We start from the raw sequence: 224,508 nt of genomic DNA, 5'->3' as shown, positions 1-224,508 counted from the left end.
GGAAGCGGAACCGAAGCAGACGGCGGAGAGGGGCGGCGTCGGCGGCGCAGGCCAGGAGTCGGCCATTGCGATATTCCGCCTGACATTTCCCTCGGGTCTTGGCAAAAGGGCGGCGGCGCGAGAATCTTGTCGCGTCGCGCGACGCCTCCCGATTCCTCCTGCCGAACTATGGCCATGACCTCTCCGATCGTTCGCTTCGCGCCGTCGCCGACGGGCCGCCTCCACATCGGCAATGCGCGGCCGGCGCTGCTCAATTACCTGTACGCGCTCGCCCACAATGGAAGATTCGTGCTGCGTTTCGATGACACCGATCTCGCTCGCTCTTCCGAGGAGTTCGCGCAGGCGATCGAGGTCGATCTCTCCTGGCTCGGCGTCGCGCCCCACCTGACGCTGCGCCAGTCGCGGCGCGTCGCGCTCTATGACGCGGCGGCGGGGGCGCTGCGCGACAGCGGCCAGCTCTATCCCTGCTATGAGACGCCGGACGAGTTGGAAAAGCGCCGCAAGCTGCAGCAGGCGCGCGGCCTGCCCCCCGTCTATGACCGCGCCGCTCTGCGGCTGACCGCGGATGAGCGCGCCCGGCTCGAGGCGGAGGGGCGCCGGCCGCATTGGCGCTTCCGGCTGGAGCCCGGCGTCGTCGCCTGGCGCGATCTCGTGCGCGGCGATTGCGCCATCGATTGCGCCTCGCTGTCCGATCCGGTGCTGCTGCGCGAGGACGGCAGCTACCTCTACACTCTGCCTTCGGTGGTGGACGACATCGACGTCGGGATCACCCATGTGATCCGCGGCGAGGACCATGTGACCAATACGGCGGTGCAAATCCGCCTGTTCGAGGCGCTGGCGCCGGCGCATCGTCCGCCGGTCTTCGCCCACCACAATCTGCTCGTCGGCTCCTCCGGCGAGGCGCTGTCGAAGCGCAGCGGCGCGCTGTCGATCGGCTCCTTGCGCGAGGAAGGCTATGAGGCGCTGGCGGTGGCTGCGGTCGCCGTGCTCACCGGCTCGTCGGACAGCGTGCATCCGATCCGCTCGCTGGCCGAACTGGCGAAAGAATTCGATCTCGCGCATCTCTCGCGCAACGCCGCGCGCTTCGATCCCGCCGATCTCGGCTCGCTCACCCACCGCACGCTGGCGCGGCTCGACTATGACGACGTGCGCGAGCGGCTGGAGGCGCATGAGATCGTCGGCTTCAAGGCCGAGCCGTTTTGGCTCGCGGTGCGCGGCAATCTGACGCGCTTCGCCGATGTGCTGGAATGGTGGCGGGTGGTCGAGGGCGAGATCGCGCCGGTGCGCGAGGACGCCGATCTGCTCGCGGCGGCGCTCGCCTCGCTGCCGCAGGAGCCTTTCGACGAGACCACCTGGGGCGCCTGGACGGCGGCGCTGAAGGCGACGACCGGCCGCAAGGGCAAGGCGCTATTTCACCCGCTGCGTCTGGCGCTGACCGGCGCCGAGAACGGGCCGGAGCTGTCGCTGCTGCTGCCGCTGATCGGCCATGCGCGGGCGGCGGCGCGGCTCGCCGGTGGGTGATATATGTCATTATGAACGAGTGAGGACAGTCGCATGCTCAGCATCAGAGACCCCCGCGCGGCGGAACTCGCGAAATTGCTGGCCGCGCAGCGCAGGAGCACGATGACCGAGGCCATCATCGTGGCGCTCGAGAACGAGCTGAAGCGCGAACGTGTGAAGCTTCCGCTTCCCGAAAGGCTCGCCGGCTTGGCAGAAAAGGCCAGGCGTCTCGCCGGCGCGCATCGTCGCAAGGTGACCAAGGACGAGATCGACGAATTCTGGGGACAGTGATGTTCGTTGATGCATATGGGGCGGGGCCGACCTTTCAAAAACACCGCACCTGCGCCTCGGCCTGGGCGCGGCGCAGATTTTCCAGCGCGTCCTTGGCGAGGCGGGAGTTGCGGAACATCGTGCCGATCTGCCCGACCTGCTGATCCATGCTCGCCACCGTCTCCGCCGCCTCATAGCGATCATAGGGCAGGATCGAGGCGATGATGTCGATCGAGCAGGAGCATTGCTCCAGCGCCTGGCGCGTGTCGCCATTCGCCTTCATGCAGGCGAACACATAATCGGCGCGGGCGGCGGTCGGATAATCATTGAGATCGGCGGCGCCCGCCGGCGCAGCGGCGAGCAGCGTGGAAAGAAGCGTCGCGGCGGCGAGATGGCGCATCGGGGTCCCTTTGGCGCAGTCCGAGCGAGAGGGGGTAGCGCAGGGAGGCGAAGGGCGCAAGCGGACGTCGAGGCCGCCGTTTCTTCCGCCATATGTCGACGATCGAGAGATTTATCGACATATCCCGCGGATATGTCGATGCGCGCGACATGTCGGTCTAGCCCTCCCCCTCAATGGCAGATGCCGTCCGCTCCATGGGCGCAGGCCGGGACCTTCAGCTTCGACTCGACCGTCCGGTCATTGGTCGAGACGGCGAGGAAGGGATAGGTTCCGCCGGCGTCCGGGAATTCGTAATTGGCGGCGAACACCGGATAATTCGTGCCCCCTTGGCGATATTGCAGCGACAGCGGCGAATTGGTTCCGTTCGGCCAGCGGACCGACATAGACGCGACGCTCGCATCCTTGGCGAGGACCTCGACCCACCATGTCCCGGAGCGCGACACCGAGAAGCTCGGCGTCCATTGCGCGGTCGACACGGTCACTTTGGCCGTCGCCGTCTTGGTCGGATCGGCGACGCTCTTCGCCCTCACCGTGCAGATCTTCTGTGTCGAGGGCGCCGTGTAGCGGCCGGCGCCGTCGATGGCGCCGCAGCCGGTCTCGACGAGCGACCAGCTCACCGTTCTGTCGGTCGTCCCCGTCACCAGAGCGTCGAACCGTTTTTGCGCGCCGGGGGAAAGGAAAGAGTCGCCCTGCATCACCGAGACGCCGACCGTCTGCGTCGCATTGGGGGCGATGAAGCCCTTGCGCAGCGCCTCCGTCAGGAAGTTCGGCCGTGAGTGGGAGGTCACATAGCCCTGATTGATGGTCCAGACGATAATGCCGCCATAGCCGTTCTGCCGCGAAAAGGCGCCTTTGGCGAGCAGCGCCGCCTCGTCCTCATAGCTCACATAGCGGCAGCCGTGCGACTCGGCGGTCGGCAGGCTGAGATAGGGCTCCGACGCCGCGGCGCTCCAGAAGCGATAGCTCCCATTATAGACGCCGTTCTTGCCGTAGAATTTGGACAGGGGAAAATCATTGTCGCCGCCGCGAATCGCCACGCCGTTTTCCGTGCTCTGATTGGGTCCCGTCACGCCGCCCGTGTAGCAGATGGCGTAGAAGCTCGTTCCCATGGCGAGCTTCGCCTTCGGGACGCCGGCGGCGACATAGCGCTGCAGCGTCGAGGCGATGGAGACCGGCGTCGTCGGCTTCTCGCCGGCGAGCGGCGCGTTGAACCAGGACAGCCAGCCCGAGCCCACCCAGGCGGTCGCCGGGGCGTAGGACATGATGCTCAGCCGGTCGAGCTTGGCCGCGATCGCCGCCACATGCGGCTCGACGCTCTGATAATTGAGATTGATCGTCCCCATCGGCGCGGTGAGGATCGCAGTCGGCGCTGCGGCGCGCAGATCGGAGACGAAGCTCTGGAACTTCGCCCAATCGATGTCATCCTCCCAATCGAGATCGATCCCGTCATAGCCGAGGCTCTTCATCGTCGCGACGAGATTGGCGACGAAGGCCGCGCGGTGGTTCAGCACGGCGGAGCGGATCTTCGCGCCCTCGCCGGCGCCGCCGAGCATCAATATCGCCTTCTTGCCGGCCGCATGGGCGCGCTGGGCGATATCCTTCGCCAGCGCCGGCCCATTGGTCGCGTCCCAATCGAAATCGAGCGCGAGCGTGCCGTCGGCGTTGGCCTTCAGCCGCCCCATCACGATATGGGTGAGGCCGCTCCAGTCGATCGCCTGCGGCGGATAGAGATCGCGCTGATAGGCGACATAATAGCCCATCACCCATTGCGTTGCGGCTTGCGCCGCCGCCGAGGCCCCGCACGCGAGGCCGAGCGCGGCGGCGGCGAGTTGAAGACGCCGCCGCCGATCTGAGAAAAACGCCATCGAAAAGCTCCCCCGGGGTGACAATGGGATGTGATCGGCTTCGACTGAGCACAACTGCCGCTCACAGGATCATCATCTGCGAAGAAGGCGCGTTCGCGCTGTGCGCGGGCGCACAGCGCGCGATCGAGCGATGGAGGCTCGCATGATCCCGTGTGAGCGATGAAACGTAAGCCGACGGAAGCGGGGGCCGTCATTGCGAGCGAGGGCCGTCATTGCGAGCGAAGCGAAGCAATCCAGAGCGGCGGGGCGCGCTTCGGAAGGTTCACGCCTCGCCGCTCTGGATTGCTTCGTCGCTTCGCTCCTCGCAATGACGCCGCCCCTATCGCTGCGGCTTTTGCTGACGCGGACGTCAGATCGTCTTGCCGGCGAAGCGGCAGAGGTCGGCGATGATGCAGCGCTCGCATTCGGGCCGGCGCGCCTTGCAGACATAGCGGCCGTGCAGGATCAGCCAGTGATGCGCATGCAGCTTGAAGCGTTCGGGCACGATCTTCTCGAGCCCCGCCTCCACCTGCTCGACGGTCTTGCCGGCTGCGAGCGGCAGGCGATTCGACAGGCGGAAAATATGCGTGTCGACGGCGATGACCGGCACGTGAAAGGCGATGTTCAGCACCACATTGGCGGTCTTGCGGCCGACGCCGGGCAGCGCCTCCAGCGCCTCGCGGTCGCAGGGCACCTCGGCGCCGTGCCGTTCGATGAGCTGCCGGCTCAGCGCGATGACGTTCTTCGCCTTGGTCGGATAGAGGCCGATGGTCTTGATATAGTCCTTCAGCCGCTCCTCGCCGAGCGCCGCCATCTTCTGCGGCGTGTCGGCGACCTTGAATAATTCGCGTGTCGCCTTGTTGACCCCGACATCGGTCGCCTGCGCCGACAGCACCACGGCGACGAGCAGAGTGAAGATGTTCACATGCTCGAGCTCGCCTTTGGGATGCGGATCGGCCGCCTCGAGACGCGCGAAAATCTCGTCGATGCGCGCCGCTTCGCGGGCGCGCGGCGACGATCGTCGCGGCGTCGTTGCGGGCGCGCTCTTTTCGTTCGGCATGAATGCGTTATAACTCAACGTTCCGGAGAACGAAAGGCGTGGACGTGACCGCTCCTTCGACCGAGGCTATCTATCGCAAGCGCCTGACGCCGCATCGTTCGATGTCGCCCAGAGCGTTCAAGCGCTTCATTCTTCTGTTCGGCGCCGGGACCTTCGCGCTCTCGCTGCCTTTTTATGTGATGGGCGCATGGCCGGTGGTCGGCTTCATGGGGCTCGACGTGCTGGCGCTCTATATCGCCTTTCGCGTGAGCTTTTATTCGGCGCGCGCCTTCGAGACGCTGGATTTGACGCCTTTCGAGCTGCGCTTCGTGAAGACCACGGCCGATGGCGCGCGCGCCGAATGGCGTTTCGACACTTATTGGGTGCGGCTCGAGCAGGAGAGGCACGAGGAGTTCGGCGTGCAGCGCGTGACGCTCGTCGCGCGCGGCGAGCGCGTCGAGATCGGCGGCTTCCTCGGGCCGGACCAGAAGGCGGAACTCGCCGAGGATCTGACCAAGGCGCTCGCCGTGGCCAAGCGCGGGCCGGTCTTCGGGTGAGGGCGGTCCGACGCGGCCGTCATTGCGAGTGGAGCGAAGCAATCCAGCGCCGCGGGGCGCTCCCTCGTCGCCTCGCGACGCCGCACCGGGCGCAAAACTTGCTTCCTCGCCCGCGCGAGGAGCTGGAATGAAAACATTTCTCGATTGGTCGGCCTACGACACCTATGGAATCGGCGACGCCTATTCGGGCATTCCGGCGACCGGCGGCAATTACGCCAAGGCGGTGGCGGTGTGCATGCACAGCCGCGACTGTCACAAGACCGGCAAGGGAGTGATGTGCCCGAGCTATCGGATCACCGGCGATCGCGCCCATTCCACCGAGGCGCGCGTCGCCGCCTTCAAGGCGGCGCTCAATGACGGCTCCGACGCGCGCGCCTTCGCCGATCCGAGGCTCGACGAGGCGATGGACCTCTGCGTCTCCTGCAAGGCCTGCAAGAAGGAATGTCCCAGCTCCGTCGACATGACGCTGATCAAGACCGAATATCTCGCGCAGCGCCACGAGCTCGTCGGCGCGCCGTTGCGCACCCGCCTCTTCGGCGGCGTGCCGGAATGGACGGGGCGCCATCGCGCTCTGCTGCGCTTCGCCATCATGCTGCGCAACCGCGTCGCGCCGCTGGCGAAGCTCGCCGAGTCATGGCTCGGCGTCACCGCGCGGCGTCCGGTTCCGGAGCCGGCTCCCAAAGCGTTCGCGCGCAAGGAAACCGGGGCGACCGGCGCGCGCGGCGAGGTGATCCTGTTCGTCGACACATTTTGTCATCACTTCGAGCCGGAGGTCGCCGAGGCGGCCGTCGAAGTGCTGGAGCGCGCCGGCTATGGCGTGCGCATCGCCGAGCCGGCGCCCACCGACGCCGAGCCGAACCGCCCACTCTGCTGCGGCCGCACCTATCTGACCACCGGCCTCGTCGACAAGGCGCGCGGCGAGGCGGCGCGCGTGCTCGCCGCCTTCCGTGGCGAGATCGCCGCGCAGACGCCGATCATCGGCCTCGAGCCCTCTTGCCTCTTGTCGCTGCGCGACGAGCTCTACAGCCTCGGCCTCGGGCCGGAGGTCGGCGATCTCGGCAAGCAGCTCTATCTGCTCGAGGAGTTTCTGGCGCGCGAGCATCAGAACAATGGGCTGCGCCTCGAGCTGAAAGCGCTCGACGCCCCCAAGGCGCTGCTGCATGGCCATTGCCACCAGAAGGCGTTCGGCGCGATGCGCGCGATGCGCAAGGTCTTGGGGTGGATTCCCGGCTTCTCCTACGACATCGTCGAGACGAGTTGCTGCGGCATGGCCGGCAGCTTCGGCCTCGAGGCCGAGCATTACGACGCCTCGATGCAGATGGCGGAGCTGGCTCTGCTGCCGGCGATGCGCAATGCTGCGGCCGATGCGCCGCTCATCGCCAATGGCTTTTCCTGCCGTCATCAGATCGAGCACGGCAGCGGCCGCAAGGCGCGCCATATCGCGCTGCTGCTGCGCGACGCGCTCGCTTGACGCTCGGATCTGGACCGCGAGCCCTCAGGCTCGCTCTCCAGAAACTTCGAATCGTTGAGCCGATATTCGTCTGGTATGGGCTGACAATGATGGCGCCAACGCGCTCTGTCCGATATCGGACAATCACGGCGCCGAGCGGGGCCGCTGCGCCTTTTCCTCCATCAACGCCGAATGGGTGTCGAGCAGTCGAATGGCGCCGGGCAGGCGGCCATGGGCGGTCTGCTGCGCCTCGGTCTCGGGCTCCAGCCCCCGCCACCAATCGATGAAGAGGCCGATCAGCTCGCGCCCCGAAATCTCCTCGAAAGGCACGCCCGGAAAGCCCTCTATGCCGAAGGCGATCTCGAGGTCGCGCAGGCGCTGCAGCACATAGAGGCGATCCTCGCGGCCCAGCTCGAACGGCCCCTCCGGCGCGCGCCGCACCATGCGCACCTCGCTCAGCTCCCGAATGTAATCTGTCTTCACGTCTCGCGCTCCGCCGAGGGATCGAAGTTTTGGGGAGCTGATGCAAGGAGGATGTCAGGCGAGCGGGGAGAGGGGGATGCGGCGCCGTTGGTTCTCTTTGTCGTTTCAGAGGAGGCGGCGGCGCCGTTGGTTCTCTTCGGCGTTTCCCTCGCCCCCCATGGCGCATCGCTTGCTTTCCTTGCGTCATGACCGCCGCACCCGAGCCGACGCGCCCTCCCGTTCCTCCCGCCCTCAAGCGGTTCATCTGGGACATTCAATCCATGGTCGAGCTCGCAGAGGGCGAGCGCGAGATACTGCTCATCGGCCGCGATCTGATGACGCGGCTCGTCGCCGAAGACGATTGGCTGCCGGAGGTCTTCGCCGCCGCGCCGTCCGGCGAGGCGCGGCAATATCAGCTCTATAGCGACGGCATGGAGCGCTTCGCCGTCATCGCTTCGGTGCTTCCCGCCGGCGCGGCGCTCGCCATCGAGCAGCCGGGCGTCTGGGAGATCATCGGCGCGCTGCGCGGGACGCCGACGCGCTGCCTTGCCGGCGCCGCGCCGCGCGAGCTGCCGCGGGGGACCGTCGACGTCTTTCGTTCGGCCGGCGAGGCCGCGGTGCGTCTCGCCGGCGCAGAGGCCGCCATCGCCATTCATGTCTATGGCGGCGAGATCGGCCGTCTCGTGCGGCGGCCGGGGGAGGGCGAGCCCATGGGCTACGCCAATGGCGAGGACGCGCCGCCCTACGACATCTACACCATCCAAACCGAAATCCGCGATTGAGGCCGAGCCCATGAACGTCCTCGCCATTATTTCCGCCGTCATGGTTCGGGACGGCCGCGAGACCGGCGTTCTGGCGCCGCTCGCCGGCGAGCCGTTGCTCGGCTTGCTGCTGCAGCGCGTCTCGCGCGCCGAAAAACTGGCCGGCGTCGTGGTCACGACCAGCGACGAAGCGGAGGACGAGCCGATCCGCGCCTTTTGCGCCGCGCGCGGCGTCGCCTGCGAGACCGGCGGGCGCGACGATCTCATCGGCCGCCTGCTCGCGGCCTTGCGCGCCGCCGGCGCCAAAGGCGGGGTGATGATCGATGCGCGCAGCGCTCTGATCGATCCGGCGCTGGTGACTCAGGTCGCCGATCTGTTGCAGATGACGGACGGAATGCTCGACTGGATCGGCAACACGCTGGCGCCGACCTATCCGCGCGGCATGGAGATCGACGGCTTCACTCTGGCGGCGCTCGCCGAGGCGGAGGCGCGCTGCGGCGAGCCGGAGCAGCGCCGCGGCGGCCCGGCCTTCCTGCGCGAGAACAGCCGCATCTATCGCCCGCTCAGCCTCAAGGCCCCGCCGGAGGCGGCGCGCCCGGAGCTTCGGCTCGACGTCGAGAGCCTCGCCGATCTGCCGCGCATCGAGACGATCGTCCGGCGTTTCGACGGCCGGCCGGATTTCTCTCTCGCGGAGCTGATCGCCGCGGCCGAGGCCTGAAGCTCGCGGCCCGAGCGCGCCCTGGACCGCGAGCCTCAGGCTCGCTTCTCGACTTTCAATCCGCCTCTTCCAAATGCTCGGTCGACTGTCCGTTGACCTGCGCGATCAGCACCGGCGAGGCCTTGAACGTCAACACCTTGCGCGAGCAGATCGGCGCCTCGACGCCGGTCTTGGGATTGCGGCCGACGCGCTCGCGCTTGGCGCGCACGTTGAAGCTGCCGAAAGAGCGCAGCTTCACCGGCTCGCCGCGGACCAGAGCGTCGCTGATCTCCTCGAAAGTGGCGTCGAGAATCTGACGGGCTTCGGCGCGCGACAGCGTTGGGCAACAGCTGTAGACGGCCTCACGCAGGGCGGCCCGCGTCAAAGTGCGCCCTGGTTCGATTTTCTTGGTCATGCTATTCGTGCGGGCGCAGACCTGCCCGCCTCGCGATTTTTCGGACGCGACGCCATGATTGTTGCTCCCCCCGCTGCCGGCGCGCATTTTCGGCGCCCATCCTGTTTCGGATTGTAAGCAGAACAATATTCTAGCCACACTTTCCCGAACCGCGCAAGAGCGCGTGGGAATTCTGCTGGCGAGTCCGCCAGTTACGTGCATCTTCGCCAGTTGCGTGACAAGAGAGGGATTGGAGGCGCTTCAGGCCGGCAGCGTGACCTTATGGCTCGCGACCGGAATCATGGCCCGCACCCTGCGGATGCGCTCGGGATCGATTCGCGTCGAGACGAAGCCGACGCCGTCGGACGCCCTCGCGACGACATGGCCCCAGGGATCGGCGACCAGCGAATGGCCATAGCTGACGCGCGTCTCATGGCCGGCCTTGTGCGCTCCGGTCTGATTCGGCGCAATCACATAGGTCTGGCTCTCGATCGCGCGGGCGCGCAGCAGCACCTCCCAATGATCCTTGCCGGTGACCATGGTGAAGGCGGAGGGGAGGGCGACGATCTGCGCCCCTTTCTCTGCAAGCTTTTGAAAAAGATATGGAAAGCGCAGATCATAGCAGATGGCGCAGCCGATGGTGAGCCCCTCGCAGTCATAAGTGACGACGGCGTCTCCCGGTTTGAAGGCGGCGCTCTCGCGATATTGAGCGCCGTCCGGGGCGGTGATGTCGAACATATGAATCTTGCGGTAGCGCGCCACCTCCTCGCCGCGGCGGTCGAAGGCGAGGGTGGTGTTGTGGAAGCGATCCTCGCCGGGGATTTTCTCGAGGATGGAGCCGGCGTGGATGAACACGCCATGACGGCGGGCGAGCTCGCTGCATAGCGAATAGGCGGGGCCTCCGGGCAGCGTCTCGGCGGCGGCGGCCTTGTCGGCGCGATTGCCGCCAATGAAATCGAACACCTCGGGCAGACAGATCCAGTCAGGCCGCTCGTCGCGCACGGCCTGCTCGATCAGCGCCCCCGCGGCGGCGAGATTGGCGGCTTTGTCGCTGACGGAGTTCATCTGGATCAAAGTGACTTTCATCGGCGGGCGGTCCTCGCGGGGCCGCGGGCGACAGGCCGGCGGCGGCCTCCATGTTAAGCAGAGATTCGGGCGCCGGCCAAGGCGAGGAGCGGCGACGAGGCGTGGAGGCGGCGCCGACAGGATTTTGACGCCGAGGCCGATATTCGCGTTGCAAAAAAACGGCGATGCTTCTAGTTTCCGCCCCGCTGACGGGCCGCCATAGCTCAGTTGGTTAGAGCACCAGATTGTGGATCTGGGGGTCCCCCGTTCGAGCCGGGGTGGCGGTACCATCGAATCAATCCCTTCGAGCAACGCCGGAGCGCGCCTGCGGCCCAGGGCGATCCGCTTTGAACGAGCCCCCCGCTCGGGATCTGCGGGCGTTCGCGGCGGGCGGCTTCGCGAAAAGCAAGGAGGGGGAAGGTCGGGCCGATGACGATCGCTGAACCAGAGGCGAGGCTCGAAACCGCGCCGATGCGCGCCGCCCGGCTCCTGCGCGGGTTCGGCGCGCGGCTGCTCGACCTCGTCTATCCGCCGGTCTGCCTCGTCTGCCGCGAGGCGGTGGCGACGCATGGCGCGCTCTGTCCCGCCTGTTGGGGCGGGATGGGCTTCATCGAGCGGCCCTATTGCGAGCGGCTCGGCCTGCCTTTCGACCGCGATCTCGGCGCCGGCGCCATCTCGCTCGCGGCCAGCGCCGATCCGCCCGCGTTCGCGCGGGCGCGCGCCGTCGCCCGCTATGACAGCGACAAGGCGCGCAGCCTCGCGCATCGCCTGAAATATTACGACCGGCTGGAGCTGGCCGAGCCGCTCGGCCGTTGGATGGCCCGCGCCGGCGCCGAGCTGCTCGCAGAGGCCGATCTTCTCGTCCCTATTCCGCTGCATCGGCTGCGTCTCGCCGCGCGCCGCTTCAACCAATCGGCGGCGCTGGCGCAGGCGATCTCGCGCGAGAGCGCCGTGCCGGTCGAGACCGCGGCGCTGGAGCGCGTGAAGCCGACGCCGCCGCAGGTCGGATTGTCGCGCTCGCAGCGGGCCGCCAACATGCAGGGGGCTTTTCGGCTGAAGCCGGAGAGGGCCGCCGCCGTCCACGGCCGCAATATCGTGCTCGTCGACGATGTGCTGACGACCGGCGCGACGGTGAACGCTGCGGCCCGGGTCTTGCTGAGAGCCGGGGCGGCGCGCGTCGACGTGCTGGTGCTCGCGCGCGTCGTCGACGCCGCCTGACGCCGCGCCGTTGAAATATCGCCTGCAGCGAATATAAGGGCGCGGGAGGTCATCGAACCGTCATGCCGCAGATCGTCATCTACACCACCTCGACCTGCCCCTATTGCCGGGCGGCCAAGCAGCTGCTCGAGCTGAAGAGGATCGCCTATCAGGAGATTCCCGTCGACGGCGATCCGCAAAAGCGCGCCGAGATGAGCCGTCTCGCGGAGGGGCGCAGCACGGTTCCGCAGATTTTCATCGATGGACAGCCGATCGGCGGCTGTGACGATCTCTATGCGCTGGAGTCGGCCGGCGAGCTCGACCGTCTGCTCGGAGCGGGCGAGCGCGCGTCGTGATCCGCTATTCGCTCCGCTGCGCAGAGGGGCATGAGTTCGAGAGCTGGTTCAAGGACAGCGCAGCCTTCGACCGCCAAGCGGAGCAGGGCGCGATCGCTTGCCCCATTTGCGGCTCGGCGCGGGTCGCCAAGGCGATCATGGCTCCCCATGTGGCGCGCGATGTGGCGCGCGCCGCGCCGGCGGCGGACGAGGGCGCGGCGCTGCGCGCGATGGTCGGCCTCCTGCGCGAAGCGATCGCCGCCGTGACGGAGGATGTGGGCGCGGCCTTTCCGGAAGAGGCGCGCCGCATGCAGGACGGCGAGGCCGAGCAACGCGCGATTCGCGGACGGGCGAGCCTCGAGGAGGCGAAGGCGCTGATCGACGAAGGGATCGACATCCTGCCGTTTCCGGGTGCGCCGATGGAAGGTCATTGAGCAAGGGCCGTCGACGCGAAAATCTCGCGCACGGGGCTGGACAAGCAGAGTATCCCTTTCTATAAGCCGCGAACTCCGGCGTCCACGCGACGCCGACGCCCAGGTAGCTCAGTTGGTAGAGCATGCGACTGAAAATCGCAGTGTCGGTGGTTCGATTCCGCCCCTGGGCACCATCCCCCTAATCTCCCGGCATCTCAGGACGTCTCAATGGGCGTCATATTGCATTGAAAAGATTGTTGTTTTTTGGTTTTTGACGCCTTCTGCCGTCTCAATCGGCATCTTCGGATATCACCCGATCTCATGAATTTGTTGGCCTTGATGTTGGCCTCGCCCTGGTATCTGCTGGCCCGAGGCCAACAGCCGGGAGGCGTCAATGCCCCTGACAGATACAGCGTGCCGCGCCGCCAAGGGCCGGGCGTCGGAATACAAGCTCTCCGATGGCGGCGGGCTCTACCTCCTTGTGAAGCCGAGCGGCGCGCGGCTCTGGAACCAGGCATACCGGTTCAGCGGTAAGCAGAAGAAGCTCTCCCACGGCGCCTATCCCTCCGTTCCCCTCGTCGAGGCGCGGCGGCTGCGCGACGAAGCCAAGAAGCTGTTGGCCTCGGGAGTCGATCCTGGGGCCAACAAGAAGGCTGCGAAACTGACCGCTGTCATCTCGGCGACGAACACCTTCGGGGGCGTTGCCGAGGAATATCTGCAACGCATCGAGGACGAGGGCGCCGCCGCGTCCACCGTTGCGAAGAACCGATGGCTGCTCGTCGATCTTGCCGGCCCCGACCTTGGCGCCCGACCAATCGCGGATATCACGCCGGCGGAAATCCTCGCGTTGCTGCAACGGATCGAACGCAGCGGGCGCCGGGAGACGGCGCGGCGGCTGCGTAGCCTGATCGGCACCGTCTTCCGGCTCGCTGTCGCTACGCTGCGGGCCAAGGACGATCCGACTCTTCTGTTGCGCGGCGCCCTGATGGCGCCGAAGGTGCAGCATCGGGCCGCAATCACCGACGAGAAGCATCTCGGCGCGCTTCTGGTGGCCATAGACGCCTATGACGGCTGGCCGACGCTCCGGTGCGCTCTTCAGTTCACCGCGCTGACGTTTGCCCGCCCCGGCGAGGTCCGCGGCGCCACATGGGCGGAAATCGACGCGGAGGAGGCAATCTGGCGCATCGACGGCGCCCGCACCAAGGTTCGCCGGCCGCATGACGTGCCGCTCTCGCGACAGGCGCTCGATGTGTTGCGCGAGGTGAAAGAGGTCGCCCGGAGCACGCTCGTGTTCCCCTCTATCCGCTCCAATGCCCGCCCCCTGTCGGAGAACGCCATGAACGCGGCGCTGCGGCGCATGGGCTTTACGCAGGATGAGATGACCGCGCACGGCTTTCGGGCTGCGGCAAGCTCGATATTGAACGAACGGGGTTTCCGGCCCGACGTGATCGAGGCCGCGCTCGGGCATCAAGATCAGAACGAAATCCGGCGCGCCTACAACCGGGCGAGCTATTGGCAAGAGCGGATCGAACTGATGCAGGCGTGGTCAGACTGCATTGATAAATTCAAACGAACGCCGTGACGAAAGATATCGCCGATCGTGCACTGATTGTATGAGCGCGCTGGCCTCACCGACCGTCATCGACCTCTTCCACCGGCCGCCATGCAAGGGGGTTGGCGACCCAGCGGTCGATTTCGGATTCATGCCAGCCCGCGCCGTTGGCGCTGATTTTGATCTGTGCGGGGAAGGTGCCCTCGGCGATCTTGCGGTAGATGGTGGACCGAGACAGGCCGGTCCGGGCGAGGACGGTTCTCAGGCGGATGATACGGTCTGGTTGGCGCACGGCTGCCTCGACTTCTGCTGGCTTTGTCTGACTGCTCCCGAGCCAGACAGGACAAGGATTTATCGCCGTGCAAGAGGGTATTGCTCGCCGTCGCAGCGTGGCGCGCCGACGGCGGAAAATAGGCGGGGTCAAAGTCCGATGTTCCGGCCTCTACCGAGGTCGATGCCGTGGCTGAAGGCGAGCTCCAATCCGAGTCGGCGACCCGATTCGACCCCGATTCCGAGGTCTCGCTTGCGGCCGGCGAGGATCGACTCGAGCTGCGGATCGCGTTCGAGGCTCTGCGCCATGTCACCCATCGCCGATCGCGTGGCCTTGTAGCCGGACATGTCCGCCGCCTGATACTGGCGCTGGCTGGTCTGGCCGAGCTCCCGCCAGCGTTCCACGAAGCGATCGGCGCGGCGCTGCGGATCGGTGCGCAGTTCGGTTTCGAGCTGTAGGGCGCGGATGGCGCGGGCGGTGCGCCCCGTGGCCACTTCCGAGGCGAGTTCCGGGTTCTTCTTGTAGGCGGCTTCGGCATCGTGCGAGCCATAGGGCCGCACCTCCTCGAAGACCTTGCGGGCCTCCTGCAATTCCTTCACCTGCTCCGGGTTGGCCTTGCCGCCTCTCTCCTGCATCTCGAAGATCGCATCCACGGCGCGGGCATGGTGGATGAGCGCCTTGGTGCGGGCGCGGCGCAGCGCCGCTTCCGGGTCTTCCGCCACCTTCCTTTCCGGCCCCTGTCCGCCGGCGGCGGGCAGGCGCAGGCCGTCGAACATGCCGCGCACCTTCTCGGGCGCCTTCTTGACGATCTCGGCCACGCGGGCGCGGAAAGTGATCCCGCGCCGTTCGGCATAATCGCGCGCCGGCTCGAGCCGCTCGTAATCAGACGCCATATCCTTCGCCCGGTCGCGCGACAGGGCGCCGAGAAGCCGGTCCTGGCTCGTGAAGTCGTCATGGCCATAATGCAACTCCATGCGGTCGCGGTGGCGCGACATGGCGACATAGGCGCCGTGGGCGTCCAGACCCGGCGTGGCCAAGACATGGGTGCGGTCCACGGTCATGCCCTGCGCTTTGTGGATGGTTGCGGCATAGCCGTGGTCGATGCGGTCGTAATCCTTCAGGTCAAAACGAACGGAACGACCGTCATCGGTGCGAACGCTCATGCTCTGCGTGCTGACCTGTTCGATGGCGCCGAGCGTGCCGTTCTTGACGCCGAGGCCGCGTTCGTTCCGAAGGAACATGACGCGATCTCCGCGAGCGAAGCTTCGCTCACCGCGTTCGACCATCAGGCGCACCTCGTCGCCGAGATTTCCGGCGTCCCGCATCCTGCCGCGCGCGGCCTCGTTCAAGGCGCGCACCTCGGCATTGGTGTGGGTGAGGATGATACGGCTGCGGCCCGGCGACGCCTGTCGGTCGCGATCCCAGCGGTCGATCAGATCGTCGCGCGCCTGTCCCCGTGTCGCAGCGGCATGGACCATGCCATGTTTGTCATAGGCATGGAGCGCATCGCCGGTTCGGCCGGTCGCCAGATCGCGCGTTGCGTCGCGCTGCCAATCCTCCCGCTGGCGGCGCACCTCGCCGATCTCCGCTCCACCGTGACGTTGGCAGATGGATCGGAACGCCGCGCCGGCTTCGATGGATTGCAATTGTTGCGGATCGCCGACCAGCACCACCTTGGCGCCGGCCTCGGCGGCATGGGACAGCACGCGCTCCAACTGGCGCGTGCCGACCATGCCCGCCTCGTCGATTACCAGAACATCGCGCGCGGTGAGCACATCGCGGCCCTGTCCCCAACCGTGTTCCAGGCTGGCGATGGTGCGCGACGAGATGCCCGATCCGCTTTCGAGATTCTCGGCGGCGATGCCGGACAGCGCCACGCCTCGCACCTCGTAGCCGGCCGCTTCCCAAGCTTCGCGCGCCACGGCCAGCATCGCGCTCTTCCCCGTTCCGGCATAACCAACGACGACGCCGAGATCGCGCCCGTCCGTGACGTGCGCCAGCGCGTCGGCCTGCTCTCCCGAAAGGACGAGACCGCGTGCTTCCGCGCGCGCCAGCGCCGCTTCACGGTCCCTGTCACCGACCTCGTGGCGCTCCTTCGCAGCCATGAGGTCGGCAGCGCGGTGCAAGCGCTGCTCGGTCTCGATCATCTGGCGGGTGGTGAAGCGATCATCGCTCCGTCCATCCTTGCCCAATTGGACGAGATCGGGCGCCTCCCGCATCGCGCCCATCACCGCATTGAACTGGTCGCTCCCGTCGCTGTGCCGGTGGGCGAACATCGCCATGTCGCGCCGTGTGAAGGTCGATTGCTGATGCGTGATGGCGTCGAGCGCCAGGGCGGGATCGGCGATGATGCGCTCGCCATTGCCGCGCGCGATCTCGCGATGCATTTCCGCGCGGTCGGCGGCCTCGACACCTTCGCCTTCGATGCGCTGCGCGGTCGCGCCGATCTGGCTTTGCGGCTCCAGCACGATGCCTTGCGCTTCCAAGCTGCGATGGTCGATGCGCGCGTCGACGTCGAGTTCGGCCAGACGCTCGTTGGCAAGCTCTGCCCAACGCTCCCGCCAGCGTTCGAGCAACTCGGTGCGGTTCCACTCCCGCACCTTCGGACCGAAGCTATTCTCGTCAACCGAGCGCATGGTCAGCATGACATGCGCGTGGGGTTTCGGCATTCCGTCATCGGCCACATCCCAATGCACATTGAGGTCGGCGATCATGCCCTGGTCCACGAATTCGGACCGCACGAAATCGCGGGCGAGTTCGATGCCCTGGCGCTCCGTCATCTCGCGAGGAAGGGCGAATTCGACTTCGCGGGCGAGCTGCGCATCCTTCCTGACTTCGAGCGCCTCGACATCATTCCAAAGTCGTTCGCGGTCCTTCCACGCCTCCGGCGCATTCTCCGGCAGCATCACCTCGGAATGGACGACGCCGCGCTTGGCCGAGAAATCGTGACTGCGCCCGAGCCTGTCGTCGCGCAACCGCGAGGCCGAGCGGTAGGCGGCGGACGCCACCGCGCTGGAGCCGCATTTGCGGCCGATGATCTTGACGTGAAGATGATAGATCGCCATCGCGATCCGAACATCACCACAGCGAAGCGCACGTCGGAACGACGTATAAGCGCGCCCTCCCTCGAAAAATTCTCGGGAGGGACCACGCCGTCCCCAACCGTCCCGGCAACCTTACAGCGTTTCGGCAAGCGCTCGACTATTATCGCACCATCAACAGCATGTGGAGGACATGATGCGCAAGCCACGGGACTTCGACGCGGAACTGAAGTCGATCGAACACAAGGCGCGAGACCTCAGAAACCGCAAGGTGCAACAGCTTGGCGAGCTGGTCATTTCGACTGGAGCCGACGCGCTCAACGCGGAGGAGCTGGCGGGAGCGTTGATCGTTCTGGCCGAAACCAAGGATGCCGGAAAGAGGGAGGCATGGGCGAAACGCGGGGCCGCGTACTTTCAGGGCCGGTCGCGACGAACTGCATCGGCGCCTAGCCGCGACACTGGTGGCGCTTCGGCGCAACAGAGTGGCGCGCAACCGTCATCAGGCGGCGCAGGCGCGGCATGATATGCGAACATGGCAGATCGAGCGCCGCAAGCGCACGCGACATCTGATCGAACTCGGCGGGCTGGTCGTCAAAGCCGGCATCGTCGACCTGACCGGTGACGATCGCGCCATCATTTTCGGCGCGCTCCTCTGGATGGCGGACAAGCTTCAAAGCGATCAGGGCGAACATGCACGTGCACTCTGGACCGCGAAGGGGAAGCAAACGTTCGGGGATGGCTGACGGTCAGTATCGCCAAACGACGCGCTCCCTTCGATGACAGGGCTGGCGGCCGTCACGCCAACATGAACTTATCCAGCGCGGTTTCGTTGGCAATGATCTTGTCTGCCTCCACTCCGTAGGCCATGGCCAGATCCACACTGCGGTCGCGGAGATTGGAATTCAGACGGGAATCGAAGGCGATGATCGTCAGGTTGTTCAAGCGGTCGAACTCGTCGGTGATGGTCTCTAGGACTTCCAGCAGTTTGCAGTCCAACGTAGCCTTGAACGAGGCCATATTATCCCGAAGGCGCTGGGTGATCTTATCCTTCTGTTCGGTGCAGAATTCCGCCACCATTTTACCCGCCAAGCTACCGATGACAGCGCCAAGAACGGGAATCGGAATCCAGGTTTGGCCAACAAGAGTGAACACGCTCACGATAGCGGATTCTGCGCAGACGATCATGCCAAGGTCGACGAACTCGTCAAAGCTGATGTGGCCATTACGATAGTCCGCTGCCAACGAGGAAAGGCCCTTGACTCCGCTCACGACCGCGGAGGCGAACGGGGCGGCCATGCTTGCGTAGTTGGTCATCAAATAAATGGAACCAGCCGCTACAGCACCTCCAGCCGCGCCCTTGGCCGTGTCGAGGCCGAGTTCCTGCCAATCCGCCGCCGAGAAGTCGCCCTTAAAGACGTTCTTGCCGGCTCTGTACTTGGCATATAGCCCAGTCGCCAGCGACAGCGCGCCTCCGACGGCCCCGCCCACGAGACCGGCTTGAGCGGCGCCCTGCAGTGACGGCTTGTGGGCATCGACGATCTCATCCTTGAGCTTCTCGTTCTTGTCGGCGAGATTCCTTTGTTCGTTGTCCAGTGTCGTGGGCGCCTTAACCACCTGAACGTCAGGGTAGTTTACGATCGACGGTTGGACAACTTCTGAGAACGGCTTCCCGGTCTGTTCCTCGATCAGCTTGGCCAGCGCCTTGATGTTCTCCTCGGTCGATGCCTTCAGGCCGTCGATGTTCCCTCCGTTCAGCAGGGCCTGAATGGCCTCGTGGGTATCTTTAGGGATGATGTAGTGCGACCCGTCGGCGGTGAAGCCTTCGTAGCGATCTAGGTGGTTCAGGACATGGTGCAGATTGTTGGGGATGCCGTTGACGAATTTAGACTGAACACCGACCCCATTGATTAGATAGTCCAGCGGTCCAGTACGATGGACACTTTCAAATGTCGCTGTCATATTCTCTTGGGCCAAAGCCTGCCGTGCATTTCGGATGCCGACTTCGACCTGCTCGGCGATCTCGCCGTGCTTTGTTATCGCGCTTCCCAAGATGTTTTGGGGATTCGTGAGAAACTCTCGAACCTTGTCTATTTGCTCCGCTGCGATCTCGAAAGCGCGATCTTGCGCGGCCAGCTTGATGATTTCGTCGTGAACACGGGTATCATTGATGGCCTGGACGGCAACACCGGCGAACTGATCCTGAACGAGGCGGCGGCCGCGAGTTTGGAATGTTTCCGAGCTCATGCCTGCACCTTCTTGTTAAGGAGTTCGGACAGCGAATGGACGTGATTGATGAGCGCGCTCAGCCATTCCTTCTGGACGATGCTGAACTCGAGGTAATTTCGCGGCGCTTGTTCCTTGAGCTGAGTCAGCAGAATGGTGAGACCATTCACATGGCGCTCGGTCAGGTTGAAAAGTCGGTTGACCTCCAACGTGGCTGCCGAGAGCGCAGCGATGTGGGTCTGGATTTTTTTGGTCTCGGCGGCGGCGTCTTCGGCAATCGCCTGATTACGGCTGCGGGCGAACATTCCGGCCGCCACGAGGGCAGCACCGCCGATGGCCCAGCCGACCGGACCCGCCAGCGCCAGGAACGCCTCTCCGGCGGCCATGCCACCGCCGCCAGTCGCCAGGGCGCCTCCGCCCAACCAGGCGAGAGCGGCGTTGGTCGCAGCGACCCCGGACAGCGTCGAAATGCCGGTTCCGGTACTGGCAACGCCAAACGTCGTGGCGATCGCCATAGCCGCACTCGGAGCAAAGGCCGCGACCCCCAATCCTGCAGCAACGCCAGTAGCCCCGCCAGCGCCAGCCCTGGTGTTGATCTTGGCTGCCTCCTCCTCGATGGCGGCAACGATCTCGTTGAAAGTCTTGAAGTCGGCCCGATACTCGGAAAACGTCTTGTTCAAATCCTTGGGACTGTTGGCGAGAGAGTTTACATAGCCCTCGATCTGCGGGATGATCTGCTCGCTGCTGGACTTGCGGAGGTCGAACAATCTTGCGGACGCTTCACCAACAACCTTGGCTTCGGTTTCATGGCTAGCCTGCGCAGTCTTCAGGGCCATGATGGCCTCTTCCTTAATGGCGCCGTTGAACATTTTCGTTACAATCCCGGCCGAGCGTACAGCGTTGGGCGCTACAATGATTGAGCAGACATCCGGGTGCCGATGCAGTTGAAAGATGGCCCCCTGGACCCTATAAACATCAGACACCTTTAGCGGTGCATTTACAATGGCGGATTGCGCGGCGCCACCGCGCGAATTGGCGCGTTTGGTTTGCAGATCGTCCGCGTTTGGGTGGTGCGGTTTAACGTTGGAGGATCGGGGCGCTGATCGATTGCAAGGCGTCGGGTACCGGTTCCCGCTCGTTGAGGCGTAGCGGTGGGCGCGGGTGGAGGTGGTTGAAAGCGGTCCTGCTGCCGTGAAAAGTGTGGTCTTCTGGTGGTTCGTCGATCTTGCGCAGTGAGTCTGGGAGCCATTTCGAATCGCCATTAGACCGTCGGCGATGTTTTCCACAAGATTGGCTGTTGGCCTTTTTGTTGGCCTCGAGATTTTCCACACTGACAATCAAGCATTTAATATCAGATTGTTATGCGGAATTCGTGATGACGCCCCTGGCACCATTTTCGCCTCCGAAAATGCGATGCCTTTCTATGGGACAGCGAGATTCCCGGATTTGGCTGCAAGGTGACGCCGAAGGGAGGCCGATACGGAAGCCGTGCTCGGCGTCTATGAGCTGAAAAAGATCGACCTCCTCAAAGACGTCTTCATCTCAGCCTACGAGCGCTCGGCCGCCCGCTATGCTGCCGTCCGCCAGTCGCTTGGCGAACCCGACCCCTTCCGACTTCGTTACCGCGAACAGTTACGTGAGATCATCGGCCATCTCATATGTGATCTCGCGTGGGCCGCAAGGACGCCTCCGTGCGGATAGGCGACTGGGCGACAAAAGAGATCGACCTTGGCGATTGCCAGCGCTTTACCGAAATCGTCGAAGCCGAATTGACGAGCCTGCACGAAGGCAATTTCGCCCGCTATTCGGATCCGCCCTTCGGAGTTTGCCGCTTGGCGGCAAGTCTGGGACGCGGTGACGAACCCTATCCTGTCGTCGCGGCCGATGACTTCGCCCGCCGGTTCTCCATGCGAGCGGGCGGTCTCATATGGCTCTTAGGTGCGGGTGCTTCCGCCGCGGCGACACTCGCCGCGGTCGATCCGGCGCTCTATGTCAGCGCCCACTCCTCGGCGTCGCGTCGGCGGAGAAACGTCTCGTTGACGTATTTCCCCTTGCGTCGAGCTCGAGCGCGCCAGCCTCGCGAACGTCGCAATTTCGTGTGCGCTCTGTGTGCACTGAGAAGTCGAAAAGGAGCGAAAAGTGTCGTATCGAGGCGTAATGGAGAATGCACACGCCCCGACCTATGGCCTTGAGACTAAAATGAAATCGCTTACAAATCAAGATATTAGGTTCTCTACCGCCCCGATGATGGACTGGACCGACCGGCATTGCCGGTTCTTCCATCGGCTAATGTCGCGCCGCGCGCGGCTCTATACGGAGATGCTCACCACCGGCGCCGTGATCTTCGGCGACCGCCAGCGGCTGCTCGGCTTCGATCCTGCCGAGCGTCCGCTCGCGCTGCAGCTCGGCGGCTCCGATCCGCTCGATCTGGCCAAGGCCACGCGCATCGCCGAGCCCTTCGGCTATGACGAGATCAATCTCAATGTCGGCTGTCCGTCGGACCGGGTGCAGAACGGCGCTTTCGGCGCCTGTCTGATGCTGCGCCCCGATCTCGTCGCCGATTGCGTGAGCGCGATGAAGGATGCGGTCGATCTTCCCGTCACCGTCAAATGCCGCATCGGCGTCGACGATCAGGACCCGCGCACGGCGCTGTTCGCGCTGTGCGAGCGGGTCGTCGCCGCCGGTTGCGACGCGCTCGTCGTGCATGCGCGAAAAGCCTGGCTCGCGGGGCTCTCGCCAAAGGAGAATCGCGACGTCCCGCCGCTCGATTACGCGCTCGTGCATGAGCTGAAGCGCGCCTTTCCCACTCTGCCGATCGCGATCAATGGCGGGATCGAGACGATCGAGCAGATGCGGGCGCAGCTCGAGCATGTCGACGGCGTGATGATCGGCCGCGCCGCTTATCACAATCCTGAGCTATTGCTCGCGGTCGATCCGCAGCTGTTCGGCGAGCCGGCGCCGCTCCCGGACGGTTTCGCCGCGGTCGAGGCGTTCATACCTTATGTCGAGGCGCAGTTGCGGCGCGGCGAGCGGCTCGCATCGATGACGCGCCATATGCTCGGGCTATTCGCCGGGAGGCCCGGCGCGCGCGCTTTCCGTCGCCGCCTCGCTGCGGAGGCCGTGCGTCCCGGCGCCGGGGTCGAGACCTTGCTGTCGGCCGTCGACGAGGTGCGCTGCGCGACGCAGAGGATCGCCGAGACGGCCGAAGCGTGACGCGAGGAGGACCGAGGCGCAGCGCTCTCAAAGCGCGCTCTCGACATCCGTCCGGCGAAAATCATCTCCGATATACAGCAAGCCGCACCCTCGCTCCTGCGCAGCCACATAGGCGAAGCAGTCGCCAAAATTCAGCGAAGCGGGGTGAACGCCCTTTCCCCATTTGCGATAGGCGAGCGCGACTCGGCGGGCCGAAGCGGTCGTCACCGGAACAACCTCGAAGCCCAGCTCGTCGATCAGCCGGGCCATCTCGTCGCCGACGTTGCGGCGGCCGGCGACGATCAGAGCTTCAGCGAGCGTGCCCGCCGAGATCACGAGCGCGTCCTTTGTCGAGAGCGCCGCGATGCAGGCGTCGGCCTCCGCCTCGCCGAGCACGATCGCCATCAAAGCGGATGTGTCGACCGCGATCATTCCGGCAGGCCGTCCTCGCCATAGAGGAAATCCTGACTGCGGGCGGCGTTCGGTCCCGGCGTCGCTTTTGCGGCCGCGGACGCCCGTATCGCCTCGAGCAAAGCTCGGCGAGACGCTCTGTCCGGCGCGGCCCTGACCGGAACCAAACGGACGGCGGAGTGGCCGTGGCGGGTGAGAATGACCTCTTCTCCCGCTTCGGCCAATCGCACGAGTTCCGTCAGCTGGGCTTTTGCTTCCGTCACGGAGATGCGCATCGTTCCCCCGTGGAATGCGAGTGGTCTTCCGGGCAAAATAGACCAGATATTGGTCTACATCAACGTCGGGATTGCGGTCATCGCGCCGCGAGGGCGAGCAGCGCGGCGATCTCGGCGGCTTGCTGCGCGGCGCCGAGGACATCGCCGGTGAGGCCGCCGATCTGGCGTTCCGCCAGCTTCGTCATCGCGTAGGCAGCCCCCGCCGCGCCGGCTATGGCGAGCAGGGCGCCGCCGAGCGGCGCCCCCGCCGCGAGTGGCGGCAGAGCGGTCGCGAGAACGAGGAGCGCCGCCGTCCGCAGCGCCTGCTCGAATGGACGCAGAGCGGCGTGGCCGGCGCCGTCGCCGCGCGCCGGGGCCAGCATCATGATCGGCAGCAGCCCCGCCGTGCGCGACAGCGCCGCCGTGAAGACGAGCGCCGCCGCCGCTTGCAGGACGGAGCGCTCGGCGAGGGCCGACAGCGCGCCGACGCGCAGCATCAGCGACAGCGTCAGCGCGATCGCGCCATAAGAGCCGAGCCGGCTGTCGCGCATGATCTCGAGCTTTTCCTCGCGCGTCGCGCCGCCGCCGAATCCGTCGGCGAGATCGGCGAGCCCGTCCTCATGCAGCGCGCCGGTGACGAGGACGAGCGCGCCGACGGCGAGAGCCGCCGCCAGAAAGGGCGGCAGGCCGAGCGCGCGCGCCGCCAGCAGCGCCGCGGCGGCGCAGGCGCCGATGACCGCCCCGGCGAGCGGCAGCGCCCGCACGGCGGTGCGAAAGTCCGGCATCTCATGCCCCCGCGGCGCCGGAACCGGCAGGCGGGAGTAGAAGCGAAGGCAGGCGAAAAAATCGTCTCGAAGCGCGCGGTCCATGCCGCCGTCATGGAGCCGAATCCGCGATTTGTCGAGCGGCGCGTCTCCGCGCGTGATAGCCTTCGCGCCTTGGCTACGCGATGTGCGCTCCGACACATCGCGCGGCGTCGCCGGCCGCTAGTCCAAGAGCAGTTTCCTCTCGACACGCTCAGGAATGATCGACATGGGTCCTTCGCTGCTCTTCATCGGCGCCGCCGCCATCGCTCTGCTGATTCTCGATCAGAGCCTCGCGCTCGGCCTGCCGCTCGGCTTGCTGCACAGCCCCGTCTTCTGGTTCGCTTACGTCGCCGCGCTCGCGCTCGCCACCATGGTGCGCTTTGTGCGCCAGCAGACCGTGCTCGTCATCGAGCGGCTCGGCCGCTACAACCGCACGCTCGGCGCCGGCGTCAATTTCGTCTGGCCGATCGTCGAGCGCGCCGCCTATACATTCGATCTGCGCGAGCAGGTGATCGACGTTCCCGAGCAGGACGCCATCACCAGGGACAACGCCAGCGTGACCATCGACGGCGTGCTCTATTACAAGATCGTCAACGCCAGGGACGCCGCCTATGGCGCGCAGGACATCAACCGCGCCATCATCAATCTGGCGCAGACCAGCATGCGCTCGGCGATCGGCTCCATGGAGCTCGATAAGACCTTCGAGAACAGAAGCGAGATCAACGAGCGCGTCGTCCGCGCCGTGTCGGACGCGGCGCAGCTCTGGGGCGCGCATGTGACGCGCTACGAGATCAAGGATATCGCCATGCCCGAATCTCTGCGCCAGTCGATGGAGCGGCAGATGAAGGCCGAGCGCGACAAGCGCGCGACCGTGCTCGAATCGGAAGGCGTGAAGCAGTCCGAGATCAACCGCGCCGAGGGCGAGAAGCAGGCGGCGATCCTGCGCGCCGAGGGCCAGGCGCGGGCGATCGAGTTGGTCCGCAAGCAGATCACCGAGGAGGGCGGCGACAAGGCTGTGCAGCTCGAGGTGGCGAAGTCCGCCATCGAGCAATATGGACGGCTCGCCAAGACCGGCAATTCGCTGGTGCTGATGGGGGAGGGCGCCGATCCCGCCGGCTGGGTGGCCAAGGCCATGGCCGTGCTGAAGATGGCGAACGCCGCCGGCGCCGTCGCGCCCAAGAGCGCGCAGCCTTGGCAGAAGAGCGAGTAGGGCTCGAGCGCAAACAAAGAGCGAGCCTGAAGGCTCGCGGTCCGAGCGCGGGACCTGGACCGCGAGCCTTCAGGCTCGCATCCCACCAAATAATTGAAATTCCTGTGAGGCCCAAGATGGAGCTGTTCTACGATCCCGCCAATCTCGCCCTCGTCGTCGGCCTCGCGCTGCTGGCGCTCGACATTGCGGTGATCGGACTGTCGCCGCTGATGTTCTTCGCCATCGGCGCGCTCGCGGCCAGCGCGCTGCTCTATCTCACCGGCTTGCGGCCGTCGCTGATCGAGACCGCGGCGCTCGCCGCGGCGCTGAGCCTCGCCATCGCGCTCATCGGCAAAAAGCCGCTGCAGCGCTTTCAGAACGCCGATGTCGAGGAGGATCGGAGCAGCGACCTCATCGGCCGCGAGCTGACGACCACGCATGAGGTGACGAAGACGGGCGGCAAGGTGCATTGGTCCGGCGTCGATTGGCGCGCGCGCCTCGCGCCGGACGCCGTGGCGGACAGCCTCGCGCCGGGCGCGCGAGCGAAGGTGACGGCGATCGAGAGCCTCACTCTGGTGCTGACGCCGTCCGCGGAGAAGCGCGGCTGAGCATGGCGAGGGATTGCGCGCCCGCGCCCGACCGGCGGGCGCGGGCGGGACGGTCACATCAATCCAGCGTCTTGCCGCCGGCTTCCTTGCAGGCCTCGGCCGAGTCCGTGTGAATCCAGCCCTTGCCTTTGCAGGCGTTCATGCCCTTGCAGGCGTTCTTCGGGCTGTGGCAGTCGCCCTTGCCCTGGCAGGCGTTGGCGCCGAGGCATTGCACCCGGCCGGGGGTCGCGGCATGGGCCGTGGTCGCCACCGCGCCGGCGAGGGCGAGCGAGACGGCGGCCATGGCCAGGGCCGATCCGTTGCGAATTTTGTCTTGCATGGTTTCCTCCCGAGGCGCTCGTCCGCCGCGACCGGCGTCGGCGAGGCCTATTTGACCCGACTTCGCGTGATCGGCAAGCGCGAAGGCGTCGCAGCCGGCGGGCCGCTCGCCGGCCCGCTCGCATTGCCTCCGGCCTTGCGGCGCCCTAAGAGAACCTTCCGCCTTTTGAACCGCCAACGCCCGCGCCATGCGAGACGACGCCTTGCCGAACCACGACACCGAGACGCTCGAGGACCTGCGCGCCGAGATCGACCGGATCGACCGCGACATGCACGAGCTGTTGATGCGGCGCGGCGAGATCATCGATCGGCTGATCGCGGTCAAGGGGCAGAGCGGCGCCTCCGCCTTCCGCCCGGACCGCGAGGCGCAGATGATGCGCGCGCTGGTGTCGCGCCACAGCGGCCTGCTGCCGGTCGACACGGTCGAGGGCGTCTGGCGCATCATCGTCTCGACCTTCACCTACATGCAGGCCGAATATTGCGTCCACGCCGATGATTCCGGCGGCGACGCGGCCATGCGCGACAGCGCCCGCTTCCACTTCGGCTTCACTGTGCCCTATGTGACGCATCACGGCGCCGGCGCCGTGGTCGCGGCGGTGGCGGCGTCGAAGGGCGATCTCGGCATGGTGCGCTCGGCCGGCGCGCAGGACGAGGGCGCCTGGTGGGTCCGCCTCGTCGGTGAGAACGCGCCCAAGATCATCGCGCGCCTGCCCTTCGTCGAGCGGCCCAATCATCCGGCCGGCCTGCCGGTGCTGATCGTCGCCAAGCCGCTCGCCGAGGCGGCCTCGCAGGACATCGCGCTGCACGCCGTCACTCTGCCGAAATGGCATGATGCGGCGCTGGGCGCGGTCGGCGCGCTCGCCGGAGAGATTCTCGCCGCCGCGCCTCATGCGGGCGAATTGTCGCTGCTGGTCGCCGCGCCGGGGCGCGTCGCGAGCGGGCAATTCGTCGAGGAATTGCAGCGCGCCGGCGCCGGCCGCGCCGTGGCCGCGCCGGTCGGCAGCCATGCGGCGCGTTTCGAGCTGGATCAGGCGCGCAGCGGCGTTTTCGCCCCGAGGAGTTGACGATGACGAAACCTGTCGTGCGGCCGAGCGTGCTGGCGATCGACCCTTACGTGCCGGGCAAGAGCGGCGCGCCCGGCGCCGCGCGCGTGTTCAAGCTCTCCGCCAATGAGACGCCGCTCGGGCCGTCGCCGCGGGCCATCGAGGCGTTGCGAGCGCTCGCGCCCGAGATCGCCGCCTATCCGGACGGCGCGGCGACGCGGCTGCGGCAGGCGATCGGCGCAGCCCATGGGCTCGATCCGGAGCGCGTCGTCTGCGGCGCCGGCTCGGACAATATTCTTGCGCTCATCGCGCTCTCCTTCCTGCGCGAGGGCGACGAGGCGATCTACACGCAACACGGCTTCCTCGCTTATCGCATTGTCATCCTCGCGGCCGGCGGCGTCCCGGTGATCGCGCCGGAAACCGATTATCGCGCGAGCGTCGACGCCATTCTCGGCAAGGTGACCGAGCGCACGAAAATCGTGTTCGTCGCCAATCCCAATAATCCGACCGGCAGCTTTCTGCCGAGGTCGGAGATCGAGCGGCTCGCCGACGCGCTGCCGTCGCATGTGCTGCTCGTCGTCGACGCGGCCTATGCGGAATATGTGCGTCGTGAAGACTATTCGCCGGCGCTCGAGCTGGCCGCAACGCGCGAGAATGTGGCGGTGACGCGCACCTTCTCGAAGATCTACGGGCTCGCGGGCCTCAGGCTCGGCTGGGGCTACGCTTCGGCGCAGGTGGTCGATGCGATGAACCGCGTACGAGATCCCTTCAATGTGAGCAGCGCGGCGATCGTGGCCGGCGTCGCAGCGCTCGAGGACAAAGCGCATCTTTCCGCGGCGGCGACGCATAACGAGCGCTGGCTGCCGTGGTTGACGCGCGAGATCGAGGCGCTCGGGCTCGAGGTTCTGCCGAGCGTCGCCAATTTCATCGCCATCCGCTTTCCTCTGGAGGCGGGCCGCACGGCGGCCGACGCCGACCGCTTCCTCACCGCGCGCGGGCTCGTGCTACGGGCCATCGGCGCTTATGGAATGCCGCAATTTCTGCGGCTGACCATCGGCTCCGAGGAGGCCAATCGCCTCGTCGTCGCGGCGCTCGGCGAATTCGTCGCCTCCTGGCGCGCGGCGCCGCGAGCCGCGCATGGCTGAGGAGGGCGCCTCCGCGCCGATCTTCGACAGCGTCGCGCTGATCGGCCTCGGGCTCATCGGCTCGTCCATCGCACGCGGCATACGCGCCTATGGCGCGGCGCGGCGCATCATCGCTTTCGACTCATCGCAAGAGGTGCGCGCGCGGGTGAGCGCGCTCGGCATAGCCGACGATGTCGTGGAAGCGCTCGCCGCGGCGGCGCGCGCCGATCTCGTCATTCTCTGTGTGCCGGTCGGCGTCTGCGGCGAGGTGGCGCGCGCTCTCGGCCCGCATCTTTCGCCCGGCGCCGTTCTCTCCGACGTCGGCTCGGTGAAGGCTGCGGTGATCGCGCAGGTCGCGCCGCATCTGCCGCCGGGCGTGCAGTTCATTCCCGCTCATCCGATCGCCGGCACCGAATATTCCGGTCCCGACGCCGGCTTCGCGACTCTCTTCCAGAATCGCTGGTGCATTCTCACGCCGCAGCCGCAGGTCGATGCGGCGGCGGCGGCGAAGCTCACGGCCTTCTGGACGCGGCTCGGCGCCAATGTCGAGACCATGAGCGCCGCTCATCATGATCTGGTGCTGGCGGTGACGAGCCATCTGCCGCATCTCATCGCCTATAATATCGTCGGCACGGCCGCCGATCTCGAGGAGGTCACGCAGTCGGAGGTGATCAAATTCTCGGCGAGCGGCTTTCGCGATTTCACCCGCATCGCCGCCTCCGATCCGACCATGTGGCGTGATATCTTCTTGAACAACAAGGAGGCCGTGCTGGAGATGCTCGGCCGTTTCGACGAGGATTTGACGGCTCTGCGGCGCATGATCCGCTGCGGCGACGGCGACGGCCTGTTCGCTCTGTTCACACGCACGCGCGCCATCCGCCGCAGCATCGTCGCCCAGGGTCAGGACACGGCGGCTCCGGATTTCGGCCGCGCTGCGGCGAAGAACGATCCGCCCGCCGGCCGCTGACGCCGCGTCTCCTTTCGTCTCTTTCTATTCTGTAGTTTTCCCAGCGCGCGCGGAAGCGGCGCGTGACGTATCAATGCGTGCTTTCGTATTTGCGTCGTTGCCGCCCTCCTTGCGGCGTTGAGCCGACAATTTCGTCGACCGAGGCCACAGATGCGTCATTGCCGATTATTGTTCATAGATCTCGCTTTGATCGTCGCGGCCACGGGGGCTGCGCTCGTCCTCAGGGACAATTTCGAAGTCACTCCGGAGCGCGCCGCCGCCGCCGCTCCCTATTTGCTCTGCACGCTGGTTTCGGCGGCGGTGATCCTGCCGGCTTTCGGCGCGCATCGCTCGGTCTGGGGCTTCACCGGTCTTCCCGATCTGCTGCGCGTCGCCGCCGCGACCGTGGCGATCGTCATCAGCGCCGTGACGCTCGGCTTCGTGCTCAACCGCATGGACGGCGTCGCTCGCGCTCTGCCGCCGCTGCAGGGCGTGCTCACTCTGGTGTTCCTCATCGCGGCGCGCGTGTCGACATGGCTGTGGCGCCGCTCCGGCGTCGCTCCCGGCCGGGCCGGCGCCGTCCTCGCTTCGACCTGCCGCACGGTGCTGGTGCTCGGCGTCGGCGAGGTTGGCGCGCTCTATCTGCGCGCCGTTTCCATCCATGCGCGAGACTCTATCCGCATCGCCGGCTTTCTGGACGACGACGGGCGCCATATCGGGCGCTCGGTGCATGGCTATCCGGTGCTCGGGGCGCCGGAGCGCGTCGCCGAGCTGTTGCGCGATCTCGAGCTGCATGGAGTCTTTGTCGACGCCGTGGTGGTCGCCGCCGATTTCGAGACCTTGACGCCCCTCGCGCAGCGCGCTCTGCTCGATCTCGAAGCGTCGAGCGATGTCGTGCTCGAATTTCTGTTCGATCAGCTCGGCCTCGGCGGCGGAAGCGGCCGGGGCGTGAGCGCGGCGACGTTCTCCGTCGATCCCGAGGAGATCTCGAAAGCGATCGCACGTCCCTATTGGCGCGTGAAGCGCGTGCTGGATGTGATCGGCGCGCTCGTGCTGCTCGGCGCGCTGGCGCCGCTGCTGCTGCTCGCGGTGGCGATCAGCGTGATCGATGTCGGCTGGCCGCCGATCTTCTGGCAGCAGCGGCCGGGGCGCTTCGGTCGGCCGTTCAAGCTCTACAAGCTGCGGACCATGGCGCCGGCGCATGACGAGGAGGGCCGGCGGGTTCCGGACGAGCTGCGCGCCTCGGCGCTCGGCCGTCTCTCCCGGCGGCTACGGCTCGACGAGCTGCCGCAGCTCCTCAATATTCTCGCCGGGGACATGTCCTTCGTCGGCCCACGGCCGCTGCTGCCGATCGATCAGCCGCGCGGCTGCATGGCGCGACTGATGGCGACTCCGGGGCTCACCGGCTGGGCGCAGGTCAAGGGCGGCCGCGCCATCTCGGCCGCCGACAAGGCGGCGCTCGACATCTGGTATGTCCGCAACGCGTCGCTCGCGCTCGATATCGAGATCATGCTGCTGACCGTCTCGCTGGTGATCTTCGGCGACCGCGTCGATCCCGCTGCGATTTGCGACGCCCGGCGCGATCTGCGACAAGCGGCCCCGCGCCATCTCTCGGAGTCCGAGCTCGCCGCCCGGCGCTTCCTGCCGACGACGCGCGAGGAGGCGGCGTGAGGTTTCGTCGGCTCGGCGAATAGCGAGTAGCGAATATTTGCTACTCGCGGATTCGATCGCGCTGCCCAAATCCCTCACAGTTCGAACCTTGGGAAATGCGCTGGGGCAGGGCGAGGCCGGAAAGATCGCCTCCGCTCCGACAGGCCCTTCCTCAGCGGCCTATTTCATCGAACTCGATCGGTTGCGAGAGAGAGAAAGAGCGAGCCTGAAGGCTCGCGGTCCAAGCGCCGGTCCCGGACCGCTTCAGGCTCGATCTTCCGGCTTCTCTCTCTACTTCGCTAACTCCCCTTCCACTGATCCGGCCACTCGAATCCCTCGAGCTTCCCGGCGGGCGAAGGCCGAACCTCCGGCGCCGTCGGCGCCGGCGTGGGTTGCGGCCGACGGCGACGTCTTTTGTGCGAAGGGGGCGGCTCCGGCGCGACGGGGAGAGCTTCGATCATTTGGTCCGGCGCCGCGAGCAAGGCGCAGGCGAGCGCGAGCACGGTCGCCATGGCCGAGGCGCGTAGAGGATAATCGACGAAAGAGTGCAGCAGCAGCAGCCCGACGATCAAGGATGCAGCGCGCGCGTAGAGATCGCCGCCTCCGCTGTGCGAGCGCCAGACATGCGCGCTTCTCCAGCCCCACCAGGCGACGAAAGCGAGGATGAGCGCCGCGCCCGCCGCGCCGCCCTCGAGAAGCAGCTCCAGAAAATCGTCATGGACGTGGTTGACGGCGAGATTGGGCAGCAGGTCCTGCGGCCGCTCATGCGCGGCGTAGACGGGAACGAAGGAGCCGATGCCGGAGCCGAAGGGGAGAAAAGCGAGGGCGGTCTCCAATGAGCGGCTGGCCATGGTCCATCGCGCATCTTCGAGAACATGATCGACGGAGAGACGCTCGGCGACCCGATGCAGCGGGATCTGCAATGCGACGCCGAGCGAGAGCGCGCCGAGCACGAACCACAGCTTGTTGCGCCTCGCCTTTGGGTCGCGGGATTCCCCTTGGCCGTCATGGGCGAGCAGCGCGACGCCGACGACGGCGACGAGCGCCAGCGCCAGACCCGCGCGCGAACGCGCCATCGCCTCGCCGGCCAGCATGATGACGAAAGTCGTCGCGCCGGCGAGCGCGGCGATGAAGCGCGGCGTGTCGGCGACGAGCGCGCGCGCCCCGCCCGATCGGCGCAGGCTGTCGAACGTCCAGGCTCCGGCCGCCGCCAGCGCGCAATAGAGCAGAGCGGAGAAGTGATTGCGGTTGGCGAAGAAGCCGACGGCCTCGGTGATATTGGTGGGCCGATAGAAGCGCAGCGGGCTCTCCGGGCCTTGGGCGAGCTGCAGCAGGCCGATGAGGACGCTGACCATGGCGAGCGGCGCCAGCAGCAGCAGGAGCAGCCGGCGCTGCCCGAGTCTTAGGCAGGAGGCGCCGAGGAAAACCGCGATCGGCGCGACCAACGTCGCAAGGCTCGCCCGGGTGAAATGAGGATCGACGCTCAACGACGCCCAGGGCGTCCCGCGCCCGAGCAGAGCGAAGCCGCCCGTGAGCATTTCGCGTTCCGGCAGGCGCGTCCAAAGGGCCGGCGGCAAGGGAACGAGCTGCACGAGAAAGAGGGCGCCGAGCGCCGCGAAAAAGGGCAGGGCGAAGCGCGGGCGCCGCTCGCGCGGAAGATCGACGAAGGCCCACGCGCCGAGCAGCAGGGCCGGCAGCGCGATGAGCTCGAGGAGGGCGTCCGACAAAAGCCCACTGTGGGCCCCGCCGCCCAGCAGAACGCTGGCGACGATGACGACGCCCGTGGCGCCGAGGAGCAAATGGTCCGACATCGCAAAAGCGCTTTCCTATGAGGCAATGCCCCGAGTGTAGCGCCCGGCGCGAAGCCCGTAAACGCGCGCGGCCCCGCGGATGGCCGCGCCCGGGAGGCGAAACGCCGCATGTGGCGCCCGTCGAAAGCGCTTGCCGGGAGCCGAAATTTCCGGCCTATCGGCATATGAATTGCTTACTGCGGAGGCATGACTGTGGACGCCGTGCAATCGACCAAGACCGCATTCGACATCATCGGTGGCCAGGACGCCGTGGATCGTCTCGTCGAGACGTTCTACCGCAACATGGACGTGCTGCCGCAGGCGCAGACCATCCGCGCCATGCACGCCCAGGACCTCGGCCCGACCAAAACGGTCCTGAAGCTCTATCTGGCCGAATGGCTGGGGGGGCCGAAGACCTATTCCGAACAGCGGGGCCATCCGCGATTGCGCATGCGTCACATGGGCTTCGCGATCGGCCCTGCCGAGCGCGACGCGTGGATGGCCTGCATGACTGGCGCGCTCGATGAGGTGGTCGATGATGTGAGACTGCGTGACGCACTGAAGCAGAATTTCGCCAAACTGGCGGATTGGCTACGTAACGATCCGGATAACCAACATGACAAGCATCACTGAAACGGCGTTTGCGACTTTGGAAGAGCAGAAGCGCCTGCTCAGCCCGGTTCACAAGGGACCGACCGAGCAGGCGGGGCGCTTCGGCTTCCGCGGCAAGCTCGCCTTGAAATTCGCTCAACAATTCGCCGATGAAGCGCGGCCGCCGGAGCTCTTTTCGGATCAGGTCATTGCGGTGGCGCAGGCCGGCAAGCCGACCTTCGACTTCTTCGCGCAATGGGTCCTGTCGTTCGAGCATCTCGGAAACATCGCCGAAGTGCTCAAAGGGCTGCTCAGCCCCGACGGCAAATATTTTGTCTTCGCCAACAACATCGACCTGCTCAGCAAATATCAGGTCGAGATCGACGGCATTAATTTCTACGTGCTGCCGATCGATGAATCGACCGTCTATAACGAGCTCCTGGAACTCTTCTATATCGAGAAGAACGATCTGAAGAAGTGCTCGACCGCCGGCAAGATCGACGCCGTCGCGAATGCGGGCATCGCCTTCGACCAGAAGTTCGAGAAGATCACCTTCGAGAAGGGACTCGAGGTCATGGGCCCGGTGCGCAATCGCAACGAGAACCGCCCGGTCTGATTCGCTCCGGTCGGGGCGAGCAGGCAGCGACAATGCAGTCCAGAGGCCGTCTTCCTGGGGCTCTGGTCTGTCACATTCGAAGCTTTCCTCCGCCCTGGCCTTCATTGATGACAAAGTCGCGCCGCTGCGATTCGATCGGTCGAGCTACGGCGGACGGTTTCTGGGCTACAGCGTTATCCGATCCGATCCGATTGGATCGGATAACGCTGTAGCATTCTTTCGTTTGAGCGAATTCTGATCGATCGAGCGATTCCGTTGGATCGGAAAGCGCTCAGCGTCGACCTCGAGAGTCCGCGACGCCTCGTGTTCAGCCTTCCTCCTGAAGGCGCGCCTGGGCGCAGGCGCGCACCAGCTCATCCTCGTCATCGAGGAAACCCTTCAACATCTCCCGCGGACAGCGTTCCGCGACGGTGAAGCGCACGCGCAAATCCTCGTCGCGCTGCAACGCATGCAGCCGATCCGCAGGCAGACGCTCGGAGACGACGAGGCGAACCATCGGCTCCGGATCCATCACCAGAGCGTGCAGCCGATCTACCGGCATTCGGCGCGCCACCCACCGGCGGACCTCCGGGTCCTCGTCATGGACGGCGACGGCGAGCAGCTCCGGGTCAAGCCGCCGCACGACATGAATGCGCACCAGATATTCAGGGTCGGCATACATAGCGAGCAGCGCGGCGCCCTCGAGCCGATTGGCGACGGCGATGCGCACGCGTGGCTCCGGGTCTTTCGCCAGCGGCGCAATCCGGGACGCCGGCAGCCGCGAGCATACCACGGCGCGAACCTCCGGCTCGGGATCGTTTATCAGCGGCGATAGCCGCATCACGCTCGCGTAGCGCGCGGCCCGAGCCCGCACCTCGAAATAAGCGTGATCCAGATAGGAATCCGCGAGTTCCGAATGCGCGCGAAAGAACAGATCGACGCGTCTCGCGCGCCGATCTCGGACGCAGGACGCCCCTTTCCGACAAAGCCCTTCACGGTTGAGGGCGACATGAGAGCATTCACGACACCGGATCGGGCGTCCGCGCCAATCCAACGGGTCGTCGCTGACAGGTTCGGGTTCTGCGGCCATTTTTTCGCCGTCTGTTGCGTTCGATCAAAATTTCTTTACCGGAATTTCGTGCTTCTGCAAGGCATAGCCGATCTGACGCGGCGTCAGCCCCAAGAGGCGCGCGGCTTTCGCCTTCACCCAGCCCGCTTGCTCCATCGCCTCGATCAGCTTGTCGCGATCCGAGCGCTGGTCGCTCTCCACGGCGCTACAGTTCTCCGCGCCGGGACATGCGCCACCGGGCGATGCGGGAGCCGGCGCGGCCGGCTGCTCTTCCGGCGCGCGCGCTGTCACCGGCTGCCTGGCCGGCGGCGGCGGAGGCGGCCGCGACACGATGGGCAGGGGCGTGAAGCTCGGCGGATGCAGTCCGGCGCCCGCACCCTCGCGTGAGCCATTCCACAACACCGACGAGAGACAGCCATCGTTGCGGCAAGAAAAGTCACGGTCGACGATCGCCTCGCCCCGCGCCAGAGTCGCGGTGCGATAAACGCAGTTCTCGAGCTCGCGAATATTGCCCGGGAAGCTGCACTCCGAGAGCACTTCCATCGCCGAATCCGAAAACGTCAGATGAACATTCTGCTCGGCGTTGAAGCGGCGCAGGAACTCTTTCGCGAGCGGCGCAAGGTCGCCTTTGCGCTCGCGCAGTGGCGGCAGAAAGATCGGCACCACGCTGATGCGATAATAGAGATCGGCGCGGAACTCGCCCTTCTGCACAGCCTCCTCGAGATTGCGATTGGTCGCGCAGACGAAGCGAACGTCGACCTTCATCGTGCGGGCGCCGCCGACCCGCTCGAACTCGCCCTCCTGCAGCACGCGCAGCAGCTTGGCCTGGAACGCCGGGGTGATGTCGCCGATTTCGTCTAGGAACAGCGTCCCTCCGTCGGCCAGCTCGAAGCGCCCTTTGCGTAGCCCCGCCGCGCCGGTGAAGGCGCCCCGCTCATGGCCGAACAATTCCGATTCGAGCACGCTCTCCGGAAGCGCGGCGCAGTTCAGCTTGACGAAAGGCTTGCCGTGACGCGGCGACAGATTGTGGATCGCCGCCGCGAACAATTCCTTGCCGGTGCCGGATTCGCCGCGCAGCAGCACGGTGGATTTGGCTTTGGCGACGATCCGAATCTTCTCCACCACCGCACGCACCGCAGGGCTCTCGCCGACGATGCCCTTGATGTTGTCGTAGCGAGCCGCCTCGCCGTGCAGCACCGGACGCTCGGCCTTTTCGAGCCGGGCCTTCTCCTGCATCAGCCGCTCTCGGTCGCGGGCGATCAGCTTGTGCAGCCGCAGCGTCTGGCCGACCATATTGGCGACCATTGTCAGAAAACGGACGTCATGGTCGAATCGAACCGAGGATCGATTGCCGTAGATGCGGTCGACCGTGAGCGTGCCGACCACCTGCTCGCCGTCCTTGATCGGAACGCCGATCAGCGAGAAAGGCTGGCCGTCGGTCGGCCCCCATTCGGAGAGGTCCGACCCTTCGAACAGCGGCGAGGCCGCGACATTCTCGACCACGAGCGGCATCTTGGTCGCCACGATCTGGCCGACCGCGCGCTCGGGAAGATGCTCGAAGAATTTCTTCGCATTGCCCTCGCTCCATCCCGAGCCCACGACGATCTCCGGATCGCCCTGGGCGTCGAGAAGAGCGATCAGGCCGTGGCGCATGTCGAGAAAGCTCGACAACAGCGCCAACACCCCCGCCAGCGTACGCTCGAGGCGGTTTGGAGAAGCGAGAAGCTTCGATATTTCATAGATTCCGACAAGAGCCGATTCGCTCGGATCGAACGATCGCGCCTGAGCCGTGTTCATGCTGGTTCCAGCTTCGTATCCCATCGACTAGCCTCGAGAGGTGCGCGGGAATCGATAAGTCAGTCTGGAAATCTTAGCAACTAATGTGCCGTTGATGTGGCGAATTCTGCGACGCGCGACGAGACGACGCGGCGCAAAAAATCAGGCAACGCCTTGCGCCAGTTCGAAAATAACCGTCCAACCGACCGCGCCGCTCGGATCGACCCCCTTTAAAATATCCAAGTTTTCCATGCACTTGGCCTTATTCCCTCGCTTGAGCTCGATAAAGCTGAGCGCCTTCAGCGTGTACAGCGCGAAACGTTCCGCGGAGCCGGGCGCCGTTTCTTTCAGCGGCCAGGTGTGGGGATCGGTCGACCAGCCCGCCTGCCGCGTCGCCTCCTCGAGGCCAAGACTGGCCATGGCGAAGGCGACCTCCAGATTCCCCATATAGGTATGAATCTTATAGAGGCAGTAATAGGCCGGAAGCTCCGCCGGCGAGAGCTCCAGCGCCTCGCGGAACAATTGATCGGCTCGTTCGGGGTCGCGACGATAGGCGGCGACGCCTTTTTGCAGCAGCTCGTTGACCGCCGGCGACAGTTCGCCGAAATCGATGATGTCGGATTCGCGCGTGAGATCGTTCATGCGCGCCGCAAGGCAAATGCCGCGCCAATCCCGGCGGCGACGCCCGCCCCCGGCGCGGTCGGCGCAATCTTACGGCTCCCGCCGATCACGTCGCTCGGCGACACAGGAGCAGCGCGTGGCGAAGTGTCGCGTTGTCGACAGCAATGACCACATTTTCCTGACAGTGTAGGCATCTGGACAGATTCCAAACAAACCGCTTTCGTCTCGCAGTATCAAGCAATTACCAACAACGCTGTCGATGGCATGCTTGTTGCGACCCTGGTCCTCGGACACCGCTTCCGCGACAGCGCCGGAGCACTGGCAGACGGATATGTCGCGACTGCGTTCCGCAAGGGTTTGAAACTCTTCGACTCGTGAGGAACCGAACATGGAATCTCTCGTTACCGAAACCGTCGATGTCGGCGGGGCACAAAATATCGACGAAGTGATGCAGAAGGTCGCCGAGCACAAGGGCTGCGGCACCTCGGGCGGCAGCGGCAAGGCGAGCTGCGGCACGGCTGCGGGCGAAAACGATCTTCCGCAGGAAATCTGGGACAAGGTCAAGAACCATCCTTGCTACAGCGAGGAGGCGCATCACCACTACGCCCGCATGCACGTCGCCGTTGCGCCGGCATGCAATATTCAGTGCAACTACTGCAATCGTAAGTATGATTGCGCCAATGAGTCGCGCCCCGGCGTCGTCTCCGAGAAGCTGACGCCCGAGCAGGCTTCCAAGAAGGTGCTCGCAGTCGCTTCGACGATTCCGCAGATGACCGTGCTCGGCATCGCCGGCCCGGGCGACCCGCTCGCCAATCCCGAGAAGACCTTCAAGACCTTCGAGCTGATCGCCAAGACCGCTCCGGACATCAAGCTCTGCTTGTCCACGAACGGCCTCGCTCTGCCCGAGCATGTCGATACGATCGCCAAGTTCAATGTCGATCACGTCACGATCACCATCAACATGGTCGATCCGGACATCGGCGCGCAGATCTATCCGTGGATCTTCTGGAACCGTAAGCGCATCTTCGGCCGCGAGGCCGCCGAGATCCTGACGCAGCACCAGATGCGCGGCCTCGAGATGCTGACCGAGCGCGGCATTCTGTGCAAGGTCAACTCGGTGATGATCCCGGGCATCAACGACAAGCACCTCGTGGAAGTGAACAAGGCCGTCAAGTCGCGCGGCGCGTTCCTGCACAACATCATGCCTCTGATCTCCTCGCCGGAGCACGGCACCGTTTTCGGCCTCAACGGCCAGCGCGGTCCGACGGCTCAGGAGCTGAAGCATCTGCAGGACAGCTGCGAAGGCGAGATGAACATGATGCGCCATTGCCGCCAGTGCCGCGCCGACGCGGTCGGGCTGCTGGGCGAGGATCGCAGCGCCGAGTTCACCACCGACAAGATCATGGCGATGGAAGTCACCTATGATCTCGAGTCTCGCCAGGCCTATCAGGCTCAGGTCGAGATCGAGCGCCAGAAGGTGGCCGCGGCGAAGAACGCCGAGCTCAACACGCTGGCCGGTGAAGGCAATGAGGACGTCAAGATCCTGATCGCCGTCGCCACCAAGGGCTCGGGCCGCGTCAACGAGCACTTCGGCCATGCGAAGGAGTTCCAGATCTACGAGTGCTCGACCAAGGGCGCGAAGTTCATCGGCCATCGCCGCGTCGACCTGTATTGCCAGGGCGGCTATGGCGAGGAGGACAGCCTCGAGACGATCATCCGCGCGATCAACGATTGCACGGCCGTGTTCGTCGCCAAGATCGGCGGCTGCCCGAAGAACGATCTGCTCAAGGCCGGCATCGATCCGGTCGATGAATTCGCTTTCGAGTTCATCGAGCAGTCGGCGATCACCTACTTCAAGCGCTATCTCGACAAGGTGAACAGCGGCGAGATCGTGCATGAGGAGCGCGGTGACGCGACCCTCCGTCAGGGCGCCTTCATCACGGCCTGACGCGGAAAGCCAATAGCGTCCGCCGACGGCGAAGCGGAGCTTCGGTGCTCGGCGGACGCGAAATCGATGCATCGGTAGACGACCCGATGCCGGCAACAGCTCGATGGAGGAGCAAGCAGATGACCTATAAGATCGTTGCTTCGCAATGCACGTCCTGCTCGGCGTGCGAGGCGGAGTGTCCCAATGTGGCGATTTCCGAGAAGAACGGAACCTTCGTCATCAATCCGAAGAAGTGCACCGAGTGCATCGGCTATTTCGATGTGCCGCAATGCGTCGCGGTCTGCCCGGTCGACGACACCTGCGTCATCGACACGTCGCTTCCGCGTTATCAGGCTGCTGGGGGCGCGGCATGAATATCCAATTCACTCCTGCCGCGGAAAAGTTCATCCGCCGTCTCGTCATGTTCGACGGCGGTCCCGGCTATGGTCTGAGCCTCATGGTCTCCCCGGGCGGCTGCTCGGGCATGTCCGCCGAGTTTTCGGTCCAGCCGGCGCCGCGCGAAGGCGAGCAGGCGTTCGACTTCCCGAGCTTCAAGCTGTTTCTGCCTGCGCAGAGCCGGCTGCTGCTCGATGGTGTGACGATCGACTTCAAGGAGACCGCGACCTCCACCGGTTTCTCCTTCATCGATCCCAAGGCGAAGGCGTGCGGTTGCTCGTCGACGCAGCAGACTGTCGTCGAGCTGCCGGACATGACCGTGGCGTGAGTGAATAGGGACGCTTCATGTTGACCGGAGATGGCGCTGTCGGCAATCAAGCTTTCGATCCGGGCGCGGACGAGATCCTCTCTTCACCCGTGTTCGGCGCCGGCTTGCCGCCGGAAGCGGAGCGCCATCTCCGGGAAGCGGCGCTCACCTATCACCTCGACGATGTCGCCGAGCAGCATTTGTTCGAAGCGCGGCGCATTGCGCCGACGCATGTCGCAGTGTTGATCGGCCTCTATCGTTTTTATTTCTACAAGACCCGTCTCGAGGAAACGCTCGAGATCGCCAAGAGCTGCCTGACGCGTGCGGCGATCGATAATTCGCTGCCGCTTGACTGGCGTGAGGTGCGCCCGGGCGACGCCAATTTCGCTTCATATGACGCGGTGCTGCCGCGTTTCTTCATGTTCGTGTTGAAGGGCTACGCCTATCTGCAGCTGCGGCTCGGCGAATATGCGGAGGGCCGCGAGGCCGCCAATAAGCTGCTGGAGCTGGATCCGACCGACAAGGTCGGCGCGACCCTTCTCATCTCCGTTCTCGATGGAATGGAGGCAGAGGATGTCGACTGACGAAATCGATGAAGCCATAGACTGGCTCGGCGAGCCGGTGCACTGCGAAACCTGCCCGCACAATGCGCTTCTCGAGCAGGAAAAGTGCAGGCCGCTGCGCGCCTGCCTGTTCGATCGCTATGCGCGCAGAATCGATCGATTTTTCGACTGGAACCCCGAGATCGCGCGCCACTATCTGCAGCATCCGTATTTCGAGGTGCGCGCCTGCGCGGCGAAGGCCGCCGAGATCTTCCTGCTGCCGGCGATGCTGGACGATCCCGAAGAGGCGGTGCGATGGAGCGCCGCGCGGCGGCTGCCGAACCGTTACCTGCTCAAGCTGCGCAATGATCCGCATCGCGAGGTGCGCATCCGCGTGGCGCACCGGCTCGATCCGATCGACCTGCTGCCGATGATCGAGGACCGCGACTATTACGTGCGTCAGGTGGTCGCCCGCCGCATCGCTCCCGATCTGCTGATCTTGATGATCGACGACAGCGACATCGAGGTCCGCCGCGTCGTCGCGCAACGGATTGCGCCCCAGGCGTTGAAGCGAATGACCGCCGACAGCGACCCTGAGGTTCGTTATGAGGCGGCGCAGCGAATAGAGCCGGCGCAACTCGGCGATCTCGTCGACGATACCGACTGGCGCGTGCGCTATGAAGCGGCGCGACGCGGCGAATTAAAGGACATTGGCCGCCTCGTCGCCGACGCAGATCCGATTGTTCGCGAGACCGCCGAGGCGCGGCTCGGCGTCACTGCCGACGGCTCACGCAAATCGCAGACTTACGAGCTCAATCACACGCATGTCGAGGAACGGCTATGAGCAATATCAACCGTGACGACGGCTCCGTCGAGCTGAACGATCCTCCGGCCTTCAACTATGGCGAAAAGGTCAGGTCGAAGAAGCATGTCCGCAATGACGGCACCTTCGCGGGCAAGGATGTCGGCGATATTCTCGTCAAGAAGGGCGAGATCGGCTATGTGAGCAGCATCGGCACATTCTTGCAGCAGTTCTACATCTATGGCGTCGAATTCGTCGAGACCGGCTATAAGGTCGGCATGCGCAAGAAAGAGCTGGAGCCGGTCGAGGTCGTGGCGGAAGAGGCAAAAAAATGAGTGTTCGCTACGATTGGGGGATGCGCGTTCGCGCGACCGTCGATTTGTTCAATGATGGCTCTCACCCCGGGCATGAGCCCCAAGCACTGCTGGTGAAGGCCGGCGATCCCGGCGAGATTGTTCAGATCGGCGAGCATGTCGAGACGGATACGCCGATCTACATCGTCGAATTCGCTCAGAATCTGGTCGTCGGCTGCCTCCAGGACGAGATCGAGCCGGTCTAGCCGGGCTGTGACGTCGCGCTTATGCGGTATGAAGATTGCTTTTCCAAGCTTGTCAATTCAACCAGCGAGGCGCGACGTGAAAGTCATGATCCGTAGAGGCTCCGATGGGGTGCTTTCGGCCTATGTGCCGAAGAAAGATTTGGAGGAGCCGATCGTCGAACAGCAAAACCCCCAATTGTGGGGCGGCACGGTCACTCTCGCGAACGGCTGGGTTCTGCAACTTCCGGAGATGGCCGCCGAAACCTCGCTGCCGATTACGGTCGAAGCCAAGCGACTGAGTGGAGATTGATCATGAGCATCGCGTTGGAGCTGTTCGAAGCCATCGACGCGACGCTCGCGACCGCGGCGGCCGACCCGGCGGCCGTCGCGGCCCTGCGCAAGATTGCGCCTGGCGTCCATGCGATTCGCTGCGACAAGACCGACATTCAAGACGAGACGCCCTTCCGCAGCTACGAGAATTGCGATCTGTTCCTGATCGACGGTCGCGATCATTGCGTGAAGATCACTTCCGACCCGACGGTCGCGACGGGCTTGGTAGTGGCGCCGAAAAGGTGAGCGAATGCAAACGAGCACTTTGCCGTTGAACGATCCAGACCTCGTCCAGAGCGATCTGGACCTGGTCATCGAAACGCTCACCTCGCCCCGCCTTTCGGCCGGGCCGGTGGTGGAGCAGTTCGAGGCGGAATTCGCCAAATATCTCGGCCGCAAACATGCGATCGCGGTGTCGAGCGGAACGATCGGGCTGATGCTGATCCTGCGCGCCTACGGGATCGGTCCCGGCGACGAGGTTGTCGCCTCTGCGCATTCATTCCGCGAGACGACACATGCGATTGCGCTTTCGGGCGCACGACCGGTGTTCGCCGACATCGACTATTGGGCGGGAACGCTCGAGCCCGACAAGGCCGAGAAGGTCGTCACCGAGCGGACAAAGGCGATCGTCGCGGGCAACACCAATGGGCATCCCGCGCCTTGGGACGCGTTTCGTCAACTCGCCGAAACCAAGAAGATCGCATTGTTCGAGGATTCGACCGAGGCGATCGGCTCGGTCTACAAGGGCAGGCTGGTCGGCTCCTTCGGCGATTGCGCGGTGTTCGACTTTTCGCAGCCGAGCGTGCTCGCCTGCGGCGAAGGCGGAATGATCGTCACCGACGACGATGACAAAGCGTCGATCATTCGCAACCTTCGCAGCCGTCGCATCCAGGAGCGGTCGTCGGTCGTTCTCGGCGCCCATCCGCCGATGCAGGCGGGAATGAGCGATATCACTGCCGCGCTCGGCCTCGCTCAATTCCGGCGGCTCGAGCTGCTGCTGGCGCGGCGCACGCGCGTCGAACGGTGGTATTACGAATATGTGAAATCGTTCGAAGGCATCAAGGACCCCTATATCGGCCCTGACGTCGAAGAGGTGCATTGGTTTTTGTATGTCGTGCATCTCGGCACGCGCTTCTCGCGCTCCAGCCGCGACGCCATCATCGAGGACCTGCACACCGAGAAGATCGAAGCCGCCGCCTATTCGCATCCATTGCATCTGCAGCGTTATTATTTCGATCTCGGCTATCGTCGTGGCAATTTCTTCGTCACAGAGAAGGTGGCGGATCGCGCCGTTGCGCTTCCCTTTCATGCGCATCTCACCGAAAATCAGATCGCCTTCATCGTCGGCACGATGAAAGACGCGTCGATCAATATCGGCGCAGGCGCCGCGATCTATCTCTGAGCGTCAGCGCGGACGACGCAGTCGCAGCTTTGTCATTGTCGAAAAGCCGACGCGTTGCGACAGCAGCGCGTCGGCTTGCTCGCCTTCGGGCGGCGCCGGCGTAAATTCCGGTTTTTATGTCGGTTTCAACACGCTGGAGCGGCGCTGGCGAGACTCCGATCGCCGATCTGGAGTGGTTCGAAACTTGCTCCTGGCTCCTTGTGAGGACCATGGCATTGGCAAGGAGGACAAGCGACATGCCGGTACTGACCATTCTGCCGTCAGGCAAAACCATCGAGGCCGAGCAGGGCAGCAGACTTCTGGACGCGATCATCGCTGCCGGAGAATCGATCATGAGCAAGTGCAGCGGCGAGGCGAAATGCGGCACCTGCCACGTCTTTGTCCAGGAGGGCAAGAAGAGCATGTCCAAGGCGACTCGCGCCGAAAACGAAAGGCTCGACTCGATCGTCGGCGTCGGCTCCAAGTCGCGTCTCGCCTGCCAAACCAATTTTGGAACCGAAAATGTGACGGTCGAGCTTCTCGGCTTCGACTCGGGTCGCTGAATCTGGAAGGAGAATCACAATGAGCGAGAAGACTGTCGTCATTCATGTGCGCTTCTATTCGGATGGTTCGGTCTCGGAGATCGGCGAACGCCCGATGAGCCTGTCTGGCCAGCAATGGTTCGACAAGCTGACCAACACCTATGCGATGGACTACATGGCGCTCACGGGCGGGCGGGGGGCGTTCAAGCTGACGCCCGAGGAGCTCGACACGGTGAAAGCCGCGGCGCTGCAATAATTGAAAAACCGGGTTCGGTGAGAGGAGACTACAAGTGCTGAGCGCAATCGAAACGGGCCTCGAGCGCGGCCTCGTGATTCCCTATCTCGGACCCGGCGTTTTGGCGCTGGCGCGCGAAGGGGCTTCGGTGCCCGCGTCGCCCGAGGATTTGGTTGGTCATCTGACCACACTGGCAACCGTGCCGCACAAGATTCGCAACAATCTCACTGCGGCCGCGCAATATATCGAGAACTTCAAACATCGTAAGACCGTGGTCGCTGCGATGGCGAAGGCTTTCGCACATCCGACCGAGCCGAGCGCGCTGCACAATTGGATCGCGTCGCTTCCGCAACTGCCGTTGCTCGTTCATGCTTGGTATGACGATCTTCCGCAAAAGGCGCTCGCAGTGCGCAGCAATTGGGGGCAGGTGCAAGGAGTCTCCCAAGCTGAACATTTCGGCTATTGGGTCGACTATTTCCGTCCCGACGGATCGATGGTGAAGAAAAAGGACTTCGTGCAGGACGGATCGGGAGCAAAAGCCCCTGCCGAAGCGCCCGATGAAACACTCACTTGGTCCACGCTGCTCTATCAACCCATCGGCTCGGTGACGCCCGCGGCGAACTACATCATCTCGGATTCGGATTATGTCGAAGTTCTGACAGAGATCGACATTCAAACGCCGATCCCGGAAGTGGTCCAATCGGTTCGCAAGGGCCGTAATTTTCTGTTCCTCGGTTGCCGCTTTACGACGCAGATCGAGCGCAGCTTCGCGCGGCAGATCATGAAGCGTTCGAGCGACGTCCATTGGGCTGTGATCGAAGGACCGCTGACCAAAAACGAAGCGAAGTTCATCAAAGAGCAGAATATCGAACGGATCGATATGCCGCTGGCGGATTTCTTCGCGAAGCTGTCCGGCGGCGCGGCGAGTGTGAAGACGGCGGATGCAGCCGCCTGAGCTCCGCTCACCGTGACGACGATGGACGACAAGGAACGACAATGCTCGAAGACCTTCCGGTAGTGTTCAAATACCACGTGTTCACCTGCTTTCAGCAGCGACCGCCCGGACATCCGCGCGGCAGCTGCACGACCTCGGGTGCGAAACCTTTATGGGATCGTCTACAAGCCAAGCTCGGCGCCCAGCCGTTGCCGGACGTGTCAATGACGGCGACCGCATGCTTGGGCTTTTGCCGCGCGGGTCCGCTGATGGTCGTGTATCCGCAAGGTGTCTGGTATGCGCCGCGCACTCCGGAGGATATCGATGAGATCGTGCAGTCGCATTTCATTGAAGGCAATCCGGTCGAAAGGCTGATCATCGTGCCGCAGCTGTGAACTTCAACAGCGTCGAAACAAACAACGCCCGCGTGAGAGCGCGGGCGTTGTTTGTTTTGGGCTCGACAGACCGACAATTGGGAACGGAGACGAAAAAAGCCCGACATCGCGTGCGACATCGGGCTCGGCGAGGACTGCCTCGGTGAAATGTCAGCCGATGATGGTCAACGGAATGGAGACGCCCTGACGTCGCCCGAGCAGCACGTCGACCTTCTGTCGCACGAACTCGACCGTGAGCGGCTTGACGAAGTAGCCATGCGCGCCGGCCGCTTGCGCTTCCTTGCCAAAACCATTCTGCAGGGAGTCGACCACGACGAGGGTCTTGGCGCCCGGCATCTTCTGCGGGATTTCCGCGAGCACCGGAAGGCCCGCGGCCTTCACGACCTGTTCCGACAAGATCACGAGATCCGGCTTCATCGTCTCGGATTTAGTGAAAGCTTCCGCGAGGCTCGTGACCTCATGCGTCTCATATTCGTCATGCAGCATGAATTGAAGCGCCGCACGGATGATCTCATCGTCATCGACGACGAAGATCCTTTTGTTCTCGACCGCGCGGGCCGTTTCGACGCCGATCTGCATCTCGTCTTCTCCGGGGTTGCGTGTCCAAAACATAGCAATTGGTATGCCGGATTGGGGCGCAGAACGGACAACGGCGTCGGATTTGCGTCTCGCGATTTCGTTACCGCCGCCGAACCAAGCCCTTCGTCCGATTCCGCGCATGACTGTCGGCTTTGACACACGTGTTCAACTCGGTCCCCGGTCTAGGCTGAAATCGCGTTTTATCAATAGGATGTACGTGTTGTCAGGGCTTGGCACGCCGCTTGCGACACTGGGAGCGCAAGGCGAGTGGCTGCGGAATTGGGCGGCCCCGATCCCAAGGGGGCGATCCGCAACCGGCGCCGGGCTCGGTCGGTAACGACGACTTCGGCTTCGTGCGCAGGGCGCGCCGATCGCAAAGAAACGGTATCTTAAGGAGACAGAAATGTCAGAACTTCGACAGATCGCGTTCTACGGCAAGGGCGGTATTGGCAAGTCGACGACTTCCCAGAACACCCTGGCCGCTCTCGCCCAGCAGGGCAAGAAGATCCTCATCGTCGGCTGCGACCCCAAGGCTGACTCGACCCGCCTGATCCTGCACGCCAAGGCCCAGGACACCATCCTGTCGCTCGCGGCCGAGGCCGGTTCGGTCGAGGACCTCGAGATCGAGGACGTCATGAAGATCGGCTTCATGGACATCCGCTGCGTCGAGTCCGGTGGTCCGGAGCCGGGCGTCGGCTGCGCCGGCCGCGGCGTCATCACCTCGATCAACTTCCTCGAGGAGCAGGGCGCTTATGACGGCGTGGACTACGTCTCCTACGACGTGCTCGGCGACGTGGTCTGCGGCGGCTTCGCTATGCCGATCCGTGAGAACAAGGCCCAGGAAATCTACATCGTCATGTCCGGCGAGATGATGGCCATGTATGCCGGCAACAACATCTCCAAGGGCATTCTGAAGTATGCCAACTCCGGCGGCGTGCGCCTGGGCGGGCTGGTCTGCAACGAGCGCCAGACCGACAAGGAGTACGAGCTGGCGGAGTCTCTCGCCAAAAAGCTCGGCACCCAGCTCATCTATTTCGTGCCGCGCGACAATATCGTTCAGCACGCCGAGCTGCGCCGCATGACGGTCGTCGAGTACGCTCCCGACTCCACGCAGGCCGGCCACTACCGTAACCTGGCCGAGAAGGTTCATGCGAACAAGGGCAACGGCATCATCCCGACCCCGATCACCATGGACGAGCTCGAAGACCTGCTCATGGAGCACGGCATCATGAAGGCCGTCGACGAGTCGCAGGTCGGCAAGACCGCTGCGGACCTCGCCGCGATCGCGTAATCCGTTTGAAAGCACGCGACCCGGCCTCATACGGGGCCGGGTCGATCTTTCAAGCACGTCCAATTAAAAAAGGGGTGGCGACATGAGCCTTGCTCAACCCGAATCCATCGAGGACATCAAGGCGCGCAATAAAGCGCTGATCAAGGAAGTCCTCGAAGTTTATCCCGAAAAGACCGCCAAGCGCCGCGCGAAGCACCTCAACACGTTCGAGGATGGCAAGCCGGATTGCGGCGTCAAGTCCAACATCAAGTCGATCCCCGGCGTGATGACGATCCGTGGCTGCGCGTACGCCGGTTCGAAGGGCGTGGTGTGGGGTCCGATCAAGGACATGATCCACATCAGCCACGGCCCGGTGGGCTGCGGCCAGTATTCCTGGGCGTCGCGCCGCAACTACTACATCGGCACGACGGGCATCGACACCTTCGTGACGATGCAGTTCACGTCGGACTTCCAGGAGAAGGACATCGTGTTCGGCGGCGACAAGAAGCTCGCCAAGCTGATCGACGAGATCCAGGAGCTGTTCCCGCTGAACAAGGGCATCTCCGTGCAGTCCGAGTGCCCGATCGGCCTCATCGGCGACGACATCGAGGCTGTCTCCAAGGCGAAGACCAAAGAGTACAACGGCCACACGATCGTTCCGGTGCGCTGCGAAGGCTTCCGCGGCGTTTCGCAGTCGCTCGGCCACCATCTGGCCAACGACGCGATCCGCGACTGGGTGTTCGACAAGATGGAAGGCAAGCCGGCCCTGTTCGAGCCGACGCCTTACGACGTTGCGATCATCGGCGACTACAACATCGGCGGCGACGCGTGGTCTTCGCGCATCCTGCTCGAGGAGATGGGTCTGCGCGTGGTTGCGCAGTGGTCGGGCGACGGCACGATCGCCGAGCTCGAGGCGACGCCTCGCGCCAAGCTCAACGTGCTGCACTGCTACCGCTCGATGAACTACATCTCCCGTCACATGGAAGAGAAGTACGGGGTTCCGTGGGTCGAGTACAACTTCTTCGGACCGTCCAAGATCGAGGAGTCGCTGCGTAAGATCGCCAGCCACTTCGACGACAAGATCAAGGAAGGCGCCGAGCGCGTCATCGCCAAATATCGTCCGCTGATGGACGCGGTGATCGCGAAGTACCGTCCGCGTCTTGAGGGCAAGAAGGTCATGCTGTTCGTCGGCGGTCTCCGTCCGCGTCACGTGATCGGCGCCTATGAGGACCTCGGCATGGAGATCGTCGGCACGGGCTATGAGTTCGGCCACAACGACGATTATCAGCGCACGACCCATTATGTGAAGGACGGCACGCTGATCTATGACGACGTGACCGGCTACGAGTTCGAGAAGTTTGTCGAGAAGATCCAGCCGGATCTGGTCGGCTCGGGCATCAAGGAGAAGTACGTCTTCCAGAAGATGGGCGTGCCCTTCCGCCAGATGCACAGCTGGGATTACTCGGGCCCGTATCACGGTTATGACGGCTTCGCGATCTTCGCTCGCGACATGGACATGGCGATCAATTCGCCGGTCTGGAAATTCGCCAAGGCGCCTTGGGCGGCTTGATCGACTGAGAGTCAAACGCTCTCTGTGCGAACGGGGTTCGCCCCGTTCGCATTCGGGAGGGCCGATGTCGGATCGCCGACTTTGGTCTTCGAGAGCGGGCGCTCGCGGACAACGAGGGGAACCGACATGCCACAGAATGCAGAAAATGTTCTCGACCATTTCAATCTATTCCGTCAGCCGGAATACATCGAGCTGTTCGAGAGAAAGAAGAAAGAGTTCGAGAATCATGTCGCCGACTCCGAGGTCGAGCGCGTGAAGGATTGGGCCAAGACCAAGGAATATCAGGACAAAAACTTCGCTCGTGAGGCTCTGACCGTCAACCCCGCGAAGGCCTGCCAGCCGCTCGGCGCGGTTTTCGCCTCGCTCGGGTTCGAGAGCACGATTCCGTTCGTGCATGGTTCGCAGGGCTGCGTCGCTTATTATCGCTCGCACTTCTCGCGCCACTTCAAGGAGCCGACGTCTTGCGTCTCCTCCTCGATGACCGAAGACGCGGCGGTGTTCGGCGGCCTCAACAATATGATCGACGGCCTCGCCAACACCTACAATATGTATAAGCCGAAGATGATCTCCGTCTCTACCACCTGCATGGCGGAAGTCATCGGCGACGACCTGAACGCCTTCATCAAGACGTCGAAGGACAAGGGCTCCGTTCCGATGGAGTACGACGTTCCGTTCGCGCACACTCCCGCTTTCGTCGGCAGCCACGTCACCGGCTACGACAATGTGATGAAGGGCATTGTCGATCACTTCTGGAACGGCAAGGCCGGCACTGCGCCCAAGCTCGAGCGCGTTCCGAACGAGAAGATCAACTTCATCGGCGGCTTCGACGGCTATGTGGTCGGCAACATTCGCGAAGTGAAGCGCATGTTCGACTCGATGGGCGTCGAATACACGATCCTCGGCGATCCGAGCGACGTGTGGGATACGCCGACCGACGGCGAGTTCCGCATGTATGACGGCGGCACGACGCTCGAAGACGCGGCCAACGCGATCCACGCCAAGGCGACCTTCTCGATGCAGCACTTCTCCACGGAGAAGACTCTGCCGCTCATCGCCGCCAGCGGCCAGGACACCTATTCCTTCCATCATCCGATTGGCGTTCGCGGCACCGACGAGTTCCTGATGAAGGTCTCGGAGGTCACCGGCAAGCCGATCTCGAAGGAGCTGACTAAGGAGCGCGGCCGCCTGGTCGATGCGATCGCCGACTCTTCCGCGCATTTGCACGGCAAGCGTTACGCGATCTACGGCGATCCGGATCTCTGCTACGGCCTGTCCGCCTTCCTGCTCGAGCTCGGCGCCGAGCCGATCACCGTGCTGGCGTCCAACGGCGGCAAGCTCTGGGAAGAGAAGATGAACGCGCTGTTCGCCTCCTCGCCCTTCGGCAAGAACTGCAAGTGCTATCCCGGTAAGGATCTCTGGCACATGCGTTCGCTGCTGTTCACGGAGCCGGTCGACTTCCTGATCGGCAACACCTACGGCAAATATCTCGAGCGTGACACCGGCACTCCGCTGCTGCGCATCGGCTTCCCGATTTTCGATCGCCATCACTATCACCGTTATCCGGTGTGGGGCTATCAGGGCGGCCTGAATGTTCTGGTGTGGCTGCTCGACAAGGTGTTCGAGGAGACCGATCGCAACACGATCGTTCCCGCCAAGTCGGACTATAGCTTCGACATCATTCGCTGATTGCGACACTTCCGCCGGGCCGCGTTGCGTTTTGGCCCGGCGGAACAACAAGAACACGAGCCTAGTCGATCAGGTCGATCGCGGCGCCGGCGCTGATATGCGCGAGTGTGGGACGCGATGGCCGTCGCAGGAGGTGCCACATGAGCGCTGTTTCCGCAAAAATTCAGGACGTCTTCAACGAGCCCGGTTGCGACAAGAACAAGGGCAAATCCGAAAAAGAACGTAAGAAGGGCTGCACGAAGCAGCTGGCGCCCGGCGCCGCGGCCGGCGGTTGTGCTTTCGACGGCGCGAAGATCGCGCTTCAGCCGATCACCGACGTCGCCCATCTCGTTCACGGCCCCATCGCCTGCGAAGGCAATTCCTGGGACAACCGCGGGGCCAAGACCTCGGGTTCCAGCCTCTACCGAACCGGTTTCACCACCGACATTTCCGAGACGGATGTCGTCTTCGGCGGGGAGAAGCGCCTCTACAAGTCGATCAAGGAAATCATCGACAAATACAACCCGCCGGCGGTGTTCGTCTATCAGACCTGCGTGCCTGCGATGATCGGCGATGACATCGACGCCGTGTGCAAGGCCGCCAGCAAGAAATTCGACAAGCCCGTCATACCGGTCAACTCGCCTGGTTTTGTCGGTCCGAAGAACCTCGGCAATAAGCTCGCGGGTGAAGCGATCCTCGATCATGTGATCGGAACCGAGGAGCCCGAGTATACGACTCCTTACGACATCAACATCATCGGCGAATATAATCTCGCCGGCGAGTTGTGGCAGGTGAAGCCGCTGCTCGACGAGCTCGGCATTCGCATTCTCGCCTGCATTTCGGGCGACGCCAAATATAAGGAAGTCGCCTATTCCCATCGCGCCAAAGCGTCGATGATGGTCTGTTCCAAGGCGATGATCAACGTCGCCCGCAAGATGGAAGAGCGCTACGACATCCCCTTCTTCGAGGGGTCGTTCTATGGCATCGGCGATATGAGCGATTCGTTGCGCGAAATTGCGCGGCTGCTCATTGAGCGCGGGGCGCCCGCGGAACTGATGGATCGCACCAACGCGGTGATCGAGCGCGAGGAAGCGCGAGCGTGGGAGCGCATTGCGCCTTATCGGGATCGTCTGCTCGGGAAGAAAGTATTGCTCATCACCGGTGGCGTGAAGTCCTGGTCGGTGGTGGCGGCGCTGCAAGAGGCCGGCTTGGAGCTGGTGGGCACCAGCGTGAAAAAGTCCACCAAGGAAGACAAGGAGCGCATCAAGGAGCTCATGGGGCAAGACGCCCATATGATCGACGATATGACTCCGCGTGAAATGTTCAAAATGCTCCGGGACGCGCAAGCCGATATCATGCTCTCCGGCGGTCGCTCCCAGTTCATCGCGCTCAAGGCCAAAATGCCTTGGCTCGACATTAATCAGGAACGTCATCACGCCTATGCGGGCTATGAGGGCATGGTCGAGCTGGTGCAAGAGATCGACAAGGCGCTCTACAATCCCGTGTGGGAGCAGGTGAGGCGGCCCCCTCCGTGGCAGGAAAAAACGTGGGAAGAGCGGGCGAATGAGGCGATCGCGGCGGAAGCCGCCGCCCTCGCCGCGGATCCGGTCATGGCCGAGGCGGCTCGTCGTGAGAAACGCGTCTGCAAATGTCACAATGTGAACGTCGGCGCGCTCGAGGATGCGATTCGGGACGGCAAGCTGACGAGCGTCGAGGCTGTCGGCGCCGCCACTCATGCCGGAACCGGCTGCGGCGGTTGCCAAGGCACGATAGAGACGATGCTCGACGCCGCCAACGCGAGTGGCGCGGTTCCTGCTTCCTTGGCGGCGTGAGGTGCCGTCATGGCGAAGGTCGAAGTCACAAAGAAAGCTTGCGCGGTCAATCCGCTCAAGATGAGCCAGCCGATCGGAGGCGCGCTCGCCTTCATGGGTGTGCAGGGTTGCATGCCGCTGCTGCACGGTTCGCAAGGCTGCACATCATTTGGGCTGGTGCTGTTCGTTCGTCACTTCAAGGAAGCGATTCCGCTGCAGACGACCGCGATGAGCGAAGTCGCCACCGTGCTCGGCGGGCTCGAGAATGTCGAGGAGGCGATCGTCAATATCGCCAAACGCGCGAAACCCGAAGTGATCGGCATCTGCTCCACCGGCGTCACCGAAACGAAGGGCGATGACGTCGACGGCTACATTCAACTGGTTCGGCAGCGGCATCCCGAGCTCGATCACATGGGCATCGTCTATGTGTCGACGCCAGACTTCAAGGATGCGTTTCAGGACGGTTGGGAGAAGGCTGTCGCCAAGTTGATCGAAGTCTTCGTTCCGAAGAACGATGGTCCCGTTCAACGTGCGCCGCAGCGCGTCAATGTGCTGCCCGGCTGCCATCTGACGCCGGGCGATATCGACGAGCTGCGTGACATCATCGAGGCTTTTGGGTTGGAGCCCGCGTTTCTGCCGGATCTCTCGGGTTCGCTGGACGGTCACCTGCCCGAAGATTTTACCCCCACGACGCTCGGCGGGACCTCGCGCGAGACTATGGCGGCGATGGGCTCGGCCGCATGGACTATCGCCGTCGGCGAGCAGATGCGTCTCGCTGCGACAACGCTCGAAAAACGAACGGGAGTTCCGTTTGTCTTGTTCGATCGGCTGACAGGACTCGCTCCCAACGACGAGCTGATGGGCTTTCTCGCGCGCATTAGCGGTCGACCGGTTCCAACGAAGCTGAAGCGTCAAAGAGGGCAACTCGTCGACGCCATGCTCGATGGTCACTTCCATTTCGGCGGCAAGAATATCGCCGTCGGCGCGGAGCCGGATCTGCTCTATGCGATCGGGTCCTGGCTGACAGAAATGGGGGCTCATCTACAGGCGGCCGTGACGACAACGCATTCTCCCGTGCTCGAGAAATTGGCGATCGATGAAGTTCTGATCGGCGATCTCGAAGATTTGGAGATCCGCGGCAAGGGCGCCGATCTGCTGATGACGCATTCGCATGGGCGGCAGGCTTCAGAGCGTCTCGGCGTTCCGTTGTTCCGGCTCGGCCTGCCGAATTTCGATCGGCTCGGCGCGGGGCATGAGCTGACGGTCGGTTATCGTGGCACGCGCACGCTGATCTTCACCGTCGGCAATATGTTCATCGCGCAAACGCATGAACCAAATCCCGATACCTGGCGTCAATCGGAAGAAGACGTCCATCATTTCGGCGGCGAGGCCGAGCGTGAGCTCGTGCAGCTGGCGCCGGTGGCCTGACCAGTGAGGAGGGCAGCATGAAAGTCGCATTCGCCACACAGGACCTCGAACGGGTCGACGCCCATTTCGGCTGGGCCAAGAACATCGCCATCTACGAACTGACGGCCGAGGGCTACAGTCTGGTCGAGTCGATCGCCTTTACCGGCGATCTTCAGGAAGACGGCAACGAGGACAAGCTGCAGCCGAAGCTCGACGCGGTCAAAGACTGTGCGATTCTCTATGTCGCCGCAATTGGCGGTTCAGGCGCCGCGCGTGTCGTCGCTCAGGGCATTCATCCGATGAAGGTCCCGCAGCCCGAGAGCATCGTCGACCTGTTGGAGAAGCTCAAGGTCGTGCTGCAAGGCGCTCCGCCGCCGTGGCTGCGGAAGGTCATGACCAAGGGCAAAGAGAGAAGTTTCGACTTCGAGGAAGAGGCTGCAAATGGCTGAGACCGAGACCATCACCCCGAGCGACGCTGAAAATTGCGTCTTCATCAAAGAGCTGATCAAGCAGTGGCGCGCGCAGGACACGCACGGCACGTGGGACAATAAGAAAGATCTCGATCTCCTGAAGCCGTATATCGTCGACAAGGAAGCTCGCAAGCAGATTCCAATGATCGGCGATCCGGATCCGGAAACGATCTGGCGGCTCGAGCTGTTCTACAGCGCGGTGGGCCTCGCGATCGAGCGCGCTTCGGGCGTCATGGTTCAGCCGATGATGAAGATGAGCCATGAAGGTTTCGGCCGTCAGGTGCTGATCGCCGGGCGCCTGATCGTCGTCAACAAGCAGCTGCGAGACGTGCATCGCTTCGGTTTCGAGACGCTCGAGAAGCTCGCCGACGAAGGAACGAAGTTGGTCGCCGCCGGGGTCGAAATGATCGAGAAATTCCCCGACGTGGCGCGCTACTGAGACGGAAAGGGAACCGACTATGAGCTCCGTCGACGAGCTGAAGGCCGAGATCAAGAAGCTCTCCGCCAAAGCGACCAATATGAAGATGAACTTGCACGACCTTTCGGAAGAACTGCCGATCAATTGGACCAGCATTCTTTCGATCGCGCAAGAAACACATGACGCCTATGCGGCGTTGGAGGCCGCTCGGCAGAAGCTCAAGGAACTGGAGACAGCGTGATGGGAGCTTTCAAGACGAGAGGCGGCGCCGACTGGACGCCGTCTTATCTCACCGACATCAATCCTGCGACCTGCATCGGCTGTGGCCGATGCTTCAAGGTCTGCCCGCAGAACGTCATGGCGCTGTATGGCGTCGACGCCGACAGCAACATCCTCGGCATCGTCACCGATGACGACGACGATGATTTCGATGGTGAGCTCAATCGCAAGATCATGAAGGTCGAGCGGGAGCAGGATTGCATCGGCTGCTCGGCGTGCGCGAAGGTCTGTCCCAAAGACTGTCAGACGCACGTGCCGGTCGATCAGATCGGCGCCTGACACAATGGCCTTCCTCTCCGACGATCGACGTTCGGAGATCGGCGCCGCCACGCCGGAGTTGGACGCGGCCGCGCTCTACCTCAGGCTGCGCGCTCGCCCTGGTGAACGGCAGGCGCTCGACCCGTTCACGGGGCATGTCTTTGCTTGCATGCTAGCGATCTGCTTGTCGGAGACGCTGGCGCAGGGTGCGGATGTAGGGCCCGCTATGGGGCTGGCGCGGGCTGAGCTGCGCCGGCTCGTCGCCGCTTGGGCGCCGGAGGCCGAGCGCTATATAGATTTCGACTCGGAACCGGAAGCGATTGTTCTGGACGAGGAAGAGGATCAAATTCTTCAATTGTTGCAGCGCTATCGCTCCGATTCGTCCGAAGAGACGAGCTGGATCGCGGCGATCGTGACCAAACGGTCGATGTCGCCTCGTCATTTATGGCAGGATCTCGGGCTCGGCGCGCGGGAGGATCTCGGCCGCTTGATGGCCGAACGATTCCCCGGGCTGGCGGCGCGCAACTCCAATCACATGAAATGGAAGAAGTTCTTCTATCGCTCGTTATGCGAGCTGGAGGGCTTTGTCCTTTGTTCTTCGCCGACGTGTCGCGAATGCAGCGATTTCCATGATTGCTTCGGCGACGAGAGCGGCGAGAGCGCGCTTGCGAGGCTCGGGCGCCCGGGTCCGCGCGAGAACTGACCCCTTTATCTTCCCATGCGAATAGACCAGCTCGCGCTGTCTCGAGGTCGAGTGCAGCGACGTTTTTCGGCGCTCTGAGCCAATCATGTTCGATCTCGGACAATGTGGGTTAGTCGACAGCTTCGGCAGAGTGGAATCACTTGATTCTGGATGTCGAACGCGGTTGGCATAGCGGTTGCTAATTCCTTTGCAGGACATTTCCGCAAAGGGGTTCAACAGATGATCGAGCTCACAGACAGCGCCTTGAACGCGGTGCGTTCGGCCATTTCCGGCGCCGGCCAGGAGGTCGAAGGCCTTCGCATCATGGTCGAAGCCGGAGGCTGCGCGGGCTTCAAATATATGATGGGTCTCGTCAACGAGGCGAATCCCGCCGACCACTTGTTCGAGCGCGACGGCGTCAAAGTGTTCGTGGAGGAAGGCTCGCTCGCCTATCTCGACGGCACGAAGGTCGATTTCGTCAATGGGCTCGAGGGTTCCGGCTTCACTTTCGAAAATCCCCAAGCCAAATCGAGCTGCTCCTGCGGCAAGTCTTTCGGCTGACGGATCGAAAGGAGCGCGGCGATGTGGGACTATTCGGAAAAGGTCAAGGAGCATTTCTTCAATCCGAAGAATGCTGGCGTTCTTTCGACCGCCAATGCGGTCGGCGAGGTCGGCGCGCTCGCTTGCGGCGATGCGCTGAAGCTGATGCTCCACATCGACCCGGTCACCGAAATCATTCTCGACGCCCGCTTCCAGGCCTATGGGTGCGGTTCTGCGATCGCCTCCTCGTCGGCGGTGACTGAGCTGGTCATCGGTAAGACGTTGGCTCAGGCTTCGGCGATCGGAAGCCGAGACATCGCCAATCATCTGGGCGGACTGCCGGTCGAAAAGATGCATTGTGCGGTGATGGGCTATGAGGCGCTGCAATCCGCCCTCGCGGCGTTTCGCGGCGAGGCCCGGAGATTCGAGCATGAGGAGGGCGCGCTCGTTTGTCGCTGTCACGGCGTCGACGAGCGGGTGATCGAGGGCGCGATCCGCGAGCATCAGCTCACTTCGGTCGAGCAGGTGACGGCCCGCACGATGGCGGGCTCGGGCTGCACCACCTGTTACGAACGGATCGAGGATATTCTCGTTCGCGTCACTGCCGAGGCGCTCCGGATTCAGGAAGCGGCACAGATTGCCGCCGAGGCCGCCGCAGCGCAGGCCAAGGAGCCCGCGCCGGGCACGGTGACGCTGCTGGCCGCGCGTCCCCGGCCGGCTCAGCCTCGCGCCGAGACTCCGCGACCGGCTTCCGCAGTCGCTGCGTCGTCGCCGCTGACTCCGTCGTCGCCGCTTCCGCCTCCTTCGGCGGGGATGACCAATCTGAAGAAAATTCGCCTCATCGAGGAGACGATCGAAGATTTGCGCGTCTATCTGCGCAAGGACGGCGGCGATTGTGAGCTCATCGATGTCGATGGCTCCAACGTGCTCGTCAGCCTGACGGGCGCTTGCGTCGGCTGTCAGATGGCCAGCGTCACCGTTTCTGGCATTCAAGAGCGGCTCATCGCCAAACTCGGCATTCCCATGCGGGTGATCCCCGTCGGCCGCAACGCCCATGGACTTTGAGGAGCGCGCCATGACCGCGATCTATCTCGACAACAACGCCACGACCCGCACCGATCCTTCCGTGGTCGAGGCGATGCTGCCCTATTTCTCCGAGAGCTTCGGCAATGCGTCATCGGCGCATTCGTTCGGCGCCAGCGTCGGTGAAGCGGTGAAGGCGGCGCGGCAGCAGCTGCAGGCGCTGCTCGGCGCGGCGCATGATCATGAGATCATCTATACCTCTGGCGGGACCGAGAGCGACAATGCGGCGATCCTCTCGGCGCTCGAGGCGATGCCGGATCGCAACGAGATCGTGACTAGCAAGGTCGAGCATCCGGCGATCCTGTCGCTCTGCGAGCATCTCGAAAAGACCGGACGCGCGAAGGTCCATTTCATCGGCGTCGACAAATTGGGCCAGCTCGATATCGAGGCCTATCGCGCCGCGCTGTCGGACAAGGTCGCGATCGTCTCGCTGATGTGGGCGAACAATGAGACCGGGACGATCTTTCCGATCGAAGGCTTGGCCGAGCTCGCCAAGCAGCATGGCGCGTTGTTCCATACCGACGCGGTTCAGGCGGCGGGAAAGACGTCGATCGTGCTGAAGGACAGCGCCATCGACATGCTGTCGCTGTCGGGTCACAAGCTGCATGGTCCCAAGGGGATCGGCGCCCTCTATGTGAAGAAAGGCGTGCGCTTCAAGCCGCTCATTCGTGGCGGCCACCAGGAGCGCGCGCGACGGGGCGGCACCGAGAATGTGCCGGCGATCATCGGGCTCGGCAAGGCCGCCGAGCTGGCGCTCGCGCATATGGCCGAGGAACAGGGGCGCGTGAAGGAGATGCGCGATCGGCTGGAGAAGGCCGTGCTTCAGCGCGTGCCGAACTGCCTCGTCAATGGCGACCGCAACGATCGTCTGCCCAACACGCTCAATCTCGCTTTCGAATATGTGGAGAGCGAGGCGATCCTGCTGCATCTCAATCGGGCTGGCGTCGCCGCCTCGTCGGGTTCCGCCTGCACCTCGGGGTCGATGGAGCCGAGCCACGTTCTCAAGGCCATGGAGGTGCCGGAGGCGGCGTTGCATGGCGCGGTGCGTTTCTCATTCTCGCGTGACAATCAGGCGAGCGACGTCGATCGGGTGATCGAAACGCTGCCGCCGATCGTCGAGAAGCTGCGCGAGATGTCGCCCTTCTGGGCCGACGCCGAGAAGAAGACCAACGACAAGCCCGTATTCGCGTGAGTGGTGGGATCCCCCGTGAGCGAGCAGCCCCGCATCTTCATCAACGACACGACGCTCCGCGACGGTGAGCAGGCGCCGGGCGTCGCCTTCACCGCGGCGGAGAAGCTGGCGATTGCGCGTGCGCTCGCAGCCGCCGGCGTCGACGAGATCGAGGCGGGCACGCCAATCATGGGGCGCGACGAGATCGATGCGATCGGCTCGATCGCCACGGCTGGCCTTCCCTGCCGCGTGATGGCGTGGTGTCGTCTCGACGAGCGCGACGTGGACGCCGCGATCGCCGCCAATGTCGCCCATGTGAATATTTCCTCGCCGATGTCGCGGTTGCAGATCGGCGTCAAGCTGCAGGCGGATGTGGAAGGCGCGGCGGAACGCGTCCTGCGCGTCGTCTCCTACGCGCGGGACAAGGGGTTGAGCGTCGCGCTCGGCGGCGAGGATTCCTCGCGGGCCGATCCGCGCGACATCGGCAGGATCGCGCGCGCTGCGGCGAGCGCGGGCGCCATCCGGTTCCGATACGCCGACACGCTCGGCATTCTCGATCCGTTCACGACCTATGAATCGGTCAAACGTGTGCGCGAGGAGACCGATCTGGCGATCGAGTTTCACGGTCATGACGATGTCGGTCTCGCGACCGCCAACACGCTGGCCGCGGTGCGCGGCGGCGCGACCCATGCGTCGGTCACTGTGCTCGGCCTCGGCGAGCGCGCCGGCAACGCTGCGCTCGAAGAGGTGGCGACAGCGCTCGGCCATGTCGCGCATGGCTGCTCGGCCGTCGATCCGAAGCGTCTGCAAGGCCTCGCCAGGCTGGTCGCGAGCGCGGCGCGCCGCAAGATCGGCCGTAACAAAGCCATCGTCGGCTCCGACATCTTCACTCATGAGTCCGGCATTCACGTCGCGGCGCTGCTCAAGGATGTGCGCACCTATCAGGGGCTCGATCCGGCGTTGCTCGGGCGGCGCCATCGCATCGTCATCGCCAAGCATTCCGGCGTGAGCGCGATCCAGAAGAAATGCGACGAGCTCGGCGTCGACGTCGATCGTGAGACCGCTGCGCGCGTGCTCGATCACGTCAAGATGCGGGCGCTCGCGGAAAAGCGACCGGTCAAGCGCGGCGAGTTCATTCGCCTCGTCGATCGCGTGTTGGAAGAGACGGCGGCGCGTCACGCCGGCCAGACCGTGGGGAGCCCTTCATGAGCGTTATATCGGTGGGCGCCTCGCCTCGGCTCGCCTCTACGAAAGGGCTGTTCGCGCTCATTCGGGAAGACGTCGCCTGTGTTCCGCAGCGCGATCCGGCGGCGCGCAGCTCGCTCGAGGTGGTGCTGTTCTATCCGGGCGTGCATGCGCTGATCTGGCATCGGATCGCCAATCGGCTGTGGCGCTCCGGGCGCAAGTTTTCCGCGCGCGGATTGTCATGGTTCGCGCGGCTCGTCACCAATATCGACATTCACCCCGGCGCGACGATCGGCGAGCGTTTCTTCATCGATCACGGCGCGGGCGTCGTCGTCGGCGAGACCGCGGTGATCGGCGACGACGTGACGATGTATCATGGGGTCACGCTCGGCGGCACCTCCTGGTCGCCCGGGAAGCGCCACCCGACGCTCGAGGACGGCGTGCTGATCGGCGCGGGGGCGAAGATTCTCGGACCGATCACGGTCGGTCCGCGTGCACGCATCGGCGCCAATTCGGTGGTGATCGAGGACGTGCCGCCGGAAATGACCGTCGTCGGCATTCCTGGGCGCATCGTGCGCGAGCAGCGGCGGCGCTCGGGCCACGACGGCCGCATCGATCTCGAGCATCATCTCATTCCCGATCCGGTCGGCGACGCGATTTCCGTGCTCATCGACCGCATCGATTTCCTCGAAGCGCGGCTCGCGCATGTGCAATTGCGCGTCAACGAAGCCGCTCATCGACCCACCGGAGACAGCACGCCATGAGCTTTCTGGATGATCTGCGCAAACTCTCGGCCGCCGAGGAATTCTTCGACATTCTCGGCGTGGAGTACGATCCGACAGTGGTGCGGCACTCGCGCCTGCACATCCTGCGACGCATGGGCGAATATCTGCACAAGAGCGCGCCCGATGGCGCGACGGATGAGGAGATCCGCGAGAACTGCCGCGCTTTCCTCGCGCAGGCCTATCAGGACTTCCTCGTCTCGACGCCGATCGAGCAGCGCCTGTTCAAGGTCCATAAGGACGCCGTGAAGCCGGCCGAGGAGCCCAAGAAGCCGTTCGTGCCGCTCGGCAATCTCACGGTGTCGAACGGATGATCATCAATTTTGCGCGTCGGGATCGGGAAAGGATGGACAAATGAAGATACTCGTCTGCATCAAGCAAGTTCCCGACAGCGCCCAGATTCGCGTGCATCCTGTCACCAACACGATCATGCGGCAGGGCGTGCCGACGATCATCAATCCTTATGATCTGTTCTCGCTCGAGGAAGCGCTGAAGCTGCGCGACAAGTTCGGCGGCGAGGTGACGGTGTTGACCATGGGGCCGCCTATGGCGGAGAACGCGCTGCGCAAGACGCTGGCGATCGGCGCGGATCGTGCGATTCTGCTCACCGATCGCTTCTTCGCCGGCGCCGACACTCTCGCGACCACTTATGCGCTCGCTCAGGCGATCCGCAAGATTCAGAAGACATGGGGCGATCTCGATCTGGTTTTCACCGGCAAGCAGACGATCGACGGCGATACGGCGCAGGTCGGCCCAGGCGTCGCCAAGCGGCTCGATCTGTTGCAGCTGACCTATGTCTCCAAGATCGTCGAGGCCGATGCGGAGAAGCGCGAGGTGGTCATCGAGCGGCGCGCCGAAGGCGGCACGCAGGTGCTGAAGACCAAAATGCCCTGCCTCATCGCCATGCTCGAAGGCACCAATGAGGTGCGCCGCGGCTCGATTTCCGATTCGCTGCGGGCGGCGCGCGCCGAGATCATCACCTGGAGCGCCAAGGACGCGGAGATCGAAGATCTCACCAAATGCGGTTTGAAGGGGTCGCCGACCATCGTGAAGAAAGTGTTCGCGCCGACGCCGCGCACCGAGCGCGCGGCCTTCGTCGAGCCGGGAAAGACCGCGGGCGAGTCGGCGGATGCGATTCTCGAGGCGATCTTCAAGCGCCATCCGGCGCTCAAGGAAGACATGACGAAATTGGCCAGTGGGTTCTAAAGGAGAAGCGAGAATGTCCGACAAGCCCGCCCCCGCCGCGCCGCAGCAGAGCCGCGCCAGCGCGAAAAAGGAGCTCCCGGAGCATTTCCGCGGCTATAAGCATGTGTGGGTGTTCGTCGAGCTCGAGCGCGGCGTCGTCCATCCGGTCTCCTGGGAGCTGCTCGGCGCCGGTCGCAAGCTCGCCGATCAGCTGAAGGTCGATCTCGCCGCCGTCGTGCTGGGCGCGCCGGGCGAGGGCACGCGCAATGCGATTCAGGAAGCCTTCTATCACGGCGCGGATCTCGCTTATCTGGTCGAGGATCCGATCCTTTCCGACTATCGCAACGAGCCGTTCTCCAAGGCGGTCACGCAGCTCGTCAACACGCATAAGCCAGAAATTCTGCTGCTCGGCGCGACGACGCTCGGTCGCGATCTCGCCGGCTCGGTGGCGACGACGCTGCTCACCGGCCTCACCGCCGACTGCACCGAGCTCGCGGTGGATGGCGACGGCTCGTTGGCCGCGACGCGTCCGACCTTCGGGGGCTCGCTGCTGTGCACGATCTATACGCTGAACTATCGTCCGCAAATGGCGACGGTGCGTCCGCGGCAGCTGCCGACGCCGGCGCGTGATGCGACGCGCACCGGCCGGGTCGTCGAGTTCAAGCCCGATCTCGACGAGGACAAGATCATCACCAAGCTGCTGAAGTTCATTCCGGACCGCGAGTCGGCCAAGAGCAATCTCGCTTTCGCCGATGTCGTCGTCGCCGGGGGCCTCGGCCTGCAGAGCGCGGAGAATTATCAGCTCGTGCGCAATCTCGCCTCCGTTCTCGGCGCCGAGTTCGGCGGCTCGCGTCCGCTGGTGCAGAAGGGCTGGATCACCTCGGATCGGCAGATCGGCCAGACCGGCAAGACCATCCGTCCGAAGCTCTATATCGCCGCCGGAATTTCCGGCGCGATTCAGCATCGCGTCGGCGTAGAGGGGGCCGATTGCATCGTCGCGATCAACACCGACAAGAATGCGCCGATCTTCGATTTCGCGCATGTCGGCATCGTGACCGACGCCATCCGCCTGCTGCCCGCTTTGACGGAAGCCTTCCGCCAGCGGCTCTCGCCTGAAAACGCCGACCGGCTCGCCGGCTGATCCCCTCGGAGATTGATATGATCGAAGAAAAATTCGACGCGATCGTCATCGGGGCCGGCATGGCCGGCAACGCCGCCGCCTATACGATGGCCTCGCGCGGGCTGAATGTGCTGCAGCTCGAGCGCGGCGAATATGCGGGCTCGAAGAATGTGCAGGGCGGCATTCTCTACGCGGACATGCTGGAGAAGATCATCCCGGACTTCCGCGAGGAGGCGCCGCTCGAGCGGCATCTCATCGAGCAGCGCTTCTGGATGATGACCGATCGCTCGCATACGGGCATGCATTATCGCTCGGATGATTTCAACGAGGAGCGTCCGAACCGCTACACGATCATTCGCTCGCAGTTCGACCGCTGGTTCAACAAGCAGGTTCAGGCGCAGGGCGCGATCGTCATCAGCGAGACCACGGTCACCGAGCTCGTCAGCGACGCCTATGGCAAGGTGATCGGCGTGCGCACGGATCGCAGCGGCGGCACGGTGTTCGCGGATGTCGTGGTGCTCGCGGAAGGCGTCAACGGATTGCTCGGCGCGCGCGCCGGCCTGCGTCCGACGCCCAAGCCCGACCATGTCGCGTTGGCGGTGAAGGAAATGCACTTCCTGCCGCGCGAGACGCTCGAAGCGCGCTTCAACCTCCATGGCGATGAGGGCGTCGTGATCGAGGCGGCCGGCACCATCTCCAAGGGGATGACCGGCATGGGCTTCGTCTACACGAACAAAGAGAGCATTTCTGTCGGCTTTGGTTGCCTCGTGTCGGATTTCGCCGAAAACGAGGAGACGCCTTATGGAATGCTGGAGAACTTCAAATCGCATCCGTCGATCGCGCCGTTGATCGAAGGCTCCGAAGTGAAGGAATATGCCGCGCATCTCATTCCGGAAGGCGGTTTCAAGACGATTCCGGAGCTGTTCGGCGACGGCTGGGTGGTCGTCGGCGACGCGGCGCAGCTCAACAACGCCATTCATCGGGAAGGCTCGAATCTTGCTATGACCTCCGGGCGGCTCGCCGGCGAGGCGATCTTCCAGGTGAAGTCGCGCAAGGATCCGATGACGAAGCAGAATCTGGCGCTCTACAAGAAGCTGCTCGATGACAGTTTCGTGATGAAGGATCTGAAGAAATACAAAGATATGCCGGCGCTGCTGCACACGCAGGCGCATAATTTCTTCCTCGACTATCCGACCCTCGTGTCGAAGGCGATGGAGAATTTCTTGCGTGTCGACGGAACGCCGAAGATCGAGAAGGAAAAGGCGTCGGTCAGAGCCTTCCGCCAGAAGCGCTCGCTGACGGGATTGGTCGGAGATGCATGGCGCCTGGCTCGCGCCTGGCGTTGAGAGGAGGATTTGCGATGTCGACGCAAGTTGCGCGAGTCGAGGAGAAGCTGTTCCAGAACCGCTATCTCGTCGACCAAGGAAAGCCCCATATCGTCGTGCAGCCGCACACGACGCCGTCGAAGAATCTGTTGGCGATGACCAAGATCTGCCCCGCCGGCTGCTATGAGCAGACGGCCTCCGGACAGGTCGAGATCACGCCGGATGGCTGCCTCGAATGCGGCACCTGTCGCGTCCTGTGCGAGCCGCAGGGCGATATCGTGTGGAATTATCCGCGCGGCGGCTATGGCGTGCTGTTCAAATTCGGCTGAGCGTGCGTGCGCTCGGGGCAGGGCCGTCATTGCGAGAAAAGCGGCGTAGCGAGTCAGAGGCCGGGCTATGGCTCTGGGTCGCTTCGCTGCGCTCGCAATGACGGGGAGGGACGAAACGTCGCGCCCTTGTGACAGCATCGTCGTGAAACGGACATGAACGAACCGAAACGCCCCGCCGATCGGCGGGGCGTTCGCGTTTTGAGAAGAAACCGAAGCGTGTGGCGTCAGCCGAGCCGCTTCGCGGCCGCCGCCAGCTTTTCGATGCGGGCGCGCAGATCGTCGAGGCGATCGCGATTTTCCTCGATCACCTCTTCCGGAGCACGCGCCAGGAAGTCGGCGTTGGCGAGCTTGGCCTCGATCTTCTTCACATCGCCCTCGAGCTTCGCCGTCTCCTTGACGAGCCGGATCTTCTCGGCGGCGAAATCGATCATCCCTTCGAGTGGAATGGCGGCGAGCACGCCGCGCACCAACAGCTGCGCGCTGCTCTTGGGCGCTGTATCGGAAAAGCCGATCGAGGAGAGACGCGCGAGCTTGCGCGCGGTGTCGCCCCAAACGGAAATGCGCGCCTCGACCTCGGCGCCGGCGGCGACCAGCACCAGAGGCGCCTCGGCGCCGGCGGCGAGATTGAGCTCGGAACGTACCGAGCGCACCTCCGAGACGAGGTCGACCACCCAGCCGATCTCCGCTTCGGCGGCCGCGTCGCGCAGCCCCGTCAGCGCGGGCCAGGGGGCGAGCGCCAGCGGGGTCTCGCGCGGCGGGCCTTCCAGGCCCTTCACGCCCCACAGCTCCTCGGTGAGGAAGGGCATGAAAGGATGCAGCAGCGCATAGATCTGGTCGAGCGTGAAAGCGGCGGCGGCGCGCGTCTCGTCCTTGGCGGCGCCGTCCTCGCCCTGCAGCAGCGGTTTTGCCAGCTCCAGATACCAGTCGCAGAACACGTTCCAGACGAAGCGATAGGCGGCGCCGGCGGCATCGTTGAAGCGATAGGCCTCGATCGCGGCGCCGATCTCCTCCGCCGCGCGCGCGGCTTCGCTCACGATCCAGCGGTTCAGCGTGATCTCGTTGCGCGCCGGATCATAGCCGGGAACACGCGCGCAGCCGTTGATCTCGGCGAAACGGGAGGCGTTCCACAGCTTGGTCGCGAAATTGCGATAGCCTTCGACGCGCTGCGTCGCCAGCTTGATGTCGCGGCCCTGCGCGGCCATTGCCGCCAGAGTGAAGCGCAGCGCGTCGGCGCCATAGTCGTTGATGAGATGCAGCGGGTCGATGACATTGCCCTTCGACTTCGACATCTTGGCGCCCTTCTCGTCGCGGACGAGGGCGTGGATATAGACGTCGTGGAAGGGGACCTCTTTTTTGAAATAGAGGCCCATCATCATCATGCGCGCGACCCAGAAGAAGATGATGTCGAAGCCGGTGACGAGCACGTTGGTCGGATAGAAGCGCTCGAGCTCCTTCGTCTCGTCGGGCCAGCCGAGCGTCGAGAACGGCCACAGCGCGGAGGAGAACCAGGTGTCGAGGACGTCTTCGTCGCGTGTCAGCGCCACATCGCGCCCGAGCCGCGCGCGCGCCGCCGCGAGCGCTTCCTCTTCGCTCTCCTCGACAAAGACATTGCCGTCGGCGTCATACCACGCTGGAATGCGATGGCCCCACCACAGCTGGCGCGACACGCACCAGGGCTGTATGTTCTCCAGCCAATCGAAATAGGTCTTCTCCCAATTCTTCGGCACGAAATGGGTGCGGCCCTCGCGGACGGCGGCGAGCGCCGGCTGCGCCAGCGTCTTGGCGTCGACATACCATTGGTCGGTGAGGCGCGGCTCCAGCACGGCGCCGGAGCGGTCGCCATGCGGCACCATATGCTTATGCTCGGACACTTCGGCGAGCAGCTCGCGCTCCTCCATCATCGCCACCACGCGCGCGCGCGCCGCGTTGCGGTCGAGGCCGTGCAGAGCGGCGACGGTCATGTCGAGCTCGGGCGAGGGCGCCACATGCTCGAAGAAATCGTGATTGCCCTCGAGCGTCACGCAGCCTTCGGCGTCGAGCACATTGATGAGCTTCAGCCCGTGGCGGCGGCCGACCTCGAAATCGTTGAAGTCGTGCGCCGGCGTGATCTTCACCGCGCCCGTGCCCTTCTCGGGATCGGAGTATTCGTCGGCGACGATCGGGATCAGGCGTCCGACGAGAGGCAGACGCACATTACGGCCGACGAGTTTCTGATAACGTTCGTCCTCGGGATGCACGGCGACGGCGGTGTCGCCGAGCATGGTCTCGGGGCGCGTCGTCGCGACCGTGATATAGTCGCCGGTCGGCTGGCCGTCCTGATAGACGATCGGATAGCGGAAGTGCCACAGATGCCCCTTCACCTCGATCTGCTGGACCTCGAGGTCCGAGATGGCGGTGAGCAGCTTCGGGTCCCAATTGACGAGGCGCTTGTCCTTATAGATGAGCCCGTCGCGGTGCAGCTGCACGAACACTTTGGCGACGGCGCGCGAAAGTCCCTCGTCGAGCGTGAAGCGCTCGCGCGACCAGTCGCAGGAGGCGCCGAGGCGCTTCAACTGTTCGACGATGACGCCGCCCGACTCCGCCTTCCAGGCCCAGACCTCCTCGAGGAATTTCTCGCGGCCGAGCTCGCGGCGGTGCTGCTGGCGCTCCATCAGCTTGCGCTCGACCACCATTTGCGTCGCTATGCCGGCGTGATCCGTGCCCGGCTGCCAGAGCACGTCGCGGCCGCGCATGCGCTGATAGCGCGCCAGAATGTCCTGCAGCGTGTTGTTGAGCGCATGGCCCATATGCAATGAGCCGGTGACGTTCGGCGGCGGAATGACGATGGAAAAAGGCTCGGCGCCGGCGCGCTCGGGCCGGCCGGCGCGAAAGGCGCCGGTCGCCTCCCACAGCTCGCGCATCCGCGATTCGATGGCGGCGGGATCGAAGGTTTTTTCCATAGGCATGGGATAGGGCCGGTCGGTTTGGCGGCCTCTCGGGCCCCTCCCGACCCTCTCCCTTGTCGCGGGAGAGAGAGCAGTTTCGGCCCTTCACCGAGGTCGCTGCGAAGCGCTGATCGTGAGCGTCAACCCTCTCCCGCGGAGCGGGGGAGGGACGGGGAGGGGGCTAAGCCAGCCCCTTCAACGCATTGCGGCCGGCGTAGATCGCCGCCGGTCCGAGCTCCTCCTCGATGCGGATGAGCTGATTGTATTTGGCGACCCGGTCCGAGCGGGCGAGCGAGCCGGTCTTGATCTGGCCGCTGTTGGTGGCGACCGAAATATCGGCGATCGTCGAATCCTCGGTCTCGCCGGAGCGATGCGAGATCACCGTCGTATAGGCGGCGCGATGCGCCATCTCGACGGCGGCGAGCGTCTCGGTCAGCGTGCCGATCTGATTGACCTTCACCAGCAGCGAATTGGCGACATCCTCGTCGATGCCGCGCGACAGCCGATCGACATTGGTGACGAAGATGTCGTCGCCAACGAGCTGGATCTTGTCGCCGAGCGTGTCGGTCAGCAGGCGCCAGCCCTCCCAATCATCCTCGGCCATGCCGTCCTCGATCGTGACGATCGGATAGGAGTCGGCGAGCTTGGCGAGATAGGCGACCTGCTCCTCGATCGAGCGCGACAGCTTCTCGCCCTCATAGACATATTTGCCGTCCTTGAAGAACTCTGTCGCGGCGCAATCGGCGCCGAGATAGATGTCCTCGCCCGGCACGAAGCCCGCGGCTGCGATCGCCTCGACGATGATGTCGAGGGCCGCCTCGGCGGAGGGGAGGTTGGGGGCGAAGCCGCCCTCGTCGCCGACCGATGTCGAGAGGCCCGCTTTCTTCAGCGCGGCTTTCAGCGTGTGGAACACTTCCGCGCCCCAGCGCACCGCCTCGCGCAACGTCGGCGCGCCCACCGGCAGGATCATGAACTCCTGGAAATCGATCGGATTGTCGGCGTGGACGCCGCCATTGATGATGTTCATCATCGGCACCGGCAGCACGCGCGCCTGCACGCCGCCGATATAGCGGTAGAGCGGCAGCGAGGCGGCCTCGGCGGCGGCCTTGGCGACGGCGAGCGAGACGCCGAGAATGGCGTTGGCGCCGAGCCGCGATTTGTTCGGCGTGTCGTCGAGCTCGATCAGCGCCTCGTCGATCGTCGCCTGCTCCTCGGCCTCCATGCCCATCAGCTCGGAGGCGATCTCGTCGTTGACGCTCTGCACGGCGCCGAGCACGCCCTTGCCGAGAAAGCGCTTCTTGTCGCCGTCGCGCTTCTCCACCGCTTCATGCGCGCCGGTCGAGGCGCCGGAGGGAACGGCGGCGCGGCCCGAGGAGCCGTCCTCCAGCGTGACTTCGACCTCGACCGTGGGATTGCCGCGCGAATCGAGAATTTCACGGGCGTGAATATCGATGATTTCGGTCATGCCGGGCCTCATGCGTCGTTCTGACGGAATTTGGCGCGTTGTAGACCGATCTGCGCCGAGGCGAAAGCCTCGAAAGCCGCCGCCTCGAGCTTTTGCGTGAAGCTATCGGGACTGGAGCCCTTCGAGAAATGCGGTGAGATCGCTGGTCGAAAAATCGACATGGGGCTCACGGCCATGGGCGATCTCCCAGGGCTCGCGGCAGTCCTCGCCGCCTTGCTCGGGCGTCACCAGAACCGTGGTCATGCCGCGCCGATGCGGGACGACGAGATTGCGCGCGAGATCCTCGAACAGAACCGCGCGCGTCGGCTCCACCGCATGGCGGTCGAAGAAGCGCTCATAGGCTTCTTCATGCGGCTTGGCGACGAATTTTGCGGCGATGATGTCGAACACATCCTCGAACACATGGTCGAGACCGAGGCGCCGGGCCGTCTCCAGCGCGTGATGGCGCGAGCCATTGGTGAGAATGAGCTTGCGGCCGGGCAGCGCGGCGATGGCGCTCGCCAGCAGCGGGGCGGGCGGCAGCGAGGAGCGGTCGACGTCATGGACGAAGGCGAGGAAGGCGTCGGCGTCGACGCCATGCTCGGTCATCAGCCCGCGCAAGGTCGTGCCATAGCGATGGTAGTAATGCTTCTGCAGGGCGCGGCAGGAAACGCCGTCGAGCCCGAACATGCGGATCATATAGAGCGTGATCCGCTGGTCGATCTTCGGCCACAGGTCGCAGGAGGCGGGATAGAGGGTGTTGTCGAGATCGAACACCCAAGTATCGATATGAGCGAATCTGTCGGCGTCGGTCATGGCGAGCGAAGCGAAGCAATCGAGAGGCCGCCCCACGGCTATGGATTGCTTCGTCGCTTCGCTCCTCGCAATGACGCCCGCCTCGTCATTGCGAGCGGAGCGAAGCAATCCGGAGCCGCGGGGTGGTCCCTCGTCGGCGTCCTCGCTCGGCTCCACGCAATGGGTCAAATCCTCACCTCGTGATCAGCGTGCCCGCGCCATGATCGGTCAGAAGCTCTATCAGCACGGCGTGCGGCAGCTTGCCGTCGAGGATCACGACGCCCTCGACGCCGCGCTCGATCGCATACATGCAGGTCTCGACCTTGGGGATCATGCCGCCGGTGATGGTGCCGTCGGCGACGAGGCCGGGAATGTCGGAAACCTTCAGCTCCTTGATGAGCTGCTTGTTCTTGTCGAGCACGCCGGGCACGTCGGTGAGGAACAAGAGGCGCTTGGCGCCGAGCGCGCCGGCGATGGCGCCGGCGAAAGTGTCGGCGTTGATGTTGTAGGTCTCGCCGTCCTCGCCCTGCGCCACCGGCGCCAGCACCGGGATCAGCTCGCGGCCGAGCACCTGCTCGAGCACAATGGTGTCGACCTTGGCCACCTCGCCGACGAAGCCGAGATCGACCGCGCGGCCATTGTCATGCGCCGGGCGCGCCAGCTTCTCGGCCGTGACCATGCGGCCGTCCTTGCCGCACAGGCCGATGGCGCGGCCGCCCTCCGAATTGATGAAGCCGACGATCTGCTTGTTGATATAGCCGGCGAGCACCATCTCGACGATTTCCATCGTCGCCTTGTCGGTGATGCGCAATCCGTCGGCGAATTCGGATTTGATGCCGAGCTTGCCCAGCATGGCGCCGATCTGCGGCCCGCCGCCATGCACCACGACCGGATTGACGCCCGATTGCTCGAGCAGCACCATATCGCGGGAGAAGTCGCGCGCGACCCTGTCGTCGCCCATGGCGTGGCCGCCATATTTCACGACGACGATGGCCTCGTCATAGCGCAGCATATGCGGCAGCGCCTGCATCAGGATACGGGCCTGCTGGAGCGCGCTGTCGGCCGAGTCTTCGGTCATGGTCCGCCTTCGGGTGAGAGAAGCGCGAAGCCGTTTAGAACGGACGCGCTTGCAATATTCAAGCGATTCGTTCGGCCAGCAGCCGGGCGATGCCGGCGCGCAGTTCCGCTATCCCCTCGCCGTCGCGCGAGGATGTGGCGGCGACCTGCGGAAAGGCCGCGGGGCGTTTGGCCAGCGCCGCCTCCGCCGCCGCCAGCGCGGCGGCGCGCTCGGCGAGCTTCAATTCGTCGCGCTTCGTCAGCACGATCTGGTAGGAGACGGCGGATTTGTCGAGCAGATCGAGCATTTCCTCGTCCATCTCCTTGATGCCGCGGCGGCTGTCGATCAGCACGAAGACGCGCGCCAGCGACGCCCGACCGCGCAGAAAATCCTCCATCAGCCGCGTCCAGCTCGCTACCTTCTCCTTGCCGACTGCGGCATAGCCATAGCCCGGCATGTCGACGAGGCGCAGCGGCTCGGCTCCGGGCTCGGCGCCGACGGCGAAGAAATTGAGCTGCTGCGTGCGGCCGGGGGTGTTGGAGACGCGCGCCAGCGTCTTGCGGCCGGTCAGCGCGTTCAAAAGCGACGATTTGCCGACATTGGAGCGGCCGGCGAAGGCGATCTCGGGCGGGCCGATCGGCGGCAGATCCGATGATTTCGCGCTGGCGAAGATGAAGTCGCAGGGGCCGGCGAAAAGCCGCCGGCCGCTCTCGACGAAATTCGGCTCCGTGTCGCTCACGCGGCCTTCTTCTTGAAGTCGAAGGTCTTCTTCAGATTGTCCCACAGCTCGAACTTCACCCCGGCGCGACGCATGATGTACCATTGCTGCGTCACCGAGAGAATATTGTTCCAGCTCCAGTAGATGACGAGGCCGGAGGCGAAGCTGCCGAGCGAGAAGGTGAAGATCACCGGCATCCAGGCGAAGGCGATGCGCTGGATCTCGTCGGTCGGCTCCGGATTCATCTTCATCTGCATCCACATGGTGAAGCCCATGATGATCGGCCAGACGCCGAGCCACAGGAACGAGCCGAACAGGGGGATCTGTGTCGGATCGAAGGGGATGAGGCCGAAGAGGTTGAAGATGTTGGTCGGGTCGGGCGCCGAGAGGTCCTTGATCCAGCCATAGAAGGGCGCGTGGCGCATCTCGATGGTGATGACCAGCACCTTATAGAGCGAGAAGAACACCGGAATCTGCAGCAGCATCGGCAGGCAGCCGCCGGCGGGATTGATCTTCTCACGCTTGAACAGCGCCATCTGCTCGCGGCTCAGCGTCTGCTTGTCGTCGCCATATTTTTCCTTCAGCGCCTGAATCTTGGGCTGAACTTCCTTCATCTTGGCGACAGCCTGATAGCTCTTGTTGGCGAGCGGCAGGAAGGCGATCTTCACGAGCACGGTCACGGCCAGAATGGCGAGGCCGAAATTGCCGAGCACATGGAACAGATTGTCGATGAGGCGGAACATCGGCCGGGTAAGGAAGTAGAACCAGCCCCAGTCGATCAGAAGGTCGAAATGCTCGATCCCCTGCGCCTGATAGGCGTCGAGCATGTCGACGACCTTGGCGCCGGCGAAGATGCGCTGCGAGGTTTCGCCGCTCGCGCCGGGCTGAATCGTCAGCGGCGCGCCGACCGTATCGGCCTGATAGGCTTTGACCGTTCCGGCGCCGGTCGCCGAGAAGCGCGCCTCGAAGGGCTTGTCCTGCTGCGGCACCGCCACCGCGGCCCAATATTTCTCTGTGAAGCCGAGCCAGCCGCCGGTTCCGCTCAGCGTCTTGGTCGCGTGCGGCTCCTTCTCGACCTTCTCATATTTCATCTCCTGCACGCCGGACTCGCCGATGACGCCGATGAAGCCCTCGTGCAGAGCCGCATAGCCCGCGCCCGCCGGGATGCCAACGCGGGCGACGCGCATGTAGGAATAGAGCGTGACCGGCTTGTCGGCGTGGTTCTCGACGCTGTCGGCCACCGTGAACATATAGCGATCGTCGACCGCGATTTTGCGCTTGAAGACGAGGCCCTGGCCATTGTCATAGCTCAGCGTCACCGGCTGCGCGGCGGAGAGCGTCGTGCGATCGGCGGTCCACAGCGTCTGCGCATTGGGCAGCGCCGCGTCGCCCGCGGCGAGGAAGCCGGTCTCGGCGTAATAGGGATCGGGGCCGTTCTCCGGCGAGAGCAGCACGATGATCGGGCTCTTCGGATCGACGGTCTCGTGATAATTCTTGAGCGAGACGTCGTCGATGCGCCCGCCGACCAGCGCGATCGAGCCGGCGATGGAGGGCGTGTCGATGGCGATGCGCGGGCTCTCCGCCAGAGCGGCCTCGCGCGTCTTCTTCACTGGCTTCTGCGCGGCCGCCGGCTGCTGCTGCGTCGCCGTGGGCGCCTGCGCCTGCTTGGTCTCGGGGGCGGCGGGCTTGCGCGCCGCCGGGGCCTGCGCCTGCGCCGTCTTCTTGATCTGCTCGGCTTGAGTCTGCCGCTCCTGCTCGAGCTTGGGGAAGGCGTAGAAATAATCCCAGGCGCCGATGAACAGCATCGACAGGCCCGCGGCGATGATCACATTCTTGGTGTATTCGTTCATGACGCCGGAGGCCCGTTTGCTCGAGAGTTGCGCGGTTGCGGGCCGCTCGCGCGCGGCCGCAGCTTCGCCAGCGCCTCGGCCATCTGCGCTTCCAGCTCCGCGAAGGGCATGGTCAGCGCGCCGGGGCGGGCGATGAAGACATAATCATAGCCGGGAAGCGCGCCCGCCGCGCCGCAAAGGCGCAACGCTTCCCTGAGACGCCGGCGGATGCGATTGCGTCCGACGGCTCCGGCGACCTTCTTCGTCACCGTGAGCCCAAAGCGGGGCGGGGCCTCGTCATCGCCCTCGCGCGCGGCCGCCTGCAGCTTGAAGGCGGCGCCTCCGCTGCGCTGCAGCCCGCTCTTGGCGGCGCGCAGGAACTCGCGCCGTCGCCGCAGCCGCTCGGGCCGCGCTGTCGTCGTTGCGGCGGGGGCCATCGCGCCTCCGCGCGTTGCGACGATAGGGGAGATCAGGCCGAGAGGCGCTTGCGTCCCCGCGCGCGGCGCGCGTTGAGGACGTTGCGGCCGCCGACGGTGGCCATGCGGGCGCGGAAGCCGTGGCGGCGCTTGCGCACGATCTTGCTGGGTTGATAGGTTCTCTTCACTCGAGGTCTCCGCTCGCTTTGCGGCCGCCGACGTCGCGCGTCGCCGCCGTTTCGGGCGCCGAAGACGCGTTTGCGCTTCGGCTCCGCCGTGGTCTTATCGTCGCGTAATCTTCAGCTGCCGAAGGACGCCGATAATTTTAGAAACGTCCATCCGCGGCCGCGTCGTTCGTGGCGCGGACGCGACATTCCGTCGCTGGAACCGCCCTTCGCCCGACGCCGCGCGTCGCATATACGAAAAAGCTCGCGCATTAGTCAATCACGTGTGCGGACGGCGTGGGACGAAGCGGGTTCAGCGCGCCTCGGCGGTTGGCGGCACTGGCGACGTCTTTCCGGGCGCGGTCCGTCTCGCGAAGGCGGAGAAGGCCGGCAGATTGGGATGGGGCGTCGCCTCATGCGCGAATTCGACCGAATCGAAGCCGAGCGTCTCGAGCGCGCCGACGATCGACCGTCGCGGCAGCCAGCGCGCGTCGTCATAGATGCCGCCGCAAAAGGCCGGCGCGAGATTGGCGCCGACATAGCTGTGGCGATACATGACGAACTGCCGCCCGCTGAGCTCGCCGAGCTCGCGCGTCTGCCTCAGGCCTTGCGCGAGCGGGCTGTCGTCGTCGGGAATCGACAAATCGTCCATGAAATGCGTCCACAGATAGAGCGCGTCGGTCCGCGCCGCGACCGCCTGCAAGAACCGCAGCGGCTCGCGCATGTGATAGAGCACGCCGCAGGCGACGATGAGGTCGTAGCGCGTCTCGTTCTGCTCGAGGAAGAGCACGCAGTCGCCGAGATGGAAGCGCGCCCGCGGCAGGCCGACGATCTCCTTGGTGATCAGGCACTTTAAAAAGGCGTCCTTATTGGCCTCCACTGCGGTGATCTCGGCCCCGCGTCGATGCAGCAGAGAGGTGTGCGCGCCTTCCATCGGCCCGACCTCGAGCACGCGCGCGCCGTCGACCGAGCCGTAGCGGGCGATCGCCCAAGAGATGCGCGGATCGCCGAAGGCGACGCCATTGCCGGCGACGACGCCATATTCGTCGGGAAAGCGGGTGTTCCAGCCGGGAATGAGATCGATGCAATTCTGCGCGCTCGGCGCGCGCCATTCATAAGAGTCGAAAGGCTTGATCGGCGCGGGGGTCGGTTTGCGACGTAAAATTCTGTCGCGCAGGCGTGCAAATTTCACGGGGGAACTCGTCGAATCTGATCGAGGGCCGACGCGGCGTCGGCCGCCTCGCGGGGAGCGGCTCTCTGGAAGGCTCGCGTGCCGGTCGCCATTCGCACATGTTGCGCGCCGGTTCAAGTCGTCCTGCGCCCGGCTGTCGCCCTGCGCCCGGCGGCACAGGTGACGCTGACGACGGATGCCGTCGAAACCGATCCGAGACGCGCGGCTCCGTATGCGAGAAGCTCGGCTCCCCGGCTTCGGGCTTTCCCCAGGCTGTACTCGGCGCGCGGCCACGCTTCTAGGAGGCGAGGTCGAGAGGTATAAGAGGTGAGCCGCCCGATTCGCCGCGCCCGCCGACGCCCGTCGGAAGGCCGCGGCCCCCGAGCCGGCGCCGTCCGAACGACGGCCGGGGTCGAGATCAGGGTTTGTTAACCATTACCGCTTAGCGTTTCCAGAAAGGGACATTCGATCGAGCGGGCGCCTCGAAAAAAGGCGCGTCGCCGTCGCGCGGGCGCGGCGACGCCCGTACGTGGAGCTGGGGTGGGGACCTGAAGATGCGCGTTTTACTGATCGAGGATGACAGCGCGACAGCTCAAAGCATCGAGCTCATGCTCAAGTCCGAAAATTTCAACGTCTACGCGACCGATCTCGGCGAGGAAGGGATCGATCTCGGAAAGCTCTATGATTATGATATCATTTTGCTCGATCTGAACCTTCCCGACATGTCGGGCTATGAGGTGCTGCGCACGTTGCGCGTCGCCAAGGTCAAGACGCCGATCCTCATCCTCTCCGGCCTCGCCGGCATAGAGGACAAGGTGAAGGGTCTCGGCTTCGGCGCCGACGACTATCTCACCAAGCCGTTCCACAAGGACGAGCTGGTCGCGCGCATCCACGCCATCGTTCGCCGCTCGAAGGGCCATGCGCAGTCGGTCATCATCACCGGCGATCTCGTCGTCAATCTCGATCAGAAGACGGTCGAGGTCTCCGGCTCGCGCGTGCATCTGACCGGCAAGGAATATCAGATGCTCGAGCTGCTCTCGCTGCGCAAGGGCACGACGCTGACCAAGGAGATGTTCCTCAACCATCTCTACGGCGGCATGGACGAGCCGGAGCTCAAGATCATCGACGTGTTCATCTGCAAGCTGCGTAAGAAGCTCGCCAACGCCAGCGACGGCCGCAACTACATCGAGACGGTGTGGGGCCGCGGCTATGTGCTGCGCGAGCCGAGCGAGGCGGATGAGCGGATCATCGCCTGAGTGGGGGAAGCGAATACGGAGTAGGGGGCTGCTTCATCGAAAATTGGTGGGCCTCGAGAGCGAGCCTGAAGGCTCGCGGTCCAAGCACGGCGCTGGACCGCGAGCCTTCAGGTTCGCTCTTTGGACATATCGAATCGAATGACGCAAACCCGTAGCGACCCCGATCTACTCGCTACGCGCTATTCGCTCCTCCCCCTCAGCCTCCCACAGCGGCGAGACGCCGCGCGTGCGTTTTGCGGCGCAGCCGCCAACCGCATTCGGCCGCATCCGGCGTGAAGGAGCGATTGGCCGGTCCGACGTTCTCCGAGGTTCCGAGAATGAGATGGCCGTCGCTCTCGAGCGATCCCGCGAGGCGCGAGAGGACCTGCCGTTTCACGTCGCCATCGAGATACATCAGCACGTTCCGGCACAAGATCAGGTCGAACGCGCCGATCTCGCGAAAATCATCGCACAAATTGATCTTGCGGAAGACGACGCGGCCGCGCAGCCGCGCGTTCACGCGCCAGCCGCCGATCACCGGCGGCGGCTCGAAATGCCGCAGCAGCCGCGCGGTGGACAGACCGCGCTGGACCTCGAACTGGCTGTAGACGCCGCGCCGCGCCGCTTCCAGCGCCGTCTCGCTGATGTCGCTCGCCAATATTTCGACGCGCCAGCCGTCGAGCCGCTCGGCCTCCTCCTCGAACGTCATCGCCAGAGAATAGGGCTCCTGTCCGGTGGAGCAGGCGGCGGACCAGATGCGCAGCCGGCGCTGATCGCGGCGCCGCGCCATGATCTCGGGCAGCCAGTGGCGGCGCAGCCATTCGAACGGCGCGCGGTCACGGAAAAAGAAGGTCTCGTTGGTGGTCATCGCGTCGATGACCGCCTGCAGAAACTGCTCGTCGCCCGAACGCTCGATCCGGCGCATCAGCTCGGCGAGATCGATGTCGCCGTTCTCGAGCATGAGCGGCGCGAGCCGGCTCTCGGCGAGATAGAGCTTGTCGGCGTCGAGCGAGAGGCCGGCGACCGAGAGCAGCAGGCGGCGCAGCCGCGCGAAGGCGACGCTCATCGCCGGCGCTCCGCAACGCATTCGCGAGCGGAGCGCGCGAACGCGCCGGAGAGGGCGAAGGGACGCAAGTCACGCATGGGCTGTCACGATCGAACTGAGGCTCGCCGCACCTGCCAAGCCGGTTTTTGTCAGATGAAGCCGATCTCCTCGAGCTTCGACCGGACGATCTGTTGATCGAAGGGCTTCATGATATATTCGTCGGCGCCGGCGTCGATCGCCGCGGCGATATGGCCGGCCTCGTTCTCGGTCGTGCAGAACACGACCTTGGGCGTGCGACCGCCGGGCATGCGGCGCAGCTCGCGCAGGAACTCGAACCCGTCCATCTCCGGCATGTTCCAGTCGAGCAGGATCGCGTCCGGCATGGCGGCCGCGCAGGCGTCGAGCGCCTTGCGGCCGTCGGCGGCTTCGCTGGTGCTGAGCTCCAGCCCCTCGAGAATGCGTCGCGCGACCTTGCGGATCACCGCCGAATCGTCGACCACCAAAATCTGCTTCATCTCTCACCTCCTCCTGTGGCCTCTCGCTGCGAAGCGGCGTCCACCTGTCGGGACATTCGCTTCAACAGAACGTCTATGTCGAGGATCGGCAGAAATCCGTCGCCGACGCGATAGCAGGCGTTGGTCGCCTCGGCCAATTGCGGGCCGACATGGGTCGGATAGGCGATCCGGTCGCGTTCGTCGCAGGTCACGACGTCGCCCGTGTCGTCGATGAGCAGCGCATATCTCTCGCCATGCTGCTCTATGCCGACTGCGAGCGCGCCCGGCGCGCGCTCGCCGTCCGTGTCGAGCTTGAGGCAGCGGTCGAGATGCAGCGCGGTGACGATGCGGCCGCGCAGATTGGCGAGGCCGGCGACCTCCCGCGGCGCCAGCGGCACCGGCGTCAGGGCGTCGATATGGAAGATCGTCTTCACGCATTCGACCGGCAGGCCGAAAGTCTGCGCCCGCACCTTGATGGTGAAGTTGCGGCTCTGCGCGTGGCGCGCGTCGGCAGGGGATCGGTTCATGCCGCGAGCTCCGATATGATGCGCAGCTCGATGTCCTGCGGCGCCGTCTCCACGCTCTGGAGCAGGCGCGCGACGCTGTCGAGCAGCGCGCGGCGGTCGAACTTGCCGGCCACGGCGGCGATGCCGCAGGCCTCCGCCGCCGCCAGCACGCTCGGCGTCGCCTGCGCGGCCAGCGCCACCACCGGAAGCTCGGCGAGGCCGGGCAGCCGATGCAGCGCGCGGGCGAAATTATAGCCGTCCATCTCGGGCATGTCGGTGTCGGTGACGACGGCCTGCACCACCAGCCCCTTGCGCAGGAAGGACAGCGCCTCCTGCGCCGAGCCGGCGGAGGTGACGTCATAGCCGGCCGCGGCGAGAATCGGCGCCAGCATGTCGCGGAAGAAGGCCTTGTCGTCGACAAGCAGCACCTTGAGCCGCTTGTTGACGCCGCGCGCGACGGCGGCGGGGCAGGCGAGGCGCATGAAATGCGTCGCGTCGAGGAACTCGACGATGCGTCCGTCGAGCTGAATCGAGCCCAGCACATGCGGCTCGGCGCTCCCTCGCTGCAGATCGAGATATTCGTCGGTCACGTCGACGATCTCCTCGACCATCAGGCCCATCGACTGGCCGGCGCCCGAGATCACCAGGATCGGATAGGATTTGCGGTCGAGCGAAACATCCGCGGTCGCCGGCATGACCGGCAGAAGGCTGTCGCGATAGGCCATCACGAAGGCGCCGTCGGCGGCGACCAGCCGCTCGCGCTCCACCTCCTCGATGCGCAGCACCAGCGACAGCGGCAGCGCCTTCATCGAGTCGGGGCCGGCGCGCACGAGGATGATGCGGGTCTTCTCTCGCGGCGGCGCAAACACATCCGGCGCCTCCTCGGGCCGCGACAGATCTTCGGCGAGCCGCGTCAAGCCGGCGCGCTCCATCAGCGCGGAGGGGTCGAGGATCAGCACCACCGAGCCGTCGCCGAGAAGGGTCTGGCCGGAGAACACGCCGAGGCGCGCCAGCGCGCTGACCAAGGGCTCGATGACGATCTCCTGCACATCCGCGATCGCCTCGACGATGAGGCCGAAGCGCGCGAAGCCGACGCGCAGCACGACGACGAATCCCTTGTGCGGCGCCTCGCTCGTCGAGCGGCGCAGATCGAGCGTGCCGGCGAGGTCGAGCAGCGGCAGCACGTCCTGGCGCAGGCGCAGCACGGCGGCGCCGTTGATGTATTGTATCGTGTGCTCGAAGCCGGCGCCGACGCCGACCAGCTCGACGACCGTCATCTGCGGAATGGCGAAGCGCATGCCGCCGCAGGCGAGGATCAGCGCCGGCGTGATGGCGAGCGTCAGAGGAATGCGCAGCGTCACCATCGTGCCGCGGCCGCGGCGGGAGTTGAGCGTGATCGCGCCTCCGATCGATTGGATGTTCTCGCGCACGACATCCATGCCGACGCCGCGGCCCGAAACTCTGGTGACGCCGTCCGCCGTCGAAAAGCCGGGCGCGAAGATGAGCTGGAACAGGTCCTGATCGGCGAGCTTGGAGACATCCGGCTCGGAGACGAGGCCGAGCGCCAGCGCCTTGGCGTGAATGCGCTCGACGTCGAGCCCGCGGCCGTCGTCGGCGATGTCTATGGTGATCTGGCCGGCGTCATAGGCGGCGCGAACGGTGATGAGGCCGGTCTCGCTCTTGCCTGCGGCGGCGCGCACGGCCGGCGATTCGAGGCCATGATCGGCGCAATTGCGAATGATATGGGTGAGCGGCGCGCGGATGATCTCGATCACTTGGCGGTCGAGCTCGGTGTCGGCGCCTTCCGTGCTCAGCGCGATCTTCTTGCCGAGATCCTGGGCGAGGTCGCGCACGAGGCGCGGCAGAGTCGCGAACAGCCGGCCGACCGGCTGCATGCGCGCGCTCATCACCGCATCCTGAAGATCGCTGGTGATGCTCGACAGCGTCTGCACCGTGCTGGTCATCGCTTCGTCGCTGCGCGCGCTCGACAGCTCGAGCAGCCGGTTGCGCGTCGAGACGAGCTCGCTGACGATGCCCATCAGCCGGTCGAGCACGGCGACCGAGACGCGCACGGTCTCGCCGATATGGCCGCCGGTCCCGGAGGCATGCGCCTCGGAGGTTGCAGACAGCGGCGCAGGAGCCGCCGCCGCTGGCGGCGTCTCGGCCGGGGCCTCCGCTGGCTCGCGCGCATCGGCGCGCAAGCGCGCCAAGCCTGCACGGGCCGCGGCGGTCGCCTCCTCGAGCGCGCCGATGAGATCGCCGTCATCGCCGGCTGGCTCCTCCTCGGACTGGCCCATTTCGGCGAGAATGTCCTTCAGCCGATCGACGGAGGCGAAGACGAGGGTGACATGCGAGGGGGCGACCGGCGCGCCGTCGCGCAAGGCCCCGATCAGCGCCTCGGTCGCATGGGTGAGGCGGCCGACGCGCGGCAGCTTCAGAAAGCCGCTCGTGCCTTTGATCGTGTGAATATGGCGGAACAGGCTGGCGATGAGCGTCCGGTCGCCCGGCGCTTTCTCGAGCTGAACGAGCTCCATCGTCGCGGCGTCGACGTGCTCGGTCGTCTCGACAAGGAAATCGCTCAGCAGCTCGTCCATTGCGTCGCCTCTGGCCGCGCTCGCGGCTCCGACGACCTACATGACGCATAGGAGTTAAGAGACATGAAATCCGTTTCGACAGTCGCGCCAGCGCCGCGTGCGGACCGTCAGGCGTCGATCTCGACCTGCTCTTCGGCGGCGTCGCGCTCACGCGAGGCCGGGCGGGCGATGATCGTCACCTGTTCGGGAATCGTGGAAATCTCGACCTCGAGCCCGCTCGCCTCGGCGACGAGGCCGGCGTAATAGGCCTGGATCGCGCGTGCGTCGACGGCGCCGTCCTCCGGCGTTCCGGCGAGCAGGGCGGGGATCGCCGCCGCCACCCGCGCATTGGTCCCCTTGGCGACGATGGTGAAGGAGAGGTCGTCCTCCCCGCCGGCGGAGGAGACGCTGATGACGCCGCCGCGCGGGATCGTGGCGTCGGCGATCAGGCACAGATTGAGCAGCAGCTTCACCTTGTTCTTCGACATCAGCACGCGCGGCACGCTCCATTCGAGCCTGGTGCGCTCGTCGGCGAGGAGCTGGCGGGTCACATGCTCGGCGTCGCCGGTGTCGATGGCGGCGCCCTTGGAGCCGGCGGCGCCGAAGGCGAGGCGGCAGAACTGCAGCCTCGACGAGGCCTCGGCGGCGCTCGATTTGATGAGGGCGAGGGCGTGGCCGCGCATCTCGGCGTCCTTCTCCTCCTCCAGCACCTCGAGCCCGTTGACGATCGCCCCGACCGGGGAGATCACGTCATGGCAGACGCGCGAGGAGAGAAGAGCGGCGAGATCCATGGGGTCGAGCGCGAATTTGGTCATGAAGAGATCCAGCCAGGCGCGAGCGCGGAATAGGATTCGATTTGCCGGAGCCCGGCTCGTTGAAAAGCGCAGGCCGAGCGAATCGCTCGCGCGAATGGTAGCGGCGCCGGGCGGAATTGGGAAGCTGGGCTGCTGAGCCGGGGGCGGACCGGCGCGGAGGCTTCGGCTGAGCGGCCGTTCCAACGCCCGATTTTTTGACGCATCCTTCAGAAGATCGGAACCGTCACTGTGATTGTGAAAGGCGGGAGCGCTCTTCGAGCCTTCCCGGAAGGTGCGACATGACAGAGCAGGCGTCGAACGCCCCTCCCGCGACGCTCGGCGGGATCGGCTGGGTTTTCACGAGATACGCAAATCTCACCCTCGGCGGCGGCGGCGCGACGACGGCCGTCCTTCATCATGAGCTGTTGGAAAAACGGCATTGGCTGGATAATGACCGCTTTGTTCTTTGCTACGCGCTCGGTCGCCTCACGCCCGGAACCAATGTCCTCGCCTTCTGCACGGGGGTCGGCTGGCTCCTGCGCGGCCTATCGGGAGCGATCGTCGCGCTCCTCGCCGCGTCCGTTCCTTGCGCCGTCTTGGCGACGGCGCTGACGGCGGCTTTCAGTCATTGGCAGGAGAACGCCTTCGCGCAGGCGGCGGTTCATGGCGCAATCGCCGCCGCCGTGGCGATCACCGTCAAGACCTGCTGGACGATCGCCAAGCCGCACTACAAGGTCGGGGCGCGGGCCCGCGTCGCTGCCGTCGGCGCGGCGGCTTTCCTGCTCCATGTGGCCGCGGGCCTCTCCGCGATTCAAGTGCTTCTGCTCGCCGCCGTCATCGGCGCGGTCTTGCCCGCGGAGTCGAGCACATGAGCCTCGTTCTCTTGTATCTCCTTCTGCTGAAAGGCGTCGTCACGGCTTTCGCCGGCCTCGCGTCCCTGCCCGTCATTCAGGAGACTCTCGTATTTCAGCATCATCTGCTGACCGAGAAGCAGCTGAACGAAGCCGTCGTCATCACGCGCAGCACGCCCGGCCCGGTCGGGCTCTACATCGTCAGCGTCGGTTATTTCGTCGCCGGCGTTCCGGGGGCGTTCGTGGGATGGCTGGCGATGATCACGCCCGCCTTGCTCATCATTCCGCTCGTCCATTTCGCTCGGCGCAAGATCGAGCATCCGCGCATCAAGTCTGTGCTGCAATGCGTCGTGATCGCCAGCGCCGGCCTGCTGCTCGCCGCGGCGATTCCGCTCGCGCGCGACGCGCTCACCGATCCGGCGACGATGGCGATCGCCGCCGTGAGCCTGATCGTTCTGCTGACGACGGAGCTCGACACGCTCTGGCTCATTCTCGGCTCCGCCTCTGTGTCTCTTTCCGTCTCGTCGCTCGGCGTTCTGACGAAAATGTAGAGCTGCGGAGAGTTCACCGGTTCGACCGCCCCACGCGCAAAGCTTCCGTCGACCATGTCTCGGCGAATAGCCGCGGCGCCGGGCGGGAATCGAAAGCAGAGCGCGCGAGCGGGATTTCAGGCGCCGGCGGTCCAGGGGTCGATCACAGCGCTGGGGACGCAGAGTCGAGAACAGGTCTCTGGCGAAGCGTTCTCGACGCGGCCGACGGCTCAACCTCCCGTTAACCACGTCTCTCGACCGCGCATTAACGCTCCTCGCGCATTGTCGCGGCCATGGCGCCTCGCATTTCCCCTTATGCGCTCCTCCTCCTGACCCCGCTCGCCGTGGCGGCGCTGTCGGGCTGCTCCTTCCTGGCCAAGCCGGAGCGGCCGGCCTGGCGCACGCAGGCGGAGAACGCCTGTCTCGCCGCCGGCCGCGCGCAGCCCACAGCTTACGCCCGCATCGTCGAGGAGATCGACGGCCCCGGCATTTGCGGCCTCACCAAGCCGTTCAAGGTCACAGCGCTACAGGGCGGGGCGGTGACGTTCAACGCCACGGCGACGCTCGACTGCTCCATGGTCGCCGAGCTCGACCAATGGCTCGCCGACGTCGTGCAGCCGGCGGCGCAGGCGCGCTTCGGCCAGAATGTCGCGCGCATAAATTCCATGGGCTCGTTTTCCTGCCGCGGCATGAATGGGCAGAGCGGCGCGCCCTTGTCGGAACATTCCTTCGGCAATGCGCTCGACATCGGCGGCTTCGTGCTCGCCGACGGGCGCGAGATCTCGATCGTGCGCGACTGGACGCGCGGCGACGAGCCGACGAAGGATTTTCTCGCCGAAATTCACGGCGGCTCCTGCCGGCATTTCACCACCGTGCTGTCGCCCGGCTCGAACCCGTTCCACTACAATCACATTCACGTCGATCTCGCGATGCATGGCCGCGGCGGGACGCGCCGCATCTGCAAGCCGATCCCGCGCGACGTCGCGCCGCCGCAGGGCGAGCCGCTCATCGCCTCGCATGGACCGATCGACATCGACACCGATCTGCCCGGCCCGCCACCGCGCGCCGCCTTCGACATTCACGCCTCGCGCGGCGGCGGCGACGGCCTCGCCATAGCGGCGCCGCTGCCGCCGCCGCGCCCGCCGGCGCGCGCCTTCGCGCCCGAGCCGGGCGCTCGCGATCCCGAGATCACGTCGAGCATTCCGCCACGCCGCTGAAGGCTGCTTTCAAGGGTCGCGAGACAGCGCTCTAGAACTCTTTCGTTTGAGCGAATTCTGATCGATCGAACGATTCCGTTCGATGGGAAATCGCTCTATTGCGCGAATGACGGAACTTCTCGAAACGGTGACGCTCGTCTCCGCCCGCCGGGCCGCCGCGGGGCTCGCAGAAATTCTCGCCGGCCTCGACGAACGCTCTCCGAGAGGCGCCCATCGGATCAAGCTTCGCATTCAGCAAGTGACCGGCTGATATCGCAGCATCCCGTCGCAGATTCGCCGACGGGAGGGCGTTGATTCGACGAGCGCAGCGAGGGTTCCTCCGCGCGCTGACAGGAGTCGGCTGCATCTCTGCGGCCACCTCGAGATGAAACCGTAATACTTCTTTGCAAACGCAACAGATGCTGTGGCTGTATTCGATCATGACGGCGCCAACGACCGCGCGCCGCTCGAAGAAAAAGTCTCTTTACGCGCCCCGAGGGTGCATAATAAGCTGGCGTCGCGACACTCCTTCGAGGAATTGTTGACATGGCCCATGCCGCATTGGTAGAGGCTCGCTTATTGCGTTAGAATGAGAGAAGGAACAACTATGAAGTCACTTCGCATTGTCGGCGCGTTTGTGTTGATGGCCGGAACGACCCCGCAAGTCGCCTCCGCGGAAGAAAATCCCGTTGCTCGGGCCGAGCAGCAGAAGCTGCTGCTGCTCATGGAAAAGCTCAATAAGTCGATCGAGGAGAAATCGACCGACGCGACCACGGCGGCGGCCGTGGCCGGTCAGTTCGTGGTCAATTTCACGGTCAAGCTCAAAGCGCCGGTCAGCGATCCGATCACTTGCGCGGTGACCGTGGCGCATTTCGGCTCGGCCGGGGCGACCTATCTCCACATGCGATCCGCTTCCGCCACCAAGTCCGGACTGACGGCGACCTGCAAGATCGTCATTCCCTACGACTGGAAAAAGGCCAATTCGGCCATTCCGGTCAGCATTTCGCCGTCGCTGGCGGCGACGCAATGCGCCTGTCCGGGGAACTATTACCAAATCTCGCTTCCCAGTCAGGACATCCCGCTTCCGAGCGCGACGACGGCGACGACCACGGTCAATGTCTCGGCCGTGATGTGACGAGACCGTCCGGCGCGGCGACATAGAGCGATTGCCGGTCCGTCTCATAGACCTCGTCGAGCGCGTCGGCGACGGCTGCGGGATTGATGCGGGAAGGATCTCGTCGTCGCCGGCCATCACGGCCGCGGGCCTGAGATCGAGCCCTTGGCGAACTGCGTCACGCGGATCGAGACGCGCGCTGCACGGTTGCGGGTTTTCGCGAGGGCGATGGTCAGCTTGCGTCTGACCATCGCCGCGAGCGCCGCGGCGATCTGCTCCAGCGCGATTTGCGACGCGCTCGTGAACGTCGCCTTTTTCGGCGAGCAATTTCCAATCGATCGAGGTGCTGAAAGGCCCCGCGGCGATGGAGTTCGGCAGAGGCGAGCCGGGCGGCACGATCCTGACCGGAACGCCGCGCACCTTCTTGGGTTCGACGCGGGTGGCGTTCTGAGCGCCCCGCAAGCCTTTGGTATTACGCCATCCCGTGATCTCGTACGGGTGGGGCCAGGCGACCGTTTCGCCCCCGCTCCCTGCGCCAGAATATGTCATCGAAGTTCCGCCTGGATGCAGGCGGCGGCGAACGGGAGCAGAAATTCGGAAGTCGGGAGCATCGACACTCCGACCCGCCGAATGATGGCGTTCACGTTCCTGATACGTTCGGAAATGTAGCGGTCGACAGTCATGTCGTCGAGGCGGCGCCGAAGGTCGATCTGTTCCTGGCAGAGCTTATTGTTGGACCAGAGGTCCGAAGATCGCGCCGCGTCGCCGAGGTGGACGCGGCCGGAATAGCGCGGCAGGCGACGCTCCAGATTGTCCTGGATCAACCGGGCTTCGAACCATTGGGCGACCTCCCGCCAAGCGCTCGATGTCCAGCCGGACATGTCCTGAAGCGAGACGGCGAAACCGTCCTTGGCGCGCGGCTCCTCGAATTGCCGCTCGACGGCGGCATTGATCTGGGTCGCTTCCGAGAAGGCCGCGCTTTGATGACTGTCCGCAGCGACCGCTGGATGCGTGGCCGGCCGCCGAAAGCGGCTGCCAGACCGTCGGGGATCCGGCGGACGTAATAGAACCTATCGCCACGCCTTGTGACATGGGTCGGGGAGGGGCATTTCATCGTCCATGTTATGCACACGGCTTGCTTTCAAGCCGATGGGACGACGATGCGCGTTGATTTTGCTTGGAGTTTTGCCGTTTGGGGCTGTGCTGGCGCTCCCTAGGGGACTCGAACCCCTGTTTTCGCCGTGAGAGAGGGAAAATAAGGGAAAATCGGAACGTCCGCGAACGCGACTTTCGCGAGGATTTCTCTATTATCTAGTGGCTTATTGTTCGCCCATGTTCGCGATTGTCCGCGCCCGCCTTTTCCGTATAAGTTCCGCATACGGAAAACTCCTCGGGGGACGGCATGGCCAGGACGGTCAAGAACGCGAAGCTGGACACGCGCACGGCCCGCTCGAAGCTCCCCGAGCGCCGCGAGCCATTCTGGACCGTCCTCGTCAAAGGACGCGCGATCGGCTATCGCCGGGGCGCAAAGGGCGGGACATGGATCGCGCGTTTTCGCGACGATGCGGGGAAACAGCATTACGAAGCTCTCGGCGCGGCAGATGACGCTGTAGACGCGGACGGCGCATCTATCCTCGATTGGGCGCAAGCCCAGGCGAAGGCGAGGGCATGGTTCAGCCGAATCGCCAACGGGGGCGAGCAGCAAGGCGGGGTCTATTCGGTCGGGAACGCGCTCGACGACTATTTCGCCGATCGCGAGCGGCGCGGCTCCAAAGGGCTGGCGAAGGATAAGGCCGCAGGGAACCTGCGTATTCGGCCGGACCTCGGCGACGTCGATCTTTCGAAGTTGACGACGAAGAAGATAAGGGACTGGCACTCGGCCCTTGCCTCGGCGCCGAGGCTCGCGCGCGCAGGCCGCTCGGCCGAACCAAGGAAGGAAACCGCAATCGATACCGGGGACCACGACGAGGTTCGCGCCCGGCGCGCGACGGCGAATCGGACGCTCACGGTGCTAAAGGCCGCGCTCAACTTCGCCTTTCACGAAGGCCGCGCCGCGACGGATGATGCTTGGCGCAAGGTGAAGCCGTTCAAGGAAGTCGACGCGGCCGTTGTGCGCTTCCTATCGGACGATGAATGCCGTCGTGTCGTCAATGCCTGTGCGGGAGAGTTCCGTCATATCGTGCGCGGCGCGCTCCTAACCGGTTGCCGTTATGGCGAGCTGACGAGAATGATCGTCGCTGATTACACGCCGGAGTCGGGAATGATCGCTGTCCGCCTCTCGAAAGCCGGCAAGCCGCGTCACGTCGCGCTCAATGACGAGGGCCGCGCTCTATTCGACGAGCTGACGAGTGGGAAGCCCGGCGACGGGCTAATCTTTACCCGCGACGATGGCGGGGCGTGGGGCGACTCGCATCAACAGCGCCCGCTTGAAGCCGCTTGCGCGCGCGCCAACATCGAACCGGCGGCGACCTTCCACGTCTTGCGCCACACATACGCCAGCGCGCTCGCGATGCGCGGCGTTCCCATGGGCGTGATCGCCGCGCAGCTCGGCCACGCGGACACGCGCATCACAGAAAAGCATTACGCGCACCTCGCGCCGTCTTATGTCGCCGACACCATTCGCGCGGCACTGCCAGCGCTCGGTATTGTCGAGACGAGCAACGTCGAGCGCATCGGCAGGAGAACGGCTTGACACCAAACCCCGATGTTGCGCGCGGACCTTTTCAAACGCGCGTGTCCGCGGGAACGCTGTGGAACATGGTGCATTGACTTCGCGAGTTGCTCGGGCTTCATTACGTATCGTCAGATGAGCGCTCGCGTGCGGAGGACGCCCACGGTGGCACGCTCAAACGCCGATTTCGGCCCTCTGGCGCCTCTCCATTTTGCACACGCAAGAGCGCCCCATGTCGCATGAATCTGCCCGTCGTCGTCGTAAGTCGGCCGCCGCCCCGACCATCGCCGCATTGACCTTTTCGCCAGAAACAATAGACGCCATCGCCGATGCGGTTGCGGAGCGCATCGTCGAGAAATCGAAGACTGCCAAAGCTCCGCCCCCCACGACGAGCGAACTGCTCACCATCAAGCAATTCTGCGAGGTGACGAAGCTGTCGCGGACTCGCGTTTACACGCTCGGGAAGTCTGGCGCGCTCGAAATGGCCCGCGTCGGCCATCGCGTTCGCATCCCTGCGTCGGAAGTCGAGCGCGTCCTGCGGGGGGAAATGGCGGCGTAAGCCGCTCCTTCGCCGGATGGCCCGCCAATCGCGACGCCGCGCGCATCGATCGCCGCGCCGCATAGACCAAAAGAAAACGCCCCCGCGACTAAGACCGCAGGGGCGCTTATTCGTTTCTTCGAGATTGGTCGCCACCGCTCTCGAAGGAAGGAAAAATCCGCGTAGGAGCGCGGCGAACCTGCATTTTATGCACGTTTGGCGCTCCGCGTGTCAATGGAAAAATCCGTAGGAGCGGACATGAAAAATCGAACATTCACGATTGCTCAGTGGACGGGCGCTGCGGCACTCGATGTCAATCTGTCGCCGCTGGCGCTTCGTTTCGCCTGCCTCTACGGATCATGGGCGGCGGAGAAACCGGGCGAGGCGATCGGCATAAACTACGCCTTTGCAGCGCAGAAATTCAGAGCCCCTGAAAGCGCCATTTTTCGCGCGTTGTCGGAACTCGTCGCTCGAGGATATCTCGTCGCGACGATCGACGATGGGAGGCCTCGCTATCGGATGGCCGATCCCGATGTTCCCGGCGGCCCGATCCCGTGGGAGGAGTCTCCCGAGGACGCAAAGCGCCATCGGAAGCGACGTCGCGCGCTCAAGAAGCAAATCCTCGAGGCGCTTCCCGACGCGACGCAGCAAGAGCTATTCGCGTTCGGCGCCGACCTCGTTTTGCAGAGAAAGGCCTCGCTCTTCGATCTTGCTGCGCTGGTCGAGACGCCAGCGAGCGCGATCATTTCTGATTTTCAGCGCCTCGCCGATCGCCAAGTCACGGCGAACGATTTCTTCTCCGACGATGAGCCGTTCTGATGGCTGACCTTCAACGCAAGATCGCCCCAGGCGCTCCGCCGCGCGAGCATGTCGTAAACTTCACGCGCCAGCGTTTCCAATGGATTGACGCTGTAGCAGGCGAGCCCCGTCTCCCTGCTGCTGCGAAGGCCATCGCCGTGAAACTCTTCGTGCGGCATTTCAACGCCGAGTATGGCGGTTGCGCATGGCCCTCGGCCACGAAGCTCGCCGAAGAAATCGGAGCGAGCGAAAGGACCGCGCGCGCCGCCCTGCAACAGCTCGCGGAACTCGGCTTCCTAGAAGTCACGCCACGCGCCAGAGCGACGAGCATTTATCGAATGATGCTTCCCGCCTCGACGGCGGCAGAAATCACGCCACGGGCCGAAAATGCTGATATCGCGACGAGAGGAAAGACGGTGAAGAACCAGAGCGTTAGCGAAGCGTTGCCCGGAAGCGCATTTCCGCCAAATTGCCCGGAAGCCGATTTCTGGCCATTGCCCGGAGACGCGGCCGAAGGTTGCCCGGAAGTCCAGCGCACTTTTAGCCGGAAGCCGGCTTCCCATGATTCTAATATAGGGATTCAATCTAGAGATCGTTCTCATTCTTCGAACGATCATATGCGCAGCGACGAGCACGCCGACGACGAGCACGTTCTCGACGATCGGCAGGCCGAGCCGACGAGCACGCTCATGGCGGCGGCCCTTCGCCGGCTCGACGAGCAGCACCTCGACCTGGACAAGCCCGCCCTCGACGAGCCGCAAACCGGCGAGATCGCGGCAGCGGCGCCGAGAGGCTTGGCGGAAGCGAGCGTCGAGACCGCGCCCTCGCCGGCGAGCATGACGGCGGCGGAACGGGCCGAGGCTCGGAAGCGCCTCCTCGAGCGGCTTGCGGCGCTGGACGCCGCCGAGCCGGACTCGTCCCGCTCCACGGCGGAATGCGGCAGCGGAAACGGGGCAGAGGGAAGCGAAACCGATCCAGCCGCTACCGTGACAGCAGAGTGGGACGAAAACGTGCCAGCAGCCTCCGCAGACGATCTTCGCGAGCCGGCGGAGCCGAGCGCCGGAGTCGAGCGGGTTGCAAAGGCGAAGGGGAAGGCGAAGGCCGCGAAGTCCCCGGCCGGGGCGTTCGATCGCTTGTGGGCCTGCTACGGTCGGAAGGTCGGGAAGCTCGCCGCAGAGCGGGCTTTCGAGGCGGCTCTGCGCCGGGGCGTCGATCCTGAAACGATCATCGTAGCGGCCGAGCGTTACGCTGTGGCATTCGACGCGAGCGGTAAGGAAGCGCAGTTCCGCCCGCACCTGTCGACCTGGCTCAACGGCGGGCGCTATCTCGACGAGGATTTGCCGACGTCGCCGAGCGCAGGCTCCGGGATGATACCGGCGGACTATCAGCCGACGCAGGACGATATCGCGGCCGCTTTTCAACGCGGAATAGACGTCCCGATGATGCGCGTCGCTTGGCCCCGATTCCGCGACGCTGTTCGTAGCCGCAGCGCTCCGCCTGCCGATATCTCCGCAGCTTGGCGGAACTACTGCGATCGGTTGGCGGAAAACATGGAACGCCAGCGCCAGCGTGACGCGAACCGTCCCGGATCGATCGTGACCGCGGTGAACGAGCTTTGTGCCGAGATCGAAGGAAGGAAGCTGAAAGAGGTCGCCCCCTCGGCTTTCGGCAATCCCGGCGGCGGCTTGGAAAATCTCGACTTCACCGGCGGCGAGGCTGACATGGGAAAGCTCGATTTCTCCGCCGGCGCGATCGATCTGAACGCGACCGAATATCGCGATGAAACGAGGCATTGACGATTCGCGCGCCGGAAATTCCCGGAACGGCGCGCACGTCTCTCGCATCGCGTGAGATGGATTGAGCTTGACGCGGGATCCGCCGCACGACAAAATTGTATAGCCTGTCCAAAGTGGGTTTGAGATCGCTCTCGCCCCCTTCGGGCTCTTCAACACAGCACGATCGAAGCCCGCGCGCCGCTCCGGCACGTCGGGCTTTTTTCGTCTGTCCGAACGGAGAAACCATGGCCCGAAAGCCTCAACACGCGCCAGATCCTCGCTGGACGCCTGTCGACGATTGTGTCGCCGCCTATCGCCTGTCGCGCAGCACGCTCTATCGCCGAGCCCGCGAAGGCTCTGTCCGCCGCACGCGACGCGGAAGCGACGTGTTTTTCAGCGCCGCCGACTTGGACAGCCTGCTTGATCGCAACGCGACGGAGCTCGCGGCCCGCTAAAATCTCGGGCCGCCGATCGACCTTGCCTCTCGTCCTCGATGGCCTGACCCAGACAAGCGAGAACAACCGCGTCGTGATGACGCGCGCATTCGAAAGGATCGAACAGAATGGGGAATTTGCCTGAAAACCCGGGGTATGTGTCTGGCGTTGCGGGAGACTACACGTTCAACGCCAGAACCTACGGATTGCTCGGCGAGTCGTCCAGCATTGCCCGCGCGAGCCTTCTCGACCAGACGAGCGTGTTCGACGACATAATCGCCGCTGTGAAATACATGCAGGACAATGCCGCGACAATCCTGACATCGCAGAGCATGGCGCCGCTCACGACAATCGTCGACCTTCCTCCCGGCGTTATCGGCGTCACCGCAACAAATTTGGCGTGGCAGGAGCCTGACACATTCGTTGCCGGCGCCAGCATAAATAACTACGCCGCAGTCATGCTGACTTGCGACAACATCGTCATTCGAGGCAACGGAACGACGATCATTCATAAGAACCCTGGCGCGCTCTCCGGCTATTTCTACATATTCGGCACGGGCTATCAGCGCGCGCTGACCACGGGCTTGAATCCATTACGCGTATGGAACGGACTGCGCCGCGTCTATGTCACCTGCTCTGCTCCTCACCGCCTCACGAAAGGCGATGTCATCAAGATCGGCGGATCGATGACGACCACGAGCGGCGTCAGCTTTTCGGCGATCTCTGGCTATCAGACGGTCTCGGCCTATCCTATCTCGTCGACTCAATTCTATTTCTTCTACGACGACGCATTTGCGGCCGCGTCGGCCGATAATAGCGCGATGGGCGGAAGCTCGCTCACCTTCACGGCGTTGCGGAGTGTGAGCAATATCTCGTTCGATGGTGATCTCACATTCGATGTTTCCCATCCGACAACGATGTCGGGCGGCAGCGACACGGCGGCAATCTTTCTCAACGGCGCGAACAACGTCTACATCGATGCGAAATTCAAATCGTCGACTCTGCCGGAGGTGGATTTTGGCGGCAGGGGCGTGCGTGGCTACAATTCCAAATACATTCGCTTCAGCGATCGATGCACATTCGACACGATGAGCCAAGGCGCGCTGTTCTCTTATTGCGGCGAGCTGAGCTTCGGCGATCTGTCGTTCCGCAATGTGAACGAGGCGATCGATATTCAGCTTGCGTGCTGGAATCTCCGGTTCGGAAAAATCTACGGCAAATTCGACGCCGACTTTCAGCCGACCGATGCGACGCGCTCGCAGGAGCGCCAGCTCATTGATATCTCGGACGCACATAATGTGCATATCGAAAGCATCATCACGGAGCGCTACTACGAGCCGATCTTCATCTATCCGAAGAACGAGTGGAGCACCTATACCTCGTTCCTCGACAATGCCGGAACGATCAACAATCTCAACCCCTGGGGCGTGCAGGATATCTATGTCGGCAGCGTGATCGCGACGAACGACGACGGCTATTCGAGCGATTGCCGGATGGGGTTGTTCGGTTGGCACATGGAATCGTCGCTCGATTTGACGCCCGTCACCAATCCATTCACGACGCAGAACGGATCAAGCACGGTGACCTATACGAACGCGGTCGCGCATCGCGTGAAGGTTGGCGATGCGGTCATTTTCAGCGGCACGATTTCGAGCGTCGGTGGACTGACGAGCGGCAATATCTCCGGCAGCAGGACCGTGCTTGCCGTCCCGACGCCAACGACGTTCACCTTCACAGCCGGTGCCAGTGCGACGAGCGGCGCGACCGGCGGCGGGTCTGGGGTCGCGGCTCAAATGCCTAACCATGGCGTCGCGAATGTGCCGGAACCTAAGAATATTCGTATCGGCAGCTACACGTCGCGGGGTGGTGGCTATGTCACCATCGAGGCTGGCGATATCGCGTTCGGGAACCTCGTCCTAGAGGGGACGCCCGGCCCTGGAGCTGCGCTGCGCATCGGCTCGCAAACCGTGACCGACCCCGACATGGGCTTTGTCACGAAGAACGGCTCGGTTTCAATCGACCGTCTCGCGATTTCGGATTGCGCCGTCGGGCTCACGATCACAGGATCGCCGACCGTGCGCTTCGGCGATGTCGTCATTCCATCGACTGTCACCACGCCGATGTCGTCGATCTCGACCAGCGCAGACATAGACAAATACTCCACCCGCCTCGGCGCTGTCGATGTTGCGGCGGCGGCGACGGTGGACGAGCCGCTACTCGCCATCGGCGCGAACGAGGGCGCCTATGTGGTTCAGGGCTGGTTGTCGAGTGTCGGGGCGATCACTGCGAACGGAACCGATTATGCGACGGCGCAGCTAGTCAAAGTGTCGTCGGGAGCCGTCGCCACGATCGGCGGAAGCGCGGTCAACTACGGCAGTAGCGCAATCAATGCTGGCGTCATGACCGCGCTGAACGGCAACGGGACCGATTCTGTCGGGCTGATCGGCCCTGACAATGTGGTCGCCGTGCGCTTCACGAAGGCCGGCTCGGGAAAGACCTATCCGAGCCTTTCCGCGAAGCTCTCAGCGATCAAGTGGCGAACCGCGTAACCGACGAGACTCCTGCCCGCCTGACCCTGCGCCGGCCTCGGCCGCGCCTCTCGAAAGCTCATTCACCATGCAGACCGAAATTCACGACGGCGCCGATGCGCTGGTGGACGCCTCGCCTTGTCCGAAATCGGCCGAGGAGCAGCGCGCCGCCCTCGCCGATCTTGTCGAGCGGGGCGAGATCGCGACCCGCACGCGCGCCAATGCAGCCGAGACGTTCTCGCGCATCATGCAAATTCCGCACGAAAACCGTGACCTCGTTCTGGCGCGGCAGTTCGGCGAGCACATCGGCGCCGAGACCTTGCGCCTTCGAGCGGCACTTGCGAGCAATCCCGCCGTCGAAATCGTGCGGGAGATCATCGAAGAGATTTGGAGAGAGACTTACGACGAAGCCGAGCGCACCTTCGATCAAGATCCGATCGCCATCGCCGTAGCTCTCGACGCGAACGCCGCCGCATGGCGCACGCTGGAAAGCCTCATCTCCGAGCACGCGCAAGACGCTCATGACGAAATGCGAGCGGTCGAGCGCATCGAAAAAGCACGCGGCGTTGACGGCCCCGCATGTGTCGCTTTCGTTCGCGGCCGAGCGCTCGGCCGAATGCTCGGAACCATCCGCGCGACGTTCGACCCGTCCGGCCCGATCGCCTTCGATGCGCTCGAGGAAGCTGTGACCTCAAGTTTCAACGAACATATCTCCGCGCTCGAATCGCTCGCCGCCGCCGCGCCGGCCGGCGCGGCCTGATAGCCCTTCGCCTCAAAAGGAAAAACCCATGCGTTTCGTCGAGTCCGCGGAACTTCGCATCGTCGATAACTCGACGAAGCAGCTGAACCAAATTGACCGAAAACTTCGGGCGCTTGGCGTCACGGCCCGCGCGCTCAAAGGCACCCTCGCCGGCCTCACCATGCCGACCGTTCCCACGAAGGGCGTCGCAGCCGTCACGGCGGCGTTGACGGCGCAGAGCCGCGCGGCCGCGGCGGCCGCGCGCTCGATGGAGCGCCTCGGCGCTTCCTATGCAGGCGCCGGGCGTGGCGCAGATCGCTTCGCCGCCGCGGCGTCTCATGCCGACGCCGAGGCGCGCCGGCTCGGGATATCTCGAGTCGGCGTTACCGTCTCGACGGCGCAGGGCGTCGCCGAACTGCGGAAGCTCGGCGCCGCGGCCCAAGCGCTGAAACGCGACCTCTCCTCTCTCGCGCTGCCGCAGCTGCGCATGGCCGGCGCCGATGGCCTGCGGAAGTTCCATTCCGACGTGCGGACGCTCAAATCCGACCTCGCGTCGCTCGCTGTGCCGCAGCTGCGCGCGCCTGCGCTGGCGGGAATGGCGACGCTGCGAGCCGAGCTGCGCGCGGCGAAAGCGGAACTCGCATCGCTCGAGCTGCCGCAGCTGCGCGCGCCTGCCCTCGACGGATTTAAGACATTCCGAGCGGAAATCCGCGCGGCGAAAGCGGACATAGCCGGGCTCGTGCTGCCGCAGCTGCGCGCGCCGAACCTCTCCCCACTTCGCCAGCTCGAAACCGAGGCGAGGAAGGCGAAGAGCGCGCTCGACGCGCTCATGTTCCCGCCGCTGCATGTGCCGAGCCCTGGCGGCATAAAGAAGCTCGGCGTCGAGGCGCGCGCGTTGAAGGCGACGCTGGACGCCATCGCATTCCCCGCGCTGCATGTGCCGGGGACCGCGGATCTGCGGAAGTTTCGCGCCGAAGCCTTGGTGCTGCAAAGGGAACTCGCGGGCCTCTTCATCCCGCAGCTGCGCACGCCGAGCACGGCCGGCTTGAAGAAGATCGCGACCGCGGCGCGGAATGCGAGCGCGGAACTGTCGTGGCTCGTCATTCCCAAACTGCACGCGCCGAGCCTCGCCCCGCTCAAAAAGATCCGCGACGAGGCGCGCAAGGCGCGGGGCGAACTCGACGGGCTCGCCATTCCCCCGCTTCGCGCGCCGAGCCTCGCGGGCTTGAAGAAGGTCGGCGCGGAGGCGCGCAAGGTCAGCGCGGAACTCGCCGGCATTCACATTCCCGCGCTGCATGTGCCGAGCGCGGCGGGGCTCAAAAGCCTCGGCGCAGCGGCCCGCACGCTCAAAGCGGAGCTCGGCAGCCTCACCATGCCGGCGCTGCACGCACCGAGCGTCGCCCCCATTTCGTCCGTGACCCGCGCTATGCGCGAGCAGCGCGACGCGGCCCGGGCGGCGGCTGACGCCGTGCATCGGCTCTCGGACGCCTATAGTGTGCTCTCCCGGAGCGCCCCGCGGCTCGGCGGCGTCGTGCGGCACACGACGACGAACATGGCGGGCCTCACTGCGGCGGCGACGGGCGGCGATTGGCTCCTCGAGCAGGGGCGCGCGGCGCGCGCGGCGGCGCGCGGGCTCGACCGGCTGGGGACCGCTTACGCGAGCGCCGCGACGAAGGCGCAGCGGTTCGGCTCCTCGGCCGCGAGCGTGACGCAACAGCTCCACGCGCTCATCGGCGCGGTCGGGCAGGCGAAGGCGCTCGGGAAGATCAGCCTCGGCAACAATCTCCTGCCGGGGCAGGGCGGCGGCCGGCGCGGGCAGGGGAAGGAAAAGACCTATTCCGCGCACCTCTATGCGAACCCAGCGCATTCGATCGGCAACGCCGCGCTCTCTGGCGCCTTTGGGCACGATTTGAGCCTCGCGCAAGCGCTCACGATCTCGGCGATGGGCTCTGTCGTCGTGAAGGCGTCCCATGTCGCGCTCGAAGGCGCGAAAGAAATGTCGACCGCGCACGAGCGTCTCTTTCAGAAGGGCGCGACGCCCGAATATCAGGATTGGGCGGATCGTGAGGCGCATCGCGTCGCGGCGAAATACAAGGACACGTCCGTCCAGGACAATCTCGAAACCTTGAACGACATCGGCGCCGCCGTTCACGATCGCGGCGGCCAAGCGCAATTGATGGAGCTGCTCGCCAAGCGCCAGCAGCTTATGGTCGGGCAGGGGCAGGACTCGAAAGAGGTTCGCGACTCCAACGTCCGGCTCATCAAGACGCTGGAAATGTCGGGCTCGCTCGTCGATCAGAACGGCCATTTCAACGCCGCCCGCACAGAGGCGATGTTGCAGATGATCCAAGGCGTCGAAGCGGTCGAAGGCCGCAACATCGACGCCCGTCAAGTCCAGATGGCGTTCAAATATCTGCGCGAGAACGCTCTCTCGCAGACGATGGGGAACCTCCGCAATTCGCTCTTCATGGCGGCCGAGGTCGGCGGCTCGTCGGCGGGAACGAATATCGGGCAGGCGATCAATAACCTATCGGGCCATGCGACGAAGGAAGTCCTCGCCAACGCGGCGCAGCTCGGCCTCGGAACGGCTAAATGGGAGACGAGCAGGAGCGGCAAGCGCAAGCTCGTCGACTATCAGGTCAATGACGAGGAGCTTCTGCGCAGCGACTTCGGCGGATGGATCGAAAAGCAGCTCATGCCGAAGATCCACGACGCCGGGATTGATCCGAAAACCGACGTGGCCGAACTGTCGAAGTTCCTCAGCAAGATCGTGTCGCGCCAGACGTCCAAAGACGCCTTGATGAAGTGGATTACGCAGCATCAAGAAAGCGCCAACAAGGCCGAGGCGGCGGGGAAGGTCAAAACCGACGAGGAGACGGCGGAGCGCGTCCCGGAGCGCGACTATACCGCGGCGTTCGTCGCGCTCGAAAAGCAGATGTCCTCGGCCGCTGGCGACGTCGGCAAGAAGCTCAATGGCCTCATCCTCCCCTCGGTCAACGGCGCGGCGACGCTCTTTTCCGACCTCGCTCGCGTGGTTTCCGGCACGGCGACGGAAGCCGAGAAGTCGTCGCTCGTTACCGGCGGCATCAAAGCGACCGGGGCCGGGGGCCTGGCTCTCTTCCTCGGAAGCAAGCTGCTCCCGATGCTCAACCCGCTCAACGGCTCGGCCGTCGCGCTCACGGGCTCGGCAACGGCGCTCGGCGGCTCGGCGGCGGCGCTCACGGGCGCGGCGGCGACGCTCGGCGGCGCTGGCGCTCTCGGCGGCGCCGGTGGCCTCGCCGGAGCGGCGGGCGCGGCGGGCGCGGGCGGGCTCCTCTCGAGAAGCATCTGGCAAGTCGCCGGACGGGCCTTCGGCACGGTCGCCGTAGGCTATATCGCTGAACGCCTTGGCGAGGCGTGGCTCGAAAAGCTTTCTCCCGACACCGGGAAGAAGGTCCGGCAGTTTCGAGAGAAAACCGAAGACGAACTCGCCGCGAAGTCTGTCGACGCGTTTACGGTTGTCATGGGCGGCTCGCTTCCCGAAACAAAGCCGGCGGCGATCACCACGGACGATCGCTTGCGGCTCCTCGGCGACGAGGCGACGCGCTTGCAAAAACGCCTCGTCGACCTCGGCGAGGCCTATAGCCGCGACAAGGGAGGGGCCGCGTCCAGGGCGATGGAGGACGAGACGGCCGATATCGTGAAGCGGTTGGAGCGCAATGCGCGCGCCGCCGTGGCCGTGGCGCCAGCCGTCAAGTCGGATGTCGAGCCGCCGATCGCGCGCGTCGCGCAAAAGGAAACGGCGGAGCCGGCCGATATCGTCAAGCGGTTGGAGCGTGACGGGCGCGCGGTCGCGGCCATCGCCCCGGGTGTCGTGAAGCCGCCCGAGCGCGTTGGGCGCGACGATGCGCCAAATGCTGCCGATATTGTGAAGCGGCTCGAACGCGATGCGGCGGCAGCGGCCGGGGCCAGAAAGGCGCTCGGGAATTTCGGCGGCGACTACGGGAAGATCGGCGGCGGTGCTGGCGTCGGCGAGCCAGACGGCCCCACGATCCCGCCCGGCGGCTTTCTCGGCGGCGCGACATTCGAAGCGGCGCTTTCGAAGTTCTCCGAGGCGGGGCTGACGACGATCTCGGGGCTGAAAGAGGCCGCGAGCCAATTCGAGAGGATTGGCGGGACGGTGGGCTCGGATATCGCCTCGGCGGCGAAGGAAGGGCTCGCCGGCGCTTGGGGCGACGCGACACAAGCTCTAAAGGCTGGAGGCGACGCAGTTGCAGCGTCGATCCGAGGCGCGCTCGCGGGCGGCGTCGCGGTGCATTTGCAACAGGCTGGACCTTCGACCGGCTCCGCGAGCCCGTCGAAACAATGAAGGGTGATGCGCAATGACAACCATCCACGACGATAAAATCTCCTCGGCGGATATTGCCGCCTATCAGGCGAAAAAGGATGACGTGCGGCGTGCTGTGGTGCGCCTGCGCGCCGACGATATCGCGCGGCGGGTCGAGCGCTCGCTGATTGCGGCGCATGAGATTTTCGGCGACGCCACGAAGTTCCGCACGATCGAAAGCATGAACCCAGAACAGCTCATTTGGAGCATAGGGCCGAAGGTGAAGGCCGCGCAGCAATGATCGACTTGCGCAATTTGGCAAACTGACCGGAGTGCTTGACTATGGCCGATCCTTTCGAAGTGAGAGTCGGCGGGCAAAAGCTCGTCGGCTGGACCAGTGCGAAGCTCTCTCGCAGGCGCAAAGACCTCACCGGCTCTCTGACGCTCGAATGCTTCTACGGCTCCATCCCCGAGACACCTGTGTTGCGGAACGTGAAAGCAGGCGCCGAAATCCAAGCGCTTGTCGGCGGCTCGGTCGCCTTCACCGGCAAGATCGACATGCGCAATGGTCGAGGGAAGAAGCGCAAGACGGCGGACGCCACCGGCGATAAGAGCGACGAGACATTCCAGCGCAGCGTCAGCATCGGCCGCGACGCCTACTCGGTCACGATCACAGCGCGCGGCGAGACCAAGCGCCTGATCGACTCCTCGCACGACCACCCGACCGGGACGATGAAACAGGTATCGCCGGGCGACGTCGTGCGCGGCCTTGTGAAGAATTTCGGCGTCAAATTCGTCGATGCGAGCGGCGCGAACATCAAGCTCGAAAAGGCACGCTTCCGCGACGGCGCCCCGGTCGTGGGGGAAATCCATCGGTTCACCAAAGAGCACAATCTTATCGTGAACGAGACGCGCGACGGGACCCTGCAAATGACGAAGCCGGGGAACGAGCCGCGCGGCGTCGATTTGATCCTCGGACAGAACATCCTCGAGTTCTCGGCCGAGCAATCGGAGGACGTGGCGAACTCGTCGATCACGGTAAAGGGCCAGCGCACGGGCTCGGCGCAATATGGTTCCGCTGCGGTAAATCGCAGCGTCACGGCGAAGCAGTCGGGCTCGTCATCGGACTATTCGCCCTTCATGGTCCAGATTACGGGCGACGCGACGGACGAACGGCTGAAGGCGCGCCTTCAGATCGAGAACCGGGAGCGGCAGGAGCAATCGAAGAACATCACGGTCGACGTGTTCCACGTCCAGGACGCCGCCGGCGCGCCCTGGGATATCGGCGTGAAGCATTATGTCGAGGTCGCCCCCGAGGGGATCTATGACGACTTCGTGGTCGACGAACTGGAATATGAGGTCGACGCGAGCGGAACGCTCAAAACGACACTGACGCTCGTCGCCGCGGCGAACGATGGCGACGGGCAGGCGAGGAGCGACTCGCGCGCGAAAGGCGATGCTCGGCGCGCGGCCGCAGGGATAAGCGCCTCACCGGGCCTCTATCCTGACCCGTGGACAATCGGGAAGATGATTTTCGAATAAGTTTCAGCGCTTTCCAAAAACACCGAGGCGAGCCGCGGCTTCGGCCTCGATATGCTGGCGACGCATGGCTTCTTGAACTTCGGCCTCATGCTTGTCGCGCTTATAATCGGCGACGATCTTATCTTGGCGTGCTTGGAAGTTAGGGTCTTTCTCCTGCTCCTTTCCAATTACCCAAAGCTCAATAACGCAATATATCAGCAGCGATATTATCGCAGTCCATTTCACCATGACGAAGACTCTCTCTGCCAGCGAATAGAGCAACGGAAAATTCGCCAAGCGCTGCGAAATGTCAACGGAAAAACCCGGAGCGAGAATGTCGAGCCTTAAGGACTTTTCGGATGCTGTTCGCGATGGGCAGGACTCGACCGAGCGGCACACGTTCAACGAAATGACGTTCGGCTCGGGCGGCGCGACGGTCGCCGTGAAGGGGAACGGGACCGAGGACGATGACTGTGTTGTCCTCGCGCTCGGCGGCGCCATCATGCATCTGCCGAAAGGCACGAATGCCGAGGTCATTCTCCTCTCGGGCGGCGGCGACAACAACGCAAAATTCGCTCTCGTCGTCGGGCCTCGCGACAAGCAATACGCCTCGCAACCGGGCGAGGCGTGGACGCAAGACCCGATGGACCCGAACAAACGGATCGGCTTCACGGCGAACGGCGTTCGCATCGTCGGGACGCAGAGCGGAACCATCGCGATCGGCGACAATGGTGCGGTCGAGGTCGACAAAGACGGCAATGTGTGGCTGCGCGGACAGGTCTATGTCGAGCGGCCCATAATCCAACAGACGAAGGCATTCACAAGCTGAAAGGAAGAAACCAATGGGTTTGAAGGCGCTTCCTCGCCTAGAAACGGTCAATCCAAACGTTGCCGCTAAGCGCCTCGGCCGTGCGCTTCACTCCCCCGCCGGAACGGTCCCGATCGTTCGTCGAGACGACGTTGAAGCCCTCTACTGGGCGCTCGGCCCGCGCACCTACACCGAGGCCGATCGGCTCGCGATCGAAGCCACGCTCCATGCCGCGCGTTTTGCCGGCTCGCGAACACTCGACCTTCCGAACGAGATCATCCGCGCGCTGATCGCGCCCTTGGCAGAACCCTGACCGGCGGCGCCGAAGTCCCCAACCGAAAAACGTCGACGCCGCCCTTGCCGCTCGGCGCGATGCGCAAACGCCAAGCGAAACCTTCCCCTGCGCAACCTCCTACAGAGAATTTCCCCATGTCGAAACCCAGTTCCACGCCGACACCGCCCCAGACGATCGCTCCGCCGCCGGGGCCGAGCCTTACCGAAGCTCTGCGCCGCCTCGCCGACGAGTTCGAAGACTCGCGCCGCAGCGCTTCGCCCGACGTCGCGGCTCGCCGCGACGACCTCGAAGCCGTCGCCCAGGCCATCGCCGACGCCGACGACCTCGGCGCCATCGGCCCCGGCGAGCGACTGCAAATCGACTCCGCTCTTGCCGACGTCCGCGAACGCGGCGGCTCCCACGCCGTTCTCAGCAAGACCACTCTCGCCGCGATCTTCGCGACATTCCCCCTACCGCTCGCGGCCTGATCTATCGAAAGGAAAATCCCAAATGTCGACTGACGCCAATGTCGCCGCCGCCGCTCCGGCTCCCTACGTTCTGACGAGCGAGATTTCGTTCTCGGACGCGCAGCTCCTCGAGCGCTATCAAGAATTTTCGAGCGAAGTGAAGGCCTCCCGCACGAATCCGGTTCACGCGCTCGGCGTTCACCACGACTTCGCGCGGGTCCTCCTGAATGGCGCGGGCCTCTCGGCGAACGAAACCGCGACGATGCGGCTGAAATTCCGCGACATGGCAGAGCGCGGAGGCCATATCGTCGCCATCCCGTTCCCGATCGCCGACCGGCTCGAGGCCGAGCGCCGACCGTTTTTCTCGGCGATCGAAAAGCGTCTCGCCGATGAAGCGGCCGAGCGCGAGTTCGCAGCGTAACGATCCTCATCATCACCATGACGAAAGGCCGGGCCGCACGCTCGGCCTTTCGTCGTTTCCGAGCCCTCGACGCCCCGGCGCCGGGGTTTTTCCTTTGGAGCCCATTATGCCGAAACCCGCTCCTCTTCCGCCGATCGAGCGCCTTCAAGCCCTGTTCGAATGCGACTGCACACGCGGAAAGCTCATCTTTCGACCTCGCGCGGTTGACGAGTTCAAATCCTCGCCTCGCATGTCGGCGGAGAACGCCGCCAAAGCGTTCAACGCCCTTCGCTCCGGCAAGCCCGCGGGCCATCCGGACGGCGGTCGCGTGCGGCTCTATGTCGACGGCCGCCGCTACTGGCTTGCGCGCGTCCTGTGGCGAATGTGCAAAAACGAGGACCCTGGCGATGCGCTGATAGATCACGCGGACGGCGCGACCGGAAACAACTGCGAATTGAACCTTCGAAAAGCCTCGGGCGCGCAAAATGCCCATAACCGCGGCCTCTCGGCCCGAAACACGTCTGGTTTCGCAGGTGTCCATTTCGAGAAGTTCACGGGTCGCTGGAAAGCGCAGCTCGGAAACGGCTACCGCAATATTAACCTCGGCCGCTTCGACACCCCCGAGGAAGCGCATCAAGCTTATCTGAACGCGAAATCCGAGGTCGCCGGCGAGTTCTTCCCGAGCCTACGCCCGCTTTCTCGACCGACCGCCGCGCCGCAGAGCGTCGAGCCCGCCGCACAGGAACAGACATGACGAAACCGCCCAAACCCGCACCCTCGAAAAAATCGCCCTCGAAATCGAAGCGCGGCGGGGCGCAGGCAAGCAAATCGAAGAGGGGCGCTGCCAGTGTAGCCCAAAACTCGAAGCGCGCTCCTGTGGCCTCCGCTCGGGCGAAGACGGCGGAGTCCACGGGAAAGATCATTGTCGTTGACGGCGAAGAGTTCTTCGATGCGCTCCCGTCCGACGTCGCCCCGGCAAGCCTGCAACTACCGGCTCTACCTGGACGCCCGACGCTCTACCGCCCGACCTTCGCCCAAATAGCCGTGCGCCTCGGTGCCAATGGCCACACGATTGCCGGAATAGCCGGCCGGCTCGGCGTGACGAGAGAAACCGTCTACGAATGGGCGCGCCGTCACCCCGAATTTTCTGACGCGCTCCAAAGGTCGAAAGCCGCGGCCGTGGCGTTCTATGAAAGCCGATTGATCCACATAGCGCAGCACGGCGGCGGCGTCGGCTCGGCGGCGGCTTGCATTTTCGCCCTTAAGGCGCGCGCCTCTCACGAATGGTTGCCGCCCCGAGCGCCGGATATCAGCGAACTTCCCGACGATTCCTCGCAAATGCGCGACGTGACGCCCGACCCCGAGGCGACCGAAGAGCAAATCTCCGTCGTCCAGCGCGCTCTTGCGCTTCATGTGGCGATGGACGAGCGCGAGATTACCGACGAGTTGCTTCACGACGTAGCAGTCGCGCCGATCGCCGCAGACCACGGCCCGGAATATGCCCACCCCGGAACGTCCGTCGGCAAGGCGCTCGAATGGCTCAAAGCAAAGAGCGGCGGCCGCGGCAATGTTTTCTCGGCCGTGGACGCCTCGATTGAGGCGCATCGCCGCAAGAACGCCACCGCGCCAGCGGCAGCGCCCGCCGCAGCGCCGGCGCCGCCCGCCCAGCCGATTGCTGATGACGCGCTCGAAATCCTGCCGCCGAAGTCCCGCGTCGGGCGCATCATCGACATTTGAGGAAATCGCCATGTCCGACCTCGCCGCCCTCATAGTCGCCCTTGCCGAGGAAGGGGCGACGCTTCGCCTTTCCGACAATGGCGCAGGCCTGCGTCTCGAGTTGCGCGACGATGCGCCCGACCTTCCGGCCGAATTGCTCGCCGCCGTGAAGGCCCGCAAGCCCGAGATCATCGCGCACCTTCGCGCCGCCGCAGGGCGGCCGGCCGAGCCGATCGGCGATGCGCCCGTCGTCGAGTCGATCACCGCCGAGCCGCCGCCGATCTTCGTCACGATCGCCGGCAAGCGCCAGCTCCTCGAGCCCGCGACGATCACCATCGGGAAGCAGACCGCACCCGAGCGTCCGCAGGCGGTTCACGTCGCAGACGTCGAGCCCTCGGATTTGACGGACGACGAGCGGGCTCGTTTCGACCGAGCGCGGGAACGGCGAGCCGGCATGTCTCACGGTGACGCTGTGCTTTTCGAGGCAAAATTGGCCTTCAATGATCCGATCGCTTGGGCCGAGTTCTATCGAAACGCCCGATGACGAACGCTCAAATCGCCCCGTTCGGCCTCACCGGCCGGGCGGGGCTTTTTTTGTGCCTTGCGTCCGCCTGCGCTATCAAGATGTTGTCGCGCGTTCCCCTGTCTTTCCCCGATCGCCTTGGAGCCCGCCGCCATGCCGCCTCGCAAGCCGCCCAAAGTGTCCTTGGCCCCGATCGGCGAGCGACGAGCCGTGGCCGAGTCCGCCATCCGCAAATTCGAAGCGCAGGGCTCGCGCCGATCGGAAGCGCCGACGCCCGAGCGATTGCTCAAAGCAGGCGGAGCGGCGAGGGTGGAGCGGATCATAGATACGACCGTCGTCATGGACGGCTCGCGAACGGCCGAGGTCGAAATCGAGGCCGTTCGCGTCCGAGTCGACGACGACCCTTTCGCGCGACTCTGCAACGGGAAGATCATAGATCGCCGCCCGGCGCGCAATCTGGCGCTTTGCAACGCGGGCTTGCGCTATCGACAGGCATGGCAAAGCGCCACGGCGGGAAACATTCGAGGCGCCCGGTTCGCCGAGCATGTTGACGGCGGGAAGGGCGCTGGCCTCTTCGGAACCGAGTCCGCAGCCGGCGCTCTGCAAGCCTTCCGCAAGATGCGCGCCGCTGTCCGCCCCCGCGCACTCGCCGTGCTGGACGCGATCGTTCTTCGCGAGGCCGATCTTGTCGACGCGGGCCGGCAATTCACCGGCTATAAGGCCGAAATTCAGGCGCGAACGTGCGCCCTCACGCTTCTATCGATCGCGCTCGAAAGCGTCGCCGAGGCGATCGGCATAATCGAGCCGGAGCCCGCGCCGGAGCCGCCGGCCCTCCCGATCGCGGCCGAGTAGGGCTCATGCGACGCGGGGCGATACCCGGCGCTCGGGCTCTTTTCGATCGGCAGGCCGGGCCGCAGGCGCCGCAAGAGCGCGCGCCGCAGCCTCGGGAGTCACGAAGCGCCGCTCGCCATTGGAGCCGCAGCCGACGCAAGCGCCTCCCGAGACTGCGAAAACGTGAACGTCTTTCATTCGCCTCCCCTTCAATCGTCAAACTCTCGGCCGAACGGAACGCGCTTCGGCTGCGGCGGCTCGAAATCGTCATCACCGGGCAGCGGTTCGCGTTGCGGCTTCCTCCCGACCAGTGCCGCGGGATCGACACGCGCTCCCGTCATTCCCGAGCGCCGCTCGGCCTCAGCGAGCGCCGTGAATGCGCCCGATAGCTTCCTGCGATCAGCGTGAATGCGCGCCTCGCCGGGCCTCCTATCGCTGATCCGCTCGGATTTTTCCAGCAGCGCGGCAGGCACGGCGGGCGCAGTCGGCGGCGGAGCGCGGCGGGGCGACGCTTCGTCGATCGCGGCGATAATCTCCCGCTCGACGACGTTCTTCAACGCCAAGACCAGGGGCCGAAGATCGCGCTCCGCAAGCCGGCTGTAGACGCCCTCGATGAACTCCGGCGACACTTCGTCCTCTTCGTCCTGCCGCCGGCTCTTCTCGACGAGCGCCTGATAGAGCGCCGCCGCCAACGCCTCGACGTCGGGCGGCGCTGCGACCTGGACGGGCGCGACGGCCGGCTGTTGCAGCGCAACGACGGCCTGTTGTGACCTCTCGTCCTGGACAGGCACGGCCGGCGCAGCGATCAGCGAGGCCGGCGAGGGCAGGGCGGCCGCAGGCGCAGCGCCATGCGTTGGGAGAGTCCTCGTCCCCACCGGAGCGCCGGCCGTCCCCTTTGCCGAGGCGATTACCTTGCGACCTTCGCGAACAGTCACCGCTTCGCCCGATCGCACGCGCCCGAGAATTTCGTCTCGCGCGAACTCTGGCGCTTTACTGCTAACAATTTCAAGCAATAAGCTCGGCGACAAATCCCCGACGTCGGCGGTTTTGCCCTTCATAACCTCGGCGACGCGCATGTAATTTTGCGCCGTCCGGTCATTCAATCCGAGTTCGACTTCGAGCCATTCTGTCCAGCCGCCATGCGGAAGAGACCGCTTCGCCTTCGCGAGCGTCCTTCCGATTTCTATGCACGATTTGAGCGATTCCGCGTGCAATCGCCGAATGCGCGCCGCCGCCTCTTTGAGCGCGGTCGCCTTGCGCCCGTCCAGCGCCTCATAAGCGAAACCGATCACGTCGCCTGCAGCCGGCTCGACCTGCCGGGCCATCTTGCCGGCCCGCGCCGGAGCCCGCTTCGATAGATCCTTCGCCACGTCCTCACCTCCGCTTGCTGTTCGCCCTGCCGATGACGAGCGGCTTCTCCGCAGGCTCGGTAAGGGCCGTTTTGCGGGGCGCGCGGGGCTTGCGCGGCATTGGCGGCTCTTTGGGCGCAGGCTCGCGCATCCTCACGCCAGCGCCTCCGCCGTTCTCCGCAATGAACTGGACACCTGCGGCCTCGAAAGCGTCTCGAAGCGCGTCGAGCGTCCGCGTCTGCGCCGAGATCGGCCCGGCTTTGATTTCCAAGCCCTTAATCGTCTGCAACGGGACGCCAGAGGCTTCCGACAAATGGCGCTGTTCCCACCGCAAGAGCATTCTCGCCGCGCGGATTTGCTCGCTCGTTATTCGCATATTTCGAAGCCTTTTGTATTTTTCCATACCTGACGTATTGACTATGTGGGAGGGTATGGCTTAGAAAAATTCATACCTCAGGTTTCAGCGTGAAAGCAACCCGCCCATGTCCGCCAAGCCCTTCGATCGCTGCGCCATCATGAGAGCCGCCCATGGCGTCGCCCGCGTCCGCGTCGCGACAGTCGGCGGCGAATACCGGGCTTGGTTGTCGAAGGCGCTGGCGTTCGAATGGCGCAAGGCGCGAGAGGCCCGCGCCGCAGCCGTCGCCCGCGCCGAGCGCAAGGCTGTCGCCGAGATCGCCCGGCGCGAAAGTAATATCGGCCTCCCGATCCGCTCTTGCCCTGCCGATGCTGCGGCTCGCCCGCGCTCCTACAAGATCGGCAGCGTGACGATTTTCGCCGGTCCCGGCGCGCATCAAGCGGCGATCGGGTGCATGGCCGCGCGCGTTGGCGGCGGTTTCCAGCGCTCTCACAACCTCGGCCGTCGCGCCGCGGATTGGTCCTGAGCTGCCGCCATAAAGGTCGCCAAAGCGGGCCGGCGATTGAGGCTCGCGACAACCAAAAAAGGATAACTGCAATGCTGACAGACGTTCCCTCACTCGCCGCCGTCGAGCCTCACGATTCGACGATGGCGATTCTCGATATAGAAACCCATGTGCGTCGCACGTCTCATTTGGCCCGCGCCCTGTTCCTGCTGACGCGCTCTGATCTTGATTTCTCCGATAAAAGAGACCGATCCGCGCTCGACGCCCTGGCCGACGAAATCGCGTCGCACGCGAGTGCCGCCGAGCATTTACTCGACGTTCCGACCCATTTGAACGTCGTCGCTTTGGAAGAGCATGTCCGAGACGCCTCGCACTTGGCGCGCGTGCTGTTCCAGTTCACACGCTCGCTTGTAAATTACTCTGACACCCGAGATTTTGACGGGCTTCGCACCCTGGCCGACAAAACATTCGACGACGCCATCGCCGCCGAGCAATTGCTCGACGGCCGCCGCGTCGCTTGAAATTCCCGCCGGCCGCGCGCCGGGCGCGCAATCCGCGCCTGGAGGCAGCCCCCTTTTTCCCGAGGGAATATTCCACCAACGAACGATCACATTTCACTTAAGCGCGTCGCGCTATAGCCGACGGATTTCCTCTTCTCGCACCGGATTTTTTCCTTTGCGGGACGGAAATCCCTCGGTTTCCATAGATTGCGCGCCGCTGGTTTTTTCTTGATTTGTAAGGGCTTGACGCAAGCAAAACCAGGAAATCGCGATGGCCCTTACAGAAGCAAGGCTCCGCGCGGCACGCCCGGCCGACAAGCTCGTGAAGCTCTCGGACGCCCATGGGCTACAATTTTGGCTCTACCCGAGCGGAGCCCGATCGTGGCGGCTCGCCTATATGTTCGGCGGGAAGCAGCGGTCCATGACGCTCGGCCCCTATCCGGAAATGAGCCTGCGCGCGGCCCGGATAGCGGCCGAGGATGCTCGCAGAGCGGTTCGGGGCGGGATTGACCCTGGCCCCCGGAAAAACGCGCCAGCAGTCTCCGCTCGCCCCGCAGCAACGACCTTCGGGGAAATCCGAGAAATGTGGTTGGCGAAAGAGGCCCGAATGGAGAGGTGCGCCTCGACCGTTACCAGGAACGCTCGGCTCGCCCAAATCGCCGGAGAGTTGGACGCCCGGCCTATAGCGGAAATCAGGGCGTCCGAAATCTTCACCCTCCTGCAACGCCTAGAGGCGGACGGCAAATTCGAGACCGGCAAGCGCGTGCGGGCGATGATCTCGCATGTGTTCCGATTCGCAATCGCCCTCGACCACACCGCGGCGGACCCGGCCTCCCACCTCAAAGGAATGATCGCCACCCCGCCGGCGCGCGCCCGCGCGGCCGTGACCGATCGGAAGGGGTTCGCCGCCCTCATGCGGGCGATCTCGGCCTATGAGGCGCGCTCATGCGCCCGCGATGCGCTCATGCTCTTGGCGCTCACGGCGGCCCGGCCGGGCGAGCTGCGGCTCGCCGAATGGTCCGGCGAGTTCGACCTCGAGGAGGGCGTGTGGACGATCCCGGCGGCGCGCGCGAAGATGCGCAGGGCTCACCGGGTCCCGCTATCCAAGCAGGCGCTCGCCATTCTGGGGCGAATGCAGGAGCAGAGCAGGGCGCTCGAAACGCGCTTCGTCTGCCCTTCGCCGCGGCCCGGGCGCCCGCTCTCCGAGAACGCCTTCAACTGCGCTCTGCGGTCGATGGGCGTCGAGGCGGATGTTGCGACGGCGCACGGCTTCCGCTCGTCGTTCTCGACGATCGCGAACGACTCGGGGCTCTGGCGGCCGGAGACGATCGAAATGGCGCTCGCGCATGTCGATTCGTCCGTGCGCGGTATCTATCAGCGTGGCGACTTGTTTTCTGAGCGAACGCGCCTCATGCAGTGGTGGGCTGACGAAATCGACGCGATGATCTCAGTCCGACCCGCTGCGCGTTCTCCGGACGCTATGCCGATGCACGGGAGCGCGTGGTAAATGGCGGCCCCGTCACTCTCCCGAGCGGGAAGCTCTCGCCCGAGCGGCCGTCGCGGCCGCGCCGAGTTCGCACAAGACGAACCTTCCTACAAGCTTCGCTACAAGGCGGGCGACGGGCGTCAGGTCGAGCAGTGGTGGGGGCAGAGCGCGTTGCGCGGCTAGGGCGCTATAGGCTAGCGCGCATCATCGAAAAACCTACACACGGGCCGCGCTGGCGATTGCGCGGCCCCTTTTGAAGCGGCGTCAAACGATCTCCAACGTTGGAATGGCGCTCACGTCGATCTCGCGTTCAGCGTGCCACGTATCATAGGCGGCCTGCATCCTGATCCAGACGCCAGGACCGTCGCCGAATAGCTTTCCGAGACGGACGGCGACCGCAGGCGTGACGGGCTGCTTCTGATTGAGGATGTCGTAGAGCGTCTGCCTGGAAATGCCGAGCAAGCGCGCGATCTCCGCCTTGCTCTTTCCGGTGGCCGGGATCGTGACTTCGGCCAGCATTTCGCCGGGATGCGCCGGCTCGATAGAGTGGTGACGCAGGGTGTCATTCGCCATGATAGTCCTCCATATCGACGTCCGCAGCGTTCTCGCCTTTCCAGCCGAATGTGATCCGCCAATTGCGAGAGACTGAGACCGCGTAGCGGCTGGCTTGATCGCCTTTCAGCTGGTGAAACCCGAGGCCGGGGGTGTTCATTTCTTCCGGCACCCGAACGACATCGAGCCGGGACAGGATGATGCGGACCTTTTTGCGCCAATCGGCGCGGACGCCGGTCTCGTCCCCTTTGGTCCAGTAGCGCTTGAGCGCCTTGCTCTTGAAGCTCTCAATCATGACGATAGTTGTAAGGCGCTGCCTTGCGTGCGTCAAGCATCGCCTTACGTTATACCATTCGTTGCTTCGAGCCCTCGACGCCCGCGCGCTGCCTGACGTCTCCCGAATCGTCGGCGTTTCGCCGATCGGCATCAACCGCGCCGGCCGATCCGATCCGGAGCCCCAGGGGGCGGCAGGGTGGCAACCGGCGGCCATTCGACCGGCAACCGACGCCCATTCCCTGACGCTCGCTCCTTCGACCGAAATCCGTTCCGGGCGAGGACGTTAGGCGCGGCCGAGGGTGGCAATGGATTGCAGGCGATCTATTCCAAGATCATCCTTCCACGCGCTGCCGCGGGCGTTCTTGAGATTTGGAGGGGAGGGGGCGCGTTTGACGACCGCGTAACGCTGGCCCCATAAAAGGGGCGAGCCGCCGGCCCCTGGCAGGGCGCGGCGGCTCTTTCACCTTTGAACCGAATGGACCTCGGCTCGCGATGAACACTGAATATCAGACCGGGCGCGCGCCCGGCAACCGGCCGCGTGCGCGCGGCTCTTGGCTTCCCCCGTCGATTGCTGGACTGCGCCGCAAGGAAGCGATGCGCCTTCGATCCGAGGGCAAGATCACGGACGGCGCTCAAGCCTTCTTCGTCTATCTCTTGGAATACGCCAGCGCCGACGGGACATGCGGCCACGCGCTCGCGACGATTTGCGCCAAGATCGCCAAGCGCGAGCGCATGGTCCGCTATTACGCCGCCGCGCTCGCCGAAGTGGGACTGATCCGCGTCACGAAAACGGCGGGCCGATACGGGCGCCGCATATTCGAGGTCATTGGCGCCGCCGAGGCCGAGCAGCCCGCTGCCGATCGCCGCGCGCCCGAGCCGCCTCTCAATCCCGGTCGAGAAACCGGAAGCGCCGATCGGCAGGCCGAGCATCCTCGCCCTGCGGCCTCCCGCTGGCGCAACGCTCCGGCGCCTGGACGCAACGGCGAGCCGTCCGAGCGCAACGCTTCGACGAGCCGACCCGCGCCGGCCGAGACGTTCATCCCGCGAGAGGCGGCGATCTTCCCGGCCTTGGTCGCCAAGCTGGCCCGGTTCACGAATCGCCGGATCGACCCGCTCGCCCTCGGGCTCCATTTCGCGCCGGCTTGGATCGAAGCGGCGCGGGCTGCGCTCGAGGCAGGGTGACGGGATGGGGCGGTTAAGAGCCATCGCTTGCGACCATCTCGGAGGCGGGTTTTCCGCAGAATTTCCGTATGTCGACCGTTTAGGCGAGGCTCACTCGCGTAACGAACTGATTTGTTTGGCGCTCCCTAGGGGACTCGAACCCCTGTTTTCGCCGTGAGAGGGCGACGTCCTAGACCGCTAGACGAAGGGAGCGACGAGCGGGTCTATAGCCCGCAAACTTCGACCCGGCAAGAGTCGACGTCGAAAGAAATTCGTCGACATACGATTGACAGCGCCGAGGGCTGCGTGTAACCACCGCGCTGACCGGGGCTGTAGCTCAGATGGGAGAGCGCTGCAATCGCACTGCAGAGGTCCGGGGTTCGATTCCCCGCAGCTCCACCAAAGAAATCAGGTGGTTAGGTCAATAACGAAAAGAGGCGACAGGGACGTAGCTACCAGCGGCCTCCCCAAACGCCCCTACGGGATTCACGGAAACGCTTTGGCTGTTGCGATGGCGTATCCGGCGAGCATGGAGGCGAGGCGGTTCCATCCGTCTCGCATCGTCTTGGGGCCGGGCGGCTTGTAGTAGCAGTTCCAGCCTCCCAAACGGGCTGTGATCCAAGCGAGCCATGCGAGCGAGCCCTTCTCATGCGGGTTCTTCTGCCGTTCCGTCTTGCCCTCCAAGGTCTTGCCGATCGCCTCGAGCGGCTCGACCAGGGCCTCGTCGACGACGTCGCCGCAGGAGCGCGGGCCGCCGTCGCGCGCGTCGACCAGTTGAATGATGCGAGCCGCCGCTCCGAGGGCCACCGCCGAGAGCCGCATCAACCGCTCGGCGTCGACGATCTGGCTGTCCTCGAGCGCGAGCCCGTCGCTTTCGAGGGTGCGGAACAATTGCTCGATCCGCCAGCGCAAGCGATAGCAACGCACGATCTCGCGCGCCTGTTCGGCGGTTTCGGCCGCATGGGTGGTCAGGAGCCGCCACAGCAGCGAAGCGACGCCTTCCGGCGGCTCGATTTCGCGCGCCTCCACCAGCGTCAGCTCGACAGCCGGCGCGCCCGTCTTTTCCTTCGCGGAGAGGGAGGCCGGGGCGAGGAGGCGGACGCGGACCGCGCGCAGCTCGACCCTGGCGAGGCGCCCTTTGTCGCCCGGCCCGCGCGGCGCGACCTTGGTCATTGTCGTCGTCAGCGGCGCGGCCGCGGCGGCCGCCTCGAAGAGAGAGCCGCCTTCGATACGGCGATCCTGGGCGGCGCGCACGACGAGATGGACGCCCTCGGGACGCCGCGCGAAAAGCTGGAAGATGTCGCTCTCGCGGTCGCCGACGACGGTGACTTCGGCGGCCGCGCCGAGCTGCTCTGCGGCGCTCGCGCAGCCTTCGAGCCAGCGCGCCGATTCCTTGTCCTCGAAAGCGCGGCCGCGCCGCGCCGGCGCCTTCGTCTGCGGACGCGTCCAGATCCGCGCGTCGACGAGGCCGACCACGGCCTCGTCATCGGCGTCTATGGCCAGCACCGGATGGATGAAGAAGCCAGGATCGCATCCATTGCCGGCGGGCCCCAGGCCGCGACGCTTGGCCGAGCGGCCGGCGAAATTGATCTCGCTCGTATCCTGTGCGGCCACCACCCGGCGACCGGCGCAGCGCTCCGCGGTGCGCGCGCCCAGCGTCTCCATGATCGCCTCGACCGAGGCGAAGCCGGACGACAGGAAGCGATGGGCGCGCATCTCGCCGCTGCGCGAGGCCCCGACCTTACGCAAGGTCAGCGACCCCGTCGCCGCGATCTGCTCCATCAGCCAGTCGCCGCTGCGCTCGACACGAATGTCGCCGACCCCAAACCCCATGACCCGCCTCCGATCCGATTCGCTCGGACCTGTGAAGCGCAAATGCAACGCTTTGGGAATCGCTACCGTGAACTCCGTAGCCAAACGCCCAACGCGCTGAACCAGTCGACGCATTCGAGCGTGGCGAACTCGACCGCCTCGAAGTTCCGCCACGGCCCGCGTCGCCAGATCAGCTCGGCCCTGTAGAGCCCGTTGCTCGTCTCGGCGAGCGCGTTGTCGTAGCTGTCGCCGATGCCGCAATGCCTCGCCCGTGCAGCCGATCTTCGCCGCAATCGAGGCGATCGCAGCCCATTGCGAGGCATGATCGGTATAACGTATCATTTCCATCGCCCAATCCTCTTGAAGACGCCGATGTCGCCGTAGCTTGCGATACTGTCGCGCAAATCGTTGAATGTCAGAAAGAGGACCGGCGTCGTGTAGAGCGTCAGCAGCTGGCTGAGGAGAAGCCCGCCGACGATCGTGATCCCCAGCGGGCGACGGATCTCGGAGCCGGCGCCGACGCTCGCCATCAGCGGGAGGGCGCCGAGCAGAGCCGCCGCCGTCGTCATCATGATCGGGCGGAAGCGCAGCCGGCACGCCTCGACGATCGCGTCGTAGTCGCTCAGCCCTCGTGAGCGCCGCGCGTCGAGCGCGAAGTCGATCATCATGATGGCGTTCTTCTTGACGATGCCGATGAGCAGGAACAGGCCGATCAGCGCGATGACGCCGAACTCTGAGCCGAAGGCGAACAGCGCGAGCAGCGCGCCGACGCCGGCCGACGGCAGTGTCGACAGAATGGTGATCGGATGCACATAGCTCTCGCAGAGCATGCCGAGAACGATATAGACGGTGACGATCGCCATGACGATCAGCAGCGGCTGTTTGTCGCTCGACTCCTGAAACGTCCGCGCCGTGCCCTGCATACCGCCATGCACCGACGCCGGCATGCGGATCTCGGCGACCGCATGGTCGAATTCGGCGACGGCGTCGCTCAATGATGCGCCGATGGCGAGATTGAAGGCGATCGTCGAAGCGACGAAGGAGCCCTGGTGATTGATCGCGAGCGGCGTCGCGCCGCGCCTGAAGCGCGCGAAGGCGACGAGCGGCGTCATGGTCTCGAAGGAGGTAATGACCGCCGCGCCGCCGCGGCCGGAATTGGCGATCGCATTGGTCGCGGCGTTGCGCGCCGCATCGAGCGCCGCGCTCGTCGTCGCAGAGGATGCGGAGCCGGCGGCCGTCACCGCGCCGGTGGGAGGGATAGAAGCGGCGGATCCGCTCACGGGCGCGACCGCCGCGCTCACATAGATTTCGCGCAGGATCTGCGGGTCCTGCTGGTAGCGCGGCGCGGCTTCCATCACGACGTGATATTGGTCGAGATCGCTATAGATCGTCGAGACCTGCCGCTGTCCGAAGGCGTCGTACAGCGTATCGTCGACCTGCACGGGCGTGAGGCCCAGTCGCGACATCGTATCGCGGTCGATGTCGATGTAGGTTTCGACGCCATTTTGCTGCTCATCGGAGTTCAGGTCGACCACGACTCTGCTCTCCTGCAACGCCGCCGTGAGTTTGCGAGTCCATTCGACGAGCTCCGCCGAGCTGTCGGCGAAAAGCGTGTATTGATAGAGAGCGTCGCTCTGTCGTCCGCCGCTGCGCAATTCTTGAACCGGAGACAGGAACAGCCGCGCGCCGGCGATCTCACCGAGCTTCGGCCGCAGCCGCTCGACCACTTGCGCAGCGCTCGCGTTCCGCTCGGAGAGCGGCTTCAGAGAGACCGAGACGGAGCCGGTGTTCGCGGAGCCGCCGCCGCCCGCGCCGGTCGAGCCCGTGACGACATCGACGGCGGGATCGCTCTGAACGATGGCGACGAACTGCGCGAGCTTCGCGCTCATCGCCTGGAACGAAATGCCTTGATCCGCTTGGATCGAGCCTCGCAGCCGGCCAGTGTCCTGCTCAGGGAAAAAGCCCTTCGGAATGACGGCGAAGAGCCCGATCGTCAGCGCGATCGAGCCGACGAGAGCCGCCATGATCAGACCGCGATGATAGAGCGCCCATATCAGGCTTCGCTCATAGGCTGTCGCCAGCTTCGAGAACGGCCGCGTCCAGCGCCGCTCGCGGCGCCGCTTCGCTCTCAGGACGATCGAACAGAGCATCGGCGTCGTCGTCAGCGAGACGACCAGCGACACGAGGATCGTTATGGACAGCGTCACCGCGAACTCGCGGAACATACGACCGAGCATGCCGCCCATCAGCAGCAGCGGGATGAACACGGCGATGAGCGATAGGCTGATCGACAGGACGGTGAATCCGACCTCGCGCGCGCCCTTCAGCGCCGCCTCGCGCCGCGGTGTTCCCGCCTCGATATGGCGCTCGATCGTCTCGAGCACGACGATCGCGTCGTCGACGACGAAGCCCGTCGCGATCGTCAACGCCATCAGCGACAGAATGTCCAGGCTGTAGCCGAGAAAATACATGCCTGTAAACGCGCCGATGATGGACACCGGGACGGCGATCGCCGGCACGAACGCCGCGCGCCATTCGCCGATGAACAGGAACACGACCAGAATGACGAGGGCGATGGCGATGACGAGGGTCAGTTCCGTGTCGTGAAGCGAGGCGCGGATCGTCGTGCTGCGGTCGGAGGCCAGAATGATCTCGACGTCGCTCGGCAGGCCCGCCGCGAGCTTGGGAAGCTCCGCTTTGATCCGGTCGACGGTCTCGATGATATTCGCGCCCGGCTGCCGCGAGATCGTCACCAATATCGCGGGCTTTCCCTGCACGAGCGCCGCGTTGCGCAGATCAGCGACGGAATCCACCACTTCGCCGAGGTCCGAAAGGCGCACGGAATTGCCGTTGCGATAGGCGACGACGAGATTTCGATAATCGGCGGCGCGGCTGGCCTGATCGTTGGCGTAGATTTGCCATTTGTCTTCGCCGCGCGACAGATCACCCTTGGGGCTATTCGCGTTGGCCGAGGCCAGAGCCGCGCGCACATCCTCGAGGCCGACGCCGTATTTGAATAGCGCCGCGGGAATGAGCTCCACGCGCACGGCCGGCGCGGCGCCGCCGCTGACCGATACCTGCCCGACGCCCGGGAGTTGCGACAAGCGTTGCTGGAGCACATTGCTCGCCGCCTCGAAGAGCTGCGCGCGGGTGAGCAAATTCGACGTCAGGGCGAGAATCAGGACCGGCGTGTCCGCGGGATTGAACTTGTGATAGGTCGGGTTGGACGACAGGCCGCTCGGCAGGTCGGCCGCCGCAGCGTTGATCGCCGCCTGCACGTCGCGAACGGCGCCGTCGATGTCGCGGTCGAGGCCGAATTGCAGCACGATGTTGGTCTGGCCCGCGCTGCTCGAGGAGGTCATCTCCGCGACGTCGGCGATCGCGCCGAGGCGGCGTTCGAGAGGACCCGCGACGCTGGTCGCAACCGTCTCGGGCGAGGCGCCGGGCAATGACGCGGAAACTGCGACCGTCGGCGAATCGATCTGCGGCAGCGGCGCGACCGGCAGCCTCATGAAGGCGAGCGCGCCGGCGAGAGTGAGGGCGATGGTGAGCAGCGTCGTCGCGACGGGCCGCAGGATGAACGGCGCGGAAATGTTCATTCCATCGCCCCTTCCTGCGCGCGTGCTTCGGCCTCGCCGAAGCGGCGCAGGCGCCGCGCCAAGCGATCGAAGGCGAGATAGACGACCGGCGTCGAGAACAGGGTCAGCAGCTGGCTGACCAGCAGGCCGCCGACGATGGAGACGCCGAGCGGCTGGCGCAGCTCCGATCCGACGCCGGAGCCGAGCATGAGCGGCACGGCGCCGAGCATGGCGGCCATCGTCGTCATCAGAATCGGGCGAAAGCGCAACAGGCAGGCGCGGGTGATCGCCTCGCGGGGCGAGAGCCCGTCGACGCGCTCCGCCTCGAGCGCGAAGTCGATCATCATGATGGCGTTCTTCTTCACGATGCCGATGAGCAGAATAATTCCGATGAGCCCCATGACGTCGAGATCGTGACCGGTGACGATGAGCGCGAGCAGCGCGCCGATTCCGGCGGAGGGCAGCGTCGACAATATGGTGATCGGATGAACGAAGCTTTCATAGAGTACGCCGAGGACGATATACATCGTCGCGATCGCAGCGAGGATCAGCAACAGCTCGCTTTTCGATGTGGCGGTGAACGCGGACGCCGCCCCCTGCATGGCGAGCGTGAAGCTCTCCGGCAGCGCGATGTTCGCCTCGGCGTCCGCTATCGCCCGCACCGCGTCGCCGAGCGATGAACCGGGGGCGACGTCGAAGGAGATCGTCGTCGCCGGAAATTGACCGAGATGGGTGATCTGGAGCGGCCCGTCGCGCTCTTCGAGACGCATGATCGCCGTCAGGGGAACCTGGCCATTCGTCGCCGCCGACGACGGCAGATAGAGGCCGGCGAGCGCCGCGCCCGAGGCTTGGCGCTCGGGATCGAGCTCGAGAATGACGCGATATTGGTTCGACTGCGTGTAGATCGTCGAGACGATGCGCTGCCCGAAGGCGTCGTAGAGCACATTGTCGATGGCCGCCATGGTGATGCCGAAGCGCGCCGCCGTCGCACGATCGACGACGATGTCGAGCGCCTTGCCGCTGCTCTGGAGATCGCTCGCGACATTGGCGAGCTCGGGGGATTGGCGTAGTCGCTCCACGAACCGCGGCGTCCATTCTCTCAGCAGAGCGGCGTTCACATTTTCGAGCACGAAGTGATAGGCCGCCTTGCTCGATGTGGAGTCGATGGTCAAATCCTGAACCGGCCGCATGGAGAGCCGCACGCCGGGGACGTTCTCCGCCGCATCCTGCAGCCTCTCGATGACATCGGTGACGCGCGACCTGCGCTCGGAGAACGGCTTCAGGCTGATATAGAAGCGTCCACTGTTCAGCGTCGTGTTCTGGCCGTCGACCCCGACAAAGGAGCTGACCTCGGCGACATCCGGATCGCGCAAGATCGCTTCGGCCAGCGCGCGCTGCTTCGCGACCATGCCCGCAAAGGATATGTCTTGCCTCGCCTCGGTGAAGGCCTCGATGGCGCCCGTGTCCTGCAACGGAAAGAAACCCTTCGGTATGACCGCATAGAGCAGGCAGGTGAGAGCGACAGTCGCGACGGTCGCTGTGAGCACGAGCTTCTGGCGTTCGAGAACGATGTCGAGCGCCTGCCCATAGGCGCGGATCATGCGCTCGACGATGCGCTCGGATACGATGTCGAAGCGGCTGCGCTGCGCGATGGTCCGATGGCGCAGGAGCTTGGCGCAGAGCATCGGCACGAGCGACAGCGAGACGAAGGCGGAAATAACGATGGTCACGGCCAGCGTGACAGCGAATTCGTGAAACAGCCGCCCGACGACGTCGCCCATGAACAGAAGCGGAATCAGCACCGCTATGAGAGATAGTGTGAGCGAGACGATGGTGAAGGCGATCTGCGCGGAGCCGCGCAGCGCCGCCTGCAACGGCGTCATGCCGGCTTCGATATAGCGGGCGATATTCTCGATCACGACGATGGCGTCGTCGACGACGAAGCCGGTCGAGATGGTGAGCGCCATCAGCGAGAGATTGTCGAGGCTGAAGCCGAGGAGATACATCGCGACGAAGGCGCCGACGAGCGACAGCGGGACCGAGAGGCTCGGAATGATCGTCGCCGGCAGATTACGCAGGAAGACAAAAATGACCAGAACGACGAGGGCGACGGCGAGGACGAGCTCGCGCTCGACGTCCTCGACCGAGGCGCGGATCGTCGTCGTGCGGTCGCTGAGCACGGCGACGTCGAGCGCCGAGGGGAGCGAAGCGCGCAGCTTCGGCAGCATCGCTTTCACACTCTCGACGACCTCGATGACATTGGTGCCCGGCTGGCGGCGGATTTCGAGGACGATCGCCGGCGTCGCATTGGCGAAGGAGGCGATTCTGTCGTTCTCGGGACCGTGCCGCACCTCCGCCACATCCGAGAGCCGGATCGCATTGCCGTTGCGAAAAGCGAGGATGACGTTGCGGAATTGCGCCGGATCGTCGATCTGGTCATTGGCGTTGATCGTTGAGGATTGCGTCGGCCCGTCGAAGCCGCCTTTCGGCGCATTCGCATTCGCATTGGCGACGATGGTGCGCAGATCGTCGATTTGGAGCCCGTATTTGGCGAGCGCAGTCGGATTGAAGCGGATGCGGATCGCCCGGCGCTGGCCATGTCCGACGCCGACATAGCCGACGCCCGGCAGCTGTGCGAGCTTCTGAGCGAGCCGCGTCTCGATGAAATCCTCCACATCGACCAAAGGCAGCGATTTGGACGTGACGGCGAGCGTCAGGATCGGCGCGTCGGCCGGATTGATCTTGGCGTAGATCGGCGGCGTCGGCAGATCCTGCGGCAGCAGACTGCCGCCGGCGTTGATCGCCGCTTGCACCTGCTGCTCGGCGACGTCGAGCGTCAGGCTAAGATCGAATTGCAATGTGATGAGCGACGCGCCGGCCGAGCTCGACGAGGTCATCTGGGCGAGGCCCGGCATCTGCCCGAATTGCCGCTCGAGCGGCGCCGTCACCGCCGTGGTCATGACTTCGGGGCTCGCGCCTGGATAGAAGGTCTGCACCTCTATCGTCGGATAATCCACCGCCGGCAGAGCGGAGAGCGGCAGAAACCGATAGGCGAAGCCGCCGGCGATCATGATCGCCGCCATCAGCAGCGTCGTGGCGACCGGGCGCAGGATGAAAATCTTCGAGGGGTTCATGTCGTAGCCTGCCCTCGCATCACTGCGTCTCGCTTTGTCGCGGTCGCTTTTGTCGACGCCGTTCTCGCGCCGGTTCGTCCGCCGTGCCGATTTTGACCTCCGCCCCTTCGCGCAGGCGATCGGCTCCGTCGACGACGACGCGATCGCCCTCGCTCAATCCCTCCGTCACCTCGACCATGCCGTTATTGTATCCGGCGTAATCGTCGTAGCGCTCGCCGCTGGCGGGAAGGATTCGCTGCATGACGACGCGGTTCTCCTCCGTGACCTTGTAGACGAAGAGGCTAGAAGCGCCCGACCGGATCGCCGTTTTCGGGATCACCAGCGCCTTCTCGCGCAGCTCGACGAGGAGATGAATATTCACGAATTGATTGGGGTAGAGCGCTTCGTTCGTGTTCTCGAACTCGGCTCGGCCGCTGACCATTCCGGTCGTCGTGTCGACGGTGTTGTCGAGCGTCCGCAGCCGTCCGACCGCGAGCTGTTTCGTGTCGGCGCGGTCGAAGGCGGCGACTTCCAGCGCGCCTTTCTTCTGCGCGCTCAGAATGTCCGGAATATAATCTTCCGGCACGCCGAAGATGACGGAGATCGGATCGATCTGCGCGACGAGGACAAGCGCGTCTCCCGCCGACACATAGCTTCCTGCGTCGACCTTTCTCAATCCCACGCGTCCCGCGACCGGCGACAGGATGCGCGCATAGGTCAGATTGAGGTTCTGGCCGTCGACCAGCGCGGCATCGGCTTTGACGGCGCCTTCATATTGCTTGACGATCCAGGCTTGGTTCTCGGCCTGCTGGCGCGCGATCGAATCGAGCTTCTTCAAGGATTCGTAGCGGCGAAGGTCGTCGCGCGCCTGACCGAGAAGGGCCTGGTCGCGCAGCAACTGGCCCTCGGATTGCGCCTTCTGCGCCTCATAGGGACGGGGATCGATCTGGGCCAGGAAATCGCCCTTGCGAACATATTGGCCTTCGGTGAAGCCGACCTCCGTCAGCTCGCCGGCGAGCCGTGTCTTGACGGAGACATTGGCGATCGGCGTGACGGTTCCGAGAAGGCCGTGCCGGACGATTTTGATATCGCCGCGCGTCGCCGTCGCGACGGCGACCGGCTGAGGGCCGCCGGACGCGGCGCGCTGTCCGGCCCGTTGCGTCGGCTGTTCCTTGGCGGCGATCGCGCGATAGCCGACGTAGCAACCCAAAGCGACGACGAGCGCGGCGACGCCGAACGCCGAGGGTTTACGCCACGCGCCGCCGTGCAGGCCCTCGCCGGAAGACGCGGCCGCGACATCAGGCTCTCGGAAAATGGCCCTTTCGTCCGCTTCGGTCTCGTCGGCGTGATCGATCCGCATCGCTCTTCCTATGGGTTCGCAGCTTCGACGGCGGCCGAAAGCGCGCTCACGGGAACCGGCGCGGGCGGCGCCGCGATCTCTGCGAGTTCGTCGATCGCGGGAAGCGTCGATGCGTCCCAGCCGCCGCCGAGCGCGCCGATCAGCGTCACGGTCGCGACGAACAGACTCTGACGCGCCGCGAGATCGGCTTGGAAGTTCGCGAGCAGCCGCTGTTCCGCCGTCACCACGGAAGTGAAGCTGAATGTTCCGACGCGATATTGATTGAGATAGATGGTCACCGCCTGGCGCGCTTCTTCCACCGCCTGATCCAGACGCTGGACCTGCTGCCGCAGCAATCGGATCGCCGCGAGCTCGTCCTCGACCTCCTGGAACGCGGCGAGCACGGTCTGGCGATAGTCGGCGAGCCCCTGACGGTAATTGGCTTCCGAGGCGCGAAGCTGCGCGTCGAGCAGCCCGCCGGCGTAGAGCGTCTGCGTGGCGCCGCCGACCAGCGACCACGCTTCATGCGCCAGAGTCACCGGCCAGGGCCGCGACAAGGCCATGGTCTATCGGCGCGACGCGGCACGTCGTCAGCGCTCCGGCGACGACGCTCTGGAGCACAATTAGTGCAATGACTAACCAGCCGCACCGCTTCATTGACCGCTCGCCTCAGGTTCGGGGCGACTCCACAAGTGAAGCGCCACGGTCCCGCCACCGATATATTGTTTTGTATAACTTGAGCATAACTTGGACGATGAGGGCGCGGATTTTCGGCGCTGTTGCGGAAATGCAACATAATGCTTGAAGCTTCGCTCCCGATGCGAAATGCTATGTGAGTGGCGGCAGGCCGCATCGACGCGTTTTTTCGAGGAACGACGTTCGCCTTGCGGTGCTGAGGTGATGCGGGAAACGAACATGCGAATTCTCGTGGTCGAAGATCAGCTCGACGTGGCGGCGCTGATCACCGACAGCGTCAATCGTGCGGGCTTCGACGTGGATCGTGTCGGGCGACTCGTCGAGGTAAAGCCGGCATTGTTGTCTCACGATTATCCTCTCATGCTGCTGGACAGACGCTTGCCCGACGGCGACGGGCTGCGCGCTTTGTCCGAATTTCGACGCGCTCGACCCGGCATTCGGGTCATCATCGTCAGCGCATTGAACGGGACCGGCGACAAAGTCGACGGACTGGAATCCGGCGCCGATGATTATCTCGCGAAGCCTTTCGACGCCGATGAGCTGCTGGCGCGCATTCGTGCGTGCCTGCGACGTGCGAGCGACGTCGAATTGCCGCGGGTGGTGATGGGGCGCCTGTCCTTCGATTTCGCAGCGCATCAAGCTTTCGTCTCGGATCGCCCGTTCGAGCTGCATCGTAAAGAGGCGTTGTTGCTCGAGAGCTTGATGCGCCGTGCAGAACGCTTCGTCAATCATCGGACGATCATGAAAGAGATCAACAGTCCAGGGGAGAGCGCATCGATCGACGCGCTACGCATGCTCGCTTTGCGCCTGCGGCAAAAGCTGAAGAGCGAGCGGCTCGACGTGGAATTGGCCTCATCCAGAGGCGTGGGCTACATGTTGAGGAGAGCGCGCACATGATTTTCAAACGCTCCCTGCTCTCGAGGCTGATCCTGTTCTCGCTCTTCGGCGGCGTCATCGTCATGACGACGATGCCATTCACCTACATCATGCCTATGACTTACTTCGAACTCTGGCCTTTCGCCAATCGATCGATCAACCGTTATGCGAGTGAACGCGCTCGCGCCGTGGTCTTCGACTCTCTGCGCAGACATAGCGATGGCGAGTTGTTCATCGAAGACACGCCCGCTCTGCGCGCGCTAAAAGTGCAGACGCCTCGCTTTCGATTCGCCGTCATCGACGAAGCGACCGACACTTACGTCGATGGCTCCTCCCCGGAATTGGCGGAATTGCTGGATGTTGAGACGTTCAAGAAGCGCTTGCGGCATATCGAAATCCCCGACACAGTTTTCAGAATGAAGGAAGATGGTGACCTACGATTTCTCGCAGGGTTCGAACGATTCGGAACTGTAAAACTAGTCACATACGGCGAGCAGTTTTCCGTCGTCGATTTGCTTTATGAAGTAAGGTCGCTGTTCGGCATCGGAGGATATTGGAAATATTCTCCGGTACTTTTGGGCGTCGTTGCCATTTCCGCCGTCACTCTGCGCCGAGGTCTTGGCCCTCTGCGGAAAGTCGCAGCGACGGTTGCCGCGATTGATCTGAATTCGCTGAACAAGCGCGTGCCGACAGCCGATGTTCCCTCGGAAATATTGCCTCTCGTCGATGCGCTGAACCAGATGTTGGCGCGCGTCGACTCCGGCGTCGCGAGCCAAAAGCGCTTTGCGGCGAATTCGGCGCATGAATTGCGCACTCCCCTCACGATTCTGCGGGGGCGGGTCGATCGGATGACGAATTCGACGACGAAGTTCGAGTTGAAACGGGACATTCAACGCCTCCAGACGCTCGTCGAGCAGCTTCTCGTCATCGCGCGCGATGAAGGCAGAGGGCCCATGCTCCAAGCTGAGGTGGTTGATTTGGAAGAGGTCGCCTGCGCGGTCGTCGCGGATTATTTGCCAATCTCGCTGGATCTGGGACGAGGGATCGAGTTCGAGACGGACGTCTCCGACGCGGTGCATATCGCTGCTTCCGATTGGGCCGTGCAATGCGTCATCAGAAATCTCGTCGAGAACGCAGTGCGCGCCGAACCCGAGGGAGGAACCGTCGTCGTTCGCGTTCTTTCACCTGGGATGGTCGAAGTCGTCGATCATGGCAGCGGCGTGGACGCAGAGGACAGGGACGCGATATTTGATCCCTTCTGGCGTAAGACCGACCATACGCTCGGGTCGGGGCTCGGCCTCGCTATCACGAGGGAATTGATCGGTAGATATGGTGGCAAGATATGGGTGGAGGACACCCCCGGCGGCGGCGCGACCTTCAAGATCGCGCTATGCCCCGCCGAGGCGTCGGCCATCGCAGATCAAGACGGTTCGAGACCGCTTGGCTCGCTATCGAGCGAGGCCTCTCTACCGACGTAATGCGGGGAGGCCGAGGAGAAGGGGAAAAGCTGTCGGCGCTGTTGGCCCAATTCTGATTGTCGGCTTCATGGCGTCGAAAGGCCCGAGGCGCCCGAGAGTGTTTCATTACGTAACCTTTTCGCTCCAAAATCGCAGAAGCAAAGGATGGGCAGAGAAAACTCAAACGAATTCAGTGTTGGCGGAAACGGGCCTCCGCTACCAATCGTCCGCCGAACGGAATTCCTGAGTCGAAATCAACAGCTTGCGTCAGGGTAGCGAGTTTGAGCCTTGACTCGTGACCGGGGCCGTCTCTCATCGACGGGAGACTGGATTTTGGCGCGAACCAGCTTCCTCCATCGCCGCGACGGGCGCTACTACCTCCAGGTGCGCATGCCCGTCCACGGCGGCGGCTCTCCTTATGCGTAGCGTGGATCGTGGCTCTCAAGGATAATCAACCTCCCCCGGCGCGGCGCGTTCCTGCTGGCGCGACAGCGGTCGAAGCTCATTCAGTCTCGTGAACAGACGCTCGAAAGCGGCGGCGATCGGAACCGATAAATTAACTGGGCTGCGCTGACCGTTAGATGTTTAGTCTTGGCATTTGATGGAGCGGAACGAATGTGAATCGTTCCGGCTCTTTTGTCCAGAGCTTGCGGATGAATTTGCAGATGAATTCGTATGGCGAGAGGCCTTTGTGGGTCTTGAGCCTTCGAGCGAAATTGTAGGCGGGGACGAAGTCGGCGAGATGTGATCGCAGTTCGTCATGCGATTCGTAGCGACCCAGCGGTTGAGCGTGGAGTGATCCACTTCGACGCCGCGCTCTTCCATCACTTCGTCGAGCTGACGATAGCTCATCGGATACGCCACATACCAGCGGACGCCCACAGGATCACCTCGCGTTCAAATGGCTGCCCTTGTAATCGATCATTGGACTATTCCGCCTGTCCCACGCCCGGTGATCATAGCCCCAACCGACCCGCGATAAAAAATTCGCGACAGAACCCACGGGATCGCGGAAGGCTATTTCGTCCGAGTCACGAGCCATCACGGCGCGCGCGTCGAGTGTAAGCGGTGCGAGCGTCCCACCTCGAAAAAATTAGAGCGGCGCGTGATCCCTTTCATATGGCCGAGCAATTCGGCGATGCGCTCGTGAAGCGAACGGGAGAGCACAATGTCGAAGTGGTCAGTCGACGCAGCGACGTCGACATGAGCCTGCGACGCCAGCTCGCGCCAATCGATGATCGGCTTATGCTCCGCGATCGATCTCTCGGCTTGGAAGGAGAAAATGATCACATCGAGCGGCTGCAGGGTCAGAGCTCGCATCTGCAGTGCGTGATCGATCAAGGTGTGCAGCACGCGCTCGCGGCTGCCGACGAGTGGTCCGTCGACCGGCAAGGGCTGCGGTTCGGTGGACAGGAAGCGCAGGAAGCAATCCTCTGTTTCCGCGTCCATTCGCGCGCGCAGTGTCTCCCAGCGCGCGCGCATCGGCGAACCGACCAGCCAAGCGTCGATCCTCTCGCGATGACGTCCACGCTCGTCCGCTTCGAGCGGCGGCGTGGAACCCTGCGCGAAAGGCGGTTCAAGCGCGCAGACATCGGCCATGGCGATGAAATGGACGCGAACGCGGCCTATGAGACGCCGCGCCGTCTCATAGGCGAGCACGCCGCCCCAGGACCAGCCGAGCATCGCGCAGCCTCGCCCGCCGACCTCGCATTCGATCGCGTCGGCATAGCTCTGCGCGAGGCTGTCGATCTCGGGAAGCGGCTCCGGCTCCTCGGTCAGCGACGCGCAAGCGAAACCGAAGGCGGGCTGATCGGACGGGAGGCGTCGGACCAGCGGCTCATATTCGCGAAGGCTTACCAGTAGGCCGGGAAACAACACCAGCGGCGGCTGTCCTCCGCCTTTTCGGAGATGAATGATCCGCGCCGGCCCGTCGTCGCCATTCACTCCCGAGTCGAGCCGTTCGGCGAGCGTGGCGACGGTCGGATCGCCGAGGAGATCGGCCACGCCGAGTCTTCGGCCGGGAAAAGCGAGCCGCAGCCGCGCGAGCAGGCGCAGCGCCGAGAGTGAATCGCCGCCGAGATCGAAGAAGGGGCTGTCGACGCCGACCTCGGGAAGATCGAGAACCGCGCCCCACAGCGCTGCGACGCGCCGCTCCGTCTCCGTGCTCGGCGCCCGAGGCGGCGGACCAACGGCGCCGGGCTCCGGCAGCGAAGCGCGATCGACCTTGCCATTGGGCAAGAGCGGCAAGCGCTCGAGCGCCATGATGCGCGAAGGGACGAGCGGGGCCGGCAAGGCGCCGGCGAGACGGGCGCGCAGCCGGCCGGGCTCGGGCGTGCGCCCCGGCCTCGGCGTGACATAGGCGGCGAGGGTCGGCCCGGCGCGGCCCTCGCGCCGCACGACCACCGCCTCGGCGACGGTCGGCTCCTCGCGCAGCCGCGCCTCGATCTCGCCGAGCTCGACGCGAAAGCCTCTGATCTTCACCTGCCCGTCCTCGCGGCCGACGAAGGCGATGGCGCCGTCCGGCCGCCGGCGCGCGAGATCGCCGGTGCGATACATGCGCCCGCAAGTCTTTGCATAGGGATCCGGCAGGAAGCGCTGGGCCGTCGACGCCGGACGGTTCAGATAGCCGCGCGCGAGGCCCGAGCCGCCTATCCACAATTCGCCGGTCTCGCCGTCGGCGACCGGCGACAGGTCGGTCGCGAGAATATGCGCCGTGCGGTCGCCGACCGGGCCGCCGATCGGCGCATAGGGCTCGTCGAAGCCGACATTCGCTTCGACCTTCCAGATCAAAGGCGAGATCACCGTCTCGGTCGGGCCATAGCCATTGATGAGAAAGCGCGGCCTCAGAGCGCGGCCGGTGCGCTCGAATGTGGCGCGTGCCATCGCCTCGCCGCCGAAGGAATAGCATTGGACCGCGGGCGGGTCGCCCATCGTCTCCGCCCAGGCGGCGAGCGCCGCCATATAGCTCGTCGGAAAGCCGGCATGCGTCACGCCGCCGGCGCGGATCGCGATCAGCGTTTCGGCCGGCGTCCAGAGCGCGTCGCCGCGTAGCACGATCGATCCGCCGACGAACAGCGGCGTCATCCAGCGCTCATGTGCGCCGTCGAATGCGAAGGAGAGAAAATGCAACTCGCGCGAGCGCTCGCTCATTTCATAGGCCTGCGCCGTCGTCTCGATATGCATGGCGAGCGGACCGTGCTCGACGGCGACGCCTTTGGGACGGCCGGTCGAGCCCGAAGTGTAGATCACATAGGCGAGGCGATCTGCTTCGAGCGTGTCGGGCGCGCGAGCGGCGCCGGCAGGAAGCCAATCGAGCGTGATCATCGTCAACCCGTCTGTCGGCGGTAGACGCTCGCGATGCGCGGCGTCGGTCACCAGCGCATGAGCGCCGGAATCGTCGAGACGAAAGGCGATCGCTTCCTGCGGATAAGCGGGATCGATCGGCAGAAAGGCGGCGCCGGCGCGCATGACGCCGAGAAAGGCCGCGATCGCTTCGGGGCTGCGTCCGAGCGCGACGGCGACGATCGTCTCGGCTCCAGCTCCAGCGTCCGTGAGCGCTGCAGCGATGCGCGCCGCGAGACGATCGAGCTCGCCGCGCGTGACGACGCGATCGTCGAAGTAGATCGCAGCTCGGTCGGGCCCGTCACTCGCGAGAGCGGCCAGCCGTCCTGGAATCGAGCGATCGGCGAGCGGCGCGCCGCGTCTTTCGCATGGAGGAGACACGCGCTCGAGAAACGCCAGCGCCGCCGCGCGATCGCATGCCGGAGCCGCCGCTCTCCAGCCTTGCGGAATCGGCATTCCGGCGGGCCATAGCGCGCCATGGCCGTTTTCGTCGAACACCACCGACACCACATCCGCGTCCGCGCCCAGATTCATCTCGACATCCTTCTTCCCGACGCCGTGCGCCGAAAGGAAGACGAATGACGAAATCGGCAATTCATTTTCGACAACGGTGAATTTCGACGCGGCTCGATCGTCATCACCTCGAACGCTCGTCGGGTCGAGGAGGACAGAAATGACGGCTCAGCTGTTGCGGCAATCGACAGGCGCCATCGATATCGCGCCCGCTACCGGCGACGCGCGCTTCACAATTCTCGACGCGCACGAGACCAAGCTCGAAGCGCGGCTCGACGGCGGGCGATGCGACGAGCCTGCTCGGCTCGTGCGCGAGACGATCGCTTTCGTCGAGCGCACGACGGCGCAGAATGCCGCGATCGAGACGATTCGTCTCCACGCGGATGCGCCGACCGCAGAGACGCTCATCGCCCATGCTGGCGCGCAGCGCGTTCCAGGCGCCACGGCGTCGATCGATCTTCTACCCTCGCTCGTCTGGCAATTGCCCGATCTCTGGCTCACCGACGCGCGGCTCCGCCCCTTCCCTCAGCTGCGCGTGACGACGGGCGGTCGCGGCCATCCGCTGCGGCCGCCCAAGCCGCGTGGAATGGTCTATCGGCGCCGCATTCCCTGGCTCGATCGCGAGATCGCCTTCCGAATCGCGACCATCGACGACGCCGAGCTGCTGAACGCATGGATGAACACGCCGCGCATCGCGCAAATCTGGGAAGAGGCCGGGCCGATCGACCGTCATCGCGCCTATATCGAGACGCTCCTTTCCGATCCGCATATGTTGCCGTTGATCGGGGAGTTCGACGAAGCGCCCTTCGGCTGGTTCGAGGTCTATCACGCGGCCGAGAACCGGCTCGGCCCGCTCTACGCCTGCGAGGATTTCGATCGCGGCTGGCATGTCGCGATCGGCGACGAGAACTCCCGCGGCGCGGCCTATGTGTCGGCCTGGCTGCCGTCGCTGACGCATTTCATGTTTCTGGACGATCCGCGCACCCAGCGCATCGTCGGCGAGCCGCGCGCCGATCATTGTCGGCAGTTGCGCAATCTCGAGCGCTCGGGCTTCGCGACGATCGGCACGGTCGAGTTTCCGCATAAGCGCGCCGCGCTGGTGATGCTGACCCGCGATCGTTTCTTTCACGACCATCTCTGGGCGCCGGGCGCGGCGGAGGCGTCGCTCTCCGGCGCGCCGCGCCGTCCCTGACCAAAGCTTCCCGCTTTCGCTCTGCAAAGGATCGGCTCGATGATTGACGCTTCCTGCTATGACATCCTCGGTATCGGCTTCGGCCCTTCGAATCTCGCGCTCGCCATCGCGCTCGACGAATCGGGACGGCGACGGCGCGAGCCGTGGCGCACGGTCTTTCTCGAGCGACAGAAGTCGTTCGCTTGGCATGTCGACATGCTGCTGCCGGGAACCGACATGCAGATCGCCTTCGTCAAGGATCTCGTCACGCTGCGCGATCCGACGAGCCCGTTCAGCTTTCTCAATTATCTGCACGAGAAGGGGCGGCTCACCGCCTTCCTCAATCTGAAGACGTTCAATCCGAGCCGCATCGAGTTCAACGACTATCTGCGCTGGGCGGCGATGAGGCTCGACGGACATGTCTGTTATGGCGAGACTGTCGATCACATCGCGCCGGTGCTGAGCGAGGGACGCATCGTCGCATTGGAAGCCGTCTCACGGGACGCGACGGGACGAAAATGCCTGCGACGCGCGCGCCATCTCGTCGTCGCGACGGGCGGGCGCCCCGTCATCCCGGCTCCTTTCGACACGGTCGCCGACCGCCGGGTGCTGCATTCCTCGCGCTATCTCTCGGGGATCGACGCGGCGCTCGCCGGCAAGGCGGAGCCCCGCGTCGCGGTGATAGGCGGCGGGCAGAGCGGCGCCGAGATCGCCGTCGACCTCGGCGAGCGCTTTCCGAACGCATGCGTCGATCTCGTCATTCGCAATTTTGCGCTGCGGCCCGCCGACGACACGGCGTTCGCCAATGAGATCTTCGACCCGGAAGCGGTCGATCTCATGTTCGAGCTCGAGAGCGATCGCCGCGCCGATGTGCTCGAAGAATTGCGACACACCAATTATGCGTCCGTCGACGCCAAGCTGATCGCACGGCTTCACGCCATTCTCTATGAGGACTGCGTGCTCGGCATCCGCCGCCGCCGGCTGCTGCGCGAAACGGAGCCCGACGCGATCGCGGTCGTCGACGGAGCGGTCTTGTTGCGTCTGCACGATCGTCTCCATGGCGGCTTCGAGGACGCGCGTTATGACGCGGTGGTGCTCGCCACGGGCTATGAGCGTCGCGGGCTACCCGACATGGTCGAGCCATTGCGGCCGTTCATGCAGCGTCAGGATGTCGATCGGCGCTATCGTCTGCCGCTTGCGTCTTCCGCGGCGAGCCTGCAGCAAATTCTCGCAGATGTGCAAGGCTGGTCGGAGGAGACCCATGGCCTCTCCGACACACTTCTCTTGGTGATCTCGGTGCGCGCCGGCGAGATCGTCGGCTCGATCGAGGCGATCGACGCCGCCGCCGCGGCGCTTGCACAGGCGGTCTGCGCATGAGCGCCACGGTCGAGGATACGGCGGGTCCGCCGAGTGAGGCGCTGGCAGGCGCCGTCGCCACATCGATGCGCTGCCCGCGCGCTCGCGAGATCTGTTGCGGCGGATGCGGCGCGGGACGTCGCGCGATCGCGCGTCGATGTGAAGCGCTCTGCGGCACGGCGTGGCGTTGCGCGACCCTCGGAGTCTCGCGCGGCGCGTCGATGGCGACCGCGGGAAGAGTCGTGACATTGGACTGCGCGCCGGCGGGAGTGATGGCGCCAGCCACGAGCAGAGCGGCGAAGCTCGCCATCGTCGAGCCGATCGCGCGCCGGTGCGCGAATGCACAAAATCGCGCGCTGGACGCGCGAAGCATGAAGGTAGGCATCATGATTCCCATTTCGAAAGGACGATGAGTCGCGGCCTGCCGATATTCTTCCGTCATGCTAGCCAGAAACAACTCGAAGTCTCAAGTGTCGGTGAGGCCAATAAGAATACTTCTCATCTATAGTCTGATTGGAATATTTCCAATAATCTTCGTCCGGCTTGTATTCGATCGACGATCATTCGCTCGAGGATAAAAATTGCCGGCTCTGTCGCGAATGTTTCTCGCGGACGGATTGGGGCCATGATCGCCGGGCGTGGGGCAGGCGGAAGGCTTTGTCGCAAATTTTTATCGCAGGCCGGAACGGGCTACGATTGTCGGCGGCAGCGCGGCGGGCGGAACAGAGCGATGATCTATTTCAAGGGCAGCCATTTTGAGCGCCAGGTCATTCTTTGGGGCGTCCGCTGGTATGTGTCGTATCCCATGAGCTATCGCCAGCTCGAAGCGACCTCGCCGGCTCGAGCCAGCAGAAGATCCCCGACCGCGACATCTTCGATCCGTATGTCCTCGATCCGTTCGTCGATCCGGCGATGAACGATGCGCGGCGCGCGATCGATCAGCGCTTTCAGATCCCGTTCGGCGCGACCGACTGCGTCGGACTCATCCTCGCTCCGCTCGCGACGCCATCGACGCGCGAGAAGAGGCGGCGAGGTTCGGTCTTCGGTCAATGATCGTGTCGGTGATGCATGTCGGGCATATGAGGATGCGCGTGCAGCAGCGGCTCGTGCGCGTGCCAATGTACGTGCGGCTGGCCGTTCTCATGGTCGGAGTGGTCTCCATGCCGATGATGTTCGTCATGAACATGCGAATGCGAGTGCTCGACGGCGTGGTGCAAATGCTCGTGCTCGTGGCATTCGGTCAGATGCAGCCAGACGCCCGCGCCCATCAGCGCCGCTCCGGCGGCGAGTTCCATCGTTAAGGGCTCGCCGAGCGCCGCGACGGAGACCGCGGCGCCGAGAAAGGGAGCCGTGGAGAAATAGGCGCCGGTGCGCGCCGTGCCGAGATGGCGGAGGGCCAGAACGAACAGCGCCAGGCTGACGCCATAGCCGAGAAAGCCGACGACGCTCGCCGCGCCGACCAGCGGGATGGAGGGCATGAAAGCGCCGGCGAATAGCCCAAGTCCGAGATTGACCGCGCCGGCGACCATTCCCTTGATCTCGACGATTTGCAGCGGATCGGAGAGCGAGACACGACGTGTGAGGTTGTTGTCGACGGCCCAGGCGAGGCAGGCCGCGGCGATCGCGACAGGCCCGAGCGCGCCAGAAAGGCTGGGCGCTCCCGACCAGGCGAGGCAGAGCGACCCAGCGACGATGAGGGCCATGCCGAGGGCGATGCGACGATCGAAAGGCTCGCGAAACACGAACCATGCGATGGCTGCGGTGAAGACGCCCTCGAGCGTGAGCAGCAACGAGGCCGTCGCGGCTTCCGCACGGGCGAGGCCGAACATCAGCAGCAGAGGGGCGGCGACGCCGCCAGCCAGCGTCGCCGCGCCCGTCCACACCCAATCCGTCCCGCCGAGCTTCGCCTCTTCAGCGCGGATGGCGAGGCCGAGCCGAAGCGGGAGACGGCGCAGCAGAGCGACGCCGACGCCGGCGCCGCAATAGAGCAGGCCGGCGAGGATGCGCTGATCTATGTCCGCGAGAAGCAGCTTGGCGGCCGGCGTCGAGACCCCGAACAGAGCCGCCGAGAGCAGCGCATAGGAGATGGCTTTCGCTTTCATGTTCGGCGCAGACATTCAGTGTGTGACAGCGAGCGCGACGATCCGCGCGAGAACGAGTCCTCCGGCAAGCAGAAGATAGCAGCGTAGCACGCTCATCCATATGCGGCTCGCCATGGAGAGCTTCGCCGGCGGCAGCGCGTGAAGCGGCGGCATGCGCCAGCTGTCGCGGGCGTGACGGCCGATCGCGCCGTGCGCCGTACGCCGACCCGTGCGGAGAGCGCCCGTCGCAACAGCGATGGCGATAGTTGCAATCGAGCCGCCGCCGAGGATCGACAGAATGACCGTCTCGTTCGTCTGCTCCGGAAACAAGACGGAAGCGGTCAATATGATCGACAACATCACGAGAACCGCAACGATCGCGCCGGTGAAGAGATTCATGCCCCGGCCATTGACCCAGGGGCCGAGGACCGCCTCGTCATTGCAGAGAAGCAGCAGAAACACGGTCGCGCTCGGCAGCAGCACGCCGGCGAGCGTCTGCACGGCGTTGGTCAGCAGGCCGAGCGGCGCGCCCGGCGTCAGCACGAGGCCCGCCGAAACGACGATGAGCGCGAAATAGACGCCATAGAAGCCTTTCGCATCGGACGGCTTGCGATGCAGCGAATGCTTCAACGACAGCACGTCGCCGAGGGCATAGGCCGTGGATAGCGAAACCGCCGCGGCGCCTATGACGCTCGCGTCGATCAACGCCAGAGCGAATAAAATGCCCGGCAGGCGCCCGGCGTATCGGCCCAAGCCTTCCGCCACGGCGCCGGCGTCGGCGAAGTTGCCGGCTTCCGGACGTCCGGCGAAGACCGCCGCCGTGAAGGCCATCATCGCCGCCGCGCCGATGACGACGAGCGCTATGCCGAGCCAGAGATCGACGCGCTCATAGCGAATGAAGCGTGGCGTGATGCGCTTGTCGATCACATAGCTCTGCTGGAAGAAGAGCTGCCAGGGCGCGATGGTCGTGCCCACGATCGCTATGACCAGCAGCATCACTTCGCTGAGCTTGCCGTCCTTCGGCATCTGCACGAGGAACATGTCGCGCGCGACATCCGCTATGGGGGGATGAATCATCACGAAGATCGGAATGAGAACGAGGCTACCCGCGCAGAGCATCAGAGCGAAGCGCTCGAAGCGGCGGAAGTCGCCCGTGCCGACCGCCACCATGATGACGACGGCCGACAGCGCCACGCCGAGCTCCCGCGAGACGCCCAGATGGGAGAGCGCGAGAGATATGCCGATGAATTCGGTGACGATGGTCAGCGCGTTGAGCAGGAAGAGATCGATGACGCTGAACGCGCCCCAAAATTTGCCGAAACGCTCGACGATGAGCCTCGCGTGTCCAACGCCGGTGACGGCGCCGAGCCGCAACACCATCTCCTGATTGACGTAGAGCACGGGAACGAGCAGCAGCAGCGTCCACAGCAGGCTCGTGCCGTAGTTCTGGCCCGCCTGAGTGTAAGTTCCGAATGCGCCCGCGTCATTGTCGCCGACCATGACGATGAGGCCGGGACCGAGAATGGCGAGAAGCGTCTGGAGACGGCGCTTGAAGCCGATGCGCGGGCCGTGATCGGCATGATGGATGGTCCCCAGCGCACCGCGAATATGGCCGATATGGGCCTCGTCGAGAACCGCGCTCTTTTTGGTCTCGGATGGGTTGAGATGCAGCGTCATGGCTCGCCTCTTCTCCGGCGGCAGGCGAGCCTTCGCGAGAGCTCACGCCCTCTCGATCGCTCGCGCTCTCGCGCCCGGGCAAATTCGGATCGGGATGGATTTCAAAGCGCCCGCCGGGTCGAGCTCGCGCTCGCCGGTGGGCGTGGTTGGGCGGGGGTTCATTCGATCCCTCCGGTCAGGCGGCGAGGCGCGAAGGGGGCGGCTCGCCATTGTCCTGCGCGAGGCGAGGGTCGGCCTCCGTCTCGTCGGTCCACACGCACAGAAGACCTCCCGAGGCGGCGTCGAGCCTCCAGACGCAAAGCGGAGTCCGTCGCGCGCGACGGCGAAACGCGACGATCTGCGCCTCGGCATAGAACGACGCCGCGCTCCGAGCGAACGGGCGCGCGAATGCGATTGCGGTGAGCTTGTTCATCGCTCATCTCCCTTTTGGCCGTTGTGATCCACGGCGCGGAGCATGAGCGGCAGGCAGGAGCCCCTAGGCCCTCGTGACGCCTCTCACGCGGTCTCCGAAACCGCGGATGGTTTTGATGTCGAGTGGCGTCGCGAGCGCAGACGAGGCTGCGGGCGCGGCGCCGAAGCGGCTACTGCCCATGTTTCCTTCTTGGGTTGTCGGAGTCGACGGCGGGAGCGAAGCCCCGCTATCCGAGGGCGATATCGGTCCCGAAGCCGTGGTTGTCAAGCACAAATCGCAGGATAGCGCGACAGCCATTACCGATCGGTGAAGCGAATTTCCGAAGGAGCGCGTTCAGGAGAGATTCGAGGCTCGCGCGTGAAGGCGCCGTTTCAGTCACATTGGTCTTCCTCGGAACGCTCCTCTCCCTCGTCGCGGCAATTTGTCTCGGTCGCTTTCGCCGAACGAAGAGAGATCTTCCGCTCACCCGAATGCGCGAGCCGGATTTGTTTCTTAACGCGACGACCATTTGAGAATGACGCCGATCACGAGGCGAGCGCTATAGAACGGCCGCGCCAGACCGATGCTATCCGGAGCAGGACTGAGCCTCCGGGCCGGGGCCGCGCACGATGGCTCCGTCGACCTGCGCCTCGCCGGCGGTGGGGCGGACGAAGCTGGCGATCACATTGAACGCGGTGGATTTGCCGCAGCCGGAGGGGCCGAGCAGACAGAGGAACTCGCCCGGCCGGACGGCGAGGCGAAGCTCGGCGAGCGCGAGCTGCGTCCCATAACCGACTGTGACGTCGTGCAGTTCGACGAGCCCGCGCAGGGTCTGCGCCGGCGGCGGCCCCGCGGCTTCGGCCGGCGTGCGAAGGCGGCTGGCAAATAGCATATCATTCATATAGGCTAACAGTGATAACAAAGGCAACAGGCCGCGCGGAGATCGACGCGCCGGCGGGAGCGATCAGTGACCGATATCGACGACGCCGCCATCCGATTCGACGCCGATGTGCTGGTGATCGGCGGCGGAACCGCAGGCCCGCTCGCGGCCTACAAGGCCAAGGCGGCCAATCCGGCGCTCAAGGTCGTGCTGCTGGAAAAAGTCAATGTGAAGCGCTCGGGCGCGATCGCCGTCGGCATGGACGGGCTCAACAACGCCGTCGTGCCGGGCTTCGCCACGCCCGAGCAATATGTGCGCGAGATCACCATCGCCAATGACGGAATCGTCGACCAAAAGCCGATCCTCGCCTATGCGGAGCGCTCCTTCGACATGATCAGGGAGCTCGACCGCTGGGGCGTCGAGTTCCTGAAGGACGAGAACGGCGATTGTGCGCTTTTCGAGATTTTCGACCCGCTTGCGAATGCCGGGATAGATGAGATCGAAGCCGGCGTCGCCGATTTCCTTGCGTAGCCGGATGGCGCGCTCGGCGTTGATCCTGTCGATGATCGCGGACGGATCCGAAAAGCCGGGATCGACCTCCTCGACGACGACGCCGAGTTCTCCGAGCCGGGCGACGGCCTTGTCGACGATCGTCAGGATCGCGGGATCGACGTCGAGATAGCCGAGCGTGCGGTTATAGGCGACCCGCAATCCCTTGACGCTGTCGTCGAGGCCCGCCGTCCAGTCGCGGCCGTCGCTCGGCAGGCTGGTCCAATCGCGCGGATCGGGGTGCGCGATCACATTGAGGAGCAGGGCGGCGTCCGTGACCGTGCGCGTCAGCGGGCCGATGTGGAACAATGTTCCATTGTGCGGATAGCCGGCGACGCGGCCGAAGGTCGGCTTGAATCCGACGACGCCATTGACCGCCGGCGCGATCGGCGACAGCGATCAATTCGCCTACCGCCTGTCGGGCTTCACCTCGGACCGCGAAGGATATGTCTACAACACCGTGCAGGCGGGCCAGAAATATTACGATTGGCACGACAAAGGCGTGCGCGCGCAACTCCTCTGGCAGCCTACGGCCGATCTCAGCGTGCGCGGCGTCTTCGATTACTCGCATGTCAATCAGGCCTGCTGCAGCGAGTTGTTCAACGGCGCGATCCCGAATTCGGGCTTCTATGAAGCCGCCGCGAGGCTCGGCTGGACTGCGCCGAGCAAGAGCCAGCTGCAGAGCCTCACCACCGACATCCTCGGCTACAAGCAGACCGCGGTCGAAAGCGAAGGCGCTGCGATCATCGTCGATTACGTCATCAACGGCTATCGCTTGAACTGGACGACCTCCTATCGCGGCTGGGACTTCCATCCGAACAATCGCGACGGCGGCATAATCTCGCCGGTGATCTACACCAATGCCAACGGCCATGTGTCGCCGGAGCGGACGGTGACCAGCGAGGCCAAGATCACCATGCCGGTCGGAGAGCCCGTAGAAGGCGCGGCCGGTCTGTTCTACCTGCACGAAAACCTCTACAATCACGGTCTCACCACGACCAGCAACCTCGCCGCTCTGTTCTACTATGGCGCGAGTCCGACGGCCGCGCAGCTGCAAGGCGTGAACAATGCGGGCCAGCAAAGCTACGACAACCCGCGCACCGACGAGATCGCGCCCTATGCGCGCGGCGCCTGGCATGTGACGCCGGACCTCGATCTGACCGGCGGCCTGCGCTATTCCTATTATGACAAATCGGCCACATGGCGGCGCTACATCTACGCCTACGACAATTCGGGAACCCCGGCGCAGGCGGCGGCTGCTTACGCGGAGGCGCAGGGATTCTTCGGCGCCGACCGACAATATTCCGCGCATACCCACCAGGGCTTCCTCTCGGCCCTCGGTTCCGTGCAATACAAGATCAGTCCCGAGGTCACCGCTTACGCGACCTATCCCCTCTTATTCGTGACGGTCCGATTTTTTGCATCGTCGGGCCGTTCGGCTCGCGGGCCGCGCGGGGGCGTTCGGCTTTTTCACCGCTTCGAGGATCGCACTTTCGGGAACGCGTTGGGAGGAATGGGAGAGACGAGAGGGGGCGCGCCGCCCCGTCGATCATGGTCCTGCGGGCATGAGCAGCGCCGCCGGCATGGAGCAGAAGAGATCGGCCTCGGGGCAGGCGGCGGCGAAGGCGAGGCGCACGCGGCTCGCGGTCTCGATCACGCGCGCGGCGATCTTCAGCAATCGCAGGCGCAGAGTCGAGAACTCGGCTTTGGCGAGGTCGCGCGGGCGCGGGATCGCGTCGCGCACGCCGAGCATCAGCCAATAGGCGGCGGTGTGCAGGACGAGGCGCACCTGATTGGCGAGCGCCGAACGACACGAGGTTCGATCGGAGCAAAGCTGCGTCTTGTGCAGCTTGATGAGATTCTCCGCCTGTCCGCGCGCGCAGTAGAGACTCTCATAGAGCCATTGCGGCGCGCCATGCGCGCGATTGGTGACGATGAAGCGAATGTCGAGGCCGAGCCGCGTCGCCTCGATGCGGGCGATCGCGCGGCGCTCTCTGTCCCAGGACTTGGCCCGGTGACGCGTCTCGGCATAGCCTCGCACGACGTCCTTGTCGTCGAGGGCGCGCTCGACGCGGACGGCGTCCGCCGTCTCCTCGACCTTCTTGGACAGCGGCTTGGTTCCGGGAAGGCCGAAGACGTAATCGACGCCGTGATCCTCGCACCAGGCCATCGCCTCGGGCCGCGCATAATGCCCGTCGCCGCGAAACAGGATGCCCGTCGTCGGCCAAGACTTGCGGATATGCCGCACGAGCCGGCGCAGATGCGCTCTCACCTCGACGCCGGACGGCGTCTTGCCCGGGCGCAGGATCATAACGACGGGACGGCTCTGCTCGGTGTCATAGACATGGATCGGCAGAAAGCAGCGCTCGTCATAATGGGCGTTGAACAACGACAATTGCTGATGGCCATGCGCGATGTCGCAGGTGTCGTCGATGTCGAGTGTGACCGAAGATGGCGGCTTCTCGTAGGAGGCCATCCATTGGTCGACGAGCGCATAGGTCAGGCGGATCACGTCGCGCAGGGCCGGCGCGTTCTCGAGCCGCGACAGCGTCGGCTGCGAAGCGAGATCGCGGCCCGTGTCGGGCAGGCGCCCGCAGGCGAGCTTGAACGCCGGATCGGAGCGCAGAAAATCGAGATCGTCGGCGTCCTCATAGCCGCAGCCGATCGCGAAGATGCGGGCGCGGATCATATCGGCGAGCGTGTGGGTGATGCGCGCAGGATCGCGGCGATCGGGAAAGCAGCGCGCCAGCCGTTCGGCGACGCCGAGCCGGCGCTCCGCCATGGCGAGCAGCATGACGCCGCCGTCCGAGGAGATGCGGCCGCCGTCGAAAGCGGCTGTGATTTTCTTGCCCTGGACGGCTGGAAACGAGAAGGCGGGGAACGTATCGTCTGTCATGGCGGGCGTGGCAGGCCGGTGCAGCGGGAAAGGGTTGGTGTCAACAACCAAATCCTACGCCGTTTCAGTGATCTATGCTACGCTCGCCACCCTTCCAACAGCGCCTTCATGAATAAGACGGGCTATGCACGCGGCGGCCGCGCCGGCGGTCCGTCGCTCTCCTTCGCCAAGAATGCTCCCCTCGTCGTGAAGCCGGAGGAGATCGACAGCTATGAAGTCGGCCTGAAGAGCTCCTTCTTCGATGATCGTCTGATCGCGAATTTCGCCGCCTTCTGGGCCAATGACCACAATTACATCACGCGGGCGAAGGACAACTCAAACGCCGTTCTCGTCGATGTGATGAGCAACGCCAAGCTGGCCACATCGAAGGGCTTCGAGCTCGATCTGCGCGCCAAGCCGTTCGAAGGCTTCGACACATTCGCCTCCTTTGTCTACGACGACGCGCGCTACGCCGACTTCAAGAACGGCGTGTGCCCGCCCGAATTGAGCTTTCCGAGCTGCGACATGACCGGCAAGCGTCTCGCGCTCGTCCCGAAGTTCGCGTTCTCGGCCGGCGCCGAATACGCATGGAAGGTCGGAACAATCGCCCCGATCAGCAGCTCGGTCCCCCTGGTCGCCTATGTCGGAACCGACGTCTCCTATCAGAGCAGCACCTATTCGACGCCCGACAACTCGGCCTATGCGGTCGTCAGCCCCTATGCTCTGTTGAACTTCCACCTCGGCGTGAAGCTCGAGGATGACAGCTATGATCTGCAAGGATGGGTCAAGAACGCGCTGAACCATCGCTATTGGCAGGCGCTCTGGGCCAGCTGGGACCTCGGCTCGGGCGAGATTGGCGGCCAGCCGGGTGAGCCACTCTTCGCGGGCATCACCTTGCGCGCGAAATTTCCGTCGGCCGCGGGCGCGCCCGCCTTCCTGGCGTCGGCATTGCCGTCGTCGGATCTTCCCTCCAAGAAGGGTCCGCCCGGCTCGCGATACGATTGGCGCGGCGTCTATGTCGGCTTTGACGTCGGACACGCCTGGGGCCATGATCGTTTCGTCCCGTATTATTCCGTGCCCAATGTCGGCGCACCGCAGTCCTTCGATCTCACCGGCGTCATCGGCGGCCTGCATGCGGGCTATAATTGGCAGCTCGCTTCGGTCGTGCTCGGCGTCGAGACCGAGTTCGACGCGACGAGCCTCAATCGCACGGTTCAGCAGGACGCCGTCACGACGCTGCGTTCGTCCTCGGCTCTGCAGGGCTCGATTCGCGCTCGCTTCGGCTGGGCTTTCGATCGCCTGCTGGTGTTCGGAACGGGCGGCAGCCAATGGGCCGGGGTGCAGAACGCCTATCATATTCGCGGCCTCGGCGACAGCTACTCCACCAATCATCACAGCTGGGTCGTCGGCGGCGGCATCGAATATGCGCTGACCGATCATTGGCTGGGGCGGGCCGAATATCGCTTCTCCGACTTCGGCAAAAATCTGGACGGAAACGGCCCGATCATCTGGCCGCTCTCTTTCCAGAGCCACCATTGGAAGGAAGACCGGCTGACGGCGGGCCTCAGCTGGAAGTTCGCGGACAATTGATGGCTTTGTCGCAAATCTCTATCGCAGGCCGGAATGGGCTACGATCGTCGGCGGCGCGGCGGGCGGAACAGAGCGATGATCGATTTCAAAGGCGGCCATTTTGAGCGTCAGGTCGTTCTTTGGGGCGTCCGCTGGTATGTGGCGTATCCGATGAGCTATCGCCAACTCGAAGAAATGATGGAAGAGCGCGGCGTCGATGTCGATTCGACGCTCAAACCGTTGGGTCGTCAAATACGCCCCTTTGCTGGAGAAGCGGCCTTGCGCTTTTTGCGCAAGGCGATGGGCCAGCATGGCGAGCCGGAGAAGATCACGATCGCGACAAGAGCGGCGCCAACACGGCGGCGATCGAAAGCTACAATGCGGAGCATGAAGCGGACATCGAAATCCGCCGCATCGAATATCTCGATAATATCGTCGAGCAGGACCATCGAGCGGTGAAGCGCGTGACGCGGCCGATGTTGGGCTTCAAATCATTTCGATCGGCTGCTGCGACGCTTTTTGGTATCGAGCTCATGCACATGATCCGAAAGGGGCAACTGTGAACGACAGGCGAATTGCGTCCAGCACAGCAGTTCTACGCCCTCGCCGCGTGACCGGCGTCGTTCTCACCCGCTCATCGCGTCTGTAAACAAAAACTGCGACAAAGCCCGATAGCTCATTGGATACGCCACATACCACCGGACGCCCCACAGGGTCACGTCGCGTTCAAAATGGCTGCCCTGGAAATCGATCATTGGGCGATTCCGCCTGCCCCAGCCCGGTGATCATAGCCCCAACCGACCCACGAAAAAAAATTCGCGACAAAACCGCTTCGTGAGCCTCTGGCCGAGACGAAGGCGAGGCGCTTGTCGAATCGCTCCGCCCGCAGCGAATCACGCGGCCGAGCCGAATTAAGTCCTGGTCCCGCTCGACTCCAAGGTCCGTTCGAGTCGCGGCTTGTTTTCGAAAAAACGCCCCATTATAAAATCGATATTTATTGGCGTGCCGAGGGCGCAAGGTTTCGCCCTTCGTCGAAGCTTTAGCTTAAGCAATTGCTTTCACATGGGAGCGAGACTCATGAATAATGCGGCCGCAGTGTTTTTCAGCTCGGCTCCCGATCGCGCCAAATTGCTCGATGACGCCAAAGCGCTGGCCTGCGATATTTCCGTGCCGCTCGTTCTGGATCTCGACGGGACACTGATTGCGACGGATACGCTTCACGAAGCGGTGTTTCTGCTCCTGAAGAGAGAATGGGCGCAGGCTTGGCGGGTGCCGCTGTGGACGCTCCAAGGCCGCGCTGTCGTCAAGGAGAGGCTGGGCGCGCTCATGACCGACGAGGACGTCTCCCGCTTTCCAATCAATTCCGACTTGCTCGCTTTTGCGGAGCGCGAGGCCCGGCTCGGCCGAAAGATCGTTCTGGCCACCGCCGCCGACCGCGGCGTCGCGGACAAGGTCGCCCGGCGCTTTCCCATCATTTCGAAGGTGATAGCGTCGAACGGGCGCGAAAATTTGCGCGGCCGCGCCAAAGCGGAGGCGCTCGGCGCGGCTTATCCGAACGGCTTCGTTTATGCGGGCGACTCCTATCCCGACGTCCATGTCTGGCGTCGCTCCTGCGGCGCGGTGTTCGCCGGCGCTTCGCCTCGCCTCGTCGAGAAGGCCCGTGAGGCGACGAATCTGCTCGCCTCTTTTCCGCGCCGCGCGCTCGGGCTCCATGGCCTGCGCCGAGCGCTTCGCCTGCATCAGTGGGCGAAGAACGCTCTGGTTTTCGTGCCGCTGATTCTCGGCGGCAAAGCGTTCGACCTTCCCTCGTGGATAAGCGCGATCGAAGGTTTCTTCGCCATCAGCCTGCTTGCATCGACGACCTATCTGTTGAACGATCTTTGGGATCTGCATGAGGATCGACAACACTGGTCGAAGAAAAACCGTCCACTCGCCAGCGGTGAGCTGCAGATCGCTCTGAGCATCGGACTCATCGTCCTTTGCGGGCTCGCCGCGCTGGGGCTCGCCCTCGCGGCAGGATCCGGATGCGTGGCGATGCTCGTCCTCTATTTCGTCGTGAGCCTCTCCTACTCCTTGCGCCTCAAGCGCGAACCCATCATCGACGTCCTGCTGCTGGCGGCGCTCTTCACGATGCGGCTGGGATTGGGGGTCGTCATCACCGAGGCCGCCTTCTCGCCCTGGCTGCTGGTCTTTTCCATGTTCATTTTCCTGTCCCTGTCGCTCGCCAAGCGTCAGACGGAGATCACGCGCATGGTCGCGCACGGGCAGGAAACGACGCCGGGCCGCGGTTACAAGGCCAGCGACGCACCTTTCGTGCTCACGACCGGCATCGCGGCCATGATGGCCACGGTGCTCGTCATGGCGCTCTACCTCATCGAGGACGCCTTTCCGACGGGCTTCTACAAGCATCCGGATTTTCTCTGGGGCTTCACCGTCGTCATCTTCCTTTGGCTCGCCCGCGTCTGGTTGCTCTGCCATCGCGGAGAATTGCACGACGACCCGGTCGCCTTCGCGCTCGAGGATAAAGCTAGTCTCTTCTACGCCGCGGCGATGGGCGCGACCTTTCTCGCCGCCGTGCTGTGACACAGGGAAAGGGAAGCGATTTGGCCGCGACCAGTTTTCGAGCGCGCCGCGACGTCTATTCCTGGGGCAGGGTCGTGCGACGCACGCAGCGCGTCGCCGAGCCGAAATTTCGCGACGAGCTGCCGGGGCTCGTCGCGGCCGCGCGAGGTCCGTTGCTCGCTACGGGGCGCCGTCGCTCTTATGGCGACTCTTGCCTGAATTCCGAAGGGATGACGATCGATATGCGCGGCGTCGATCGTCTCCTGGCCTTCGACGCCGGAACGGGCGTCCTGCAAGCGGAAGCGGGCGTTTCCTTGTCCCAGATCATCGCCTTCGCCGCGCCGCGCGGCTGGTTTCTCCCGACCACTCCGGGCACGCGCTTCGTCACGCTGGGCGGCGCCGTCGCCAATGACGTGCACGGCAAGAACCACCACCGGGCAGGCTCCTTCGGCAATCATGTCGTCTCTTTCGATCTGTTGCGCCGGGACGGCTTTCAGGCGCGCGTGACGAAGAAAAGCGATCCCGATCTCTTCGCCGCTACGATCGGCGGACTAGGGTTGACCGGAGTCATTTGCACAGTGGAGCTTCAGCTCGAGCGAATACGAGGCGGTTTTCTCGACGTCGAAACGATTCCTCACGCGAATCTCGCCGAGTTCTGGGAGCTCGCCGAGGAGAGCGCCGCGGGATTCGAGCATACCGTGTCGTGGATCGACGCCGTCGCACGAGGGGCGAATTTCGGCCGCGGCGTGTTTTCTCGCGCCAATTGGCGGCCGGACGACGTCATCGAGATCCATGGCGACGACCGGACGTGGAAGACCTTGCCGTTCGATGCGCCGTCGCGTCTCTTGAACCGTTACACCGTCGGCGGTTTCAATGAACTCTATTTCCGCAAATGCCGGGCCGGGGCCGGCAAGAGCGTGCAACATTACGCGCCATTCTTTTATCCGCTGGACGCCATCCACGACTGGAACAGGCTTTATGGAAGCCGCGGCATGTTCCAATATCAGTGCGTGGTCCCGCCCGGCGCCGCGCGAGCCGCGATCGCGACGTTGCTCCGCGAGATCGTCGGCGAGGGACAGGCGTCGTTCCTCGCAGTGCTCAAGACTTTCGGCGACAAGACCTCTCCCGGCTTTCTCTCCTTCCCGCGCCCCGGCGCCACTCTGGCGCTCGATTTTCCCAACAGCGGCCAGGATACGCTGGCCCTGATGTCGCGTCTCGACTCCATCGTCATGGAGGCGGGCGGCGCCCTCTATCCCGCGAAGGACGGTCGTCTCGCACCCGAGACGTTCCGCCGTTCTTTCCCGAAATTGCAGGAATTCCTTCGACATAAGGACGAGCGCATGGAATCCGACTTTTGGCGCAGGGTGGCCGGATGAGCGCGGCAGGCAAGCGCATCGTGATTTTGGGAGCGACGTCGGCGATCGCCGAGGCGACCGCGCGACGGTGGGCCATCGAAGGAGCGCGACTGGCGTTGGTCGCACGCGACAGGGATCGCCTCGAGGCGGTCGCCGCCAATCTGACGATTGTCGGCGCCGCCGAGGCGCGAATCATCCCGCTCGACTGCGCCACGGCCGACGCTCGAAGCCGACTGATGCAAATCGCCGAGGGGCTCGGCGGGCTCGACATTCTGCTGCTCGCCTATGGCGCGCTCGGCGATCAACGAATGCTGGAGAAAGATCCAGCCGCCGCGCAACAACTGATCGCGACGAATTTCACCAGCGCCGTCGCCTGGTGTCTCGCGGCGAGCGAAATTCTGGAGCGTCAACGTGCGGGCGTTCTGCTCGTGGTCGGCTCCGTCGCCGGCGACCGCGGACGGCGGTCGAACTACATCTACGGCGCCTGCAAGGGCGGTTTGGCGCGGCTCGTGGAGGGGATCGCGCACAAGCTCGCTCCCCTCGGCGCGCGCGCCGTGGTGATAAAACCGGGCTTCGTCGATACGCCGATGACGGCCGCCATCGAAAACAAGGGCGTGCTTTGGGCGAAGCCGGATGCGGTGGCGGCGATCATCGTCAAAGCCGCCGACCAGGGGGGGCCGGTCGTCTACGCTCCCGCATTCTGGCGCTTCGTGATGCTGGTCATCCGAAACATTCCCGCCCCGATTTTTCATAGAACCAAGCTGTAGAGGCTCCATGCGGGGCTCGGGATCCGTTCATCAGAGGACACTGCATTGCCGAACCAGAGAAAGATTGTCGTCACCGGCGCGGCCGGCCTGCTCGGACAGAATCTCATTCCGCGCCTGAAGGCGAAGAAGCTCGGCCGGATCGTCGGCCTGGACAAGCATAGGGTGAATAACAAGACGCTCGTGAAGTTGCACCCGGACGTGGACGTGATCGATGCCGATTTGGCGAGGCCCGGCTCCTGGGAACGGGCTTTCGAAGGTCTCGACGTGCTCGTCATCGGCCATGCGCAAATCGGCGGCCTCGACGAGAAGCCTTTCATCGACAACAACATCACCGCGACGCAGAACGTCCTCGATGCAGCGACACGGTACGGCGTTCGGCAGATCGTGCATATCAGCTCGTCGGTGGTGAACTCTCGAGCGCAGGATTTCTACACAAAATCGAAGAAGGCGCAGGAAAGCCTCGTCGTGGACCGGGGGCTGCCGACCACCGTGCTGAGACCGACTCTCATGTTCGGCTGGTTCGACCGCAAACACCTCGGGTGGCTTGCGCGCTTCATGCAACGGACCCCCGTGTTCCCGATACCGGGAAACGGCCGGTATCTGCGTCAGCCGCTGTACGTCGGCGATTTTTGCGACGTCATCACCGCTTGCGTCGAAACGCCGCGACCGCATCAATCCTTCAACATCAGCGGACAGGAGAAGATCGATTATATCGAACTGATCCGCGCCATCAAAGCCGCGACCGGCGCTAAGACGCGGATCATGAAAATTCCGTATTTCGCATTCTGGCTGCTTCTGAAAGCCTATGGGCTCATCGACAGGAGTCCGCCCTTCACCACCCACCAGCTCGAAGCTCTCGTCACGCCCGACGTCTTCGAGGTCACGAAATGGCCGACGATTTTCGGCGTGCGCGCGACGCCGCTGGCGGAGGCGCTCGCTGAAACCTTCCAGGATCCGGTTTTCTCGCATATCGTTCTGGAGTTTTGAAATGGCGCGAGTCGCAATCGTCGGCGCAGGCGCGATGGGATTGGCCAGCGCCTATCACGCCGCCAAGGCGGGCCATGAGGTCACGGTTTACGAGGCCGACATCGTTCCCGGCGGCATGGCGGCGCATTTCGATTTTGGCGGCGTGTCGTTGGAGCGCTACTATCATTTCGTCTGCAAAGCGGATCAGCCCACCTTCGACCTGATGGCCGAACTCGGCATGAGCGACAAAATGCGCTGGAAGCCGACCTCGATGGGCTATTTTTTCGAAGGGCGCTCGAGTGACTGGGGCGATCCCGTCGCGCTGCTGAGGTTTCCGGGCCTCGATCCGATCGAGAAGCTGCGTTACGGCGTCATGATGTTCCTCGCCACCAAGCGAAACTCCCCCGGCGCGCTGGAAAATTATTCAGCGAAACAATGGATCGAAGCCTGGTGCGGCAAGAGCGTCTACGAAAAGCTGTGGCGCAGGCTATTCGATCTGAAATTCTATCAATATGCCGATCCGATTTCCGCGGCCTGGATATGGACCCGCATCAAACGCATCGGCACGTCGCGCCGCTCGCTGATGCAGGAGGAACTGGGCTATATCGAAGGCGGCTCGCAGACGCTGATCGCGGCGTTGGTGAAAGCTATCGAAGCGCATGGCGGCGCGATTCGTCTCGGCGCGCGAGTGGAAAAAATCGCTATCGAAAAAGGCAGGCTGCGAGGCGTCGTCGTCGGCGGCGAGGAAACGTCCTACGACGCCGCCATCGTCACCGTGCCGGCGCCGCTGATCCCGGCTATGGTTCCCGATCTGCCCTTCGAAGAGAAGCAGCGCTATGCCGAGATTCTCAATATCGGCGTCGTTTGCCTCGTCTTCAAATTGCGGAAGCAGGTGACGCCGCATTTTTGGGTCAATGTCGTCGATCCTCGAATGGACATCCCCGGCTTTGTCGAATTTTCCAATCTGCGGCCGACAGGCGACGTCATTGTCTATGTGCCTTATTATATGCCGGTCGATCATTCGAAATGGGCGCGCTCCGACGCCGACCTGCTCGATGAGGCCTTTTCCTATCTCAAGCGCGTCAATCCGGCGCTTTCGGATGAAGATCGCATCGACGGGCGCGCGAGCCGGCTACGATACGCTCAGCCTGTCTGTCCCCCCGGATTCGCCAAAAAAATTCCGCCCATTCAAACCAGTGTGAAGGGTCTTCAGATCGCCGACACCAGTTTTTATTATCCCGAGGATCGCGGAGTGTCGGAAGGAGCACGCTATGGCAAAATGATGGCTGTCGCAATTGGATAAAGGGCTTATGAGGCGCATCGATGAATGATTTGAGCATAATTTACCAGGAAAGATTTTCGAACACCGGAATTGAACGACGGAAAACCGTCTGGCGCGCTTTGTGCCGGTATTTTTTTAGTCGATACATTCGACCTTCCGACCGTGTTCTCGATATCGCATGCGGCTATGGGGAGTTTATAAATAACATCGTCGCCAGAGAAAAATTTGCTATCGACCTCAATCCTGATAGTGCGAGCCGACTTGATCATTCAGTGCATTTTATTAATAAAGAGGCAACAAATCTAAGCAGTTTCGCCGATTCGTGTATCGATGTAGCCTTCAGCTCTAATTTTCTTGAGCATCTCCCGGCGAAGAGCGATATCGTCGTTTTACTTAGGGATGTCTATCGTGTTTTGACTCCCGGCGGCAAGCTCATTTTGCTAGGCCCGAATATTAAATATGCATTTCGAGAGTATTGGGATTTTTTTGACCACCATATTCCACTATCGGATGCGTCTATTGGAGAGGCTCTACAACTAGCAGGCTTTAAAGTAGAAATTACCGTACCACGTTTTTTGCCTTTTACAATGAATAATACTATACCTGTGCACGATATATTGATCAGATTATATTTATCATTTCCATTTGTTTGGAGTTTGTTTGGGAAGCAGTTCCTGATCGTAGCAGGGAAGGCTCAATGACGGTGCTCCAGATGGCGATCGGAAACGCGCTTTTCACTTCTCGCTTCAGCAAATTCGTGCTGACGAGCGGGATAGCCGCTATTGTGAACATTGCGTCGCGATGGGTGATTAACCATTATACCTCCTTCGAGCTTGCGATTGTGCTATCCTTCTGTTTTGGCGTTTCGACGGCCTATTTCCTCGGACGTCAGTTTGTATTCGAGCGATCGAGACGTAATATGATTGAAGAGTTTGCGAGATTCATAACTGTAAATTTGCTCGCTCTCGTCTTCGCGTTTGCAATCAGCGTCGGTTTCGCTAAACGGATTTTCCCTTTGATCGGATTCAATTGGCACGTCGAAGACCTATCCCACCTGATTGGAGTCGCCGCTCCCGCGGTGACCAGCTACTTCGGGCATCGCATTTACACTTTCAGACCTTCGTCAGCGACATCAGGACAGGCGGGTTGATTGAAAACAAACCTATACAAAAGTCTATTTTTCTCGAGAATAGACCAGTCGGGCGTTCCGCGATCGGGGTCCACCGATCTCTTCGGCTTCTTCAGCTCGCCGATCAGCTCAGACCGACGCTCTCGCCCGCTCTCGACGCCTATATCGGAGTGAGTGATGAAGAATATTCGCTATATACTTATATCATCAATATTTGTAATGTCTCTATTGCTCGTCATGATCGTCCAATGGGAGCTTATGGAGTTCGAGCAAATATCGAGCGGCGTAGACCCGTCTTGGATAGCTGTGCTCGGCGAGGCAAATACGCGTGGGTGGCGTTTCGGGCAGGATATCATTTTCACGGGCGGCCCATTGAATTTCGTTTATACACATTATTATTTGAAATCGCATATTGCAATATACGTGATTTGTAGTCTGCTATTTATAGCGACATTGTTGATAATGTGGACAGAGTTTGTCGTCGAAAATAAGTTTTCTTTTGTTGCGGTCGCTCTCGTTTTCTTGTTGTGCTTTGGCTGGGGCGTCCGAGACTATCTATTTCTTTCGTTGCCTCTGTCGTGCGTCTACTTTTTTGTGCGTTTACCGTCGGGGGCCCGCTTTAAGATGTATTACGGCCTTGGGGTGCTCTCGAGCGCGTTGGCGACGTTGGCTAAATTCACGGTTTTCCCAATGTCGGTATTGATTTTTTTACTAAATGATCTATTGTTTGTCAAGGAGCGACGATTTCCCGTCTCGACGATTTTGTATATGTCGTTCCTATACATTGCTTTCATAGCAACTAGTGCGACAGGAAGCGATTTTTTGCTGTATATCATTGGGAGTTGGAAATTATCGTCGGCATATACGATGGCAATGTCCGCAGAATATGCTTCTAGGCGTGAAAATATTGATTATGTTTTATTTATTTTAGTCATTTCACCGATAATTGCGTTTCTTTGCATTCGATCATTGAAGGTGGGTGATAAGTCGAGTCATGTCCAAAGAGCAGTGGTTTGTGTTACTGTATTCGCTTTTACATGGGTTTGTTTCAAGCAGGGGTTTGTCAGACATAGCAGTGGACGGTCCGCGTCCACTTTGATAGGGGGCTGCTTTGCAGGCATGCTCTTACTTATGACGAGCAAGCCTTTATATTTATCACGCGTTCAGCAGGGTGTGTTGATTGCTGTTTTTTCGATCGTCACCCTTTACACGGTCTATATAAAAATAAATAATACGGCTGGCGGCGAGGTCGCATTCGGCGAAAGGGCAATGAAAATAGCGGATAGATTTTCCCAAATTTCGGAAGTAGCGAGATTTATGTCTGATCCAGATGGGTATATTTCTAATTTGGAAATCAAACGTAAATCCCGTCTAGCCGATGTGTCCAGCGATGGGCCGGTCAGCTCATTGCCGGGGTCGGTCGATATTATCGACTCACGTCAGTCTTCGCTCATTGCTGCTGGTGTTAGATATGTTCCAAGGCCTACAATACAAGAATATGCAACATACTCAGCTGATCTTATCGGTTTGAACGCGGAGTTCTACAACAGTGATAAAGCTCCAGACTTTGTTTTGATCAAGCCAGGGTCAATCGACGATCGGTTGCCCGCGTCGGTGGAGGGATCGTTATGGCCTGTGCTTTTTGCAAACTATTTTCCATCGAATATTTCAAATAATGATCTTATATTGCAACGGAGGCGGGTTGTTATCGCTAACATTCTGAGAAAAAAAACGGTGAAAGCCTATATGTGGGGGCAAAATATTTCGTTAGATAGGTCCGTGTTATTTGTTAGTGCCAAAATAAAACCTAGTTTTGTAGGAGCTGTAGCCGCGCTAATTTACAAGATACCTAGTGTATATCTAGCATGTTATGTTGACGATGGCTCCAGTGTCGTATATAGAATCGTACCTGAGCAAGCTCTGGCGGGGTTTTTCCTTAATCCCGTTGTGAATACCGCGGAGGAACTGCACGCGCTCGCGTCTGGCAAGCTGCCTCGGCAGCCTATATTTTTAAATTCTTGCAAGTTGCGTTCACTCGCGTCGAGCCTGTTTTTCGAGAGCAAAATCGATGTGACGATTCAAGAGCTCGATCTAGAAAGGCTTGCATCTGGGTCGCCGTAATACGCCGGCGCGTCTTCGATGCGAACTTTCAAGTCTACGGCGTCCGAAAAGTGTGGAGCCAGCTGGACCGCGAAGGAGAGAAGGTGGCGTGCTGCACCGTGGCGCGGCTGATGCGGAGCATGGTGGTGCAAGGCGTGGTGCGTTGGCCTGTCAAAACGACATTGAGTGACGGCAAAGCTTCATGCCCGCTCGACAAGGCGAACCGAAATTTCTAGGCGCCTCGCCCGAATGCTCTGTGGCTTTCGGATTTCATTTATGTCTCCATTTGGCAAGGCTTCGTCTATGAGGCTTTCGTGATCGACGCCTTCGCGCGGCGGATCGTCGAATGGCGCGCCTCTCGCACGGTGCATGCGGGCTTCGTGCTCGACGCGCTCGAGCAAGCGCTGCATGTTATTCGGCGTGACTGTTGAGCCGTTTCTCATTCGCGGGTTGGATACCGCATACGGAGCTTTCGTCGTAGGGGAGCCTCGGTCTGACCCGCGGAGATCTCCGGCGCGGGACAAGCGCGCCAACATGACAGCGTCGCGTCGATCGGTTTTGACGTGATCGCCAGTGCGTCTCGGCGTGTGCGCCGGCGAGACGACTTCGCAGGCATGGCCGGCCGTGACGATCTGCCGGTAGAGACCATAGCCGCAGGGGCCGGCCTCGTAGACGAAGTGCAGCTTGCCATGCCGACCGCCGAGCTTCTTCAATAAGCTGCCAACCGCGTCGGGCGTGTTGGCGATCTCGCCGTAGAAACGGACTTCGCCGTCTCGGCCGGCGTCCGCGATGGCGACGGCAATCGTTTCCTTATGTACATCGAGCCCAATGTAGCTGTTAAACTCCATGGCGGTCCGTCTCCCTGTGCATGAGGATAGGCGCTTATGGCGCAACCCTCGCTGCTTGCACATTGTGGAGACGGGCCACCCCGTCCGCCCCCAAAACGGTCATATCGTCTGACCCCCTCTGGTGAAGGCCGGACAGTCCGCCCGCTTTGGTTGCAAGGGCGGGTGGTGGGGGATGTTGATTGTGGAGACGATCGGGCGAATCCGTCGCGAGCATTTCTTCAAGGGCAAGACGATCAAGGAGATCGTCCGCGATCTGGGCATTTCACGGAACACGGTCCGCAAGGCGTTGCGCTCGGAGGCGACCTCCTTCGCCTATGAGCGCGACAATCAGCCTTTGCCCAAGCTCGGACCTTGGTCGGAGAAGCTCGACGGGCTGCTGGCGGAGAATGAGAAGAAGGCGGCGCGCGAGCGGCTGACCCTGATCCGCGTTTTCGAAGATCTGAGCGGGCTGGGCTATGCAGGCGGTTATGACGCCGTGCGTCGCTACGCGCGCAAATGGCGCAGCGAGCAAGGCGCGGCGACGGCCGCCGCCTATGTGCCGCTGAGCTTTGCGCCGGGCGAAGCCTATCAGTTCGACTGGAGCCACGAGATCGTTGTGCTCGACGGGCGTGACGACGACCGTGAAGGTCGCGCACATGCGTCTGTGCCACAGCCGCATGCTGTTCGTTCGCGCCTATCCGCGCGAGACGCAGGAGATGGTTTTCGACGCGCATGATCGCGCCTTTACCTTCTTCAGGGGCGCCTGCACGCGCGGCATCTACGACAATATGAAGACGGCGGTGGAGTCGATCTTCGTCGGCAAGGAGCGCAAGTTCAATCGACGCTTCGCGCAAATGTGCAGCCATCATCTCGTCGAGCCGGTCGCCTGCACGCCGGCCTCCGGCTGGGAGAAGGGCCAGGTCGAAAATCAAGTCGGCCTGGCGCGGGAGCGGTTCTTCACGCCGCGCCTGCGGTTCAAGACCTATGAGGATATGAACGCGTGGCTTCTCGATAAATGCGTCGGTTACGCCAAGGCGCATCCGCATCCCGAGATGCCGGACAAGACGATTTGGCAGGTTTTCGAGGAAGAGCGACCGAAGCTCGTCCCGCTGCGCGGGCGGTTCGACGGATTCCACGAGCTGACGGCGTCGGTGTCGAAGACCTGCCGCGCAAGCAAGTGTACGCAGCTTGCGCAAGCGCAACTGCTATGCGCTTCGACAACAACAAATATTCGGTCAATGCGAGCGCTGTCGGCGCCCCGGTCGAGATTCACGCCTACGCCGACCGCATCGTGTTCCGGCAAAAAGGACGCGTCGTCGCCGAACATGCGCGCGCTTTCGGGCGTGGCGCGACGATCTTCGATCCCTGGCATTATATACCGGTTCTCGCGCGCAAGCCCGGTGCGCTGCGGAACGGCGCGCCATTCAAGGATTGGGTGCTGCCGGGCGCGATCGAACGCGTGCGACGCAAGCTCACCGGCGACGACGGCGATCGACAAATGGTCAAGATTCTGGCCGCCGTCGTCGACGATGGATTGACCGCTGTCGAGGCAGCCTGCGCGGAGGCGCTCGGCCAAGGCGTCCATTCCGCCGACGTCATTCTCAACATTCTCGCCCGCCGGCGCGAGCCGCCGCCACCTCCGGCGATCCCCACACCCCAGTCGTTGACGCTGCTGCACATGCCGCTCGCCGACTGCGCCCGCTATGATCAATTGAGGAGAACGGCCTGATGGAACGCACGCAGCTCTTCGATCTCATGGGAGAGCTCAAGCTCTTCGGCATGAGGAGCGCCTATGACGAGGTGATGTCGACGGGCATAAAGCGGCAGCATGAGCCGCCGCGCATCGTCGGCGATCTTCTCCAGGCGGAAATCGCCGAAAAACATGCGCGCTCGATCAAATATCAGATGACGGTCGCGAAGCTGCCATTGGCGAAGGACGTCGAGGACTTCCAGTTCGAGGGCGCGCCGATCAATGAAGCTCTGGCGCGCGATCTCGCAGGCGGCGGCTTCCTCGACCAACAACGTAATTGCGTTCTCGTCGGCGGAACCGGCACGGGGAAGACTCATCTTTCGATAGCGATCGCCAGAAGCTGTATTCGCGCTGGAAAACGTGGCCGATTCTTCAACACCGTCGAGCTCGTCAACCGGCTCGAGAGCGAAGCGCGAGGCGGTCGTCAGGGACGCTTTGCGGACTATCTCACGAGAATGGACTTCATCATACTCGATGAGCTCGGCTACTTGCCGTTCGCGCAGTCGGGCGGACAATTGCTCTTCCATCTGATCAGTCGGCTCTACGAACGAACCTCGATCATCGTCACCACCAATCTCGCTTTCGGCGAATGGCCGAGCGTGTTCGGCGATGCGAAAATGACCAGCGCGCTGCTCGATCGCCTCACCCACCATTGCGACATCGTCGAAACCGGCAACGAAAGCTGGCGCTTCAAGAACCGCGCCTGATCCTCCCGATCACATCGCGAACCGAAACGCACTCGCCCCGGCTGCGCAATCCCGCCAGCTCCGCCGGGGCGAGCGCTCGCGTTCCGCCCTACGCCAAATGGGGGTCAATTTTGAACGCCGATCGGGGGTCAATTTTGGATGCCGATTGACACAGCGGTTCCCAGCATACACTTCGCTTGTTGCAGTCCGGACACACCTCTTCAAAAAGTTTTCGAGGCGGCCAAGTTGGGCGTCCAGCTCCACGCAATCGGCGCATTTCCCGTCGCAGGATCGCGTCTCGCGCATGGACGCGGCGTGTCATGCGATACGCTGAGCCTCTCGCAGATCGGAAAGGAGTTTGAATGATCGGTGTCGTAACGGATCGATTCTCCATGAAACGGCTCGTTCTCATCGTCGCGCTGGCGGGCGCGCTGCCGCTCGCGGGTTGCTATACGCCCGGCGAACGCGCTGCGGGCGGCGCGATCATCGGCGGCCTCGGAGGCGCGGGAATCGGCGCACTCGCCTCGGGAGGTCTCGCGGGCCCGACTTTGGCGGGCGCCGCCGTGGGAGCGGCGGGCGGCGCCATAATTGGAGCAGTCACGGCGCCGCATCCCCGCGGCTGGCGTCATCGGGGCCGCGCTCGTCATCATAACCGATATTTTTGACGGCGACGCGCGCGAAAAATTGGGGCCGTCGGCTCGGCCGACGGGCCGTTTGCGTGGGATTGGATGCGGCCGCTATGGAGCGGCAATCTGGATGAGAAGACTCTCACCTTGTTTGACGCGCGGCAGCACGCCGCCTGACAGGGGGCTGTCGCGAATTTTGATGAGGCGCGGCAGCTCTATTTGAAGTGGCGCGGCGAACTGGGCAGTGCCGATATCGGAAATCTCGTCTTCTTGGCGCCGACGTGGGAGCAGACAATTCGCGAGGAATTCATGAATTCTGTGAGGTGGGGCTCCATCATCCCTTGATGGATGAAATCGCCGCTATTTTCCTCGATCCAGCGAGTTGACCTGGTTCAGTGGCGCGGAGGACGATGGTCTGCTGATCGTGCAACACACGCGGATCAAAAGTCCGCCGATCGGCCGCTACGGGCCTCATCTCAGCCCAATCGGAGCCATGACAATGGCGAGGATGCGCCACGAGCGGACATTCGTCGCGGGCGACTCGAGGGACCGCTTTCCCTGGATTTCGCGGACGTTCGCGAAACGGATCGGCTGGCTATAGACACTCGAAGCCTGCGCGGTCCGGCTGAAGGTCGCTTGGCGACTTTCTGTCCCCCGCACACAAGATTCCTGACGGTCCCGGAAGAAGCGCAAGGAGCCGAAGAGGCGAAGGCCGATCTCGCCGCATGCGCCAGCTCGCGTTCATTCACCAACCACACGCGCAATGAATTCCAACATGACCGCGTTGAAGGTCGCCGGCCGCTGAAGCGGCGCGAAATGACTGACCTCCGGCAATACCTGTAGAGTCGCATCGGGTAGCGCGCGCGCCAAGTATGCCATGTGCTCGAGCTTGATGAACTCGTCGCGCTCTCCGATGACGACCAATACCGGCACGTTGATGCGTCCAAGATCGTCGGCCGTGTATTCGGGCTGCGTCCGTTGCATCGCCTCCAGCGCCTCTGACATCGCCTTAAAACCGTCGGGCGTCGGAGACAGGGCGGTGTAGTCGTCGACGTGGCGTTGGAATATCCGACCAATGACCGGAGTGAACTCGAAGGGCTTGGTCCCGCTCGAATCCACGTTGCAGGCGAAGAACAGAATACCGTTTACACGGTCCGGCGTTCCCTCGGCCAAGGCAAGGGCGGTATCCGCCCCGTCGCTCCAGCCGATGAATACGGCCCGATCGATCTCCAGACGATCCATGACCGCGCGAACGTCCGCAGCCATCCTATAGTAACTATAGGGCCGATCATCTCGGCCGCTTCGTCCTTGGCCTCTGCTGTCGACCACGACGGTGCGGTAGCCGGCGGCCAGGAGGGCCGGCACCTGGTAGCTCCAGTTACCACTGTTACCGAGACCGCCGTGGAGCAGAATGACTGTCCGCCCCGAGCCTGCCACGGCGAACCAAATACGCGCCTGATCGTGTGTGACGAAGTCCTCTATCATGGTCGCAGGGAGATCGGGCAGCCCGTGTTCCTCAAGGTAGGTCAGGTCGTCGTCCCGAAATGTCATGAGATGTTCCTGCATCCTCTTGCTACGGATTCCGACTAAGCCGGTCGCCTTCAAGTCGGCTTACCCGGCCGGCCTAAATCGGAATCCGCGCTCTTGCACCGAACCGCTTCAAGAACCGATGACATCTCCGCCGTCGAATAGGCCGTAACTGCCAGCCGTCCTGGCGGTGCAGGCGCAGCAAGCCGCAAATAGCGTGGACCTGCGCGTCGTAGTCTGGCGAGCCCAAGCCAAACGATGCGAGGAACCCCTGCCGTCTGGCTCTATTTTCGATTCCCACTCAGCCTGCGGCTCGTAGAGGAAAAGGCTTGACCGCGCTTACTTTCGGCCGGGTGGGAATGTCGGCTTTCCGGCGGAACGGGGCTGCAATGGGTCAACAGCGGTCCGGTTCGCCCTTTATTTTTCTCGTCCGCCTGCGTCCCGGACCCGCGCCATCCGCCTCCTTCCGCTTCCGCGAGAACGGCGGCGGCAGCTTTGCCTCCACCCAAGGCAACAGGCGGATCGGCTGCGGCTGTAGATGCGTCGTCACGATCGGAATCTTCATGATGCTCGGCAGCATGTCGGCGAGCGCGATCGCGTCGCAGTAGATTTCCTCGGTCTGGGTGGCGCCCGAATGCCCCATGATGTCGCTCCGAATCTCGCTATGAATGGTCGTGCCCCTGGAGATGGTGTAGCTCAGGTCGGTCCCGTTCGAGGGACTCCGGCAGCAGCCGGTTTGATCAGGCGGCCACGGCGGGCAGCTTGACGATGGGATCATCGCTCAGAGCGGCGATGGTTTCCAGTGTCATGTAGCGGCCACGCTGCACGGCCCATTCGTCATTCTGCTCCAGCAGGATGGCGCCGACGAGGCGCTTGATCGCCTTCTCGTCGGGGAAGATGCCGACGACTTCAGTTCGGCGCTTGATCTCGCCGTTGAGCCGTTCGATGCCGTTGGTGGACTGGATTTTCGGCCAGTGATCCTTGGGAAAGCTCGCATAGGCGAGACATCGCATTCGGCGTCGTCCATGAAGGCGGCGAGCTTTGGAAGCGTCGACCGGAGCTGATCGGCGACCTTGCGCCATTGCGTCTTGGCGGCGCTCTCGTCCTCCTGCGCGAAGGCGGTGGCGATCAGCGCCGAGACGACGCGCCTTCCGCTCTTGCCGGCATGGGCGAGCGCGTTGCGCATGAAGTGCACGCGGCAGCGCTGCCAGGAGGCGTTCATCACTTTGGCGACGGCGGCCTTCAGCCCCTCATGCGCGTCGGAGACGACGAGCTTGACGCCGCGCAGTCCCCGCCGGCGCAGGCCGCGCAGGAACTCGGTCCAGAAGGTCTCGGCCTCCGAGGGGCCTGTATCCATTCCGAGAACTTCACGACGTCCATCGGCGTTGACGCCGACGGCGACGATCGTCGCCACCGAGACGATGCGGCCGTTCTGGCGCGCCTTCACATAGGTGGCGTCGATCCACAGATAGGGCCAGTCGCCCTCGAGCGGTCGCTCGAGAAAGGCGTCGAACCTTCTCGTCGATCTCCTGGCAGAGCCGGCTGACCTGGCTCTTCGAGACGCCAGAGCCGCCCATGGCTTTGACGAGATCGTCGACGGAACGTGTCGAGACGCCATGCACATAGGCTTCCTGAATGACAGCGGCGAGCGCCTTTTTCCGCCATGCGGCGCGGCTCGAGGAAGCAGGGGAAATAAGAGCCTTTTCTCAGCTTGGGGGTGCGCAGCTCGACGGTCCCGGCGCGCGTCTCCCAATCGCGGTCGCGATAGCCGTTGCGCTGGACGCGGCGGTCCGCCGAGCGCTCACCATGGGCGGCGCCGGTCAGGGCGCCGACTTCGAGCTCCATCAGCCGCTCGGCGGCGAAGCCGATCATCTCACGCAGGAAATCCGCGTCCGGGGACTTTTCCAGCAGGGCGCGAAGGTTCATCATCTCGTCGGTCATCGGTGTTCCTCGGTTGCGTTCGAATCGCAAACCGATGCTACCGGAGAACCGCCGATGACCGCCCAGCGGCGCTTGGGCGCGCTGCGCGTCGGCCTACGGCCTCCGCTCCGCGCGCCCGAGCGCCGCCGCTACACCTCTCCAAGGGGCACGATCCTATGAATCCCCTCCTGCTTCAATGAATTGCCGAAAGACTTGCGCATCGAATGGATGACTTTCTTGCGCTCCTTGGCGTCGGGAATGGCTTGGTGCAGCCCGTCGAGCAGTTTGTCGCAGAGCCGATCGCACAGAGACGCCGAGGATGTCAGCGACGTCAGATCGGGGACGGCCTCTCACAGAGCGCGGGATAGCCGCGAGTTCGTTCCTTGGCTCGTGGCCTCGGTGATGCGGGCGCTGGTCGAACAGATCGACGATTCGAAATTTCAGACGATCGGCGCCGGCGTGAGTTCGCCATATTCGGCTTTCAGCTTGGCCGTGAGCAAAATATTGGCGATATCGAATTGGACCTTCAGCTCGGTCCCGAGTGCCGCTCTCGCCTCGTCGAGCGTCAGGTCGATCGGACCGTAATTGCCGGGCACGCCTTGGGCCGCGTGTCCGAAAAGCCGATCGCGAATCCGTTGCGGCAATTTCATGGCGTCATACCACCCGGCCAGCGTGTGCCTGCCGCTGTAGAGGGTGAGGAAATCGCGGTTGAACTCATGTGCGCGTGCAACATATTGCCATGACTTGCTGAGGTAATGCCCCCACATTTCGCGTCCGCTCTGCGGGTGGCGATAGACGTGCCAATCCAGAAAGAGCCGCGTCTCCCCGCGCATCTCGAGCGCGACTTTCAGATCGATGAGCCCGAGGTCGACGACGAGGTTCGGAATTGGAACGCGTCGATAGGCGTTTTCCGTCTTCAGCTTGCGGGTCTTCTTCCCTTTGGCTTTTTTGCTTTCCTGTTTGTCTCGGCGCATGTCGATGAACTGGAACTCTCCGTCTCGAACGATGTCGGCCGTGCGCAGCTTGCCGATCTCCGAAGGGCGCAGGCCCATGAAAATATGCAGGATGTATCCCCAATAGAGGCCGTTCTGCACGAAGCATTTTCCGGGCTGCCAGATATGAGCCGCCGAGGCGCATCCGGTGAACAGGGGAAGCCCGAAGAATCGCATCAACTCGTCGTCGCGGAACGCGTCGCGCTGCTGAGGTTCGGCGAGCTTCTCGCATTTCGCATTGAAGATGAAGGCGGGCGGCGTCCAATCGGTTTTAGATTTGGCCCAAGTGAGGAACGCGTTCATCGTCCCGAAATAGGTATTCTCGACCGTCGTCGAGCTGATCCGCGTGAGATTGTCGATGCCCTCGAGCTGGCCGTAGAGGTAGCGGGAGTACAGCGATTTTCGATGCTCGCCGGGGATATCTTTTCGGCCCGGAATTTCCGTCAGGGCCTGCTCGAGACGCCGCAGGTCGCGCGCGCTGATCTCCGCGAGGCGCTTGTCGCCGAGGAACTCGAGCGCGAATTTCAGCACGCGGCCATGAGACTCGTCGCCGCGCCGATCGCCATATTGCTGGGCGAGGGCGGCGAGCCGATCATCGATCGCTTGCGCGAGCGTATCGTGATGGGCGAGGTCGTCTTTCTCCTCGTGCGGCGCCTCGGTGATGGACGCGGGCACCGGCGCGGCAGGGGGAGCTTCTGCGATGGGTGGAGCGGCAGCCCGAGCTCCGAATCCGTCGCCGAATTCGACAAAACTCTCGTCGCGCCCCCATTCCGAGACGATCCGTGTGACCGTCGTGCCGTTGTCCAGCTCCGGACGGCTTCTGAGCGTGGCGGAATAGTCCGGCCCGCGGCCCTTCGTCAGGCCGAACTTCGCTTTTATTTCGGGGGTCATTTCGATGGCCCCGGACAGGTCCACTTCAAGCGGCTCTCGCGGCGGCAGAGCCCGGTTCTTCTCTTTTTTCCCACGGAGCGCTTCGTCGATCATGATGTTTCGCTCGACGAAGCTCTTCCAGACCGGCCAGAATTCCGGCGAATGGATGCCGATCGGATGGCCGATCGCCCGGGTGGCGGCGATGAGGCAGAGGCCGGCGCGCTCGAGCATCTCCCATTCGACCCGCTGGTCCTCGGTATAGGGGCCGGGAACTCGCATGGCCTCGATGAACGCCGAGCCGGGCCCGTGGCGCACTGCGCGCGTCCCCTATCTGCGCGAGATCATGGATTGCCTCTCGACCTCGTCGCCCGTCGAGCGCATCGCGTTCATGAAGGGCGCGCAGACGGGCGGAACCGAGGCGGGGCTCGACGCGATCGGCTATTGGATCGCGCATGCGCCGGGAATCATCCTCTGCGTCTGGCCCTCGCTCGACATGGTTCGGCGCAATTCGCGCACGCGCATCGAGCCGCTGATCGACGGAACGCCGGCGCTGCGCTCCAAGATCGCGCCGGCGCGCGCCAAGGACCCCGGCAACACGGTTTCACAGAAGGAATTCACCGGCGGCGCGCTCGTCATGACCGGCGCCAATTCGGCGACGGGCTTGCGCTCGCTTCCGGCGCGCTATCTCGTTCTCGACGAGGTCGACCTTTCCCCGCCGACGCGGACGAAGAGGGCGATCCCGTGGCGCTGGCCATTCAGCGCACTGTGACCTTCCGCGGCCGGCGCAAGATTCTGATGATTTCGACGCCGACCGAAGCCGGCGTCTCGCGCATCGAGAAGGCATTCGTCGAGAGCGACCAGCGCCGCTACTTCGTCCCGTGCCCGCATTGCGGCGCCATGCAGACGCTGAAATGGGCCGGTGTGACATGGCCAGATGGCGAGCCGTTGAAGGCGTTTTACGGTTGCGAATCCTGCGGCGGCGTCATCGAGGAGCGCGACAAGCCGGCGATGCTCGCCGCCGGCGAATGGCGCGCGACGGCCAAGAGCGACGGCCGTACGGCCGGCTTTCACCTTTCGGCGCTCTACAGCCCCTTTGAAAGCTGGGGCGAGATCGCCGCGGAATTCGTCGCTGTTCACAAGGTCCCGCTCCGACTGAAGCCCTGGACCAACACCAAGCTCGGTGAGCCCTTCGAAGACCGCGACGCCGCGGCGCTCGACCCCGCCGGCTTCCTCGGCCGTCTCGAGGATTGGAGCGAGGGCCTGCCGGAGGGAGTTCTCGTCATCACCGCCGGCGTCGACGTGCAAAATGATCGCCTCGCGCTCGAGGTCGTCGGCTGGGGCGTCGGCGAGGAGTCGTGGAGCCTCGATTATTCGGAGATTTGGGGCGATCCTGCGAAGCCGGACTTGTGGGCGACGCTCGACGGCGAGCTGACGCGCCTGTTCGACCATTCGCGGGCGTGCTCGCTGCCGGTTCGCGCCTCTTGCGTCGATTCGGGTGGCCATCACACACAGACGGTCTACCGATACGCCAGAGATCGAGCCACGCGGGCCGTGTGGGCGATAAAGGGGCGCGGCGGTAGGGTATTCCAGTCTGGCCGAGAAGGCCTCCCAGAACCCGCGACAAGGCATTCACACCATACGTCATCGGCGTGGACGCGGCGAAGGAGATCATCACCGCGCGGCTGCGCTCCCCCGAACCCGGCCCGGGCTGTTGCCATTTCCCAATCGGCCGCGATCTCGATTATTTTCGCCAGCTCGGCGCCGAGCGGCTGATTCGCACCTATCGCAAGGGCGTTGCGATGCTGGAATGGCGGAAAGACCCGGCGCTTCGTAATGAGGCGTTGGATTGCCGCGTCTACGCCTATGCGGCGCTGCAAAGCCTCGTCGCGCGCGGCCTGCGGCTCGGCGACGAGGCGAAGCGAGTCGCGGACCTGCCGAAGCGTGAACCGAAAGGCTCGCCCGCGGCCGCCCCGGCGGCACCGAAGAAGATGGTTTTCAAATCGAGCTGGATGGAGCGGTGAGGCCGCGCGTTCAGCTCGCGAGCGCCAGATGGCGGGAGGGCTCGGGCACGGCATGGCCGAGGTCTCGCGCCGCCTCGATCCAAGCGAGAATCGCGTCCTGGACGTTGGCGACCGCCTCCTGGGGCGTCTCACCGTCCGACATGCAGCCGGGGAGGTCCGGAACGATCGCGACGAAGCCGCCGCCGTCCTCCGGCGAGAGCGGCTCGACGACGAGCGGGTAATCCGTGGTCTTGACCGTCATGGCAGTGCCCTTACCGCGTCCACGAAGGCGACGAGCTTGCGGACATATACCGCCTTGATCGGCCGTTTGGAAGGAATCGTCAGCTTTTGGGCGAGCCGAGCGTGGCCGATCTTGTAGTGGGAGCCGCCGCCGCGAGGCGGCCCGCAGAAAATTCCGAACTCGCCGCACAGCGCCGCCACATCATCGATGCGCCAGTCGGCTGCGGGGTTCCGTCGCATATCCTCGAGCCGCCGGCTCATTGGAGAGGCTTCCTCAGCCGCACGCCCGGCCCGCCGCCGTTCTCGGCGATGAACTCGACGCCGGCCGATTCGAGGGCGGTGCGCATCTTCTCGACACTGCTCATCCGCGCATCCTGCCCAGCCTCAAAGCGGTTGACCGTGTTCACGCCGACCCCTGCATGGCGTGCGAGGTCTTGCGTGCTCCACCCTAAAGCTGCGCGGGCCATTCGGCATTGAATTGCTTTCATACGGTGTGATTATCACCAAAATGAGTTGACTTCAAACCAAAGTGAAATTATCACTAATGGTGTGTTTATCACCATAAGAGGCGATTATGTCAGCCATCCGGACCCTCATCATCCCCCGCCGCGACTTCCTCGTTCGCGCGCTAGGCTTCACGGCCGCTGGCGCCGCCGTCGCCGTTCCCGTCCTTGCGTTGGAAACGCCGGAAGAGCGGATCGAGAGCCTCCTCGGAGAACTTCTCAAAGAGTTTTATGAACTCTTCCCCGATGCGGAGCTGCATTCATCGTGTAACGGTGGGACCGCCAAGAGCGTCGCCGCAGTAAATCACGCCTGCGCGATGGTTTTCGCTGCGCCGAAACGCGCGTGAGGGAGGGCGAGACAATGAACGATATCGAAATCGCCGAGGAGCTGCTGGGCGAAATCTACCAAAGAAGTTGTCGCGCCTTAAATCTGCTTCAGGCGCTCGTCACTCTATCTAATCGGCAGGTCGCCGAGCTCGGCCTCGATGATCTCCAGGCGGTCAATGAAGTCGCTGAGGTCACGCGTGATATCGTCGCCGAGATCATAGCGGCGACCGATATACCGAACCCGATCGGACGCGCACGGTCACAAGCCGAACGGCAATAACGATACGCTTGCATCGAATTTGAAAAAGCGATAAGCATGTATCGCTATGTCAGATCAGCTCGACCAAAAATGTCACCTCGCCAGCACGGTTGTCGCCGTCGCAGGGTGTTCTCCTGTGACGTTTCGAGCTTGGCGAAACCGCAACGGATTGTTCCCGGAAACGAAAGACGCGGGCGGTTGGAACCTGTTTTCTAAGTCCGACATCGCAGTCGTGCGTATGGTCGTCGTGCTCACCGGCCTGGGCGTCTCCGCTAACTTAGCCACGAGCGCGGCGATGCAGGCCGCTCCCGTCTTTCGCAAGCTATTTACTCTCGATGAATCGAAGTTTCCGTTGATCGCGGTTATCGATCGCGACGAAGACGAGCCTGAGATGGACGTTCTGTTTGTATCGGGAAATGAGGTCGTCGGTCACGTTCTTCAACGTGTGGCTCACGGCGCCGCTGTTGTGGTCGACCTGCTGACGATTGCCTCTCACGTGTCGACGGAGCTTCTCAAAGGAGAATATCCGACGGTTCTCAGTCACAAAGAAACTTTGGCGCGGGTTCTCGAAGGCTTTGCCAAGGCGTTCGAGAACAGGCTTTCGGACGAGAAGCCGCAAAACTCTCCGAAAAAGACGGGGCGTTCTCAGTCGAGAAAGAAAAGCAAATGATCGCCACTCCCGCCGCCCTCATCGCTCGCGCTCTTCGCGGTCTCGGCCTGTCCAGGCCGGCGGCGCGCATTGCGACCCGCGCCCTCGGCTATGACGGCGCGGCCGGCGGGCGGCGCGGCCGGGCTATGGGCGATATGCCGCTCGCGATCCCGGCGCAGCTCGCCGCGCGCCAGCCGCTCGCGCGCCGGGCGCGCTATCTCGCCGCGAACAACGGGCATGCCTCGGCAGGGACGGAAGCCTGGGTCAGCGCGCTCGTCGGGACTGGCGTCAAGCCGCAATCGGCGCATCCCGAGCCGGAAATCCGCAAGGCGCTCGACGCCGCATTCTGCCGCTGGACCGATACTGCCGACGCTGACGGCTTGACAGATTTCTTCGGAATGCAAGCGCTCATTGCTCGACGCCTCGTCGTCGACGGCGAATGCTTTACGGCCTTCGTCCATGACGAACGCGGAGCCTTGCTGCTGCGCCTGATGGACGGCGAACAAGTGAGCGGCGCCTATCACACAGAACTCACGGGCGGCGCGCGCATCGTCGCCGGCGTCGAATTCGACGCGCTCGGCCGCCGCGCAGCCTATCATTGCTGGAGGCAGCGGCCGGGCCTGCCGATCGCGTCGAGCCTGGAGCTCGTCCGCCTGTCCAGCGACGACGTTTGCCATGTCTTTCGTCCCGAAACGCCGGGACAGGTCCGCGGCGTCTCATGGTTCGCGCCCGTGCTGTTGCGTCTCGCCGACCTCGACAGCGCGCATGACGCCCAGCTCATGCGGCAAAAGATCGCCGCCCTTCTCACCGGCTTCGTCATCGATCCGAACGGCGAGGCCGGCGGCTTCGAGGGGCGAGACGATGGCGCCGGAAATCTCGATGGAGGCCTCGAGCCGGGAACGCTGAAAGTGTTGCAGCCGGGGCAGGACATCCGATTTTCAGACCCGGCTGCGATCGGGCAAGAAGCTGTCGATTTCTTGAAGGTGACGGCGCGTGAGATCGCCGCCGGCCTCGGCGTGCCCTATGAGCAACTCACCGGCGATCTGTCGGGCGTGAATTACAGCTCGATCCGCGCGGGCCTCGTCGAGTTCCGTCGCCGCGTCGAGGCGATACAACATAATATTTTAGTCTATCAATTCTGCCGCCCTGTCTGGCGGCGCTTCGTCACGACAGAAATCCTCGCCGGCCGGCTCGACGCCCCCGGTTTCGAGCGCGATCCCGAGCCGTATCTGAGCGCGAATTGGCTCCCCCCGAAATGCGATTGGGTGGACCCGCTCAAAGACGCGCAGGCAGAAATCGCCGCCATCAATGCCGGCCTCATGTCGCGCCGCCAGGCTGTCGCCGCGAGAGGCTACGACCTCGAGCAGCTCGACGCCGAGATCGCCGCCGATCGCGCCGCAGCCCAGGCGCTCGGCCTGTCCTTCGCGCCGCCGCCTTCCGCGCCTTCTCCGGCGCAACAGGGAGCGGCGGAATGAACGATCAAGTCTTGATCCTCACACGCTCCGCGCCGCTCGCTCCCGCATCCTGGAATGCGCAAGAGCGCAGTTTCGATGTCGTGTTCGCGACCGATGCGCCGATTCCGCGCCGCGACGCGCGCGGCGCATATTTCGAAGTGCTGTCCTTGGCGGGAATGGAGCCGGCTTCGCCGACCTTTCCCGTGCTGGACAGCCACGCCCGCGGGAGCCTGGAACGCCAGATCGGGAGCGCCAATGACATCCGCGTCATCGGCGGGGAAGCTCGCGCTCTGGTCCGGCTCTCGCGGGCGAACCCGATCGCCGATCGCGTTGCGATCGATCTCGACGCCGGTCAGACATTCGGCGTTTCGACCGGCTATGTCATCCTGCAGGCGAAGGAGTCGACGCGTGACGGCGCGCGCTACCTCGTCGCGACGCGCTGGACGGTCGTCGAGATTTCGCTGACACCTATCCCCGCCGATCCGCGGACAGGCATTCGAGGCCTTTCCATGCCGATCGAAAACACCCCGGCCGCCACGCCGGCCCCTTCTTCTCCGGCGGCTGTGGAACGGGCCGCCTCAACCCAGACGCCGGCGATCATCGATCGAGCGGCGGTCAATGCAGAAATCCGCTCGATCGCGCGCGTCGCCTCGCTCGATCAATCATGGATCGATTCGCAGATCGACGCCGGCGCGACGATCGACGACGCGCGCGCCGCGGCTTTCGAGGCGCTGCGCACGCGCAGCGCGCCGGCTTCCGAAGTTCGCACGACTGCGGTCGTCGGAACCGACCACACGGACCCGGAAATCCGCGCCCGTGCGCTGGGCGCGGCGCTGTTCACGCGCATCTCGCCGTCGCACACTCCGTCCGAAGCGTCGCGCGTTTATATCGGACTGAGCATCCCGGAAATCGCCCGCGACTGCCTGCGCACACGCGGACTTCAGACGACGGGCCTGTCTTCGGCGCGCGTGGTCGAGCGCGCATTGCAGACGACATCCGATTTCCCGCTGCTGCTCGCTGACACCGTCAATCGCACTTTGCGGCAGGCCTATGAGAGCGCGCCGGCGGGCGTGCGTATGCTCGCGCGAGAGACGACGGCGAAAGACTTTTGCGCCAAGCATCGCCTGCAATTCTCGACCGCGCCGACGCTGGCGCCGGTGAATGAGCACGGCGAGTTCCAGTCGGGCGCGATAGCCGAGGCCAAAGAGTCCTATTCGGTGTCGACCTTCGGCCGCATCATCGGCTTCTCGCGGCAGGCGATGGTCAATGACCATCTCGGCGCTTTCGCCGACGTGACGCGCCGCATGGGGCAAGCGGCAGCGGCCTTCGAAGCCGGCTTCCTCGCCGATCTCGTCGTCTCGAATCCTGTCATGGGCGACGGCAAGACGCTCTTCCATGCCGATCATGGCAATGTCGGAACGGGCGGGACCTCGGCGAGCGGACCATCCGCAGCGATCAATGTCGAGAGCTTGAATGAAAGCCGTATGGCGATGCGCCTGCAAACCGGCCTGCAGGGCGAGCTGATCTCGGTCACGCCGAAATATCTCCTCGTCGGCGCCGACCGCGAGACGGAGGCAGAAAAGGCGATCTCGACAATCTCCCCCGTGCAGTCGCAAGAGGTCAATCCGTTTCAGAACAAGCTCGCGGTCGTCGTCGACCCGCGCATCAGCAACGCTTGGTATGTCGTCGCCGCTCCGGCGGAAATCGACGGGCTCGAATTCGCCTATCTCAAGGGCAACGCCGGGCCGCAGGTGACGTCCGAAGTCGGCTTCGACGTCGGCGTTCGCTTCCGCGTGCGGCTCGATTTCGGCGCCGGCTTCGTCGACTGGCGCTCATGGTTCAAGAACCCCGGGGAGTGACCATGACGGAGGCGGAAAAGCTGGCTGATGCAGAGGCGGCGCTTCACAAGCTGCTGACGACCGGCGGCGTCGTCGAAGTCACTCACAACGGGAAAACGGTCAAATATGCGCGCGCGAACATCGGCGAATTGAAGGCCTATGTCGCGCAGCTGCGCGGCGGACGGATCAACTCCGTCCGCGTCACTTCTTCGAAAGGACTCTGACATGAAAAATTTCGTTCAGCTGGCGGAGATCGTCACGGTGACGGCGCCGTCCGGCGGCGTCGCCTCCGGCGATCCTGTTCTCATCGGCGCGCTGTTCGGCGTCGCCAGCAAATCGGCGGCAGCCGGCGAGTCGGTCGAAATCATGACCGAAGGCGGCTTCGATCTCGCGAAGCATGCCGGCGATACATTCTCCGTCGGCGACAAGGTCTATTTCAATGCGAGCGAGAAAAAGCTCACCAGCGCGGCCCCGAGCAACCCCCGGATTGGAGTGGCGATGAAGGCCGCCGTTGGAAGCGCGACGAGTGTGCTCGTGAGGCTCAACGGACTCCCTATTTCCTGAGACAGGGGCGATCGTCGACGCCGCAATCTGCAACACAGGAGAGACGTCGTGACGAGCGCGACGGTTCAACTCAGCTTCATTCCGAAAAGGATGCTGACCAAGGCCGAGGCCGCGCATCATTGCGGCCGGCCGGTGAAGCGCTTCGAGGTCGAATGTAAGGTCGCGCCCGTGAAGTTTCCGAACGGCGACACGCGATACGACGTCCGCGATCTGGACGCTTGGATTGACGCGCTGAAGGGCGGCGCGGCCGCGGACGCCGACGACATCGTGAGGCGTCTCGGATGACGAAAATCAAACTGCGCGGCTTTCAAATCTTCAAAGACCGTCACGGTAAATGGCGCGCCTATCATCGCAAGACGCGGACGGCCGTCGACCTCGAAAAGACGCCGCTCGGCCGGCCGAGTTCTTCGCCGAATGCACGCGCATCGCGGCGCTCGCCGAGGCGAAGGCCGCGAAAGAGAAGCCGGGCACGCTCGGCCTGCTGATCCGCGACTACCGGTCGCGCTCGTCGTTTCAGACCCTCGCGCCGCAAACGCAGAGCGACTATCAGAAGACATTCGATTATTTGCGACCGATCGCCGACACGGCGCTCGTGCGATTCGATCGGCCGCTCGTGGTTCGTATCCGGGACAAGGCGGCGGGGAGCAAGGGGCGACGCGCGGCAATTATGTGAAGGCGGTTCTTTCGATCATTTTCGGCTGGGGCGCGGAACGCGGTTATCTGGCGGACAACCCGGCGACAGGCATCAAGGATATTCGTCGACCGAGGGGCGCCGCCGAGCCGAACCGCCCCTGGACGGACTCGGAGCGCCACGCAGTGCTCGACGCGGCGCCGGCGCACATGCGGCCGGCTATCGCGCTCATGATGATGACTGGCCTCGGGCCGAAGGATGCGCTGACACTCCCGCGCAATTACTGGCGCGACGGCGAGATTGCGACGCGCCGGGCAAAAACAGGTGAGCCGGTGTTCTGGCCGGTTCCCTCGCCGCTGGACGATGTGCTGAAAGCCGCGCCGCGACATGACGCACTCACCCTATGCGCCAACTCGGCGGGCCGCCCCTGGACGCTCGACGGCTTTCGAGCCTCATGGCGGACGCTGCGGATCAAGCTCGAGGAAAAGGACGCGATCGGGCTCGGCCTCACGCTCTATGGGCTGCGGCATACTGTCGCGGTCATCCTGCGGGAGGCGGGACACGACGAACGCACGATCGCCGACGCGCTCGGGCAACGGACGATCGAGATGGCGCGGCACTACTCCAAGGGTGCAGACCTCCGCCGGAAGATGGGCGGCGTCGCGGTGTCATTCGGCGACGAGCTGAACAGGCGGCGAACAAAGTCTGTCAAACCGGACTGAGTTTTTTGTCAAACCTCGACGCGGGCGGAAAACGGCGCTGGAAAATGACAAGAGAAATCAACATGTTGAATGGTAGCGGAGGAGCGATACCGGCTTTCCCCACAACACCCAAATATACGCTATTGCCTCCGATCGCGCGCATCACCCGCGAGCACCGTTGCGGAACTCGTTTGACGATCGGCAATGTGCAGGGCGTCCACCCCCGTTGCTATTCCCCGTGACTTTCTCACAGGCGCGGAGCGCCCGAGAAGTGCTGCGTGTCTCAGCGAGGCAATACCATCGCCGCGTTTGCGTTAGCCACTGCTGCACCTATGCGCAATGCAGCTTGGTTGTCGTCCATTTCCCTGGAAGGAGTGCGCACCAATTTGACCTTTGGTCTCTCCTTCTCGCGCCGCGCGATGACCTCCTTCGTGGACGCAGAGCCGAGCGTAATGATCAGAGTGCTCGTATCCGTTCTGTTGACATTGAACAATGCGGCTGACAGCGGAGCATCGATGCGGACGAAATTCCAGCTCGGTGAAGCGCTCGCGCCGATCGTCAGTCGAAACGAGACATTGTGCGCGAATATCTTGATCGGATTGTCCTTGCCCTTTCCGAACTCCCGAAGCTCCTCCTCGTTGCAACTCGACTCTCCCGAAGCTCCTTCCCCTATGCCGACAAGCGCGCCCGAGCGTCCGGTGCCCGCAGAGCCGACAAAAGCGCACTGTTTGAACGGCTCCAATACGTCGTCCAGCCAATCTCGTAATTTCAAGTCGCCCACGATGTAGAATGATTGCGCGTGATAGCAGGGAAGCTCTCGATCCTCTCTTTCGTTACGATTCCCGAAATTGTCGAAAGGATAAAAATACTCGATCGTTTCCGTACGGCTCCGATCGCCGTCGAGGCGTCCTCCCACTCCGAATAGAGTTGTGGCAACGTGCGAGTCGTGCCGTCCGCTCTCCAAACGATCGCGTCCGGTAGATTTGGGGTCTTCAAAGTGACTCCCGGGTTGAAAGCGAGCGCTTCATCGAAAGTCAGCTGTAGATTGATGAGCGCCGACCAATCCTTCAGCCAAGCCACGCGACCGCCATAAACAGGATCATCGAGTTGCTCAATCACGGCGCGCCTAATCTCGCACTGAACACCTCTGATCACGGCGGTGAACAGCGCTTTCTTTTCCTTGTGACCCAGCAATGGAAAAGCGTCGGGAATAATCCCGCAGCCACAAAGCGTAGCGCTCGTTACGCAGATCGTAACGCAAGTCGAAAGAAATTTGAAAAACGGCTCTCTCCGTCGATTCATGACAGACGCTCCGATGGCGGGACGACCTAATTCGGAACCGGAGCATATCCGCTGAGGTCGAGCAATTCGTGGAGGGCCAGTCCGCCCCCTAGAATTCGCAATTGTCCATTGAATTCTTGACCCTCGAGCGTCAAATCACGACCGTGATCTCGAGGAATTGCCAAATCGTGCCCCGCCGGCCCCAATCGCTCTACCGCAGGGCAGAGATCTCGCAACCCCATGTTCTGAAGCGCAAGTGCCGCACCACCGATCACGCTCGCCTGCGGCGGGTGAGATAGCACTGCGATGACCTGCCCGCCCGCTTGCAGATTGTTTAGCCGCCTCTATATGCGGCTGCGGCTCATCGACAGGCCTATGCCGAACGATTCGAATTCTAAATGAAACTCAGAAAATTCTCAGCATTCGGCAAGATAGCCCGAATTCAAAATGCCGACAGCCCCTCCAAGGAGGCCCGAGATGCCAAAATACGCGGTTCTCAGAAACTTGGCGGCCGGCCAGAAAAGGTCCACTTCGTTCGAGTCGAACAGACCGAACATATCGACGATCGCTCCTCCAGAGCCTCGGCTCGATGTTCATGAGTTCGACATGAACGACGTCGGCTCTGTCGCAACCGATCCTCATGTCGAGGCGATAGCCCCGATCATGCCGATCACGCTGATCCGGCCGATGGCGGTCGCCGAGAGCGGAGGGAGCAACGCGGATGACGCAGCCTGGGGCGTCACCGCAGTGGGCGCCGACGCATCGTCATGTTCGGGAAAAGGCGTCGTCGTTTGCATTTTGGATACGGGCATCGATAAAGCTCATCCTGCCTTTGACGGCGTAGACCTCGTGGAAATGGATTTCTCTGGATTTGGTAATGGTGATCGCCAGGGACATGGAAGCCATTGCGCCGGGACTATTTTTGGTCGAAACGTCGATGGACTGCGAATCGGTGTCGCGCGTGGCGTCGAAAAGGCGCTCATAGGCAAGGTTCTCCGCGATGACGGATCTGGCGAATCCGACATGATTTTTCGCGGTCTCCAGTGGGCTCTCGAAAATGGCGCGCAAGTCGTTTCCATGTCGCTCGGCTTCGATTTTCCGGGATTGGTGAAGCAGCGTATAGAAAATGGCTGGCCGGCGGATCTCGCCACATCTAATGCGTTAGAGGCCTATAGAGGCAATCTGCGGATGTTTGATGCGGTGATGCGCATGGCGGCGGCCATGACGGCGTTTCGTCCCGGACCGGTCATCGTCGCCGCCGCAGGAAACGAGAGCCGCACGAACGAAAACCCTGAATTCAAAATCGCAGCGTCGCTTCCCGCCGCCGCAGAAGGGGTCGTTTCTGTCGGAGCCCTGGAGCGGCGACCGGACAAAAAGCTCAGTGTCGCCTTTTTCTCGAACACCTTCCCGCAAATAGCGGCTCCCGGTGTCAACATTCTTTCAGTCAAGGCCGGTGGAGGTCTGCGGAAGCTGAACGGGACCAGCATGGCTTGTCCGCATGTCGCCGGCGTAGCGGCGCTATGGTGGGAATCGCTGCGCAAATCCGGGGCCGTCAATCCCAGCGCTCAGCAGGTCCTGGCGCAAATGCTCGCGTCGGCCCGCACAGACTGTTTCGCTTCCGGCGTCACCATCGCTGACCGCGGCGCGGGGCTCATCGCCTCTCCGCCCTAATCGCTCTCGAAGGGGGCCGCCGAAGGGCCCGTGGCCGAAGTCGGAAAGACCGCAAAAAAATGATGCCAGGCGTCGAATTTCGCGAATTTCAACGGGCGCTCGTCGACGCGTTCGACGCGTTCGACCTCACGGCGTTGGCGCGCTTTCACTTGAACCTCAATCTGAGGGAAATCGTCGCGGCGGGGCCGACCAACCAGATGGCTTTCGAACTTCTCGAATGGGCGGAGCGCCAAGGATCGCCGATCGTGGTGGATCTTGCGCGTGGCGTTTATCTCGAACGCCCCCGCAATCGGAAGGTGCGGCAAATATATGAAAAACTCGGTCTGTCGCCGCAGCTCGCGTATCAGCGAGCCGGCGTCGCCGTCGCGGACTCGCCCGAATGGACCACGTCCAGTAGCCTCGAGGCGCTCGTGTCGCCGCGGCTCCATTTCATCGATATGGGCATATGGCACGAAAACATGGCGCGAATAGAACGCCAAGTGTGCCGCATAGAGCTGGACGGCGAGCCGACGGGAACTGGCTTTCTCGTCGGCCCTGAACTCGTGCTCACGAACTATCATGTGCTGGAGCCGCTGATCGAAGGAAATGCCTCGCCGTCACGGACAGTGTGTCGATTCGACTACAAAGTTCTCTCTGACGGCTCGGTGCTCGAAGGCGTCGCTATTCGACTGCACGATTCCGCATGGCGCGTCGACCTGAGCCGGTACAGTCGAGCCGAGGCCAACGGCGACCCGGACCGCGAGCTCCCCGCCGCGGACGAACTCGACTATGCATTGATAAGACTGGCGGCTCCAGTGGGGGCGGCTCCCGTCGGCAAGAGCTCGGGCTCGCCGCGCCGTGGATGGATCACGATCCCCGAGGCGTCGGCGACGATCGAGCCGGGCCAGCCCCTGGCGATCGTTCAACATCCGAATGGCGCGCCGATCAAGCTTGCGCTCGACACGAATGGCGTCATCGGTCTCAATGCAAACGGCACGCGCCTGCGCTATGCCACCAACACCGATCGCGGTTCGTCGGGCTCGCCCTGTTTCAACATAGATTGGCGTTTGATGGCGCTTCACCATATGGGCGACCCTGCCTGGAAGAGTCCGAAGTTCAATCAAGGGATCCCCATCGCCGCCATCCGACAGCGCCTCGTCGGAAACGTCGAATTACGAAGTCGATGAAACGATGATTTCCCGATGTCATGGGCAGGTCGAGCCATGAACGCCACCGACGTCATGGACGTCGAACAAGATCGTAATCCTCTGAGCAAAGCGCTGCACGATTGTATCGCCGCTCATTTCGACGTCGAGACGATAGAGCGGGTGGTCGCACAGGGCATGGGCGTCGGTTTCCGCGACGAAATCGCTTGGGGAAACTCCAAAAACCAAGTGGTTTACGAGCTTCTCGATAAAGCCCACGAACGCGACGTGACCACCGATCTGCTCGTCTGCTTTCTCCAAGAAAGCGACGCGCCGGAGCTGCACAAGATGATCGCCGACAACTGGCCTCCGGCGCTCCAGCAACTCGATGCGCGCAATTCGGCGAGAGCTCTCGTGAACACCCAGCACCGAATGAAATCCGAGCCTTCGGTGCGGGCCGTCATAGCGCCGTCACGCGAGATGCTGGAGGAGCTACGAAAGGACATCAACGTCCTGTTCAATTATAAGACGTTGCATGACTGCCTGCATGATATTCAGGTGAAGCTCTATGATGTGATCTACGTCGCCGCCAATCAGCTCCCCGACATACAGGCGGAAGCGGAACTATATGCCTATATCGACGAGCTCGACGACATTTGCCGCGACGCACGCGCCGCAGCCGAAGGTTTGCCGGACGACGCCGCCGTTCGTGACCAGGAAACGGAGTGGGTGACAGCGCTCGAATCGGCCGTCGCCGAGCTGGGGGCCTCGTTGCAGCATCCAGACGACCGTCTTTTTCGCAAGCCCCTCCTCTGCATAAAAGCCACGCTTCGGGGTGAGCCGAAACGCATCAACAGACTTTTGACCATCGTCGCACGCAAACTTCCGCTCGACGAACTGGCGAAGACGATAGAAAGAGTGATCGAAGAGACCGGCGCGAACGCAGCTCGCCCGCGGCAACTCTCCGAATCGCTTGACTCGATACGGCGACTGTCGTCCCGGCTCGAGGAGAAGGTCCGGGAGCACAGGGACTGGCAGGACGTCGAGAAAAACCTATGGGAGGCGGAGGATTGTCTCGCGCAGAAGACACGCGATTCGATCGCGAATTTCACGATCGTTTGGGACTTGATAAAGGAAGGCGTTCGTCCTCTCGCGGCAAAGGCGGGAGACGACGGTTGGGCGAAGACGAGCGCAATCCATGTCGCTTCGATCGATCAGCGGCTCGAGAACGATCCTCGGACCGTCAGGGCGGCGTTCGGAGAATTCAGCAAAAATATTCGCAATCATTTTTCCCGGGTCGATAAATCGCTCAAAAGCCTTTGCAGCGACATCACCACCAACATTCGCGAACCGCTGCGATTGCTCGTCGAGGAGCTCGACCATGCCGAAAGAATTTGAGAGCCCGGCCGCACCCTACGAATCGCTGGAGAAGCTGCGGGCCGATCACATCACGATGATGCAGGTCGTCGGCCGCAAAGGACACTGGCGTGATCTCGTTCCCGAGATCCGCAAGCTCATCGATCGAGTCAAAGCGACCGGCCGGCGTCTCTATGATCCCTCTGATCGAGAAGTCGCGCAGAACGTCATCTCCTATTGGGCCTCGGATCTGTTCGAAGGAGACGAGCCGGGAGCGCTCTCCGCGGCCTTGCCGCAGCTCGACGCATTCGACTCCGCGAGCGCGCCCGACGTCAGCACAGCGCCAAATCCATATAAAGGATTGAGCGCCTTCGGTGAAGCCGACGCCGAGCAGTTCCACGGTCGGGAGGGGGCCGCGAACCGGCTCGTCGAAACATTGCGCGAGAAGCCGATCGTTCTCGTCGTCGGACAAATGGGCTGCGGCAAGACCTCCTTCGTCATGGCCGGCGTCGTGCCGCAGCTCAAATCGGCCATGCGCCGGGAACAGAAGAATCCAGTTCTTCTCTCCTTCTCGCCCGGCGCCGACCCATTCGCGACATTGCTGGCCCGCTTGCACGAAGCGGCGGGCGACGATGCGTCGAACGAACGGATTTTTCAGCAGAAGAAGATCGTGGAACACGCTCCCGAGCGTCTCCATGATCTGCTCGACGCCCTCTTTCCGGCGCGCCCCGTCATTTTCGTCGTCGATCAGTTCGAAGAGATATTCACCCTCGGTGCCGATGAGCAGACCCGCGCGAAGTTCGCCTCGGCCTTATCGAAGGCCTGCCCTGGAGGCGACGATGCGAACAGAGCGATCGTGATCGTCGACAAGCGTAGCGAGCAGTCTGCTCTTCAATTGCCAGCGCTCGCGCCGCTCGCCAGCGGCGTCGACGCGCGCTTCGTATTGCCGCCGCTCACCGCCGATGAGACGCGTCGCATTATCGAGCTTCCGGCGCGGGCGATCGGTCTCCGTTTCGCCGATGGCGTCGTCGACGACATCGTCAAGGATATCGCTGGCGATGTGACGGCGTTGCCGGCTCTGCAATTCACCCTCGGAAAGCTCTGGAACGATCACGGCCGGAATATCGTGACCTGGGACGACTATGACAAGGTCGGCCGACCGCACGAGGCTCTCCAGCGCACCGCCGAAGCGATATTCGGAGCGCTTCCACCCGATGAGAAGGAGGCGGCGAAATGCCTTTTTCTCGAGCTGGTGCGACCGAACTTGGACGGCACTTTTATCCGGCGCCGCGTAACGCGCGATGCCCTGACGCAGAGCGCTCGGGCGAAGGAGATGTCTTCTGTTCTTGAGCGCCTCGTCGAGGCAGGGCTTCTTCGTTTCACTCCAGGCGCTTCTCCGCAAGAGGATCGATTCGACCTCGCGCATGAGGCGCTCATCGATGCTTGGCCGCGCTTACGCGCTTGGCTGCAGGACGATCGCGTCGCATCGGAAAAGAAGCTCCAATTCGTCGCAATGGCGAGGCGATGGCGGGAGTCGGGCGCCGCGGCGAGCTATCTCTTGACGGGAGACGCGCTTGACGAAGCGGAAGCGATTGCGGGAGCGGCACCGGAGTTGAAAGAGTTCGTCAAGGTGAGCAAAGCGACGGCTCGGGACCGGGAGTACCGGAAACTCCGTACATGGAGAGACGTCGCTTTGGGGATGCTCGCGTTGGTGATCATTGCGACTATATTCGCCATCCTTGCGATTATAAATGGGCACCAAGCTAGTCACGAAAGACAGGCCGCGCTCGCGAGCGCCACGAAAGCTCTTCATTCTGTCGAAGAGACGTTGAAAGTCGTCTCCAGCGAGCGACTGAGAGGGACTATTACCGTCGCCACCGCAAAGGACCTCTTGACGCCCACGAAAGAGATTTTTGCTGCCGTCGAAGATCGGCCGGAGCTCGACGCCCTTCGAGCAGATGTCCTGCTCGAATTTTCCAATGTCTATTACACGATCGGAGATTACGAGGAAGCGCTCACCCTGGCGGAGAAGGCGAAGGATCTAGCGCAACGCCATTTGAACGCCGACCCAAAGAGCGACGAGTGGCGCGGGAAACGCTACAAGGCGCTCTACAGAGCTGGCGATAATTTGGCGCAACGCAAAACGGATAAGGACGATCACGAGGCGCTGCAGCGCTATAGGTCCGCGCTCGACGTCGCTCGGGTACAGTCTTCGCGCGAGAACCTCTCGCGCGCCGCTTTCATCGAAAACAAGATGGCGGACTTGTATTTCAAGAAGAGCGCGTTCAAGTTGGCGCAACAGCATTACACGGAGTCGCTTTCCCTGGGAGAAAGATTTTTGGCGGAAGAGCCGTCGGATCCTGAGGCTTCCAAAATGATCGGCGACGCGCACGAGAGGCTCGCAGAATTCTTTGCAAAAAGCGGGCGCAGGTCGGAGGCGACGGACGAATTCAAACGCGCACTTGAAATCAGAGAACGGCTGGTCGAGACGAATCGGGAGAACGCTGTCTATCGATCCAATCTCGCAAGAACCCGGCACGAGTTCGGGAAACTCTATCAGGGCATCGAGAAATACGACGAAGCACTGCAGCAGTTTGAAAAAGCTCTCTACCTGAGAAGGGGTCTCGTCCAGGCGGACCCGCACGACAAAACATCCAGAGATGGGCTCGGCAACGTGATCGAATCGATCGGCGCCGTCACGAAATTCGTCGACCCGGAACATGCGCGGACGGCGCTGAATATTTGGAGCGCGGTGGTCAACGAGCACCCTGAACAAGACGATTGGCGTCGCTCGCTCGTTGCTGCGTTCATTGTTTTCGGCGACAGATGGGCCGACCAACAAGATTTTTCACGCGCATCGTCGAGCTACGGAGAGGCTCTAGAAGTGGTGAATGCGGCGACAGACAGACGTCGTTCGGCCGACGACTTTAAGCTGGCGGCGACCGCCCATGAAAAATTGGCGACGATCGAAATGAAGCGAAAAGAAGCGAACGCCGCAGTCAATGATGCTTTCGCGGCTGTCAGAATTCGCGTTTCTCTTCTCGGTCAAGCGAAGGACAACCAGGAGCGGACTCGAGAGGCCGCGGAGACCTATGAAATCTATGGCGACGCGTTGAAACTTCTGGCTGCGAGCCGCTCGAAACGGCGCGACGAGGAGCCGGCGTCCGCCTATCGAAATGGACTTCGCCTCGTCGAGGATTTCATGAGCGCGCATCCGGACAGCCGGCTCGAATCGATCGAGATTGATCTGCGGCGAAAGCTGCGCGGAATCGAGCGAAGCGACGAACGACGTTGATGTCGAATGCTCGTTCCGATGTCGTTCATCGAACGACATCGGATCGTCTCACCCTCGCCGCGCCGGAATCATTCGTCATATACCGCGGAATAGGAAACGCGGCGCATTCCGGCGGGTGTCGGGTCGCCGCTATGCGCGACGCGCGGGCGCGAGGCGGCCGGATGCGCGGTCGCCAGATTGTCCCAGTCGTAATCGTAAATTTCGGCGAGATATTGTGCGATCTCCTCGTCGTCGAAAACGAGACTCGCGTCGCGATTCGTCTTCACGCCCTCGTTGGACCAATTATGGCTGCCGAACATGACACGCTTGCCGTCGACGATGATCGTCTTGTTGTGACAAGCCGGTTGAAAGCGAAATGTCTCTTTTGGAAAGCCGAGCGCGATGAGAATATCGAGGCTCTCCTGCTTCATGAGATCGCGGCAGATGATCCGCACGTCGACGCTGGCGTCGATCTTGCTTTTCAACGCCCCGACGAGCAGCTTGAACTCGGCGAAATCCTCGTTCGTTCCGCGAAAATTGATATATTGATTTTGGAATCTGACGCTCTCGCGCGCCGAGCGGATCAGTTCGAGCGCATGTTCGGCGTAATTGTCGGGCGTCAGCAGCGGCTGCACCGAGACTTCGCGATCGAGGCGCAAAGGCTCGAAATAGCGCGGCGGCCGCGCGAAGGCGGCCGGCGCTTCGGGCTCTTCGGGAACGAAGAGATCGGGTTCGGCGCTTGGTTGTGCCGCCGCCGCCTGCGCCGCGGCGAGATCGTGGTCGCGCGCGATATAGCCCTCGAAGATCGACGCGATCTTCGGATCGACGATGATCGCGTGATAGTCGCGATTGTATTTGCGTTGGAATCCGACCGGCGGCCGGTCGCGTTGCGGGCCGAAGAGGCGGATGTTCGGCTGGTTCGACGATTGCCAATTTCCGCTTGAGCACCACACCGCGTCGCCATCCCGCACGGCGACTTTGATGTGATAGGCGGAGGCCCACAGGCCGTCCGGATTGGCGCGCGAATGCAGCGTCGCCCAGGCGAGCTCGAAACGCGACTTCAGCGTCTCCGACAGAGGGTCGACGACGCCGGCGACCTCCTCGAGATCATCTGCCTTGACGCCGGAAGACGGCGGCTTCTCGGGCACCGGATGGAGCACGAGCTCGAACTCGCGCCCCGCCGGCGCGACAGCGGCCTTCACGGCGTCGAAAATATGCGGCGCAGTGAATTGATACATGGCGACGGTGAGGCGCCTACGGGTCTCGCCGAGAAAGCTCTCCAGCTCGCTCCAGCCGGCCTCCGGACTGACGCAGACAGTGAGCTGCATGCGCTCTTTCACGAGCGGAAGATTCGGCGGTTCCGGCGGAGTGTAGGCGCCGGTCTTCGGCGGCGCGAATGCGAGCGCCTCGTCGCCGACGATGAGACGCTCGAAAGCGGAAGTCGGCGCTCCCGGCGCGCCGAAAGACGGCGCGGAAGGCTCTTCCTTCGCGAGCTGCTCTTCGACCGTCGCATCCGCGATCACGACCGGAACGCCGAGTTCCGCCGCGAGCGCGGAGGCGGGCTGCGTCGCCGTTCCGGGCTGAACGGCGACGACGACGGCAGGAATCGGTGCGCCCGTCGCCGGATAGGCGTAGCCGGGGCGCACGGCGATCACCGTCGCATCGGCAGAGAGCTTCGCTCGCGCGGCGGCGACCGCCGGCAGGACCGGCGCGAAGGCGTTGCGGACGGCGTCGGAAATTTTCTCGAGAACAGCTTCGCTCATGACGATCGGCTCCGTCGATGCTCAAGTCAATGCGTCGACCCGCAGCCGCGCCGCAGGATCGCCCAATGTCACATAATTCTGCGCGTCGTTGCGTTGCAGCCAATAGGCGACGAGGTCCTTGTCGCTCATTCGCGACGCCGCCGCGGCGGTGGGCGACACCGCGCTGAGCAGCGTCGTCGACAGCGACGCGAAATGGCCGCCGAACTGGTCCTTCACCGCATGTCCCACCGGCTCGCCGCGCATCACATAATTGAGGCTCTCGCGGAACGGCCCGATCTGCGCGGCCGTGGATTTGGGCGGTCGGATCGAATAGCCCCAGGCGCGATCGACATGGGCGACGACGGCCAATGCGCCGCCCGCCGGATGCGCCAGCAGCCGTTGCGGCAGCGCGGCGATGAAGGGCTGCGGCGCCAGCGGCTGCAGCCGGCCCGCCTGATCGGGGTCGAGCAGAAATTGGTCCAGGTCCGGCGTGCCGCCGCCGAAGCAGGCGAAGAAAAAGGCCATCAGGCCATGCACATTGGCGTCGTCCGGCACATCGGCGGCGGCCATATAGGCGTCCGGGCCGATGCGGCCGAAGCCTTGCCAATCCTGGCACAACAGTGCTCCCTGGATTTCGCGCTGGTGCGGCCGGCCGCTGCCCACCTCCATTCCATGCGAGGCGGTGAACAGAAGAGCCGGCGGCTTGGGGCCGCGTAACGTCGCGACGAGGGCCGCTTTGGTCGCGTTGTCGCCGAGGAGAAGGCGCTCCGCGAAGGCGCATTCCTCATTCACTGGCTTTGCGAGGCGGGGCGTCGCGCCGGCGACGCCGCGGGCGAGCGGCGTCACCAGCTCGGTCGCGCTGAGGTCCGTCGCCTCGTCGCCCGGATGACGCGTGCCCCAATAGACGACTTCCTTGCCATTGATCGGAGCCGAGCCCGGCTGCTCATAGGCGACGATCGAGGCCGCATAGCGTTCATAGTCGGCGATCTGGTCGAAGGCGAGCCGTCCGACCGCGAAGTCGACGCCGAGCAGATATTGGAATTCGAAGGGGATCTGATCGGGCGGCCCGACGATGAGCAGATAATAGGGAACCGCCTGCGGGTCGAGCGAGCCGGGCGTCACATTGTAGCGGCGACGCCACTCTCGAGTCTCCTCTCCGCGCTTGTAGGACAAAGTCTTGAACAGCGCGCCTGCCTGCGCCTTGCGCCGATCGAGCAGGGGCTTCAGCGCGTCCGCCACGTCTAGGGAGGCGGCTTCGAAGAAGATGACGCCCCAGCCCGCCTCCTCGATTTTCCCATAGTCGACACCGGGCGGCAGGCCGAAGCTGCGCGCCTGCTCGCCGCGCGTGACAGCGAAAGCCCCGACATTGGGACGGGCGCGCGCGATCTTGCCGAGCTCGGCGACAGACATCGGCGCGACGGCGTAGCGGCCGGTTTCGGCGTCGACGCCGTTGAAATAGACGAGCTCGGCGCCTTCGTCGCCCTCTCCTCGCCCTTCGCCGGCGGAAGCCTCCGCCGCGACGGCGGCGGCGACGCTTTCTCCCGGCGGCTCCGCCTCTCGGTCGGAACTCGGATGTGGCGCGCCGGCGCGCGCCAGAAGCCGGTCCTGCGCGCGTCCGTAATGCTGATAGGCGGCCCAGGTCGCGCAATCGTCGCCGCTCATCTGAAAGGTCGTTCTGCGAGCGCCGAGCAGAGCTTTGCCGATCGTGTCCGGCTCGCGCGCGGCGGCGCCGGCCTTCGTCGACAGGCCGAGCGCGCGCGCGTAGAATTGCTCGGCGAAAACGCGCCCCCAATAATCGTCGACCGCCCAGCCGGCGCCGATATAGTTCGGAATCCCCCGAGCGAAGAACGCCTGCGCGGCGCCGACGAGGCGGCTGCGCTGGCCGGCGCCGTCGGACGGCTCGACCGCGTTTTCGGGCACGACGGAGGAATAGCAGGCGTTGGCGAAGACGAGCCGCGGCACCTGCCGCACACAGAAAAGGTCTCGCGCCGTCACGCGATAGCCGCGGTCGAGCACCCATCCCGCCGCTCGCCGCGCCTCGTCGAAAAATCCATGCCCCGCGTAATGCACCAGATCGAATTGCTCATCGACCAGCAGCATCGCGATCTCGACCGGCTCGCAAGCCGCGGCGCTCTGGACGAAGCGCCCGTCCAGGGCGGCGTATCGGCCGAGGCGGCGCTCGAGCTCGGGATCGCCGTCCTGCGCTGAGCCGACACGTATCGTCACGCGAAAATCATAGACCCCCTCCCAGGCCCGACAGGCGCGCTCGATCATGTCCACGACCGCCCATCCCTCCTCGCGCGCCTTGGGCAACGCCAGCTCGCCCGAGGCCGGGTCGGCGACGACGAGGATGCGGAGCTGACGGTTCAGCGGCGGCGGCGAGCTCGGCGGCGGCCCGGCGGCCGTGCGCATCTGGCGCGAGATCAAAATCTGTCCGCCAAGATATCTGGTGCGTCCGCTCTGCGTGCGATGCGCCATCATTTCCCATGGGATGCGCGCCGCGGCCTCGTCGACCTCGACCGTGACGCAGTCGGCCGCGGTGAGCAGGCCTTCGAAATCGCGCGGCGCGACGAGGGCCTGCAGAAATCTCGCGAGCCGATCGCGCAATCCGGGATTCCTCGCCGTGATCAGACGTTCTGGAATCCTTTGGAGGAGAAAGCGGCTGACCTCATGCTCGCGTAGCGCGACGACGGCGCGGTCGCATGCGGCCGAGAATTCGTAAATGTCGAACTCCGGCCGCGAGCCGGGAATGGCCGGCCCGCTCCGCCGCGTCACCCGTAGCAGCGTGACCAGCTCTTCCTCGTCACGCTCCTCGGCGTCGTCACCCACCTCGCCGGGGCCGGGCGCCAGCGGCTCGCCACGCCGCGTCGTCACCAGCAATTCAGCCGCGACATCCTCGGCGGTGCGGCCGAACGCCTCCTCGATCTCCGCGAATTTGCGCTCGTCGTCGATGACGAGCGTGACCGAGAGAACCCGCTTCGCCGTCGTCGCGAGCCGCTCCCCCTTCCGCGGCGATTGCGCGGCGATGGCGACGAGGCGCTGATGGCCGTCGATAACCCCTTCGACGAAGGCGCGCACCGCCGTGTCGATGGAGAACTCCTTGCGGCGCGTGCCCACGAGCGCCGAGGCGAAGCTCTTCCCGCCCATCGCCTCGACGGCGATCGTCACATTGGAGAACAGAAATCGTAAATCATCGGCCGTCATCGCGCCGGGCTCGCCCATGCCGACGAGCAACAGCATTTCGACCGGAAGCGGCTCGGCGACGAATTGCTTCAGCGTGATCGGAAAGATGCGCCCGAGCGTCAGGCTGATCATGCCGAGCTCGAGCGCGCGCGCCAGCCAGGAATCGGCCAGCCTGTCGAACGCCTTGGCGGCGCCCGCGAGCGGCAGTCCCTCATAATGCGGGCAGACGACGAAAGGCGTCGCGACTTTCGCTATGTCGCCGCTGCGTAAGACGATCTCAAGCTCGATGCGCTCCGGCTCAGTCATCACGACGCTCCGATTGCGAGGCCGCTCGGTCGCTGTGGACCTCAGGCGGAATGCACGAGGAAAATATCGTTGGCACGCGCCGGCCCGCTGTGGAAATCGGCGACGACAGCCACGCGATACGCTCCCGGCTCGAGGCGGGTCCGCCCCACGTAGACGCCGTCCTGCGGCGTGAGAGGGAGATCGACGGCAGGTCCGCCCGCCGAAGCCGGAACGATCCTGGCGCTGACAGGAACGTCGATGGAGGGCGTCGCGCGAATCGTGACCTCCTCGACAGGATAGACGTCGTCTATGTCCAGAGAGACGGTGTTCGCGGCGAAGCGATAATGGCCGAGATCGATGTCGAGCCCCGTCAGCGCGCCGACGAGCTGGACCAGCGCCGCCTCGAAATTCTGCAAGGAGCCATGCGTCTCGGCTACGAATGTTTCCTTATGCCCATGATCGAGCTCCAACGGCACGGCGGAAACGCGCGGCACGGTGCCGTCGCCGCTCTCATCCTTGCCTCCGATAGTCCGCGAGAGCGTCACTCCCTGATCGGAGACGATCGCCGACTGAAAGGTTGGCTGAGCGATACCGACTATGGGAAAGATCTCGTATTTCCCATCGACATAGTCCTGTGTTCGGGCGTTCGCCTCCTGCGCCTCTCGCATCTTGCGATAGAACTCCAGCGCCTCGGCGGCGCGCGCTGCGTCGACGCCCGGCAGGCCGACGATTTCGCCGACCCGCTCGAGCCGCCCGCCGCCGCGGTCCACACATTCGAACGCCGGCAGCAATTGATAGACAGAGCTGAAGGATTTCAGAGTGTCGGTGAGATCGAGCGAGAGCGGCCCGACGCTCTGCGCATAGCCGTTGGCAAGATAGCCGAGGGCGTTGAGCGATCCGCGATAGGGCGTGCCGAAGCTCACCAGCGCGCGGGCGACCCTCCAGCCGCCGAGGACCTCGAGGAACCAGCGCGCGACGAGCCCGCCCATCGAGTGGACGACGAAGACGATTTTGGCGTCGCGATTTCCCGAGGCCTTGCGCCAGGCGTCGAGCTTCTCATTGGCGAAGCGCTCGAGCCGTCGCGCGGATACGCGATTGTCGCGCCGCCAATCATAGGGAAAGGTCAGCAGATTCTTGTCGGGCTCGAGGCCGAGCTCCTCCCGCAGCCGTCGCACGAGCCCGCTATAGCCGTCGATTTTCCAAAGACCGGGGATGATGTGCAGATCGGGCGCGAGGCCGGTCGCCGTGACGCCGTCGCCGAGATCGTCGACGTTCGGGTCGTCGGGCGCGGGAAGCCGAAGCTGCCGAATGCTGTCTCCGCCCGTGGTGACAGCGCGCCAGATCGCCTCCGCCGAAGACCCCCAGATTTCCTTTCCGTCCTTAGCGAGAACGCTGCCGCTGATTCCCGGAAGAACAATGACGAGATGTTCGAAAGCCATTCGGAAATCCTTTGAAAAGAAATGCTGTAGCCCGTGGTCGACGGCTGTAACAGGAAGAGAATTCCAATTAATTTTGTTAGAGTCAATCGCGATCGGCGCTCGGCCAGAAGGATCGATTCAGATCGAGGCTTGGCGAAGCCGCGGACGCTTTTAGCAGACGCTCGTCGCTCGATCCGTGAAGTTCTCGTGGACGACGCTCGCGACCTCGAAATGAACAGGAACCCATCTATTCGGCAAAAGCCAATGGATACGTGATTGTTTAAAAATCGAGACCAAGTTTCGAGACCGGAAACAAGCGTAAGCGTACACCCGGCGCCGTTCACTCGGTGGGCTTGAAATTCCAGGGCATGAGCGCCTCGATGTTCTTGTTGGGCCATCGGTCGGCGATTCGTTCGAGGGTCTGCTGGGCCCAGGCGTAGGGATCGACGCCGTTCATTTTGCAAGTCTGAAGCATGGTGGCGATGGAGGCCCACGTCCGTCCTCCGCCAGCGGACCCGGCGAAGAGCGAGTTCTTGCGCGTGATGGCCTGGGGCCGGATCGCCCGCTCGACAATGTTGGAGTCGATTTCGACGCGGCCATCGTCGAGGAAGAGTCCGAGAACCGCTCGATGCGAACGGGCATAGCGGATCGCCTCGGCCAATTTCGATTTGCCGGAGATGCGCGGCAGCTCGCGCTCCCAGAGATCGAACAAGGCCTGCACGATGTCGGCCGACGTCGCCCTTCGCGCCGCCAGGCGCGCCTGCGGACCTCTTCCTCGACGGCCCACAGCAGCCTCATCTGCTCGACCGTGGCCGTCGCGACGGCCGACTCGCCGTTCGCCTGGAGCTCGAAGAACCGGCGGCGCAGATGGGCCCAGCATCCGGCCAGACGCAGCCCGTTGGCATGCGGAGCGCCCGCGAGCTTGCGATATCCCGCATAGCCGTCGCATTGCAGGATGCCGCGGTAATCACCCAGGTGGCGCGCCGCGCAATCGCCGGATCGGCTCTCCTCGAACCGGTAGGCGACCATCGGCGGTCCCGCGCCTCCGAACGGCCGATCATCCCGCGCATAGGCCCACAACCAAGACGTCTTGGTCTTCCCGGCGCCGGGGCTCAGCGTGGGCAGCGTCGTTTCGTCAGCGAAGATCCGCTCGCCCTCGCGGATGCGCGCGAGCACATGCGCCGCCAGCGGCTCGAGGTGGAAGCCGACCGCGCCCATCCATTGCGCCATCAGCGAACGTCCCAGCTCGACGCCGTCGCGAAGGTAGATGGCCTCCTGGCGGTAGAGCGGCAGCCCGTCGGCGTATTTCGACACCGCGACTTGCGCGAGCAGCGCTTCCGTCGGCAGGCCGGCTTCCACGATGTGCTCGGGCGCCGGCGCTTGCAGGATCGCGGCGGGATCCTTGTAGGCGTATTTCGGCCGGATCGTCACGATCAGCCGGAAGCGCGCGCGCACGACATCGAGCCTGACACTCTCCTCCCGCCCGATCTCGACCCGTTCCTTGCCCTGGAGCTCCTCGGGAATCTCGGGCTCCAGGATTTCCTCGACCCGCTCCAGATGCGCGGGAAACCGCGGCTTTTCGCGAGGCGTCTTGCGCGGCTTGGAATCCACCTTCGCCGCCAGCCGCGTCTCGATCGCCGCGAGCCCGGTTTCGACTTCCTCGAACACGAAGCTCTGCTGCTCGGCGGCGTCGGCGCCGAGCTTTTCGGAGCGCTTCCCGAAGCGGTCGCGATGAAGCGTCTTGATGATCGAGGTCAGCCGATCGATCTCGGCTTTCGCCGCCGCATTCGTTTGCGTGAGATCCTCGACCTTCGCCGTCAGGCTCGATGTTTGGGAGCGTAAAGTCTTCGCGTCGGTCTCTGAACGATCGACGCGCGCCAAGGCGTCGAGCGCCAGCGCCTTCAGCTCGTCGACATCGTCAGGAAGCTCGCCGAAGCGCTCGATCATGCTGCGCAAGGTACCGCTTTCGTCGCGGAAAGTCCTGCGTTTTCTTGACTTTTCAACGCTTCCGGCGCGTCTTTTCCAAGGTCAGCCGGCGCTCTGCGGCGCCCGGACGTCCACCGACCGAACCCGCCGCCAATCGAGCCCTTCGACCAGCGCCATGACTTGCGCGTAGCTCAGACGGATCTCGTGGCTCCCCGCTGTCGGCCAGCAGAAATGCGAATGCTCGAGGCGCTTGGCGAAAAGACAAAGACCCGAACCGTCCCACCACACGATCTTGATCCGGTCGGCTCTTTTCGCTCGGAAAACATAGAGGGAGCCGTCGAACGGATCCGCCCCGGCGTCCCGAACCAAGGAAACCAGTCCTTCCGGACCTTTCCGGAAATCCACGGCCGTCGCCCGCAACAGCACCCGTGCGCCCGGCGGGATCATGCCTCGCGCACCGCGCGCAGCAGGCGGCGAAGGTCGGCTTCCGAAATATCCGCGTTCACCCGCACGACCGCCCCGCCGAGTTCTATCTCCACGCGCCGCGTCTTTGCCGCACGCGGCTCCGCCGGCGCCTGGCGCTCGATCTTTTCCGCGCGGAGAGCGGCGGCGCGTCGCCACCCGAAAAGTTGCGACGGCGTGATATCGAGCGAACGCGCCAGCGCCGAGACATTCGTGCCGGGCTCCAGCGACGCGGTGATCGCCCGGTCCTTGAAGTCCTCCGACCAACGTCGACGTTCTCCGACCGGCGCTCCTTCGAGACGTTCAGCTCGGACCTCGATGAACTGGTTCGTGTCAGTTCTGCGCATAGGCGTAGACATAGATGTTGCTATCCATGTCCAACCGCTACCACTTCCACGCCACGCGCCGCCAGAATGGCGCCGGGTGAACGCTTACAAACAAGCTGCCTTGTTGCGACAAAGAGCGCGGCCGTGAGCGAAGGGATTCACCAGCTTTCATCTTGGCGGCGCATCCTTTCGACGATCTTGCGAACGAACTCGCATTGTTCTGGCGAGAGTGTGTCCGGAATGATGGTAGCGGCTCGATGGCGGAATCCACGATGTAAGACAACACATTGATTGTAATTAATTACCTGCGGATTAGTAGCGGAGGAGCGATGCCGGCTTTCCCCACAACACTCAAACATACGCTATGAGGCTTATCCCGTTGGCTCAGGTTCGTCTACATATAGTGGTCGGGACGATTTTCGCGGGTTGTCGCGGTTGATAATGTCCCAGTAGCTCATGGGCGCGCCATGGGCGGCGAGACCGAGGAGCTTCTCGAACGAAATGTGCCGGTGAAAGGTATCCCTACGCCGTGGGCCGCCTTTTCAAAATCGATGGAATAGAGCGAAGCTGCGCAGCTAAGTCGGCTTTATGAGCGAGGCAAGCTGCACAGCATGGGTCGGATGACATTGATCACGGGCGGCGAACGACGGCGCCGATGGAGAAACGAAGACCGGACGCGGATATTGGCGGCGATCGCCGAGCCGGGCGCGGTGGTCGCCGATGTGGCGCGGCGCGAGGATGTTTGCACGAGCCTCGTCTACAAATGGCGGCGCGCGGCGCAGCGGGAGGCGAGCGCCGCTGTGTGCGGATTTTCGCCGGTGATCATCGAGCCCGCTCCGCGAGTGGCGACGTCACAGGAACAGCCGCTGCAAGAATCCGCGGCCGGCGTCGTCGAAGTCGAGCTGAACGACGTGCGTGTGAAGATCAGCGCCACGGCGCCGTCTTCCGTGATCGCTGCGACCTTGAAGGCGCTGCGCTCATGATTCCCTTGCCTGCGGGTTGCCGGGTCTGGATCGCCACCGGCCATACGGATATGCGACGCGGCATGCAGGGCCTGGCGCTTCAGGTTCAAGAGCAGTTGCAACGCGATCCTCACGCCGGTGACCTCTACATTTTCCGCGGGCGCCGCGGCGATCTCGCAAAAATCCTCTGGCACGACGGGCTCGGCCTGTCGTTATACGCCAAGCGGCTCGACCGTGGAAAGTTCATCTGGCCCTCGGCGAGCGCGGGCGCGGTGTCGATTTCGGCCGCCCAGATGGCCTATATGCTCGAGGGAATTGATTGGCGAAATCCGCAATCGACATGGCGTCCAGCAAGCGCGGGATGAGCGAAAAAGCTGGGGTCGGACGCATTTTGGGGCGCCACAAATCGAAAGATTTGTGATTCACTCGCTATATGGACGCCATCGGCAAAGCCCTGTTGGACGAAAACGCCGCGCTGAGAGCCGAGCTCGCCGTCGCGCGCGCGAAGGCGTCGGAAGACATGGCGCTGATCGCCGCGCAGAAGCTTCAGATCGCCAAGCTGGAGCGCCAGATATACGGGCAGAAATCGGAGCGGTCGGCGCGTCTTCTCGAGCAATTGGCGCTCATGTTCGAAGAGCTGGAAGCGAGCGCGACGGAAGACGAGATCGCCGCGGAACAGGCGGTCGCGAAGACGACGGCGGTCGCCGGCTTCGCGCGCAAACGGCCGGAGCGCAACACCTTCCCGGAACACCTGCCGCGCGAGCGCGTCGTGATCGAGGCGCCGACGAGCTGCGCCTGCTGTGGCGGCCAGCGCCTGCGCAAGCTCGGCGAGGATGTGACGCAGACATTGGAGACGACGCCGCGTCAGTGGAAAGTGATCGAGACCGTGCGGGAAAAGTTCTCCTGCCGGGACTGCGAGAAGATCACGCAGCCGCCGGCGCCATTCCATGTCGTTCCGCGCGGCTGGGCGGGGCCGAGCCTTTTGGCGATGATCGCTTTCGAGAAGTTCGGCCAGCATCAGCCGCTGAACCGTCAGGCGGATCGTTATGCGCTCGAAGGCGCGCCGATCGCTTTGTCGACCATGGCCGATGCGATCGGCTCCATTTGCGCCGCGCTCGAGCCACTGCGCCTTCTCATAGAAGAGCATGTTCTCTCTGCCGAGCGCCTGCATGGCGACGATACGATCGTGCCCGTGCTGGCGAAGGGCAAAACCGACACCGGCCGCTGCTGGGTCTATGTGCGCGACGATGCGCCCTTCGACGGCGCCGGACCGCCCGCTGCGATTTTCTATTACTCGCGTGATCGCAAAGGCGAACATCCGCAGACCCATTTGGCGAACTACTCCGGCATTCTGCAAGCGGACGCCTATGACGGCTACAACAAGCTGTATGCAGCGGAGCGCAAGCCTGGTCCGATTCTCGAAGCGGCGTGTTGGGCGCACGCGCGGCGCCCGTTCTTCGTCATGGCCGACATCGATGCGAACGTCCGTCGCAAGGCGGCGGGGAAAAAGGAGATTCCTTTGTCGCCGATCGCGATAGAGATCGTGCGCCGCATCGATGCGCTGTTCGAGATCGAGAGGTCGATCAACGGCAAGAGCGCGCAAGAACGCCTCGCCGTTCGCCGAGCGTCGAGCCGACCTCTCGTCGACGCGCTCGAGAGCTATATGCGCGAACAGGTCGCCAAGCTCTCGCGTGGACATGATCTTGCCAAAGCGATGCAATATATGCTGAAGCGATGGCCGGCCTTCACGCTGTTCCTCGACGACGGGCGCGTTTGCGTCTCGAACAATGCAGCCGAGCGTGGACTGCGGGGAATTGCTCTGGGACGAAAATCATGGCAGTTCTGCGGGTCTGACCGTGGAGGCGAGCGCGCCGCCGCTATGTATGGGCTCATCGTCACAGCGAAGATGAACGGCGTCGATCCGCAGGCCTGGCTCGCCGACGTCCTCGCGCGCATCGCCGCGCATCCGGCGCATCGGCTCGATGAATTGCTGCCGTGGAACTGGCGCCAGAAGGATAAAGCTGCGCCGGCGCTGGCGGCCTGACCATGCACGTCAACAAGGTCTCTCACGTCACGACCATCGATCGTATCGCTGCGCAGCTCAGCGAAAGCGTCGACTTCCTCCATGACGTCGCCAATGAAATGGAGCCCGAGGATGGCGTGATCTGGGTCTATGGCCTCGGCGACCTCGAGATCCTGGCATTCACCGACTTCGGCATCGAAAACCTCGTCGAACTCATCAAAATCCACAAAGAGATGAAGTTGCCTCGAGAGCGCTGACGCGACGGTCCTGCGGCCCACGGCGAATGCTTACCGATCGAACGCGTGCGACGCAAGCTCACCGGCGACGACGGCGATCGACAAATGGTCAAGATTCTGGCCGCCGTCGTCGACGATGGATTGACCGCTGTCGAGGCAGCCTGCGCGGAGGCGCTCGGCCAAGGCGTCCATTCCGCCGACGTCATTCTCAACATTCTCGCCCGCCGGCGCGAGCCGCCGCCACCGCCGGCGATTCCCACACCCCAGTCGTTGACGCTGCTGCACATGCCGCTCGCCGACTGCGCCCGCTATGATCAATTGAGGAGAACGGCCTGATGGAACGCACACAGTTCTTCGATCTCATGGGAGAGCTCAAGCTCTTCGGCATGAGGAGCGCCTATGACGAGGTGATGTCGACGGGCATAAAGCGGCAGCATGAGCCGCCGCGCATCGTCGGCGATCTTCTCCAGGCGGAAATCGCCGAAAAACATGCGCGCTCGATCAAATATCAGATGACGGTCGCGAAGCTGCCATTGGCGAAGGACGTCGAGGACTTCCAGTTCGAGGGCGCGCCGATCAATGAAGCTCTGGCGCGCGATCTCGCAGGCGGCGGCTTCCTCGACCAACAACGTAATTGCGTTCTCGTCGGCGGAACCGGCACGGGGAAGACTCATCTTTCGATAGCGATCGCCAGAAGCTGTATTCGCGCTGGAAAACGTGGCCGATTCTTCAACACCGTCGAGCTCGTCAACCGGCTCGAGAGCGAAGCGCGAGGCGGTCGTCAGGGACGCTTTGCGGACTATCTCACGAGAATGGACTTCATCATACTCGATGAGCTCGGCTACTTGCCGTTCGCGCAGTCGGGCGGACAATTGCTCTTCCATCTGATCAGTCGGCTCTACGAACGAACCTCGATCATCGTCACCACCAATCTCGCTTTCGGCGAATGGCCGAGCGTGTTCGGCGATGCGAAAATGACCAGCGCGCTGCTCGACCGCCTCACTCACCATTGCGACATCGTCGAGACCGGCAACGAAAGCTGGCGCTTCAAGAACCGCGCCTGACGCTCCCGATCACATCCCGAACCGAAACGCACTCGCCCCGGCTGCGCTATCCCGCCAGCTCCGCAGGGGCGAGCGCTCACGTTCCGCCCTACGACAAATGGGGGTCAATTTTGAACGCCGATCGGGGGTCAATTTTGGATGCCGATTGACAAGGGTGAGTGAAAATGCGAATGTAAAACAATAGGTTAAGTTGTAGCGGAGGAACGATACCGACTTTCCCCACAACACCCAAATATACGCTATTGCCTCCGTTGCTGCGCTTGAACGCGCAGCCTCGATAGGGTGACCTTCGAAGGCGTCGATTGGAAATGGGCCGCTCCCGACTCGATAAGGGTCAAGCCGCAGAGAGGCGAACGTGAAACTTGCTCCCCGTCGCCTCGGCGAAGCGCAAAAGAGTCTTCGTGCTCGGCAACGTTTGCCCGCTCTCCAGCCGAGCAATCGCCGACTGGCTCGTGCCCATGCGTGTCGCCAATTCGGCCTGAGAGAGGCCGGCACGAAGGCGAGCTTTGACCAGCTCTGCGGAAATCTCGAATTCGGGAGCGAGCGCGTCGTATTCGGCCTTGACCGCGGGGTTGGTCATAAGGCGAGCTTTGATCTTTTCGAATGGAATCGTCATATCACCTCCTTTGCTCGACGTAACGCAAGCTCGATTTCGGCGCGTGGCGTTTTTTGGGTCTTCTTCACAAAGGCCCTGAGCACCACGACCTTGCGGCCGACCGTCGTGACGTAAAGCGCTCGGGCTATTCCGTCTCGGCCCGTTAGGCGTAATTCCCACAGTTTCCCTTCTAGGTGCTTTACGTGTGGCTCGCTCAGACTTTCGAGACCGGCCGAGTTTATGCGCTCGGCAAGCCGGAGAAACCGCGCCTGCATGTCCGCCGGAAGGGCGGCGATTTCCGCGACGACTGTCTCGTTCAGGATTTCGACGCGCCAAGCCATGATCGCTATTATCTCATTTTTGAGATGATGGAAAGATCCTTCGCAAAATGCGCGGAGAGCCGGAGGCTCCGGTTGGTTCCGTGAGCAGCTTCCCGGAAGCCAGCCAGGACCGGCGCGTCCACTCTGGGCCTAGATATCGGAAGCGTATGAGGCCGCCTGGCCAGCATCGGATCCACAGCCCGCAAACAAATCCTGTGTATCCGCGGGCGCAATCTATTGCGGAGGACATGCGAGGGGGACCATAGATGGACGAGATCGTAGACGGTCGACACAGCGGAGCGGTTATGCCCGAGCGTCGTGCGTTTTAGCAACCGAGTGACAGAGACTCGAAATGTCGAGACGGACGAAAGCCGAGAACCTTTCACCGCGCAAGGAGGCGGGCAAGGCCGCCCGAAAGAGGAAAGCCGCCGCCGTGCTCGAACGCAAACCCGCTCTCGGTTGGCGCACGAGCGACGAGGACGAGATCGATCTGCGGCGCTGGCGGGGCAGCACCGAAATCCTCGATGTCGTCGCGCACGATTCGAGCCAGGAATTTTTCGGTGATTTCCGGGTCCGCTCGACGAGTGGCGCCGATTACGAGGTGGAGATAAGAAGCCTCGACGGCCTCACGAATTCCTGCGGTTGCATCGACCACCGGGTCAACGCGCTCGGTACCTGCAAGCACATAGAAGGCGCGCTGGCGGCGCTCCGGCGTGGACGGGCGCGGGTTTTTCGCGCGGCGGCGGCGCAAGGCGGGCCGAGGATCGAGATATTTCTCGATCGTCGCGGCGAGGCGACGCCGGCCATCGCCTGGCCGACGACGGCGGAGGCGAAATCGCTGGCGAAGGCGCGCGAATGGCTGCGCCCATGGCTCGATGAAGACGGGACGTTCGCCGCATCGCCGCAGCGGATCGAGGAGCTGACGGCGGCTTTGGCGAAGGCGCAGCCCGCCATGCGCGCGACCATCCGAATCTCCCGCCATTTCGCTCCCTGGCTGGAGCGGGCGAGACGCCGGCGCGAACGTGTCGAAGCGGCCGCCGCCTTCTCCGCCGATGTTGCCGCTGGCCGCGCGACGCTCGACGTCCTGACCCATCCGCTATTGCCGTATCAGCGAGAGGGAGCGATGCATCTCGCCTTCGGCGAGCGCGTGCTACTCGCCGACGACATGGGGCTCGGCAAGACCATTCAGGCCATCGCCGGCTGCGAGCTGCTGGCGCGGCGCAAGGGCGTCGAGCGGGTGGTCGTCGTCTGCCCGGCGTCGCTGAAGGCGGAATGGGAAGAGCAGATTGCCTGCTTCAGCGCTCGCGCGACCGGGCTCGTGTTCGGACCGCGCGCCCAGCGCCTCGCGGCCTATCGCGCGCCGGCCTTCTTCACCATCGTCAATTACGAGCAGGTGCTGAGCGACGCCCCCGACATCAACGAGATATTGAAGCCGGACATCGTCGTGCTCGACGAGGCGCAGCGCATCAAGAACTGGCAGACGAAAACGGCGCGCCGCGTGAAGTCGCTCCGCTCCCCCTACGCCTTCGTTCTGACCGGCACGCCGATCGAGAACCGGATCGACGAGCTCTATTCGATCGTCCAATATCTCGATCCGGAGCTGCTCGGCCCGCTGTTCCGCTTCAACCGCGAATTCTACGAGCTCGACGAGCGCGGACGTCCGATAGAGTACAAAAATCTCGCCGCGCTGCGCGACCGCATCGCTTCGCTGATGCTGCGCCGGCGCAAGGCCGATGTCGAGAAGGAGCTGCCCGGCCGCACGGTCAAGACCTATTTCGTTCCCATGGCGGAGGAGCAGAAGCTTCGTTACGAGGATTACCGCGCGCCAGCGGCGCGTTTGATCGCCGAAGCGCAGCGGCGTCCGCTGCGGCAGGATGAGTTCGATCGACTGCAGCAATTGCTCGCCTGCATGCGCATGGTTTGCGACACGCCGGCGATTCTCGATCCGACCTGCCGCATCAGCCCCAAGCTTGAGGAGCTGGAGAAAATCCTCGCCGATCTTCTCGACGAGCCGGAACGGAAAGTCATCGTCTTCTCCGAATGGGAACGGATGCTGACGATGGTGCGTGAACTCGCCGGCGAGATGGGAGTCGAAGCGGCGTGGCACACGGGCTCGCTGCCGCAGGAACGCCGCCGCGCCGAGATCAACCGGTTCAAGCGCGATCCCGCCTGCCGGCTGTTCTTCTCCACCGACAGCGGCAGCGTCGGGCTCAATCTGCAGGTGGCGAGCGCCGTCGTGAACGTCGATCTGCCCTGGAATCCGGCCAAGCTCGAGCAGCGCATCGCCAGGGCCTGGCGCAAGAACCAGCCCCGCTCCGTGTCGGTCGTCAATCTCGTCACGGAAGGCAGCATCGAGCACAGCATTCTTCACCTCATCGGCCAGAAGCAGGCGCTCGCCGATGGCGTGCTCGACGGCGCCGGCGATATTTCGGCGCTGAAAATGCCGTCCGGGCGCGGCGCCTTCATCGAGCGGATGCAAGCGATGATGGGCGAGCCCGCGCGCGGCGGACCGCGGATGGCTTCGGCGCAGGACGCATTCGTCGGGGATCTCGTCGAACGTCTCGGTGAAAAGGCCTTGCTCGTCGAAGAGCGCCGCGGCGCCGATGGAAGGCCGCATCTGCTCGTCGTTCTCGACACGGATGACGAGGGATTGGCGGCCGAAGCCGCGCGCGCGGCGGAAGCCGACGCCTTCACCGCAGAATTCGTGGACGCGGCCGCATGGCGCGCCATGCGGCGCTTGGCCGCCGCGGGTCTGCTTCAATTCGCCTTCGAAGCGCGGGAGCTCCATCGAGCGCGCGGTCTGCCTGCGGAATCGCCCGTCGCCGCGAGCGCTGGGCCCCGAGAGGCCGAAGCCATGGCCGAGGCCGATCGCGCGCTGCGGATGGCGAAGACCTTGGCCGACGGAGGGTTTCCGGAGGAGGCGCCGGCGCTGCTCGCCAAATCGCTGCGCGCCATGGCGACGGCGTTGCTGGCGACGCGGGGAGAGGCGCCCGTCCACGGCCAGAGCGCTGCCGATAGCGACATCCGCCGCTTGGTCGATTGCGGGGCGCTGCCGTCGGAAGCCATGGCCCTTCTCGAAGAGATGCAATCGCTTTCGAGTGGCGCCGCGATCGACGGCGTGGCGCCGGCTCTCGCCGGGGCGGCGCGAATCCTCGCGGCGATCACGCGCAACGAACCGCGTCTGACCACGCAAACGGTGTAGTCGTAGCGGCGCGAACGTCGGATCGGGAGCAGGTTGCGCTAGTGAAATCGCGCAGCTCGGCGTCGGCCGAGCACCTCGACGAGTAGCGCGCCATCTTGCGGTCGATGGCGACGATCCGGCAGGCCCGATGTTCCGACACGCCCATCACGACCCGAAGGTGCGCGACGGCGTCGCGTTTGACGGCAGGCCCTACCACTTTTTGCCAAGAGTTGGCGAAGCGCCGCCGCGTCAAGCATCTGATCGGCCATGAGCTTCTTCAGACGTGCGTTTTCGGCCGTATCTGCCTCCGAACGTCAATGCCGTCGAACTTGGCCTTCCAATAGTAGAACGTCGTTTCCGAAACCACGTATTTGCGCGCCGTGTCCGTCCTGCATCCGCGGAGGCGTTTCTCAGGCTAATATACCAACGCTACAAATATAATGGGCACGAAATTCGTCTCCAAATCAGTGAGATCATTGCAGATATCCACAGCGCCGTTGGCGAGGCGGGAAGTCGGCTAGACCAGCGCCATTACAATGTTCCATTCACGTCTTGTCGGATCGATCGCGGATTCCTGACTGCGTAACAGTCGCCTACCGTAGGCATCTCGCGCGCCCTTGCTCGCGAGTTTTTAGGAGATCGACCATGACAATTCAGAAACGCATTTGCATGCCCAATGATGTACGCACTTGGGCTAACAATGGCGCCCCGATACCTGACTGGGTGCGTGCACACATGGCCGGTAAAGTCGCGTCTAACGGCACTTTCCTCATCTCTACGCCAGTTGGAACCGCCCGGGTTCATGTCGGCAATGTAGTGATCCAACATTGCGGCGAACTATCATCCCGAACTCCTGATGAGGTAATCGAATTCATAGAAGGGCTCAAAGCGGAAACTGCGTCCGTAGTGACCGCGATCGGACCCGGAAAGTCCGCCCAATTCGGAACCAGAACCAAATCTGGGAGAGGCAAGAAACGCGGCGTCGCGCGCAAAATCGCCTTTCGCCCAGCGATAGGCTCCATGCCGAGCATCGAATGGGTGCACACACTCGAGCTAACCCGTCTTATTCATGAAGGCGCTGTTGGAAGGGTGGCGAGCGTAGCATAGATCACTGAAACGGCGTAGGATTTGGTTGTTGACACCAACCCTTTCCCGCTGCACCGGCCTGCCACGCCCGCCATGACAGACGATACGTTCCCCGCCTTCTCGTTTCCAGCCGTCCAGGGCAAGAAAATCACAGCCGCTTTCGACGGCGGCCGCATCTCCTCGGACGGCGGCGTCATGCTGCTCGCCATGGCGGAGCGCCGGCTCGGCGTCGCCGAACGGCTGGCGCGCTGCTTTCCCGATCGCCGCGATCCTGCGCGCATCACCCACACGCTCGCCGATATGATCCGCGCCCGCATCTTCGCGATCGGCTGCGGCTATGAGGACGCCGACGATCTCGATTTTCTGCGCTCCGATCCGGCGTTCAAGCTCGCCTGCGGGCGCCTGCCCGACACGGGCCGCGATCTCGCTTCGCAGCCGACGCTGTCGCGGCTCGAGAACGCGCCGGCCCTGCGCGACGTGATCCGCCTGACCTATGCGCTCGTCGACCAATGGATGGCCTCCTACGAGAAGCCGCCATCTTCGGTCACACTCGACATCGACGACACCTGCGACATCGCGCATGGCCATCAGCAATTGTCGTTGTTCAACGCCCATTATGACGAGCGCTGCTTTCTGCCGATCCATGTCTATGACACCGAGCAGAGCCGTCCCGTCGTTATGATCCTGCGCCCGGGCAAGACGCCGTCCGGCGTCGAGGTGAGAGCGCATCTGCGCCGGCTCGTGCGGCATATCCGCAAGTCTTGGCCGACGACGGGCATCCTGTTTCGCGGCGACGGGCATTATGCGCGGCCCGAGGCGATGGCCTGGTGCGAGGATCACGGCGTCGATTACGTCTTCGGCCTTCCCGGAACCAAGCCGCTGTCCAAGAAGGTCGAGGAGACGGCGGACGCCGTCCGCGTCGAGCGCGCCCTCGACGACAAGGACGTCGTGCGAGGCTATGCCGAGACGCGTCACCGGGCCAAGTCCTGGGACAGAGAGCGCCGCGCGATCGCCCGCATCGAGGCGACGCGGCTCGGCCTCGACATTCGCTTCATCGTCACCAATCGCGCGCATGGCGCGCCGCAATGGCTCTATGAGAGTCTCTACTGCGCGCGCGGACAGGCGGAGAATCTCATCAAGCTGCACAAGACGCAGCTTTGCTCCGATCGAACCTCGTGTCGTTCGGCGCTCGCCAATCAGGTGCGCCTCGTCCTGCACACCGCCGCCTATTGGCTGATGCTCGGCGTGCGCGACGCGATCCCGCGCCCGCGCGACCTCGCCAAAGCCGAGTTCTCGACTCTGCGCCTGCGATTGCTGAAGATCGCCGCGCGCGTGATCGAGACCGCGAGCCGCGTGCGCCTCGCCTTCGCCGCCGCCTGCCCCGAGGCCGATCTCTTCTGCTCCATGCCGGCGGCGCTGCTCATGCCCGCAGGACCATGATCGACGGGGCGGCGCGCCCCCTCTCGTCTCTCCCATTCCTCCCAACGCGTTCCCGAAAGTGCGATCCTCGAAGCGGTGAAAAAGCCGAACGCCCCCGCGCGGCCCGCGAGCCGAACGGCCCGACGATGCAAAAAATCGGACCGTCACGAATAAGAGGGGCTAACCGTTGATCAATCCTATCAGCGCTCGATCGACAACGAAGGATCGCGGCGGCTGATTACCAGCATAGCAGCCAACTTCGATTGGCGGCTCTGCGCGCCGCTCGTCGTCTCGCGGCGTGCGGACAGTTCAAAAGTTATCATAGATGGGCAACATCGTTGGGCTGCGGCTGTTCGCCGTGGCGATCTGCCTCAGCTACCGTGCTGCCTTTTCACTTATGACAGCCCCGAGGACGAGGCCCGCATGTTCATCGTTGCGAACAGGGCGCGCAAACCGATGAATCGTTTAGACGACTTTCGTGCGGCGCCGGCTGTGGGCGATGAGGATGCATTGAGTATCTTGCGCTTGGTGACAGAGGCTAAGCTAAAGATCGCGCGGAACACTTCCTCAACGGCCTGGACACCAGGAGAGGTAGCCTTCACTTCATCCATTGCGATCGCGCTCAACCGGCACGGTGACGCGGTGGTCTCGGCCGCGTTGACATGCATGGCCGAGGCATTCGAGGGGCAACCCCTGACGCATGGCGCGTCGGTGTTTGGAGCCCTAATCCGGATCTTCGCTAATCCACCTGAGGGCTTCGACCCAGACACCCTCGTGCCCGCGTTGCGTAGGTTCAACATGGCGAGCTTGGGCGAAATCGTTCAGAATCAGAAAGGAGGGAACGCACGGACAACTGCCGTATACGCGGCTATTGTCGACAGCATTGGTGTCTTGATCGAGAACTCTGCGCAAAGAAGATAGACAAGGCGCCGTGTCCTGGCGTTGTCCGGGGCACGGCATTCACGAATGCGCCATGACGACGACGTCGCCGTTCGAGAACGTGGGAACGGAGGTATTTTTCTACCCATTCCTCGAACAGAGCGGCGTGATAATATATACCTTCACCACGACGAGCCCGCCAACAGCGGATGCCGGCCATCAAAGTGGCCGTCTTGCGATGGCCGTTCGGCACGGCGACGCACAGCCGTCGCCCGCGGCAACGACAACCGCCTTCCTGCTTACGCCTGAAAGTCCGCCAGCTTGAGGAGGCGGTAGGGCATCGGGGCTGTTGCTGTCGCGATGACGGCAAGGCGCGGGATCATGTTGGCGAGATCGTATCGCCGATTGAAGCGGTATTCGAATTCGGCGAGGTAGCGCGGGACATGTTTTTCCCCGACGGCTCGATAGGTTCCGACGATCGCCGCCTTGATATTGCCGAGGGCGGTGTTGACCCATTTGAAGGCTGGGGTTTTCGCGGCTTTTGCTCCCGACCCGGTGACGATCGCGCTGTGCGTGTCGGAGACGACAGCCGCGCCACTCTCGAGCGCGGCGCCGGCGAGCTTGCGCAACTCCGCCTTGCTGAACGCTTTCACGCGCCGCAGGATGATCTTGTGCGGCTTGTCGTCATCCGTCGTCTCGACGGCGGCGACGAAGGGCGTCTTGCCCTCGGCTCCGCGCCCCACGGCGCCCGAGCGTTCGCCGCCGAGATAGGCGTCGTCCATCTGGACCTTGCCCTTCAGCCGCTTCGTCGCGTTGCGCTCGAGCATGACCTGCGCCAGCTTGTGCTTCAACTTCCACGCGGCATTGTAGGTGATCCCGAGACGCCGCGACAATTCGAGGCCAGAGATTCCCTGCTTGGATTGCGTGAGGTGATACATCGCTTTGAACCACACGCGCAGCGGCAATTTGCTCGATGCGAAAATGGTCCCGGCGCGCACCGACGTTTGCTTTCGGCAGGCGTCGCACTGAAACAGCTTGCGCGCGCCGCGCGTCACCACGCAATGCGCCTTGCCACCGCAATCGGGGCATTCGAAGCCATCGGGCCAACGCCAGGCGACGAGCGCCGCGTGGCATTGCTCTTCGCTTCCATAGGCCGCCTCGAATGCACTTTCGCTGAGGCCTTTCTGAAATTGCACTTTGTTGCGCGCCATCGCCTCGTCCTCGCCAAATCAGTATGTTCCTTGTTTGTTCTAACCTCTAAAACTTGGCTGATCAACAGGCGTAAGCAGGACCGCCTTTGTTCATCAGATTGGCCGAGATCAGCGTGTCGGTCTACCAGCTGCTCAAGCCTGGGCCGGTCGTCCGGGCGCTGCGCTTTTGCAAACTCCGACGAAAGAGGTCTCCATCGGCGAACTCGCATTATTCTGCGAGCGCGTACGCCACAATAAGAAAAGTGGTAGCGGCTTGGTGGTGGAATCGGCGGCGCGCCATCTAGCAATATATTGATTATATTGCAATATTTATGAATTGGTAGCGGAGGCCCGCTATCTCGAAATCCCCCACGAAAAAACGTCGTTGTTTCCAGTGTGTTGGGCGTCATGATACGGGGGGTGCTGGGTAACAGTGGCCCGTGCAGGCGTATTAGGCTGAAGGCCATCTCGCGTTCTTCCATTATGCGCGGTTTTGCCTCCGCCCGTCCCTTCGTGTGGCACGAGATCGATATAATCCTTGAGCATACCCGGGAGAGCGGCCTCCGCGCCGCATCGCAATCTGAAGGCGATAACGGGCGCCGTGAACGCAAAAAGCCCGGCCGGCGTGACATGCCGACATTTTCCCTTCTCCATCAAAACTGTTCCGAAAAGTGATGCCATAAATTGAGATGGTCTTTGCAATGCCGGTAGATGGGCTTCCGGAACGTGAGGAGGCCGAGTCCGCGCCGCAAGGAGCCGTCTTTCCTGTTTTCTTGGCAGCCTGCAACCGAACCGTTGTGAGCGGCGATGCGGAAAGGGAGGGAGACGTGAAGAGGAGCTGCCGCAGTCGGTCAAGAAGCGCCCATCTGACCTCATGCTCTGCCACCAATAGGAATCCCCCCGCCACATTTCTGTGACGAGGGTAATCCTTCAGTGATTTCTATGAAACCACCTTGCCGTGGCTTCCCTTCCGATTTCCCATACTCATAGAAGCAGCTTGGCCTCAGCGCGTCAATCGGCTTTTATGGCGGAGCTGGTCTTTCGAAGGAACCAAATTTATGCGAGTCTTGGGGCTTGACGCTGGCATTGCCTCCCTCGGTTGGGCGTTAATCGAGATTGAAGAAAGCAATCGGGGAGAGCTTTCGCAAGGCACTATCATTGGCGCGGGCACTTGGATGTTCGACGCGCCGGAGGAAAAGACCCAGGCTGGAGCAAAGCTAAAGTCCGAACAGCGCCGCACCTTTCGGGGACAACGGCGCGTTGTTCGACGTCGACGCCAAAGGATGAACGAGGTCCGCCGAATTCTTCATAGTCATGGACTGCTGCCATCGTCCGACCGCGACGCGTTGAAACAGCCTGGATTAGACCCCTGGCGCATCAGAGCCGAGGCGCTCGACCGATTGCTGGGACCTGTCGAACTGGCCGTCGCGCTAGGACATATTGCACGCCATCGCGGCTTCAAATCGAATTCCAAGGGCGCAAAGACAAACGATCCCGCCGACGACACGTCGAAGATGAAGAGGGCCGTGAACGAAACGCGCGAAAAGCTTGCGCGGTTCGGTTCGGCCGCAAAAATGCTGGTCGAAGACGAAAGCTTCGTCCTAAGACAGACACCTACGAAGAATGGTGCCTCCGAGATCGTACGCCGCTTCCGAAATCGTGAGGGTGATTATTCGCGCTCGCTCTTGCGCGATGATCTTGCGGCCGAAATGCGGGCGCTTTTCACGGCGCAGGCGCGGTTTCAGTCTGCCATCGCGACAGCGGATCTCCAAACCGCCTTCACGAAGGCAGCCTTCTTCCAGCGGCCTTTGCAGGACAGTGAAAAGCTTGTTGGCCCCTGTCCATTCGAGGTAGACGAAAAGCGCGCGCCGAAACGCGGCTATTCCTTCGAACTATTTAGATTCCTATCGCGATTGAATCATGTGACGCTACGTGACGGCAAGCAAGAGCGGACGCTCACGCGGGATGAACTGGCATTAGCGGCGGCCGATTTCGGCGCCGCCGCGAAAGTTTCCTTCACCGCGCTACGCAAAAAGCTAAAGCTGCCGGAGACGACCGTCTTCGTGGGCGTCAAGGCCGACGAAGAAAGCAAGCTCGATGTCGTCGCGCGTTCGGGCAAGGCCGCTGAAGGAACCGCCAGACTACGGAGCGTAATCGTCGATGCGCTTGGCGAACTCGCCTGGGGGGCGCTCCTCTGCTCGCCCGAAAAGCTTGACAAGATCGCCGAAGTCATCTCCTTCCGCAGCGATATCGGCCGCATAAGCGAGGGCCTCGCACAGGCGGGCTGCAACGCGCCGCTCGTCGACGCGCTCACGGCGGCGGCCTCCGACGGCCGGTTCGATCCCTTCACCGGCGCCGGCCACATTTCCTCGAAGGCCGCGCGCAATATTCTCTCGGGCCTGCGGCAAGGCATGACTTATGACAAGGCTTGCTGCGCGGCGGACTACGACCACACCGCGAGCCGCGAGCGCGGAGCCTTCGATGTCGGAGGTCATGGCCGGGAAGCGCTGAAGCGAATACTTCAGGAAGAGCGCATCTCCCGTGAACTCGTCGGCAGCCCCACAGCACGCAAGGCCCTCATCGAGTCTATAAAACAGGTCAAGGCTATCGTCGAGAGATACGGCGTGCCCGATCGTATCCATGTCGAACTCGCGCGCGACGTCGGCAAGTCCATCGAAGAGCGCGAGGAGATCACGCGCGGCATCGAGAAGCGAAACAGACAGAAGGACAAGCTGCGCGGGCTATTCGAAAAGGAAGTCGGCCGGCCGCCGCAGGACGGAGCGCGTGGCAAGGAAGAGTTGCTGCGCTTCGAGCTTTGGAGCGAGCAGATGGGGAGATGTCTCTACACGGACGACTATATCAGCCCGTCGCAACTCGTCGCGACAGACGATGCGGTGCAGGTCGATCATATTCTGCCTTGGAGTCGCTTCGCCGATGATTCGTACGCGAACAAGACGCTCTGCATGGCGAAGGCCAATCAGGACAAGAAAGGCCGCACGCCCTACGAATGGTTCAAGGCCGAAAAAACCGACACAGAATGGGATGCTTTCATCGTGCGCGTAGAAGCCCTGGCTGACATGAAGGGCTTCAAGAAGCGCAATTACAAGCTCAGAAATGCAGAAGAGGCGGCGGCGAAGTTTCGCAACCGCAATCTGAACGACACGCGTTGGGCTTGTCGCCTTCTCGCCGAGGCGCTGAAGCAGCTCTATCCGAAAGGCGAGAAAGACAAAGACGGCAAGGAGCGCCGCCGCGTTTTCAGCCGGCCCGGCGCGCTTACCGACCGGCTCCGTCGCGCATGGGGCCTGCAATGGATGAAGAAAAGCACGAAGGGCGACCGCATTCCCGATGACCGGCATCACGCGCTAGACGCCATTGTAATCGCGGCGACGACAGAATCCCTATTGCAGCGCGCGACGAGGGAAGTGCAGGAGATCGAGGACAAAGGTCTCCACTACGATCTCGTGAAAAATGTTACGCCGCCATGGCCGGGCTTTCGCGAACAGGCGGTTGAGGCCGTGGAGAAAGTCTTCGTAGCGCGTGCGGAGCGGCGCCGTGCGCGCGGTAAGGCGCATGACGCCACCATTCGCCATATCGCTGTGCGCGAGGGTGAGCAGAGGGTCTATGAGCGCAGGAAAGTCGCCGAACTTAAACTGGCCGATCTCGATCGGGTGAAAGACGCAGAGCGCAATGCACGGTTGATCGAGAAACTGCGTAACTGGATCGAGGCGGGAAGCCCCAAGGATGATCCTCCGCTCTCGCCAAAAGGCGATCCAATTTTTAAAGTGCGGCTGGTCACCAAGAGCAAAGTCAATATCGCTCTTGATACCGGCAATCCCAAGAGGCCCGGGACTGTCGACCGGGGTGAGATGGCGCGGGTGGACGTGTTCCGCAAAGCGAGCAAGAAAGGTAAATACGAATATTACCTCGTTCCAATCTACCCGCATGATATTGCTACAATGAAGACGCCGCCTATACGGGCGGTGCAAGCATACAAACCGGAGGACGAATGGCCGGAGATGGACAGTTCCTACGAGTTCTGCTGGTCACTCGTGCCAATGACTTATTTGCAAGTTATTTCAAGCAAGGGAGAAATTTTCGAGGGGTATTATCGTGGAATGAATCGGTCAGTTGGAGCAATTCAGCTCTCCGCTCATAGCAATAGCTCGGACGTTGTGCAGGGAATCGGGGCGAGAACCCTAACCGAATTCAAGAAGTTCAATGTCGACAGATTCGGGCGCAAGCACGAAGTCGAGCGAGAGTTGCGCACATGGCGTGGTGAAACATGGCGTGGAAAGGCTTACATCTGAGCCGACCGGCGCGGCTCAACTTCAGCGATAACCAGATCGTCGTCGCGCAGGACGACGGAGAGGCGCGTCTTCCGCTGGAAGACGTTGCTTATATCATCCTTGACGCGCCGCATGCGACGCTCACGTCGACGCTTATCTCTGCTTGCATGGAGGCGGGCGTCGTCATTGTTTCGGTCGATGCGCGCCATACGCCCAACGGTCTCGCGCTGCCATTTCATTCGCACCACCGGCAGGCTGGCGTCGCGGCGAAGCAGGTCTTGCTGAGCGAACCTTTCAAGAAGCGTTGCTGGCAGGGTGTCGTCGTCGCCAAGATAGACAATCAGGCGGCGCATCTCGAAAGTCTCGGCAGAAACGCTGAGGCGCTGCGGGCCATGGCGAAGCTCGTCGGCTCCGGCGATCCTGACAATGTTGAGGCGCGTGCCGCGCGTGACTATTGGCGCGCGCTTTACAAGGATTTTACGCGCGACGACGCCTGCGATCTGCGCAATAAGATGATGAATTACGGCTATGCAGTGGTGCGCGCCTGCGTGGCGCGCGCGCTCGTTGCCTACGGCTTGCTGCCCGCGCTCGGCCTGCACCATGTGAGCGTGACAAACGCCTTCAACCTTGCCGATGATATTCTTGAGCCCTTCCGTCCCTTTGTGGACGCGATTGCAGTCGCACGCGCGGAGAAACGCAAGAAAACGGACGATCTTACAATCGACGATCGCCGTGCCATGGCAGGAGCTCTGCACGTAAACGCACGCGTTGGAAAAGAAATCGTAAGTCTTCTCGTCGCGAGCGAGAAGGCCGCAGAAGGCCTCGTTCAGGCAATGGAGAGTGGAAGCGCGGCGATTCTAAAACTCCCGTTCTTCGTCACGCCGAAGGGGAGTTCCCCATGAAAGCCGAGGAGGTGCGTTATATGTGGCTCTTCGTTTTCTTCGATCTACCGGTCAAGACGAAAGTCGAACGGCGCAATGCTACGCGTTTTCGAAATTTTCTCAAGGACGATGGCTTTTTAATGCTGCAACTGTCAGTCTACGCGCGCGTGATGCGCGGGGAAGAAGCTGTGGAAAAGCATCTCGTTAGGGTCACTAAGAACCTCCCGCCGAAAGGCAGCGTACGCACATTAAGCGTCACCGAGCGGCAATACGCGCGCATGAAACTCCTGATCGGCGAATCGCCGAAAAATGAAAAGATAGCACCGCAACAACTGGTATTATTGTGATTTTAGTCCCGGCAAGAGAACGAAAATCACAGATTTTTCATTTCGTTACGTCAAAGCGAGCCTACCACAGGGAAATCGGCAGGGAAGCCACGGCCATTCGTCGGGAGCTGGTTTCATTCGATTAAGCCTACCACAGGGAAATCGGCAGGGAAGCCACGGCTCATGTGATGCTCACGCGTTGGCGGTGACGAGCCTACCACAGGGAAATCGGCAGGGAAGCCACGGCCGATCGAGCCGGCGGCGAAGGCCGTGGCGAAGCCTACCACAGGGAAATCGGCAGGGAAGCCACGGCCGCAGACGCCGCCGCGAACGAGCTGCTGTAAGCCTACCACAGGGAAATCGGCAGGGAAGCCACGGCTGGGAAATTGAGCTGATCGAAGAACTCGACAGCCTACCACAGGGAAATCGGCAGGGAAGCCACGGCGCGCGCCTCTGGGTGCGTCACGATCCATGCAGCCTACCACAGGGAAATCGGCAGGGAAGCCACGGCCGCTGGCGCGAACTGGCACGAGCAAGATAGAGCCTACCACAGGGAAATCGGCAGGGAAGCCACGGCCCGAATTGCAAATGACCTGAGAAAGCAGCCAGCCTACCACAGGGAAATCGGCAGGGAAGCCACGGCCCGCGCCCTCTCACACTCGCGCGCGCCGAGAGCCTACCACAGGGAAATCGGCAGGGAAGCCACGGCTAAGGAAAGCGGGACGCAGCGCCGCTTGCAAGCCTACCACAGGGAAATCGGCAGGGAAGCCACGGCGCGCCGTGCCTAAGCGCGCCGGCGGCACGCAGCCTACCACAGGGAAATCGGCAGGGAAGCCACGGCCGGTCCCGCCGACTTGTCGAGCCCGCCAGAAGCCTACCACAGGGAAATCGGCAGGGAAGCCACGGCACGCCGGCGCCGGTGCCGTCATGTCGTAAAAGCCTACCACAGGGAAATCGGCAGGGAAGCCACGGCGCGATGTGGTCGCGAATATGCGTGCGGATCAGCCTACCACAGGGAAATCGGCAGGGAAGCCACGGCCCATCGTCTCCATGATCAGCGTGCGCCGCCAGCCTACCACAGGGAAATCGGCAGGGAAGCCACGGCGTCGTTCTTCCCCGATGCGCAGACGGTCGGAGCCTACCACAGGGAAATCGGCAGGGAAGCCACGGCTCATCATCCTCTCACTTCCGGGCGAACCCAAGCCTACCACAGGGAAATCGGCAGGGAAGCCACGGCCCTCGGATGCGCGAATGCGGCTCATCTATGAGCCTACCACAGGGAAATCGGCAGGGAAGCCACGGCGCGATGCCGCGCGTGATCGAGCTCGGCGAAAGCCTACCACAGGGAAATCGGCAGGGAAGCCACGGCTTTGTCGTAGCTCATGCGCAGCATAGGGCCAGCCTACCACAGGGAAATCGGCAGGGAAGCCACGGCTCGGGCGAAACTATTGGAAGCGGGAGCCGGAGCCTACCACAGGGAAATCGGCAGGGAAGCCACGGCGCGTCCGATCCGATCGGCGTCGTCGCCGCGAGCCTACCACAGGGAAATCGGCAGGGAAGCCACGGCTGTTCTGCTGGGCGACGGCGCCGATGCTGCAGCCTACCACAGGGAAATCGGCAGGGAAGCCACCGCAGCAATGTCGTTCGCGAGCCTACCACAGAAATCGGCAGGGAAGTTAGCTTACCGAAGCGCCCTGTCGAGCAGTTGCGAAAGCCTCGCCCCCGCAAGCGCCACCTGCTGTTCCGCGACCCTCTTCGCATCCGCCTGATAGGCGTCCGTGAGCGCGAAAGGCCCCGCGCCATCTCCGATTGGCCCGGCATAGACGAACTGCTCCGCAAGCCGCTCGCTCTCTTTCACCCAGGTCGCGGGATCGTCGACCGCCGCCGCCGTCGCATCGGGCGAGGGCAGGGTGGCCGCGAGCGCCTCGGCGTCCGACGGGCTTCCCCGATCGCCGAGCAGCCCGTCCCAATAGGCGTGCAGCTTCGCGCCGCAGGTGAAGGCGAGGCAGACGGTTTCCGTGTTGCCGCCTCGATCGCCGTTGGGCAGGCCCCGGGAAAAGCGCGAGGTCGCGTGCAGCGGCTGGTGGACGTCGCCCACCAGATGCAGCAGCCACACGAGATCGTAGGATTTCACGTCGTCGCTGGCGTCCGAGGCGAGTGTGCGCCGAAACGCTTCGATCTGCGTCAACGCATTCGGCGCCTGAGGCGGTTCGCCGGGCGTGCCGTCGGGCGAGTACGGGAGGTCGACATAGTGCCAATAGTCGTGCGCGAGATGGTCGGCGTAACCGATGTTCGCAACGGCGTCGGCGCCATCCTGAGCGATCGAGCTGCGCCGATAGTCGCGGCTTCTCTTGATGTCGTCCGCCCAGGTCGCCGCGTGGACGAAGGCGGCGCGGTCCTGCTCTTCGGGCGGAACGCCGCGCGTCCAATTGTCGAATTTCGGGTTGAGCCGCAGCAGCGCCGCAGCGCGGGCGCGCGCCGCGGGCGTGAGGCGCTCATAGGCGACCGCGGCGACGGTCATGTGGCCCATATCCCACCACGCGCGGGCGGTGGGCGTCGACAGCGCGAGGAATGTGACGGCGACGGCGGCTTCAAGCAATTTCCTCATTGTGATCACCTCATCAAAAAAATCGTTCCCGAAAGAGCCGGCCCTCGATGAGGCGGATCGACAACAGCCGGATGACAGCCTGGGCCTCGCCAGCCCGGCGGCGCTCTTCCCTTCCTCTCCTTCTTAGCGTAAGAACAAAAAAAGAACAACGGAGCCCTGCAATGGCGCGCCCAACCTCCCGGTCCGACGCCTTCGTCGACAAGCCGCGCCTCCTCGAGGAGCTGCGGCGGTGTCGCGAGGCCCTTATTCGAGAGCAGGCCAGGATGCGCGTCGGCGGGCCGCTCTATTATTCCGCGCAGACTGTCACCGCCGCGATAGACGCGCTGGCGTTGATGCTCACCGGGACGCACAATTATTTCTCGACGCCTTTGGCCTCGAGTTGGCCCGCAAAAGCGCCGGAAGATGATCGTCCATGAACGCGGGAGAGGGCTCGAGCCACATTTCGCCGGAAGCGCCGTCGGCCTCCCAAGGGCGAATCGCAACGGTGCGAAAGTTCGACAGCGAGCGTTCAATAATGGCGATAGCGGCGATATCTACGCCAACCATGACGGCGCGGCGCGGTGGCCGCACCGATGATGGCGCCGCCTGCAGCCCCGACTGCCGCGCCGGCCAGCGTCGGGCCGAGCAAGCCTCCCGACGCCAGAGCGCCAATTCCGGCGCCGCCGACGCCGCCGATGATGGCGCCGCCTGTCGCGCGTTGTCCGGGGGTATAGCAGCCGCCAAGAGGCAGCGCCGCGGCGAGCGCGACCACGAGAATCATTTTCCGTGGGAGCCGTTCATTTGCGAGAGCAGTCATCCCAACAACCTTCCTGTCTTTGAACCGTCGCTGCGCAACGTCGCGCATCGGCTTCGCGTCTTCTGTCGGCCTCGACGCGAAACGTCGGATCGAAATGCGCCGATTGAGTGGAGCCCAAGGTCGAAGATGTCGCCTCGAAGGGCTATTTTTCGCGCCTGTGACAAATCCGCGACACTCCCTCATTGCGTGACAACAAAAAGCCCCGCCGGACGAGCCAGCGGGGCGCATATGGAATCATCTGGTTGTAGTCTCAGTGTCTACCACGCTCGTCAGCACGCTTCTGTTCGGCTTCGAGCAAAGATGCTTTCGCCAGTCGTAAGAAGTATTCTGTCATATTGTCCATTTTGCGCGTCTCATCGATTAATGAATCGATCACTATGATGATTTTGCAAAACTGATCGATATTCGCTATCGGTTTTTCCTGTTGCGGCTGCCGCAATTTTCGAGTCGCCATGATTCCCTCCGTCATCAGGAGACGTACGGAGACGCCGCTACAGCTGGGCTGCAAGCAAGCGTAAAAATCGACTCGTCACAAAAATCCCTAATGGGCGTGACCGCGAAGCCAATCGGAAAGCCGCGCCTCGATCCAGTCGCTGTGCCCTGGATAGCGAATTTTCAGGTCGGCGACGACCGTCCGGACGCCCTCGAGCGCCGTGTCCCATGACGCGTCGCCCTGCACGAGCAGCTTGTCGGTCTGCTGGAATGTCTGTTCCAGCAGATCCACCAGTATTTGATCGACCTGCATGTCGATGCACCGTTGCGCCGACATGGCGCTGCCGGAAACATCCGAGACACATGCTGAGATTTGCTTAAATCGATCACTCGAATTGTGAGAGAGCCGGGTCTGATAGTCTCATTATTTCATATGCTTGCTGACGTCTGGCCAAAAGAAAGCGACGGCCTCGGTTCCGATCGGTCGACGCGAGCCCCGTCGGCGGACCGGCGGGGCGAATGGTCGTCGACGAAGGCGCGTCACGGCGACCCTACCTCTCATCAACGCCAGCCGCGCCGCTCGGCTCCTCGACATCGCATTCGGTCAGCCATCCGGCCGCGCGGGTGAGTGTGTGGGTGACCGAGGCGATGCGATAAGTTCCATCGATCCCCGGCCGGACGCCGGAGACCACGAGCGGGGCCTGCGGCTGCGCGGCCGGGTCGCCGTCGATCGCCACCCAGCCGCCGCCCTTGCCGCGCGCGATCTCACGCGCATTGGCCGCGGCGCGGGCGCGCGCCTGGGCGTAATTCGGGGCCCGCTGGACATCGACATGCGCGGCCGGCGCCGAGTCGTCTCCCGTGCCGACCTCGATGTTCTCGAATTTTCCCGTCTTCGGATTGAAGAGCCCGACGACGGCCTTGCCGAAGCGCGGGCGGCTCTGCGTCGGCGCGAGGTCCCATTCGACGAGGTTCTTGCCCCATTCCGCCTTCACCGACGCCAGCGCCCGCCCGCTGACCGACTCGCCGCCATTGCGCGGCACGAACACCGCGCGAGCGTGGCCGCCTGCATTACCGCCATCGAGACCGCCATAGAGCTTGAACGTCGCACCAATTTCGGCGGCGATGCGCTTGCCCCAGCCGGCGAACGACTCGTTCTGGATACCCCACCAGTCCCGGTGAACGCCGGCGAGCGATGGATCGACCTTGACGGTGACTCCGGCCCTGGCGCCGAATTTCTGCGCCGCCTCCTCGAAAGTCGAATCGTCGACATGCCCTTGCTGCTTTTGCTTCAGGCTCGACAGAAAATCCGTGCCGCTCGCCGTGAGCGCCAGCAGCCGTCCTTCGGCGCGCCCGCCGCGGCTGCGCGGCTCATCCGTCTTGCCGACGAAATTCAGCGCCGAGCCGCCGCCCCTCCACGAGAGCGAGGCCGAGAGACTCGCGCCAATGCGCGGCAAGCGCAACTGGCCGCGGCTGTCGTCGAGCAGGAGCTCCAGCGTGTCGCTTTGCCCGCCGTCATAGAGGCGCAGAGTCAGCGCCTCGAGAAAAGGCGTGAAGCGGCGCGTCACCTCGGTTCCGTCGACCGAGATCGAATAGACGGCTTCTTCAGTCATAGAGGCTCGTCACTATTGCGGCCGCCGAATCCGTCGCCAGCGCCGGAGCTTGAACCTGCACGACGGTTCCGATCGGCAGGATCGAGCCGAGCGCGGCGAGGCCGGGGTTGCGCGCCAGCGTGTCCTCCACGAGGCCCTTCGCCTCGCGGCGATAGCGCCGCCACAGCAGCAGGTCGAGCGTCGTGTGATCCGTCTCCACGGTGAGCGTGTCGATCATCCGATCAGCCCATAGAAGGTTGTGAGCGCGGCCTGCGGCGATGGCGGCTCGTCGCTCTTGGTTAAAAACAGATCGAAGCCGATCTTGCGCCCGAGGCCGGCGGCGTCGAGATAGTCATGGTTCTCGACCATTCGCTCGAGCACATAAAAGCCCATGACGACAAAGTCGCCGCGCACCAGCTTTTGCGGGTCGCCGCCGCGCGCCATATCGCGCAGATCGTCCAAGGTGCCGATTCCGCCGAACTTGTGCGGCCAGAGCGTCCCGGTGAGCAATATCCGATCGTCCGCCTCGCCCATCTTCTCGCGTGGCTTCCTCGCGCCGACGATCGCCTTCGCCGCGAAGTCGTGGCCCGTCTCGCGCTTCACGCTATCGACATTGACCGGCGTGACCTCGAAGGTCACGATTCCGAGCTGATAGAGCATCACCAATCTCCCTGTCCGCCGCCGGTGGAGTAGCCGCCGCGCCGGATTTGGTCGAACGATTGCATCGAGACGCGGCCGGATTGCGCGGGCCGGCCGGCGCCGCTCGGAGCGCCGCCACCGCCGATATTGTGCAGACGCTCGCGCAACCGGATCGATTCACGCAAGGCGTCATTCATCGCGTGGATTTCCGAGATGTCGGCGCGCGCCTTGATCGGCGAGCCCCACGCGTCTCGGGCGCCGCGCGATTCGCCGAGCGCGCCATCGATCTCGCCGTCGTTGCCGCGCGTCGACAGGCTCGCCGGCGGCGTCATCACCTCCTGCATCATCTGCGCCGACGTGCGCGCTTTCGCCGCCACCTCTCGCGCCGCCTTCCGATCGCCGAACAGGTAATCGGTCAGCGCGCGCTGATCGAGCGGCGGCGGCGCCGGCGCCGGCGCGTCTTTGGCGATGACGCCATTCGCCTTCAGCGCCTCATGCGCCGCGAATGCGTCATTCACCTCGAAATGACCCGCATCCGGGCTGCGGAAATTCGCGCCGCTGCGCAGGCCCCATTTCGACGCCAGCCGGTTCTCTACCTCCACGGGCAGCGTCACGCCGCCGGCGCGGATGTTGCGGCCGATCTGGTTGACGTCGATCGCCCGGCCGATCGGATGATAGGAGGCGTTGCCCGGCCGCACGCCGAGCCCGCCGCTATTGGGCCCGACGACGCCGCCCGCCGCCTCATAGTCGTTCAGAAAGCCGCGGAAATTCTCGGCGTAGCGCGCGTCGACGGTGAGCTTGCGCCCGCCCTTGGTCACGACGGTCGTCGTCCCCTCCTGCACGGGCCGCGTTCCCGCCGGCGCCGGCGCGTCGCTGGCGGCGCGAGCGCGATAGGCCGGGCGCCAGCCCTCATGCTCGCGCATGATGTCGAGCATATGCTCGCGCTGCTCCGGCGCGAGATCGGCGAGCCGCGCCTCGGGCCCGACGCCGAGGCCATTCGTCACGCGCCGAACATAGGCGCCGGTGTCGTTCTCCGCGGCCGGCGCATATTTGCCGATCGCCTCGCGGATCGAGAGCCCGGCATATTGCGGAGTGTCGAACAAGAGGCTGCGCTGCGCCGCGCGGCCCGTCTCGGCGTCCGGAAAGACGGCGAAGCCTTTTTCATCCTTGCCCGTCGCGCCGTGAGCGGCCGCGAATTCGCCATAGCGCAGATTGCCCGGGTTGTTGTTGCGCCAGGATCGCGAGCCGCCGAAGCCGGGAATGTCGCTCGGCGCGACCGGCGACGTGATTCCCGGCACGGTCTCGACGAGCGAGGCGAGCTGCTTGCCCGCGACCTTGGGGAGGCGCGGGTGCTCCGCATCCGCACGACGAATCGCCTCGACGCTGACGCTGCCCGCGCCGATATGCGCATGACGCAGCAGCGCATTGCGGCCATAGCCGGGACGAAAGCGCAGGCTGTCGGGGAGGGTGGCGGCATGGGCGCCGGAGACCCCGAAGGTCTTGCCGAAGCCATCCCATGCCTTTTTCCAGAAGTCGCTCCAGAAATCGGACGACTCGATCTTCTGATCCTTGGCGTCCTTCGCTGGCGTCGGCTTTTGCTCAGCGGTAGTTGGCGACGCCGGCGTGGCGGCGGGGTGAGGCCTGAAACGGAAATCGATCTCGCGACGGGACGATTCATGTTTCTGCTCAGAGTGACGATATTTGTCGAATGCATCCTTGAAGCTGGTCTTGTCGAACCCGTCTTCATATTCATGAAGCAGATCGATCACATTGGATTTGCGGCCTTCCTTTCTCGCTTTTTGTTCCGCGCGCTGCGACGCATCCATCCATCGCTTCGGTTCCATCATGTAGTGATCGACGATCGCCGCCAGCGAACGCAAGCCCTCGGCGAGCGCGTGCAGAACTCCGCCCACCGGCGCGGACTTCAGCAGCGCAGCAGCGAAATCATCCCATGCCGCCGCCAGCTCCTTCAGCGCCGCCTTCGGATCGCCGTGCTGCAATTCGAGCGAGGCCTCCAAGCCTGTGGCGTTGTCGAGATTCCTGCCATGGGCTTCAATCGAATGCTGCTGCTGCAAAAAAATGCGCACGACATTGGCGGCTGTGGATGGAAGGATTTTGGTCAGCAGCTCGATTTGCTGCGCGAGCGTCCGGTAGCCGGCGCGCTCGGCCGCAGGCTTGAATATCTTATACGCCCAGAGATCGGGGTCCGACGCCAGCAGCTCATTACCCCTGATCTTGCCGGAATAGCCCTTGATCTCACCGGAGCCCTTTGCTTTGACGATCTTGTCGGGCTCTTCGAGCAGGCCGAGACTGTTGAGCAACTGCACCGACAAATGCCGGTTTTGAAGGCCGCCACGCAGCGTCTTCCCGAGCATCGAAAGCGCAGTGCCCGCCGGCGCGCCGTGCATCTCCTGAATGAGCGACGGCATGGCCGCATTTAGAAATCGATCTGACAATGTCGCGCCGGCGGATTTCGAATAGGTCGCCGCCTCATAAATTTGTTCGGTCGTGATCGTGCGACCGAAAACCTGCATGGCCTTGACCTGGCCCTCGAGGAATGTTCGAAAGCGCTTCGGATCATTCATCAACCCGAGGCTTTCACCGGCCTTGATGAGATCGGCGATATGCGCGTTCTCGACGCCCATCCCCTTCAACACGCTCGCCGCCTCGGCCGCCGGCTTGATCAGCTCGAACATCTCCTCCGGGTGCTGTACGGCCGAGCGCCCTTCCTTGAACAGCTCCAGCACTTCCGATCCGCTGAGCGTCAGTCCGCCGCCGGCGAGCTCCTTTGCCCGCGCCTCGGCCCGCGTCAGCTCCGTCTCACGCATGCCGGCGAGCCTGGCGCCGGTGACGACATGCTGCCGCTCCGCCGCCGCCTCCGCCGCCTTGTGCAAGACCTCATAGGTGGCGAATCCGCCGGCGAGCGGCAGCACATGGCCGAACTTTCCGGCGACCGCGCCGAGCGCCGCCGCGGCGCCGGGCGAGAACAGCGTCGCCTCGCTCTCCGCCACGCGGCCCGCCGACGACATGCCGCTGCTGATCCGTTTGCCGGCGGCGGCGATCTCCTCTCGCGCCCTTATGCTCGCGAGATTCGCCGCGCCGGCCGCCGACATGCCGCCGATCAAACCGACCGGCGCTCCGGCGCTCGCCTGCGCCGCGCGCGACGCCGCCGCAGTCTCGCGGTAGAACGCCATCTGCTCGCGCTTCACTTCGCGTAGCGCGGCGAGCTGCGCACGCTCCCAAGCCCGCACATCGGCGATCTGCTGCTTCGTCCATCTGGAGGCGTCGTCGGCGAGGTCCTGCGCCTTGGCGAAATCCTTCCACGAGGCCGCGACCGCCTCGATATCTTTCGCCGAGAGCTTCAGCCCGGCGAGCGATTTCACGAAGCGGTCGGTGGCCTTCGTCTCGGCCATGCCTTTGGCGGCGGCCTTGGCGGCGCGCTCGGCGTCCTTCAGCGCCTGCGCGACCGTGCGCGCAGGCTTGGAGACATCGTCGATCAGCTTGACGCTGATTGTCGATGTGAGGCTCGTTCCGGCCATTTATTTATCTCCCCGCAGCGCCAGCGCCTCGCGCAGCTCGGCTATGAAGTCATCCCATGGCATGGCCATGATCTCGGCCATGCTCCATCCGATCTCGCGCTTCACGATTGCGCGATAGTGTCTCCAGCCTGCGGCTCCGAAACGGCCCTCACGTCCCGGAACCGACTGGGCAAAAAATCGATGGCAGCCTTGTCGATCACATCGCGGTCGTCGGCGTCGAGGCCGTCGAGCACGGCGTCGGGGATGTGCATGCCGTCATCGTCGCGAAACAGCGGGAATCGAATCTCGTCTTTGCCGACGATCGACTCCATAAAGTCGCCGACCTCCAGCACCGTCATCCGCTGCAGATGGATGCGCGTGTAGGTCCGGCCCTCATAGGTAACCGGATAGGCGAGATCGATCGTCTTGCGCCGCGCCGCGGCGTCGACGAATTGCGGTGCGCTCGGCGGCGCGGCCGCTGTTTCCGTCATGGTTGTTTCGTTCGTCATCTCATGTCCTCTCGAGAGAAACGGCGCGCCCTATGGCGCGCCGAGATTAGGGTCAGATGCGCAGAATGGCGTTCTCGGCGCTGCGCGTGTCGACGCCGTTGACGCGCCAGCTCGGCGGGCTGAACTCATAGCCCCAGATTTCCTGGCGATCGTGAGTGAGAGAGAAGGACATGATCTCGCTGATCATGTGATCCTGCTCGGTGGCGCGCTCGCGCGTGAACTCGCTTTCTTCGACAGATGTCATGCGCCCGCGCAGCACGAGCTTGCGCTCGATCGCCACGCCGGTGAGCTTGTCGCGCACGACGCCGTAGAGCGTGTAATATTGCAGGCCGCTCTCGCCGAAGCGGAACAACCCCATCGTCTGCGGATCGACGCCGATCAATTTGAACGACACCTCGGGCGCCTCGAGAATGCCCATGCCGAGCTTGATCTGCCCGGCGCCGCCGCCGGGCGAATGCGTGTGCGTGACCTCCTTCGCCGCGACGATCTTGATGTTCGTCAACGTGAGATGCTTCGAATTATTCGGGCCGTTGTCGCCCGCATAGAGATTGGCCTCCTGCCAGATCAGCAAGCTACCAGCCATGGTGAATCTCCGATGTGAGGGGTGGAGCGCCGAGCGCGATCCGCGCTCGGCGCCTTTGATCAGGACGCGTATTGCGCCTGGATGGTCGCGGCCTGCGCGACGATCGCCGCCAGCTCGGCGGTGAGCGCCTCCGAGAAGGGATAGGAGTCGATGTCGATGCGCGTGATCGGCGCCGGCGTCTCGGCGTAATAGGCGATGCGGAACCGCCCCTGGCCCAGATTTTCCGGGCTGTTGACGGCCGCCGCGAACTCCACCTTGAACCCGATCGAGCCGCCGTTCCGGAGCGCCTCCATATTGACCGCCGCCATGTCGTTGAGCACGGCCTGCACGGCGTGCGACGTCACATTGTCGACGCCGAGACGCAGCCGAATCGATTTGAGCAGGGCCAGATCGATCCAGTCGCGCGCCCGCGACTTGTTGTAGAACCACCAGCTCGGATCGTCGCTCGCGGTCCAGACGCCCGCGAAGACGAACCCATTGCTCGCAATCGCCGTCTCGACGCCGACCTCGCCGCGCACGATGACGCCGACGTGATTGGCGAGCAGCTCCTGCGCCTGCGTCGCGCCATCGACGAGCGAGAAGGAGTAATAGTTCTTGAGTCCGAGAATGCCGCGCACCTGCTGGCCGCTGAACGACCAGAAGGGATAGCCATTGTGCTGGAAATCGACCCGCGCGGCCAGGCCGAGGGCGCGCGCGACGCCATCCTCGTAGCGAGTGGCGCTGTCATCCGCCACGATCGTCCATGCGTCGATCGGGATCAGACGTCCGGAACCGATCATCTCGAACCAGTCATTTCCGTCGTTCACGCCGGTTCCGGGCCCGCCGACGATCGCGTGGGCCAGCAGTGTGTCGAGCACAGACGGCAGAGCGCTGCAGATGGGATTGCTGAGCTCGGTCACATCGCCCGCGACCGTCACATCGAAACCGTCCCCGACGACATAGTCGGTCGCGCCATCGGCGATCGTGAAGGCGATCTGCTTCTTGAAGAGCGTGCCGACATTCACGTGGCCCAGCAACACCCCATTTGGATCGGTGACGCGGAACTCTCCGCCATTGGCCGGGACCGCTGCGGCGACAGTGACGGTGAATTCATCGCCGATGATAAAGTCGGTCGCGCCGTCGGAAATGGTGAAATCGATCGCCCCGTTGAACGGCGTGCCGACGAAGGCTGTGCCGACATTGACTCCGGTCGGATCGACGACATTGAACTGTCCGCCATTGGCCGCGGCCTTTTTGCACGTGATATGCCACGTCCCTGTGCGCGCGGTCGCATCCGCCGAGAGAGAGCCCACGGCCCCGTTGCCCGCATTGCCGAGCTTGGCGGCGCTCGTCGCAGAGCGCGCGCCGCCCACGCAGCGGATTTGGTAGACGCCGTCCATGACGCCGAAGCGATAGGGCGGCGTCCCCAGCACCAGCTCGCCGCTGCCCGTGTTGCCGCCGGACTTTTCCGCGGATGTGATGATCGTCGAGCCGCCCAGCTCGCGCTGCCAGGTATAGCCCGGCGCGCCGATCAGGCGCGGGATGACGCCGAGCTCGGCGCCGGCGCGCAGCAGCGCATAGATGCCGGTGCCGCTGCCGCCGCGCGCGCCCGTGCCGTTGCGGGCGCCGACGATATTCGCGATCGTCAGAGAATCCGTGCCGCCTTTCGCCACGCGCACGGCGACGATGCGCGCGCTGGTCTGCAGCTCGGCGAGCTGATCATCGATCGCGGTCACGGCATTGTAGAGATCGCCCGTCCCGAGCTTCGCGAGGGCGGATACGTCGCCGGAGTCGAAGAGGCGCGGCTCGTTGAGCGGCAGGAAGGATGCGTCCGCATCATCGGACGGCAGGACGAGCCCGATGATCGACAGGTCGGACGGCTGCGCCGCGCGCGACGCCGCGCTGTTGCGGGTGATGGTGATGCCATAGGCGGGAGAGGTCATGCGAGTTGTCTCCAATAAAAAAGCCCAGTCATGGCGGGGCTCAGTTTCGCTGTCGGACGCCGCTCCATGCGGCGCCGTCTTTGGCGGGTGTCAAACGCGGCCGCGCGCCTCCTCGATGAGCGTCAGACGGCGATCGAGCCCGTCCATGCGCGCCTCGCCGGCAGAGAGCTGCGTCAGGATCATGGTTTGTTTCGCCAACTCGGACTCGACATTATCGAGACGGCGAGCGCTCGTTTTGGCCTCGGCGCGCATGGTTGCGAAAACCATGATCCAACCGGCGGCGATCACGGCAACCTGCAGCAGGTCGACGAGCCGCAGACTGAAATCGATCGGCATTCTGGCCTCACTCCCCGCAAGCGACGATCGGCGCCAGCTCGGCGAGCAGCGCATGCAGCGGATCGGCCTCGGCCGGCGCGAGCCCGTCGACCATCACGGCGCCGCTATCCGACACGCTGGCGCGCCAGAGCGTCCGACCGATCGCGTCCGAGCCCCGCCAGTCCACCGGCCAACGCCAGCCGGGCAGGGTGGCCCGACAGGATGCGGCCCAATAGTCGGCCGGCCCGGCATAGGCGCCGGCGGCTTCCGCGATCGTGACGCCGGGGGCGAGCGCCAGCCGACCGTCGGCGCGGATGGCGAGCGAGGGCAGATAGACGAGGTCGCCGGGCTCGCGCGCCAGCGTTTCGGCATAGGCGGCGGTGACGCCGGCGAGCGCGGCGAGGCCCGCGATCGCAAGGATCGCACGGGCAGGGTGGAGCACGGCGGCGCAGATCAGCGCCCAGGCCGCGCTAACGACGAGGATTTCCATTTTTGACCCTTTCGAGATTGCCGCCGGCGCCGGCGAGCGACCATTTCGCCGACGCCGGCAAAATGGTCAGCTCGCGTTGCGCGCCGCCCCGTAGTTTCCGGAGACCTTGTCGACGATGGCGAGCAGGATGCCGATCCGCGGATCATTCGGCAGCATCGTTCGGACATGCGTCACGACCCAACCGGCGAGCGGCACGGTGACGATCGCGGTCCACAGCGGCTGCAGCGGCGTCGGGAGCCACGCCGGGACAGGCAGCAGCGCGTCGCCGCCGAGGGGGATGCAGTCGATCGCCGCGCCGGCATAGGACGGGCCGGCGACGGCGAGCAGGGCCGCCGTGGCGACCGCCGCCACGACGGCGATGCGGGCGACGGTCGCCGCCTCGCGCGTGCGCAGGGCGTCGACCAGGGCGCAGGCCGAGAGGAAGGCCGCGCCCGCCGTCATCACCATGATGCGGGCGCTGTGGAGGGCGATCATGACGCAGAACGCGGCGGCGCGCGCCGCGCCCGCGGATGCGGATGCGATTTTCATGTTGGTTCTCTCGATTTTGGAGGTTTGCCGGGGAGCCGCCCGGCGCGGCCGTCAGCGAGTGACGAAGGAGAGGCCCGCTGCGACGGGCGCGTGGATCAGGCCTCGCGGCCCGCTGCGACGGCGCCGCCGCGGAACGCGCCGGCGTGCAGATCGGCTGGCTTCAGCGCGCCACGCGGCCATGCATATGAGTAGATCGCCGAGCGCGGATATCTCACGATGCTGACCTGGTCGGACTGGTTGCCGCCGAGGCCCCAGACCGAGGCCCCGTCGAAGTCGACCACGAAAAACACATGGCCGCCGCCGTCGCGCTTCTTCGTCGCGATGGCGCCGACGATCGGCGCTAAGAGCGCTTGGCCCCATTTGGCATAGTCGAGCGCCCACAACGTCCCGCTCGGCGTCTGCCCGGCCTTGCGAAGACACGCGCCGACGAAGGCCGCGCACCACGCCACCGAGTCGTGCTTGATCTCAGGATGGCCGGCGGCCGAGAACATTTCGAGGACTGCTGGATTATCCTTGGTTCCAACGCCCTCGTGCGTTCCGATGTAAGACCGCGCGATCGTGATCCACGGCGGCAAGGAAGACTTCGAGACGTCCGCAGGCGCTGCAACCGCGTCCTGGCCCGCATTCTGCCACATCGCGAGCGCGGCGCTCGTCAAAGGCCCGGCGACGCCGTCGATCGCGCCTTTGTAGATCCCCGCGTCCGCGAGCATGATCTGTTCGAATGCGATCATCAGCCGTTCCGCGCTCCAATGAGCCGCGGCGCCCACCTTGCCTTGCACCACCGCATAGATCGCCGAGCGCGTCTTCGGCCCGATCTCGCCATCGACGGCGATATCCTGTCCATGCATTCTGAGCGCGCGTTGGATCGCGCGCGCGTCGATCGACGCATTCGTCATGAGAGGTCCTTTCAAGATTGCGCGCATGCGCGCGGCGCCGCAGCCGTGCGGTCACGGGCGCGGTTCGGAGAAGACGAGACTGGAGAGAGGCGTGGGGCGTCAGGCCCCTTACGAAAGGCTGGTGCGATCGAGGAGAACGCTAAACGAGCAGTCTGCCGCTCGGCCGCAAATTCGAGACGATGATCTCGCCGGCGAGCTTGCCGCCGTGGCGTCCGCCGGCGGCGGTATAGGTGAGCTCCACGGCCGAGAGCGCGAAGCCCTGGTAGATTGCGCGGGTGGCCGCGCAATCATTCATCGTGAGGATGAATTGCCCTTGCAGCGCTCTCAGCTGCTCTGCGAGCGCTTCATGATCCTCTCTCGGGAAGGGCGCCCGATAGTAATTCTCGGTCCCGAAATAGGGCGGGTCGAGATAGAACAGCGTCTCAGGCCGATCCCAGCGCTTCAAGAACTCGCGCCAGTCGAGACAATCGATCGTGACGCCCGCGAGCCGCTCATGAATGGCTTTCAAGGCCGGCCCCAGCTTCGTCGTATCGAACCGCGCGGGGCCTGACGTGTCGATTCCGAACGTCCGACCTGCGACCTTGCCGCCGAAGCTCAGTTTTTGCAGGTAGAAGAAGCGGGCTGCGCGCTCGAGGTCGGTCAGCAGCGCCGGGTCTTGTCGCGCCAGCCGATCGAATTCCGCGCGACTCGTCACTTGCCATTGCAGCATCTCGACGAATGGCTGGTAGTGGCGCTGTAGAATACGAAAGAAAACTGCCACATCGCCGTCGCGATCATTGATCGCTTCGACTTTCGCGGCAAACCGGCGCCGAAGAAAGACGCCGGCCATGCCAATGAAAGCCTCGGCGTAGATCTTATGCGGAGCCGATTCGATCAGCTCGCAAATATGTGCCGCAAGCTGCTTCTTTCCGCCGATCCAACCGGCCGCCGGCGCGGTCTGCTCGACGGGACGCTCATCGAAATCCTTTTCCATCATCTGTTAAGTCCGCATCGCTATCCTCAGCCGGCCGCCTTTGGTGGCCGTTCGGGGAGCGTTATCTGTTTGGTGCGCTGCGCGGGTTGATGCTTGCCGGCTGGCCCGCGTCCGGGGTTTCCCCGGCCCCGTCTGGTCGAACGCCGGCGCCGATGGGCGCCGGCGTCTCCTCGGCCAAAGCGGCGGAGGACGAAGCCACCGCGAGCAACGCCGCTGTGGTGGCGGCTGCCGCGATGGCGATGTGGCTGACGATCATCGCCGCTCGCGTGCCCAGAGCCTCATTTTAGTTTAGGGCGTGGGATGATGGAGCCCGAGCGCTGCATCGCGCGCTGCGAGCGTCGCGTAGAGGCTCGACTCCGGCCAACAGCCGTCGCCGCCTTCGGCATAGGCGAGACGGTAGACCGCCTCATCCAGAGCGGCGCCGACCGCGAGCACGGTCGCCGCATTGGCGCCCGAGTCGGAGCGATAGACGGTGTCGCCGACCGCGAACGTCACGCGCTCGCCTCCGAATGGGAGCGGGCTGCATCGATCCACATGCCCAGCTCTGTGCTGCACATGACGACCATGTGCGCCTCACTCCGACCGTGAGGCCGATACTCGATGACGAGTCCGCCGCCCTCGATGTCCCACTCGCGCGGCGCGGCGCCGATACGCAGGATCGTCGCGCCGATCAGGTCCCGCGGCAAATGATCGGCTTTCTCCGGATGGTAGATATCCGGCAGTCTCAAATTCTCGATGTCCATCGCGTCACCTATAGGAATAGCTATACGCAGATTTGCTTGTCATCGCGCGGTTGCCTGTGCCGGAGACGGCAATAGCGGCGAACAATCCCAGTTCGCGAGACCAACACACAGAGTTCCACGAATTGTCGGTCGCACTCGCGCGTGTTGTCCAGTTGGTCCCGTCCGGCGAGGTCATGACATTGTTGCCTATGCCGCCCGATGACACCGCGACGAGAAGCCCAAGTTCTGGCGACCAGCATATGCCTGACCATGTGTTGTCCGCCGCGCTGGTGCGCAATGTCCAGGTGATTCCATCCGGCGAGGTCATGACACGGTTGCCAGTGCCCGAGTTCGCGACACAGACGAGCAACCCCAGTTCCGGCGACCAGCAGATCGCCAACCAGTTGTTGTCCGCAGCACTGGTTCGCCGAGTCCAATTAATCCCATCCGGCGATGTCATGATGCGATTACCGGTGCCATTAGCCGCCGCCGCGACGAAGAGACCGAGTTCAGGAGCCCAACAAACAGACCGCCAGTAGTTAGTTCCCGGGCTCGTGCGCAGAGTCCAGTTGATCCCGTCCGGAGACGTCATCACCTGACTTCCGGACCCCGTCTGCGCCACAGCGACGAGAAGCCCAAGCTCCGGCGACCAGCACACCGCTCGCCATTCATTATCGGCTGCGCTCGTGCGGGAAGTCCAGGCGATCCCGTCCGGCGAGGTCATCACACGATTGCCGGCGCCGCTGTCCGCCACCGCCACGAAGAGGCCAATCTCCCGCGCCCAACAAACCGAGCGCCATTGAATGTCGGCCGCGCTCGTCCGCAAAGTCCAATTGATCGCATCCGGCGATGTCATCACACGGTTGCCGACGCCAGAATATCCGACCGCGCAGAAGAGACCGAGTTCCGGCGACCAGCACACCGAGAACCAGTTGTTGTCGGCCGGCGTCGTGGATGACAGCCACGCGTTGCTCGTCACCCAATTGCGCTGCGGAATATTCGCCGCCACCGGCGCACGATAGCCTTTGGGGAATCCGACGACGCCCGTCGTGGGATAGATGCGTATCGCCGTATTCCAGTTCACGCCATCGCCAGAGACCTTTGCGCGCAAGGCGTCGTCGCCGATCAGCCCGACTTCGGCGCGTGCCGAACCTCCTCTCTCGAAGAGCAAGCTCGCCGTGTCGCCGACGGCGTTCTTGTTCACCTTCACCTGCATGCCGGCGCCGCTGTTGTCGAAGAGCGCCGCCGGCGACTTGACAACGAGCTTGTTGGTCGCGTCGGCGGCGCCGCCGATGCCGAGCAGCGAGAGGTTTTGAAGATCCGGCAATCGCGCCGCCGGCAGCGTCCCCTGCGACAGGTCCGAGGCCGATCCGGACGCCGCCACGGCGGCGAGGCCGAGGCTCGCTCGCGC

General features: G+C 63.7%; 216 protein-coding genes, 4 tRNA genes, 17 pseudogenes and 1 CRISPR repeat array (1 of these 238 running past the window's edge). Of the genes and pseudogenes, 138 read left to right on the top strand and 99 right to left on the bottom strand.

The genetic code is table 11. The features are described from left to right. The first annotated feature begins 174 nt into the window (after nt 1-174). Both CQW49_RS09030 and CQW49_RS09025 read left to right on the top strand, forming a co-directional pair. Complete coding sequence (locus tag CQW49_RS09030) at nt 175-1,521, top strand: glutamate--tRNA ligase (RefSeq protein ID WP_024749822.1); 1,347 nt, start codon at nt 175-177, stop codon at nt 1,519-1,521. A 33-nt stretch (nt 1,522-1,554) separates the two neighbouring features. Further along, a complete protein-coding gene (locus tag CQW49_RS09025; protein ID WP_004448190.1) occupies nt 1,555-1,791 on the top strand; it encodes a type II toxin-antitoxin system VapB family antitoxin in 237 nt (78 codons plus the stop codon). 34 nt (nt 1,792-1,825) lie between these two features. Here CQW49_RS09025 and CQW49_RS09020 read toward each other — a convergent pair whose 3' ends face one another. The 3 genes from CQW49_RS09020 to nth form a co-directional block, all read right to left on the bottom strand. Continuing rightward, nucleotides 1,826-2,170, bottom strand: coding sequence for a hypothetical protein (locus CQW49_RS09020; RefSeq protein WP_004448191.1), 345 nt, complete (start codon nt 2,168-2,170; stop codon nt 1,826-1,828). A 170-nt stretch (nt 2,171-2,340) separates the two neighbouring features. Beyond that, complete coding sequence (locus CQW49_RS09015; RefSeq protein ID WP_004448192.1) at nt 2,341-4,035, bottom strand: glycosyl hydrolase family 18 protein; 1,695 nt, start codon at nt 4,033-4,035, stop codon at nt 2,341-2,343. A 349-nt stretch (nt 4,036-4,384) separates the two neighbouring features. Next, the gene (gene nth / locus CQW49_RS09005; protein ID WP_004448193.1) at nt 4,385-5,074 is read right to left on the bottom strand and encodes an endonuclease III; all 690 of its coding nucleotides are present in this window, start codon (nt 5,072-5,074) and stop codon (nt 4,385-4,387) included. Nucleotides 5,075-5,118: 44 nt separating this feature from the next. On the opposite strand from nth, the gene CQW49_RS09000 reads away from it, so the two are divergent. Together CQW49_RS09000 and CQW49_RS08995 are read left to right on the top strand one after the other, a co-directional pair. Further along, nucleotides 5,119-5,610: a DUF2244 domain-containing protein gene (locus CQW49_RS09000; RefSeq protein WP_040567388.1), complete on the top strand. Its 492-nt coding sequence runs from the start codon at nt 5,119-5,121 to the stop codon at nt 5,608-5,610. 127 nt (nt 5,611-5,737) lie between these two features. Further along, on the top strand, nt 5,738-7,081 hold the full coding sequence (locus CQW49_RS08995; RefSeq protein WP_004448195.1) for a (Fe-S)-binding protein: 1,344 nt from the start codon (nt 5,738-5,740) through the stop codon (nt 7,079-7,081). A 123-nt stretch (nt 7,082-7,204) separates the two neighbouring features. Here CQW49_RS08995 and CQW49_RS08990 read toward each other — a convergent pair whose 3' ends face one another. Then, nucleotides 7,205-7,543, bottom strand: coding sequence for a hypothetical protein (locus CQW49_RS08990; RefSeq protein ID WP_004448196.1), 339 nt, complete (start codon nt 7,541-7,543; stop codon nt 7,205-7,207). A 260-nt stretch (nt 7,544-7,803) separates the two neighbouring features. Between CQW49_RS08990 and CQW49_RS08985 the strand changes: the two genes are divergently transcribed. After that, complete coding sequence (locus CQW49_RS08985; protein WP_004448197.1) at nt 7,804-8,304, top strand: cysteine dioxygenase family protein; 501 nt, start codon at nt 7,804-7,806, stop codon at nt 8,302-8,304. Between the two features lie 10 nt (nt 8,305-8,314). Beyond that, complete coding sequence (locus CQW49_RS08980; protein ID WP_004448199.1) at nt 8,315-9,001, top strand: glycosyltransferase family protein; 687 nt, start codon at nt 8,315-8,317, stop codon at nt 8,999-9,001. Nucleotides 9,002-9,056: 55 nt separating this feature from the next. Here CQW49_RS08980 and CQW49_RS08975 read toward each other — a convergent pair whose 3' ends face one another. Next, nucleotides 9,057-9,395 (bottom strand): integration host factor subunit alpha, encoded by a 339-nt coding sequence (locus tag CQW49_RS08975; protein WP_024749823.1) that lies wholly within the window; start codon nt 9,393-9,395, stop codon nt 9,057-9,059. A 240-nt stretch (nt 9,396-9,635) separates the two neighbouring features. Continuing rightward, a complete protein-coding gene (locus CQW49_RS08970; protein WP_004448203.1) occupies nt 9,636-10,460 on the bottom strand; it encodes a carbon-nitrogen hydrolase family protein in 825 nt (274 codons plus the stop codon). 192 nt (nt 10,461-10,652) lie between these two features. On the opposite strand from CQW49_RS08970, the gene CQW49_RS08965 reads away from it, so the two are divergent. The 6 genes from CQW49_RS08965 (at nt 10,653) to CQW49_RS08940 (ending at nt 13,966) form a co-directional block, all read left to right on the top strand. Next, nucleotides 10,653-10,729, top strand: a tRNA-His gene (locus CQW49_RS08965). A gap of 139 nt (nt 10,730-10,868) precedes the next feature. Then, nucleotides 10,869-11,657 carry a ComF family protein gene (locus CQW49_RS08960; RefSeq protein ID WP_004448204.1) on the top strand — a complete coding sequence of 263 codons (789 nt, stop codon included), beginning with the start codon at nt 10,869-10,871 and terminating at the stop codon, nt 11,655-11,657. Between the two features lie 62 nt (nt 11,658-11,719). Continuing rightward, the gene (grxC, locus tag CQW49_RS08955; protein WP_004448206.1) at nt 11,720-11,992 is read left to right on the top strand and encodes a glutaredoxin 3; all 273 of its coding nucleotides are present in this window, start codon (nt 11,720-11,722) and stop codon (nt 11,990-11,992) included. Next, the gene (locus tag CQW49_RS08950) at nt 11,989-12,405 is read left to right on the top strand and encodes a DUF1178 family protein (protein WP_004448208.1); all 417 of its coding nucleotides are present in this window, start codon (nt 11,989-11,991) and stop codon (nt 12,403-12,405) included. Before grxC ends, CQW49_RS08950 begins: the two co-directional genes overlap by 4 nt. A 97-nt stretch (nt 12,406-12,502) precedes the next feature. Next, a tRNA-Phe gene (locus CQW49_RS08945) sits at nt 12,503-12,578 on the top strand. A gap of 200 nt (nt 12,579-12,778) precedes the next feature. Then, nucleotides 12,779-13,966 carry a tyrosine-type recombinase/integrase gene (locus tag CQW49_RS08940; RefSeq protein ID WP_004448210.1) on the top strand — a complete coding sequence of 396 codons (1,188 nt, stop codon included), beginning with the start codon at nt 12,779-12,781 and terminating at the stop codon, nt 13,964-13,966. A gap of 46 nt (nt 13,967-14,012) precedes the next feature. Here CQW49_RS08940 and CQW49_RS08935 read toward each other — a convergent pair whose 3' ends face one another. Both CQW49_RS08935 and traA read right to left on the bottom strand, forming a co-directional pair. Beyond that, entirely contained in the window at nt 14,013-14,228 is a 216-nt protein-coding gene (locus CQW49_RS08935; protein WP_004448212.1) for a helix-turn-helix transcriptional regulator, read from the bottom strand. A 128-nt stretch (nt 14,229-14,356) separates the two neighbouring features. Continuing rightward, nucleotides 14,357-17,272: a Ti-type conjugative transfer relaxase TraA gene (gene traA / locus CQW49_RS08930; protein WP_004448214.1), complete on the bottom strand. Its 2,916-nt coding sequence runs from the start codon at nt 17,270-17,272 to the stop codon at nt 14,357-14,359. Nucleotides 17,273-17,444: 172 nt separating this feature from the next. Between traA and CQW49_RS08925 the strand changes: the two genes are divergently transcribed. Together CQW49_RS08925 and CQW49_RS08920 are read left to right on the top strand one after the other, a co-directional pair. Continuing rightward, nucleotides 17,445-17,771, top strand: coding sequence for a conjugal transfer protein TraD (locus CQW49_RS08925; protein WP_004448216.1), 327 nt, complete (start codon nt 17,445-17,447; stop codon nt 17,769-17,771). A 1-nt stretch (nt 17,772) separates the two neighbouring features. After that, entirely contained in the window at nt 17,773-17,991 is a 219-nt protein-coding gene (locus CQW49_RS08920; protein WP_004448217.1) for a conjugal transfer protein TraD, read from the top strand. A 52-nt stretch (nt 17,992-18,043) separates the two neighbouring features. On the opposite strand, the gene CQW49_RS08915 is transcribed toward CQW49_RS08920, so the two are convergent. Beyond that, nucleotides 18,044-19,492: a hypothetical protein gene (locus CQW49_RS08915; RefSeq protein ID WP_004448220.1), complete on the bottom strand. Its 1,449-nt coding sequence runs from the start codon at nt 19,490-19,492 to the stop codon at nt 18,044-18,046. After that, a complete protein-coding gene (locus tag CQW49_RS08910) occupies nt 19,489-20,340 on the bottom strand; it encodes a hypothetical protein (RefSeq protein WP_004448222.1) in 852 nt (283 codons plus the stop codon). The genes CQW49_RS08915 and CQW49_RS08910 overlap by 4 nt, the downstream gene beginning before the upstream one ends. A gap of 619 nt (nt 20,341-20,959) precedes the next feature. Between CQW49_RS08910 and CQW49_RS24520 the strand changes: the two genes are divergently transcribed. Beyond that, nucleotides 20,960-21,172, top strand: coding sequence for a hypothetical protein (locus CQW49_RS24520; protein WP_157926075.1), 213 nt, complete (start codon nt 20,960-20,962; stop codon nt 21,170-21,172). 498 nt (nt 21,173-21,670) lie between these two features. After that, complete coding sequence (dusA, locus tag CQW49_RS08900; RefSeq protein WP_099831873.1) at nt 21,671-22,684, top strand: tRNA dihydrouridine(20/20a) synthase DusA; 1,014 nt, start codon at nt 21,671-21,673, stop codon at nt 22,682-22,684. Nucleotides 22,685-22,711: 27 nt separating this feature from the next. Here the strand turns inward: dusA and CQW49_RS08895 are convergent, their stop codons facing one another. From CQW49_RS08895 to cobS, 3 genes are all read right to left on the bottom strand, one after another. Then, nucleotides 22,712-23,095 (bottom strand): type II toxin-antitoxin system VapC family toxin, encoded by a 384-nt coding sequence (locus CQW49_RS08895; protein WP_004448227.1) that lies wholly within the window; start codon nt 23,093-23,095, stop codon nt 22,712-22,714. Then, a complete protein-coding gene (locus CQW49_RS08890; protein WP_004448228.1) occupies nt 23,092-23,349 on the bottom strand; it encodes a type II toxin-antitoxin system Phd/YefM family antitoxin in 258 nt (85 codons plus the stop codon). Before CQW49_RS08890 ends, CQW49_RS08895 begins: the two co-directional genes overlap by 4 nt. A gap of 77 nt (nt 23,350-23,426) precedes the next feature. Then, nucleotides 23,427-24,197 (bottom strand): adenosylcobinamide-GDP ribazoletransferase, encoded by a 771-nt coding sequence (gene cobS, locus CQW49_RS08885; protein WP_024749825.1) that lies wholly within the window; start codon nt 24,195-24,197, stop codon nt 23,427-23,429. Between the two features lie 163 nt (nt 24,198-24,360). On the opposite strand from cobS, the gene CQW49_RS08880 reads away from it, so the two are divergent. Together CQW49_RS08880 and CQW49_RS08875 are read left to right on the top strand one after the other, a co-directional pair. Next, a complete protein-coding gene (locus tag CQW49_RS08880; protein ID WP_004448232.1) occupies nt 24,361-25,344 on the top strand; it encodes an SPFH domain-containing protein in 984 nt (327 codons plus the stop codon). A 104-nt stretch (nt 25,345-25,448) separates the two neighbouring features. Next, entirely contained in the window at nt 25,449-25,931 is a 483-nt protein-coding gene (locus CQW49_RS08875; RefSeq protein ID WP_244441323.1) for an NfeD family protein, read from the top strand. A 58-nt stretch (nt 25,932-25,989) separates the two neighbouring features. On the opposite strand, the gene bufA2 is transcribed toward CQW49_RS08875, so the two are convergent. Beyond that, nucleotides 25,990-26,250: a BufA2 family periplasmic bufferin-type metallophore gene (gene bufA2, locus CQW49_RS08870; RefSeq protein ID WP_004448236.1), complete on the bottom strand. Its 261-nt coding sequence runs from the start codon at nt 26,248-26,250 to the stop codon at nt 25,990-25,992. Between the two features lie 187 nt (nt 26,251-26,437). Between bufA2 and CQW49_RS08865 the strand changes: the two genes are divergently transcribed. The 4 genes from CQW49_RS08865 to CQW49_RS08850 all read left to right on the top strand — a co-directional run bounded on the left by CQW49_RS08865 (nt 26,438) and on the right by CQW49_RS08850 (nt 31,033). Next, entirely contained in the window at nt 26,438-27,313 is an 876-nt protein-coding gene (locus CQW49_RS08865) for a chorismate mutase (protein ID WP_004448238.1), read from the top strand. A 2-nt stretch (nt 27,314-27,315) separates the two neighbouring features. Further along, entirely contained in the window at nt 27,316-28,437 is a 1,122-nt protein-coding gene (gene hisC / locus CQW49_RS08860; RefSeq protein ID WP_004448240.1) for a histidinol-phosphate transaminase, read from the top strand. Continuing rightward, on the top strand, nt 28,430-29,383 hold the full coding sequence (locus CQW49_RS08855; protein WP_004448242.1) for a prephenate/arogenate dehydrogenase family protein: 954 nt from the start codon (nt 28,430-28,432) through the stop codon (nt 29,381-29,383). The genes hisC and CQW49_RS08855 overlap by 8 nt, the downstream gene beginning before the upstream one ends. Before the next feature lie 186 nt (nt 29,384-29,569). Further along, a complete protein-coding gene (locus CQW49_RS08850) occupies nt 29,570-31,033 on the top strand; it encodes a sugar transferase (protein WP_162150813.1) in 1,464 nt (487 codons plus the stop codon). Between the two features lie 278 nt (nt 31,034-31,311). Here CQW49_RS08850 and CQW49_RS08845 read toward each other — a convergent pair whose 3' ends face one another. Beyond that, the gene (locus tag CQW49_RS08845; RefSeq protein WP_004448245.1) at nt 31,312-32,823 is read right to left on the bottom strand and encodes an O-antigen ligase family protein; all 1,512 of its coding nucleotides are present in this window, start codon (nt 32,821-32,823) and stop codon (nt 31,312-31,314) included. A 186-nt stretch (nt 32,824-33,009) separates the two neighbouring features. Here CQW49_RS08845 and CQW49_RS08840 point away from each other — a divergent pair, with 186 nt between their 5' ends. Both CQW49_RS08840 and CQW49_RS08835 read left to right on the top strand, forming a co-directional pair. Further along, nucleotides 33,010-33,435, top strand: a complete 426-nt coding sequence (locus tag CQW49_RS08840) for a group II truncated hemoglobin (RefSeq protein ID WP_024749827.1) — start codon at nt 33,010-33,012, stop codon at nt 33,433-33,435. Further along, nucleotides 33,419-34,009, top strand: coding sequence for a hypothetical protein (locus tag CQW49_RS08835; RefSeq protein ID WP_004448248.1), 591 nt, complete (start codon nt 33,419-33,421; stop codon nt 34,007-34,009). Before CQW49_RS08840 ends, CQW49_RS08835 begins: the two co-directional genes overlap by 17 nt. Nucleotides 34,010-34,316: 307 nt before the next feature. Here CQW49_RS08835 and CQW49_RS25565 read toward each other — a convergent pair whose 3' ends face one another. The 4 genes and pseudogenes from CQW49_RS25565 to CQW49_RS08820 all read right to left on the bottom strand — a co-directional run bounded on the left by CQW49_RS25565 (nt 34,317) and on the right by CQW49_RS08820 (nt 37,475). Continuing rightward, nucleotides 34,317-34,718: a hypothetical protein gene (locus CQW49_RS25565; RefSeq protein ID WP_244441389.1), complete on the bottom strand. Its 402-nt coding sequence runs from the start codon at nt 34,716-34,718 to the stop codon at nt 34,317-34,319. A 228-nt stretch (nt 34,719-34,946) separates the two neighbouring features. Next, nucleotides 34,947-35,078 (bottom strand): annotated as a pseudogene (locus tag CQW49_RS26335) (4Fe4S-binding leucine-rich repeat protein); the annotation flags it as partial. A 24-nt stretch (nt 35,079-35,102) separates the two neighbouring features. Further along, on the bottom strand, nt 35,103-36,854 hold the full coding sequence (gene nifA / locus CQW49_RS08825; protein ID WP_040566497.1) for a nif-specific transcriptional activator NifA: 1,752 nt from the start codon (nt 36,852-36,854) through the stop codon (nt 35,103-35,105). A 141-nt stretch (nt 36,855-36,995) separates the two neighbouring features. Beyond that, nucleotides 36,996-37,475: a tetratricopeptide repeat protein gene (locus CQW49_RS08820; RefSeq protein ID WP_004448251.1), complete on the bottom strand. Its 480-nt coding sequence runs from the start codon at nt 37,473-37,475 to the stop codon at nt 36,996-36,998. A 367-nt stretch (nt 37,476-37,842) separates the two neighbouring features. Between CQW49_RS08820 and nifB the strand changes: the two genes are divergently transcribed. From nifB to CQW49_RS08750, 14 genes are all read left to right on the top strand, one after another. Continuing rightward, a complete protein-coding gene (gene nifB / locus CQW49_RS08815) occupies nt 37,843-39,402 on the top strand; it encodes a nitrogenase cofactor biosynthesis protein NifB (RefSeq protein ID WP_004448252.1) in 1,560 nt (519 codons plus the stop codon). Between the two features lie 119 nt (nt 39,403-39,521). Continuing rightward, nucleotides 39,522-39,755 (top strand): 4Fe-4S dicluster domain-containing protein, encoded by a 234-nt coding sequence (locus tag CQW49_RS08810; RefSeq protein WP_004448253.1) that lies wholly within the window; start codon nt 39,522-39,524, stop codon nt 39,753-39,755. Continuing rightward, on the top strand, nt 39,752-40,105 hold the full coding sequence (locus CQW49_RS08805) for a HesB/IscA family protein (protein WP_004448254.1): 354 nt from the start codon (nt 39,752-39,754) through the stop codon (nt 40,103-40,105). Before CQW49_RS08810 ends, CQW49_RS08805 begins: the two co-directional genes overlap by 4 nt. A gap of 17 nt (nt 40,106-40,122) precedes the next feature. Continuing rightward, entirely contained in the window at nt 40,123-40,668 is a 546-nt protein-coding gene (locus CQW49_RS08800; RefSeq protein ID WP_004448256.1) for a tetratricopeptide repeat protein, read from the top strand. Continuing rightward, complete coding sequence (locus CQW49_RS08795; protein ID WP_004448258.1) at nt 40,658-41,470, top strand: 4Fe4S-binding leucine-rich repeat protein; 813 nt, start codon at nt 40,658-40,660, stop codon at nt 41,468-41,470. The genes CQW49_RS08800 and CQW49_RS08795 overlap by 11 nt, the downstream gene beginning before the upstream one ends. After that, the gene (locus tag CQW49_RS08790) at nt 41,467-41,763 is read left to right on the top strand and encodes a nitrogen fixation protein NifZ (protein WP_004448259.1); all 297 of its coding nucleotides are present in this window, start codon (nt 41,467-41,469) and stop codon (nt 41,761-41,763) included. Before CQW49_RS08795 ends, CQW49_RS08790 begins: the two co-directional genes overlap by 4 nt. Further along, a complete protein-coding gene (locus tag CQW49_RS08785) occupies nt 41,760-41,987 on the top strand; it encodes a nitrogen fixation protein NifZ (protein ID WP_004448260.1) in 228 nt (75 codons plus the stop codon). The genes CQW49_RS08790 and CQW49_RS08785 overlap by 4 nt, the downstream gene beginning before the upstream one ends. Before the next feature lie 76 nt (nt 41,988-42,063). Next, nucleotides 42,064-42,276 (top strand): putative nitrogen fixation protein NifT, encoded by a 213-nt coding sequence (gene nifT, locus CQW49_RS08780; protein ID WP_004448261.1) that lies wholly within the window; start codon nt 42,064-42,066, stop codon nt 42,274-42,276. A 2-nt stretch (nt 42,277-42,278) separates the two neighbouring features. Beyond that, nucleotides 42,279-42,542 carry a hypothetical protein gene (locus tag CQW49_RS08775; protein WP_004448262.1) on the top strand — a complete coding sequence of 88 codons (264 nt, stop codon included), beginning with the start codon at nt 42,279-42,281 and terminating at the stop codon, nt 42,540-42,542. 4 nt (nt 42,543-42,546) lie between these two features. Continuing rightward, complete coding sequence (locus CQW49_RS08770) at nt 42,547-43,698, top strand: DegT/DnrJ/EryC1/StrS family aminotransferase (protein ID WP_004448263.1); 1,152 nt, start codon at nt 42,547-42,549, stop codon at nt 43,696-43,698. A gap of 236 nt (nt 43,699-43,934) precedes the next feature. After that, a complete protein-coding gene (locus tag CQW49_RS08765; protein WP_004448264.1) occupies nt 43,935-44,240 on the top strand; it encodes a 2Fe-2S iron-sulfur cluster-binding protein in 306 nt (101 codons plus the stop codon). A gap of 19 nt (nt 44,241-44,259) precedes the next feature. Further along, nucleotides 44,260-44,475 (top strand): hypothetical protein, encoded by a 216-nt coding sequence (locus tag CQW49_RS08760; protein ID WP_004448265.1) that lies wholly within the window; start codon nt 44,260-44,262, stop codon nt 44,473-44,475. Nucleotides 44,476-44,509: 34 nt separating this feature from the next. Beyond that, nucleotides 44,510-45,409: an SIR2 family NAD-dependent protein deacylase gene (locus CQW49_RS08755; RefSeq protein WP_004448266.1), complete on the top strand. Its 900-nt coding sequence runs from the start codon at nt 44,510-44,512 to the stop codon at nt 45,407-45,409. 41 nt (nt 45,410-45,450) lie between these two features. Further along, a complete protein-coding gene (locus CQW49_RS08750; RefSeq protein ID WP_004448269.1) occupies nt 45,451-45,783 on the top strand; it encodes a (2Fe-2S) ferredoxin domain-containing protein in 333 nt (110 codons plus the stop codon). 150 nt (nt 45,784-45,933) lie between these two features. Here CQW49_RS08750 and CQW49_RS08745 read toward each other — a convergent pair whose 3' ends face one another. Continuing rightward, complete coding sequence (locus tag CQW49_RS08745; protein WP_004448270.1) at nt 45,934-46,362, bottom strand: response regulator; 429 nt, start codon at nt 46,360-46,362, stop codon at nt 45,934-45,936. Nucleotides 46,363-46,765: 403 nt separating this feature from the next. Between CQW49_RS08745 and nifH the strand changes: the two genes are divergently transcribed. The 20 genes from nifH to CQW49_RS08645 all read left to right on the top strand — a co-directional run bounded on the left by nifH (nt 46,766) and on the right by CQW49_RS08645 (nt 64,912). After that, nucleotides 46,766-47,653 (top strand): nitrogenase iron protein, encoded by an 888-nt coding sequence (gene nifH, locus CQW49_RS08740; protein ID WP_004448271.1) that lies wholly within the window; start codon nt 46,766-46,768, stop codon nt 47,651-47,653. 82 nt (nt 47,654-47,735) lie between these two features. Then, nucleotides 47,736-49,202, top strand: coding sequence for a nitrogenase molybdenum-iron protein alpha chain (nifD, locus tag CQW49_RS08735; protein WP_004448274.1), 1,467 nt, complete (start codon nt 47,736-47,738; stop codon nt 49,200-49,202). Nucleotides 49,203-49,328: 126 nt separating this feature from the next. Continuing rightward, nucleotides 49,329-50,888 (top strand): nitrogenase molybdenum-iron protein subunit beta, encoded by a 1,560-nt coding sequence (nifK, locus tag CQW49_RS08730; protein ID WP_004448275.1) that lies wholly within the window; start codon nt 49,329-49,331, stop codon nt 50,886-50,888. Nucleotides 50,889-51,028: 140 nt separating this feature from the next. After that, nucleotides 51,029-52,699 carry a nitrogenase iron-molybdenum cofactor biosynthesis protein NifE gene (nifE, locus tag CQW49_RS08725; protein ID WP_004448276.1) on the top strand — a complete coding sequence of 557 codons (1,671 nt, stop codon included), beginning with the start codon at nt 51,029-51,031 and terminating at the stop codon, nt 52,697-52,699. A 9-nt stretch (nt 52,700-52,708) separates the two neighbouring features. After that, complete coding sequence (gene nifN / locus CQW49_RS08720) at nt 52,709-54,106, top strand: nitrogenase iron-molybdenum cofactor biosynthesis protein NifN (protein WP_004448277.1); 1,398 nt, start codon at nt 52,709-52,711, stop codon at nt 54,104-54,106. Between the two features lie 17 nt (nt 54,107-54,123). Continuing rightward, nucleotides 54,124-54,534, top strand: coding sequence for a nitrogen fixation protein NifX (gene nifX / locus CQW49_RS08715; RefSeq protein ID WP_004448278.1), 411 nt, complete (start codon nt 54,124-54,126; stop codon nt 54,532-54,534). Continuing rightward, nucleotides 54,527-54,994: a NifX-associated nitrogen fixation protein gene (locus CQW49_RS08710; protein ID WP_004448279.1), complete on the top strand. Its 468-nt coding sequence runs from the start codon at nt 54,527-54,529 to the stop codon at nt 54,992-54,994. The genes nifX and CQW49_RS08710 overlap by 8 nt, the downstream gene beginning before the upstream one ends. A gap of 19 nt (nt 54,995-55,013) precedes the next feature. Further along, nucleotides 55,014-55,214, top strand: a complete 201-nt coding sequence (locus tag CQW49_RS08705) for a CCE_0567 family metalloprotein (protein WP_004448280.1) — start codon at nt 55,014-55,016, stop codon at nt 55,212-55,214. Then, on the top strand, nt 55,214-55,531 hold the full coding sequence (fdxB, locus tag CQW49_RS08700) for a ferredoxin III, nif-specific (RefSeq protein WP_004448281.1): 318 nt from the start codon (nt 55,214-55,216) through the stop codon (nt 55,529-55,531). The genes CQW49_RS08705 and fdxB overlap by 1 nt, the downstream gene beginning before the upstream one ends. 4 nt (nt 55,532-55,535) lie before the next feature. Then, nucleotides 55,536-56,213: a nitrogen fixation protein NifQ gene (locus CQW49_RS08695; RefSeq protein ID WP_004448283.1), complete on the top strand. Its 678-nt coding sequence runs from the start codon at nt 55,536-55,538 to the stop codon at nt 56,211-56,213. Nucleotides 56,214-56,432: 219 nt separating this feature from the next. Further along, nucleotides 56,433-56,753, top strand: coding sequence for a HesB/IscA family protein (locus CQW49_RS08690; protein WP_004448285.1), 321 nt, complete (start codon nt 56,433-56,435; stop codon nt 56,751-56,753). A gap of 21 nt (nt 56,754-56,774) precedes the next feature. Beyond that, nucleotides 56,775-57,797: a Fe-S cluster assembly protein NifU gene (nifU, locus tag CQW49_RS08685; RefSeq protein ID WP_004448286.1), complete on the top strand. Its 1,023-nt coding sequence runs from the start codon at nt 56,775-56,777 to the stop codon at nt 57,795-57,797. 10 nt (nt 57,798-57,807) lie between these two features. Then, nucleotides 57,808-59,007: a cysteine desulfurase NifS gene (gene nifS / locus CQW49_RS08680; protein WP_004448289.1), complete on the top strand. Its 1,200-nt coding sequence runs from the start codon at nt 57,808-57,810 to the stop codon at nt 59,005-59,007. A gap of 15 nt (nt 59,008-59,022) precedes the next feature. Beyond that, complete coding sequence (nifV, locus tag CQW49_RS08675; protein ID WP_004448290.1) at nt 59,023-60,195, top strand: homocitrate synthase; 1,173 nt, start codon at nt 59,023-59,025, stop codon at nt 60,193-60,195. Then, nucleotides 60,192-60,935 (top strand): serine O-acetyltransferase, encoded by a 744-nt coding sequence (cysE, locus tag CQW49_RS08670; RefSeq protein ID WP_004448292.1) that lies wholly within the window; start codon nt 60,192-60,194, stop codon nt 60,933-60,935. The genes nifV and cysE overlap by 4 nt, the downstream gene beginning before the upstream one ends. Then, nucleotides 60,932-61,267 carry a nitrogenase stabilizing/protective protein NifW gene (gene nifW, locus CQW49_RS08665; RefSeq protein ID WP_004448293.1) on the top strand — a complete coding sequence of 112 codons (336 nt, stop codon included), beginning with the start codon at nt 60,932-60,934 and terminating at the stop codon, nt 61,265-61,267. Before cysE ends, nifW begins: the two co-directional genes overlap by 4 nt. Nucleotides 61,268-61,307: 40 nt before the next feature. Continuing rightward, nucleotides 61,308-62,159: an electron transfer flavoprotein subunit beta/FixA family protein gene (locus CQW49_RS08660; protein WP_004448294.1), complete on the top strand. Its 852-nt coding sequence runs from the start codon at nt 61,308-61,310 to the stop codon at nt 62,157-62,159. Between the two features lie 13 nt (nt 62,160-62,172). Continuing rightward, a complete protein-coding gene (locus CQW49_RS08655; protein ID WP_004448295.1) occupies nt 62,173-63,279 on the top strand; it encodes an electron transfer flavoprotein subunit alpha/FixB family protein in 1,107 nt (368 codons plus the stop codon). 17 nt (nt 63,280-63,296) lie between these two features. After that, nucleotides 63,297-64,604 carry an FAD-dependent oxidoreductase gene (locus CQW49_RS08650; RefSeq protein WP_004448296.1) on the top strand — a complete coding sequence of 436 codons (1,308 nt, stop codon included), beginning with the start codon at nt 63,297-63,299 and terminating at the stop codon, nt 64,602-64,604. 14 nt (nt 64,605-64,618) lie between these two features. After that, the gene (locus CQW49_RS08645) at nt 64,619-64,912 is read left to right on the top strand and encodes a ferredoxin family protein (RefSeq protein ID WP_004448297.1); all 294 of its coding nucleotides are present in this window, start codon (nt 64,619-64,621) and stop codon (nt 64,910-64,912) included. 224 nt (nt 64,913-65,136) lie between these two features. Here the strand turns inward: CQW49_RS08645 and CQW49_RS08640 are convergent, their stop codons facing one another. The 9 genes from CQW49_RS08640 to CQW49_RS08600 all read right to left on the bottom strand — a co-directional run bounded on the left by CQW49_RS08640 (nt 65,137) and on the right by CQW49_RS08600 (nt 75,451). Then, nucleotides 65,137-67,851, bottom strand: coding sequence for a valine--tRNA ligase (locus CQW49_RS08640; RefSeq protein ID WP_004448298.1), 2,715 nt, complete (start codon nt 67,849-67,851; stop codon nt 65,137-65,139). 166 nt (nt 67,852-68,017) lie between these two features. Further along, entirely contained in the window at nt 68,018-69,301 is a 1,284-nt protein-coding gene (gene eno / locus CQW49_RS08635) for a phosphopyruvate hydratase (protein WP_004448299.1), read from the bottom strand. A gap of 102 nt (nt 69,302-69,403) precedes the next feature. Then, nucleotides 69,404-70,264 (bottom strand): pyrimidine 5'-nucleotidase, encoded by an 861-nt coding sequence (locus CQW49_RS08630; RefSeq protein WP_004448300.1) that lies wholly within the window; start codon nt 70,262-70,264, stop codon nt 69,404-69,406. Between the two features lie 4 nt (nt 70,265-70,268). Further along, nucleotides 70,269-71,153 carry an acetylglutamate kinase gene (gene argB / locus CQW49_RS08625; RefSeq protein ID WP_004448302.1) on the bottom strand — a complete coding sequence of 295 codons (885 nt, stop codon included), beginning with the start codon at nt 71,151-71,153 and terminating at the stop codon, nt 70,269-70,271. Nucleotides 71,154-71,211: 58 nt separating this feature from the next. After that, a complete protein-coding gene (yihA, locus tag CQW49_RS08620) occupies nt 71,212-71,871 on the bottom strand; it encodes a ribosome biogenesis GTP-binding protein YihA/YsxC (protein ID WP_004448304.1) in 660 nt (219 codons plus the stop codon). Beyond that, complete coding sequence (gene yidC / locus CQW49_RS08615) at nt 71,868-73,700, bottom strand: membrane protein insertase YidC (RefSeq protein ID WP_004448305.1); 1,833 nt, start codon at nt 73,698-73,700, stop codon at nt 71,868-71,870. The genes yihA and yidC overlap by 4 nt, the downstream gene beginning before the upstream one ends. Then, entirely contained in the window at nt 73,697-74,116 is a 420-nt protein-coding gene (gene rnpA / locus CQW49_RS08610) for a ribonuclease P protein component (protein ID WP_004448306.1), read from the bottom strand. The genes yidC and rnpA overlap by 4 nt, the downstream gene beginning before the upstream one ends. A gap of 32 nt (nt 74,117-74,148) precedes the next feature. Further along, nucleotides 74,149-74,283 (bottom strand): 50S ribosomal protein L34, encoded by a 135-nt coding sequence (gene rpmH, locus CQW49_RS08605; protein ID WP_004448308.1) that lies wholly within the window; start codon nt 74,281-74,283, stop codon nt 74,149-74,151. A gap of 289 nt (nt 74,284-74,572) precedes the next feature. Further along, complete coding sequence (locus tag CQW49_RS08600) at nt 74,573-75,451, bottom strand: class I SAM-dependent methyltransferase (protein ID WP_004448310.1); 879 nt, start codon at nt 75,449-75,451, stop codon at nt 74,573-74,575. 533 nt (nt 75,452-75,984) lie between these two features. On the opposite strand from CQW49_RS08600, the gene ctrA reads away from it, so the two are divergent. After that, a complete protein-coding gene (ctrA, locus tag CQW49_RS08595) occupies nt 75,985-76,686 on the top strand; it encodes a response regulator transcription factor CtrA (RefSeq protein ID WP_004448313.1) in 702 nt (233 codons plus the stop codon). Nucleotides 76,687-76,882: 196 nt separating this feature from the next. Here the strand turns inward: ctrA and CQW49_RS08590 are convergent, their stop codons facing one another. The 5 genes from CQW49_RS08590 to chpT all read right to left on the bottom strand — a co-directional run bounded on the left by CQW49_RS08590 (nt 76,883) and on the right by chpT (nt 82,098). Continuing rightward, nucleotides 76,883-77,731 carry a CheR family methyltransferase gene (locus CQW49_RS08590; protein WP_004448315.1) on the bottom strand — a complete coding sequence of 283 codons (849 nt, stop codon included), beginning with the start codon at nt 77,729-77,731 and terminating at the stop codon, nt 76,883-76,885. 128 nt (nt 77,732-77,859) lie between these two features. Continuing rightward, a complete protein-coding gene (locus CQW49_RS08585; RefSeq protein ID WP_004448317.1) occupies nt 77,860-78,225 on the bottom strand; it encodes a response regulator in 366 nt (121 codons plus the stop codon). Next, nucleotides 78,222-78,731: a chemotaxis protein CheW gene (locus tag CQW49_RS08580; RefSeq protein ID WP_004448318.1), complete on the bottom strand. Its 510-nt coding sequence runs from the start codon at nt 78,729-78,731 to the stop codon at nt 78,222-78,224. Before CQW49_RS08580 ends, CQW49_RS08585 begins: the two co-directional genes overlap by 4 nt. Beyond that, on the bottom strand, nt 78,728-81,304 hold the full coding sequence (locus tag CQW49_RS08575; RefSeq protein WP_004448319.1) for a hybrid sensor histidine kinase/response regulator: 2,577 nt from the start codon (nt 81,302-81,304) through the stop codon (nt 78,728-78,730). The genes CQW49_RS08580 and CQW49_RS08575 overlap by 4 nt, the downstream gene beginning before the upstream one ends. Nucleotides 81,305-81,411: 107 nt before the next feature. Continuing rightward, nucleotides 81,412-82,098, bottom strand: a complete 687-nt coding sequence (gene chpT, locus CQW49_RS08570; protein WP_004448320.1) for a histidine phosphotransferase ChpT — start codon at nt 82,096-82,098, stop codon at nt 81,412-81,414. 278 nt (nt 82,099-82,376) lie between these two features. Between chpT and CQW49_RS08565 the strand changes: the two genes are divergently transcribed. The 6 genes from CQW49_RS08565 (at nt 82,377) to CQW49_RS24170 (ending at nt 86,219) form a co-directional block, all read left to right on the top strand. Next, entirely contained in the window at nt 82,377-82,949 is a 573-nt protein-coding gene (locus tag CQW49_RS08565) for a chromate transporter (protein ID WP_004448321.1), read from the top strand. After that, nucleotides 82,946-83,479, top strand: a complete 534-nt coding sequence (locus CQW49_RS08560; RefSeq protein ID WP_004448322.1) for a chromate transporter — start codon at nt 82,946-82,948, stop codon at nt 83,477-83,479. The genes CQW49_RS08565 and CQW49_RS08560 overlap by 4 nt, the downstream gene beginning before the upstream one ends. 272 nt (nt 83,480-83,751) lie before the next feature. After that, nucleotides 83,752-84,675, top strand: coding sequence for an extensin-like domain-containing protein (locus tag CQW49_RS08555; RefSeq protein WP_004448323.1), 924 nt, complete (start codon nt 83,752-83,754; stop codon nt 84,673-84,675). Between the two features lie 106 nt (nt 84,676-84,781). Next, complete coding sequence (locus tag CQW49_RS24515) at nt 84,782-84,925, top strand: hypothetical protein (RefSeq protein WP_155931286.1); 144 nt, start codon at nt 84,782-84,784, stop codon at nt 84,923-84,925. Between the two features lie 336 nt (nt 84,926-85,261). Then, entirely contained in the window at nt 85,262-85,789 is a 528-nt protein-coding gene (locus CQW49_RS08550; RefSeq protein ID WP_004448324.1) for a hypothetical protein, read from the top strand. A gap of 322 nt (nt 85,790-86,111) precedes the next feature. Continuing rightward, nucleotides 86,112-86,219: a hypothetical protein gene (locus CQW49_RS24170; RefSeq protein WP_198586450.1), complete on the top strand. Its 108-nt coding sequence runs from the start codon at nt 86,112-86,114 to the stop codon at nt 86,217-86,219. A gap of 94 nt (nt 86,220-86,313) precedes the next feature. Here the strand turns inward: CQW49_RS24170 and CQW49_RS26330 are convergent, their stop codons facing one another. Together CQW49_RS26330 and CQW49_RS26325 are read right to left on the bottom strand one after the other, a co-directional pair. After that, complete coding sequence (locus tag CQW49_RS26330) at nt 86,314-86,592, bottom strand: hypothetical protein (RefSeq protein ID WP_420845618.1); 279 nt, start codon at nt 86,590-86,592, stop codon at nt 86,314-86,316. After that, complete coding sequence (locus tag CQW49_RS26325; RefSeq protein WP_420845617.1) at nt 86,589-86,882, bottom strand: DUF6538 domain-containing protein; 294 nt, start codon at nt 86,880-86,882, stop codon at nt 86,589-86,591. Before CQW49_RS26325 ends, CQW49_RS26330 begins: the two co-directional genes overlap by 4 nt. Before the next feature lie 288 nt (nt 86,883-87,170). Between CQW49_RS26325 and CQW49_RS08540 the strand changes: the two genes are divergently transcribed. The 9 genes from CQW49_RS08540 to CQW49_RS08495 all read left to right on the top strand — a co-directional run bounded on the left by CQW49_RS08540 (nt 87,171) and on the right by CQW49_RS08495 (nt 101,099). Beyond that, a complete protein-coding gene (locus tag CQW49_RS08540; protein ID WP_004448328.1) occupies nt 87,171-88,460 on the top strand; it encodes a tyrosine-type recombinase/integrase in 1,290 nt (429 codons plus the stop codon). Nucleotides 88,461-88,671: 211 nt separating this feature from the next. Continuing rightward, a complete protein-coding gene (locus CQW49_RS08535) occupies nt 88,672-88,998 on the top strand; it encodes a helix-turn-helix domain-containing protein (RefSeq protein ID WP_004448329.1) in 327 nt (108 codons plus the stop codon). 237 nt (nt 88,999-89,235) lie between these two features. Further along, entirely contained in the window at nt 89,236-89,796 is a 561-nt protein-coding gene (locus CQW49_RS08530; protein WP_004448331.1) for a hypothetical protein, read from the top strand. After that, a complete protein-coding gene (locus tag CQW49_RS08525) occupies nt 89,796-91,571 on the top strand; it encodes a helix-turn-helix domain-containing protein (protein ID WP_115840138.1) in 1,776 nt (591 codons plus the stop codon). Before CQW49_RS08530 ends, CQW49_RS08525 begins: the two co-directional genes overlap by 1 nt. 541 nt (nt 91,572-92,112) lie before the next feature. After that, a complete protein-coding gene (locus tag CQW49_RS08515; protein ID WP_004448336.1) occupies nt 92,113-94,533 on the top strand; it encodes a hypothetical protein in 2,421 nt (806 codons plus the stop codon). Between the two features lie 67 nt (nt 94,534-94,600). Next, the gene (locus CQW49_RS08510) at nt 94,601-95,272 is read left to right on the top strand and encodes a hypothetical protein (RefSeq protein ID WP_004448338.1); all 672 of its coding nucleotides are present in this window, start codon (nt 94,601-94,603) and stop codon (nt 95,270-95,272) included. A 28-nt stretch (nt 95,273-95,300) separates the two neighbouring features. Continuing rightward, nucleotides 95,301-99,599, top strand: a complete 4,299-nt coding sequence (locus tag CQW49_RS08505) for a hypothetical protein (protein ID WP_004448340.1) — start codon at nt 95,301-95,303, stop codon at nt 99,597-99,599. A 13-nt stretch (nt 99,600-99,612) separates the two neighbouring features. Beyond that, nucleotides 99,613-99,858 (top strand): hypothetical protein, encoded by a 246-nt coding sequence (locus CQW49_RS08500; RefSeq protein WP_004448342.1) that lies wholly within the window; start codon nt 99,613-99,615, stop codon nt 99,856-99,858. Between the two features lie 41 nt (nt 99,859-99,899). Further along, a complete protein-coding gene (locus CQW49_RS08495) occupies nt 99,900-101,099 on the top strand; it encodes a hypothetical protein (protein ID WP_004448344.1) in 1,200 nt (399 codons plus the stop codon). A gap of 3 nt (nt 101,100-101,102) precedes the next feature. Here the strand turns inward: CQW49_RS08495 and CQW49_RS08490 are convergent, their stop codons facing one another. After that, nucleotides 101,103-101,327 carry a hypothetical protein gene (locus tag CQW49_RS08490; protein WP_155931289.1) on the bottom strand — a complete coding sequence of 75 codons (225 nt, stop codon included), beginning with the start codon at nt 101,325-101,327 and terminating at the stop codon, nt 101,103-101,105. Between the two features lie 85 nt (nt 101,328-101,412). Between CQW49_RS08490 and CQW49_RS08485 the strand changes: the two genes are divergently transcribed. The 8 genes from CQW49_RS08485 to CQW49_RS08455 all read left to right on the top strand — a co-directional run bounded on the left by CQW49_RS08485 (nt 101,413) and on the right by CQW49_RS08455 (nt 106,118). Then, nucleotides 101,413-101,907 (top strand): hypothetical protein, encoded by a 495-nt coding sequence (locus CQW49_RS08485; protein ID WP_004448345.1) that lies wholly within the window; start codon nt 101,413-101,415, stop codon nt 101,905-101,907. Between the two features lie 13 nt (nt 101,908-101,920). Then, nucleotides 101,921-102,199 carry a hypothetical protein gene (locus CQW49_RS24505; protein WP_004448347.1) on the top strand — a complete coding sequence of 93 codons (279 nt, stop codon included), beginning with the start codon at nt 101,921-101,923 and terminating at the stop codon, nt 102,197-102,199. A gap of 44 nt (nt 102,200-102,243) precedes the next feature. After that, nucleotides 102,244-102,648: a hypothetical protein gene (locus CQW49_RS08480; RefSeq protein WP_155931290.1), complete on the top strand. Its 405-nt coding sequence runs from the start codon at nt 102,244-102,246 to the stop codon at nt 102,646-102,648. Nucleotides 102,649-102,670: 22 nt separating this feature from the next. Further along, entirely contained in the window at nt 102,671-103,048 is a 378-nt protein-coding gene (locus tag CQW49_RS08475) for a hypothetical protein (protein ID WP_004448351.1), read from the top strand. Nucleotides 103,049-103,154: 106 nt separating this feature from the next. Beyond that, the gene (locus CQW49_RS08470) at nt 103,155-103,781 is read left to right on the top strand and encodes an AP2 domain-containing protein (protein WP_004448352.1); all 627 of its coding nucleotides are present in this window, start codon (nt 103,155-103,157) and stop codon (nt 103,779-103,781) included. Then, complete coding sequence (locus CQW49_RS08465) at nt 103,778-104,764, top strand: helix-turn-helix domain-containing protein (RefSeq protein ID WP_004448354.1); 987 nt, start codon at nt 103,778-103,780, stop codon at nt 104,762-104,764. The genes CQW49_RS08470 and CQW49_RS08465 overlap by 4 nt, the downstream gene beginning before the upstream one ends. Nucleotides 104,765-104,774: 10 nt before the next feature. Then, the gene (locus CQW49_RS08460) at nt 104,775-105,287 is read left to right on the top strand and encodes a hypothetical protein (RefSeq protein ID WP_004448355.1); all 513 of its coding nucleotides are present in this window, start codon (nt 104,775-104,777) and stop codon (nt 105,285-105,287) included. Between the two features lie 132 nt (nt 105,288-105,419). Further along, nucleotides 105,420-106,118: a hypothetical protein gene (locus CQW49_RS08455; RefSeq protein WP_004448356.1), complete on the top strand. Its 699-nt coding sequence runs from the start codon at nt 105,420-105,422 to the stop codon at nt 106,116-106,118. A 188-nt stretch (nt 106,119-106,306) separates the two neighbouring features. On the opposite strand, the gene CQW49_RS08450 is transcribed toward CQW49_RS08455, so the two are convergent. Then, on the bottom strand, nt 106,307-107,422 hold the full coding sequence (locus CQW49_RS08450) for a DUF3102 domain-containing protein (protein ID WP_024749838.1): 1,116 nt from the start codon (nt 107,420-107,422) through the stop codon (nt 106,307-106,309). 506 nt (nt 107,423-107,928) lie between these two features. Here CQW49_RS08450 and CQW49_RS08440 point away from each other — a divergent pair. From CQW49_RS08440 to CQW49_RS08425, 3 genes are all read left to right on the top strand, one after another. After that, nucleotides 107,929-108,327 carry a hypothetical protein gene (locus CQW49_RS08440; RefSeq protein WP_004448359.1) on the top strand — a complete coding sequence of 133 codons (399 nt, stop codon included), beginning with the start codon at nt 107,929-107,931 and terminating at the stop codon, nt 108,325-108,327. A gap of 71 nt (nt 108,328-108,398) precedes the next feature. Next, nucleotides 108,399-108,827, top strand: a complete 429-nt coding sequence (locus tag CQW49_RS24500; protein WP_004448360.1) for a hypothetical protein — start codon at nt 108,399-108,401, stop codon at nt 108,825-108,827. 250 nt (nt 108,828-109,077) lie between these two features. Next, a complete protein-coding gene (locus CQW49_RS08425; protein ID WP_065083556.1) occupies nt 109,078-110,313 on the top strand; it encodes a tyrosine-type recombinase/integrase in 1,236 nt (411 codons plus the stop codon). A 243-nt stretch (nt 110,314-110,556) separates the two neighbouring features. Here the strand turns inward: CQW49_RS08425 and CQW49_RS08420 are convergent, their stop codons facing one another. After that, nucleotides 110,557-110,865 (bottom strand): HigA family addiction module antitoxin, encoded by a 309-nt coding sequence (locus CQW49_RS08420; RefSeq protein ID WP_004448363.1) that lies wholly within the window; start codon nt 110,863-110,865, stop codon nt 110,557-110,559. After that, entirely contained in the window at nt 110,855-111,139 is a 285-nt protein-coding gene (locus CQW49_RS24495) for a type II toxin-antitoxin system RelE/ParE family toxin (RefSeq protein ID WP_004448364.1), read from the bottom strand. The genes CQW49_RS08420 and CQW49_RS24495 overlap by 11 nt, the downstream gene beginning before the upstream one ends. Nucleotides 111,140-111,714: 575 nt before the next feature. On the opposite strand from CQW49_RS24495, the gene CQW49_RS08410 reads away from it, so the two are divergent. Then, nucleotides 111,715-112,302: a flagellar biosynthesis protein FlhF gene (locus tag CQW49_RS08410; RefSeq protein WP_155931292.1), complete on the top strand. Its 588-nt coding sequence runs from the start codon at nt 111,715-111,717 to the stop codon at nt 112,300-112,302. Between the two features lie 116 nt (nt 112,303-112,418). On the opposite strand, the gene CQW49_RS08405 is transcribed toward CQW49_RS08410, so the two are convergent. Further along, nucleotides 112,419-112,494: transfer RNA gene (locus tag CQW49_RS08405), tRNA-Glu, on the bottom strand. 113 nt (nt 112,495-112,607) lie between these two features. On the opposite strand from CQW49_RS08405, the gene CQW49_RS08400 reads away from it, so the two are divergent. Continuing rightward, nucleotides 112,608-112,683: transfer RNA gene (locus tag CQW49_RS08400), tRNA-Ala, on the top strand. An 84-nt stretch (nt 112,684-112,767) separates the two neighbouring features. On the opposite strand, the gene CQW49_RS08395 is transcribed toward CQW49_RS08400, so the two are convergent. The 6 genes from CQW49_RS08395 to CQW49_RS08370 all read right to left on the bottom strand — a co-directional run bounded on the left by CQW49_RS08395 (nt 112,768) and on the right by CQW49_RS08370 (nt 122,686). Further along, nucleotides 112,768-114,114 (bottom strand): IS4 family transposase, encoded by a 1,347-nt coding sequence (locus CQW49_RS08395; protein WP_051418741.1) that lies wholly within the window; start codon nt 114,112-114,114, stop codon nt 112,768-112,770. 62 nt (nt 114,115-114,176) lie between these two features. After that, complete coding sequence (locus CQW49_RS08390) at nt 114,177-114,386, bottom strand: hypothetical protein (protein WP_099831763.1); 210 nt, start codon at nt 114,384-114,386, stop codon at nt 114,177-114,179. Nucleotides 114,387-114,431: 45 nt separating this feature from the next. Beyond that, a complete protein-coding gene (locus CQW49_RS08385) occupies nt 114,432-117,692 on the bottom strand; it encodes an efflux RND transporter permease subunit (protein ID WP_003614465.1) in 3,261 nt (1,086 codons plus the stop codon). After that, nucleotides 117,689-120,805, bottom strand: a complete 3,117-nt coding sequence (locus tag CQW49_RS08380; protein ID WP_003614466.1) for an efflux RND transporter permease subunit — start codon at nt 120,803-120,805, stop codon at nt 117,689-117,691. Before CQW49_RS08380 ends, CQW49_RS08385 begins: the two co-directional genes overlap by 4 nt. A gap of 19 nt (nt 120,806-120,824) precedes the next feature. Beyond that, nucleotides 120,825-122,144 (bottom strand): efflux RND transporter periplasmic adaptor subunit, encoded by a 1,320-nt coding sequence (locus CQW49_RS08375; RefSeq protein ID WP_003614467.1) that lies wholly within the window; start codon nt 122,142-122,144, stop codon nt 120,825-120,827. Between the two features lie 8 nt (nt 122,145-122,152). Next, nucleotides 122,153-122,686 (bottom strand): TolC family protein, encoded by a 534-nt coding sequence (locus CQW49_RS08370; protein ID WP_003614468.1) that lies wholly within the window; start codon nt 122,684-122,686, stop codon nt 122,153-122,155. Between the two features lie 352 nt (nt 122,687-123,038). Between CQW49_RS08370 and CQW49_RS08365 the strand changes: the two genes are divergently transcribed. Beyond that, entirely contained in the window at nt 123,039-123,716 is a 678-nt protein-coding gene (locus tag CQW49_RS08365; protein ID WP_003614471.1) for a response regulator transcription factor, read from the top strand. Beyond that, entirely contained in the window at nt 123,713-125,173 is a 1,461-nt protein-coding gene (locus CQW49_RS08360; protein ID WP_003614474.1) for a sensor histidine kinase, read from the top strand. The genes CQW49_RS08365 and CQW49_RS08360 overlap by 4 nt, the downstream gene beginning before the upstream one ends. Before the next feature lie 556 nt (nt 125,174-125,729). On the opposite strand, the pseudogene CQW49_RS08355 reads toward CQW49_RS08360, so the two are convergent. From CQW49_RS08355 to CQW49_RS08345, 3 genes and pseudogenes are all read right to left on the bottom strand, one after another. Further along, nucleotides 125,730-125,924, bottom strand: a pseudogene (locus CQW49_RS08355) (IS481 family transposase); the annotation flags it as partial. Nucleotides 125,925-125,926: 2 nt separating this feature from the next. Then, a pseudogene (locus tag CQW49_RS08350) lies at nt 125,927-126,077 on the bottom strand (IS6 family transposase); the annotation flags it as partial. 116 nt (nt 126,078-126,193) lie between these two features. Continuing rightward, nucleotides 126,194-129,028 carry an amino acid adenylation domain-containing protein gene (locus CQW49_RS08345; protein WP_003614476.1) on the bottom strand — a complete coding sequence of 945 codons (2,835 nt, stop codon included), beginning with the start codon at nt 129,026-129,028 and terminating at the stop codon, nt 126,194-126,196. A 139-nt stretch (nt 129,029-129,167) separates the two neighbouring features. Between CQW49_RS08345 and CQW49_RS08340 the strand changes: the two genes are divergently transcribed. From CQW49_RS08340 to CQW49_RS25550, 3 genes and pseudogenes are all read left to right on the top strand, one after another. Next, nucleotides 129,168-130,199 carry a GNAT family N-acetyltransferase gene (locus CQW49_RS08340; RefSeq protein WP_003614478.1) on the top strand — a complete coding sequence of 344 codons (1,032 nt, stop codon included), beginning with the start codon at nt 129,168-129,170 and terminating at the stop codon, nt 130,197-130,199. Between the two features lie 39 nt (nt 130,200-130,238). Next, nucleotides 130,239-131,555: a lysine N(6)-hydroxylase/L-ornithine N(5)-oxygenase family protein gene (locus CQW49_RS08335; RefSeq protein ID WP_003614480.1), complete on the top strand. Its 1,317-nt coding sequence runs from the start codon at nt 130,239-130,241 to the stop codon at nt 131,553-131,555. A gap of 709 nt (nt 131,556-132,264) precedes the next feature. Next, nucleotides 132,265-132,360 (top strand): annotated as a pseudogene (locus CQW49_RS25550) (IS6 family transposase); the annotation flags it as partial. Between the two features lie 220 nt (nt 132,361-132,580). Here CQW49_RS25550 and CQW49_RS08320 read toward each other — a convergent pair. The 4 genes from CQW49_RS08320 to CQW49_RS08300 form a co-directional block, all read right to left on the bottom strand. Continuing rightward, nucleotides 132,581-133,636, bottom strand: a complete 1,056-nt coding sequence (locus tag CQW49_RS08320; RefSeq protein WP_003614485.1) for a DMT family transporter — start codon at nt 133,634-133,636, stop codon at nt 132,581-132,583. A gap of 15 nt (nt 133,637-133,651) precedes the next feature. Next, nucleotides 133,652-135,292, bottom strand: coding sequence for an NRAMP family divalent metal transporter (locus CQW49_RS08315; RefSeq protein ID WP_003614486.1), 1,641 nt, complete (start codon nt 135,290-135,292; stop codon nt 133,652-133,654). Between the two features lie 175 nt (nt 135,293-135,467). Next, nucleotides 135,468-135,704, bottom strand: coding sequence for a hypothetical protein (locus tag CQW49_RS08310; protein ID WP_003614488.1), 237 nt, complete (start codon nt 135,702-135,704; stop codon nt 135,468-135,470). Nucleotides 135,705-136,269: 565 nt separating this feature from the next. Then, nucleotides 136,270-136,575: an ATP-binding cassette domain-containing protein gene (locus CQW49_RS08300; protein ID WP_081735780.1), complete on the bottom strand. Its 306-nt coding sequence runs from the start codon at nt 136,573-136,575 to the stop codon at nt 136,270-136,272. 75 nt (nt 136,576-136,650) lie between these two features. Here CQW49_RS08300 and CQW49_RS08295 point away from each other — a divergent pair. Beyond that, nucleotides 136,651-137,010, top strand: a pseudogene (locus tag CQW49_RS08295) (FAD-binding protein); the annotation flags it as partial. A 189-nt stretch (nt 137,011-137,199) separates the two neighbouring features. Here the strand turns inward: CQW49_RS08295 and CQW49_RS25545 are convergent. Continuing rightward, nucleotides 137,200-137,499: pseudogene (locus CQW49_RS25545) on the bottom strand (amidase family protein); the annotation flags it as partial. Between the two features lie 1,162 nt (nt 137,500-138,661). After that, nucleotides 138,662-140,008, bottom strand: coding sequence for an IS1380 family transposase (locus CQW49_RS08285; protein WP_003616184.1), 1,347 nt, complete (start codon nt 140,006-140,008; stop codon nt 138,662-138,664). A 108-nt stretch (nt 140,009-140,116) separates the two neighbouring features. Here CQW49_RS08285 and CQW49_RS08280 point away from each other — a divergent pair, with 108 nt between their 5' ends. Both CQW49_RS08280 and CQW49_RS08275 read left to right on the top strand, forming a co-directional pair. After that, the gene (locus CQW49_RS08280) at nt 140,117-141,577 is read left to right on the top strand and encodes an outer membrane beta-barrel protein (protein WP_024749847.1); all 1,461 of its coding nucleotides are present in this window, start codon (nt 140,117-140,119) and stop codon (nt 141,575-141,577) included. A gap of 75 nt (nt 141,578-141,652) precedes the next feature. Beyond that, nucleotides 141,653-142,119: pseudogene (locus CQW49_RS08275) on the top strand (IS6 family transposase). A gap of 63 nt (nt 142,120-142,182) precedes the next feature. Here CQW49_RS08275 and CQW49_RS08270 read toward each other — a convergent pair. Next, the gene (locus tag CQW49_RS08270; protein WP_003615294.1) at nt 142,183-142,311 is read right to left on the bottom strand and encodes an IS6 family transposase; all 129 of its coding nucleotides are present in this window, start codon (nt 142,309-142,311) and stop codon (nt 142,183-142,185) included. A 322-nt stretch (nt 142,312-142,633) separates the two neighbouring features. On the opposite strand from CQW49_RS08270, the gene CQW49_RS08265 reads away from it, so the two are divergent. The 9 genes and pseudogenes from CQW49_RS08265 to CQW49_RS08230 all read left to right on the top strand — a co-directional run. Next, nucleotides 142,634-144,139, top strand: a complete 1,506-nt coding sequence (locus tag CQW49_RS08265; RefSeq protein WP_003615296.1) for a UbiA family prenyltransferase — start codon at nt 142,634-142,636, stop codon at nt 144,137-144,139. 20 nt (nt 144,140-144,159) lie between these two features. Next, complete coding sequence (locus CQW49_RS08260) at nt 144,160-145,494, top strand: FAD-binding oxidoreductase (protein WP_024749850.1); 1,335 nt, start codon at nt 144,160-144,162, stop codon at nt 145,492-145,494. After that, on the top strand, nt 145,491-146,240 hold the full coding sequence (locus CQW49_RS08255; RefSeq protein ID WP_003615300.1) for an SDR family NAD(P)-dependent oxidoreductase: 750 nt from the start codon (nt 145,491-145,493) through the stop codon (nt 146,238-146,240). Before CQW49_RS08260 ends, CQW49_RS08255 begins: the two co-directional genes overlap by 4 nt. A 45-nt stretch (nt 146,241-146,285) precedes the next feature. Beyond that, complete coding sequence (locus CQW49_RS08250) at nt 146,286-147,227, top strand: NAD-dependent epimerase/dehydratase family protein (protein ID WP_003615303.1); 942 nt, start codon at nt 146,286-146,288, stop codon at nt 147,225-147,227. A gap of 1 nt (nt 147,228) precedes the next feature. After that, entirely contained in the window at nt 147,229-148,509 is a 1,281-nt protein-coding gene (locus tag CQW49_RS08245) for an NAD(P)/FAD-dependent oxidoreductase (protein ID WP_003615305.1), read from the top strand. A 20-nt stretch (nt 148,510-148,529) separates the two neighbouring features. Further along, nucleotides 148,530-149,189, top strand: coding sequence for a class I SAM-dependent methyltransferase (locus CQW49_RS08240; RefSeq protein WP_003615306.1), 660 nt, complete (start codon nt 148,530-148,532; stop codon nt 149,187-149,189). Then, a complete protein-coding gene (locus CQW49_RS08235; RefSeq protein WP_003615308.1) occupies nt 149,186-149,638 on the top strand; it encodes a GtrA family protein in 453 nt (150 codons plus the stop codon). The genes CQW49_RS08240 and CQW49_RS08235 overlap by 4 nt, the downstream gene beginning before the upstream one ends. Before the next feature lie 156 nt (nt 149,639-149,794). Then, a complete protein-coding gene (locus CQW49_RS24490) occupies nt 149,795-151,738 on the top strand; it encodes a hypothetical protein (protein ID WP_003615310.1) in 1,944 nt (647 codons plus the stop codon). Nucleotides 151,739-151,743: 5 nt separating this feature from the next. Further along, nucleotides 151,744-152,127, top strand: a pseudogene (locus CQW49_RS08230) (IS3 family transposase); the annotation flags it as partial. 123 nt (nt 152,128-152,250) lie between these two features. Here CQW49_RS08230 and CQW49_RS26320 read toward each other — a convergent pair. Next, a pseudogene (locus CQW49_RS26320) lies at nt 152,251-152,565 on the bottom strand (IS110 family transposase); the annotation flags it as partial. Between the two features lie 172 nt (nt 152,566-152,737). Between CQW49_RS26320 and istA the strand changes: the two are divergent. The 3 genes and pseudogenes from istA to CQW49_RS08210 all read left to right on the top strand — a co-directional run bounded on the left by istA (nt 152,738) and on the right by CQW49_RS08210 (nt 155,645). Beyond that, nucleotides 152,738-154,340, top strand: a pseudogene (gene istA / locus CQW49_RS08220) (IS21 family transposase). Further along, nucleotides 154,273-155,001 carry an IS21-like element helper ATPase IstB gene (gene istB / locus CQW49_RS08215; RefSeq protein ID WP_024750120.1) on the top strand — a complete coding sequence of 243 codons (729 nt, stop codon included), beginning with the start codon at nt 154,273-154,275 and terminating at the stop codon, nt 154,999-155,001. The pseudogene istA and the gene istB (CQW49_RS08215) overlap by 68 nt, the downstream one beginning before the upstream one ends. Before the next feature lie 371 nt (nt 155,002-155,372). Beyond that, nucleotides 155,373-155,645, top strand: coding sequence for a hypothetical protein (locus tag CQW49_RS08210; protein ID WP_024749852.1), 273 nt, complete (start codon nt 155,373-155,375; stop codon nt 155,643-155,645). A gap of 702 nt (nt 155,646-156,347) precedes the next feature. On the opposite strand, the gene CQW49_RS08200 is transcribed toward CQW49_RS08210, so the two are convergent. The 5 genes and pseudogenes from CQW49_RS08200 to CQW49_RS26060 all read right to left on the bottom strand — a co-directional run. Beyond that, nucleotides 156,348-157,157 carry an alpha/beta fold hydrolase gene (locus tag CQW49_RS08200; RefSeq protein WP_003613673.1) on the bottom strand — a complete coding sequence of 270 codons (810 nt, stop codon included), beginning with the start codon at nt 157,155-157,157 and terminating at the stop codon, nt 156,348-156,350. A gap of 370 nt (nt 157,158-157,527) precedes the next feature. After that, nucleotides 157,528-157,776: a hypothetical protein gene (locus CQW49_RS08195; protein WP_003613674.1), complete on the bottom strand. Its 249-nt coding sequence runs from the start codon at nt 157,774-157,776 to the stop codon at nt 157,528-157,530. 97 nt (nt 157,777-157,873) lie between these two features. Continuing rightward, nucleotides 157,874-158,601 (bottom strand): annotated as a pseudogene (locus CQW49_RS26070) (IS256 family transposase). After that, nucleotides 158,501-158,755 (bottom strand): transposase, encoded by a 255-nt coding sequence (locus CQW49_RS26065; RefSeq protein ID WP_274541233.1) that lies wholly within the window; start codon nt 158,753-158,755, stop codon nt 158,501-158,503. Before CQW49_RS26065 ends, CQW49_RS26070 begins: the two are co-directional and overlap by 101 nt. 106 nt (nt 158,756-158,861) lie before the next feature. Then, a pseudogene (locus tag CQW49_RS26060) lies at nt 158,862-159,005 on the bottom strand (transposase); the annotation flags it as partial. On the opposite strand from CQW49_RS26060, the gene CQW49_RS26315 reads away from it, so the two are divergent. Continuing rightward, nucleotides 158,940-159,233 carry a hypothetical protein gene (locus CQW49_RS26315; RefSeq protein ID WP_003613676.1) on the top strand — a complete coding sequence of 98 codons (294 nt, stop codon included), beginning with the start codon at nt 158,940-158,942 and terminating at the stop codon, nt 159,231-159,233. The pseudogene CQW49_RS26060 and the gene CQW49_RS26315 sit on opposite strands and share 66 nt — an antisense overlap. A 260-nt stretch (nt 159,234-159,493) precedes the next feature. On the opposite strand, the gene CQW49_RS08185 is transcribed toward CQW49_RS26315, so the two are convergent. Continuing rightward, a complete protein-coding gene (locus CQW49_RS08185) occupies nt 159,494-161,194 on the bottom strand; it encodes a site-specific integrase (protein WP_003613677.1) in 1,701 nt (566 codons plus the stop codon). Between CQW49_RS08185 and CQW49_RS25535 the strand changes: the two are divergent. From CQW49_RS25535 to CQW49_RS26055, 3 genes and pseudogenes are all read left to right on the top strand, one after another. Next, a pseudogene (locus CQW49_RS25535) lies at nt 161,193-161,884 on the top strand (phage terminase large subunit family protein); the annotation flags it as partial. The gene CQW49_RS08185 and the pseudogene CQW49_RS25535 overlap by 2 nt on opposite strands. A 39-nt stretch (nt 161,885-161,923) precedes the next feature. Next, nucleotides 161,924-162,688: a terminase gpA endonuclease subunit gene (locus tag CQW49_RS08180; RefSeq protein WP_341872044.1), complete on the top strand. Its 765-nt coding sequence runs from the start codon at nt 161,924-161,926 to the stop codon at nt 162,686-162,688. Then, nucleotides 162,583-162,936, top strand: coding sequence for a terminase gpA endonuclease subunit (locus tag CQW49_RS26055; protein WP_274541232.1), 354 nt, complete (start codon nt 162,583-162,585; stop codon nt 162,934-162,936). Before CQW49_RS08180 ends, CQW49_RS26055 begins: the two co-directional genes overlap by 106 nt. A 10-nt stretch (nt 162,937-162,946) precedes the next feature. On the opposite strand, the gene CQW49_RS08175 is transcribed toward CQW49_RS26055, so the two are convergent. The 3 genes and pseudogenes from CQW49_RS08175 to CQW49_RS26310 all read right to left on the bottom strand — a co-directional run. Beyond that, nucleotides 162,947-163,177, bottom strand: a complete 231-nt coding sequence (locus CQW49_RS08175; protein ID WP_003613680.1) for a type II toxin-antitoxin system HicB family antitoxin — start codon at nt 163,175-163,177, stop codon at nt 162,947-162,949. Further along, nucleotides 163,174-163,416 carry a hypothetical protein gene (locus CQW49_RS08170; protein WP_003613681.1) on the bottom strand — a complete coding sequence of 81 codons (243 nt, stop codon included), beginning with the start codon at nt 163,414-163,416 and terminating at the stop codon, nt 163,174-163,176. Before CQW49_RS08170 ends, CQW49_RS08175 begins: the two co-directional genes overlap by 4 nt. A 134-nt stretch (nt 163,417-163,550) precedes the next feature. Further along, nucleotides 163,551-163,622, bottom strand: a pseudogene (locus CQW49_RS26310) (helix-turn-helix domain-containing protein); the annotation flags it as partial. A 107-nt stretch (nt 163,623-163,729) separates the two neighbouring features. On the opposite strand from CQW49_RS26310, the gene CQW49_RS08160 reads away from it, so the two are divergent. The 10 genes from CQW49_RS08160 to CQW49_RS25525 are packed head-to-tail and all read left to right on the top strand — an operon-like array spanning nt 163,730 to nt 170,102. Beyond that, nucleotides 163,730-164,005: a hypothetical protein gene (locus tag CQW49_RS08160; RefSeq protein WP_003613684.1), complete on the top strand. Its 276-nt coding sequence runs from the start codon at nt 163,730-163,732 to the stop codon at nt 164,003-164,005. Nucleotides 164,006-164,019: 14 nt separating this feature from the next. Further along, entirely contained in the window at nt 164,020-164,265 is a 246-nt protein-coding gene (locus CQW49_RS08155; RefSeq protein WP_003613685.1) for a hypothetical protein, read from the top strand. Nucleotides 164,266-164,311: 46 nt separating this feature from the next. Then, on the top strand, nt 164,312-164,914 hold the full coding sequence (locus CQW49_RS08150) for a MerR family transcriptional regulator (protein WP_155931293.1): 603 nt from the start codon (nt 164,312-164,314) through the stop codon (nt 164,912-164,914). Continuing rightward, nucleotides 164,911-166,368, top strand: coding sequence for a phage portal protein (locus CQW49_RS08145; RefSeq protein WP_003613687.1), 1,458 nt, complete (start codon nt 164,911-164,913; stop codon nt 166,366-166,368). Before CQW49_RS08150 ends, CQW49_RS08145 begins: the two co-directional genes overlap by 4 nt. Further along, nucleotides 166,365-168,206: a prohead protease/major capsid protein fusion protein gene (locus CQW49_RS08140; protein ID WP_003613688.1), complete on the top strand. Its 1,842-nt coding sequence runs from the start codon at nt 166,365-166,367 to the stop codon at nt 168,204-168,206. The genes CQW49_RS08145 and CQW49_RS08140 overlap by 4 nt, the downstream gene beginning before the upstream one ends. A 2-nt stretch (nt 168,207-168,208) precedes the next feature. Then, entirely contained in the window at nt 168,209-168,409 is a 201-nt protein-coding gene (gene gpW / locus CQW49_RS08135) for a gpW family head-tail joining protein (protein ID WP_003613689.1), read from the top strand. 1 nt (nt 168,410) lies between these two features. Further along, complete coding sequence (locus tag CQW49_RS08130; protein WP_003613690.1) at nt 168,411-168,749, top strand: DUF2190 family protein; 339 nt, start codon at nt 168,411-168,413, stop codon at nt 168,747-168,749. Between the two features lie 48 nt (nt 168,750-168,797). Next, the gene (locus CQW49_RS08125; RefSeq protein WP_003613691.1) at nt 168,798-169,034 is read left to right on the top strand and encodes a hypothetical protein; all 237 of its coding nucleotides are present in this window, start codon (nt 168,798-168,800) and stop codon (nt 169,032-169,034) included. 49 nt (nt 169,035-169,083) lie between these two features. Continuing rightward, nucleotides 169,084-169,422, top strand: coding sequence for a hypothetical protein (locus tag CQW49_RS25530; RefSeq protein ID WP_003613693.1), 339 nt, complete (start codon nt 169,084-169,086; stop codon nt 169,420-169,422). Further along, nucleotides 169,419-170,102, top strand: coding sequence for a tyrosine-type recombinase/integrase (locus CQW49_RS25525; protein ID WP_003613694.1), 684 nt, complete (start codon nt 169,419-169,421; stop codon nt 170,100-170,102). The genes CQW49_RS25530 and CQW49_RS25525 overlap by 4 nt, the downstream gene beginning before the upstream one ends. A gap of 262 nt (nt 170,103-170,364) precedes the next feature. Here CQW49_RS25525 and CQW49_RS08115 read toward each other — a convergent pair whose 3' ends face one another. The 3 genes from CQW49_RS08115 to CQW49_RS25070 form a co-directional block, all read right to left on the bottom strand. Next, nucleotides 170,365-170,862 carry a hypothetical protein gene (locus CQW49_RS08115; protein WP_024749860.1) on the bottom strand — a complete coding sequence of 166 codons (498 nt, stop codon included), beginning with the start codon at nt 170,860-170,862 and terminating at the stop codon, nt 170,365-170,367. Beyond that, a complete protein-coding gene (locus CQW49_RS24485; RefSeq protein WP_003613695.1) occupies nt 170,850-171,383 on the bottom strand; it encodes a hypothetical protein in 534 nt (177 codons plus the stop codon). The genes CQW49_RS08115 and CQW49_RS24485 overlap by 13 nt, the downstream gene beginning before the upstream one ends. A 395-nt stretch (nt 171,384-171,778) precedes the next feature. Further along, nucleotides 171,779-171,919 (bottom strand): hypothetical protein, encoded by a 141-nt coding sequence (locus tag CQW49_RS25070; protein WP_003613696.1) that lies wholly within the window; start codon nt 171,917-171,919, stop codon nt 171,779-171,781. A gap of 49 nt (nt 171,920-171,968) precedes the next feature. Between CQW49_RS25070 and CQW49_RS08110 the strand changes: the two genes are divergently transcribed. The 4 genes from CQW49_RS08110 to CQW49_RS08095 are packed head-to-tail and all read left to right on the top strand — an operon-like array spanning nt 171,969 to nt 178,808. After that, the gene (locus CQW49_RS08110) at nt 171,969-173,033 is read left to right on the top strand and encodes a S8 family peptidase (RefSeq protein WP_003613697.1); all 1,065 of its coding nucleotides are present in this window, start codon (nt 171,969-171,971) and stop codon (nt 173,031-173,033) included. A gap of 59 nt (nt 173,034-173,092) precedes the next feature. Next, nucleotides 173,093-174,199 carry a trypsin-like peptidase domain-containing protein gene (locus CQW49_RS08105; RefSeq protein ID WP_003613698.1) on the top strand — a complete coding sequence of 369 codons (1,107 nt, stop codon included), beginning with the start codon at nt 173,093-173,095 and terminating at the stop codon, nt 174,197-174,199. Nucleotides 174,200-174,235: 36 nt separating this feature from the next. Then, entirely contained in the window at nt 174,236-175,555 is a 1,320-nt protein-coding gene (locus CQW49_RS25065; RefSeq protein ID WP_003613699.1) for a hypothetical protein, read from the top strand. Further along, nucleotides 175,539-178,808, top strand: coding sequence for an nSTAND1 domain-containing NTPase (locus tag CQW49_RS08095; protein WP_003613701.1), 3,270 nt, complete (start codon nt 175,539-175,541; stop codon nt 178,806-178,808). The genes CQW49_RS25065 and CQW49_RS08095 overlap by 17 nt, the downstream gene beginning before the upstream one ends. A gap of 68 nt (nt 178,809-178,876) precedes the next feature. On the opposite strand, the gene CQW49_RS08090 is transcribed toward CQW49_RS08095, so the two are convergent. From CQW49_RS08090 to CQW49_RS08065, 6 genes and pseudogenes are all read right to left on the bottom strand, one after another. Beyond that, on the bottom strand, nt 178,877-180,550 hold the full coding sequence (locus CQW49_RS08090) for a phospholipase D-like domain-containing protein (protein WP_003613702.1): 1,674 nt from the start codon (nt 180,548-180,550) through the stop codon (nt 178,877-178,879). Nucleotides 180,551-180,571: 21 nt separating this feature from the next. Further along, complete coding sequence (locus tag CQW49_RS08085) at nt 180,572-184,018, bottom strand: CHAT domain-containing protein (protein ID WP_003613703.1); 3,447 nt, start codon at nt 184,016-184,018, stop codon at nt 180,572-180,574. A gap of 41 nt (nt 184,019-184,059) precedes the next feature. Further along, complete coding sequence (locus CQW49_RS08080; protein WP_003613704.1) at nt 184,060-185,436, bottom strand: lecithin--cholesterol acyltransferase; 1,377 nt, start codon at nt 185,434-185,436, stop codon at nt 184,060-184,062. A 319-nt stretch (nt 185,437-185,755) separates the two neighbouring features. Further along, nucleotides 185,756-187,362, bottom strand: a pseudogene (gene tnpC, locus CQW49_RS08075) (IS66 family transposase). Nucleotides 187,363-187,443: 81 nt separating this feature from the next. Further along, complete coding sequence (gene tnpB / locus CQW49_RS08070) at nt 187,444-187,788, bottom strand: IS66 family insertion sequence element accessory protein TnpB (protein WP_003613706.1); 345 nt, start codon at nt 187,786-187,788, stop codon at nt 187,444-187,446. Continuing rightward, nucleotides 187,785-188,162, bottom strand: coding sequence for a transposase (locus CQW49_RS08065; RefSeq protein ID WP_003613712.1), 378 nt, complete (start codon nt 188,160-188,162; stop codon nt 187,785-187,787). Before CQW49_RS08065 ends, tnpB (CQW49_RS08070) begins: the two co-directional genes overlap by 4 nt. A 587-nt stretch (nt 188,163-188,749) precedes the next feature. Here CQW49_RS08065 and tnpA point away from each other — a divergent pair. The 6 genes and pseudogenes from tnpA to istB (CQW49_RS08035) all read left to right on the top strand — a co-directional run bounded on the left by tnpA (nt 188,750) and on the right by istB (CQW49_RS08035) (nt 192,414). Next, on the top strand, nt 188,750-189,112 hold the full coding sequence (tnpA, locus tag CQW49_RS08060; RefSeq protein WP_051418692.1) for an IS66-like element accessory protein TnpA: 363 nt from the start codon (nt 188,750-188,752) through the stop codon (nt 189,110-189,112). Further along, nucleotides 189,109-189,456, top strand: coding sequence for an IS66 family insertion sequence element accessory protein TnpB (gene tnpB, locus CQW49_RS08055; protein WP_024749862.1), 348 nt, complete (start codon nt 189,109-189,111; stop codon nt 189,454-189,456). Before tnpA ends, tnpB (CQW49_RS08055) begins: the two co-directional genes overlap by 4 nt. A 68-nt stretch (nt 189,457-189,524) precedes the next feature. Then, nucleotides 189,525-191,135 carry an IS66 family transposase gene (gene tnpC / locus CQW49_RS08050; protein ID WP_003616133.1) on the top strand — a complete coding sequence of 537 codons (1,611 nt, stop codon included), beginning with the start codon at nt 189,525-189,527 and terminating at the stop codon, nt 191,133-191,135. A 2-nt stretch (nt 191,136-191,137) separates the two neighbouring features. Further along, nucleotides 191,138-191,371: a hypothetical protein gene (locus CQW49_RS08045; RefSeq protein ID WP_003616132.1), complete on the top strand. Its 234-nt coding sequence runs from the start codon at nt 191,138-191,140 to the stop codon at nt 191,369-191,371. A gap of 36 nt (nt 191,372-191,407) precedes the next feature. Further along, a pseudogene (locus tag CQW49_RS08040) lies at nt 191,408-191,686 on the top strand (IS21 family transposase); the annotation flags it as partial. After that, nucleotides 191,686-192,414 carry an IS21-like element helper ATPase IstB gene (istB, locus tag CQW49_RS08035; protein ID WP_024749851.1) on the top strand — a complete coding sequence of 243 codons (729 nt, stop codon included), beginning with the start codon at nt 191,686-191,688 and terminating at the stop codon, nt 192,412-192,414. The pseudogene CQW49_RS08040 and the gene istB (CQW49_RS08035), both read left to right, overlap by 1 nt. Before the next feature lie 334 nt (nt 192,415-192,748). On the opposite strand, the gene CQW49_RS08030 is transcribed toward istB (CQW49_RS08035), so the two are convergent. Both CQW49_RS08030 and CQW49_RS08025 read right to left on the bottom strand, forming a co-directional pair. Next, nucleotides 192,749-193,030 carry a helix-turn-helix domain-containing protein gene (locus tag CQW49_RS08030; protein ID WP_003615896.1) on the bottom strand — a complete coding sequence of 94 codons (282 nt, stop codon included), beginning with the start codon at nt 193,028-193,030 and terminating at the stop codon, nt 192,749-192,751. Beyond that, the gene (locus CQW49_RS08025) at nt 193,027-193,350 is read right to left on the bottom strand and encodes a type II toxin-antitoxin system RelE/ParE family toxin (RefSeq protein WP_003615898.1); all 324 of its coding nucleotides are present in this window, start codon (nt 193,348-193,350) and stop codon (nt 193,027-193,029) included. The genes CQW49_RS08030 and CQW49_RS08025 overlap by 4 nt, the downstream gene beginning before the upstream one ends. 331 nt (nt 193,351-193,681) lie before the next feature. On the opposite strand from CQW49_RS08025, the gene CQW49_RS08020 reads away from it, so the two are divergent. Beyond that, nucleotides 193,682-196,531 carry a DEAD/DEAH box helicase gene (locus CQW49_RS08020; protein WP_003615900.1) on the top strand — a complete coding sequence of 950 codons (2,850 nt, stop codon included), beginning with the start codon at nt 193,682-193,684 and terminating at the stop codon, nt 196,529-196,531. A 49-nt stretch (nt 196,532-196,580) separates the two neighbouring features. On the opposite strand, the pseudogene CQW49_RS25520 reads toward CQW49_RS08020, so the two are convergent. Next, nucleotides 196,581-196,895, bottom strand: a pseudogene (locus CQW49_RS25520) (IS3 family transposase); the annotation flags it as partial. A 794-nt stretch (nt 196,896-197,689) separates the two neighbouring features. Here CQW49_RS25520 and CQW49_RS08015 point away from each other — a divergent pair. Both CQW49_RS08015 and CQW49_RS08005 read left to right on the top strand, forming a co-directional pair. Continuing rightward, nucleotides 197,690-199,036 (top strand): IS1380 family transposase, encoded by a 1,347-nt coding sequence (locus CQW49_RS08015; RefSeq protein WP_003616184.1) that lies wholly within the window; start codon nt 197,690-197,692, stop codon nt 199,034-199,036. Nucleotides 199,037-199,225: 189 nt separating this feature from the next. Then, on the top strand, nt 199,226-199,936 hold the full coding sequence (locus tag CQW49_RS08005; RefSeq protein ID WP_420845620.1) for a DUF6551 family protein: 711 nt from the start codon (nt 199,226-199,228) through the stop codon (nt 199,934-199,936). A gap of 257 nt (nt 199,937-200,193) precedes the next feature. Here CQW49_RS08005 and CQW49_RS08000 read toward each other — a convergent pair whose 3' ends face one another. Continuing rightward, nucleotides 200,194-201,105 carry an IS1595 family transposase gene (locus tag CQW49_RS08000; protein WP_003611033.1) on the bottom strand — a complete coding sequence of 304 codons (912 nt, stop codon included), beginning with the start codon at nt 201,103-201,105 and terminating at the stop codon, nt 200,194-200,196. A gap of 1,037 nt (nt 201,106-202,142) precedes the next feature. Between CQW49_RS08000 and cas9 the strand changes: the two genes are divergently transcribed. Genes cas9 through cas2 form a run of 3 tightly spaced genes read left to right on the top strand, consistent with a single transcriptional unit; the run spans nt 202,143 to nt 206,598 of the window. Beyond that, nucleotides 202,143-205,391, top strand: coding sequence for a type II CRISPR RNA-guided endonuclease Cas9 (gene cas9 / locus CQW49_RS07995; RefSeq protein WP_003611034.1), 3,249 nt, complete (start codon nt 202,143-202,145; stop codon nt 205,389-205,391). Next, nucleotides 205,367-206,272, top strand: a complete 906-nt coding sequence (gene cas1 / locus CQW49_RS07990) for a type II CRISPR-associated endonuclease Cas1 (protein WP_003611035.1) — start codon at nt 205,367-205,369, stop codon at nt 206,270-206,272. The genes cas9 and cas1 overlap by 25 nt, the downstream gene beginning before the upstream one ends. Continuing rightward, a complete protein-coding gene (gene cas2, locus CQW49_RS07985; protein ID WP_003611036.1) occupies nt 206,269-206,598 on the top strand; it encodes a CRISPR-associated endonuclease Cas2 in 330 nt (109 codons plus the stop codon). Before cas1 ends, cas2 begins: the two co-directional genes overlap by 4 nt. Before the next feature lie 58 nt (nt 206,599-206,656). Beyond that, nucleotides 206,657-208,210: a CRISPR direct-repeat array (repeat unit 36 nt; unit sequence AGCCTACCACAGGGAAATCGGCAGGGAAGCCACGGC). Nucleotides 208,211-208,258: 48 nt separating this feature from the next. On the opposite strand, the gene CQW49_RS07980 is transcribed toward cas2, so the two are convergent. Further along, nucleotides 208,259-209,185, bottom strand: a complete 927-nt coding sequence (locus tag CQW49_RS07980; protein ID WP_003611038.1) for a S1/P1 nuclease — start codon at nt 209,183-209,185, stop codon at nt 208,259-208,261. A 161-nt stretch (nt 209,186-209,346) separates the two neighbouring features. On the opposite strand from CQW49_RS07980, the gene CQW49_RS07975 reads away from it, so the two are divergent. Then, on the top strand, nt 209,347-209,601 hold the full coding sequence (locus CQW49_RS07975; protein ID WP_003611041.1) for a hypothetical protein: 255 nt from the start codon (nt 209,347-209,349) through the stop codon (nt 209,599-209,601). A gap of 92 nt (nt 209,602-209,693) precedes the next feature. Here the strand turns inward: CQW49_RS07975 and CQW49_RS07970 are convergent, their stop codons facing one another. The 18 genes from CQW49_RS07970 to CQW49_RS07885 form a co-directional block, all read right to left on the bottom strand. Further along, on the bottom strand, nt 209,694-209,945 hold the full coding sequence (locus CQW49_RS07970) for a hypothetical protein (protein WP_040566510.1): 252 nt from the start codon (nt 209,943-209,945) through the stop codon (nt 209,694-209,696). Nucleotides 209,946-210,231: 286 nt separating this feature from the next. Beyond that, nucleotides 210,232-210,435, bottom strand: coding sequence for a hypothetical protein (locus tag CQW49_RS07965; RefSeq protein ID WP_155931294.1), 204 nt, complete (start codon nt 210,433-210,435; stop codon nt 210,232-210,234). An 87-nt stretch (nt 210,436-210,522) separates the two neighbouring features. After that, nucleotides 210,523-210,750, bottom strand: a complete 228-nt coding sequence (locus tag CQW49_RS07960) for a hypothetical protein (RefSeq protein ID WP_003611045.1) — start codon at nt 210,748-210,750, stop codon at nt 210,523-210,525. Nucleotides 210,751-210,964: 214 nt separating this feature from the next. Next, nucleotides 210,965-212,023, bottom strand: a complete 1,059-nt coding sequence (locus tag CQW49_RS07955) for a phage late control D family protein (RefSeq protein ID WP_003611046.1) — start codon at nt 212,021-212,023, stop codon at nt 210,965-210,967. Next, nucleotides 212,016-212,240, bottom strand: a complete 225-nt coding sequence (locus tag CQW49_RS07950; protein ID WP_003611048.1) for a tail protein X — start codon at nt 212,238-212,240, stop codon at nt 212,016-212,018. Before CQW49_RS07950 ends, CQW49_RS07955 begins: the two co-directional genes overlap by 8 nt. Beyond that, complete coding sequence (locus CQW49_RS07945) at nt 212,237-212,662, bottom strand: phage tail protein (protein WP_003611050.1); 426 nt, start codon at nt 212,660-212,662, stop codon at nt 212,237-212,239. Before CQW49_RS07945 ends, CQW49_RS07950 begins: the two co-directional genes overlap by 4 nt. After that, nucleotides 212,662-216,180: a hypothetical protein gene (locus CQW49_RS07940; protein ID WP_003611052.1), complete on the bottom strand. Its 3,519-nt coding sequence runs from the start codon at nt 216,178-216,180 to the stop codon at nt 212,662-212,664. The genes CQW49_RS07945 and CQW49_RS07940 overlap by 1 nt, the downstream gene beginning before the upstream one ends. A 101-nt stretch (nt 216,181-216,281) precedes the next feature. Beyond that, a complete protein-coding gene (locus tag CQW49_RS07935) occupies nt 216,282-216,650 on the bottom strand; it encodes a hypothetical protein (protein ID WP_155931295.1) in 369 nt (122 codons plus the stop codon). 70 nt (nt 216,651-216,720) lie between these two features. Further along, entirely contained in the window at nt 216,721-217,251 is a 531-nt protein-coding gene (locus tag CQW49_RS07930; protein WP_003611054.1) for a phage major tail tube protein, read from the bottom strand. Between the two features lie 59 nt (nt 217,252-217,310). Next, nucleotides 217,311-219,173 (bottom strand): phage tail sheath protein, encoded by a 1,863-nt coding sequence (locus CQW49_RS07925; protein WP_003611055.1) that lies wholly within the window; start codon nt 219,171-219,173, stop codon nt 217,311-217,313. Between the two features lie 90 nt (nt 219,174-219,263). Then, nucleotides 219,264-219,509: a hypothetical protein gene (locus CQW49_RS07920; RefSeq protein WP_003611057.1), complete on the bottom strand. Its 246-nt coding sequence runs from the start codon at nt 219,507-219,509 to the stop codon at nt 219,264-219,266. A gap of 7 nt (nt 219,510-219,516) precedes the next feature. Next, nucleotides 219,517-219,978 (bottom strand): hypothetical protein, encoded by a 462-nt coding sequence (locus tag CQW49_RS07915; RefSeq protein WP_003611059.1) that lies wholly within the window; start codon nt 219,976-219,978, stop codon nt 219,517-219,519. Nucleotides 219,979-220,044: 66 nt separating this feature from the next. Then, nucleotides 220,045-220,506: a hypothetical protein gene (locus tag CQW49_RS07910; protein WP_003611061.1), complete on the bottom strand. Its 462-nt coding sequence runs from the start codon at nt 220,504-220,506 to the stop codon at nt 220,045-220,047. A 95-nt stretch (nt 220,507-220,601) separates the two neighbouring features. Continuing rightward, on the bottom strand, nt 220,602-221,402 hold the full coding sequence (locus CQW49_RS07905) for a TIGR02594 family protein (RefSeq protein WP_003611062.1): 801 nt from the start codon (nt 221,400-221,402) through the stop codon (nt 220,602-220,604). Between the two features lie 139 nt (nt 221,403-221,541). Then, the gene (locus CQW49_RS07900; protein WP_003611063.1) at nt 221,542-222,378 is read right to left on the bottom strand and encodes a DNA adenine methylase; all 837 of its coding nucleotides are present in this window, start codon (nt 222,376-222,378) and stop codon (nt 221,542-221,544) included. 285 nt (nt 222,379-222,663) lie between these two features. Next, nucleotides 222,664-222,870 (bottom strand): hypothetical protein, encoded by a 207-nt coding sequence (locus CQW49_RS07895; protein ID WP_003611065.1) that lies wholly within the window; start codon nt 222,868-222,870, stop codon nt 222,664-222,666. After that, nucleotides 222,867-223,118 carry a hypothetical protein gene (locus CQW49_RS07890; protein ID WP_003611066.1) on the bottom strand — a complete coding sequence of 84 codons (252 nt, stop codon included), beginning with the start codon at nt 223,116-223,118 and terminating at the stop codon, nt 222,867-222,869. The genes CQW49_RS07895 and CQW49_RS07890 overlap by 4 nt, the downstream gene beginning before the upstream one ends. A 4-nt stretch (nt 223,119-223,122) precedes the next feature. Continuing rightward, nucleotides 223,123-224,508: the 3' portion of a beta propeller repeat protein gene (locus CQW49_RS07885; protein ID WP_003611067.1), read on the bottom strand. 744 nt of this gene lie beyond the right edge of the window; only the last 1,386 of its 2,130 coding nucleotides appear in the window; its start codon lies off the right edge, out of view; it ends in the stop codon at nt 223,123-223,125.

The organism is Methylosinus trichosporium OB3b, from assembly GCF_002752655.1.
GTDB lineage: Bacteria > Pseudomonadota > Alphaproteobacteria > Rhizobiales > Beijerinckiaceae > Methylosinus > Methylosinus trichosporium.
This window is presented reverse-complemented; position numbering and strand designations above follow the sequence as displayed.

Bases quoted from the DNA above. Each gene is read 5' to 3' on its own strand.
- CQW49_RS09030 (WP_024749822.1), top strand. From the start codon at position 175: ATGACCTCTCCGATCGTTCGCTTCGCGCCGTCGCCGACGGGCCGCCTC.
- CQW49_RS09025 (WP_004448190.1), top strand. From the start codon at position 1,555: ATGCTCAGCATCAGAGACCCCCGCGCGGCGGAACTCGCGAAATTGCTG.
- CQW49_RS09020 (WP_004448191.1), bottom strand. From the start codon at position 2,170: ATGCGCCATCTCGCCGCCGCGACGCTTCTTTCCACGCTGCTCGCCGCT.
- CQW49_RS09015 (WP_004448192.1), bottom strand. From the start codon at position 4,035: ATGGCGTTTTTCTCAGATCGGCGGCGGCGTCTTCAACTCGCCGCCGCC.
- nth (WP_004448193.1), bottom strand. From the start codon at position 5,074: ATGCCGAACGAAAAGAGCGCGCCCGCAACGACGCCGCGACGATCGTCG.
- CQW49_RS08995 (WP_004448195.1), top strand. From the start codon at position 5,738: ATGAAAACATTTCTCGATTGGTCGGCCTACGACACCTATGGAATCGGC.
- CQW49_RS08985 (WP_004448197.1), top strand. From the start codon at position 7,804: ATGGTCGAGCTCGCAGAGGGCGAGCGCGAGATACTGCTCATCGGCCGC.
- CQW49_RS08980 (WP_004448199.1), top strand. From the start codon at position 8,315: ATGAACGTCCTCGCCATTATTTCCGCCGTCATGGTTCGGGACGGCCGC.
- CQW49_RS08975 (WP_024749823.1), bottom strand. From the start codon at position 9,395: ATGACCAAGAAAATCGAACCAGGGCGCACTTTGACGCGGGCCGCCCTG.
- CQW49_RS08970 (WP_004448203.1), bottom strand. From the start codon at position 10,460: ATGAAAGTCACTTTGATCCAGATGAACTCCGTCAGCGACAAAGCCGCC.
- CQW49_RS08960 (WP_004448204.1), top strand. From the start codon at position 10,869: ATGACGATCGCTGAACCAGAGGCGAGGCTCGAAACCGCGCCGATGCGC.
- grxC (WP_004448206.1), top strand. From the start codon at position 11,720: ATGCCGCAGATCGTCATCTACACCACCTCGACCTGCCCCTATTGCCGG.
- CQW49_RS08940 (WP_004448210.1), top strand. From the start codon at position 12,779: ATGCCCCTGACAGATACAGCGTGCCGCGCCGCCAAGGGCCGGGCGTCG.
- traA (WP_004448214.1), bottom strand. From the start codon at position 17,272: ATGGCGATCTATCATCTTCACGTCAAGATCATCGGCCGCAAATGCGGC.
- CQW49_RS08925 (WP_004448216.1), top strand. From the start codon at position 17,445: ATGCGCAAGCCACGGGACTTCGACGCGGAACTGAAGTCGATCGAACAC.
- CQW49_RS08920 (WP_004448217.1), top strand. From the start codon at position 17,773: ATGCGAACATGGCAGATCGAGCGCCGCAAGCGCACGCGACATCTGATC.
- CQW49_RS08915 (WP_004448220.1), bottom strand. From the start codon at position 19,492: ATGAGCTCGGAAACATTCCAAACTCGCGGCCGCCGCCTCGTTCAGGAT.
- CQW49_RS08910 (WP_004448222.1), bottom strand. From the start codon at position 20,340: ATGTTCAACGGCGCCATTAAGGAAGAGGCCATCATGGCCCTGAAGACT.
- dusA (WP_099831873.1), top strand. From the start codon at position 21,671: ATGAAATCGCTTACAAATCAAGATATTAGGTTCTCTACCGCCCCGATG.
- CQW49_RS08895 (WP_004448227.1), bottom strand. From the start codon at position 23,095: ATGATCGCGGTCGACACATCCGCTTTGATGGCGATCGTGCTCGGCGAG.
- CQW49_RS08890 (WP_004448228.1), bottom strand. From the start codon at position 23,349: ATGCGCATCTCCGTGACGGAAGCAAAAGCCCAGCTGACGGAACTCGTG.
- cobS (WP_024749825.1), bottom strand. From the start codon at position 24,197: ATGGACCGCGCGCTTCGAGACGATTTTTTCGCCTGCCTTCGCTTCTAC.
- CQW49_RS08880 (WP_004448232.1), top strand. From the start codon at position 24,361: ATGGGTCCTTCGCTGCTCTTCATCGGCGCCGCCGCCATCGCTCTGCTG.
- bufA2 (WP_004448236.1), bottom strand. From the start codon at position 26,250: ATGCAAGACAAAATTCGCAACGGATCGGCCCTGGCCATGGCCGCCGTC.
- CQW49_RS08865 (WP_004448238.1), top strand. From the start codon at position 26,438: ATGCGAGACGACGCCTTGCCGAACCACGACACCGAGACGCTCGAGGAC.
- hisC (WP_004448240.1), top strand. From the start codon at position 27,316: ATGACGAAACCTGTCGTGCGGCCGAGCGTGCTGGCGATCGACCCTTAC.
- CQW49_RS08855 (WP_004448242.1), top strand. From the start codon at position 28,430: ATGGCTGAGGAGGGCGCCTCCGCGCCGATCTTCGACAGCGTCGCGCTG.
- CQW49_RS08845 (WP_004448245.1), bottom strand. From the start codon at position 32,823: ATGTCGGACCATTTGCTCCTCGGCGCCACGGGCGTCGTCATCGTCGCC.
- CQW49_RS08840 (WP_024749827.1), top strand. From the start codon at position 33,010: ATGACTGTGGACGCCGTGCAATCGACCAAGACCGCATTCGACATCATC.
- CQW49_RS08835 (WP_004448248.1), top strand. From the start codon at position 33,419: ATGACAAGCATCACTGAAACGGCGTTTGCGACTTTGGAAGAGCAGAAG.
- nifA (WP_040566497.1), bottom strand. From the start codon at position 36,854: ATGAACACGGCTCAGGCGCGATCGTTCGATCCGAGCGAATCGGCTCTT.
- CQW49_RS08820 (WP_004448251.1), bottom strand. From the start codon at position 37,475: ATGAACGATCTCACGCGCGAATCCGACATCATCGATTTCGGCGAACTG.
- nifB (WP_004448252.1), top strand. From the start codon at position 37,843: ATGGAATCTCTCGTTACCGAAACCGTCGATGTCGGCGGGGCACAAAAT.
- CQW49_RS08810 (WP_004448253.1), top strand. From the start codon at position 39,522: ATGACCTATAAGATCGTTGCTTCGCAATGCACGTCCTGCTCGGCGTGC.
- CQW49_RS08805 (WP_004448254.1), top strand. From the start codon at position 39,752: ATGAATATCCAATTCACTCCTGCCGCGGAAAAGTTCATCCGCCGTCTC.
- CQW49_RS08800 (WP_004448256.1), top strand. From the start codon at position 40,123: ATGTTGACCGGAGATGGCGCTGTCGGCAATCAAGCTTTCGATCCGGGC.
- CQW49_RS08795 (WP_004448258.1), top strand. From the start codon at position 40,658: ATGTCGACTGACGAAATCGATGAAGCCATAGACTGGCTCGGCGAGCCG.
- CQW49_RS08790 (WP_004448259.1), top strand. From the start codon at position 41,467: ATGAGCAATATCAACCGTGACGACGGCTCCGTCGAGCTGAACGATCCT.
- CQW49_RS08785 (WP_004448260.1), top strand. From the start codon at position 41,760: ATGAGTGTTCGCTACGATTGGGGGATGCGCGTTCGCGCGACCGTCGAT.
- CQW49_RS08775 (WP_004448262.1), top strand. From the start codon at position 42,279: ATGAGCATCGCGTTGGAGCTGTTCGAAGCCATCGACGCGACGCTCGCG.
- CQW49_RS08770 (WP_004448263.1), top strand. From the start codon at position 42,547: ATGCAAACGAGCACTTTGCCGTTGAACGATCCAGACCTCGTCCAGAGC.
- CQW49_RS08765 (WP_004448264.1), top strand. From the start codon at position 43,935: ATGCCGGTACTGACCATTCTGCCGTCAGGCAAAACCATCGAGGCCGAG.
- CQW49_RS08760 (WP_004448265.1), top strand. From the start codon at position 44,260: ATGAGCGAGAAGACTGTCGTCATTCATGTGCGCTTCTATTCGGATGGT.
- CQW49_RS08750 (WP_004448269.1), top strand. From the start codon at position 45,451: ATGCTCGAAGACCTTCCGGTAGTGTTCAAATACCACGTGTTCACCTGC.
- CQW49_RS08745 (WP_004448270.1), bottom strand. From the start codon at position 46,362: ATGCAGATCGGCGTCGAAACGGCCCGCGCGGTCGAGAACAAAAGGATC.
- nifH (WP_004448271.1), top strand. From the start codon at position 46,766: ATGTCAGAACTTCGACAGATCGCGTTCTACGGCAAGGGCGGTATTGGC.
- nifD (WP_004448274.1), top strand. From the start codon at position 47,736: ATGAGCCTTGCTCAACCCGAATCCATCGAGGACATCAAGGCGCGCAAT.
- nifK (WP_004448275.1), top strand. From the start codon at position 49,329: ATGCCACAGAATGCAGAAAATGTTCTCGACCATTTCAATCTATTCCGT.
- nifE (WP_004448276.1), top strand. From the start codon at position 51,029: ATGAGCGCTGTTTCCGCAAAAATTCAGGACGTCTTCAACGAGCCCGGT.
- nifN (WP_004448277.1), top strand. From the start codon at position 52,709: ATGGCGAAGGTCGAAGTCACAAAGAAAGCTTGCGCGGTCAATCCGCTC.
- nifX (WP_004448278.1), top strand. From the start codon at position 54,124: ATGAAAGTCGCATTCGCCACACAGGACCTCGAACGGGTCGACGCCCAT.
- CQW49_RS08710 (WP_004448279.1), top strand. From the start codon at position 54,527: ATGGCTGAGACCGAGACCATCACCCCGAGCGACGCTGAAAATTGCGTC.
- CQW49_RS08705 (WP_004448280.1), top strand. From the start codon at position 55,014: ATGAGCTCCGTCGACGAGCTGAAGGCCGAGATCAAGAAGCTCTCCGCC.
- fdxB (WP_004448281.1), top strand. From the start codon at position 55,214: ATGGGAGCTTTCAAGACGAGAGGCGGCGCCGACTGGACGCCGTCTTAT.
- CQW49_RS08695 (WP_004448283.1), top strand. From the start codon at position 55,536: ATGGCCTTCCTCTCCGACGATCGACGTTCGGAGATCGGCGCCGCCACG.
- CQW49_RS08690 (WP_004448285.1), top strand. From the start codon at position 56,433: ATGATCGAGCTCACAGACAGCGCCTTGAACGCGGTGCGTTCGGCCATT.
- nifU (WP_004448286.1), top strand. From the start codon at position 56,775: ATGTGGGACTATTCGGAAAAGGTCAAGGAGCATTTCTTCAATCCGAAG.
- nifS (WP_004448289.1), top strand. From the start codon at position 57,808: ATGACCGCGATCTATCTCGACAACAACGCCACGACCCGCACCGATCCT.
- cysE (WP_004448292.1), top strand. From the start codon at position 60,192: ATGAGCGTTATATCGGTGGGCGCCTCGCCTCGGCTCGCCTCTACGAAA.
- nifW (WP_004448293.1), top strand. From the start codon at position 60,932: ATGAGCTTTCTGGATGATCTGCGCAAACTCTCGGCCGCCGAGGAATTC.
- CQW49_RS08660 (WP_004448294.1), top strand. From the start codon at position 61,308: ATGAAGATACTCGTCTGCATCAAGCAAGTTCCCGACAGCGCCCAGATT.
- CQW49_RS08655 (WP_004448295.1), top strand. From the start codon at position 62,173: ATGTCCGACAAGCCCGCCCCCGCCGCGCCGCAGCAGAGCCGCGCCAGC.
- CQW49_RS08650 (WP_004448296.1), top strand. From the start codon at position 63,297: ATGATCGAAGAAAAATTCGACGCGATCGTCATCGGGGCCGGCATGGCC.
- CQW49_RS08645 (WP_004448297.1), top strand. From the start codon at position 64,619: ATGTCGACGCAAGTTGCGCGAGTCGAGGAGAAGCTGTTCCAGAACCGC.
- CQW49_RS08640 (WP_004448298.1), bottom strand. From the start codon at position 67,851: ATGGAAAAAACCTTCGATCCCGCCGCCATCGAATCGCGGATGCGCGAG.
- eno (WP_004448299.1), bottom strand. From the start codon at position 69,301: ATGACCGAAATCATCGATATTCACGCCCGTGAAATTCTCGATTCGCGC.
- argB (WP_004448302.1), bottom strand. From the start codon at position 71,153: ATGACCGAAGACTCGGCCGACAGCGCGCTCCAGCAGGCCCGTATCCTG.
- yidC (WP_004448305.1), bottom strand. From the start codon at position 73,700: ATGAACGAATACACCAAGAATGTGATCATCGCCGCGGGCCTGTCGATG.
- rnpA (WP_004448306.1), bottom strand. From the start codon at position 74,116: ATGGCCCCCGCCGCAACGACGACAGCGCGGCCCGAGCGGCTGCGGCGA.
- ctrA (WP_004448313.1), top strand. From the start codon at position 75,985: ATGCGCGTTTTACTGATCGAGGATGACAGCGCGACAGCTCAAAGCATC.
- CQW49_RS08590 (WP_004448315.1), bottom strand. From the start codon at position 77,731: ATGAGCGTCGCCTTCGCGCGGCTGCGCCGCCTGCTGCTCTCGGTCGCC.
- CQW49_RS08585 (WP_004448317.1), bottom strand. From the start codon at position 78,225: ATGAAGCAGATTTTGGTGGTCGACGATTCGGCGGTGATCCGCAAGGTC.
- CQW49_RS08580 (WP_004448318.1), bottom strand. From the start codon at position 78,731: ATGAACCGATCCCCTGCCGACGCGCGCCACGCGCAGAGCCGCAACTTC.
- CQW49_RS08575 (WP_004448319.1), bottom strand. From the start codon at position 81,304: ATGGACGAGCTGCTGAGCGATTTCCTTGTCGAGACGACCGAGCACGTC.
- chpT (WP_004448320.1), bottom strand. From the start codon at position 82,098: ATGACCAAATTCGCGCTCGACCCCATGGATCTCGCCGCTCTTCTCTCC.
- CQW49_RS08565 (WP_004448321.1), top strand. From the start codon at position 82,377: ATGACAGAGCAGGCGTCGAACGCCCCTCCCGCGACGCTCGGCGGGATC.
- CQW49_RS08560 (WP_004448322.1), top strand. From the start codon at position 82,946: ATGAGCCTCGTTCTCTTGTATCTCCTTCTGCTGAAAGGCGTCGTCACG.
- CQW49_RS08555 (WP_004448323.1), top strand. From the start codon at position 83,752: ATGGCGCCTCGCATTTCCCCTTATGCGCTCCTCCTCCTGACCCCGCTC.
- CQW49_RS24515 (WP_155931286.1), top strand. From the start codon at position 84,782: ATGACGGAACTTCTCGAAACGGTGACGCTCGTCTCCGCCCGCCGGGCC.
- CQW49_RS08550 (WP_004448324.1), top strand. From the start codon at position 85,262: ATGAAGTCACTTCGCATTGTCGGCGCGTTTGTGTTGATGGCCGGAACG.
- CQW49_RS26325 (WP_420845617.1), bottom strand. From the start codon at position 86,882: ATGAAATGCCCCTCCCCGACCCATGTCACAAGGCGTGGCGATAGGTTC.
- CQW49_RS08540 (WP_004448328.1), top strand. From the start codon at position 87,171: ATGGCCAGGACGGTCAAGAACGCGAAGCTGGACACGCGCACGGCCCGC.
- CQW49_RS08535 (WP_004448329.1), top strand. From the start codon at position 88,672: ATGTCGCATGAATCTGCCCGTCGTCGTCGTAAGTCGGCCGCCGCCCCG.
- CQW49_RS08530 (WP_004448331.1), top strand. From the start codon at position 89,236: ATGAAAAATCGAACATTCACGATTGCTCAGTGGACGGGCGCTGCGGCA.
- CQW49_RS08525 (WP_115840138.1), top strand. From the start codon at position 89,796: ATGGCTGACCTTCAACGCAAGATCGCCCCAGGCGCTCCGCCGCGCGAG.
- CQW49_RS08515 (WP_004448336.1), top strand. From the start codon at position 92,113: ATGGGGAATTTGCCTGAAAACCCGGGGTATGTGTCTGGCGTTGCGGGA.
- CQW49_RS08510 (WP_004448338.1), top strand. From the start codon at position 94,601: ATGCAGACCGAAATTCACGACGGCGCCGATGCGCTGGTGGACGCCTCG.
- CQW49_RS08505 (WP_004448340.1), top strand. From the start codon at position 95,301: ATGCGTTTCGTCGAGTCCGCGGAACTTCGCATCGTCGATAACTCGACG.
- CQW49_RS08500 (WP_004448342.1), top strand. From the start codon at position 99,613: ATGACAACCATCCACGACGATAAAATCTCCTCGGCGGATATTGCCGCC.
- CQW49_RS08495 (WP_004448344.1), top strand. From the start codon at position 99,900: ATGGCCGATCCTTTCGAAGTGAGAGTCGGCGGGCAAAAGCTCGTCGGC.
- CQW49_RS08490 (WP_155931289.1), bottom strand. From the start codon at position 101,327: ATGGTGAAATGGACTGCGATAATATCGCTGCTGATATATTGCGTTATT.
- CQW49_RS08485 (WP_004448345.1), top strand. From the start codon at position 101,413: ATGTCGAGCCTTAAGGACTTTTCGGATGCTGTTCGCGATGGGCAGGAC.
- CQW49_RS24505 (WP_004448347.1), top strand. From the start codon at position 101,921: ATGGGTTTGAAGGCGCTTCCTCGCCTAGAAACGGTCAATCCAAACGTT.
- CQW49_RS08475 (WP_004448351.1), top strand. From the start codon at position 102,671: ATGTCGACTGACGCCAATGTCGCCGCCGCCGCTCCGGCTCCCTACGTT.
- CQW49_RS08470 (WP_004448352.1), top strand. From the start codon at position 103,155: ATGCCGAAACCCGCTCCTCTTCCGCCGATCGAGCGCCTTCAAGCCCTG.
- CQW49_RS08465 (WP_004448354.1), top strand. From the start codon at position 103,778: ATGACGAAACCGCCCAAACCCGCACCCTCGAAAAAATCGCCCTCGAAA.
- CQW49_RS08460 (WP_004448355.1), top strand. From the start codon at position 104,775: ATGTCCGACCTCGCCGCCCTCATAGTCGCCCTTGCCGAGGAAGGGGCG.
- CQW49_RS08455 (WP_004448356.1), top strand. From the start codon at position 105,420: ATGCCGCCTCGCAAGCCGCCCAAAGTGTCCTTGGCCCCGATCGGCGAG.
- CQW49_RS08450 (WP_024749838.1), bottom strand. From the start codon at position 107,422: ATGGCCCGGCAGGTCGAGCCGGCTGCAGGCGACGTGATCGGTTTCGCT.
- CQW49_RS08440 (WP_004448359.1), top strand. From the start codon at position 107,929: ATGTCCGCCAAGCCCTTCGATCGCTGCGCCATCATGAGAGCCGCCCAT.
- CQW49_RS24500 (WP_004448360.1), top strand. From the start codon at position 108,399: ATGCTGACAGACGTTCCCTCACTCGCCGCCGTCGAGCCTCACGATTCG.
- CQW49_RS08425 (WP_065083556.1), top strand. From the start codon at position 109,078: ATGGCCCTTACAGAAGCAAGGCTCCGCGCGGCACGCCCGGCCGACAAG.
- CQW49_RS08420 (WP_004448363.1), bottom strand. From the start codon at position 110,865: ATGGCGAATGACACCCTGCGTCACCACTCTATCGAGCCGGCGCATCCC.
- CQW49_RS24495 (WP_004448364.1), bottom strand. From the start codon at position 111,139: ATGATTGAGAGCTTCAAGAGCAAGGCGCTCAAGCGCTACTGGACCAAA.
- CQW49_RS08410 (WP_155931292.1), top strand. From the start codon at position 111,715: ATGCGCCTTCGATCCGAGGGCAAGATCACGGACGGCGCTCAAGCCTTC.
- CQW49_RS08395 (WP_051418741.1), bottom strand. From the start codon at position 114,114: ATGGGGTTTGGGGTCGGCGACATTCGTGTCGAGCGCAGCGGCGACTGG.
- CQW49_RS08385 (WP_003614465.1), bottom strand. From the start codon at position 117,692: ATGAACATTTCCGCGCCGTTCATCCTGCGGCCCGTCGCGACGACGCTG.
- CQW49_RS08380 (WP_003614466.1), bottom strand. From the start codon at position 120,805: ATGAACCCCTCGAAGATTTTCATCCTGCGCCCGGTCGCCACGACGCTG.
- CQW49_RS08375 (WP_003614467.1), bottom strand. From the start codon at position 122,144: ATGCGGATCGATCACGCCGACGAGACCGAAGCGGACGAAAGGGCCATT.
- CQW49_RS08370 (WP_003614468.1), bottom strand. From the start codon at position 122,686: ATGGCCTTGTCGCGGCCCTGGCCGGTGACTCTGGCGCATGAAGCGTGG.
- CQW49_RS08365 (WP_003614471.1), top strand. From the start codon at position 123,039: ATGCGAATTCTCGTGGTCGAAGATCAGCTCGACGTGGCGGCGCTGATC.
- CQW49_RS08360 (WP_003614474.1), top strand. From the start codon at position 123,713: ATGATTTTCAAACGCTCCCTGCTCTCGAGGCTGATCCTGTTCTCGCTC.
- CQW49_RS08345 (WP_003614476.1), bottom strand. From the start codon at position 129,028: ATGAATCTGGGCGCGGACGCGGATGTGGTGTCGGTGGTGTTCGACGAA.
- CQW49_RS08340 (WP_003614478.1), top strand. From the start codon at position 129,168: ATGACGGCTCAGCTGTTGCGGCAATCGACAGGCGCCATCGATATCGCG.
- CQW49_RS08335 (WP_003614480.1), top strand. From the start codon at position 130,239: ATGATTGACGCTTCCTGCTATGACATCCTCGGTATCGGCTTCGGCCCT.
- CQW49_RS08320 (WP_003614485.1), bottom strand. From the start codon at position 133,636: ATGAAAGCGAAAGCCATCTCCTATGCGCTGCTCTCGGCGGCTCTGTTC.
- CQW49_RS08315 (WP_003614486.1), bottom strand. From the start codon at position 135,292: ATGACGCTGCATCTCAACCCATCCGAGACCAAAAAGAGCGCGGTTCTC.
- CQW49_RS08310 (WP_003614488.1), bottom strand. From the start codon at position 135,704: ATGAACAAGCTCACCGCAATCGCATTCGCGCGCCCGTTCGCTCGGAGC.
- CQW49_RS08300 (WP_081735780.1), bottom strand. From the start codon at position 136,575: ATGCTATTTGCCAGCCGCCTTCGCACGCCGGCCGAAGCCGCGGGGCCG.
- CQW49_RS08285 (WP_003616184.1), bottom strand. From the start codon at position 140,008: ATGACAGACGATACGTTCCCCGCCTTCTCGTTTCCAGCCGTCCAGGGC.
- CQW49_RS08280 (WP_024749847.1), top strand. From the start codon at position 140,117: ATGAATAAGACGGGCTATGCACGCGGCGGCCGCGCCGGCGGTCCGTCG.
- CQW49_RS08270 (WP_003615294.1), bottom strand. From the start codon at position 142,311: ATGATCGATTTCCAGGGCAGCCATTTTGAACGCGACGTGACCCTGTGG.
- CQW49_RS08265 (WP_003615296.1), top strand. From the start codon at position 142,634: ATGAATAATGCGGCCGCAGTGTTTTTCAGCTCGGCTCCCGATCGCGCC.
- CQW49_RS08255 (WP_003615300.1), top strand. From the start codon at position 145,491: ATGAGCGCGGCAGGCAAGCGCATCGTGATTTTGGGAGCGACGTCGGCG.
- CQW49_RS08245 (WP_003615305.1), top strand. From the start codon at position 147,229: ATGGCGCGAGTCGCAATCGTCGGCGCAGGCGCGATGGGATTGGCCAGC.
- CQW49_RS08240 (WP_003615306.1), top strand. From the start codon at position 148,530: ATGAATGATTTGAGCATAATTTACCAGGAAAGATTTTCGAACACCGGA.
- CQW49_RS08235 (WP_003615308.1), top strand. From the start codon at position 149,186: ATGACGGTGCTCCAGATGGCGATCGGAAACGCGCTTTTCACTTCTCGC.
- CQW49_RS24490 (WP_003615310.1), top strand. From the start codon at position 149,795: ATGAAGAATATTCGCTATATACTTATATCATCAATATTTGTAATGTCT.
- istB (WP_024750120.1), top strand. From the start codon at position 154,273: ATGGAACGCACGCAGCTCTTCGATCTCATGGGAGAGCTCAAGCTCTTC.
- CQW49_RS08210 (WP_024749852.1), top strand. From the start codon at position 155,373: ATGAAACGGCTCGTTCTCATCGTCGCGCTGGCGGGCGCGCTGCCGCTC.
- CQW49_RS08200 (WP_003613673.1), bottom strand. From the start codon at position 157,157: ATGACATTTCGGGACGACGACCTGACCTACCTTGAGGAACACGGGCTG.
- CQW49_RS08195 (WP_003613674.1), bottom strand. From the start codon at position 157,776: ATGGGGCATTCGGGCGCCACCCAGACCGAGGAAATCTACTGCGACGCG.
- CQW49_RS26315 (WP_003613676.1), top strand. From the start codon at position 158,940: ATGGGCGGCGCCGGTCAGGGCGCCGACTTCGAGCTCCATCAGCCGCTC.
- CQW49_RS08185 (WP_003613677.1), bottom strand. From the start codon at position 161,194: ATGCGAGTTCCCGGCCCCTATACCGAGGACCAGCGGGTCGAATGGGAG.
- CQW49_RS08180 (WP_341872044.1), top strand. From the start codon at position 161,924: ATGCTCGCCGCCGGCGAATGGCGCGCGACGGCCAAGAGCGACGGCCGT.
- CQW49_RS08175 (WP_003613680.1), bottom strand. From the start codon at position 163,177: ATGACGGTCAAGACCACGGATTACCCGCTCGTCGTCGAGCCGCTCTCG.
- CQW49_RS08170 (WP_003613681.1), bottom strand. From the start codon at position 163,416: ATGAGCCGGCGGCTCGAGGATATGCGACGGAACCCCGCAGCCGACTGG.
- CQW49_RS08160 (WP_003613684.1), top strand. From the start codon at position 163,730: ATGTCAGCCATCCGGACCCTCATCATCCCCCGCCGCGACTTCCTCGTT.
- CQW49_RS08155 (WP_003613685.1), top strand. From the start codon at position 164,020: ATGAACGATATCGAAATCGCCGAGGAGCTGCTGGGCGAAATCTACCAA.
- CQW49_RS08150 (WP_155931293.1), top strand. From the start codon at position 164,312: ATGTCAGATCAGCTCGACCAAAAATGTCACCTCGCCAGCACGGTTGTC.
- CQW49_RS08145 (WP_003613687.1), top strand. From the start codon at position 164,911: ATGATCGCCACTCCCGCCGCCCTCATCGCTCGCGCTCTTCGCGGTCTC.
- CQW49_RS08140 (WP_003613688.1), top strand. From the start codon at position 166,365: ATGAACGATCAAGTCTTGATCCTCACACGCTCCGCGCCGCTCGCTCCC.
- gpW (WP_003613689.1), top strand. From the start codon at position 168,209: ATGACGGAGGCGGAAAAGCTGGCTGATGCAGAGGCGGCGCTTCACAAG.
- CQW49_RS08130 (WP_003613690.1), top strand. From the start codon at position 168,411: ATGAAAAATTTCGTTCAGCTGGCGGAGATCGTCACGGTGACGGCGCCG.
- CQW49_RS25530 (WP_003613693.1), top strand. From the start codon at position 169,084: ATGGCGCGCCTATCATCGCAAGACGCGGACGGCCGTCGACCTCGAAAA.
- CQW49_RS24485 (WP_003613695.1), bottom strand. From the start codon at position 171,383: ATGAATCGACGGAGAGAGCCGTTTTTCAAATTTCTTTCGACTTGCGTT.
- CQW49_RS25070 (WP_003613696.1), bottom strand. From the start codon at position 171,919: ATGTTCGGTCTGTTCGACTCGAACGAAGTGGACCTTTTCTGGCCGGCC.
- CQW49_RS08110 (WP_003613697.1), top strand. From the start codon at position 171,969: ATGAACGACGTCGGCTCTGTCGCAACCGATCCTCATGTCGAGGCGATA.
- CQW49_RS08105 (WP_003613698.1), top strand. From the start codon at position 173,093: ATGATGCCAGGCGTCGAATTTCGCGAATTTCAACGGGCGCTCGTCGAC.
- CQW49_RS25065 (WP_003613699.1), top strand. From the start codon at position 174,236: ATGAACGCCACCGACGTCATGGACGTCGAACAAGATCGTAATCCTCTG.
- CQW49_RS08095 (WP_003613701.1), top strand. From the start codon at position 175,539: ATGCCGAAAGAATTTGAGAGCCCGGCCGCACCCTACGAATCGCTGGAG.
- CQW49_RS08090 (WP_003613702.1), bottom strand. From the start codon at position 180,550: ATGAGCGAAGCTGTTCTCGAGAAAATTTCCGACGCCGTCCGCAACGCC.
- CQW49_RS08085 (WP_003613703.1), bottom strand. From the start codon at position 184,018: ATGACTGAGCCGGAGCGCATCGAGCTTGAGATCGTCTTACGCAGCGGC.
- CQW49_RS08080 (WP_003613704.1), bottom strand. From the start codon at position 185,436: ATGGCTTTCGAACATCTCGTCATTGTTCTTCCGGGAATCAGCGGCAGC.
- tnpB (WP_003613706.1), bottom strand. From the start codon at position 187,788: ATGATCCCGCCGGGCGCACGGGTGCTGTTGCGGGCGACGGCCGTGGAT.
- CQW49_RS08065 (WP_003613712.1), bottom strand. From the start codon at position 188,162: ATGTCTACGCCTATGCGCAGAACTGACACGAACCAGTTCATCGAGGTC.
- tnpA (WP_051418692.1), top strand. From the start codon at position 188,750: ATGACATTGATCACGGGCGGCGAACGACGGCGCCGATGGAGAAACGAA.
- tnpB (WP_024749862.1), top strand. From the start codon at position 189,109: ATGATTCCCTTGCCTGCGGGTTGCCGGGTCTGGATCGCCACCGGCCAT.
- tnpC (WP_003616133.1), top strand. From the start codon at position 189,525: ATGGACGCCATCGGCAAAGCCCTGTTGGACGAAAACGCCGCGCTGAGA.
- CQW49_RS08045 (WP_003616132.1), top strand. From the start codon at position 191,138: ATGCACGTCAACAAGGTCTCTCACGTCACGACCATCGATCGTATCGCT.
- istB (WP_024749851.1), top strand. From the start codon at position 191,686: ATGGAACGCACACAGTTCTTCGATCTCATGGGAGAGCTCAAGCTCTTC.
- CQW49_RS08030 (WP_003615896.1), bottom strand. From the start codon at position 193,030: ATGACGATTCCATTCGAAAAGATCAAAGCTCGCCTTATGACCAACCCC.
- CQW49_RS08025 (WP_003615898.1), bottom strand. From the start codon at position 193,350: ATGGCTTGGCGCGTCGAAATCCTGAACGAGACAGTCGTCGCGGAAATC.
- CQW49_RS08020 (WP_003615900.1), top strand. From the start codon at position 193,682: ATGTCGAGACGGACGAAAGCCGAGAACCTTTCACCGCGCAAGGAGGCG.
- CQW49_RS08015 (WP_003616184.1), top strand. From the start codon at position 197,690: ATGACAGACGATACGTTCCCCGCCTTCTCGTTTCCAGCCGTCCAGGGC.
- CQW49_RS08000 (WP_003611033.1), bottom strand. From the start codon at position 201,105: ATGGCGCGCAACAAAGTGCAATTTCAGAAAGGCCTCAGCGAAAGTGCA.
- cas9 (WP_003611034.1), top strand. From the start codon at position 202,143: ATGCGAGTCTTGGGGCTTGACGCTGGCATTGCCTCCCTCGGTTGGGCG.
- cas1 (WP_003611035.1), top strand. From the start codon at position 205,367: ATGGCGTGGAAAGGCTTACATCTGAGCCGACCGGCGCGGCTCAACTTC.
- cas2 (WP_003611036.1), top strand. From the start codon at position 206,269: ATGAAAGCCGAGGAGGTGCGTTATATGTGGCTCTTCGTTTTCTTCGAT.
- CQW49_RS07980 (WP_003611038.1), bottom strand. From the start codon at position 209,185: ATGAGGAAATTGCTTGAAGCCGCCGTCGCCGTCACATTCCTCGCGCTG.
- CQW49_RS07975 (WP_003611041.1), top strand. From the start codon at position 209,347: ATGGCGCGCCCAACCTCCCGGTCCGACGCCTTCGTCGACAAGCCGCGC.
- CQW49_RS07970 (WP_040566510.1), bottom strand. From the start codon at position 209,945: ATGATTCTCGTGGTCGCGCTCGCCGCGGCGCTGCCTCTTGGCGGCTGC.
- CQW49_RS07965 (WP_155931294.1), bottom strand. From the start codon at position 210,435: ATGGCGACTCGAAAATTGCGGCAGCCGCAACAGGAAAAACCGATAGCG.
- CQW49_RS07960 (WP_003611045.1), bottom strand. From the start codon at position 210,750: ATGTCGGCGCAACGGTGCATCGACATGCAGGTCGATCAAATACTGGTG.
- CQW49_RS07955 (WP_003611046.1), bottom strand. From the start codon at position 212,023: ATGACTGAAGAAGCCGTCTATTCGATCTCGGTCGACGGAACCGAGGTG.
- CQW49_RS07950 (WP_003611048.1), bottom strand. From the start codon at position 212,240: ATGATCGACACGCTCACCGTGGAGACGGATCACACGACGCTCGACCTG.
- CQW49_RS07945 (WP_003611050.1), bottom strand. From the start codon at position 212,662: ATGCTCTATCAGCTCGGAATCGTGACCTTCGAGGTCACGCCGGTCAAT.
- CQW49_RS07940 (WP_003611052.1), bottom strand. From the start codon at position 216,180: ATGGCCGGAACGAGCCTCACATCGACAATCAGCGTCAAGCTGATCGAC.
- CQW49_RS07935 (WP_155931295.1), bottom strand. From the start codon at position 216,650: ATGACGGAAACAGCGGCCGCGCCGCCGAGCGCACCGCAATTCGTCGAC.
- CQW49_RS07930 (WP_003611054.1), bottom strand. From the start codon at position 217,251: ATGGCTGGTAGCTTGCTGATCTGGCAGGAGGCCAATCTCTATGCGGGC.
- CQW49_RS07925 (WP_003611055.1), bottom strand. From the start codon at position 219,173: ATGACCTCTCCCGCCTATGGCATCACCATCACCCGCAACAGCGCGGCG.
- CQW49_RS07920 (WP_003611057.1), bottom strand. From the start codon at position 219,509: ATGCCGATCGATTTCAGTCTGCGGCTCGTCGACCTGCTGCAGGTTGCC.
- CQW49_RS07915 (WP_003611059.1), bottom strand. From the start codon at position 219,978: ATGGAAATCCTCGTCGTTAGCGCGGCCTGGGCGCTGATCTGCGCCGCC.
- CQW49_RS07910 (WP_003611061.1), bottom strand. From the start codon at position 220,506: ATGAAAATCGCATCCGCATCCGCGGGCGCGGCGCGCGCCGCCGCGTTC.
- CQW49_RS07905 (WP_003611062.1), bottom strand. From the start codon at position 221,402: ATGACGAATGCGTCGATCGACGCGCGCGCGATCCAACGCGCGCTCAGA.
- CQW49_RS07900 (WP_003611063.1), bottom strand. From the start codon at position 222,378: ATGATGGAAAAGGATTTCGATGAGCGTCCCGTCGAGCAGACCGCGCCG.
- CQW49_RS07890 (WP_003611066.1), bottom strand. From the start codon at position 223,118: ATGGACATCGAGAATTTGAGACTGCCGGATATCTACCATCCGGAGAAA.